Here is a 230,686-nt window from a genome sequence, read left to right as displayed (position 1 = left end):
CAGCGGGGAATATTTCAGCCAGTATCTGGAAGGCGACTGGCAGCCGAAAACCGAAAAAGTGCGCGAACTGTTTGCCCTCGCGGGGATTACCCTGCCGACGCGCGAGATGTGGCAGCAGCTGCGTGACGACGTGATCCGCTACGGCATTTATAACCAGAACCTGCAGGCCGTCCCGCCGACCGGATCGATTTCCTACATCAACCACGCCACGTCGAGCATTCACCCGATCGTGTCGAAAATTGAAATCCGCAAGGAAGGCAAAACCGGGCGCGTTTACTACCCTGCCCCGTTTATGACCAATGAGAACCTGGCGCTCTATCAGGATGCGTATGAGATCGGCCCGGAAAAAATCATCGATACCTACGCCGAGGCGACAAAGCATGTGGATCAGGGGCTGTCGCTGACGCTGTTCTTCCCGGACACCGCCACCACGCGGGATATCAACAGAGCGCAGATCTACGCCTGGAAGAAGGGCATCAAAACGCTCTACTACATTCGCCTGCGCCAGCTTGCGCTGGAAGGCACCGAAATCGAAGGCTGCGTGTCCTGCGCGCTGTAAGGAGAAAGGATGAAACTGTCACGCGTGAGTGCCGTTAACTGGAACAAAATCCAGGACGATAAAGACCTGGAGGTGTGGAACCGCCTGACCAGCAACTTCTGGCTGCCGGAAAAGGTTCCGCTCTCCAACGATATTCCGGCCTGGCAAACGCTCGGCCACGCCGAGCAGCAGCTGACGATCCGCGTCTTTACCGGCCTGACGCTGCTGGACACCATTCAAAATACCGTCGGTGCACCCGCTCTGATGAGCGACGCGCTAACGCCGCACGAAGAGGCGGTGATGTCGAACATCAGCTTTATGGAGGCGGTGCATGCCCGCTCCTACAGCTCGATTTTCTCGACCCTGTGCCAGACCAAAGACGTGGACGCGGCCTACGCCTGGAGCGAAGAGAGCGAGTCATTACAGAGAAAGGCGGAGCTGGTTCTGGAATATTACCGCGCCGACGAGCCGCTGAAGAAAAAGATCGCCAGCGTGTTCCTGGAATCTTTCCTCTTCTATTCCGGCTTCTGGCTGCCCATGTACTGGTCGAGCCGGGGCAAGCTCACCAACACCGCCGATTTGATTCGGCTCATCATTCGCGATGAAGCGGTACACGGGTATTACATTGGCTATAAGTATCAGAAAGGGCTGGAGAAAGTCAGCGAGGCGAAGCGCGAGGAGCTTAAAGGCTTTGCGCTCGATTTGCTGATGGATCTGTACGACAACGAGCTGAGCTATACCGAGGAACTCTACGCTGGTACCGGCTGGGAGGACGACGTGAAGGCCTTCCTCTGCTACAACGCCAACAAGGCGCTGATGAACCTGGGTTACGACGCGCTGTTCCCGCCGGAGATGGCGGAGGTGAACCCGGCGATTCTGGCCGCGCTGTCGCCCAATGCCGACGAAAACCACGATTTCTTCTCGGGATCCGGCTCATCGTACGTGATGGGCAAAGCGGTAGAAACCGAGGATGAAGACTGGGATTTTTAATGAACGCTAACGTTCGTTAATTTAATATAAACCCAACAATTCTCTCTCTAATATTTACAAAACAACTACACTGTAATTTCCACGTCATATTCGCCTGAATCATTCCGGTTCAGGCGAAATTTCCCGATGCAGCAGCAAAAAATTGAGAAAAATTCAAACCACCCTCAGCCCTTTATTCATGGGAAATTCAGCCGTTTCGCTTGTGTCAAAATTCTTCCCTCAGCTCGACTCAGGGTTGTCTCAGATTCTCAGTATGTTAGGGTTATGCCCGTTAACAATTTACCATGGTAATCATATCGGCATAAACAAATAACAGGACACTCTCTATTGCATGGCAATTAAATTAGAAGTGAAAAATCTTTATAAAGTATTTGGCGAGCACCCGCAGCGCGCATTCAAATATATTGAGAAAGGCCTTACGAAAGAGCAAATTCTGGAAAAAACCGGGCTATCGCTTGGCGTTAAAGACGCCAGTCTGGCCATTGAAGAAGGCGAGATTTTTGTCATCATGGGATTATCCGGTTCGGGTAAATCCACTATGGTTCGCCTTCTCAATCGCCTGATTGAACCCACCCGCGGGCAGGTGCTGATTGACGGCGTGGACATCGCCAGAATATCAGACGCAGAGCTTCGCGAGGTGCGCAGAAAGAAGATCGCAATGGTGTTCCAGTCATTCGCGCTAATGCCGCACATGACGGTGCTGGATAATACCGCTTTCGGCATGGAATTAGCCGGCACGCCGGCTCAGGAACGTCAGGAAAAAGCCCTTGATGCCCTGCGTCAGGTGGGGCTGGAAAATTATGCGCATGCGTATCCGGATGAACTTTCCGGCGGTATGCGCCAGCGCGTGGGATTAGCCCGTGCATTAGCCATTAATCCAGACATATTATTAATGGATGAAGCCTTCTCCGCCCTCGATCCGTTAATTCGCACCGAGATGCAGGATGAGCTGGTAAAATTACAGGCTAAACATCAGCGAACTATTGTCTTTATTTCCCACGATCTGGATGAAGCCATGCGTATTGGCGACCGTATTGCCATTATGCAAAACGGTGAAGTGGTGCAGGTCGGCACGCCGGATGAAATTCTCAATAATCCGGCCAACGATTATGTCCGCACCTTCTTCCGCGGCGTGGATATTAGCCAGGTCTTTAGCGCCAAAGATATTGCCCGTCGAACGCCAAACGGCATTATCCGTAAAACGCCAGGCTTCGGCCCGCGCTCGGCGCTGAAGCTGCTGCAGGACGAAGACCGTGAATACGGTTATCTGGTTGAACGCGGCAATAAATTTGTTGGCATTGTCTCCATCGACTCCCTGAAAACGGCTCTCACTGAGAACCAGGGTATTGATGCGGCGTTAATTGACGCTCCGCTTGCCGTGGACGCCGAAACGCCGCTCAGCGAGTTGCTCTCTCACGTGGGCCAGGCGCCGTGCGCCGTGCCGGTCGTGGGTGAGGAACAACAGTACGTCGGCATCATCTCAAAACGGATGCTGCTGCAGGCTTTAGATCGCGAGGGGGCAAACAATGACCGATCAATCTAACCCGTGGGGCACCACTGAAGCAGCGGACAGCGCTTCGCAATCCGCCGACGCGTGGGGTTCCACGCCAGCGCCGACCGATGGCGGCGGCGCGGCAGACTGGCTGAACAGCGCACCCGCGCCTGCGCCAGAACACTTCAACATCATGGATCCGTTCCACAAAACGCTGATCCCGCTGGACAGCTGGGTCACGGAAGGGATCGACTGGGTGGTCACGCACTTCCGTCCGGTCTTCCAGGGGATCCGCGTCCCGGTGGATTACATCCTGAACGGCTTCCAGCAGCTGATGCTGGGCATGCCGGCACCGGTGGCGATTATCCTGTTCTCCCTGATCGCCTGGCAGTTCGGTAGCGCGGGGATGGGGATCGCCACGCTGATCTCGCTGATTGCCATTGGCGCAATTGGCGCGTGGTCGCAGGCAATGATCACCCTGGCTCTGGTGCTGACCGCCCTGCTCTTCTGCGTTGTCATCGGCTTGCCGATGGGGATCTGGCTGGCGCGCAGCCCGCGAGCGGCGAAGATTATTCGCCCGCTGCTGGATGCGATGCAGACCACCCCGGCGTTCGTCTATCTGGTGCCTATCGTGATGCTGTTTGGCATCGGCAACGTGCCGGGCGTGGTGGTGACCATTATCTTCGCCCTGCCGCCGATTATTCGTCTGACCATTCTGGGGATTAACCAGGTGCCTGCGGACCTGATCGAAGCGTCACGCTCGTTCGGCGCCAGCCCGCGCCAGATGCTGTTTAAGGTTCAGCTTCCTCTGGCGATGCCGACCATCATGGCGGGCGTTAACCAGACGCTGATGCTGGCCCTGTCGATGGTGGTGATCGCCTCGATGATCGCCGTTGGCGGACTGGGCCAGATGGTGCTGCGCGGCATTGGCCGTCTCGACATGGGGCTGGCCACCGTCGGCGGCGTCGGCATTGTGATCCTCGCCATTATCCTTGACCGCCTGACCCAGGCCGTCGGTCGTGATTCACGCAGTCGCGGCAACCGTCGCTGGTATACCACCGGCCCTGTCGGGTTACTCACCCGCCCTTTCACGAAATCAAAATAAGGAACAACGATGCGACATAACGTACTTTTTGCCACAGCGTTTGCCACCCTTGTCTCCACCAGCGCGTTTGCGGCTGACCTGCCTGGCAAAGGCATTACCGTACAGCCGGTGCAGAGCACCATTTCGGAAGAGAGCTTCCAGACCCAGATCGTCAGCCGCGCGCTGGAGAAGCTGGGCTACACGGTTAACACGCCGAGCGAAGTGGACTACAACGTAGGCTACACGTCGATCGCCTCCGGTGACGCCACCTTTACCGCGGTGAACTGGCAGCCGCTGCACGACGACATGTATGCCGCCGCCGGTGGCGACAAGAAGTTCTATCGCGAAGGCACCTTCGTGACGGGCGCAGCGCAGGGGTATCTGATCGACAAAAAAACCGCCGATAAGTACCACATTACCAACATTGAACAGCTGAAAGATCCGAAGATCGCCAAACTGTTCGACACCAACGGTGACGGCAAGGCCGACATGATGGGCTGCTCGCCGGGCTGGGGCTGTGAAGCGGTGATTAACCACCAGAACAAAGCGTTCGATCTGGCGAAAACGGTCGACGTGAGCCACGGCAACTACTCCGCGATGATGGCCGACACCATTGCCCGCTTCAAAGAGGGTAAACCGGTGATCTACTACACCTGGACGCCGTACTGGGTGAGCGACGTGCTGAAGCCGGGCAAAGACGTGGTGTGGCTGCAGGTTCCGTTCTCCTCCCTGCCGGGCGAGCAGAAGGATATCGACACCAAACTGCCGAACGGCATGAACTACGGCTTCCCGGTGAACACCATGCATATCGTGGCCAACAAAGCCTGGGCGGAGAAAAACCCGGCGGCGGCGAAGCTGTTCTCGGTAATGAAGCTGCCGCTGGCGGACATCAATGCCCAGAACGCGATGATGCATGCGGGCAAATCGTCTGAAGCGGATGTGAAAGGCCACGTCGACGGCTGGATCAAAGCCCACCAGCAGCAGTTTGACGGCTGGGTGAAAGAGGCGCTTGAAGCGCAGAAGTAAAACATTTTCCCTCACCCCGGCCCTCTGTTAGCGTTCCCTCTCCCTGTGGGAGAGGGTTAGGGTGAGGGCACCAGACCGCACCATCCACCTAAACCGCACAATACATCACCCAACAATCCCCAACTTTCACAATCATTAGCTATTATGGTTTCCGGAAAAATAATCACTCAACTAACGATTCCTGAAACTAATGACAAAAACAACTCAAGGGCTTAGCCCCGCACTCATCCTTTTAATGTCCGTGGCAACGGGTCTGGCGGTCGCCAGCAACTATTACGCGCAGCCTCTTCTCGACACCATCGCCCGCGCGTTCAATCTCTCCGCCAGCTCCGCAGGCTTTATCGTTACCGCAGCACAGCTGGGCTATGCCGCCGGGCTGCTGTTTCTGGTGCCGCTCGGCGATATGTTTGAACGCCGAATGCTGATCGTTTCTATGACCCTGCTGGCCGCCGGTGGGATGCTGATCACCGCCAGCAGCCAGTCGCTGACGATGATGATCGTCGGAACCGCGCTTACGGGGCTGTTCTCCGTGGTGGCGCAAATCCTGGTCCCGCTCGCCGCGACCCTCGCCTCTCCGGAAAAACGCGGCAAGGTGGTGGGCACCATCATGAGCGGCCTGCTGCTGGGGATTTTGCTGGCGCGTACCGTTGCAGGGCTGCTGGCAAGCCTCGGCGGCTGGCGCACCGTATACTGGGTGGCGAGCGTGCTGATGGTCATCATGGCGCTGGCGCTGTGGCGCGGGCTGCCAAAGGTGAAGCAGGAAAATCACCTGAACTATCCTCAGCTGCTGGCCTCCGTTTTCAGCCTGTTTACGCAGGACAAGCTTCTGCGCACCCGCGCCCTGCTGGGCTGTTTCACCTTCGCTAACTTCAGCATTCTCTGGACGTCGATGGCGTTTCTGCTGGCCGCGCCGCCGTTCAACTATTCCGAAGGGGTGATTGGCCTGTTCGGCCTGGCCGGTGCCGCAGGCGCACTGGGCGCGCGTCCCGCAGGCGGGCTGGCCGACAAGGGCAAATCCCACCTTACCACCTCCGCAGGGCTGGTTTTACTTCTGCTCTCCTGGGCGGCGATCTGGTACGGACACATCTCGGTGCTGGCGCTGATTGTCGGTATCCTGGTGCTCGATCTCACCGTTCAGGGCGTTCACATCACCAATCAGACCGTCATCTATCGCGTGAAGCCAGAGGCGCGTAACCGCCTGACGGCCGGATACATGACCAGCTACTTCATCGGCGGCGCGGCGGGTTCACTCATTTCAGCGTCGGCGTGGCAGCATGCGGGCTGGTCGGGGGTATGCGCGATCGGGGCCATCGTCGCCACCCTCAACCTGCTAGTATGGTGGCGCGGTTATCACCGTCAGGATGCAATTAACTAACATTTACATTGAGTTGGCCTCTTAGGGTGTTAAGAGGCCCTTCACTCTGTTAATGTAAACGTAATCATTTATCCCAGAAATTTTAATGTGGGTGACATATTTTCAATCGGCATGAATAGTTCAGACCCCCGTCCTCACATCCTCTCTTCAGCGGGTTCACACCCTACGCTTTCTGTGCTCACCGGGTCACGGACTTACCCGGCGCTTTCTGATGGTGACATAAGTTTGGCGGATATAACCGCACAAATAATTCATTTACATTATTTGTCACTATCGTTACTATATCGGCTGTAATTAATGAGGTTATGCCCAAATGGATAGTTCGTTTACGCCCATTGAACAAATGCTTAAATTCCGCGCCAGTCGCCATGAGGACTTCCCGTACCAGGAAATCCTGCTGACTCGCCTGTGCATGCACATGCAGGGTAAGCTACTGGAAAACCGTAATAAAATGCTGAAAGCTCAAGGGATTAACGAGACGTTGTTTATGGCGTTGATTACGCTGGAGTCTCAGGAAAATCACAGCATTCAGCCTTCCGAACTGAGCTGCGCGCTGGGCTCCTCCCGTACCAATGCGACCCGTATTGCCGATGAACTCGAAAAGCGTGGCTGGATTGAGCGCCGTGAAAGCGACAACGATCGCCGCTGCCTGCATCTGCAACTGACCGATAAAGGTCACCAGTTCCTGCGCGAGGTGCTGCCACCTCAGCACAATTGCCTGCACAAACTCTGGTCTGCCCTCAGCACCGCCGAGCGCGACCAGCTTGAGCACATCACTCGCAAGCTGCTCACCCGTCTGGATCAGATGGATGAAGACGGCGCCGTTCTTGAGGCGCTGCGCTAACGCGACGACACGCTCACCATTCCAGATTCATAAGAAAACCGACAGGCCAGCACGTCACACTGCTGGCCTTTCTGACAACAGGTCGGCTCAGCCGATGTGAAAATAAGAAGATCGTGGAGAACTACAATGAGCGCAAATGCGGAGAGCACTACCCCGCAGCAGCCGGGCAACAAGAAAGGCAAACGTAAGAGCGCCCTTCTTCTGTTGACCTTGCTCTTTATCATTATTGCCGTGGCATATGGGATCTATTGGTTTTTAGTACTGCGTCATGCTGAAGAGACTGACGACGCGTACGTGGCAGGGAACCAGGTACAAATTATGGCGCAGGTGTCGGGCAGCGTGACGAAAGTCTGGGCTGACAATACCGACTTTGTGCAAAAAGGCGATGTGTTGGTGACCCTCGATCCAACCGACGCCCAGCAGGCGTTTGAAAAAGCACAGACCGCGCTGGCCTCCAGCGTCCGTCAGACCCGCCAGCTGATGATCAACAGCAAACAGCTGCAGGCCAACATCGACGTGCAGAAAACGGCACTGGCGCAGGCGCAGAGCGACCTGAACCGCCGCGTACCGCTCGGCACGGCTAACCTGATTGGCCGTGAAGAGCTGCAGCACGCGCGCGACGCCGTTGCCAGCGCTCAGGCACAGCTGGATGTGGCCATTCAACAGTACAACGCCAACCAGGCGATGGTGCTGGGCACCAGTCTGGAAAACCAGCCTGCCGTACAGCAGGCGGCGACCGAAGTGCGCAACGCGTGGCTTGCCCTGCAGCGTACCAAAATTGTCAGCCCGATGACCGGCTATGTCTCCCGTCGTTCCGTCCAGCCAGGGGCGCAGATTAGCCCAACCACGCCGCTGATGGCGGTCGTGCCGGCAGACAATCTGTGGGTAGACGCCAACTTTAAAGAGACGCAGCTTGCCCATATGCGTATCGGCCAGACCGCGACGGTTGTCAGCGACATCTACGGCGATGACGTGAAGTACACCGGTAAAGTGGTCGGCCTGGATATGGGGACCGGCAGCGCCTTCTCCCTGCTGCCTGCGCAAAACGCCACCGGTAACTGGATCAAAGTGGTTCAGCGTCTGCCCGTGCGTATTGAGCTGGATGCCAAACAGCTGGCGGATCACCCGCTGCGTATCGGCCTCTCTACGCTGGTGACGGTCGACACCGCCAACCGCGACGGTCAGATCCTGGCAAGCCAGGTTCGCAGCAGCCCGGCTTATGAAAGTAACGCCCGTGAAATTAGCCTCGATCCGGTCAACAAGCTGATCGATGACATCGTGAAGGCAAACGCCGGTTAATCCGAAGGTGAGCGTTATGCAACAGCAAAAGCCGCAAAAACCGCTGGAAGGCGCGCAGCTGGTCATTATGACCATCGCGCTGTCGCTGGCGACATTCATGCAGGTGCTGGACTCCACCATCGCAAACGTGGCGATCCCGACCATCGCCGGTAACCTTGGCTCGTCGCTGAGCCAGGGGACCTGGGTCATTACCTCGTTTGGGGTGGCAAACGCCATCTCCATTCCGATTACCGGCTGGCTGGCAAAGCGCGTCGGTGAAGTGAAGCTTTTCCTCTGGTCGACGGTATTGTTCGTTCTTGCCTCCTGGGCGTGCGGCATGTCCAGCAGCCTGACGATGCTGATCTTCTTCCGCGTCATTCAGGGGATTGTCGCCGGGCCGCTGATTCCGCTGTCGCAGAGCTTACTGCTGAACAACTACCCGCCCGCCAAACGTTCGATTGCGCTGGCGCTGTGGTCAATGACCGTGATTGTCGCGCCGATTTGCGGGCCTATCTTAGGCGGCTATATCAGCGACAACTATCACTGGGGCTGGATCTTCTTCATCAACGTACCGATTGGCGCCATCGTGGTAATGCTGACGCTCCAGTCGCTGCGCGGAAGAGAAACCCGGACGGAACAGCGGCGTATCGACGCCATTGGCCTGGCACTGCTGGTTGTCGGCATCGGTAGCCTGCAGGTCATGCTCGACCAGGGCAAAGAGCTGGACTGGTTCAACTCCCGGGAGATCATCATCCTGACGATTGTCGCGGTGGTGTCGCTGAGCTTCCTGATTGTCTGGGAGCTGACGGACGATAACCCGATAGTCGACCTGTCGCTGTTTAAGTCGCGAAACTTCACCATAGGCTGTCTGTGTATCAGCCTCGCCTACATGCTCTACTTCGGCGCGATTGTACTGCTGCCGCAGCTGCTGCAGGAGGTATACGGCTACACCGCAACCTGGGCAGGTTTAGCCTCGGCGCCAGTTGGGTTGATTCCGGTTCTGCTGTCGCCGATTATTGGCCGCTTCGCCCACAAGCTCGACATGCGCCGGCTGGTGACGTTCAGCTTTATCATGTATGCCGTGTGTTTCTACTGGCGCGCGTATACGTTCGAACCGGGAATGGACTTTGGCGCGTCCGCGTGGCCGCAGTTTATTCAGGGCTTTGCCGTGGCGTGCTTCTTTATGCCACTGACCACCATCACGCTTTCCGGTTTACCGCCTGAGCGCATGGCGGCGGCATCGAGCCTGTCGAACTTTACGCGAACGCTGGCGGGCTCGATTGGTACGTCGATCACCACCACCCTGTGGACGAACCGTGAATCAATGCACCATGCGCAGCTGACCGAAGCGGTGAATCCGTTCAACCCGAACTCCCGGGAGATGTACAACCAGCTTCAGGGAATGGGTATGACGGAACAGCAGGCGTCAGGGTGGATTGCCCAGCAGATCACCAACCAGGGTCTGATTATCTCAGCCAACGAGATTTTCTGGATATCGGCGGGGATCTTTATCGTCCTGCTGGGGCTGGTGTGGTTTGCTAAACCACCGTTTGGCGCCGGTAGCGGCGGCGGCGGTGCGCACTAGTCCTGTGACAGTTGCCCGGTGGCGCTGCGCTTACCGGGCCTACGAACGTAGGCCGGATAAGGCGTAGCCGCCATCCGGCAAAAAACCGCACCGTGTCCAGAACGCGATAGCCATTGTCAGTTTCGATAAAGCAGCGCGCCTGAAATCAATTCACGATAGTGAAAAGACAACAGGAGCGCATCATGCTGAACACACCCGCCGACAAGTACCAACCCTATCCGACCCTTTCCCTGCCCGACCGCCGCTGGCCGGAGCAACGCATCACCCGCGCGCCGCGCTGGCTCTCAACCGACCTGCGCGACGGCAACCAGGCTCTTGCCGAGCCGATGGACAGCACCCGCAAGCTGCAGTTCTGGGATCTGCTGCTGGGCTGCGGATTCAAAGAAATTGAGGTGGCTTTCCCATCCGCCTCGCAGACGGATTTCAACTTTGTTCGCCAGCTGATTGAAGAGAACCGCATCCCGGATGACGTCACGATTCAGGTATTAACCCAGGCGCGGGAAGATCTCATCCATCGTACTTTCGAATCCCTGCGCGGTGCGAAACAGGCCACCGTCCATCTGTATAACGCCACCGCCCCGCTGTTCCGCCGCCTGGTGTTCGGCATGGAGAAAGCGCAAATCGTCGAGCTGGCGACGCGATCCACGCGGCTTATTCGTCAGCTGTGTGAAGAGAACCCGGACACCCGCTGGCAGTATGAGTACTCCCCGGAAACCTTCTGCTTTACCGAACCGGAATTTGCGCTGGAGATTTGTGAAGCCGTGGCGGAGATCTGGCAGCCGTGCGACGAACGGCCGATGGTGATCAACTTACCGGCCACCGTCGAAGTGAGCACGCCGAACGTCTATGCCGACCAGATCGAGTATTTCTGCCGCCACTTCAGCCGCCGCCGGGATGTCTGCATCAGCGTACACCCGCATAACGACCGCGGTACCGGCGTCGCCAGCGCCGAGCTGGCCGTGATGGCGGGCGCAGACCGCGTGGAGGGCTGCCTGTTTGGCAACGGGGAGCGCACGGGAAACGTCTGCCTGGTGACGCTGGCGATGAATCTCTACAGCCAGGGCCTCAGCCCGAATCTGGACTTTAGCGATATGAACCGGGTGGTGGAAGTGGTGGAAGCCTGCAACCAGCTGCCGGTGCATCCGCGCCACCCGTGGGCGGGACGGCTGGCCTATACCGCCTTCTCCGGCTCGCACCAGGACGCGATCAAAAAAGGCTTTGATGCCCGCAGGCCTGGCGAGCGCTGGGAGATGCCGTATCTGCCCGTCGATCCGCAGGATATCGGCTGCACCTACGAAGCGGTGATCCGCGTAAACAGCCAGTCGGGGAAAAGCGGCAGCGCGTGGCTCATCGAACAGAATCATGGTCTGAAATTACCTCGCGCCCTGCAGCAGGATTTCAGCCAGCACGTGCAGCAGGAAACCGATCGCCACGGAAAAGAGATGACGCAGAATGCGCTGTGGCAGCTGTTCCGCACCCGCTACGGGCTGGTAGCCACGCCGCAGTTTGCGCTGCAATCCTACCGCAGCGACAGCCAGCAGGACGGCCAGCTGCGTTTGACGGCAAGCATCGCTACGCAGGGGGGAACGCGTCAGCTGGAAGGTCAGGGTAACGGTCTGCTCTCCGCCGCCGCTCAAGGCTTAAGCCGCTGGGTCAACGCCCCGTTCGTGATTAAGGATTATCACGAGCATACGTTAGGCGAACGCAGCGACAGCCGCTCGGTGGCCTACATCCGCTGCCTGTTCCAGGACGGGAGCAGCCGCTGGGGCGTGGGCATCGACAGCGACGTGGCGCGCGCGTCGCTTCAGGCACTCTTAAACGCCGTCAGTCGTTCTTAAAGTAATCGCTGGGGGAAACGCCCATCACCCGGCGAAACATCGCCGTAAAGGCGCTGTGGCTGCCGTAACCCAGATCCAGCGCCACGCGCAATACCGGCTGGCCCTGCGCCAGCCGCACTAAGGCTTCCAGCAGGCGCGCCCTTCTCAACCACTCGCCGAAGCTTAATCCCGTCTGCTGCTGAAAATGGCGGTTCAGAGTGCGTTCGCTCATGTTCATCATGCTCGCGGCCTGCGCGCTGCTCCAGCTTTCCCCCGCGTTTTGCCGGATTTGCAGACACAGGTGGCGTAACGCCTCAGTTTCTGGCTCCGGCAGGTGAAACGGCAGCACGGGCATGGTGCGGATTTCATCGAGAATGAGCTCATAGACGCGTTCATCCCGGCTGCCGGGCGAGTACGATTCAGGTAAATCAAGAGAGACGAGGATCAGCTCGCGCAGCAGCGGCGCGATCTGCACGATCTGGCAGGTGGCTGGGAGATCGGCCCGCGCCAGCGGATCGATAAACAGCGTTCGCGCCGCCACGTTGCCGGTGATGCGAAGCGAGTGGCGGGTCCCCGCCGGTAGCCAGACGCCGCGACCGGGAGGAACAACCCAACAGCCCGATGCCGTATCGACCCGTACCACGCCGCTCAGGGTGTGCAACAGCTGTGCGCAGTCGTGCTCATGCCACGGCTCGCTGTCGCCATGAACGTAATCATGGGCAAACGGAACGAGGGGACGATGGATAAAGGAGAAGGTTGCGGTTGTGGTCATGGGGTTGAACCACCCTCACCCTACCCTCTCCCTGAGGGAGAGGGAAAAGGTGCACTAGATGTGCAGTTCCTTCAGTTTTTCTTTTGGCAGGGCCAGCTCTTCGTTGCTGTTCACGCGAACATCACGCTCGATGATGTGACGCGCGATTTCCTGCGCTTCTTCCAGAGAGTGCATCTGGTAAGTACCGCACTGGTAAACGTTCAGCTCAGGGATCTGGTTCTGCTCTTTCACCTTCAGCACGTCTTCCATCGCCGCTTTCCACGCATCTGCGACGCGTTTCTCGTCAGGCACACCAATCAGACTCATGTAGAAACCGGTACGGCAGCCCATCGGAGAGATATCGATGATCTCAACGCCGTTGCCGTTCAGATGGTCACGCATGAAACCAGCGAACAGGTGCTCCAGGGTATGAATGCCTTTCTCTGGCATCACTTCTTTATTTGGCACGCAGAAACGCAGATCGAAGACGGTGATCGTGTCGCCGTGCGGGGTGTGCATGGTCTTCGCCACGCGTACTGCAGGTGCTTCCATACGGGTATGGTCGACAGTAAAGCTATCTAATAACGGCATACGTCACCTCCGATAGTGATTTTTTTTAAAATAAACTGAACTCTTCTACAGAATGCACGTCTGAGTATATGAAAGACGCGCATTTGTTATCATCATCCCTGAATTCAGAGATGTATATTTTGGCCACAGCGATGTGGCCTTTTTCTTTTCTGCTTAAGCCTGCTTCGCCAGAAACGCCTCAAACGACTCGGTATCCGCCGCTTCAACCTCTTTCTGACGCACCACGGACGCATCGCGTTCCGCGGCAAAATCCGCTTCGCTCAGCACTTCTAACGGCTCCTGCATCAGCATCTCACGGTACTCCGCTGAGAGTGAACGCCCCGTGCCGCCAATGCCCTGATCGATCATAGAACGCAGAATACGCGCTGAGAACGTCAGTTCCGGATTATCAAAACATTCCACCAGCTGGTCGCAGATCTGTTGATACGCGTCGCCGCCGTCAATGCTGTCCATTGTGCGGGCAACACGCTTCAGATCGCGGAACAGATCTTTGCCGACTTTGGTCAGCGGGAACTGTGCCGTTTCACAGCCGATACCCAGCGTCAGACCCGGTTTACGTCCTTCCAGAATCACGCGATTCCAGTTTGTACGGGTACAGAGCAGTTCGTCTGAACTCATTTCCGGCGCATCCGCCAGCACGCACCAGACCATAAACAGATCCAGGAAGCGAACCTGCTGCTCATCAACGCCAATCGGTGAGAACGGGTTGATATCCAGTGAGCGTACTTCAATGTATTCGATCCCGCCGCGCTGCAGCGCATCCGACGGGGTTTCACCGCTGCGCGTCACGCGTTTAGGACGAATAGGCGCATACAGCTCGTTTTCAATCTGCAGCACATTGCTGTTGATTTGCAGGCGCTTGCCGTCTTTTTCGAGGCCGATTTTCTCGTACTCTTCCGACGGGGTTTTGATCGCCCGCTTCAATCCTGCCACATATTCGTGCAATTCGTTAAACGTAATACCGAGATTGCTTTGCGATTTATTGGTATAACCGAGATCGCTCAGGCGCAGAGAGGTGGCGTACGGGAGATAGTACATTCCGCACTCGGTCTTCTCGAACGGCAGCGTGGTCGGTTTCCCCTGCAGGAACGAAGAACAGATCGCCGGGGAGGCACCAAACAGATACGGGATCACCCAGCCGAAACGGTAATAGTTGCGGATCAGGCGGAAGTAGCCTTCAGAGATCGCGTCTTTATCCGTTTCACCGCATTTCGCCTGCCAGAACGCCATTGGCAGCGAGAAGTTATAATGCACGCCCGAGATCGTCTGCATCAACGCGCCGTAGCGGTTTTTCAGCCCTTCTCGATAGAGCGTTTTCAGCCGACCAATATTTGACGTGCCGTACTGCGCCAGCTCAATCTCCTGGCCCTGCTCGATATAGCACGGCATGCTGAGGGGCCACATACGTTCGTCGCCCATGTTGCGCGCGGTATAGCGATGGATATCGCGCATGATCGTCAGCATATGATCAATATCACCCTCTACTGGCGTAATGAACTCCAGCAGTGCCTCAGCGAAATCGGTTGTGATCCATTTATGTGTCAGCGCCGAGCCTAACGCCTTCGGGTGACCCGTCGTCGCTAAGCTACCGTCCGCGTTAACGCGCAGCGTTTCACGCTCAAGACCACGCTGAATACCCTTCAATGCCTGAGGGTGGTTTTCCAGCCAGGCCAGCGCCTGAGATACGTCCGGGATCAAATTGACCTCCCGCCTGTCAAAGTAATGTTACTCAGCATAATTGTAATGGTTGACGATTGAAGGTCGCGTATTCATTCCACCAATTAGTGCCACCACGTCATACCCTGTAGTGTTGCCCATGCCACGAGAACATAGCGCAACGCCTTGCCAAGGCACAAAAAAAAGAGCACCGGTCCCCAGGAGATGCGCATCCATCCCGCCAGTAGACACAGTAAATCGCCTATTACAGGCATCCAGCTTAATAACAGCGTGGCAGCGCCATAGCGTTTTAGCCAGCCGACTGCCTTTTCCTGCCAGCGCGATTTTTCGCGTAGCGGAAAGAAACGCCCAAGAATAACGTTAGTCAGCCCTCCAAGGCTATTACCCATTGTTGCTATTAATACAAGCAGCCAGGGCTGACTCACGCCGGACAACAGCATCGCCACCAGCACCACTTCCGAATTTCCCGGTAACAGCGTGGCGCTTAAAAAACTGCTGGCGAATAATGAGGCAAGTGACAGCGCGTCACTCACAGTAAGCGCACATCCACCGCATCCATTCCGGCATCACGCGCGGCCTGAATGCCGAAATCGGCGTCTTCAAACACGACACATTTTGCCGCCGGTACGCCCATTAATTCTGCGCAAAGCAGGAAGGTGTCCGGTGCGGGCTTGTGATGTTCAACATGATCGGCGGCAACTACGGCAGAAAAATAGTGGCGCAGGCCAAGATGGTTGAGTAATGCCTCAGCAATCGCACTTTCGCTGCCTGTTCCGACCGACATCGGGCGACGCCCGTGCCACTCTTTTACCACATCAATCAGCGGCAGAGGACGTACGGTATCTAAAAGCATGGCTTTTACCGCATCGGTTTTTTCGCGCGCGAGCAGGTGCGGGTCGAGATCGGCCTCATTCAGTTCAATGACGGCCTGTGCAATACGCCAGGTGGGGGATCCGTTGAGGGCAATCATCGCCTGAAGATCGAAACGCATTCCGTAGCGGCCCAGGACGTCAGTCCAGGCTTGACGATGCGTGGGTTCGGTATCCAGGAGAGTGCCGTCCATATCGAAGATCAAACCGTCATACTGTGCGTACATCGTGCTCTCGCTAAACGATTAACAAAGCATTACTTTATCGTAAATGGTGATTTTTGTCGCTGATTGAGAGTGTGATTGCTGACGGAACGTCGAAGGAATAAACAAAGAAGGAGAAGATGGTGCATCCGGGAGGATTACTCGGCTTACGCCTCGCCCTGCGGGCCGTTGCTAAAGCAACGTTATCCTCCCTGTTGCTTGCGATTAACTCGCAGACCTTAAAACAACAGCATCGCTGTTATCCAGGAGAATATGGTGCATCCGGGAGGATTCGAACCTCCGACCGCTCGGTTCGTAGCCGAGTACTCTATCCAGCTGAGCTACGGATGCATCAGGGAACTACTTTCAGAAATAATAATGGTGCATCCGGGAGGATTCGAACCTCCGACCGCTCGGTTCGTAGCCGAGTACTCTATCCAGCTGAGCTACGGATGCATCAGGGTACTGCTTTCAGAAATAGTAAATGGTGCATCCGGGAGGATTCGAACCTCCGACCGCTCGGTTCGTAGCCGAGTACTCTATCCAGCTGAGCTACGGATGCATCGGGATTTACTACTGTACTGCTCGATATTCATATCACTTCTAAAGCAATATGAAGTAATAGATGGTGCATCCGGGAGGATTCGAACCTCCGACCGCTCGGTTCGTAGCCGAGTACTCTATCCAGCTGAGCTACGGATGCAAAATGGCGGTGAGGCGGGGATTCGAACCCCGGATGCAGCTTTTGACCGCATACTCCCTTAGCAGGGGAGCGCCTTCAGCCTCTCGGCCACCTCACCACACAACGCCTCTTTCGAGTGCTTCGAGTTACTCGTTAAGAGCTTCTCGTCGCTGCGTGGCGCATATATTACTTTCTGGGACTTATAAGTCAAACAATTTTCCAAAAGCTTTTATCGTTTGCACAAATCACACGCAATTCGCATGTAAAAGCCGCAAAGAGGGTGTTTTATAAGCGGATTTTGCAGGCATCTTCACAGAAAACCTCAGCAGAAATGGCGGAGTAAGGGCGAGTTAAGGGGAACGAAGTGGTTAAAAAGAGAGCGTTTGAAATTAAACGGTAACGTTGAGCAGGAAAAATGACAGGAGGGTTGCGTCTCGCCCGACAGCGAGACGCGACAATATCAGTAACTGGACTGCTGGGATTTTTCAGCCTGGATACGCTGGTAGATCTCTTCACGGTGGACAGATACTTCTTTAGGAGCGTTAACACCAATACGTACCTGGTTACCCTTTACCCCTAAAACTGTCACGGTGACCTCATCCCCAATCATGAGGGTCTCACCAACTCGACGAGTCAGAATCAGCATTCTTTGCTCCTTGAAAGATTAAAAGAGTCGGGTCTCTTGTATCCCGGCATTATCCATCATATAACGCCAAAAAGTAAGCGATGACAAACACGTAAAGTGTAAGCAGTCACGGCATCACATTCTGTTAAACGTAAGTTTAGCCGATATACACAAACTCAACCTGACTTTATCGTTATCGATAGCACAGTGAACAAGACGCCATAACGTTACCGCTATGGCGTCTGCTTGTGCTTTGTAGTTATTACAGTTTCGCGCTTACCCAGCTTTCAACGCTGGCCAAAGCTTGCGGAAGTGCCGCCGCATCCGTACCACCGGCTTGCGCCATGTCCGGACGACCGCCACCCTTGCCGCCCACCTGCTGAGCGACCATACCAATCAGTTCCCCTGCTTTTACGCGGTCAGTCACATCCTTAGAGACGCCCGCAATCAGAGAAACCTTACCTTCTGCCACTGTCGCCAGCACGATAACGGTAGAACCAAGCTGGTTCTTGAGATCGTCGACCATAGTACGCAGCATCTTAGGCTCAACGCCCGCCAGATCGCTGACCAGCAGTTTGACGCCCTTAATGTCTACAGCCTTGCTGGAGAGGTTTGCACTCTCCTGCGCCGCAGCCTGCTCTTTCAGCTGCTGCAGCTCTTTTTCCAGCTGACGCGTGCGATCCAGCGCAACGCGCACTTTCTCGCCCAGATTCTGGCTATCGCCTTTCAGCAGCTGCGCGATGTCGTGCAGCTGATCGCTCTGCGCATGCAGGCTGGCAATCGCACCTTCACCGGTCACCGCTTCAATACGACGCACACCTGCCGCCGTTCCTGACTCGGAAACAATGCGGAACAGGCCGATGTCACCGGTGCGCGATGCGTGCGTACCGCCGCACAGCTCGGTAGAGAAGTCGCCCATGCTCAGCACGCGAACGCGGTCGTCATATTTCTCACCAAACAGCGCCATCGCACCTTTTTTCTTCGCGTCCTCGAGCTCCATGATGTGGGTCTCGATTGGCAGGTTACGACGGATCTGCGCGTTCACCAGATCTTCCACCGCGCGGATTTCAGACGGTTTCATCGCTTCAAAATGCGAGAAGTCGAAACGCAGCACTTTGTCGTTAACCAGAGAACCTTTCTGTGCAACGTGGGTACCCAATACGTCGCGCAGGGCAGCGTGCATCAGGTGGGTTGCAGAGTGGTTCAGACGAATGCGCGCGCGGCGAGCTTCATCCACGTTAGCCTGTACGCCCTCGCCCACTTTCAGAGAACCGGAAACCAGTTTGCCCTGGTGACCAATCGCCTGACCGTATTTCTGGGTGTCGCTGACGCTAAAGCTGAAACCGTTGCCTTTCAGTTCGCCCTTATCGCCAACCTGACCGCCGGATTCCGCGTAGAACGGCGTTTTGTCCAGAATGACAACCGCATCCTGACCCGCGCTAATGCTGTCCACGGCTTTACCGTCAACAAACAGGGCGGTCACTTTACCGGTCAGTTCCAGCGCGTCATAGCCTTTGAATTCTGACGCGCTATCAACGCGGATCATCGCGTTGTAGTCTGCACCGAAACCGCTGGATTCACGCGCACGACGACGCTGCTCTTCCATCGCGGCTTCGAAGCCCGCTTCGTCAACTTTGATGTTGCGCTCGCGGCAAACGTCCGCCGTCAGGTCAACCGGGAAGCCGTAGGTGTCGTACAGGCGGAAAGCGGTTTCGCCATCCAGCGTGTCGCCCTTAAGTTTCGCCAGCTCTTCGTCCAGCAGCGCCAGACCGCGCTCCAGCGTACGCGCAAACTGCTCTTCTTCGGTTTTCAGAACCTGCTCTACCTGCGCCTGCTGGCGTTTCAGCTCATCACCGGCAGCACCCATCACGCCAATCAGTGGCCCAACGAGTTTATAGAAGAAGGTGTCCTTCGCGCCCAGCATGTTGCCGTGACGGATGGCACGACGAATGATACGACGCAGCACGTAGCCACGGTTTTCATTCGACGGGATAACGCCGTCGGCAATCAGGAACGCACAGGAACGAATGTGGTCCGCGATAACGCGCAGCGATTTGTTGTTCAGGTCGGTCGCGCCGGTAACGTTCGCAACGGCTTTGATCAGGGTGCTGAACAGATCAATTTCGTAGTTGGAGTTAACGTGCTGCAGAACCGCGGCAATACGCTCCAGGCCCATACCAGTATCAACGGAAGGCTTCGGCAGCGGCTCCATCGTACCGTCAGCCTGACGGTTGAACTGCATGAAGACAATGTTCCAGATCTCAATGTAGCGATCGCCGTCTTCTTCCGGGCTGCCTGGAGGGCCGCCCCAGATGTGGTCGCCGTGATCGTAGAAGATCTCGGTGCACGGGCCGCAAGGACCGGTATCACCCATCTGCCAGAAGTTGTCAGACGCGTATGGCGCGCCTTTGTTATCACCGATGCGAATAATACGCTCGCGCGGGATCCCGACTTCTTTTTCCCAGATTTCGTAGGCTTCGTCATCGGTTTCATAGACGGTAACCCACAGACGCTCTTTCGGCAGGTTGAACCAGTTTTCACCGGTCAGCAGTTCCCACGCATATTGAATGGCATCGTGTTTGAAGTAGTCGCCGAAGCTGAAGTTACCCAGCATTTCGAAGAACGTATGGTGACGCGCGGTGTAACCGACGTTTTCCAGGTCGTTGTGTTTACCGCCCGCACGCACGCAACGCTGTGAGGTTGTGGCGCGGGAATAATTACGCTTGTCGAGACCAAGGAACACATCCTTGAACTGGTTCATCCCGGCGTTGGTAAACAGCAGAGTCGGATCGTTGTTCGGTACCAGGGAGCTGCTGGCAACAACCTGGTGTCCCTTACTATGGAAAAAATCGAGAAACGCCTGACGGATCTCAGCGGTGCTCTTGCTCATAATTATCCTGAAATCAAGCTAACGAAATGTCGTAGCCAGCCTGTATCGGTAAACCGTTGGACAGACCAGCTACTGGAAAAAGTGGGAATAAGATAAGTTTTCTTTAGTGGGAAGTAAAATCCCGCATGCGTTCAATCGGCAAAATTACGCCAGATATCCTGAATATCTTCCATCAGAAAGCCGCGGTAGAGCAAAAAGCGCTGGATTTTGATTTTTTCTGAAAATTCACGCGGCAGCGGTTCGCCGTATTTACGTATCGCCTGTTCTCTGGCCAGCTCGCACCAGTCAATATCGCATTCGCGCATCGCTTTTTCGATGGATTCCCGGGCCACCCCTTTCTGGTTCAGCTCCTGCCGGATGCGTGCGGGCCCATATCCTTTGCGGCCGCGGCTGGCGAGAAAGCGTGAGGCAAAACGCTCGTCATCGAGATAATGATGCTCATAGCACCAGGCAATCACGCGGTCATAATCTTCCGCCGTGGCATCAATCTCTTCCGGCCCGTTTTTACTCATCACCGGAGCCGACAGTTTTCGCCGCAGCTCCTGTTCACTGTGGTCACGAACGGCCAGGATGCGCACCGCGCGGTCCAGTAAGCGTGCATACGCGGGTCGACGTGTTGTCGGTTCACTCATAAAAAAACCTGCTGATTCAGAAATGCAAAAAGGGCCGCATCAGCAGCCCTTCATTTTTAAACGAAAGAATTAAAAGTCTTCGTTAGTTTCTTCAGCATCCGCGGCATCCACCACGAAATCAGGTTTGGAGTCCTGGTTGTTCAGCAGAAGCTCACGCACCTTCTTCTCAATCTCTTTCGCTGCAGCCGGGTTCTCTTTCAGCCAGGAGATCGCGTTCGCTTTACCCTGACCAATCTTGTCACCGTTGTAGCTGTACCAGGCGCCCGCTTTTTCAATCAGCTTCTCTTTCACGCCCAGGTCAACCAGCTCGCCGAGGAAGTTGATCCCTTCGCCGTAGAGGATCTGGAATTCAGCCTGTTTGAACGGCGCGGCGATTTTGTTCTTCACAACCTTCACGCGGGTTTCGCTACCGACCACGTTCTCGCCCTCTTTAACCGCGCCGATACGGCGGATATCCAGACGGACAGAAGCGTAGAATTTCAGAGCGTTACCACCGGTAGTGGTTTCCGGGTTACCGAACATCACACCAATTTTCATACGGATCTGGTTGATGAAGATCAGCAGCGTGTTGGACTGCTTCAGGTTACCGGCCAGCTTACGCATCGCCTGGCTCATCATACGTGCCGCGAGGCCCATGTGAGAGTCACCGATTTCACCTTCGATTTCGGCTTTTGGCGTCAGTGCGGCAACGGAGTCGACCACGATAACGTCAACGGCACCAGAACGCGCCAGCGCGTCACAAATTTCCAGCGCCTGCTCACCGGTGTCCGGCTGAGAACACAGCAGGTTGTCGATATCCACGCCCAGCTTGCGAGCATAAACAGGGTCCAGCGCGTGCTCAGCATCGATAAACGCACAGGTTTTACCTTCGCGCTGTGCCGCGGCAATCACCTGCAGCGTCAGGGTAGTTTTACCGGAGGACTCTGGCCCATAGATTTCTACGATACGGCCCATAGGCAGACCGCCAGCGCCCAGCGCGATATCCAGAGAAAGCGAACCGGTGGAGATGGTTTCCACATCCATGGAACGGTCTTCACCCAGGCGCATGATGGAGCCTTTACCGAATTGCTTTTCGATCTGGCCCAGTGCTGCCGCCAACGCTTTCTGTTTGTTTTCGTCGATAGCCATTATTACTCCTGTCATGCCGGGAGAAGCGACTGTGCTTCACCGTGGATTTCTGTTCTGTTGGTGCAATTATACTGTATGGTCATACAGTATCAAGTGTTTTGTAGAAATTGTTGCCAGAGCGTTTTTAACGCATAAACGGTTGCCTGACGACGCACGCTTTCGCGATCGCCGCTGAAGCACTCCCGGCGGGTGATCCCTTCCCCTTTGGAGGTGGCGAACCCAAACCAGACGGTGCCGACAGGCTTCACGTCGCTGCCGCCGTCCGGGCCCGCAATGCCGCTAATGGAAATCGCGTAATCTGCGCGGGCCTCTTTGAGCGCGCCAATAGCCATCTCGATTACCACCGGTTCGCTGACCGCGCCATGCTGTTCAAGCGTGGATTCACGCACGCCAATCATCTGTGCTTTAGCTTCGTTACTGTAGGTCACAAAACCGCGTTCAAACCAGGCGGAACTGCCGGCAATATCGGTAATCGCTTTCGCCACCCAGCCGCCGGTGCAGGATTCCGCAGTGGTGATTGTCGCGCCACGCTGCTTCAACGCAAGGCCAACGATCTCGCTAAGCTGCATCAATTCATGGTCAGTCATTCTCGCTCCTGGCATCAGAAAAACGTGCTGCACAAGATAGCACTTTCTCGTCAGATGTGGGGATGCACTTCAGGTTTTACGAGGGGGCTTCAGAAAAAAGCCGGTACGGACGCACCGGCGGTGGAAAAGTTATTTCATGCTGTCAGCGAGGGTTTGCACATTGTGGCGAAACGCCTTAACGTAGGTGTCTGCCACCCCACCTTTTGCCGACAGCGCTTCGGGGTAAAGCTCACCCCCGGGCTGCGCGCCCGTCGCCGACGCAATCTGTTTCACCAGACGCGGATCGAGCTGATTCTCCATGAACCAGGTTTTCACGCCGTCGGCTTTGATCTGATTGATAATCTCGGCGACCTGCGCCGCGCTGGCTTCGCTCTCAGACGACAGCCCCTGCGGCGCCATAAACGTCACGCCGTAGGCGCGGCTGAAATAGCCGAACGCGTCATGGCTGGTCAGCACTTTACGCTTCGTCGGCGGGATCTGGCTAAAGCGCGTTATGGCCCAGTTATCCAGCTGGCTGAGCTGCGCGATATACGTTTTGCCAGAGGCTTCCAGCGCAGATTTGTCCTCAGGATCGGCTTTCACCAGCCCGTTCAGAATGTTTTGCGCATAGAGCGCCCCGTTCGCCGCGCTGTTCCACGCATGGGGATCGGTCACAGTCTTTCCATCTTCCTCAAGCGTGTGGGTTTTCACTCCTGTTGAGGCGACAACCAGTTGCCCTTTGAACCCGGAAGCTTTCACCAGACGATCAAGCCAGCCCTCCAGCCCCAGGCCGTTCACCACCACCACATCAGCCTTGCTCAGGGCCGCGCTGTCTTTCGGCGACGGTTCGAAGGTATGCGGATCGCCGTCCGGCCCGACCAGCGTCGTCACGTTCACATGGTCGCCGCCTACCTCCTGCGTGATATCCCCCAGTATCGAAAAGCTGGTGACCACATTCAGCGTTTTCGCCATCACGCCGTGCGACATCATCCCCAGCGCGAGCGCCACTACAAATCCTGTACGTTTCATCGTTTCCCCTTGCGTTAAAAAAGCGCGCGCAGGCTGCCAGCGAGCCTGCTTCGCGTGCCCAGTAAAATGGAAATAAAGAACAGCGCGCTGGCGGTGAGCACGATGGATGGCCCGGCCGGTAGGCTCATCGCCCAGGAGAGGCTCAACCCCAGCCATGCGCAGAAGATACCGCTGATACCCGCCATCAGGAGTAAGGCAGGTAACGTGCGCACCCAGCAGCGTGCCGCCACGGCCGGAAGCATCATCAGCCCGACGGCCATCAGCGTGCCGAGCACCTGAAAACCGGCCACCAGGTTAAGCACCAGCAGCGCCAGAAACAGTCCGTGCAGCAGGCCTGGCAGCCAGCGGGCGTTCACCTGCAGCCAGGCGATATCAAACGCTTCGGTGACCAGCCCGCGATAAAACAGCGCCAGCGTGATAAGGGTGAACATACAAACGCCCGTAACAAACAGCGCGGCGTCGTTGTCCACGGCGAGGATGGAGCCAAACAGCAGATGCAGCAGATCGACATTCGACCCGCGCAGCGACACCAGCGTGACCCCCAGCGCCAGCGAGCCAAGATAAAACCCGGCAAAGCTCGCATCTTCTTTCAGCGGCGTGCGTCGGCTGACCAGACCGGCCAGCAGCGCCACGGTAATTCCCGCGATAAAACCGCCAATACTCATCGCCAACAGCGACATACCGCTGAGCAAATACCCCACGGCGACACCCGGCAAAATGGCGTGAGAAAGGGCGTCGCCCATCAGGCTCATCCGACGCAGCTGAAGAAACACGCCGAGCGCGGTGGTGCTAACCGAGAGCGCCAGGCAAACCACCAGCGCGCGACGCATAAAGCCGTACTCAATGAACGGCTGAAAAAAGAGATGCCAGATCATGCCACCCTCACCCGCTCGGTTTTCCACTGGGGAACGTCAGCATCCAGCCGCAGGGTTTGCGGGAAATGGCGCGACACGCGCTCGCTGTCGTGCAGTACCGCGAGCAGCGTTTGCCCCTGCATATACATCTCCAGCATCAAATCCATCAGCACGTTGCAGGTGGCTTCATCGACCCCGGTAAAGGGTTCATCCAGCATCACCAGCGGCGCCTGCTGCACCAGGACGCGGGCAAAGAGCATGCGCTGAAACTGACCGCCGGAGAGTTCATCGATGGTGGATAACACCATGGACTCAAGCCCGACGCGCTCAAGCGCGCCGGCAATGCGCAGCCGCGTTTCGCGACCAAACCCGGAAAAAAGCGAAATGCCCGGCCAGCAGCCCATGCTTACTACGTCCTGTACGGTCAGCGGAAACTGCGCCTCCAGCGCGTGACGCTGTGCCAGCCAGCCGATTACCGGTCGCTTACCCTGCCAGCGGAAGCCGCCGCTGACGGGAGGAATAAACCCCGCCAGCGTTTTTAGCAGCGTGGATTTCCCGCAGCCGTTAGCGCCGATAATGGCGGTCATGCTTCCGCGTTCAATGGTGCCCGAGAGGGGCCGCGTAATCGGCTGGCGTTCATAACCCGCGACCAGTTCATTCATCACGATCATGGCAGTGCCACCGCCCAGCGCACGGCCAGCCCGATAAAGACAACAAGCACCAGCGCCAGCAAAAGCCGAACCAGAGCAGACACAGAAAAAAGGGACGTTGACATGTCGATACCGAATTAAATGTTATAACATAACAATAACTAAAGGCGGTTAAGATGTAAATGGCGGGTTTGAAAAGGGAGTGTGGCGAAATGTTTCTGCAGGAAATAGGTGCGCGCGGGTGCCCTCACCCCAGCCCTCTCCCACGGGGAGAGGGCGAATAAAATGACTTACTGACTAAACGGCGACGCCGCCGGCACGCGCGCCTGAGACACCGCCAGCCCCAGCTGCCACACCGCCATAGCATAGTGGGTGCTGTGGTTATAGCGGGTGATGGCGTAGAAGTTCGGCAAACCGTACCAGTACTGGTAGCCCGTCCCGACATCCAGACGCAGCAGACTCACCTGATCGACATTGCCCAGCGGCTGGGTTGGCGTTAAGCCTGCCGCCGTCAGCTGTGCGACGCTGTATTTGGTTTTGAAGCCGTTTTCCAGACCAAACGCCTCGCCGTTTGCCTGAACGGCAACCTGGCCGCCCGGCACCCAGCCGTGCGCTTTGAAGTAGTTCGCCACGCTGCCGATGGCATCCACCGGATCCCACAGGTTGATATGACCATCCCCGTTAAAGTCGACGGCATATTGCTTATAGGAGGACGGCATAAACTGGCCGTAGCCCATCGCGCCGGCAAACGACCCTTTCAGATCGAGCGGATCGTCCTGCTCGCTGCGCGCCATCAGCAGGAAGGTTTCCAGCTCGGAAGAGAAATACTCCGCGCGGCGCGGGTAGTTAAAGGAGAGCGTAGCCAGCGCATCCAGGATGCGGGTTTTACCCATCACGCGGCCCCAGCGGGTTTCCACGCCGATGATCCCGACGATGATTTCTGGCGGTACGCCGTACACCTGCCACGCGCGGTTGAGCGCATCTTCATACTGATTCCAGAACACCACGCCGTTTTGCACGTTGTCCGGGGTAATAAACTGTTTGCGGTAGCGCAGCCACGCGCCGTTCGGCCCGCTCGGCACCTGGGCCGTCGGCGCCTGCCGGTCCATCAGGCGCAGCACGTAGTCCAGACGCTTGGCCTGAGACAAAATTTCGTGCAGCTGCTGTCTGTCAAAGCCGTGCTTGCTCACCATTTTATCGATGAACTGCTCGGCCGCCGGGTTATTCGCGAAGTCGCCGCCCATCTGCATCATATTGTGCTGCGGCTCCAGCAGGAATCCTCCGGAAGGCGCGCCCGCCGTTTGCTGAACGGCTTCGGTCTTAGGTTTGCTACTACAGGCAGACAGCAGAATAAGCGCAGGCAACAGCGCTGCATAACGACGCTTGAACATGAGACATCCATTTAACGGGTTCGATAAGAACCCAGTATGGTAAAGCATCCGCAACACCTCAAGGAAGCGGTACGCACCTCCCCCACGCAAATCCGCCCTTTTTTCCACCGAAAATCATTCATCCCATCAATAAACTTTCAAAATAATACATTTTTCTTTCATTGTGAGATCTAACTAACACTTTAAAACCTTTCAAAGTGATTATTATTAGCCCAGTCAGACAAAAACAAAAAAGCCCCACAGGAGAGAAGAATGATAGAAACCATCACCCACGGCGCCGAGTGGTTCATCGGGCTGTTTCAGAAGGGCGGAGAAGTGTTCACCGGCATGGTGACCGGGATCCTGCCCCTGCTGATCAGCCTGCTGGTGATCATGAACGCGCTGATTAACTTTATCGGCCAGCAGCGCATTGAACGCTTCGCCCAGCGCTGTGCCGGGAATCCGCTGTCCCGCTATCTGGTACTGCCGTTCATCGGTACCTTCGTGTTCTGCAACCCGATGACCTTAAGCCTCGGTCGCTTCATGCCGGAAAAGTACAAGCCAAGCTACTACGCCGCCGCCTCCTACAGCTGCCATTCCATGAACGGCCTGTTCCCGCACATCAACCCCGGCGAGCTGTTCGTCTATCTCGGGATCGCCAGCGGCCTCACCACCCTTGGCCTGCCGCTCGGCCCGCTGGCGGTGAGCTATCTGCTGGTCGGCCTGGTCACCAACTTCTTCCGCGGCTGGGTGACCGACCTCACCACCGCCATTTTTGAGAAAAAAATGGGCATCCAGCTTGAACAGAAAGTCCATCTTTCAGGAGCCACAGCATGAACCGGATCCGCATTGAGAAAGGCACGGGCGGCTGGGGCGGCCCGCTGGAGTTCGACGCCACCGAAGGCAAAAAGATCGTCTACATCACCGCAGGCACGCGCCCGGCAATCGTAGACAGGCTGCGCGAGCTGACCGGCTGGGAAGCGGTCGACGGCTTCAAGGAAGGCGAGCCGCCGGAAGCGGAAATCGGCGTGGCGGTGATCGACTGCGGCGGCACGCTGCGCTGCGGTATCTATCCGAAGCGCCGCATTCCGACGGTGAATATTCACTCCACCGGAAAATCCGGCCCGCTGGCGCAGTACATTCTTGAGGACATTTACGTCTCAGGCGTGAAGGAGGACAACATCACGCTGGTGAATGGCACTGCCGCGCCGCAAAAAGCGGCCCCGCGCGAGTACGACACCAGCAAGAAAATCACCGAGCAGAGCGACGGCCTGCTGGCGAAAGTCGGGATGGGCATGGGTTCCGCCGTGGCGGTGCTGTTCCAGTCCGGGCGCGACACCATCGACACGGTGCTGAAAACCATCCTGCCGTTTATGGCGTTCGTCTCGGCGCTGATCGGCATCATCATGGCGTCCGGCCTGGGCGACTGGATTGCCCACGGCCTCGCCCCGCTCGCCAGCCATCCGCTCGGGCTGGTGACGCTGGCGCTGATCTGCTCCTTCCCGCTGCTGTCGCCGTTCCTCGGCCCGGGCGCGGTGATTGCCCAGGTCATCGGCGTGCTGATTGGCGTGCAGATTGGTCTGGGGAACATCCCTCCGCACCTCGCCCTGCCCGCCCTGTTTGCCATTAACGCCCAGGCGGCGTGCGACTTCATCCCCGTTGGGCTGTCGCTGGCGGAAGCGCGCCAGGACACCGTGCGCGTGGGCGTGCCGTCCGTGCTGGTCAGCCGCTTCCTGACGGGCGCGCCGACGGTGCTGATTGCCTGGTTTGTCTCCGGCTTTATTTATCAATAAGAGGTTCCTGCGATGACCGTCATTTACCAGACCACCATTACCCGCATCGGCCAGAGCGCGGCCGACGCGCTGAGCGACCAGATGCTGATTACCTTCCGCGAAGGCGCCCCGGCGGATATCGAAGAGTTTTGTTTTATCCACTGCCACGGCGAGCTGAAGGGCGAGCTGAAGGCAGGAAGCCAGCTGGAGCTGGGCGAGGCGCGCTATGCCGTCACCGCCGTGGGCGACGTGGCCGAGCAAAATCTGCGCGAGCTGGGGCACATCACCCTGCGTTTCGACGGCCAGCCGCAGGCCGAATATCCCGGCACGGTTCACGTAACGGGCCCGGTTCCACAGGCTGTCACCCCAGGCTGCACGTTAAAATTTGTTGCGTAATTAAGGAGAAACACATGAGTCAGGTTGCCGTTGTCATTGGTGGAGGACAAACCTTAGGCGAGTTCCTCTGCCGTGGGCTTGCCGCAGAGGGTTACCGCGTGGCGGTAGTGGACATTCAGAGTGAAAAAGCCGCCCGCGTGGCGGATACCATTAACACCGAGTTTGGTGAAGGGATGGCGTACGGGTTTGGTGCCGACGCCACCAGCGAGCAGAGCGTAATGGCGCTGGCCCGCGGCGTGGACGAGATTTTTGGGCGTACCGACCTGCTGGTCTACAGCGCGGGGATTGCGAAAGCGGCCTTTATCAGCGATTTCGAGCTGGGGGATTTTGACCGTTCGCTGCAGGTGAACCTGGTGGGCTATTTCCTCTGCGCCCGCGAGTTTTCCCGTCTGATGATCCGCGACGGCGTTCAGGGGCGCATCATTCAGATCAACTCCAAATCAGGGAAAGTGGGCAGCAAGCATAACTCCGGCTACAGCGCGGCGAAGTTTGGCGGCGTGGGGCTAACGCAGTCTCTGGCGCTGGATCTGGCCGAGTACGGCATTACCGTGCATTCGCTGATGCTGGGCAACCTGCTGAAATCACCGATGTTCCAGTCCCTGCTGCCGCAGTACGCCACCAAGCTCGGCATCAAGGCCGAGGAAGTGGAGCAGTACTACATCGATAAAGTGCCGCTGAAGCGCGGGTGCGATTATCAGGACGTGCTGAACATGCTGCTGTTTTACGCCAGCCCGAAAGCCTCGTACTGCACCGGGCAGTCGATTAACGTGACCGGCGGGCAGGTGATGTTCTGATCGAGCGGCCTGATGCCCTCACCCCAGCCCTCTCCCACCGGGAGAGGGAACAAAACAAGGAGCCGATATGGTCACCGCACTCATCACCGTCGCCGCCCTCGCCTGGATTTGCCAGATGGCGTTTGGCGGCTGGCAGATCCACCAGTTTAACCGGGCGTTTGATGCCCTGTGCCAGAAAGGCCGCGTGGGCGTCGGGCGGTCCGGCGGCCGATTTAAGCCGCGCGTAGTGGTGGCGATTGCGCTGGATGAAAACAACCGCGTCTGCGATTCGCTCGTCATGCGCGGTATAACCGTCTTCGCCCGCCCGGCGAAAATCCAGGCAATCGACGGCATTTCGCTGCAGGAATTACGGCCTGATGTGATCTTTCCCCATGATCCACTCTGTCAGAATGCACTATCATTAGCGCTTAATCTGAAACATGGATAATTTCGTTGTGAAAGCTATAGACTTGCGAAATTATCATTTCGCAACCTAAGGAACGAAGCGCCTATGAAACCTCGTCAGCGGCAGGCGGCCATTCTCGAGCATCTGCAAAAACAGGGAAAATGCTCGGTAGAGGATCTGGCCCACTACTTTGACACCACCGGCACGACAATACGCAAGGACCTGGTATTGCTTGAAAACTCTGGCGCCGTCATTCGAACCTACGGCGGCGTGGTGCTCAATAAGGACGAAGCCGACCCGCCTATCGATCACAAAACGCTGATCAATACCCACCAGAAAGCGCTGATTGCCGAAGCCGCCGTCAAATTTATCCACGATGGCGATTCCATCATTCTGGATGCAGGCAGCACCGTCCTGCAGATGATCCCGCTGCTCAGCCGCTTTAACAACATCACGGTGATGACCAACAGCCTGCACATCGTCAACGCCCTGTCGGAGTTCGACAGCGAGCAGACCATCCTGATGCCCGGCGGCACCTTCCGCAAAAAATCGGCGTCGTTTCACGGCCAGCTGGCGGAGAATGCCTTCGAATACTTCAGCTTTGATAAACTGTTTATGGGCACCGACGGCATCGACCTGAACGCGGGCGTTACGACCTTCAACGAGGTATTCAGCGTCAGTAAAGCGATGTGCAACGCCGCGCGGGAAGTGATTTTGATGGCAGACTCGTCGAAGTTTGGCCGCAAAAGCCCCAACATTGTCTGTAGCCTTGAAAGCGTTGATAAGCTGATTACCGACGCGGGTATCGACCCGGCGTTCAGGAAAGCGCTGGAAGAGAAAGGAATCGACGTGATCGTAACCGGAGAAAGAGATGAGTGATTTTCTGTTAGAAACGGGCCGCCAGACGCTGATGCTGGAACTGCAGGAAGCCAGCCGCCTGCCGGAACGTCTGGGCGAGGATTTTGTCCGCGCCGCCAACACCATTATCCACTGCGAAGGCAAAGTGATCGTGGCGGGCATCGGTAAATCCGGCCATATCGGCAAAAAGATTGCCGCGACGCTCGCCAGCACCGGCACCCCGGCGTTCTTCGTGCATCCGGCAGAGGCGCTGCACGGCGATCTGGGGATGATTGAAAGCCGCGACGTGATGCTGTTTATCTCCTACTCCGGTTCGGCCAAAGAGCTGGACCTGATTATTCCGCGCCTGCAGGAAAAATCGGTCGCCCTGCTGGCGATGACCGGGAAATCCCGCTCGCCGCTGGCGCTGGCCGCCAAAGCGACGCTGGATATTTCCGTTGAGCGCGAAGCCTGTCCGATGCACCTCGCCCCAACCTCCAGCACCGTTAACACCCTGATGATGGGCGACGCGCTGGCAATGGCGGTGATGCAGGCGCGCGGCTTTAACGAAGAAGATTTCGCCCGTTCGCATCCTGCGGGCGCGCTCGGCGCACGCCTGCTCAACAAGGTTCACCACCTGATGCGCACCAACGATGCCATTCCGCAGGTCAAACTCGATACCAGCGTCATGGACGCGATGCTGGAACTCAGCCGCACCGGTCTGGGGCTGGTTGCGGTATGCGATGACAACGGGAGCGTCAAGGGCGTGTTCACCGACGGCGACCTGCGCCGCTGGCTGGTGGGCGGCGGCAGGCTGGAAACCAACGTGTCGGACGCCATGACCAAAGGCGGGCTGACGCTCAACGCCGAGAGCCGCGCCATTGAGGCCAAAGAGGTACTGATGAAGCGCAAAATCACCGCCGCGCCGGTGGTGGATGATGCCGGCAGGCTGTGCGGCGCCATCAACCTGCAGGATTTCTATCAGGCCGGGATTATCTAACCCTTCAGTCCCAGACGCTTCGCCAGCCTGTGCAGGTTGGCGACGTCCATCTCCAGCGCCCGCGCGCACGCCGCCCAGCTGCGGTTATTCTGCTCCAGCGCGCGGGTAATCATCTGACGCTGAAACGCCTCCGTGGCTTCGCGCAGATTTTCATTCGTTATCTCGGGTACTACCTGGGCGATTGCCGGTGCGGTTTCATCCTGCAGCGCAAAATGCCGCGCGTGGATCACCACCTCGTCACCCGAACGCGTCGCCCGCGCCAGCACTACCGCGCGGTGGATCGCGTGCTCCAGCTCGCGCACGTTGCCCGGCCAGCCGTAGCTCAGCAGATGCGACCTCGCACCCGGGCTCAGCACCACGCGGGAAAGCCCCATCCTGAGGCGGCACTGCTCGCAGAAAAAGCCCGCCAGCAGCACCACGTCATCCCCGCGCTCGCGCAGCGGCGGCACGGTAAGCGGGAACACGCTCAGGCGATGAAACAGGTCGGCGCGAAACTGCCCTGCCAGCACCGCTTCACGCAGGTCGCGGTTAGTGGCCGCCAGCACGCGAACGTCCACTCTGTGACTGCGGTCATCCCCCACGCGCTGGATGTCGCCGTACTGCAGCACGCGCAGCAGCTTGGCCTGCAGCGACAGGGAGAGCTCGCCGATTTCATCCAGAAACAGCGTGCCGTTATCGGCCATTTCGAACTTACCGCTGCGGTTGCTGATGGCCCCGGTAAACGCCCCTTTAACGTGACCAAACAGCTCGCTTTCCGCCACGCTTTCCGGCAGCGCGGCGCAGTTGAGATACACCAGCGGGTTCACCGCGCGCGGCGACGCTTCGTGAATGGACTTCGCGACCAGCTCCTTACCGGTGCCGGTTTCCCCGAAGATCAGCACGTTTAAATCTGAGGCGGCGACAATCTCAATCTCTTTTTTGAGCTGCGCCATGCCCGGAGAAAGGCCGATCATCTCCGTGTGCGTCACCTGCTCAAACGCCGCCGGGCTGCCGGGAAGAATGTTCTGGCTCTCCAGCTGTTCAATCAGCAGGGCATTGTTTAGCGCCCCGGCGGCCAGGGCGGCAATCAGGCGCAGCTCTTCGTCGCTAAAGGTGTCGAACTGGTCCGGCGACAGGCCGTCGAGGGTCAGTGCGCCAATCAGGTTTTGTCCGGCAAACAGCGGCAGGCCGATACAGGCGTGCACCTTCAGGCTCTCCTGTCCGGGAATCAACCCGTCGTACGGGTCGGGCAAGTCGCTGTCCGCCGGGAAGCGCACCACGTCACCCGCGCGGGCGATGGTTTCCAGACGCGGATGGCCCTCAAGGGTAAAACGCCGTCCGAGCACGTCCTTCGCCAGCCCGTCGATAGCCAGCGGAATAAACTGCCGCCCCTCGTAGCGCAGCAGCGCGGACGCATCGCACTCAAGCACGTGGCGCAGCGTGGAGATCAGCCGCTGAAAGCGGTCCTGATGGCCGATACCGGTCTGCAGCTCAATGGCGATCTTCGCCAGCACGTCTACGGAAAAGCTCATAGTGACCTCGCTGTCATTTTGACAATGCATATTGTCATATTGACACTAATTTTGATAGTCATAATGACTACTCATTACGGATCATAAAAATATTAATTAAGTAAAATCAATAAATTAAAAACTGGCACGCAACTTGATATAGGCAAACCATCTTATTTGAAAATGCTGTATTACGTAGAGGTTGCTATGTCTATTCTGGTTAAAAATAACATTCATTGGGTGGGTCAACGTGACTGGGAAGTGCGCGATTTCCACGGGACGGAATACAAAACGCTGCGCGGCAGCAGCTACAACAGCTATCTCATCCGCGAAGGAAAAAACGTGCTGATCGATACCGTCGATCACAAGTTCAGCCGCGAGTTTGTGCAGAACCTGCGCAGTGAAATCGACCTGGACGCCATCGACTACATCGTCATCAACCACGCGGAAGAAGATCACGCCGGTGCGCTGACCGAGCTGATGTCTTACATTCCGAACACGCCTATCTACTGCACCACCAACGCCATCGACTCGATCAACGGCCATCACCACCATCCGGAGTGGAACTTCCACACCGTGAAAACCGGCGACGCGCTGGATATCGGCAACGGCAAGCAGCTGATCTTCGTGGAAACGCCGATGCTCCACTGGCCGGACAGCATGATGACCTACATGACCGGCGACGCGGTGCTGTTCAGCAACGACGCCTTCGGCCAGCACTACTGCGACGAGCGCCTGTTCAACGACGAAGTGGACCAGACCGAACTCTTCGAGCAGTGTCAGCGCTACTACGCCAACATCCTGACCCCGTTCAGCCGTCTGGTGACGCCAAAAATCACCGAGATCCTCGGCTTTAACCTGCCGGTGGACATGATTGCCACCTCCCACGGCGTAGTGTGGCGTGAGAACCCAACCCAGATTGTGGAGCTGTACCTGAAGTGGGCGGCGGACTATCAGGAAGACCGCATTACTATTTTCTACGACACCATGTCCAATAATACCCGCATGATGGCGGACGCCATTGCCCAGGGCATCAACGAAGTGGACCCCAACGTGGCGGTGAAAATCTTCAACGTGGCGCGCAGCGATAAGAATGAGGTTTTGACCAACGTGTTCCGCTCTAAGGGCGTGCTGGTGGGCACCTCCACCATGAACAACGTGATGATGCCGAAAATTGCCGGTCTGGTAGAAGAGATGACCGGCCTGCGTTTTCGCAACAAGCGCGCCAGCGCCTTTGGCTCCCACGGCTGGAGCGGCGGCGCGGTAGACCGTCTGTCTACTCGCCTGCAGGATGCCGGTTTTGAGATGTCCCTCAGCCTGAAAGCGAAATGGCGGCCGGATATCGACGCGCTCGAAATCTGCCGCCAGCACGGCCGCGACATTGCACGTCAGTGGGCGCTCGCTCCGCTGCCGGAAGCGGCAGCCAAACCCACCGAACAGCAGGAAGCCTGCGCCTGTGCCGCCGCGGCAGGCGCCGATCTCGGCCCGCGCATGCAGTGCAGCGTCTGCCAGTGGATTTACGATCCTGAACTGGGCGAACCGCTACAGGATGTTGCCCCGGGCACGCCGTGGCGCGACGTGCCGGACAACTTCCTCTGCCCGGAATGTTCCCTCGGTAAAGACGTTTTTGACGAACTGGGTACGGAGGCAAAATGAACAATGGTATCGTCATCATCGGCTCGGGCTTTGCCGCCCGCCAGCTGGTGAAAAACATCCGCAAGCAGGATGCCAGCGTGCCGCTGACGGTGATTGCCGCCGACAGCATGGACGAGTACAACAAGCCCGATCTAAGCCACGTCATTAGCCAGAATCAGCGCGCCGAAGACCTCACCCGCCAAACGGCGGGGGAGTTCGCGGAACAGTTTAACCTGCGTCTGTTCCCGTACACCTGGGTCACCGACATCGACGCTGCCGCCCACGTGGTGAAAGCAAAAGAGAAAACCTGGCAGTACGACAGACTGGTGCTGGCCACGGGTGCCTCTGCGTTTGTGCCGCCGGTTGAAGGCCGCGAGCTGACGATCACCCTCAACAGCCAGCAGGAGTATCAGGCCAGCGAAACGGCGCTTCGCGACGCACAGCGCGTGATGATTGTCGGCGGCGGGCTGATAGGCACCGAGCTGGCGATGGATTTCTGCCGGGCGGGTAAATCCGTGACTCTGGTCGACCACGCGGCAAGTATTCTGTCGTCGCTGATGCCAGCAGAAGTAAGCAGTCGCTTACAGCATCGCCTGACCGACATGGGGGTGCATCTGCTGTTGAAATCGCAGCTGCAAAGCCTGAGCAAAACCGAAGGCGGCATTCGTGCCACGCTCGACCGCAGCCGCTGCGTTGAGGTAGATGTGGTAATCGCGGCAACGGGCCTGCGCCCGGAAACCGCGCTGGCGCATCGCGCAGGCGCCGAAATACAGCGTGGCGTGAAGGTAAATAGCTACCTGCAAACCACGCAGCCCGATATTTACGCGTTAGGTGACTGCGCTGAAATTAACGGTCAGGTACTGCCATTTTTACAGCCAATTCAATTAAGCGCGATGTATCTGGCGAAAAACCTGCTCGGCGGCAGCGCGCCGCTGAAATTACCCGCCATGCTGATTAAAGTCAAAACGCCGGAATTACCGCTGCATCTTGCTGGTGAAACGCAGCGTCAGGAGCTGAACTGGCAAATTACCCTCGAACCGCAGGGAATGGTCGCGCGCGGCGCGGATAACGAGGGTCAGATTCGCGCTTTTGTGGTTAGTGAAGACCGGATGAAGGAGGCTTTCGCTCTGCTGAAACTGTTACCTGCTTAACACTCGCGTTGCCGGGCCGCGCTTCGTTTACCCGGCCAACAACGAGTCTACGCTGACTTAACCTTTGAATTTTATTATTCACCGCCCCGATATTCAGGGGCTTTTTCTTACGCATTCTATTCATCAAATAAATGCAAAGCAGATATATCATCGCCATCAATCCCTTATTTATTATTTTCGTAAATACTTTAATATGAAACAGCTTAAAAACATCATCCTGTTTTATTATTTGCAGCCGAATCAGTCTGAAAAAACATCATCAGCAGGAGGCAAATCATGGCGAATTTTTATAAATAACTCAATTATCTTTATCGTTATTTCACACAAGAGAAGAATGCGGAATATATTTATTCCGCAAAAGTCCTACATTTTCAGCAACTTTTTTATCGGTATGCCGCTATGCGCCAGCCATTGAGGAAGACGCGGAGGTTGCGCCGTGCAGTAGCCGGTTCAGGAACGTACCACCAGCGCGTCGTAGCCGCGCCAGCGGTAGTTGACCATGGAGATCAGCCAGCAGGCGACAAACAGCCCGACCACCACAAACCCGGCGTTGCCCAGGTTGTCGTTGACCGCGCCAATCAGATCCCACACGCCGCCGCTGAGGGCAAATTTGTCCATCAGCAGACCCAGCGCTTCCAGCCCGCCGATAAACAGCGCCACCACCACGGAGGTGCCGGTGATGGTCATGTTGTAGTAGAGCTTGCGCTGCGGCTTGTTGAACGCCCAGCCGTAGGCACCAACCATCAACAGGTTATCGAGGGTATCCACCAGCGCCATACCGCTGGCGAAGAGCGCCGGGAAGACCATGATTGACCACACCGACATCCCGCTTGACGCGCTGGCGGCAGAGATCCCCAGCACGCCAATCTCGGTGGCCGTGTCAAAGCCGAGGCCAAACAGGAAACCGACCAGGTACATCTGCCAGCTTTTATTCACCAGGCGGAAGGTTTTGCCAAACAGCCAGTTCATGACGCCGCTTTGGGCAGGGAGCGTGATGTCGCCCTGCACGGGCCTGCCCTGTTTCAGCGCCTGAAAACTGCGCCAGACGCCGCGCAGGATCACCATGTTCACCAGCGCCATCGCCAGCAGGAAGGTGGCGGAAACCGCGGTGCCGATCAGGCTGCCGGTTTCGTGGAACCATTCCATGTTTTTCTGAAACGCCGTCGCGGTCGCGGCGATAGCAATGGAGGCCAGCACCACGATGGTGGAGTGCCCCAGCGAGAACCACGCCCCCACGCCGGACGGACGTTTGCCCTGCTGCATCATCTTACGCGTCACGGTATCAATGGCCGCAATGTGGTCAGCGTCCACCGCGTGACGCAGCCCGTAGCACCACGCCAGCAGGCTGGCGGCCATCAGCGCCGTGCTGCCGCTAAAGGCGTGCCATGCCCATCCCCAGGCCAGCAGGTTTGCCATTACCAGAGCCAGCAGCAGAAGCGCGGCGCGAGGTTCATTGCGTAAGAGTCGTAACATTTTAAGTCCTTTGTGAACATGACCGGGCGGCGGCGATCGCCGCCTGCCCGAAGGAGATCGCTCCGTCACCTGCGGGCAGGCGCGAAGGAAAAAGAAGCGTAAAGTCAGAAAGATAATGACGCAGGCGCGCGCGCAGCAGACGGTTGTGCAGCACGCCGCCGCTGAGACAGATTGTCGACAGCGACAGGCGTCGGGCATGGAGCGCGGCGAGTTCCGCCAGCCCTTTTGCCAGCGCGTCGTGAAACGCCCACGCGCGCTCGCAGGGATCCGCCTGCCAGGCCAGCCACTGCTGCCAGAAAAGCGCGAGGTTATCGACAGACAACGTCACCGGATGGTCGACGCCCGCGCACTGCGAGGCCAGCGCTTCCAGCCGGCAGGCCGCTTCACCTTCCCAGGATTGGGTTTCAATACCCAGCGCGCAGGCGACCGCATCAAACAGGCGACCACAGGACGAGGCCTGCGGCGCGTTGATGCCGCGCCGGATCGCCGTTGCCAGCAGCGGCCAGTTTTGACGCTGAACCGCGCGCGTTTCCGGGTACTGCTGCCAGTCAGGGACAAACGCCAGGCAGTGGGCGAGCAGGTTGCGCCACGGCTGCCGCGCCGCCAGATCGCCCCCCGGCAGCGCAACGGCAGGCAGCCCGCCCAGACGCTCGCACGCGAGATAGCTCACCCGCAGGCACTCCCCGCCCCACAGCGCGCCGTTCTCGCCCATGCCGATCCCGTCCAGCGTCAGGGCGATAACGTCGCCGCCCTCACGCGGCCAGCCGTTCTCCGCCAGGCACGCCGCCGCGTGGGCGTGATGATGGAGCACGGTTTCGACCGGCAGCCCCTGCGCCTGCGCCCATTGTTGTGTGCGATAGCCCGGATGGGCATCGCACACCACGCGCTCAGGCTGGAAGGCGTAGATGTCCTGCATCGTCGAGAGCGCGCCGCGCCACTGTGCTTCGACGCCCTCGTTACCGAGATCGTCAAAATGCTGGCTCAGCACCGCCTGGCTGCCACGCACCAGGCAGAAGGTGTTTTTCATCTCCGCGCCGGTGCATAGCATGGCGGGGATATTCTCAAAACCCGCAGGCAACGCGACGGCATCCGGCACAAAACCGCGCGCGCGGCGAAGCATCGCGCCGTCCCGATCCATCACTGAATCATCCATTCGTTGCAGGATATCGCGGTTGTGCAGCAGGAAGCCGTCCGCGATGTCGCCGAGTTCATCCAGCGCCTGCTGGTTGGTCATGGCAGGCGGTCTGCCGCTGAGGTTGCCGGAAGTCATCACCAGCGGGCGCTGGCAGTCCATCATCAGCAGGTGTTGCAGCGGGTTAGCGGGAAGCATAATGCCAATACAATCGAGCCCCGGAGCAATCCCTTCGGGAAACCCGGGAAGCGAGGCTTTTGGGGTCAGCACAATCGGCGCTGCGGAGGAGCGTAACAGCGTCTGGATCGCCTCCGGCACGCCGTCCGCATTTGGGATCATCACCGCCAGCGGCTTCGCGGGACGCTGCTTGCGGGCCCGAAGCGTCGCGACCGCCTGCGGATTACGCGCGTCGCAGACGAGATGAAAACCGCCCAGCCCTTTGACCGCGACTATGCCGCCGCTTTTCAGCATCGCCACCGCCGCGCTCAGCGCACCCTCACGGGCAGCGGTGTTGTCGCCCGCGCGCCATTCCAGCGCTGGCCCGCAGTCCGGGCAGGCTACGGGCTGGGCGTGAAAGCGGCGGTCAGCAGGGTTACGGTACTCCGCTTCGCACGGCACGCAGAGGGGAAATGCGGCCATTGACGTGGCCGGACGGTCATAGGGCATCGCGCGGATAATGGTAAACCGCGGCCCGCAGTGCGTGCAGTTGATGAACGGATAGCGATAGCGGCGCTCGCCGGGGTCGCGCATTTCAGCCAGGCACGCCGGACAGGTCGCGGCATCGGGGACAATCTGCGTGTCCATCGTCCCGCCCGCGCTGTGGCGGATTGTAAAGTCCTCCGGCACCTGCGCCCACGTAAACGGCTGCGTTTCAACGTGGTCAATGCGTGCCAGCGGTGGGCAGTCCTGATGCAGCCTCGCGGTAAAGGCCCCCCCATTACCCGCGAGGCGCACCAGCACGCCCTCTCCATCATTGCAGACGTCACCGGTCAACTGAAGCGCCTGCGCCAGCTGCCAGACGAAGGGGCGAAACCCCACGCCCTGCACCTTACCGCGCACGCGCAGCTGGATACCGTTACTGCTCATGGCGGATCAGAACAGCAGCGATGACGACGTGTCGAATGCCGCGCGACGGCGCTTTTCGGCACTCATCTGCTCAAGCTTGTCGCGATCCACGCAGACCAGCGCGTGCGTCGGGCAGGCTTCCATGCAGGCCGGACCCGCGTCGCGGTGATAGCAAAGATCGCATTTGTTGGCTTCTGCTTTCTCCGCACGTACGCTCAGCCCCATGCCGCTGTTGCGTACTACCGGACGAACAACCACCTCCATCGCGCCGTACGGGCAGGCGACCACGCAGGTTTTGCAGCCAATGCAGCGCTCCTGCATTACGTGCACAAAGCCTTTCTCACGTTTAATCGCCCCGTTCGGGCAGACGTTCGCGCACGGTGCGTCTTCGCACTGGCGACAGATGGCGGCGGTAGAAATATTCACGCCTTTGATGACGTGGATACGCGGCAAAAAGGTGTCAGGGGTGAGCGAGGCGCAGTCCTGCTCCGCCTGATGGGAAACCACGCACGCCACTTCACAGGTACGGCAACCAATACACTTACTGGCATCGGCCATAATAAAACGGTTCATCTGCTTCTCCAGCATTACAGTTATGCGCGGAGATATTCATAAACCGTGCCAATAATTAACTTATTGATTTTATATGAATTTAAAAATTACGGCGGCGCTGTCATCGTCACTTATGACGATGACAGCTGTCGACATCAGCGGTGCGGGCCGTCAATAACGGAGTCGCGCAGGATAAGTTCGCCGGAGAAGGTTAGCTGATACTTAAACTCACCCCCGTCGAGCATGAAGATCAGGCGGCTGATGGTCTCTTTAATCATCTCCGTCACCGGAATACGCACGCTGGAAAGCGACGGCACGATGTAGGGCGCGATGGCCACGTCGTCAAAACCGATCACCGACACCGCGTCCGGCGCGGCCACGCCGCTGTCGTGCAGCTGCTTCATGGCGCCGATTGCCATATCGTCATTACTCGCCACCAGCGCCGTAAAGCGTTCGCCGCGTGCAAGCAGTTCGGAAACCGCCGCCGCGCCGCTGGCGGGGTTCCACTTCCCCTGCGCAATAAGGCCCTCGCGCAGCGGAATACCGTGCTGCGCCAGCGCGTCCTTGTAGCCGGAGAGACGCTCAACCCCGGTGGGAGAATCCAGCGAGCCGGTGATAAACGCGATCTCCCGGTGCCCTTTCGCAATCAGCTGCGACACCGCCTCCTGGCTGGAGGCTTTATGATCTGACCACACGCAGTGGCTGCTGTTTTTCCGCAGGCGGCGGTTGAGCACCATTATGGGCTGCTCGCACTTTTCAACGATCTCGTCCATCTCTTCCACGCTCAGGAAACGCGGATAGATGATCACCGCGTCGCAGCGCATATCGAGCAGGTACTGGATCGCCTCGCGCTCTTCATCCGCGCTGTGCTTGCCGTCCGCGAGGATCAGCTGCCGCCCCTTTTCTTCCGTCATGCGCGCGGCGTGAAACAGCAGTGCGCTAAAGTAGACGCCGTGATAGAGGGTGTTAGTCACCACCAGTCCCAGCGTCTGGGTACGTTTGGTTGCCAGGTTTCGCGCCAGCAAATTCGGGCGATAGCCGCTCTCTTCAATGGCCTGAAACACCCGGTCTTTGGTCTCCTGGCTGACGTAGCCATTTCCCGACAGCACCCGGGACACCGTGGCTTTCGAAACGCCTGCCCGCTTCGCCACTTCAAGCATCGTGGTCATATTATTATTCCGTCTGAATCTGATGGAGCGCAGTGTACTGCACTGCAAAAAAATTGTCGCAGCGGTGAAATCACGCTTTCGATACTCCATTGCGATCTGCATCACGAAACGAAAAAATGGTTAAAAAGCGATCTTGTTTCATTCACAGAAACTCATGATGATTATGTGGAACCGGTTTCCTACATGTCTCACAACAATAACAGGATCACATCCGATGGCCAAAAATTACGCTGCGCTGGCGAACGACGTTATCAGCGCGCTGGGCGGCAAAGAGAACATCGTCGCCGTCACCCACTGCATGACGCGTCTGCGTTTCGTACTGAAAGACGAAAGCCTGACCGACGCAGCGCGCCTGAAAAGCATCAGCGGCGTCCTCGGCATAGTGCGCAACGACAACCAGTGCCAGGTCATTATTGGCAATACGGTTTCACAGGCGTACCGCGAAGTGGTGAGCCTGCTGCCCACGGACCTGCAGCCCGCAGTACCGGAAGGTCCGCAGAAGATGACCTTACGCCGAATTGGCGCCGGGATCCTCGACGCGCTGATCGGCACAATGTCCCCGCTGATCCCGGCGATCATCGGTGGCTCGATGGTCAAGCTGCTGGCGATGATCCTCGAGATGACCGGCGTACTGCCAAAAGGCGCGCCGACGCTCACCATCTTGACCGTCATCGGCGACGGCGCGTTCTTCTTCCTGCCGCTGATGGTGGCGGCCTCGGCGGCGGTGAAATTCAAAACCAACATGTCGCTGGCCATCGCCATCGCGGGCGTGCTGGTGCACCCGAGCTTTATCGAGCTGATGGCGAAAGCCGCGCAGGGAGAGCACGTTGAGTTCGCCTTTATTCCGGTGACGGCGGTGAAATACACCTACACGGTGATCCCGGCGCTGGTGATGACCTGGTGCCTGTCATACATCGAACGCTGGGTGGATCGCATTACCCCGGCGGTGACGAAAAACTTCCTCAAGCCGATGCTGATCGTGCTGATTGCCGCCCCGCTCGCCATCGTGCTGATTGGCCCGCTGGGGATCTGGATCGGTAGCGCCATCTCCGCGCTGGTCTACACCATTCACGGCTACCTTGGCTGGCTCTCCGTCGCCATCATGGGCGCGCTCTGGCCGCTGCTGGTGATGACCGGGATGCATCGCGTGTTTACGCCGACCATCATTCAGACCATTGCCGAAACGGGCAAAGAAGGGATGGTGATGCCGTCGGAAATCGGTGCCAACCTGTCGCTCGGCGGCTCGTCGCTGGCGGTGGCGTGGAAAACCAAAAACCCGGAGCTGCGCCAGACGGCGCTGGCGGCGGCAGCCTCCGCCATTATGGCGGGGATCTCTGAACCGGCCCTGTACGGCGTGGCGGTGCGTCTGAAACGTCCGCTGATTGCGAGCCTGATCAGCGGCTTTATCTGCGGGGCGGTCGCCGGCATGGCCGGTCTTGCCAGCCATTCGATGGCGGCACCGGGGCTGTTCACCAGCGTGCAGTTCTTCGACCCGGCCAACCCGATGACCATCGTCTGGGTGTTCGGCGTGATGGGGCTGGCAGTGGTGCTGTCGTTTGTTCTGACCCTGCTTTTAGGGTTTGAGGATATCCCGGTCGAAGACGAGGCTGAAAAAGCACGCACCCTGCAGACCGCACCGGTACAGAACAACGCAGCAAAAGCATAAATTGAAAGCGAGGTAAGAATGTCTGTTTTTCCACAAGAATTTTTATGGGGCGGCGCGCTTGCCGCCAACCAGAGTGAAGGTGCTTACCGTGAAGGTGGCAAAGGACTGACGACTGTCGATATGATCCCCCACGGGGCGAATCGCCTGGCGGTGAAGATCGGTAAGGAAAAGCGTTTTTCGCTGCGTGACGACGAGTTCTACCCGAGCCACGAAGCGATTGATTTTTACCATCGCTATAAAGAAGACATCGCCCTGATGGCGGAGATGGGCTTTACGGTGTTCCGCACCTCCATTGCCTGGAGCCGCCTCTACCCGAACGGCGACGAGCCGCTGCCGAACAAAGAGGGTATTGCCTTCTACCGCGCGGTATTCGAAGAGTGCAAAAAGTACAACATTGAGCCGCTGGTCACCCTGTGCCACTTCGACGTGCCGATGCACCTGGTCACGGAGTATGGCTCGTGGCGCAACCGTAAGATGGTCGATTTCTTTGCCCGCTACGCCCGCACCTGCTTTGAAGAATTTTACGGGCTGGTGAAATACTGGCTGACCTTCAACGAAATCAACATCATGCTGCACAGCCCGTTCTCCGGCGCGGGGCTGGTGTTTGAAGAAGGTGAAAACGAAGACCAGGTGAAATACCAGGCCGCGCACCACGAACTGGTGGCAAGCGCGCTGGCGACCAAAATCGCCCACGAGGTGAACCCGGAAAACCAGGTGGGCTGCATGCTGGCGGGCGGCAATTTCTACCCCTACTCCTGCAAGCCGGAAGACGTGTGGATGGCGCTGGAGAAAGACCGCGAGAACCTGTTCTTTATCGACGTGCAGGCGCGCGGCCGCTATCCGGCCTACTCCGCCCGCGTGTTCCGCGAGAAAGGCGTGGTGATTGTGAAAGATCCCGGCGACGACGAACTGCTGAAAAACACCGTCGACTTTGTTTCGTTCAGCTATTACGCCTCGCGCTGCGCGTCGGCGGACATGAACGCGGGCAACACCAGCGCGGCGAACATCGTGAAGTCCCTGCGTAATCCGCATATTCAGGTGAGCGAATGGGGCTGGGGCATCGACCCGCTCGGCCTGCGCATCACCATGAACATGATGTACGACCGCTACCAGAAGCCGCTGTTCCTGGTGGAAAACGGCCTCGGGGCGAAGGACGTCATTGATGAAAACGGCGAGATCAACGACGACTACCGCATCAGCTACCTGCGCGAGCACATCCGCGCGATGGGCGACGCGATTGAGGACGGCGTGCCGCTGATGGGCTACACCACCTGGGGCTGTATCGACCTGGTGGCCGCCTCAACCGGCGAGATGAGCAAGCGCTACGGGTTTGTGTACGTTGACCGCGACGACGCAGGAAACGGCACGCTGGACCGCAAGCGCAAGAAATCGTTCTGGTGGTATAAGAAGGTGATCGCGAGTAACGGGGCGGATCTGGAGTAGCCTGCTGCCCTCACCCCGGCCCTCTCCCACAGGGAGAGGGAGAGGGGTTTGGTAGGCCCGGTAAGCTTAGCGCCACCGGGCACTGCTCAGAGCTGAGAAAAACCACCATCCCCAACCCACTCCGCAAGCCGTGAATAGACTACTTCCACCGCCTCTTTCACCGGCGGCGTCATCGGGTAATAGAACCCGACAATGTCCGGCTGGATCCCCAAAAACAGCACCTCGCCCACGTCGTCTTTAATCTGATCGACCAGGTAGTTCAGCGGCATATTGTGGGTGGTCATCATAAACATCTCGGCGATGTCGTCCGGGTCAATCAGTCGGATCTCACCGGGGTTGAGCCCCATATCGGTGGCATCGACGATTAACAGCCTGTCCGGGCGCAGCTCGCGTATGGCGACCACGTCGTTTTCCGGCGCGCTGCCGCCGTCAATCACCACCCAATTGCCCTGCGGATTCGCGGCGCACATATCCGCCAGCAGCGGGCCCGCGCCGTCGTCGCCCATCATGCTGTTGCCGACACACAGTAAAACGTCAGTCACGTAATCTCCTCACCATCAGGTAGATGGCGCTCTCCTGATGAATATCGTGCAGCATGCCGAGCAGCGTTTTGCTCCACGCCTGCTGCTCGGGGGTTTGCCTGCCGAGCACCGCGTCAAAGGCGTTAGCGAGCATCGCAATGTGGTTGGCGTCGATGACGATCTCGCCGTACTTCGGCACGCCCTCCATCTTGCGCCGCGCCGTACTGCCCTCCTCCAGCGTGGCGATCCACGCCAGGTACTCGGGCCACGGGCAGCTCAGCGCCGTCTCCAGGCAGTCAATCACCCCGAGGTGATGCCCAATCGCCAGGCTGTAATAGACCACCTGCTGCGCCGCATCCGGCGTGGCATCGTTCTCATCAATAAACTTACGGCTCAGCTGGCTGAACACCACCGTTTCACTCATCGGATACGCGCCTCATCCACGATACTGTTCAGGTTCGCCACGATCTCATTGAGACGCGGATCGTTTTCCGCCTCCAGCCAGCGCGCCACCTGATGGTCGCCCTGGCTCAGCAGGCGCAGATAATCATCGGCAATCTGACGCCCGTAGCGATAGCCCGCCAGCCTGCGCGCCGTGCGGTCGATCTTCACCCGCAGCGGCTGCACCATGTCCGGGTGAAGAATGGCCGCAGGCCGGTTGTCCAGCTCGCCCGGCTCGCGGGCGTGGATTTTCTGCTCCAGCAGGCCAAGCGCCATCGCGAAGCCGTACAGCGTCGCAGCGGGCGTTGGCGGGCAGCCCGGAATGTAGACGTCCACCGGCACGATTTTGTCGGTACCGCCCCAGACGCAGTAAAGGTCGTGGAAGATGCCGCCGCTGTTGCCGCAGGCGCCGTACGAGATACAGATTTTCGGGTCCGGCGCGGACTGCCAGGCGCGCAGCGCGGGCGAGCGCATAGCGCGGGTGACGGCTCCGGTAAACAGCAGAATGTCCGCATGACGCGGGGACGGCACCACTTTGATGCCGAAGCGCTCGGCGTCAAACAGCGGCGACAGGGTGGCGAAGATCTCAATCTCGCAGCCGTTGCAGCCGCCGCAGTCCACGCGGTAGACGTAGGCCGAGCGTTTGATTTTTTTCAGCAGCGACGCCTTCATGCTGGCGATGGACTCCTCCACCGTCATCGGCACCGGAATGCCGTTAGCGTCGCGCGGGCCGAGTAAATTTTCCATCAGCTGGCCTCTCTCATATGGCGGGTGATATCAATGCGGTCGGACGGCAGCAGGCACTTCTGACGCTTGCACTCCGGGCAGGTTTCAAAGCTTTCGCGGTGATGCTCCGCGCGGGCGTCGCCGTTGTGCTGCAGCAGCGCGATGCCGTAGTCGATCTCTTTCTGCACGGCGAACGGGCGCCTGCAGACGCGGCAGTTGCAGAGGTCAAAGCGCGACTGCTGCAGAAAATCCTCTTTCTTCCACACCGCCAGCTCGTACTCCTGCGACAGGCGAATGGCGACCGTCGGGCAGACCTCCTCGCAGCGGCCGCAGAAGATGCAGCGCCCGAGGTTAAACTGCCATGCCAGCTCGCCGGTTTTGAGATCCGTTTCCACCGTTAAGGCGTTCGACGGGCAGGCGTTGACGCAGGCCGCGCAGCCGATGCACTGCTGCGGGTTGTGCTCCGGCTTGCCGCGAAAGTTTTTATCCACCGGCATCGGCTCCAGCGGATAGCTGCTGGTCTGCGTGCCGGTTTTGATCGCTTTTTTGATAAAGGTAAACATGGCGAGTCCTTATTTCAGCGGCGAGTTTTTACGCTCGATGCTGTAGCGCTCAAGCTCTTTGTACGGCACCACCTGGCTTTTCTTCTTGCGCACGTCGACCACGGTCATGCGGTCGGTGCAGGAGTAGCACGGGTCGAGGCTGCCGATGATCAGCGGCGCATCGGAAACCGTGTTGCCGCGCAGCATATAACGCAGGGTTGGCCAGTTGGCGTAGGTGGCCGCACGGCAGCGCCAGCGGTAGAGCTTCTGGTTGTCGCCGGTCATGCTCCAGTGGATGTCGTCCCCGCGCGGCGCTTCGGCAAAGCCGAGGGCAAAGCGGTTCGGAATGTAGGTGAAGCCTTCCACCATCAGCGGGCCGCCCGGCAGGTTATCGAGGCCGTAGTCGATCATGTTCAGGGCGGTGAACACCTCGTTGATGCGCACCTTGAGGCGCGAGATGACGTCGCAGCCCTGCTCGCTGTGCACGGTCATCGGCAGCAGGCCGTAGCCGACGAACGGGTGATCGGCGCGCGTGTCGCGGGCGTGGCCGCTGGCGCGCACCATCGGGCCGACGTTGCTGAAGTCGCGGGCGATCTCCGGGTCAAGGCGGCCGATGCCGACGGTGCGCTGCTCGATGTTTGGCGTGCTGAGCAGCATGTCCACCAGCTCCTGCACGTCGCGGCGCATCTGCTGCGCCAGCTGGCGGGTCTGGATCATGTCGTCCTTCAGCAGGTCGCGGCGGATCCCGCCGATCAGGTTCAGGCCGTAGGTTTTACGCGCCCCGGTGAGGATCTCCGCCATCTTCATTGACGCCTCGCGCACGCGGAAGAACTGCATAAACCCGGAGTCAAAGCCGACGAAGTGGCAGGCCAGGCCGAGGTTCAGCAGGTGCGAGTGCAGGCGCTCCACCTCCAGCAGAATGGCGCGGATCATCTGCGCGCGCTCCGGCACCACGATCCCCATGCCGTTCTCCACCGAGGTGGTGTAGGCGGTGCTGTGGGCGAAGCCGCAGATGCCGCACACGCGGTCAGAGAGGAACGTCACCTCGTTGTAGCCCATGCGGGTTTCCGCCAGCTTTTCCATGCCGCGGTGGACGTAGAACAGGCGGTAGTCGGCGTCGATGATGTTCTCGCCGTCGACGAACAGGCGGAAGTGGCCCGGTTCGTCAGAGGTGACGTGCAGCGGGCCGATCGGCACCACGTTGTTCTTTTTGCTGCCCAGCTCGTTGATGAATTCGTATGTTTCGCTGTCGGTGGTCGGCGCCGGGCGCTGGCGGTAGTCCATGCTGTCCTTGCGCAGCGGATAGAGTTCGTCCGGCCAGTCGTCCGGCAGCACCAGGCGGCGCTCGTCCGGCAGGCCGACCGGCACCAGGCCGTACATGTCGCGCACTTCGCGCTCGCCCCAGACCGCGGCAGGCACGCGCGGCGTGACGGACGGGTATTCCGGCTTATTCGGGTCGACTTCGACGCGCACGGTGAGCCAGCACTTTTCGCCCTGCTCCATCGACATTACGTAGTACACCGCATAGTTGCCGCACAGCTGGCGCTCGTCGTTGCCGAACAGCACCGACAGCCAGCCGCCCTGCTGGTAATAGAGAAACTCCACCACTTCCGGCAGATAGTTCACCTTAATGGTGACGGTTATCTGGTCTTTGGTTTGCCAGGACTCTTCCAGCACCACGCCGGGGAAAGCCTGATGCAACGCGGCGAGATACTGCTGACCTTTCTTTTCTTCAGACATAAATACTCTCTTTAATCACGCCACCAGCAAGGAGACGAACGCTAAAAATGCAAAACCAAAACCGGCCCAGGTGATGCGCGACGTTTCCACAAAACGCAGGCGCGCCATGCTGTTTTCAAACAGGGCAATCACCAGCACGCCGACCAGCAGCTTGAGGGCGGCAACAACAACCGCCAGCACCAGACCGCCCGCGGAGAAGTGCGTCATCTGCCCCCACGGGAAGAAGACGCCGACAAACATCTGCAGCACCACCAGCTGTTTGAGGCTGATGCCCCACTTCAGGACCGCGAAGCCGTAGCCGCTGTATTCGGTAAGCGGCCCTTCCTGCAGCTCCTGCTCGGCTTCCGCCAGATCGAACGGCAGTTTGCCCATCTCAATAAACGTGGCGAACGCGCAGGCGCAGAGCGCCAGCACCAGCGGGATCGAGCGGGCCACCGGCCAGTGGTAAACGGTGTGGGTGATAAAGCTGATGTGGGTGGAGCCCGCCACCTGCGCGGCGACCCACAGCCCCAGCAGCAGGATCGGCTCGACCAGCACGCCGAGCATCGCCTCGCGGCTGGCGCCGATGCCGGTAAACGGGCTCCCGGTGTCCAGGCCCGCAATCGCAAAGAAAAAGCGGGCGATGGCAAAGAGGTAAATCAGCGTGATCAGATCGCCAAGCACGGGCAGCGGCGACGCCATCGTCACCACCGGCAGCGCGGTGGCGATGGTCAGCATGACGCCCACCATCACAAACGGCGTCAGGCGGAATACCCAGCCTGCGGCATCCGGCGCGACGCTCTGACGGGAGAGCAGTTTAAAGAGATCGCGGTACTCCTGGAGCACACCGGGCCCGCGACGGTTATGCATTCGAGCGCGCGCCACGCGCGTAATGCCCGACAGCAGCGGCGCAGCGGCGAACAGCACCAGCGCCTGGAGAATTGCCAGTAACAGACTCATGTCAGGCTCCTCGTGAAATCACAATGACCACCAGCACCGCCAGCTCGATGACTGCCAGACGGCGGAACAGCGCGGGCGCGGCGGCACTCTGCCAGCCGGGTACCCAGCCCACCGGGTTCAGCCAGTGGCGCAGCTTCAGCACGGCGGCGAAGTTCTCCTTCACCGGCATGGCGAAACCGTGGGCGGTGATGACCATCGACTGTTCGTGTTCGTAGCCGCAGGCCCACGCCGCACCGCGCGAGCGGGAGGCGAGCCGGTCGCGTTTGAAGAACAGCATCAGGACGAGCGGCAGCAGCGGTGCGCCAATCAGCAACAGCGCGATCATGGGCTGAGAGACGGTAGTATTCGCCACGGTCAGCGGCAGCGGAATGGCGTTGCCCAGCAGCGGCAGCAGCCACGGCGCGGCGACGCCGCCCGCGATGCAGCACAGCGCCAGCGCGACCACGCTCACGCCCATCAACAACGGTGCGCAGCAGGCGTTTTCCGCTTCGCGGGTGCGCGGCGCGCCGAGGAAGGTCACGCCGTAGACTTTCGCCATGCACATCACCGCCAGCGCCCCGGTAATCGCCAGCCCGACCGCCAGCAGCGGGCCGAGCAGGCGTGCGATAAATTCGTCGCTCTGACCTAGCGCGAAGAAGGACTGGTAGATCACCCACTCCCCGGCAAAGCCGTTCAGCGGCGGCAGCGCGGCCATTGCCATTAGCCCGACCAGCATGGCGAGTGAAATGACGGGCATCTTTTTGCCAATCCCGCCCAGCTTTTCGATATCCCGATGACCGGTGCGGAACCAGACGCTGCCCGCGCCGAGGAACAGGGTGCTTTTAAACAGGCTGTGGTTGACGAGGTGATACAGACCGCCGATAAAACCGGCGGCAATCAGCGCCGGATGATTGAGCGCCAGCCCGGTCACGCCCGCGCCAATGCCGAGCAGGATGATGCCGATGTTTTCCAGCGTGTGGTACGCCAGCAGGCGCTGGATGTTGTGCTCCATCAGCGCGTACAGGCCGCCGACGAACGCGGTGATCATGCCCGCAATCAGCAGCACGACGCCCCACCACAGCGGCGGCTGTCCGCCGGTCAGCGTAATCGCCAGAATCCCGAACAGCCCCACTTTCATCACCACCACAGAAAACAGCGCGGCGGCGGGCGCGGAGGCATTCGCATGCGCCTGCGGCACCCAGCCGTGCAGCGGGATGATGCCGGCGAGCAGGCCAAAGCCGATCGCGCCCAGCAGCCAGACGTCGTTCCCCAGCGGATGGCCGTTGAGCGCAGCGAAGTCCAGCGTGCCAAAGCGTTGCCACACCAGCCAGCAGGCCAGCGCCAGCAGCAGCGTTCCGAGGCGTCCCAGCGCAAACCACAGCTTGCCGGAGGCGCTGCAGCCCGTCAGGAAGACGCCGCACAGCGCCATGATTTCCGCCATCACCACCAGCGCGCCGAGGTTGCTGGCGATAACGGTGCAGACCGCCGTCGCCATCAGCAGGTTAACCAGCAGGCCGTTGGCTTTAGCGTGCGGATGGCGGTGCCAGTCGATATTGAACAGGCTGATAAACAGCCCGCACAGGCCAAACGTCACCAGCCAGATGGCGTTCAGCGGCGTGATCTCAACCGTGTGGCGAATCAGCGGCATCACGGTCTCAGCGGACTGGCCACCGAGCAGGACAACGCCGCCTGCTGCCAGCGTCATCAGGCTAGCGACCGCCCCGCAGAGCCCGGCGATCGCGCCGCTCAGGGTTTTATGGAATGAGAAGATCAGCGCCAGAACAGCGGCGCCAGCAAAACAGGCTACCGCACTGGTAATCATCATCGCCGCGTTCATTTCGCCCCCTCGTTAAGCGCCTGTAGCAGAGAAAGGTCGCCAAAATCACTGTTGATGGTCAGCTCGCGTTTACGCTTGCTGGTACGGGCAATGTCGCGAATGTTAACCAGAATCAACGCCTTAGTCGGGCAGGTGCGCACGCAGGCCGGGCCCTGTTCATCGAAGCTGCACAGGTCGCATTTCACCGCAACGGCACGGATGCCGGGCACCCAGTCCAGCAGCGTGCTTACGCGTGCCGGAGCCGGTGGCGCAGGCGGGGCTTTTGGCGAGTTGGCGTTCGCCGGAATGTGCAGCGGACGGCTGCCGGAAAATTCAATCGCGCCGAACGGGCAGGCAATGCCGCACAGCTTGCAGCTTACGCACAGGCTTTCGTTCAGCTGAACAGCGCCATCAATTCGGGTGATGGCATTCACAGGGCAGACGCCCGCGCAGGGGGCGTCTTCACAATGATGGCAGAGCTGCGGGGCAGACTCTTTTTCATTACGCATGACGTGCAGGCGCGGCATGGACTGCAGCCCATGCAGGCGATGCGTTTCCGAACACGCCGCCTCACAGGTTCGACAGCCAATACAGACCGTCGAGTCAGCAATTACAAAACGGTTCACCGGGTTATCCTCTGGTGATAGTCATTTTTGACGAAAAACTGTCTTGTCGACACTTCTCGACACGCAGGAGTCAGGCCACGTTTGCTGAGGCATTTCCGTCCATCAGCTGCTTCAGGTTGACCGGGAGATCGTGTTCAACGGCGGCGTACAGGCCGTTATAGACCGGCGCGATTTTTTCCAGATAGTGCTCCAGCACCTGCTGGCGATCGCGGTTGCTGACGTGCCCGTCCACCATGCCATCGGCCATCAGCTGCGCCTTCGCAATACACTGTTTTTCGCCGTCTTTTGTCTCGAGGTGGTACTCAATGGTGTGGCTGTTGAAGTTGTCCGCCAGGGTAACGTTGATGATGAAATGGCCGAACAGGACGAAGCGCATGTCGCCCTGCGCCGCGCAGCTCATCGCGTGATGAAGACGCGCTTTCGAGAGGGTTATGCCCTGAACCAGAGAGTTGCAGTAGAGGTGCCACTGGTCCTGCAGCTGCTGATGACGCTGCGCGATGTAATCCGCTTTTTCGCTGATTTCCCAAATAGTCATAGAAGGTATCCGTTTAGTGGAGATAGCGGCTGTTAAGCAGATTCCATGCCAGTTTTTATCTTCATGATTTTAAATGGGTTTAATTGCAAAACCGCTGTCATCGCCGCGGTGTCGACGTGTCATTTCGACAGCGTTGACATCGTCACGCCTTAACAAAAATCAAGCTGGCACCGTTATTGCATTCAATGGCGCAATTCATTGAGGAGGCGTCATGCACGAAATCACCCTCTGCCAGCGGGCCCTGGAGCTTATCGAACAGCAGGCAGTGCAAAACCACGCGAAGCGCGTCACCGGCGTCTGGCTCAAGGTCGGGGCATTTTCCTGCGTCGAGACCAGCGCCCTGAATTTCTGCTTTGAGCTGGTGTGTCGCGGCACGCTGGCGGAAGGCTGCGAACTCCATCTTGAAGAGCAGCAGGCGGAGTGCTGGTGCGAGCAGTGCCAGCAGTACGTCACCCTGCTGTCATCAAAGGTTCAGAGCTGTCCGCAGTGCCAGAGCACCGGTCTTCGCATCGTGGCGGACGACGGCATGCAGATCCAACGCCTCGAAATCGAGAAGGAGTAAAGTATGTGTAGCACCTGCGGTTGCGCCGAAGGCAACCTGTATATAGAAGGGGATGAACACCGTCCCCATTCCGCGTTTCGCTCCGCGCCCTTTTCGCCTGCCCCACGCCCTTCTGCGGCACTGACCGGTATCACCTTCGCTCCGCAGCGCTCCGCTGCGGGCGATCTGCACTACGGCCACGGCGAAGCGGGTACCCACGCGCCGGGCATCAGCCAGCGCCAGATGCTGGAGGTGGAAATCAACGTGCTGGACAAGAATAACCAGATCGCCGCCCGCAACCGCGCGCGCTTTGCCGCCCGCAAACAGCTGGTGCTGAACCTGGTCTCCAGCCCCGGCTCCGGCAAAACCACGCTGTTAACGGAAACGCTCAAACGCCTGAACGGGCGCGTCTCCTGCGCGGTGATCGAGGGCGACCAGCAAACCGTTAACGACGCGGCGCGCATTCGCGAAACCGGCACGCCGGCAATTCAGGTCAATACCGGCAAAGGCTGCCACCTGGATGCGCAGATGATTGCCGATGCGGCCCCGCGCCTGCCGCTGGTGGATAACGGCATTCTGTTTATTGAAAACGTCGGCAATCTGGTCTGCCCGGCGAGCTTCGATCTTGGCGAACGACACAAGGTGGCGGTGCTTTCGGTGACCGAAGGCGAAGACAAGCCGCTGAAGTACCCGCATATGTTTGCCGCCGCCTCCCTCATGCTGCTGAACAAAGTCGACCTGCTGCCGTACCTGAACTTCGACGTGGATAAGTGCCTGGCGTATGCTCGTGAAGTGAATCCGGAGATTGAAATCCTGCTGGTCTCCGCCACGCGCGGCGACGGCATGGACGCCTGGCTGAACTGGCTGGAGAGTGAACGATGTGCATAGGCGTACCGGGACAAATCCATTCCATTGACGGGAACCAGGCCAAAGTGGAGGTCTGCGGCATCCTGCGCGACGTGGACCTGACGCTGGTGGGCAGCAGTGATGAAACGGGCGCATCGCGTCTCGGGCAGTGGGTGCTGGTCCACGTGGGGTTTGCCATGAGCGTGATTAACGAAGCGGAAGCCCGCGACACGCTGGACGCTCTGCAAAACATGTTCGACGTGGAGCCTGACGTGGGCGCGCTGCTGTACGGCGAGGAGCGTTAGCCATGCGTTACGTTGATGAATACCGCGCCCCCGAGCAGGTGCTGCAGCTTATCGGGCACCTGAAAACGCGCGCGTCGCTGCTGGACTACACGAAAGAGAGACCGCTGCGGATCATGGAGGTGTGCGGCGGACACACGCACGCCATCTTCAAATTTGGCCTCGACCAGCTGCTGCCTGAGAACATCGAGTTTATCCACGGCCCCGGCTGCCCGGTGTGCGTGCTGCCGATGGGGCGCATCGACAGCTGCATTGAAATTGCCAGCCAGCCCGACGTCATTTTCTGCACCTTTGGCGACGCGATGCGCGTGCCCGGGAAAAACGGCTCGCTGCTGCAGGCAAAAGCGCGCGGAGCCGACATCCGGATCGTCTATTCGCCGATGGATGCCCTGACGCTGGCAGAGAATAACCCCACGCGCAAGGTGGTGTTTTTTGGCCTGGGATTTGAAACCACCATGCCCGCTACCGCCATCACGCTGCAGCAGGCGAAAGCGCGCGGCGTCGAGAATTTTTTCTTCTTCTGCCAGCACATTACGCTCATTCCCACGCTGCGCAGCCTGCTGGAAGAGCCGGAAAACGGGATAGACGCCTTTCTGGCACCGGGGCATGTCAGCATGGTGATTGGCACAGACGCCTACGGTTTTATCGCTGAACAGTACAATCGTCCGTTAGTGGTCGCTGGTTTCGAACCACTTGATCTACTGCAAGGTGTGATCATGCTGGTTGAGCAGAAAATAGAGGCCCTGAGTGCAGTGGAAAACCAGTACCGCCGCGTGGTGCCGGATGCGGGAAATGAACGGGCGCAGCAGGCGATAGCCGACGTGTTCAGCGTTGAGGGCGACAGCGAGTGGCGTGGTCTGGGGCTGATTGCCGAATCCGGCGTGCACCTGACGTCAGCCTATTGCGCGTTCGACGCCGAAGCGCATTTCCGCCCGCAGCCGCAGCAGGTTTGCGACGATCCCCGGGCCCGCTGCGGCGACGTGCTCACCGGTAAATGCAAACCGCATCAATGCCCGTTATTTGGCAATACCTGTAACCCGCAAACGGCGTTTGGCGCGCTGATGGTCTCCTCCGAAGGGGCGTGTGCCGCGTGGTATCAGTATCGCAACCAGGAGAGTGAAGCATGAATACGGTTGAAATGGCGCACGGCAGCGGCGGGCAGGCGATGCAGCAGCTGATTAACCGGCTGTTTATGGCGACTTTTAACAACCCCTGGCTCGCCGAACAGGAAGACCAGGCGCGGATTGACCTCGCCACCCTCACCGCCCAGGGCGACAGGCTGGCCTTCTCCACCGACAGCTACGTGATTGACCCGCTGTTCTTCCCCGGCGGCGATATCGGCAAGCTCGCCGTCTGCGGCACGGCCAACGACGTGGCGGTCAGCGGCGCTATTCCGCGCTACCTCTCCTGCGGGTTTATCCTCGAAGAGGGATTACCGATGGAGACGCTCACGACAGTGGTCAACAGCATGGCGCAGACCGCGCGCGAGGCGGGGATAGCAATCGTCACCGGCGATACCAAAGTGGTGCAGCGCGGCGCGGCCGACAAGCTGTTTATCAACACCGCCGGCATAGGGGCGATCCCCGCCGACATTCACTGGGGCGCGCAGCGGCTTAGCGTGGGCGACGTGTTGATCGTGACCGGAACGCTGGGCTGCCACGGGGCGACCATCCTTAACCTGCGCGAAGGTCTGGGGCTGGACGGGGAACTGCGCAGCGACTGCGCGGTGCTCACCCCGCTTATCCAGACGCTGCTCGGTGTTCCCGGCGTGAAAGCCCTGCGGGACGCCACGCGAGGCGGCGTGAACGCAGTGGTCCACGAATTTGCGGCAAGCTGCGGGTACGGAATTGAACTCACCGAGCGCAGCCTGCCCGTTAAGCCTGCCGTTCGCGGGCTTTGCGAGCTGCTGGGCCTTGACCCGCTCAACTTCGCCAACGAAGGCAAACTGGTGATTGGCGTTGAACGCGCGGCGGCGGAAGCCGTTCTTGAACAGCTGCGGGCTCATCCGTCAGGAAAAGAGGCGGCGATGATTGGTGAAGTGGTTGAGCGCAAAGGGGTGCGCCTGGCCGGGCTGTATGGCGTGAAGCGGACGCTGGATCTGCCGCACGCGGAGCCCTTACCCCGAATTTGCTAGAACCGCGCCATAAGCGGTCAGCACTGAATGTCTCTTTTTTGCCAGTTTCTATTGGAAAGCAATATGCCGTATACACCGATGAGCGATCTTGGACAGCAGGGCCTGTTTGACATCACGCGCACACTTTTACAGCAGCCCGACCTCGGCGCGCTGAGCGATGCCCTGACGCGGCTGGTCAGGCAATCGGCGCTGGCGGACAGCGCCGCGATTGTGCTCTGGCATAGCGGAACGCAGCGCGCGAGCTACTACTCGACGCGTGATAATGGCAAAACGTTTGAATACGAAGACGAAACGTATCTGGCGCATGGCCCGGTGCGCCGCATACTCTCCCGGCCTGAAGTGCTGCACTGCAACTTTGCGGAGTTCCGTCAGGCGTGGCCGAAGCTGGCGGAGAGCGACCTCTATCAGCCTTTCGGGCATTACTGCATGCTGCCGCTGGCGGCTGAGGGCCAGATTTTTGGCGGCTGCGAGTTTATCCGCACGACCGACCAGCCCTGGAGCGAGGCGGAATACGAGCGCCTGCATACCTTTACCCAGATTGTGGCCGTCGTCGCGGAGCAGATCCAAAGCCGCGTCACCAATAACGTCGATTACGACCTGCTGAGCCGCGAGCGCGACAACTTCCGCATTCTGGTCGCCATCACCAACGCCGTGCTCTCCCGCCTGGACATGGACGAGCTGGTCAGCGAAGTCTCGAAAGAGATCCACCACTATTTCAAAATCGACGCCATCAGCATTGCGCTCCGCGGGCATCGCAAGGGCAAGCTGAACATCTACTCCACGCACTATCTCGATGAAGCCAACCCGGCGCACGAGCAGAGCGAGGTAGACGAAGCGGGCACCCTTTCTGAGCGGGTTTTCAAAAGCAAAGAGATCCTCCTGCTCAACCTGAACGAGCAGGACCCGGTCGCGCCGTACGAGCGGATGCTGTTTAACACCTGGGGCAATAAAATTCAGACCCTGTGCCTGCTGCCGCTGATGTCCGGCAACACCATGCTGGGCGTGCTGAAGCTGGCGCAGTGCGAGGAAGGCGTGTTTACCACCGCCAACCTGAAGCTGCTGCGCCAGATTGCCGAGCGTATTTCCATCGCGCTCGATAACGCCCTCGCCTATCAGGAAATTCATCGTCTGAAAGAGCGGCTGGTGGATGAGAACCTGGCCCTGACCGAACAGCTCAACAACGTGGACAGCGAGTTTGGTGAAATCATCGGGCGCAGCGACGCTATGTACAGCGTGCTTAAGCAGGTTGAGATGGTGGCGCAAAGCGACAGCACGGTGCTGATTCTGGGCGAAACCGGCACGGGCAAAGAGCTGATTGCCCGCGCCATCCACAACCTGAGCAACCGCAACAGCCGACGGATGGTGAAGATGAACTGCGCCGCGATGCCTGCGGGACTGCTGGAAAGCGATCTGTTCGGCCACGAGCGCGGTGCATTCACCGGGGCCAGCAGCCAGCGGCTGGGCCGTTTTGAGCTGGCGGACAAAAGCTCGCTGTTCCTCGACGAAGTGGGCGATATGCCGCTGGAGCTACAGCCGAAACTGCTGCGCGTCCTGCAGGAGCAGGAGTTTGAGCGCCTTGGCAGCAACAAGCTTATCCAGACCGACGTGCGGCTGATTGCGGCCACCAACCGTGACCTGAAAAAAATGGTCGCCGACCGCGAGTTTCGCAGCGACCTTTACTATCGCCTGAACGTCTTCCCGATCTTCCTGCCGCCGCTGCGCGAACGCCCGGAGGATATCCCCCTGCTGGTCAAAGCCTTTACCGCGAAGATCGCGCGCCGGATGGGGCGAAACATCGACAGTATTCCTGCCGAGACGTTGCGCACCCTTTCATCGATGGAATGGCCCGGCAACGTGCGCGAGCTGGAAAACGTCATCGAACGCGCGGTGCTGCTGACGCGCGGTAACGTGCTGCAACTCTCCCTGCCTGAGGTTACGCTTCCTGACGTAACCGCGCCCGCCGCCGAGACAGCGAAAGAGGGAGAAGATGAATATCAGCTCATTATGCGCGTGCTGAAAGAGACCAACGGCGTGGTCGCCGGGCCAAAAGGTGCCGCCCAGCGCCTGGGGTTAAAACGCACGACCCTGCTGTCGCGCATTAAGCGTCTCGGGATTGATAAAGAGAGCCTCATTTAAGGCCCTATTCCGGCGGTGTTTTCTGACACCGCCTTTTGTTCCCCTGCGTAATTGTCCCTCATTGACACAAAATCGTTTCCTCTGTATAAAATTCCGCCTTAATAATGAGTTTCATTTGCATCAATAATAATTTTAATGAAGGGTAGCGTTTCATGAAAAAGGTCATCTGCGCGCTAGGCCTGGCGATTGCGTCGGTCGGTTCTGCTCTGGCAACCACCTATCCCCTGACGATTGAAAACTGTGGCTACAAAGAGACGTTCACCAAAGCACCGGAACGCGTCGTGGCCCTGGGCCAGAACACCGTCGAAATTTTGCTCCTGCTGGGCCTGGAAGATAAGGTGAAGGCCAGCGCCTTCTGGCCGACCAAAGTGCTGCCGCAGCTGGCGGAACAGAACGCAAAAATCAAAACCCTGACGGTCGAAATCCCGACCCTTGAATCCGTTCTTGCGCAAAATCCTGACTTTGTCCCCGCGCAGTCCCCGCTGCTGCTGGGGCCGGAAAGTAAGGTCGCAAAACGTGACGATTTGAAGACCCTGGGCGTGAACAGCTACGTGTCCCCGGGCATGTGCGCGACCAAAAAAGCCACCGGCGATATGTACGGCAGCCGCCAGAAGCTGTGGGATATGACGTATCTCTATAAAGAGATTGAGGATTTCGCCAAAATCTTTAACGTTGAAGACCGCGGTCAGGCCGTTATTGCCGATTTCAAAAAACGCGAGGCCGACCTGCGTAAGGAATTCGGCAAGAGTAAAAAAGACCTTTCGTTTGTCTTCTGGTTCTCCAGTTCATCCCCTTCTGCGGACGCCTACGTCGGCGGTAAAAATAGCCCCTCCGGGTTTATCGCCAGCCTGATGGGCGGTCATAACGCCATTACGTCCGAGACCGAATGGCCAACCGTGGGTTGGGAAAGCATTATTGCCGCCAATCCGGATGTCATTGTGGTGTCCAGCCTGGACCGCAACCGCTGGGCGCTGGATAACGCGGAAGAAAAAATCAAATTCCTGAAAAGCGATCCCGCAGTCAGCCAGCTGGACGCGGTGAAGAAAGGCCATATCGTGGTGATGGACGGCCAGGCCATGAACCCGACGATTCGCACGATTTACGGAGCTGAGCAGGTTGGCGAACAGCTCAGAAAGCTGGGGCTGAACTGATGACAACCGCCGTTCTTCAGGTCCGGCAGAGCCTGGTTCAGACGACCTCGGGTTTGCTCGCTCTGGTCCTGTTATTTCTGACGATCGCGCTGAGCGTCAGCGTCGGCGAGCTGTCCATTCCCCTGGATAACGTGTTTTACGCCATCAGCAATAAAATGGGGCTCACCGAGGTTCCGCTCACCCGCATCTATGAGAGCGTGATCTGGGACTTTCGCCTGAGCCGCGCGCTGGTGGCGGCCTGCTGCGGCGCGGGGCTGGCCATCTGCGGTGCCGTATTGCAGAGCCTGCTGAAGAACGCGCTGGCGGAACCTTACGTGCTCGGCGTGTCGGCGGGTGCGTCAACCGGTGCGGTGTCGGTCGTCGTATTAGGAATTGGTACCGGCGCGGTGTCGCTCTCTGCGGGCGCGTTTGCCGGGGCGTTTGCCGCCTTTGCGTTTGTCGCGTTTCTGACGAACGGCGCGCGCGGGGGGAATGAACGTACCATTCTGGCAGGGGTCGCCGCCTCTCAGCTGTTCAACGCCATTACTGCCTACACCATCAGCACCTCCGCCAGCGCCCAGCAGGCGCGCGACGTGATGTTCTGGCTGCTGGGCAGCTTCAGCGGCGTTCGCTGGCCGGAATTCCAGCTGGCGCTGGTGGTCGTGCTGGCGGGCCTTGCCGTCTGTCTTTACTATTCCCGGGCGCTGGATGCCTTCACGTTCGGTGATGATGCCGCCGCCTCTTTAGGCATTGCCGTCCCGTGGGTTCGCCTGACGCTCTTTACCACTACCGCGCTGATTACCGCGACGATTGTCAGCATGGCGGGCTCAATCGGCTTTGTCGGGCTGGTGGTGCCGCACGTGATGCGTTTCCTGTTCGGGCCGCTGCACCGCACGCTGCTGATTGCCAGCGCGCTGGCAGGGGCGATCCTGATGGTGCTGGCAGACATTGCCTCGCGCATGCTGATTGCGCCGCAAAGCCTGCCCGTCGGCGTAGTCACCGCGCTGGTTGGCGTCCCCTTCTTTGCAGTAATTATCTACCGTTCAAGGAATAAGTGATGAGTATCTGCGCTGAAAATATTACCTGGAAGGTAGGCAAAAAAGTCATCGTTAATGACGTCTCGCTGAAGGTTTCCCGGGGGGAAACGGTAGGACTGCTTGGCCCTAACGGCTGCGGTAAATCGTCTCTTTTACGGATCCTCGCGGGGCTTCGTCGCCCGGATGCTGGCTGCGTTACCGTGGACGGGCAGGACATCTCTCGCATCGCCAAAAAGCAGCTTGCCCGCCGGGTCGCCTTTGTGGAACAGCACGGGATGACGGACGCCAACATGCGCGTGCGCGACGTGGTGAAACTTGGGCGTATTCCGCACCACTCCGCTTTTTCCAACTGGAGCAACCACGATGACGAAACCGTCACCGCCGCCCTGCAGCGCGTGGATATGCTGGATAAAAGCGACCAGGGCTGGCTGAGCCTCTCCGGCGGCGAGCGCCAGCGCGTACATATTGCCCGCGCGCTGGCTCAGACCCCAACGGAAATCCTGCTGGACGAGCCGACCAACCACCTCGACATTCATCATCAGATGCAGCTGATGCAGTTGATCAGCGAATTACCGGTCACCAGCATTGTCGCTATCCACGATCTCAACCACGCCTCGATGTTCTGCGACTCGCTGATTGTGATGCAGAAAGGGCAAATTGTGGCGACGGGGACACCGCAGGATATCTTATCCGAGTCGTTGCTCTGGGATGTCTTCCGGGTCAAAACCAAAATCGAGACCTCGCCGTTCCATGGCAAAAAACACATCCACTTTATCGTTTAGGGGCGAGTGAACGACGATGCCCCTTCGCCCTGCCGCCACGCTCTGGCCGCCCGTCTTACTGGGTAGCCAGTTTGTTTTCAACATTGGCTTTTACGCCGTCGTTCCCTTCCTGGCGATATTCCTGCGCGACGACATGCTGCTCTCCGGCGGACTTATCGGGCTGATCCTGGGCCTTCGCACCTTCTCCCAGCAGGGAATGTTTATCGTTGGCGGTGCGCTCTCGGACCGGTTTGGCGCGAAAGTGATTATCCTCAGCGGCTGTATTGTTCGTGTTTCAGGCTATCTGCTGCTGGCCTTCGGGGAATCACTGTGGCCGATTATTTTGGGCGCGTGTCTGACGGGCGTTGGCGGCGCATTGTTCTCCCCCTCGATTGAGGCACTGCTGGCAAAAGCAGGCACGCACAGCGAGGCAAAAGGCAAACGAAGCCGGGCTGAGTGGTTTGCGCTCTTTGCCGTCTGCGGAGAACTCGGCGCGGTACTGGGCCCGGTTGCTGGCGCCCTGCTCACCGGCCTTGGCTTTCGTCAGGTGGCGCTGGCGGGGGCAGGCGTATTTGTCATTGCGCTAGTGGTGCTCTACTTTTGCCTGCCCGCTGCTGGCCACCGTTCACAGACGCTGAAAATACAGCCCTGGTGGACAACGTTCCGTCAGCCGCGCTTTGTCGCCTTTATCATTGCCTACAGTTCATGGCTGTTAAGTTATAACCAGCTTTATCTGGCGCTGCCGGTGGAGATCCAGCGTTCTGGCGGTAACGAGAAAGATCTCGGCCCTCTTTTTATGCTGGCCTCCGTTTTGATCATCACCTTACAGCTGCCGCTGGCGCGCTTCGCCCGTAGCGTGGGCGCGGTGAGAATTCTGACGGTGGGATTTTTGCTGCTGTCAGCCGCCTTTGCGAGCGTGGCGACGTTCGCCCCGATGACGCCGCCGGAAGGCTGGCTGCGCTTACTGCCTTCTGTCTGTTTTGTGACGCTGTTGACGCTGGGGCAAATGCTGCTGGTGCCATCTGCTAAAGATCTGATCCCCCTGTTTGCGGATGAATCCACGCTTGGCGCGCACTACGGCGCACTCGCCACCGCCGGAGGCATTGCGGTACTGGCAGGAAACCTGTTGTTTGGCAGCCTGTTGGATCGCGCGCTGGTGCCCTCAACGCAGGCGATGTATCCCTGGCTTCTGCTGGCCCTCTTCCCGCTATGCAGCGCGCTGGCCCTGAAGGTGATTTGCCGTCCGCTGAGACGCTGAACCGATCACTTTTTCGGACGGTATTTCTCCGGCAGTTCCGGTACGGGGCGACGGTCATCCATCAGATGGCGAACGGTCAGAATGGGATGACGCCATAACATACGCGGGCCTGCCCAGCGCATAACCTGCTTCATCTCTTCACGTCTGGCAGGCTGGTAGCAGTGTACTGGGCACTGCTTGCAGGCAGGCTTTTCCTCACCGAAAACGCATTTATCCAGGCGCTTATCGGCATAAGCGTTGAGCGCCTGATAGTGCCCTTCCTCCTGAGATGCCTGCGGACACTGCTTTTCATACAACGCGATCATTTTCGCGATGGTCTCTTTTTCTCGTGAGATGCGTTTACCGGACATAGCGGATTACCGAATAATAAAGTGCATTAATAATACACCTTTCAACGCTGAATTTCAGCGGTTGCATTTCGTTTCCTGAAGCCTGACTCCAGTTTTAGCCCTGCACCGGCCAACAATCACTGGTATTTTATACAGGCATCAGAAATGACCTTTGTCCGTGTTATCTGGAGACCCTATGCAAGAGCTCGCGATCGGCAAACCCTATCGCCATTTAAAAGTGGGATATTTTAGAAAGCGCCATGAAGACCGCAATACCAAGATACCGAAGCGCTACAGCGTGCATGCGGCGCTGAGCTTAAAAGGTGACTGGCTTGAAAAAGCGGGATTTACGACCCATTCTCGAGTCAGGGTGGGCGTCGAGCATGGAAAAATTGTCATCGAATTAATGTCGGAAGATGCCTCGTAAAGCCACGACATTTTTCTGCGCCGGACCTTTTTTTCATGCGACAATAGAAGGAACAAACGGCCATTGAGCCCATCAAAACGGTTTATTTTCAAAGAAATGGACATCATAACTCCATGAGCACAATCGACAATTTCGACGCACATACGCCGATGATGCAGCAGTATCTGAAGCTGAAAGCACAGCATCCGGAAATCCTGCTGTTTTACCGTATGGGCGATTTTTACGAGCTATTTTATGACGATGCTAAGCGTGCATCGCAGCTGCTCGACATCTCGCTGACCAAACGTGGCGCATCGGCAGGCGAACCCATTCCTATGGCAGGTATCCCGCACCACGCGGTAGAAAACTACCTGGCGAAGCTGGTGAATCAGGGCGAGTCCGTTGCAATCTGCGAACAGATCGGCGATCCGGCGACCTCAAAAGGCCCCGTGGAACGCAAAGTCGTGCGCATCGTCACGCCTGGCACCATCAGTGATGAAGCCCTGTTACAGGAGCGCCAGGATAACCTGCTGGCAGCGCTGTGGCAGGACGGTAAAGGGTTTGGCTACGCGACGCTGGATATTAGCTCCGGACGTTTTCGTCTGAGTGAACCGGCTGACCGTGAAACGATGGCTGCCGAACTGCAGCGCACCAACCCGGCAGAATTGCTCTATGCCGAAGATTTCGCCGAAATGGCGCTGATTGAAGGTCGTCGCGGGTTACGCCGTCGTCCGCTGTGGGAATTCGAAATTGATACCGCGCGCCAGCAGCTGAATCTGCAGTTTGGCACCCGCGATCTGATTGGCTTTGGCGTTGAAAATGCCCCGCGCGGGCTGTGTGCGGCCGGTTGTCTCCTGCAGTACGTGAAAGATACCCAGCGCACCGCCCTGCCGCATATCCGCTCTATCACCATGGAGCGCCAGCAGGACAGCATCATCATGGATGCCGCCACGCGCCGTAACCTGGAGATCACGCAGAACCTGGCGGGTGGCGTAGAAAATACGCTCGCGTCGGTCCTCGACAGTACGGTAACGCCAATGGGCAGCCGCATGCTGAAACGCTGGCTGCATATGCCGATCCGCAATACCGAGACGCTGGTTTGCCGTCAGCAGACGATTGCCGCGCTGCAGGATCGCTATACCGAGCTGCAGCCGGTTCTGCGCCAGGTGGGCGATCTGGAGCGTATCCTTGCTCGTCTGGCACTGCGAACAGCGCGACCACGCGACCTCGCGCGGATGCGTCATGCATTCCAGCAGCTGCCGGAACTGCGCGCGCAGCTGAGTGACGTTGACAGCGCGCCGGTACAGAAACTCCGCGAAACCATGGGCGAATTTACCGAGCTTCGCGAACTGCTGGAGCGCGCCATTATCGATGCGCCTCCGGTTCTGGTGCGTGATGGCGGCGTGATTGCCCCAGGCTACAACGAAGAGCTGGACGAATGGCGCGCGCTGGCCGACGGTGCGACGGACTACCTCGATAAGCTGGAAATCCGCGAGCGCGAGCGTCTTGGGCTCGACACCCTGAAAGTGGGATATAACGCGGTACACGGTTACTACATTCAGATCAGCCGCGGGCAGAGCCACCTGGCGCCGATTCACTACGTGCGCCGCCAGACGTTGAAAAACGCCGAACGCTACATCATTCCTGAACTGAAAGAGTACGAAGACAAAGTCCTCACCTCGAAAGGAAAGGCGCTGTCCCTGGAAAAACAGCTGTATGACGAGCTGTTTGACATGCTGATGCCGCACCTGGGCGACCTGCAGCAGAGCGCCAGCGCGCTGGCGGAGCTGGACGTGCTGGTCAATCTGGCAGAACGCGCTGAAACGCTGAACTATACCTGCCCGACCTTTACCGATAAGCCTGGCATTCGCATCACTGAAGGCCGTCACCCGGTGGTAGAGCAGGTGCTCAACGAACCGTTCATCGCCAACCCGCTGAGCCTGTCACCGCAGAGAAGAATGTTGATCATTACCGGTCCGAACATGGGCGGTAAGAGTACCTATATGCGTCAGACGGCGCTGATTGCGCTGCTCGCGTATATCGGCAGCTACGTTCCGGCGCAAAACGTGGAGATTGGCCCCATCGACCGCATCTTTACCCGCGTTGGGGCAGCGGACGATCTGGCGAGCGGACGCTCAACCTTCATGGTCGAGATGACCGAAACGGCAAACATTCTGCATAACGCGACGGAGCACAGCCTGGTGCTGATGGACGAAGTCGGACGCGGAACGTCAACCTATGATGGTCTGTCCCTGGCATGGGCCTGTGCGGAAAGCCTTGCGAATAAAATCAAGGCCATGACGCTTTTTGCCACCCATTATTTCGAACTGACGCAGCTGCCGGAGAAAATGGAAGGGGTTGCGAACGTTCATCTGGACGCGCTGGAGCACGGCGATACCATTGCCTTCATGCACACGGTGCAGGATGGCGCGGCGAGCAAGAGCTATGGCCTGGCCGTCGCGGCGCTGGCAGGCGTACCGAAAGAGGTGATCAAGCGCGCGCGTCAGAAACTGCGTGAACTGGAAAGCCTGTCACCGAATGCGGCGGCGACGCAGATTGATGGTACGCAGATGTCGCTGCTGATTCCTGCGGAAGAGACGTCGCCTGCGGTGGAAGCGCTGGAGAACCTCGACCCGGATTCACTGACGCCGCGTCAGGCGCTGGAGTGGATTTATCGGTTGAAGAGTCTGGTTTAGTTTTCTGCGGTCTTTTGCCCGGTGGCGCTGCGCTTACCGGGCCTACCGCGTTTGTAGGCCGGGTAAGGCGAAGCCGCCACCCGGCAAAACAAAGCGCACAATTTTATCGCCCGGTAAGCGTAGCGCCATCGGGCTTTTTTTATAGCAGCGGCGGGATCGTCGGCACCTGCGGTGCCTCATCAATATCCTTCTGCGTCATACGGAACGCTTCCGGATAGTGCTCGCGGCTGGTGCGGCGCAGCGGTTCGGTATCGCGCCAGGTATACAAACAATGCTGGCACTGATAAACGGTCCAGACCCCTTTTACCGGCGACGTCGCCATCACTTCAATATGCTCATCGGCACAACGTGGACAAATCATCTTTTCCTCCTTATTGACGTGCTGCCAGCATCGCGGTCAGTTTTTCAGCCCAGGCTTTGGTTTCAGGCAGATCCTGTACCGGCTGGCTGAAGTGGCCCCGGGTGTCCGGCGCGACAGGCGTGGTGGCATCGATAATCAGCTTGTCGGTAATGCCTGCCGGGCTGGAACCGGGATCGAGTTCAAGGACCGACATGTTCGGCAGCTGCACCAGATCCCCTGCCGGGTTCACTTTTGACGATAGCGCCCACATTACCTGCGGGAGGTTGAACGGATCGACATCCTCATCCACCATGATTACCATCTTCACGTAGCCCAGACCGTGCGGCGTGGTCATGGCGCGTAAACCGACCGCGCGGGCAAAACCGCCGTAGCGTTTTTTGGTGGAGATAATCGCCAGCAGACCGTGGGTGTACATCGCATTCACCGCCTGCACTTCCGGAAACTCCGCTTTAAGCTGCTGGTAGAGCGGCACGCAGGTAGCCGGTCCCATCAGATAGTCAATCTCGGTCCACGGCATGCCGAGGTAGAGCGACTCAAAAATCGGTTTGGTGCGGTAAGAAACTTTGTCGATACGGACAACCGTCATGTTACGGCCACCGGAATAGTGTCCGGTAAACTCGCCAAACGGCCCCTCGATTTCCCGCTTGCGGCCTTCAATCACCCCTTCCAGAATCACTTCAGAACCCCACGGCACATCGAAGCCGGTCAGCGGCGCGGTGGCAATCGGGTACGGGCTTTCACGCAGCGCGCCGGCCATTTCATACTCGGACTGATCGTATTTCAGCGGCGTGGCGCCCATCAGGGTGATGATCGGGTCGTTGCCCAGCGTAATCGCAATCGGCAGGTCTTCACCACGCTCTTCCGCTTTGTGCAGATGCAGGGCGATATCGTGCATCGGAACCGGCTGGAGGCCGAGCTTGCGCTTGCCCTTCACTTCCATACGGTAGATCCCGACGTTCTGCTTGCCGAAGTTGTCCGGGTCGAGCGGATCGCGCGAGACAACGCACGCTTTATCGAGATAAAAACCGCCGTCACCGTCGTTCAGGCGAAACAGCGGCAGGATATCGAACAGGTTAATGTCCTCCCCGTCGACCGTATTCTGCGCCCAGGCCGGGTTGGCGCGGCGCTCCGGTGTGACGGGGAATTTATCCCAGCGGCGGATAAACTCGTCGATCTGTTTTTTTACCGGAGTGTTTGCAGGCAGCCCCATCGAAATGGCGTGGTTCTGCCAGGAGCCGATGGTGTTCATCACCACGCGGGCATCGGTAAAGCCACGAATGTTGTCGAACCACAGCGCGGGCGCGCCGTCGCCAATGCGGCCGGTCGCGTTGGCTGCCGCCGCCAGATCGGGCTCGGCGTTTAACTCTTCCTCAATTTTCAGCAGTTGCCCTTGCTCATCGAGCGCCTGCAGGAAGCTTCTCAAATCATCAAATGCCATCTTTATTCTCCTGTGAAAAATGTTTCGCCTCCCGCAGCCCGTTCCAGCGGCGCGCCTTTTTATGCTCCAGACCGAACTGGTCGAGCACGCGGGTCACGATGTGCTGAGTAATGTCATCGGCGGTTTGCGGGTGGTTGTAATAGGCAGGCATGGGCGGCACCATCGCCACGCCCATGCGGGAAAGGGCAAGCATGTTCTCAAGATGAATGGTGCTGAGCGGCGTTTCACGGGGCACCAGCACCAGCTTGCGCCCCTCTTTCAGCACCACGTCCGCCGCACGTCCCACCAGCCCTTCGGCGTAGCCCGCGCGGATACCCGCCAGCGTTTTCATGCTGCAGGGAATGATGATCATGCCGTCGGTGCGAAACGAGCCGGAGGAGATAGTGGCGGCCTGGTCAGCCGGACTGTGGACAACGTCAGCCAGCGCAGCAACGTCCTGCGCGGTGTAGGGCGTTTCAAGCTCAATGGTGGTTTTTGCCCACTTCGACATGACCAGATGCGTCTCCACCTCCGGCATTTCCCGCAGCGCCTGCAGCAGCGCCACGCCCAGCGGCGCGCCCGTTGCCCCCGTCATTCCTACTATCAATCTCATTCATCACCTCAATTATTTGTTCGTACACGAACATTGTAAATAAACTACTCCAGGATCATTTTCCTGACAAGATCGTTCGCATACGATCACACGAATGGCTAAAAGATGCCGCGTTAAAATTGAGAGCAATAGCGGCTATCATAGGGGGAGATTTTTTCCGTCGGAGTGTTCATGGAACTAAGACAAGAGGCGTTCCACCTGTTACGTCAGCTTTTTCAACAGCATACCGCGCAGTGGCAACATGCCTTACCGGAACTGACCAAGCCACAGTATGCGGTGATGCGCTCTATTGCCGAGCATCCGGGTATTGAACAGGTGGCGTTGACCGAAGTGGCGGTCAGTACGAAAGCGACCCTGGCGGAGATGCTCAGCCGCATGGAGGCGCGCGGGCTGGTCAAACGCGAGCACGATCCGGCCGATAAGCGCCGCCGGTTTGTCTTCCTGACGCCAGAAGGTGAAGCCCTGCTTGCTGGCTGTAAACCGGTTGGCAACGAGGTGGATGAGGCATTTTTAGGACGTCTTAACAAGGCCGAGCGCGAGCAGTTCTCTGCGCTCATCAAAAAGATGATGCACGATTAATTCACGCTGGTGCGCATAAAATCGATAAAGGTTCGCACCTTCGCTGACACATGCCGGGCATCGGGATAAACCGCATAGATGCCCTGCTGCGCAAAGGTATATTCCGGTAAAACCGGGACCAGTTTTCCCGCATCAAGCGCATCGCGCGCCAGCCATTCCGGCAGTAACGCCACGCCTCCGCCTGCGATCGCAAAAGCCATAAGGGCCTGAGCGCTGTCGGCAAACAGGCGCGGCGCTTTTTTTATCTCCAGCGTTTCAGGCGTGCCGCTGGCATCCTTCACCTGCCAGCGCAGCGGCGAGGCCAGGCGCTCGTGAATAATCCAGTCGGCGTGGGCCAGCTGCGCAAGCGTTTCGATCGGATGGTTAACCAACCACCCGGGCGTCGCGACGGGGATAATGGAGAAGTGCGAAATCAGCGCGGCGTGGTTGCGCGAATCGGCAAGCGTTCCCAGCCGGATGGCCACGTCAAAGCGCTCCGAGATAAGGTCGGCGTGCAGGGACGACGAAACGTGCCGCACGCGAAGATCCGGGTGCTGCTGGCTAAACCTGGCCAGCAGCGGCACCACCACCTGTGAGCCATACTCGGGCGTAGTCGTGATCCGCAGTTCGCCAGTAAGCCCCGCATGATTCGCGCGGACATCATCCTGCAGCCGTTCCGCATCCTTCAGAAGCGCCACGCTGCGCTGATGAAATAGCGCGCCCGCCTCGGTTAACGTCAGACGGCGGGTGGAGCGCAGCAGCAGCGTAACGCCCAGCTCATCCTCTAGCTGACGAATATTGAAGCTGACCACGGCTTTTGTCAGCCCCATCGCCTCGGCTGCGGCAGTGAAACTGCCGGTGTCGGCCACCGCGACAAACATCTGCGCCCGCTGCAGGTTAATCATCATCACGCCCTATACTGTCAAAATATTTTTGACAGTATATCGCGCTTTGTCAGGTTTATCCGTGCTTCCGGGGTCGATACGATACGCCACCTCACCGGAGGATCCACCATGACGTATCGCAGCAAAGTCGCCGCTGTTTATCTGCTGGGCTTTTTTCTTGATTTGATCAATATGTTCATTGCCAGCGTCGCGTTCCCGGCAATGGCTCACGCCTTTAACACCACGCCTTCAGCCCTTGCCTGGGTCAGTAACGGGTACATTGCCGGCCTGACGCTGGTGATCCCGTTCAGCAGCGTGCTCGCACGCCGCATCGGGCCAAAGCGCGTCATCCTGCTCTCGCTTTTTCTGTTCAGCGCAGCCTCCGCAGCGGCGGGCCTGTCTGCAACGCTTGAAAGTCTGATCGCCTGGCGAGTACTCCAGGGCGTGGGAGGAGGCTTACTGATCCCCGTCGGACAGGCGCTGACCTGGCAACAGTTTAAGCCTCACGAGCGTGCCCGACTCTCCTCGGCGGTGATGCTGGTCGCGCTGCTTGCCCCGGCCTGCTCCCCTGCTATCGGAGGCCTGCTGGTGCAGACGCTAAGCTGGCGATGGATATTTTTCGCCACGCTACCGGTCGCTGTCGTGACCTTTATTTTGGCCTGCCTGTGGCTTAAACACGAGATGCCCGCGATGAAAGCGGCCAGACTGCTAAACCTGTCGTTGCTCGCGGACCCGCTTTTGCGTTTTTCCATGCTTGTCTATATCTGCGTACCCGGCATGTTTATTGGAGTGAACGTCACGGGCATGTTTTATCTTCAGCACGTGGCGAACATGAGCCCAGCCGCAACGGGGATGCTCATGCTGCCGTGGTCCATGGCATCGTTTATCGCCATCACGGCAACGGGACGCTATTTTAACCGTATCGGCCCCCGACCGCTGATCGTCATCGGCTGCCTGCTGCAGGCGACGGGTATTCTGCTTTTGATTAACGTCAGTTCGGCTACGCTGCTGCCTGCCGTTGCGTTTACCTTAATGGGCGCGGGGGGAAGCCTGTGCAGCAGTACGGCTCAGAGCAGCGCTTTTCTGACGACGCGCCGGGAAGAGATGCCGGATGCCAGCGCGCTGTGGAATCTTAATCGTCAGCTGAGCTTTTTTGCCGGTGCCCTGCTGCTGGCGCAGGCGCTGAACCTGGCGCAGGCCTGGCTGACACCGCTGGTCGCATGGCACGGGATGTTTATTTTTGCCGCAGGCATGACCCTGCTGCCTGTACCGTACGTTTTTCGTCTTAACAATACGCAGGTGCTCACCCAGCTGCGACAGGAGAATTCATGACGCCTTTCGAACACGACATTATCGACCTCCACATTGCGCTTGAAGACTGGTTAGGCAAAGGTGAAGGTGATTCCGACGCTCTGCTCGCCCGCTTCAGCCCAGATTTTCTGATGATCCCACCGGGAGGCGTTCAGATCGACTATATCGGTCTTGCCAGTTTTCTGGAAAACCAGCGCGGAAGCCGTTCAGGACTGAAGATCGTCATTGACGAATTATCCACGATCCAGCGCTGGGATCGTGGCGCGGTTCTCCACTACCGGGAGACGCAAACCCGGCCGGACCTGCCCGTCAACGTACGCTGGTCAACCGCGGTGCTCAGTCACGAGGGCGACAAAATAACGTGGCGTCTGCTGCACGAAACGGCGGCACAGTCGTAATACAAAAGAAAAAGGCCCGTCTCACGACGGGCCTTTTTTGACGAAAGGTTGCTTATTCGCGGAACAGCGCTTCGATGTTCAGACCTTGCCCCTGCAGGATTTCACGCAGGCGGCGCAGACCTTCAACCTGAATCTGACGAACACGTTCGCGAGTCAGGCCAATTTCACGGCCAACGTCTTCCAGTGTCGCAGCTTCATACCCCAGTAAACCGAAACGACGTGCCAGCACTTCACGCTGTTTGGCGTTCAGCTCGAACAGCCATTTGACGATGCTCTGTTTCATGTCATCGTCCTGCGTGGTGTCTTCCGGGCCGTTGTCTTTTTCATCGGCCAGAATGTCCAGCAGCGCTTTTTCGGAGTCGCCACCCAGCGGGGTGTCAACAGAGGTAATGCGCTCGTTGAGACGCAGCATACGGCTAACGTCATCAACCGGTTTATCGAGTTGCTCGGCAATCTCTTCTGCGCTTGGCTCGTGGTCCAGTTTATGGGACAACTCGCGCGCGGTGCGCAGATAAACGTTCAACTCTTTGACGATGTGAATCGGCAGGCGGATCGTACGGGTCTGGTTCATAATAGCCCGTTCGATGGTCTGACGAATCCACCAGGTCGCGTAGGTTGAGAAACGGAACCCGCGTTCCGGGTCAAACTTCTCAACTGCGCGGATGAGACCTAAGTTGCCCTCTTCAATCAGATCCAGCAGAGCCAGACCACGATTGCCGTAACGGCGGGCAATTTTCACGACCAGTCGCAGGTTACTTTCAATCATGCGACGACGCGAGGCCACATCACCACGCAAAGCACGACGTGCGAAATAGACTTCTTCTTCGGCCGTTAGCAGTGGGGAGTAACCAATCTCCCCAAGGTAAAGCTGAGTCGCGTCCAGTACACGCTGTGTGGCGCCCTGCGATAACAGCTCTTCTTCAGCCAAATCGTTATCACTGGGTTCCTCTTCTACTAAGGCTTTTTCGTCAAAAGCCTCTACTCCGTTCTCATCAAATTCCGCGTCTTCATTTAAATCATGAACTTTCAGCGTATTCTGACTCATAAGGTGGCTCCTACCCGTGATCCCTGAACGAGACACCCTGGCTGGCATGCCCCGTCAAATTATCGCTGCGGCAAATACTGCAGCGGGTTTACGGATTTCCCCTTGTAACGAATTTCAAAATGCAAGCGTGTAGAACTGGTTCCGGTGCTACCCATGGTAGCGATTTTTTGCCCCGCCTTAACTTCTTGTTGTTCCCGGACCAGCATTGTGTCGTTATGGGCGTAGGCACTCAGGTAATCATCGTTATGTTTGATGATAATAAGATTACCGTAACCGCGCAGAGCGTTACCGGCATACACAACGCGCCCGTCTGCGGTCGCGATGATAGCCTGTCCTTTACTCCCTGCGATATCGATCCCTTTATTTCCCCCCTCGGAGGAAGAGAAGTTCTCGATAACCTTGCCGTCAGTTGGCCAGCGCCATGCAGAGATTGGCGAACTGGAGGTCATACTGCTGGCAGTCGGTTCAGTAGAGCTAACCACAGGTGCCGTTACCGGTGCTGTGACAACAGTCGCAGTCCCTTTATTATTCGGCAACATTTTGTTAGCAGTCTGATCACCTGAATCCTCAGAATACGTAATTACAGGTTGTGAAGCAACCACCGTGGTGGATTTTTGTGCAGGCTTAACGCTGTTATTTTGAGCCGTCACATCGGCCGCTGAAACGGTGTTGCCAGGCGTAAGCGGCGTGCCCGTCGCGTTGCCCACCTGGAGCGTTTGCCCGACTTCCAGACCGTATGGGGCCTGGACGTTATTGCGCTGCGCGAGGTCACGGAAATCGTTCCCGGTGATCCACGCAATGTAGAACAGCGTATCGCCGCGTTTCACGGTATAGGTGCTGCCACCGGTATAGCTGCCTTTCGGAATGTTCCCATACTGACGGTTATAGACTATGCGGCCATTTTGGGTCTGAACAGGCTGTTCCACTGGCTGAATCTGTGTCGGCTGCGTCATTGGACGCTGAACCGGCTGGATTGGCGGATTTTGTTGCGCCGTAGAGGTGCCCATTTTAGGCGGAGGTGTGATCAACATTCCGCTGGACGTGTTACCCGAGCCGCTGTTTCCGCCGACAGAACTGACGGGTGCAGGCGCGTTGTTAGAACTTGTACAGCCTGCCAGCCAGAGCGAAACCAGTGATAATGCCGCAACACGGCTGATGGTGAATTTAGGGCTTCCCGCGCTCATTTATCCCCCAGGAATGTGTTAACTACCAGTGACTTAAAATTTACCGTGATGGCACGAATCTTTCGCGCCACACCATACGCTGAATTTGCCTTAATAACCCTGGATAATTCCGAGTCTCAGGCCAACTCCCCCTTTACCAGAGGCACAAAGCGCACGGCTTCCACGGTGTCGATAATAAACTCGCCGCCGCGTCGACGAACGCGCTTCAAAAGCTGCTGCTCGTCCCCGACGGGCAGAACAAGAATGCCCCCCTCATCCAGCTGCGACAACAGGGCCGCAGGAATTTCAGGCGGGGCCGCCGTCACGATGATCGCGTCAAACGGCGCGCGCGCCTTCCAACCCTGCCATCCATCACCGTGTCGTGTCGAAACATTATGTAAATCAAGTTGTTTCAGGCGACGACGCGCCTGCCACTGTAAACCTTTAATCCGCTCAACGGAGCATACATGATGAACCAGATGCGCCAGGATCGCGGTTTGATACCCCGACCCGGTGCCAATCTCCAGCACGCGGGAGTCGGGCGTCAGCTCCAGCAGCTCCGTCATGCGCGCCACCATGTAAGGCTGCGAAATCGTCTGACCCTGCCCGATGGGCAGCGCCACGTTTTCCCACGCTTTGTGTTCAAACGCCTCGTCTACAAATTTCTCACGCGGAACCTGAGCAAGCGCTTCAAGCACGTGCTCGTCGCGGATCCCCTGCGCGCGGAGTTGTTCCAGAAGAGTTTGTACACGTTTGTTTACCATTGCGCGTTCACTCCTGCGCGATCCAGCCAGCCCGACACCACATCATGCGCGCTATACGCGGTTAAATCTACGTGCAGCGGGGTAACCGAAACATAGCCTTCATCTACGGCGGCAAAGTCGGTATCCGGACCCGCATCGCACTTATCGCCGGGAGGGCCAATCCAGTAAAGCGTGTTGCCGCGAGGATCCTGCTGCGGGATCACCTGATCGGCAGGATGTCGGCTTCCGCAACGGGTGACGCGAATGCCTTTAATTTCGTCGAGGGGAAGATCCGGCACGTTGATGTTGAGGATGCGTCCGGTACGCAACGGCTCGCGGCCGAGCGCCCGCAGGATCGAACAGGTCACCGCGGCGGCGGTGTCGTAGTGCGTGTGGCCGTTTAACGAGACCGCCAGCGCCGGGAACCCCAGATGGCGCCCTTCCATTGCGGCCGCCACGGTGCCAGAGTAAATCACGTCATCGCCAAGGTTAGGACCGGCGTTAATGCCGGAAACAACAATATCCGGACGCGGCCGCATCAGCGCGTTCACGCCCAGAAAAACGCAGTCGGTTGGCGTCCCCATCTGCACGGCAATATCGCCATTTTCAAAGGTAAAGGTGCGAAGCGACGACTCCAGCGTCAGAGAGTTAGACGCTCCACTGCGGTTACGATCGGGCGCCACGACCTGCACGTCCGCAAATTCGCGGAGGTGTTTCGCCAGGGTCTGAATGCCTGGCGCGTGGATTCCGTCATCGTTACTCAGCAATATTCGCATAATCACCCGAGGTGTTGATAAGTTCCCTGACAACACTGGTGGCAAAGCTACCTGCCGGTAGCCAGAAGCGTAACTCGACGGTTACGTCATCCCACCAGTTCCAGCTTAACTGCTGCGGATAGAGCAGCATCGCGCGGCGTGCCGCTTCGACTTTTTCCCGCACCAGCAATGATTGCAATTCTGGCGCATCCGCTACGGCTGACTGCTCGGCGGCCAGCGCGTCGCCCTGTGTTCCCCAGTCGCCCGTACCGGGCAGCGCGGCGGTAATCATCAGCGCTTTTGCGTCCACGCGCGACTGCACATCGGCCATTTCTTCGGCCGTTGCCACAAACCAGCTTCCGCGTCCCGCTAATTGTAGCGCATCGCCAACAACAACTTGATTCGCGTCCGGTTTTTTCAGCCTTTCGCTCACAATCTGATTAAACAACGCGCTGCGGGCCGCCGACAACCAAAAACTGCGTTTATTCCTGTCACGCACCGGTGCATCGCTTTGTGCCCAGCGCAGCGCACCCTGCAGGTTGCTGCCGCCAATGCCAAAGCGCTGCGCGCCAAAGTAGTTCGGTACGCCCAGCTCTTGAATCGCGCTCAGACGCTTCTCAACGTCATCGCGATCGGTCACTTCACGCAGCACCAGCGTAAAGTCGTTCCCCTTCAGTGCCCCCAGACGCAGCTTGCGCTTGTGGCGGGCGAACTCCAGTACCTTACAGCCTTCAAGCTCAAATTTGCTTAAATCAGGCATCGTATTGCCGGGAACGCGCGCGCAGAGCCACTGTTCAGTGACGGCGTGTTTATCTTTCTGCCCGGCAAAGCTCACTTCGCGGGCATGAATTTTGAGGAATTTTGCCAGCGCATCGGCCACAAAGCGGGTATTGCAGCCATTTTTCAGAATACGCACCAGGATATGTTCGCCTTCGCCATCCGGCTCAAAGCCCAGATCCTCCACCACGAGGAAATCTTCCGCGCTGGCTTTCAGCACCCCGTTCCCCTGCGGTTTACCGTGCAGGTATGTCAGGTTGTCGAAGTCCGTCATTTGCTCGCCTTCAGCAGCAGCGCTACGGCTTCACAGGCAATCCCTTCGCCACGCCCGGTAAAGCCCAGCTTCTCGGTCGTCGTCGCTTTGACGTTCACGTCGTCCATATGGCAGCCCAGATCTTCTGCAATAAACACGCGCATCTGCGGAATGTGCGGCAGCATTTTCGGGGCCTGGGCAATAATCGTCACGTCGACGTTGCCGAGGGTGTAGCCTTTCGACTGAATGCGGCGCCACGCTTCGCGCAGCAGCTCGCGGCTGTCCGCCCCTTTAAATGCCGGGTCGGTGTCCGGGAACAGCTTGCCGATATCCCCCAGCGCGGCAGCGCCCAACAGCGCGTCGGTCAGCGCATGCAGTGCCACGTCGCCATCAGAATGCGCCAGCAGTCCTTTTTCATAAGGAATGCGCACGCCGCCAATGATAATTGGGCCTTCTCCGCCAAAGGCGTGTACATCAAAACCGTGTCCAATTCGCATTATGCCTTCTCCTGATGGGTCGAACGGGTAAGATAAAATTCCGCAAGCTGTAAATCTTCCGGACGCGTCACTTTGATATTATCAGCACGTCCTTCAACAAGCTCAGGGTGGAAACCGCAATATTCCAGCGCAGAGGCTTCGTCCGTGATGGTCGCACCTTCTTTAAGCGCACGCGTTAAGCAGTCGTGGAGTAATTCGCGGGGGAAAAATTGTGGCGTCAGCGCGTGCCATAAATCGACGCGATCGACGGTGTGGGCGATAGCCTGTTTGCCCGGCTCGGCGCGCTTCATGGTGTCGCGCACCGGCGCGGCCAGAATCCCGCCAACCTTGCTTGTTTCGCTCAGGGCCAGCAGGCGCGCAAGGTCGTCCTGATGCAGACACGGACGCGCCGCGTCATGCACCAGCACCCACGGCGCGTTTCCGGCGGCCTGAATGCCCGCCAGCACGGAATCGGCGCGCTCGGCGCCACCGTCAACGACGGTAATCTGTGGATGATTTGCCAGCGGCAGCTGCGCGAAGCGCGCATCGCCAGGGCTGATAGCGATAATCACACGCTTCACCCGCGGGTGCGCCAGCAGCGCCGCCACGGCGTGCTCGAGGATCGTTTTATCGCCAATAGAGAGGTACTGCTTGGGACATTCTGTATGCATGCGCCGGCCAAAACCTGCGGCCGGCACCACGGCGCATACGTCCGAAAAAGTTACTGCCATGTCGTAATCCTGGGCCTGATTATCGATTGTTTTGTGCTGAGCCCTGATTGCGTTTAGACGCATCCGGAACCAGACGATAAAAGGTTTCGCCCGGCTTAGTCATACTGAGTTCATTGCGTGCGCGTTCCTCAATCGCCTCTTGCCCGCCATTGAGGTCATCAATTTCAGCAAAGAGTTGATCGTTTCGCGCCTTAAGTTTGGCGTTTGTTGCCTGCTGAGCCGCGACGTCATCGCTCACCCGGCTATAGTCGTGCAGTCCGTTCTTACCGAACCACAGCGAATATTGCAGCCAGATTAGCAAAGCCAGCAACAGCAGCGTTAGTTTACCCATCCTGCCCCCTGAAAAACGGCATCATCATCCCAAGACTTCCCCAGAGCACTACGCCGGGGTAACAGAGATGCCGCAACATCGCGGGCAAATGTACCACATTTTTTCCGCAGAATCGTCCTGCACAATATCGTTACACAGTTGGTTACGGTTTGAATTATGGCTGAAGTTAGCCCATGAGCCACAAAAATAACAGACCAAACATCAGAACCACCGTCACAATCGTGACCACGGTGCTGTAGAGGAGCTTACCGTTGAGCAGAGAGTGCAGCGCAATGCCGACAACAACCGCCACGGGCATCAACGCCAGAAAGAAAGGCCAGGTGTAGAGAAAGAAGAACAGCGTGTTGCCGCCGTAGATGAGAAACGGGATGCCAAGCGCCAGCAGCCATGAGACGAAGCCAATGATGGCCCCAGGAAATGACCAGGTCGTTTCGTCGTCGGTCGCTAGCGGCTCCGACCCGGTGGTGGTGATGTAATGTTCACTGTTGCGCATAGCTAATCCTGTGACCGTGACTCATCGTTCGGGAAGACAGCTCCCGAACGATACCGCCTCAGGATCTGATAATATCGTCCCGTCTGAGCAGGTCTAATAATTGGCTTACTAAATTTGTTACCAATTGTTGACCTTCCAGGTGAATTTCAGGCGATTCAGGCGCTTCGTATACCGCGTCAATTCCGGTGAAGTTGCGCAGTTCTCCGGCACGCGCTTTCTTGTACAGCCCTTTCGGGTCGCGCGCTTCGCAAATCTCCAGCGGCGTATCGACAAACACCTCGATAAAGCGATCCTGGCCCACGCGTTCGCGCACCATCTGGCGCTCGGCGCGGTGCGGAGAAATAAACGCCGTCAGCACCACCAGCCCGGCGTCAGCCATCAGGCTGGCGACTTCGCCCACCCGGCGGATGTTTTCTTTGCGATCATCGTCGCTAAACCCTAAATCGCTGCACAGGCCGTGACGCACGTTGTCGCCATCCAGCAGGTACGTACTTACGCCCTGCTGATGCAACGCCTCTTCCAGCGCGCCCGCCACCGTTGATTTACCCGAGCCGGACAGCCCGGTAAACCACAGCACAACCCCACGGTGACCGTGGAGCTGTTCGCGCTGGGCGACGGTCACCGGATGAGGATGCCAGACGACGTTCTCATCATGGGCGGCCATTACTTGCCTCCCAGCAGATCGCGTGCGCCCCAGTGCGGGAAGTGTTTACGCACCAGCGCGTTCAGTTCCAGCTCGAAGGCGCTGAATTCAGACGTCGCGGCAGCCTGTTTAATCGGTTCGCGAACCATACCGGCCCCGACGGTAACGTTGGTCAGCCTGTCGATAAAGATAAGACCTCCCGTGACCGGGTTCTGCTGATACGGATCCAGCACCAGCGGTTCGTCGAAGGTCAGATCGACCAGACCAATGCCGTTCAGCGGCAGCTCGGTGACGTCACGCTGGGTGAGGTTGTTGATATCCACCTGGAACTGAATACCGTCCACGCGGGCGCGGGTTTTCTTGCCGGCAATTTTGATGTCATAGCTCTGGCCAGCGGTCAGCGGCTGTTCGGCCATCCAGACCACGTCCACGGAAGCCCCCTGCACTGCCGCCAGCGTTTCCTGCGCGTCGACCAGCAGGTCGCCGCGGCTGATATCAATTTCGTCTTTCAGCACCAGCGTTACGGCTTCACCGGCGCCCGCTTCCTGCAGGTCACCGTCGAAGGTGACGATGCGGGCGATGGTCGATTCCACGCCGGATGGCAGCACCTTGACGCGCTGACCTACCTTCACGGAACCTGACGCGAGGGTGCCTGAGAAGCCGCGGAAATCGAGGTTTGGACGGTTCACGTACTGCACCGGGAAGCGCATCGGCTGGGTATCGACCACGCGCTGAATTTCAACGGTTTCCAGCACCTCCAGAAGAGTCGGACCGCTGTACCACGGCATGTTCGCGCTCTGGGAGGCGACGTTATCCCCTTCCAGCGCCGAGAGCGGTACAAAGCGAATATCCAGGTTGCCCGGCAGCTGTTCGGCAAAGGTCAGGTAGCTCTGGCGGATCTCCTCGAACTTCTCTTCGCTGAAGTTCACCAGATCCATCTTGTTGACCGCCACCACCAGGTGTTTGATCCCCAGCAGCGTCGAGATAAAGCTGTGACGACGGGTCTGATCCAGCACGCCCTTTCGCGCGTCCATCAGCAGGATCGCCAGGTCGCAGGTGGACGCGCCGGTCGCCATGTTACGGGTGTACTGCTCGTGCCCCGGGGTGTCGGCGATAATAAATTTGCGCTTCTCGGTAGAGAAGTAGCGGTAGGCCACGTCGATGGTAATGCCCTGCTCGCGCTCCGCCTGCAGGCCGTCCACCAGCAGGGCCAGGTCGAGTTTTTCACCCTGGGTGCCGTGACGTTTACTGTCGTTATGCAGGGAAGAGAGCTGATCTTCATAAATCTGGCGCGTATCGTGCAGCAGGCGGCCAATCAGGGTACTTTTCCCGTCATCCACGCTGCCGCAGGTCAGAAAACGCAGCAGGCTTTTGTGTTGTTGCGCGTGCAGATACGCTTCCACGCCGCCTTCGTTGGCAATTTGTTGAGCAATAGTGGTGTTCATGGCGGCTCCTTAGAAATAACCCTGACGTTTCTTCAGCTCCATGGAGCCTGCCTGGTCGCGGTCAATCACGCGCCCCTGTCGCTCGCTGGTGGTGGACACCAGCATCTCTTCGATGATCTCCGGCAGCGTCTGCGCGCTGGATTCCACCGCGCCGGTCAGCGGCCAGCAGCCGAGGGTACGGAAGCGCACCATCTGTTGTTTGATCACTTCGCCCGGCTGCAGGTCGATGCGATCGTCGTCGATCATCATCAGCATGCCGTCGCGCTCCAGCACCGGGCGCTCGGCGGCCAGATACAGCGGAACGATTTCGATGTTTTCCAGATAGATGTACTGCCAGATGTCCAGCTCGGTCCAGTTGGAGAGCGGGAAGACGCGAATGCTTTCGCCTTTGTTGATCTGGCCGTTGTAGTTGTGCCACAGCTCAGGGCGCTGGTTTTTTGGGTCCCAGCGGTGGAAGCGGTCGCGGAAGGAGTAGATACGCTCTTTGGCGCGGGATTTCTCCTCGTCACGGCGCGCGCCGCCGAAGGCCGCGTCAAAACCGTATTTGTTCAGCGCCTGCTTCAGCCCTTCGGTTTTCATAATATCGGTGTGCTTGGCGCTGCCGTGCACGAACGGGTTGATGCCCATCGCCACCCCTTCCGGGTTTTTATGCACCAGCAGCTCGCAGCCGTAGGCCTTCGCGGTACGGTCGCGGAACTCGTACATTTCGCGGAATTTCCAGCCGGTATCCACGTGCAGCAGCGGGAACGGCAGCGTGCCCGGATAAAACGCTTTACGCGCCAGATGCAGCATGACGCTGGAATCTTTACCGATGGAGTACATCATCACCGGGTTAGAAAACTCGGCGGCCACTTCGCGGATGATATGGATACTCTCCGCTTCGAGCTGCCGCAGGTGTGTAAGACGTTTTTGGTCCATAACCGTTCCTTAAGCCAAATTTACGACAGAAGAACCAAAGCCTTCTGTATCGGTTGTGTGTTGGAACCAGGCGAGCGTGCTGTGCAGCTGCACCACTTCACCCACCACGATCAGGGCGGGCATCGGGGCGTCTTTCGCCAGGGTTGCAAGATGTTCCAGCGTGCCCGTCGCAACGTGCTGATCGACGCGCGTGCCGCGAGAAATGACGGCAACGGGCGTCGTCGCCTCGCGACCGTGCTGAATAAGCTGTTCGCTGATATCCGCCGCCTTCATCGTGCCCATGTAGATCGCCAGCGTCTGGCGGCTCTGGGCGAGATGCGACCAGTCGAACGGCGTGCTGTCGGCCTTGTAGTGGCCAGTCACAAAGGTCACGCTCTGGGCGTAATCGCGGTGGGTGAGCGGGATACCGGCGTAGGCCGTTACCGCAGAGGCCGCCGTAATGCCGGGCACCACCTGGAACGGTACGCCCGCTTCCGCTGCCGCCTGCAGCTCTTCGCCGCCGCGGCCGAAGATAAACGGATCGCCCCCTTTCAGGCGCACCACGGTTTTACCCGCTTTGGCGGCGTCAACGAGCATCTGGTTGGTGTCGTGCTGTGGCACCGAGTGCTCGCCAGCCCGTTTGCCGACGCAGATTTGCTCCGCGTCGCGACGGATCAGCTCGCGCACGCCGTCGGTGACCAGATGGTCGTAGAACACCACGTCAGCGTCCTGCAGTACCTGCAGGCCGCGAAGCGTCAGAAGCCCGGCATCGCCCGGCCCTGCCCCCACCAGAATGATCTCCCCGCCCGTGCTGCCGGGGTTATCCAGTTCGTCCTCGAGGATTTTCTGCGCCGCCGTCTCATTGCCGGCATGCATCAGGCTGGCAAAGCGGCCGCGAAACACGCGTTCCCAGAAGCGACGGCGTTCCGTCACGCTGGTCAGGCGCGTTTTCAGGTGGTTGCGCCAGAAGCTGGCTTTTTCCGCCATGCGCCCGAGGCTGGTCGGCAGCAGCGCTTCGATTTTTTCACGCAGCACGCGCGCCAGCACCGGTGCGGTACCGCCGGAGGAGATCGCCACCAGCAGCGGCGAACGGTCAACGATCGACGGGAAGATAAACGAGCATAGCGGCTGGTCGTCCACCACGTTCACCAGGCGGTAACGGGCCTGAGCTGCGTCGGAAATTCGCCGGTTCAGGTCGCGATCTTCGGTCGCAGCAATTACCAGCACGACGCTGTCGATTTGGGATTCGTCAAAATCCGCTTCTGCCACTACCCGCACCTGCGCCCCTGCGCGCTGCAAAAACGCGATTTTGCGATCGGCAATTTCACCCGTGCCAACAACCAGCACCGGCTTCTCTTTTATCGCAGCAAATAAGGGCAGATAGTCCACAAGCAACAACTCACTAACAACGAGGAATAAAGGGACTATAGGGGGCGGCTTAGACCGAATGAAATTACGAATTGGAATGAGTAGTTACTCAATGGAATAACGCCGTGAAAAAGCTAATACCAAAAAGTGCTTAACACGCGAAATATCGGGCATTTAAGAGCAATTCAAATTGTGTATGGGCGATCACAGTTTCATACTAGGCGGGTTAATATTTTGCTCTGTTTTTAAGGACTCACTATGTTTTCCGCAACGCGCCACCGTATTGCTGCCCTGGCGCTCGGCGTTTGCTTTATTCTTCCTGCCCAGGCAAAAAACCAACCTTATGGTGAAATCGCCACTATGCAGGCGCGGCATATTGCCACCGTCTTCCCTGGCCGCATGACCGGCTCGCCTGCGGAGATGCTCTCCGCGGACTATCTTCGCCAGCAGTTTGCCGGGATGGGCTACCAGAGCGACATCCGGTCGTTTCACAGCCGCTACGTTTATACCTCCAGAAATAAAACGAAAAACTGGCATAACGTGACCGGCAGTACGGTTATCGCGGCGCATGAAGGTAGCGCGGCTGAACAAATCATTATTATGGCGCACCTCGATACCTACGCCCCGATGAGCGATGCCGATACGGATAACAACCTCGGCGGGCTGACGCTGCAGGGCATGGACGACAACGCGGCAGGCCTGGGCGTGATGCTCGAACTGGCCGAGCGGATGAAAGATATACCAACCCAGTATGGCATTCGTTTCGTGGCCACCAGCGGTGAAGAAGAGGGCAAACTCGGGGCTGAGAATCTCCTTAAACGCATGAGCGCTGAGGAGAAGAAAAATACGCTGCTGGTGATCAACCTCGATAACCTGATCGTCGGCGATAAGCTTTATTTCAACAGCGGGCAGAGTACGCCGGGTACCGTGCGGAAACTGACGCGCGACCGGGCGCTGGCGATTGCCCGCAGCCATGGCGTTTATGCCACCAGCAACCCCGGCGGTAACCCGGATTATCCGCGAGGAACGGGCTGCTGCAACGATGGGGAAGTGTTCGATAAGGCGGGCATTCCGGTGCTGTACGTGGAAGCAACAAACTGGGCACTGGGCAAAAAAGATGGCTATCAGCAGCGGGCTAAATCGAAAGCCTTCCCGGACGGGACAAGCTGGCACAACGTGATGCTGGATAATCAGCAGCACATTGACAGCGCGCTGCCGCAGCGGATTGAGCACCGCAGTCGTGATGTGGTGAAGGTGATGCTGCCGCTGGTGAAGGAGCTGGCGAAAGCGGGGAAAGCCTGAGGTTTTTAAGCATAGCGCGGCCTGATACCCTCACCCCAACCCTCTCCCACCGGGAGAGGGAGGATAAAGGATCACCCTTCGTGTAGCCCGCACTCGCGCTTCAGCCCAAAGAATCGCGTCTCTTCTTCCGCCATTCCCGGTTCCCATTTGCGCGTGGTGTGGGTGTCGCCCACCGACAGATAGCCCTGGTCCCACAGCGGATGGTACTTCAGCCCGTGCTTTTGCAGGTACTGATACACCGTCCGGTTATCCCAGTCGATAATCGGCAGCACTTTAAACACCCCGCGCTGGACCGCCAGCACCGGCAAGGTTGCACGGCTGCCGGACTGTTCGCGGCGTAGCCCCGCAAACCACGTCTGCGCATTGAGCTCTTTCAGCGCCCGGTTCATCGGCTCAACTTTGTTGATCTCATTGTATTTCTCAATGCCCTCAACGCCCTGCTCCCACAGCTTACCGTAGCGCGCCTCCTGCCAGGCCGCGCTTTCCGTCGCGCGGTACACTTTGAGGTTCAGCTTGAGCTTGTCCGTCAGCTCGTCAATAAACTGGTAGGTTTCCGGGAACAGGTAGCCGGTATCGGTGAGGATCACCGGAATGTCCGGACGGATCTGATTCACCAGATGCAGGCTGACCGCCGCCTGAATACCAAAGCTCGACGACAGCACATAGTCTCCCGGCAGGTTTTCCAGCGCCCACGCCACGCGCCCTTCGGCGTCCAGCTTTTCAAGGTGGGCATTGGTTTCTGCCAGCGCCAGAATGCGTTCGACTTTTGGCAGGTCATTAAGGGCGTTTAGATCGAGTACGGACATAGTTACCTCTCGTGGTTACTCCCAGAAATCCCTTGCGGGATCGAGCACCGGGCGAATGATGCCCGCACGCACCGTAAAGTCGCCGAAGCCTTCACCCGCTTCGCGCTCTTTCGCCCAGCGCCCGACAAGCTCGTCGATGGAATCAAGAATTTCCGGTTCCGTAATATTTTCACGGTACATACGCGGAATGCGCGTCCCCATACGGTTACCGCCAAGGTGCACGTTGTAACGACCCGGCGCTTTACCTACCAGACCCAGCTCGGCCAGCATCGCGCGACCGCAGCCGTTCGGGCAGCCGGTAACGCGCATAACAATATGCTCGTCCGGAATACCGTGTTTTTCCAGAATCGCCTCCACTTTGTCAGTGAATGACGGCAGGAAACGTTCCGCTTCGGCCATCGCCAGCGGGCAGGTCGGGAACGACACGCAGGCCATCGAGTTTTCACGCTGCGGTTTGACCGCATCCATCAACCCGTGATCGCGCGCCAGCTTCTCGATCTTCGCCTTCTGGCTCTCCGGCACGCCGGCAATAATGAGATTCTGGTTAGCGGTAATGCGGAACTCGCCTTTATGGATCTTAGCAATTTCCAGCAGACCGGTTTTCAGCGGACGGCCAGGATAATCCAGAATACGGCCGTTTTCGATAAACAGCGTCAGGTGCCATTTATTATCGATACCTTTCACCCAGCCGATGCGATCGCCGCGACCGGTGAATTCGTAAGGGCGGATCGGCTCAAATTTGATGCCTGCGCGACGCTCCACTTCCTCTTTGAACGTCTCAACGCCCACGCGCTCCAGGGTGTATTTGGTTTTCGCGTTTTTACGGTCAGTGCGGTTGCCCCAGTCGCGCTGGGTGGTCACTACCGCTTCCGCCACGGCCAGCGTGTGCTCCAGCGGCAGGAAGCCGAACTCGCTCGCGGTGCGGGCGTAGGTTTTCTTGTTACCGTGCTCAATGGACAGGCCGCCGCCCACCAGCAGGTTAAAGCCAATCAGCTTGCCGTTTTCGGCAATCGCCACGAAGTTCATGTCGTTGGCGTGCAGGTCGATATCGTTCTGCGGCGGGATCACGACAGTAGTTTTAAACTTGCGCGGCAGATAGGTCTGGCCAAGGATCGGTTCCTCGTCCGTGGTCGCGACTTTTTCCTGATCGAGCCAAATCTCCGCATAGGCACGGGTGCGCGGCAGCAGGTGCTCAGAGATCTTCTTCGCCCACTCGTACGCTTCGGCGTGCAGCTCGGACTCATACGGGTTCGAGGTGCAAAGCACGTTACGGTTCATGTCGTTGGCGGTCGCCAGCGCGTCCAGCCCGACCGAGTGCAGCATCTGATGCACCGGCTTCACGTTCTTCTTCAGAATGCCGTGGAACTGGAAGGTCTGACGGTTGGTCAGGCGGATGCTGCCGTAAATCGTGTTTTCACCCGCGAACTTGTCGATCGCCTGCCACTGTTTGGTGGTGATCACCCCGCCCGGCAGACGGCAGCGCAGCAGCATCGCGTGACGCGGCTCCAGCTTCTGTTCGGCACGCTCGGCGCGGATGTCGCGATCGTCCTGCTGGTACATACCGTGGAAGCGGATCAGCAGGAAGTTGTCGCCTTTGAAGCCGCCGGTGAGACCGTCATTCAGATCTTCAGCAATGGTGCCGCGCAGATAGTTGCTTTCCAGCTTCATGCGCTCGGCGTCTGTCAGTTTACCTTCGACCACCAGTGGCCCTGGATGTTTTTCGCTCATTAGTAGACATCTCGCTGATAACGGCGCTCAACGCGCAGCTCACTTAAAAATTCATCCGCCGTTTCGGCATCCATACCGCCGAATTCGGCAATCACTTCCAGCAGTGCCTGCTCAACGTCTTTCGCCATGCGATTGGCGTCGCCGCAGACATAAATGTGGGCACCGTCATTGATCCAGCGCCACAGCTCTGCGCCCTGTTCGCGCAGTTTGTCTTGTACGTATACTTTTTCTTTCTGGTCGCGGGACCAGGCCAGATCGATGCGGGTCAGTACGCCTTCTTTAACATAGCGCTGCCATTCAACCTGGTAGAGGAAATCTTCAGTAAAGTGCGGGTTGCCGAAGAAGAGCCAGTTTTTACCCGGCGCTTCATCTGCCGCGCGCTGCTGCATAAAGGCGCGGAACGGCGCAATGCCGGTGCCTGGGCCAATCATGATGACCGGCGTTTCCGGGTTCGCAGGCAGGCGGAAGTTGTCGTTGTGCTCGATAAAGACGCGCACTTCGCCCTCTTCTTCCACGCGATCTGCCAGGAAGCTTGATGCCCCACCCGCACGGGCGCGGCCTTCAATGTCGTAGCGCACCACGCCGACGGTAACATGCACTTCACTCTCCACTTCGGCCTGCGAAGAGGCGATGGAGTACAGGCGCGGGGTCAGCGGACGCAGCAGGCCGATCAGCGCATCGGCATCCAGCTGAGCCGGAGAGAAACGCACCATATCGACAATTGGCGTCGTCGCGGCGTAATGCTGCAGCTTCGCTTTGTCGCCCACCAGCGGCAGCAGGGATTCGCTGCGCGTTAAGGTGGCATAATTTTCGACGATATTAGGGGTATTCACCGTCAGTTCGAAATGCCACTGCAGCGCCTCTGAAAGCGGCTGGGTTTTGCCGTCAACGGTGACGGGCTCGTCACCCTTCAGCCACAGCAGCTCAACCAGCTCTTTCACCAGCGCCGGATCGTTCTGATACCAGATACCCAGCGCATCGCCCGGCTGATAGCGCAGGCCAGAGTCGCCGAGATCGATTTCGATATGGCGCACGTCTTTTTCCGAATCGCGGCCGGTAATTTTCTGGTTCACCGACAGGCTCGCCGTCAGCGGCGCCTCTTTAGTGTACGGGCTGGTGTGAATGTCGTTGACGGCACCCGTCGCGGTGAAGGCGGCCTGCGCCGACGTCTCTTTCGGCACGCGCGCTTTCAACACCTCAACGATGCGGGCACGCCATTCGGCGGCGGCGGTCTGGTATTCGACATCCGCGTCAACGCGGTCCAGCAGGCGCTCCGCGCCCAGCTCCGCCAGCTTGCTGTCGAAGTCTTTACCGGACTGGCAGAAGAATTCATACGAGGTATCGCCAAGGCCAAATACGGCAAACGCCGTGCCATCCAGCTTCGGCGCTTTTTTCGAGAACAGGAACTTATGCAGGGCCACCGCTTCTTCAGCAGGTTCACCTTCACCCTGCGTAGAGGCGACCACCACCAGCAGTTTTTCTGACGCGATTTGCTTAAATTTATAATCGCCGGCGTTGACCAGGTTCACGTTCAGTTTGGCGGCCAGCAGGTCGTCACGCAGCGCTTCGGCCACGCGGCGCGCATTGCCCGTCTGCGAGGCGGAAATCAGGGTAATGGCCGGAATTTCAACGGCCGTTGCCGGTACACCCGCCACAGCGCCAGGCTGCTGATTGAGCATTCCCCAGAAATAACCGGAGACCCAGGCAAGCTGAGTGGGAGAAAAATCAGAGGTGGCAGCCTGAAGGCGCGCCAGTTGCTCCGGATTAAGGGGAAGCAAATTTGAAGGTGGGGCCTGTGTTGTCATGCGTCGTTATGTTCCAGTAGCCAAGCGGACTTTAAGCGAATAAATCCAAACTGAAGATAAGGTTAACGGCGAGGATAATAACAATTAAAGAAGGGATGGAAATAATAAATAACCAAATGGACTAACCTGTTTTAGTTGTCATACTTAACGATAAAACCGATTAATTAACTCTCTGAAAATTATCGATAAAAACAATAAAAAACGCCTGTTAACGAGACGCCTGGCTTCAGAGCCGTTTTAGTTAATGCTAAAAATTGTGCTTTCCGGTACTATGCGGCGGTTTTTTCCGCATTACTGAGAGCGATCATGTCCACCACACTGTTTAAAGATTTCACCTTCGAAGCCGCCCACCACCTTCCGCATGTCCCAGAAGGGCATAAATGCGGCCGTCTGCACGGGCATTCGTTCATGGTGCGTCTTGAGATCACCGGTGAAGTTGATCCGCATACCGGTTGGATCATGGATTTTGCCGAGCTGAAGGCGGCGTTTAAGCCGACCTACGATCGTCTGGATCATTACTATCTGAATGATATCCCGGGCCTTGAGAACCCGACCAGCGAAGTGCTGGCAAAATGGATTTGGGATCAGATTAAGCCGCTGGTGCCGCTGCTGAGCGCGGTGATGATCAAAGAGACCTGTACCGCTGGCTGTATCTATCGCGGGGAGTGATGCTTGCCGGGTGGCGCTGACGCTTACCCGGCCTACAAGAGCCTCGAACCGTAGGCCCGGTAAGCGCTAGCGCCACCGGGCTTTTTTATGCAATATTCAGGTACTTATGCGTCTGCATCGACAGGCGCCAGTTGCGCGCAATACAGGTTTCAATGCACAGGCGCGTCGCGTCGTCTTTCTGGCTGATCGGCTGTAGCGCAATGACGCGCTGCTTTTCATCCGTCAGCGTGGCCAGCAGTTCATCCAGCGCTTCGATATCACGCACGCGCCCTACCGGGTGCTTAATCTCATCCGCGCGTTCCAGCGCCTGAGACAGCACGTCATACCCGCCGCGCATATTCACTTTTGGCGATACCGTCACCCAGGTCGTGTGTGAACAGCGAACTTCATGGGTGCCGCTGGTTTCAATCTGGCAGCTGTAGCCGTTCTTTTCGAGCAGCTCGGTCAGCGGCGTCAGATCGTGGATGCAGGGTTCACCGCCGGTGATCACCACGTGGCGCGCCGTCCAGCCCTGACGACCAATAATGGCCAGCAGATCTTCTGAACTGCCCGCGCCCCACTTATCGCTCTCTTTGGTTTTCGCCAGTATGCTAAACAGCGACACTTCCCGATCTGCGAGCTTATCCCACGTATGTTTGGTATCACACCAGGCACAGCCAACCGGGCATCCCTGTAAACGAATGAAAATAGCGGGAACGCCGGTAAAGTAACCCTCGCCTTGCAGGGTCTGGAACATCTCGTTAATCGGGTACTGCATAGTCATCTCAGTAAAGGGGATAAACGATAAGTATCGCAGATCCCCGCCGGATGGTCATGCTCCATCGGTGCTTTGCGCGCCAATCGCCGCCATAAAACGCTCGGTAATTTGCTGTGGACGGGTGATCGCGCCGCCGACGACCACCGTATGCGCGCCCAGCGCCAGGCATCTGGCCGCGCGTTCCGGCGTATCCACGTTGCCTTCGGCAACCACGGGAACCGTCACGGCGGCCAGCACGGCCTTCAGGAACGCGCAGTCATTTTCCGGAAGCGAATGGCCCGCCGTTTCCGCCGTATAGCCGTAAAGCGTGGTGCCGACGCAGTTAAAGCCAAGCGCCTGCGCCGTCACGGCTTCGCCCACGGTGGAAATATCCGCCATCAGCAGTACCGAGGGGTAGCGCGAGCGGATGCGCGCGACCAGCGTTTCCAGGGATTCTCCACCGGGACGCTCGCGCGCCGTCGCATCAAGCGCAATGATTTCCGGAGAGGCGGCCATGAGCTCATCCACCTCTTTCATCGTGGCGGTGATAAACACCTCGCTTTCCGGGTAATCCCGTTTGATGATGCCGATAACAGGCAAAGAGACCTGCTGCTTAATGGCCTCGATATCCACCACGCTGTTGGCACGAATGGCAGCGGCTCCGCCCTGCGCCGCCGCCAGCGCCATCCGCGACATAATAAACGGGCTGTGCAGCGGTTCATTCTCCAGCGCCTGACAGGAGACGACCAGCTTTCCCTTCAGGTTATCCAGTACAGTTTTCATTACGATAAGATCTCTTCCACTTCGTTTTTGATAATCGTGACGTGCGGGCCATAAATGACCTGAACACCGTTACCGCGCACGATAACGCCGCGCGCGCCGGTGGCTTTCAGCGCCGCATCATTCACTTTGCTGCCGTCCTTCACCGTGACGCGAAGCCGCGTGGCGCAGCAGTCCACCTCTTCCAGATTCTCTTTTCCGCCTAATCCCGCGATCACTGCAACGGCGCGCTCGCTCTGCGAGAAGGTCACTTCACTGGCCATCGCCTCCTTTTCCCGACCCGGCGTGGCAAAATCGAAACGGTTAATCAGATAGCGGAAGGTGAAGTAGTAAAGGAAGAACCACGGCACGCCCACCAGCGGAACGAACATCCAGTTGGTTTTGGCCTCCCCCTGCAAAATGCCGAACAGCACGAAGTCGATAAAACCGCCGGAGAAGGTTTGCCCGATGGTGATATGCAGCATGTGCGCGAGCATGAACGCCAGCCCGTCAAACAGCGCATGAATGACGTAAAGCACCGGCGCAATAAACAGGAAGGAGAACTCGATAGGCTCGGTAATCCCGGTCAGGAACGAGGTTAACGCCGCAGAGAGCAGCAGCCCGGCAACGCGCTTTTTGTTCTCCGGTTTTGCCGTGTGGTACATCGCCAGACACGCGCCGAGCAGGCCAAACATCATCGTAATAAAGCGCCCGGACATGAAGCGCGACGTGCCCTCATAGAAATGCTGCGTGTTCGGGTCGGCCAGCTGGGCGAAGAAGATCCGCTGTGTGCCCTCGACGAGGTGACCGTTAACAATCTCACTGCCGCCGAGCGCGGTAGTCCAGAACGGCAGATAGAAGATGTGGTGCAAACCAAACGGGCCCAGCATGCGTAAAATGAAGCCGTACAGCAGGGTGCCCAGATAGCCGGTGGCATCCACCAGTCCGCCAAGACCAAAAATCAGTTTCTGGAAATGCGGCCAGATCACGGTCATGAGCGCGCCGACAAGTATCGCCGCCAGCGAGCTGATTATGGGAACAAAGCGCGAGCCGCCAAAGAACCCGAGGAACTGCGGAAGCGCAATTTTATTAAACCGATGATGGAGCGTGCAGGTCACCAGACCAATCACCACGCCGCCAAACACGCCGGTTTCCAGCGTCTGGATCCCCAGCGTTATGCCCTGCCCCACAGCGCCCGGGTTCTCGTGCGCCAGTTTGCCGGTGAGGATCAGCAGCGCGTTGATGGTGGCATTCATTACCAGAAACGCGAGCAGCGCCGCCAGCCCAGCCGTGCCCTTATCGCTTTTTGCCAACCCGACGGCAACCCCAACCGCAAACAGCACCGAGAGGTTTGCAAACACGATTGAACCGGCGCTGCTCATGATGGTGAAAATGGCCTGAAGCCAGCCCACGTCTAAAAACGGATAAGCCGCCAGCGTATTGGGATTCGATAACGCGCCGCCTATCCCCAGCAGCAGACCCGCCGCGGGCAGCACGGCGATGGGCAACATAAAGGATTTACCAAAGCGCTGCGCTTTTTCAAACCATCCCCCCGAAGAAGCGCCACTGAACATTTGCATCATTTTTTTCATCTCCCCATTAAGCGATGAAAATTTTTACCATACAAATTACATGCAGTGAAAATTATCATCAAAAACCAGGAAGCCGATCATACTTTTTTAAAATGACTGGCATCTTTCCCCTCCTTTCCGCCACACTAGTCGCAGCGAAACACATTAAGGACGTGGCATGTCGGACCATGAAAATCTGCTGCTGAAGCTCCGCCAGGAGGCTTCCGGGTACAGCCCAACGCAACAAAAACTCGGCGAGTTTGTCCTCAGCGATCCTGGCCGGGTGCTCTACCTGACGATCACTGAACTGGCGCGCGAGAGCCACACCAGCGAGGCAAGCGTCACGCGCCTTTGCCGGACGCTGGGCTGCAAGGGCTATAACGAATTTAAAATGGCGCTTGCGCTGGATATTCAGCAGGGCCAGCCCGCGCGTCAGGCGGGGGATGAGATTGATAACGTCGTGGATGAGTCGGTTCAGGCTTTGCAGGATACCGCCAGACTCCTCGACCGCACGCTGCTTGAAAAAGCGGCGCTGGCGCTGCATCAGGCGCAATCCGTGCAGATTTATGGCGTTGCGGCCAGCGCGATCCTCGGGGAGTATCTGCATTACAAGCTGCTGCGGCTGGGCAAACCCGCACAGCTGTTTAGCGATATGCACCGCGCGGCCATGAATGCGACAACGCTTTCGAAAGATACGCTGGTCGTGGCCATCTCCAGCTCGGGTTCAACGCGGGATTTACTCCACGTGGTGAAGCTTGCCCGCAAGCGCGGCGTTAAGGTTCTTGCGCTCAGCAATACGCCCCGCAGCCCGCTGGCCTCTCTAAGCGACATGCAGCTGGTTGCCGCCAAACCAGAAGGCCCTCTAAGTGCAGGCGCGCTCAATGCTAAGGTTGGAGTCATGCTGCTGGTCGAGCTGTTGACCACGTCCATGATTGCGCTGGATGGTCATTACGGCGACGTTAGTCAACAAACCGCCAGCGCCACGCTTCCCCTTTTGCTCTGAAAATAATTCGCAGGCTAAATAAATCGGCCTGCGACTTATGTTGTCTGATTTGAGTTAAGTGGTATTTAAAACATTTATTCGATAAATGTTTGGTGTAACAAATTATTATATTTATTACATTTTGAATTACGTTTACCATTCGGTTCTGACTCCATAAAAATGTTTAAATTCAACAAGTTAAAATTTAAATTTTAATAGAGTGAATTTTTACCCTTGCGATAATGTCCAATATCTCCACCGGATTTCCTTTCCTTAAAATAAGCTTAAGACGCCATTGATTTCGGCGTTTTATTATTTAAATGCCGTTTACTTTTGCACGCCTACAATCCGCCTCATCAATCATAATGAGACGGTATTAATGAAGATGTTATTGATTACAGGCGTGACCGGATTTCTGGGCGGTGCAGTTCTTGAAAAAATCCTGACCAGCGATCAACCCGCAAAACTCCTTTTGCTTGCGCGCGCCAGCGATCCGCAGAGCGGGCTGGAACGCGTGCTGGAGAACATGCGCAAGTTCAACGTTCCCGAGGACAAACTGGCCTCCCTGAAGGTGGATAATATCCTGATTGGCGACCTTAGCCAGCCTGAAGCCTTTCTCAACGATCCTCGTCTGGATCGGGTCACGCACGTGGTTAACTGTGCGGCCGTCGCCTCATTTGGTAATAACCCGCTGATCTGGAAGGTCAACGTTGAAGGTACGCTCGCGCTGGCGCGCCGTATGGAGCAGGTCGCAGGACTGCAGCGTTTCCTCCACGTCGGCACAGCAATGTCATGCACGCCGGAGCAGGATTCACTGGTCGCCGAAAGCGCTGAATTCAGAGAGAATGCAGAACACCTGGTGGAATACACGTTTTCGAAGTCAACCATCGAACAGCTGATGCGCCAGGAGTGTCCGAACCTGCCGCTGCTCATCGCCCGTCCGTCCATCGTCGTCGGCCATACCCGTCACGGCTGCACGCCGTCGAGCAGCATTTTCTGGGTCTTTAGCATGGGCCTGATGCTGCAGAAGTTTATGTGCTCAATGGAAGACAGGATCGACGTTGTTCCGGTGGATTATTGCGCCGACGCGATGTTAATGCTGCTCAACAGCAATGCTCGTCCGGGAGAAGTGGTACATATTTCTGCGGGAGAAGAGAACAGCGTTCGCTTTGCGGATATCGATCAGGCAATGGCGCAGGCGCTGGAGAAAGCCCCCGTCGGGGATAAATATGCGCAGGTCAGCTACGAAACGCTGGTCAGAATGCGCCGCGAGCTGAAACATATTTTTGGCCCGTGCAACGAACGTCTGATGCTGAAAGCCATGCGTTTATACGGTGCGTTTGCCACGCTTAACGTGCGCTTCAGCAACGATAAGCTGCTGAGCATGGGGATGCCGAAGCCACCCCGGTTTACGGATTACATCGCCCGCTGCGTGCAAACCACACAGGGGCTGACCATTCCGGAGCAAATGGCGGTCGATTTTAAATAGCCAAAAAAAATGCCAGTCATTCGACTGGCATTTTCATTTTAAGGCTTAAGCAATTATGCCTGGCCTTTGATCTCTTTCAGACCGTTGTATGGTGCTTTTTCGCCCAGCGCTTCTTCGATACGAATCAGCTGGTTGTATTTAGCAACACGGTCAGAACGGCTCATAGAACCGGTTTTGATCTGGCCTGCAGCGGTACCCACAGCCAGGTCGGCAATGGTAGCGTCTTCAGTTTCGCCAGAACGGTGAGAGATAACAGCGGTGTAGCCAGCGTCTTTCGCCATTTTGATCGCAGCCAGAGTTTCGGTCAGAGAACCGATCTGGTTGAATTTGATCAGGATGGAGTTAACGATGCCTTTCTCGATGCCTTCTTTCAGGATCTTGGTGTTGGTTACGAACAGGTCGTCACCAACCAGCTGGATTTTGTCGCCCAGTACTTTAGTCTGGTATGCGAAGCCAGCCCAGTCAGACTCGTCCAGACCGTCTTCGATAGACACGATTGGGTACTGTTTGGTCAGGTCTTCCAGGAAGTGAGTGAACTCTTCGGAGGTGAACGCTTTGTTGCCTTCGCCAGCCAGAACGTATTTACCGTCTTTGTAGAATTCAGATGCTGCACAGTCCATCGCCAGGGTGATGTCTTTGCCCAGCTCGTAGCCAGCAGCTTTTACTGCTTCTGCGATAACAGCCAGTGCTTCTGCGTTAGAACCCAGGTTTGGCGCATAGCCACCTTCGTCACCCACAGCAGTGTTCATACCTTTAGCTTTCAGAACTTTAGCCAGGTTGTGGAACACTTCAGAACCCATACGTACCGCTTCTTTCAGGGATTTCGCGCCAACTGGCTGAATCATGAATTCCTGAATATCAACGTTGTTGTCTGCGTGCTCACCACCGTTGATGATGTTCATCATTGGTACAGGCATGGAGTATTTGCCTGGGGTGCCGTTCAGTTCAGCGATGTGCTCGAACAGTGGCATACCTTTCGCAGCAGCAGCCGCTTTGGCGTTCGCCAGGGAAACTGCCAGGATTGCGTTCGCACCGAAGTTAGATTTGTTTTCAGTACCGTCCAGATCGATCATGATCTTGTCGATGCCAGCCTGGTCTTTGGCGTCTTTGCCAAGGATTGCCTGAGCAATAGGACCGTTTACAGCGCCAACCGCTTTCAGTACGCCTTTGCCCAGGAAGCGGGATTTGTCGCCATCGCGCAGTTCCAGCGCTTCGCGAGAACCAGTAGAAGCGCCTGATGGAGCAGCAGCCATACCAACGAAACCACCTTCCAGGTGAACTTCGGCTTCAACGGTCGGGTTACCACGGGAGTCGATGATTTCACGACCGATGACTTTAACGATTTTGGACATTAGATTTTCCTCAGTACAAGTTAAACTAAAACTCCAGACAAACAACGCGTACCAAAGGTACGCGTTGCCGTTCTAACTTTTTTTACTTCGCCTGACGCTTCTGGTAGTCGCTGGCGGCCTTCACGAAGCCTGCAAACAGCGGATGCCCGTCACGTGGCGTTGAAGTAAATTCCGGGTGGAACTGGCAGGCGACAAACCACGGATGGTTTGGCACTTCAATGATCTCGACTAACTGATCATCCCCGGAGCGGCCCGCAACACGCAGGCCCGCGGCTTCAATAGGTTTCAACAACATGTTGTTGACTTCATAGCGGTGACGATGGCGCTCGGTGATGACCGGCTCGCCATACAGCTTGCGAACCACGCTATCGTCAGACAGCTGGCAGGCCTGTGCGCCAAGACGCATGGTGCCACCCAGATCGCTCTTCTCGGTACGGACTTCGACGTTACCTTCTTCGTCACGCCATTCAGTGATAAGCGCCACAACAGGGTACTTACAGTCTGGCACAAATTCCGTAGAGTTCGCGTTTTCCATTCCCGCTACGTTGCGCGCAAATTCGATCAGCGCAACCTGCATACCCAGACAGATGCCGAGGTATGGAATATTGTTTTCACGCGCATAGCGCGCGGTGGCGATCTTGCCTTCAACACCACGGTAGCCGAAGCCGCCAGGGATGAGGATAGCATCCAGATCTTTCAGGATTTCAACGCCACGCGTTTCAACATCCTGCGAATCAATCAGCTTGATGTTCACGGAAACACGGTTCTTCAGACCACCGTGTTTCAGTGCTTCGATCACTGACTTATAGGCATCCGGCAGTTCAATGTACTTGCCGACCATACCGATAGTCACTTCGCCTGCCGGGTTGGCTTCTTCATAAATAACCTGTTCCCATTCAGACAGGTTAGCTTCCGGACAGTTCAAGCTGAATCGTTTACAAATATAATCGTCCAGGCCCTGAGATTTCAACAGGCCCGGGATTTTATAAATGGAATCGACATCTTTCATTGAAATAACGGCTTTTTCAGGCACGTTACAGAACAATGCAATTTTCGCACGTTCGTTCGCCGGAACCGCGCGATCGGAGCGGCAAACCAGGATATCTGGCTGAATACCAATGGAGAGCAGTTCTTTCACAGAGTGCTGAGTCGGCTTGGTTTTCACTTCACCAGCGGCGGCCATGTACGGCACCAGGGTCAGGTGCATGAATAGCGCGTGCTCACGGCCAATATCTACCGCCAGCTGACGAATCGCTTCCAGGAATGGCAGGGATTCGATATCACCCACGGTACCGCCGATTTCAACCAGCACCACGTCGTGGCCTTCGCCACCCGCAACAATGCGTTCTTTGATTGCGTTAGTGATGTGCGGGATAACCTGAACGGTTGCACCCAGGTAGTCACCACGGCGCTCTTTACGCAGAACGTCGGAGTAGATGCGGCCAGTCGTGAAGTTGTTACGACGGGTCATTTTGGTGCGGATGAAACGCTCGTAGTGGCCAAGATCCAGATCGGTTTCAGCGCCGTCTTCAGTAACGAACACTTCCCCGTGTTGGATTGGGCTCATGGTGCCCGGATCGACGTTGATGTACGGATCCAGTTTCATCATGGTCACATTGAGGCCACGGGCTTCAAGAATGGCTGCGAGGGAGGCTGCGGCAATGCCTTTACCCAGAGAGGATACGACCCCGCCGGTCACAAAAATATAGTTCGTTGTCATGCTGAACCTGAGAAGTTAGGGTGAAACGATGGAATAACCAGGACGGGAAAGTAGTATACCCGAACACGGCGAGCGCCACAAACTTTCATTCTCCGTCTCCATTCCAGGCCATGACAAACATAAGGAGTGAGAAAATAGCCCCTTTTGGGTAAATGTTTTTGACGCAAATCAAGCGCTTGTCATTTAAAAAATCACACAAATTGCGCTTGATCGCAAAATCTCGTTAGAGATCAGATTCCTGGCGCTTTACTTCCTGCCAGACTTCTTCCATTGCCTCGAGGTCAATTCCGCTCATTTCCAGGCCTCGCGAGGCGACAATCCGCTCAACTTCGCGAAAGCGTCGTTCGAATTTTAGGTTGGCTTTTTGCAGGGCGGTTTCCGCTTTTACACCCAGATGGCGAGAAAGGTTGACGGTCGCGAAAAGCAGGTCGCCCATCTCTTCCTCAAGCTTTGCTTCATCCACTACCGCCTGCTGCGCTTCGTGCATGACTTCGTCAATCTCTTCGTGCACTTTATCCAGCACCGGGCCGAGGGAGGTCCAGTCAAAACCGACGGCGGAACAGCGTTTCTGGATTTTATGCGCGCGCATCAGCGCGGGCAGGCTCAGCGGAATATCATCCAGCGCCGAGTGCTGGGATTTTTCCGCTCGCTCGGCGCTTTTGATCTGCTCCCAGCGGGCCAACACCTCCGCGCTGTTCCCTGCGGTGGCATCGCCAAAGATATGGGGATGACGGCGCTCAAGCTTGTCGCTGATGGCAGCGCAGATATCGTCAAAGTTAAAGCGCCCTTCTTCCTGCGCCATTTGCGCATAGAACACCACCTGGAACAGCAGATCGCCCAGCTCGCCGCGCAGGTCGTCAAAATCTTCGCGGGAAATGGCGTCCAGCACCTCGTAGGTCTCTTCGAGGGTATACGGGGCGATGGTGGCGAAAGTCTGCTCTTTGTCCCACGGGCAGCCGTTTTCCGGGTCGCGCAGGCGTTTCATGATGCCGAGCAGGCGGTCGATTTGAGTCATAGTATTTTCCATTAAAAAAACAAGCCGGGTGGCGGCAAAGCCTTACCCGGCCTTCAGAAGAGTGTGTTTAGCCGCCGTGCAGACGACGCGCGTCAATCACATCCGGCACCTGGTTCAGTTTGCCGAGCACGCGGCCCAGCACCTGCAGGTTGTAGATTTCGATAGTCATATCGATGGTGGCAAGCTGCTCGCGGGTATCGCTGCGGCTGGCGACGCCCAGCACGTTGACCTTCTCGTTGGCGAGAATGGTCGTGATGTCGCGCAGCAGGCCGCTGCGGTCGTTGGCAGTGACGCGCACCACCAGCGAGTAGCCGGCGGAATAGCTCTCACCCCAGACCGCTTCTACGATACGCTCCGGCGCATGCGACTGCAGCTCGGCAAGCTGGTCGCAGTCGGAACGGTGAATGGAAATCCCGCGCCCCTGGGTGATAAAGCCGACGATATCGTCGCCCGGAATAGGCTGGCAGCAGCGGGCAATATGGTGCATCAGATTGCCCACGCCCTCGACCACCACGCGGCCGTTGTCTTTGCTGCGCTGCTGCGGCGCGTAGGTTTTCTGCTGCAGCTGCTTCAGCGCCGCCGCGTCCTGCTCTGCGGCGCTTGGCTTATTGAACTGCGCCTGCAGGAAGTTCACCATCTGATTCAGACGGATATCGCCGCCGCCAATGGCCGCTAGCAGCTCGTCAAGCTCGTTGAAGTTGTAGCGCGGCAGCAGGAATTTCTCCGCCTCTTTCAGGCTTATCCCGATATGCTCCAGCTCGTCGTCGAGGATCTGGCGACCGGCAAGGATGTTCTTGTCACGATCCTGTTTACGGAACCAGGCGTGAATTTTCGAGCGCCCGCGGCTGGTGGTGACGTAGCCCAGGTTCGGGTTAAGCCAGTCACGGCTCGGGTTGGGCTGCTTCTGGGTAATGATTTCAATCTGGTCACCCATCTGCAGTTGATAGGTGAACGGTACGATTCGTCCACCGATTTTCGCCCCAATGCAGCGGTGCCCCACATCGCTGTGGATGTGGTAGGCAAAATCGAGCGGCGTAGAGCCCGCCGGCAGGTCGACAACGTCTCCTTTTGGGGTAAAGACGTAGACGCGATCGTCAAAGACCTGGCTGCGCACTTCGTCGAGCATCTCGCCGGAGTCGGCCATCTCTTCCTGCCACGCAATTAGCTTGCGCAGCCAGGCAATGCGGTCTTCGTGGCCAGAACGCGCTCCGCCGGACGTGCCTTCTTTGTATTTCCAGTGCGCGGCAACGCCCAGCTCGGCGTCTTCGTGCATCTGTTTGGTGCGGATCTGAATCTCGACCGTTTTGCCGCCTGGGCCAAGCACAACGGTATGGATAGACTGATAGCCGTTCGGTTTGGGGTTGGCGACATAGTCATCGAACTCATCGGGAAGATGACGGAAGTGAGTGTGTACTATCCCCAGCGCGGCGTAGCAGTCCTGCAGACGCTCCGCCACGATACGCACGGCGCGCACGTCAAACAGCTCGTCAAAGGCGAGGTGTTTCTTCTGCATTTTGCGCCAGATGCTGTAGATATGCTTGGGCCGACCGTAGACTTCGGCGCGCACGTTCTCTTCTTTCATCGCCTGGCGCAGGCCGCCGACAAATTCCTCGATATAGTGCTCGCGGTCGATACGGCGCTCGTGCAGGAGTTTGGCAATACGTTTATATTCCGCCGGGTGCAGATAGCGGAAGCAGTAATCTTCCAGCTCCCATTTCAGCTGACCAATCCCTAAGCGGTTCGCCAGCGGCGCATAGATGTTTGTACACTCTTTGGCGGCCAGCACGCGCTCGTCTTCCGGCGCATCCTTCACCTCACGCAGGTGGGCAATCCGCTCGGCAAGCTTGATGACCACGCAGCGGAAGTCATCCACCATGGCCAGCAGCATCCGGCGAACGTTGTCGACCTGTTCTGAGGAGACGGAATCGGTGTGCGCGGCTTTGAGCTGACGGATGGCCGCCATATCCCGCACGCCGTGGATCAGCTCGACGACGGATTTCCCGACGCTGTCGCGAAGCACGTCTTCGCTGACTACGTCCGCATCCGCGAGGGGGAAGAGAAGCGCGGCCTGCAGGGTTTCAATATCCATGTTCAGCATGGATAAGATTTCCACCATCTCCACGCCGCGCCATAGGAGAAGATCGGCATCCGGATGCCCCTGCGTGGTGCGCAGACAATAGGCCCAGGTTTCGGTTAAGCGTTCACACGACTGCTGGCTGGAAATTCCCAGACTTGCGATCCATTTTTGTGGGTCAAATTCCCCAGCTTTATTAAGATGTGCACTTCTTACCGCAACCATTGTCCTCTCCTTTAGGGACCTGGGCCTGTCGAAGTCGACAAGCCAAACAAATTAGATGTGCTCGAACAACACCATCGATTCCAGATGTCCAGTGTGCGGGAACATGTCCAGCATTGCCAGACGCTGAATCTGGTAACCCGCGCTGATTAATGCCTCGCTGTCCCGGGCAAGCGTTGCCGGGTTACAGGAAACATAGACCACACGCTTCGGCGCGAGTTTAATAATATGTGCCATCACACCCGGGGCACCGGCACGCGCCGGGTCGAGCAAAATTTTATCAAAGCCCTGCTTTGCCCACGGCTGTTGGGTGACATCTTCCTCAAGATTTTGATGAAAGAATGTCACATTTTGCAAGCCGTTCTGCTGCGCGTTCTCCTGCCCTTTAGCTACCAGCGCCTCAACGCCTTCCACGCCGACGACGCTGGCCGCTTCTCGCGCCAGCGGCAGCGTGAAGTTGCCCATTCCGCAGAACAGATCGAGCACCCGATCGCTTTTCTGAACATCCAGCCACGTCAGCGCTTTCTCAACCATCAGTTGGTTAACGCCATCATTCACCTGAATGAAATCCCGCGGGCTGAACGTTAAGCGTAGCCCGTTTGACGCATACCAGGGCGCCTCACCGGTAACCTGCTCAAGTATCTCGCTTTGTGGTGCAAGGAAAAGCGCCAGGTCGTGGGAATGCGAAAAGCGTTCCAGTTTTTCGCGATCTTTTTTCGACAGCGGCGCGGTATGGCGCAGCACCATCAGCGGTCCATTGTTGGCCATGACCAGTTCGACATGCCCGAGGTGGCGAACGCCGTCCAGCCCGGAAAGACAGGTGCGCACTTCCGGAAGCAATGCCTCAAGATGGGGCACCAAAATGGGGCACTGCTGCACATCGACAATGTCACTGGAGCCGGCCTTGCGAAACCCCATCTCCAGCCGCGCCGTTTTTGGCTGATAGCTGAGGCTCAGGCGCGCGCGTCGACGATAGCCCCAGGGCACATCGGAAAGAATTTCGTTAACGTCATGTTTAAGCTGACGCGCCAGCGCGCGGCTTTTGCTTTTTTGCTGTAATTCTGTGCTCGCATGCTGTTGCTGGCAGCCCCCGCAAACGCCAAAATGTGGGCAGCGGGGCTTCACGCGCTCCGGGCTATCGTTGAGGCGACGCTTAACCTGTCCGCGCGCGAACTGGCGTTTATCTTCCGTCAGCGTAATTTCTGCTCGTTCTGTTGGCAGTAAACCTGTTATAAACAGAGCCTTACCATTGTGACGTGCCACTCCCTGACCAAACGGATCGAGGTCCGTGGCTTCAACAGTAATGATTTGACGCGTCGTCACGCGTCGCTTTGCAGAGTAGAATTGCGCCATCGCCGAGATTTTTCTCACATAAACATAATTATCTTAATTGTCCCATAACGGAACGCCATGACCAACTACAGCCTGCGCGCGCGCATGATGATTTTGATCCTCGCCCCCACCGTTCTCATCGGTTTGCTGCTGAGTATCTTCTTTGTGGTGCACCGCTATAACGATTTGCAGCGGCAGCTGGAGGATGCAGGCGCCAGCATTATCGAACCGCTTGCCGTTTCCAGCGAGTACGGCATGAACCTGCAAAACCGCGAATCCATTGGTCAGTTAATCAGCGTGCTCCACCGCCGTCACTCGGACATCGTACGCGCCATTTCCGTTTACGACGAACATAACCGCCTGTTTGTCACCTCGAATTTTCATCTCGATCCGGCGGCCCTGAAGATCCCGGACGGTACGCCATTCCCGCGCCACCTCACCGTACTGCGGCGCGGCGATATCATGATCCTGCGCACGCCGATCGTATCGGAAAGCTATTCCCCCGATGAGTCTGCGCAATCAGACGCCAAATCCAGCAACAATATGCTGGGATACGTGGCGCTGGAGCTGGATCTCAAGTCGGTCCGGCTACAGCAGTACAAAGAAATTTTCATCTCTGGCGTGATGATGCTGTTCTGCATTGGCATTGCGCTGATCTTCGGCTGGCGCCTGATGCGCGACGTGACGGGTCCCATCCGCAACATGGTTAATACGGTTGACCGCATCCGCCGGGGACAGCTCGACAGCCGGGTGGAAGGGTTTATGCTGGGCGAGCTGGACATGCTGAAGAACGGCATCAACTCGATGGCCATGTCGCTGGCGGCGTATCACGAAGAGATGCAGCACAACGTTGACCAGGCCACGTCCGACCTGCGCGAAACGCTGGAGCAGATGGAGATCCAGAACGTTGAGCTGGATCTGGCGAAAAAGCGCGCCCAGGAAGCGGCACGTATCAAGTCGGAATTCCTTGCCAATATGTCGCACGAGCTGCGTACGCCGCTCAATGGCGTGATCGGCTTTACCCGCCTGACGCTGAAAAGCGAGCTCAATCCGACTCAGCGCGATCACCTGCACACCATTGAACGCTCGGCCAACAACCTGCTGGCGATCATCAACGACGTGCTCGATTTCTCCAAGCTGGAAGCGGGCAAGCTGATCCTGGAGAGTATTCCGTTCCCGCTGCGCAGTACGCTCGATGAGGTGGTGACGCTGCTCGCGCACTCGTCGCACGACAAAGGCCTTGAGCTGACGCTTAATATTAAAAACGACGTGCCGGATAACGTCATTGGCGATCCGCTGCGCCTGCAGCAGGTCATTACCAACCTTGTCGGGAATGCGATTAAATTCACCGAAAGCGGTAACATCGACATTCTGGTAGAAAAACGCTCCATCAGCAGCAATAAGGTGCAGATTGAAGTCCAGATCCGCGATACCGGCATCGGTATTCCTGAGCGGGATCAGTCGCGTCTGTTCCAGGCGTTCCGCCAGGCGGACGCCAGTATCTCCCGCCGTCATGGCGGTACCGGCCTGGGGCTGGTAATCACGCAGCGCCTGGTGAACGAGATGGGCGGCGATATCTCTTTCCACAGCCAGCCGAATCGCGGTTCAACCTTCTGGTTCCACATTAATCTGGACCTCAACCCGAACGTGCTAACCGATGGCCCGGTGACGGACTGCCTGAAAGGCAAGCGTCTGGCCTACGTCGAACCTAACGCGGCGGCAGCGCAATGCGCGCTCGATATTTTAAGCACCACGCCGCTGGAGGTGGTCTACAGCCCAACCTTCTCGGCCCTTTCCGTTGAGCACTACGACATTCTGCTGATGGGGATCCCGGTCACCTTCACCGGCGAACTGACCATGCAGCAGGAGCGGCTGGCGAAAGCCGCGTCAATGACCGACTATCTGCTGCTGGCGCTACCCTGCCACGCCCAGATTAATGCAGAGGAGTTGAAAAACGACGGAGCCGCCGCGTGTCTGCTGAAGCCGCTCACCTCTACCCGCCTCCTGCCCGCGCTTACGGAGTATTGTCGTCTTAGCCAGCATGCTCTCCCGCTGATTGACGACGAGCAAAAATTGCCGATGAGCGTGATGGCGGTGGATGATAATCCGGCCAACCTGAAGCTGATTGGCGCGTTGCTTGAAGACCAGGTTCAGCACGTTGAGCTCTGCACCAGCGGCGCGCAGGCGGTTGAACAGGCGAAGCAGATGCAGTTTGATTTAATACTGATGGATATTCAGATGCCGGGCATGGATGGCATTCGGGCCTGCGAGCTGATCCACCAGCTGCCGCATCAGCAGCAAACGCCGGTCATTGCGGTCACCGCGCACGCGATGGCCGGTCAGAAAGAGAAGCTGCTGAGCGCCGGAATGAATGATTATCTGGCGAAGCCCATCGATGAAGAGAAACTTCACAACCTGTTGTTACGCTATAAGCCGGGTCATATTGGCGGGACGTACACGGTTTCCAGCGAGCCGGTTGAAATCAGCGTTAACCAGAACGCCACCTTTGACTGGCAGCTTGCGCTGCGCCAGGCGGCAGGTAAACCCGACCTGGCCCGCGAAATGCTGCAAATGCTGGTCGCGTTTCTGCCGGAAATTCGTAATAAGGTGGAAGAGCAGCTGGTGGGTGAAGACCCGGAAGATCTGCTGGAAGCAATCCACAAGCTGCACGGCAGCTGCGGGTACAGCGGCGTGCCGCGGCTGAAAAACCTCTGCCAGCTGCTGGAGCAGCAGCTGCGTGCCGGCACGCCGGAATCGGAGCTTGAACCGGAGTTCCTGGAGCTGCTGGATGAAATGGATAACGTAACGCGGGAAGCGACGAAGTTGCTGGGGAGCTGAGGTAAAAGCCCGGTGGCGCTACGCTTACCGGGCCTACAATTGCGGGTGCGGCCTGATGCCCTCACCCCGTCCCTCTCCCACAGGGAGAGGGAGAACTACATTCCCTGCCCCACTTTCAGCACCGCCGCGATATTCCTTGCGGCCATCCTGACGTTCTCGCTGGCATTTTCCAGCGCATCCTCCAGCGAGCAGATGGTGTAGATCACGCTAAACACCGCATCAATGCCGTGATCGTGTACCACGCCAACGTCCGCCGTCAGGCTGCCTGCAATGCCGATGACGGGTTTGTTAAAGCGTTTCGCCACTTTCGCCACGCCCACCGGGACTTTGCCGTGGATCGTCTGGCTGTCGATGCGGCCTTCTCCCGTGATCACCAGATCCGCATCGGCCACCTGGTCGGCCAGGTGTAGCGCATCGGTCACGATCTCAATGCCCTGGCGCAGCTCCGCGCCGCAAAAGGCGTACAGCGCGGCCCCCATGCCCCCCGCCGCGCCGCCGCCAGCAAGGTTTAGCACGTCGATATCCAGATCCCGGGCAATGACTCTCGCATACTGCGCCAGCGCGTTGTCCAGGGTGACGATCATCTCGGGTGTGGCCCCCTTTTGCGGGCCAAATACGGCTGACGCGCCATCCTTACCGGTGAGCGGATTCGTCACATCACAGGCGACCTCTATCCGGCACTCCGCCAGACGTCTGTCCAGCCCGCTCAGGTCGATACGCGCGAGTTTTCCCAGTTCGCCCCCGCCCTGTCCAAGAGGCTGTTCGCTGGCGTCCAGCAGCTTTGCCCCCAACGCCTGCACCATCCCTGCTCCGCCGTCATTGGTAGCGCTGCCGCCGATGCCGATGATGATATGCTTAACGCCCGCATCCAGCGCGTGACGAATAAGTTCGCCCGTGCCCCAGGAGGTGGTTTTCAGGGGATTACGCTGCGAAGGGACGACCAGCTCCAGGCCGCTTGCCGCCGCCATTTCAATAAAGGCACTCTGCTCGTCACCGGATAAGCCATAGAACCCTTCCACGCGCTCACCCAGCGGGCCGGTCACCGGAACATGCACAATGCGTCCCTGCGTTGCCGCGATCATCGCCTCAACCGTCCCTTCGCCACCGTCCGCGACCGGCAGTTTGACGTAAACCGCCTCGGGGAAGATCTCGCGAAAACCACGTTCTATCGCTGTCGCAACCTCAAGCGCACTCAAACTTTCCTTATACGAGTCCGGTGCGATAACAATTTTCATAAGCCATCCTTACGCATAGTCGTTACGTTAAGCATACACCACGTAAAAGACCGCTCGTGGGAGCGGTCCCAATGCGTTTATCGTACCATGCACGGGCGTTTATTGTCGAATGTCCAGTCGGGGATCAGATACTGCATCGCCATCGCATCGTCGCGCGCGCCCAGACCGTGTTTCTGATACAGCTCATGAGCCTTCATGACCTGGTCCATATCCAGCTCAACCCCCAGCCCCGGCGTGGAAGGCACCTGCACCATGCCACCTTTGATCTCAAACGGCCGCTTAGTCAGACGCTGGTTGCCTTCCTGCCAGATCCAGTGCGTGTCGATAGCGGTAATCGTGCCCGGCGCGGCGGCGGCAACGTGCGTGAACATCGCCAGCGACACGTCGAAGTGGTTATTAGAGTGCGAGCCCCAGGTCAGGCCAAACTCGTGGCACATTTGCGCCACGCGCACCGACCCCTGCATCGTCCAGAAGTGCGGGTCAGCCAGCGGAATATCGACGGACTGCAATGACAGGGTGTGTCCCATCTGACGCCAGTCGGTGGCAATCATATTGGTAGCGGTCGGCAGCCCCGTGGCGCGACGGAATTCCGCCATGACTTCACGGCCCGAGAAGCCTTGCTCAGCCCCACACGGATCTTCCGCATATGCCAGCACGCCCTTCAGCTGCTTACCAATTTTGATCGCTTCATCAAGCGACCACGCGCCGTTCGGATCCAGCGTCACGCGCGCCTGCGGGAAACATTTTGCCAGCGCGGTGACGGCTTCCGCCTCTTCCTCACCGGCCAGCACGCCGCCCTTCAGTTTGAAATCATTAAAGCCATATTTTTCGTACGCGGCTTCCGCCAGGCGCACCACCGCATCCGGGGTCATCGCCTCGTCGTGGCGGAGTCGATACCAGTCGCATTGTTCATCCGCCTGGCTCTGATAAGGCAATGGCGTCAGCCTGCGGTCGCCGACAAAGAACAGATAGCCCAGCATTTCCACTTCGCTGCGCTGCTGCCCCTCGCCCAACAGCGACGCAACGTTAACGCCCAGATGCTGACCCAGCAGGTCCAGCATCGCGGATTCAATCCCGGTAACCACGTGAATGGTGGTGCGCAGATCGAAGGTCTGCAGGCCACGCCCTCCGGCATCGCGATCGGCAAAGGTGTTGCGCACGGTGTTGAGGACATTTTTATACTCACCCAGCGTTTTTCCCACCACCAGCGGAATGGCATCTTCCAGCGTCCGGCGGATCTTCTCCCCGCCCGGAATTTCGCCCACGCCCGTATGGCCGGAATTGTCTTTGATAATGACAATATTGCGGGTGAAGAATGGCGCATGCGCGCCGCTCAGGTTCATCAGCATGCTGTCATGGCCCGCAACCGGAATGATTTGCATGGAAGTGACGACAGGGGTCGTAAAAGTACTCATCGTGTAATCCTTTTATCAGTGACGTCCAAAAACAGGGCGCTTACGGTCAAATGTCCAGCCGGGGATCAGGTATTGCATCGGGCCCGCGTCGTTACGCGAGCCGCCCGGTAGCTTTTTATACGCCTCATGGGCTTTATGGATCTGATCCCAGTCAATCTCCACGCCCAGCCCCGGCGCATCCGGTACGGCAATCTTGCCATTGATGATTTCCAGCGGATTTTTCGTCAGGCGGGCTTCCCCTTCCTGCCAAATCCAGTGGGTGTCGATGGCGGTCGGGTTACCCGGCGCCGCCGCGCCAACGTGGGTAAACATCGCCAGCGAAATATCAAAGTGGTTGTTCGAGTGACAGCCCCAGGTCAGCCCCCAGTCATCGCACAGCTGCGCCACGCGAACCGCGCCTGAAAGCGTCCAGAAGTGAGGGTCCGCCAGCGGAATGTCGACGGCGTTCAGCATCACTGCATGACCCATTTCACGCCAGTTGGTGGCGATCATATTGGTCGCGACCGGCAGCCCGGTGGCGCGACGAAACTCGGCCATGACTTCACGGCCCGAGAAGCCCTGCTCCGCGCCACAGGGGTCTTCCGCATAGGTCAGGACATCCCCCAGCCCTTTGCACAGGCTAATCGCTTCGTCCAGCAGCCATGCGCCGTTGGGATCGACGGTGATCCGTGCATCTGCAAAGCGTTTTTTCAGCGCCCGGGCCGTTTCAATCTCCTGCTCGCCGGGCAGCACGCCGCCCTTCAGCTTGAAATCCTTAAAGCCGTAGCGATCCTGCGCGGCTTCCGCCAGCCGCACCACCGCGTCGCTGGAGAGCGCTTCCTGGTGGCGCAGGCGATACCAGTCGTGATCGCCCGTGGATCGGGCCAGATACGGGAGATCGGTCTTATTGCGATCGCCAACGTAGAACAGATAGCCCAGCACCGTTACCGCATCGCGCTGTTTGCCGGGCCCCAGCAGCTCGCAAACCGGAACATTGAGCGCCTTACCCAGCAAGTCGAGCAGGGCGGCCTCCAGCGCGGCGACCGCGTTGACGCGCAGTTCGAACGTCCAGGCACCTTTACCGAACGTATCAAAGTCTGCCGACTGATTGCCCTTATGCACCCGCTGAACCACCTTGTTCAGACGGGCGACCTCCTGGCCCACAACCTGCGGAATGGCATCAACCAGCGTCTGGTAAATCACCTCTCCGCCCGGGGCCTCGCCCACGCCGGTATTCCCTGCGCTGTCTTTCAGCACAACGATATTACGGGTAAACCAGGCGTTATGCGCACCGCCAATATTGAGCAGCATGCTGTCCTGTCCGGCCACCGGGATGACCTTCATCTCCGTAACGATTGGGCTCGATTGCGTTGTCATCATCCACGCTCCGCTACAGGTTTAAGTTCGACGCGTTTGATATCCCCTACCAGCACCAGGTAACTCAGCACCGCTACCAGCGCATGCACACCCACGTAGATTAGCGCACCGTTGAAAGAGCCGGTGGTGCCGACGATGTAGCCGATAGCGATAGGCGTAACAATCCCGGAGATGTTGCCGAACATGTTGAACAGGCCGCCGCTCAGGCCGCTGATCTCCTTCGGCGCCGTATCCGCCATCACCGCCCAGCCCAGCGCGCCAATGCCTTTGCCGAAGAAGGCCATCGCCATAAAGCCGATAATCATCCATTCGGCGTTGACGTAGTTACAGAACACCATGGTCATGGAGAGCAGCATGCCGAGCACAATCGGGGTTTTACGCGCGATGTTCAGCGAGCCGGTGCGGCGCATCAGCCAGTCGGAAATCACTCCGCCGAGCACGCCGCCGACGAAGCCGCAGATTGCCGGAACCGACGCGACAAATCCCGCTTTCAGAATCGACATGCCGCGTGCCTGCACCAGGTATACCGGGAACCAGGTGATGAAGAAGTAGGTTAAGGCGTTAATACAGTACTGGCCCAGATAGATACCGATCATCATGCGCGAGCCGACGAGCTGCTTGATCTGCGCCCTTTTCTGGCTGAACGGGACTTTTGCTTTTGCGGATTTCTGATCCATGTTGATCAGCGCGCCGCCTTCCGCGATGTACTCCAGCTCTTTTTTATTCACGCCTGGATGCTGGTTGGGTTCGTGGATCACTTTCAGCCAGACGAAGCTGATGACGATCCCAAGCCCGCCCATGAAGAAGAAGACGTGCGACCAGCCCACCTCATGCGTCAGCCAGCCCATGATTGGCGCGAAGATCACCGTCGCGAAGTACTGTGCGGAGTTGAAAATCGCCACCGCCGTTCCCCTCTCCTGCGCCGGGAACCAGGCAGCGACAATGCGGCTGTTCCCCGGGAAGGAAGGTGCTTCCGCTAAGCCTACCAGGAAGCGCAGCGTGAAGAGCGCCACGATAATGCCGAAGCCGCTGAAGATATCGACGAAACCCTGCAACAGGGTAAACATCGACCAGATAAAGATGGACCAGAAATAGACGCGTTTAGATCCAAAACGGTCCAGCAGCCAGCCGCCAGGAATTTGCCCGATGACGTAGGCCCATGAGAATGCGGAGAAAACGTAACCCATGCCCACCGGATCAAGGCCGATATCTTTTGCCATTTCCGAACCGGCAATCGACAGCGTGGCGCGGTCACCATAGTTAAAGGATGTGACGATAAACAGCATCACCACTATCCAGTAGCGGGCGTTGGTGCGCTTTTCAGCGCTGCTCGCTGCGTGGCTTAATGTACTCATTGTTGCACTCCTGAAACATAGCTTTCGCCTGGTTCATTCTGTACAGCACCGGTAGGGTAATCAGAATGAGACTTGTGTTTTGTCGTTTTGGTACGGCCTGAAGCCGTTTTATAGTGACCGGGAAAGTATATGAAGGAGTGACACGTTCTCTCACCGTGCAGAAACACAGTATTGAAGGGTGTATGAGAGGTTGTTTATGGCATAAGCCCAAGGGAGTGGAAGGTGGTTCACGGAATTGAGGATTTGCTGCGGCTTCGTTGCCGGGTGGCGGTTAAGCCTTACCCGGCCTGGATAACTATTTAAGGAGAGTTGCCCAGTGCTCGACCCATGGGTTTGATTCGCTTTCTGGCTCCGGATGCTCTCCAGCATCAATCAGCAGCATCTCGCCGACGCGCTGGGCGCTCTGTTCCTGCAGGAGCGCATCGAACTGCTTGCCGCCGCCGCAGAAGTTGGCGTAAGAACTGTCGCCCAGAGCAATGATGCCGTAGTGCACGTCCGGCTGATAGCCAAGCTGGTCTTTAATGCCCTGGAAAAGCGGCACAATGCTGTCCGGCAGATCGCCCTGCCCGGTGGTGGAGGTCACCACCAGAATGTATTTATCTTTATACTTTTCCCAGTCTGCCAGCTCCGGATCTTCATAGACCGTGGCTTTATGGCCCTGGCTGGCGAGTATTGCCTCAGCCTCTTCCGCTACCAGCAGCGAGTTGCCGTACATTGTGCCGACAAAAATGCCTACTTCAGCCATGATATTTTCCCATAATGAATGCGTTTATCGTTCATCCTGAACGTTGCCCGATACAAACTCAACCCTTTCATTTTCGGGGAGTTGTCCCAGCCAGCCAAACTGTGACAGCGCCTGCATCCAGACGTCGTCCAGCCCCGCACGAATAGTCAGCGGTTCGCCGGTAAACGGGTGCGTCAGGCTCAGCTCGCTGGCGTGCAGCATCAGACGATGGCAGCCAAAGTGTTCGGCCGCACTGCGGTTCTGGCGCAAATCACCGTGTTTGCTGTCGCCAATAATCGGGTGGCGCAGGTGCGCAAGATGGCGTCGCAGCTGGTGCTTACGCCCGGTTTTAGGCAGAAGCTCAACCAGGCTGTAGCGTGTGGTCGGAAATTTGCTGGTTGCAACCGGCATTTCGGTCGTCGCCATGCCGCGATAATCCGTTACTGCGGGCTGCGGACCTTTGTCATCGCGGGCAAATTTATCGGCGATTTTGTCCAGCTCCTCTACCAGCGGATAGTCCAGCGTGGCGGCTTCCGTCAGCCAGCCGCGCACGATCGCGTGGTAGCGCTTTTGCATCTGATGCTGTTCAAACTGCTGTGACAGCAGGCGTCCCGCCTCGCTGGAAAGCCCCATCAGCAGCACGCCGGAGGTCGGCCTGTCGAGACGATGGGCGGTAAAAACATGCTGGCCAATCTGGTCGCGAACGGTCTGCATCACCACCACTTTCTCATCGCGATCGAGCCAGCTGCGGTGTACCAGCCAGCCTGACGGTTTATTCACCGCCACCAGCCACTCGTCCTGATAGAGGATCTCAAGCGTCATGCATCTTCACCGGCAAACAGGGCATCCAGTTTTTCCAGTTCGACCAGCATCACGTCGCGCGCAGGGTGCGTCGCCTCGAGCGCCATTTCATAGTAGGGAGAGACAGCAAACGCCTGCGGAAGCGGGTGACCGCCCTCAAGCAGGGCGTGCATGCGGGGAATTAACACCCACTGCAGCCACTCAAACGGGGCCAGCGTATCCAGGCAGAAGGGCTGGGTGCTCGCGAACGCTTCTGGCTGCGGCGCGGTCTCCTGCCACAGCTGATGTTGGCGCAAAAGGGCTTCGATGGCGTGCAACTGAGCACGAACGCTATCGTGTTGCGTCATAGTAACCTCAACTGAAAAAGTGAACGGCGCGCAGCATAGCATTGCGGAAGGCAGAAATAAAAAAAGGGAGCACTGTAAAAACAGTGCTCCCGGTTCGTTTCGCAGCATTCCAGCTACAATTCGTGCTCCCTGCTCATCCGTGACAACTTTTCCTGAAGCCCGAAGGCCTGGTCATCCGTAAGCCAATGCATCCTGCACACATCTTCCTGACGTGTTTGTTTCATCCCGAAACGTCCTGGCCTTCCTGACCCACCGACCATCCTGACCGGCTCTCGTTCTCCTTCCTGGAGGTGTCCCTTACGCATCCTGCGTTATCCACTTCGCTTCATCATGAAGCCTTCCTGCAGCGCCATCCTGACGAGTCCTGTGTGAGAAACGCCGTCATCCTGATGTTCGTTTCTCGTGTCGGCGTCCTGTCGACGGAGATAGAATCCGCTATTCCGCTTCGTCTTACAACCCACCCTTTCTGGGTTGTAAGCCGTAATAAATCCCTAAAAACAATACGATGAACAGGTAATTCATTGAAAAACAGAGTGATATTAATCTGAATTAAATGAGGTAATACTGAATCTTCAGCGATCTCTCACAAACGTTGTAAGAGATCTCTCACACGCGCTATAGCATCATGGATTACAGAAGTGGCTCAAGTCGGGTAAGGAAATCCGCAAGAGAGGGGGCGAGAGTCTCGCGATTGCGGGTGCCGATAGTCTCTTTAACCACTTCACCTGACAGGTTACAGACGGAGATAACGTCCAGTTCACTATCCAGCGTGGCAATAAAGAGCGTCGGAGAAAGTTTAAGGCGTTTTTGCGTGACCAGATGACCAATCAGGTTTTCCTGAACACGCTGCAGATCGTCTTCGCTCCAGGTCTGCAACAGCGTCAGCGTAACATTAGCAAAGCGCGCGGGCATATCCCCTGCGAACTGCGTGGTATAAAACGCATGAACCGCTGGTTGTACCACAATGTCCATTGCCCGTTCAACCGCATTTACATTTTGCTCGCCGTCGAAAGGTTTTGGCTGCCAGATAACGTAATCGTCGACTGAAGAGATAATGCACGGCGAAGGTACACCATACAAATCAGCACTTTGCGGCCAAGTCTGGTCCTTTTCATGCCATGCGTCGCAATAGCGGGCCGTGAAGGTAGTGAGGGCATTTGCAGTTTCGATGTCCACCGATTTCTCTCTTCTTGTCAGACAGGATAAACTCAGGCCATAAGTGTACCTGTAAAGTGGCTATGAAACATGTCTTACGAAAATCATCAGGCGTTAACCGGCTTAACGCTGGGTAAATCGACCGATTACCGCGATACCTACGATGCAAGCCTGCTTCAGGGCGTGCCGCGCAGCCTGAACCGCGATCCTCTGGGCCTGCATGCAGACGCATTGCCGTTTGTCGGCGGTGACATCTGGACGCTGTACGAACTCTCCTGGCTTAACGCGCGCGGTCTGCCGCAGGTGGCGGTGGGCCACGTTGAGCTGGATTACGCCAGCGTTAATCTCGTCGAGTCCAAAAGCTTTAAGCTCTATCTCAACAGTTTTAACCAGACAAAATTCAACAGCTGGGACGACGTTCAGCACACCCTGGAACGTGATTTAAGCGCCTGCGCGCAGGGAAAGGTGAGCGTTTCACTGTATCGCCTGCACGAGCTGGAAGGGCAGCCAGTCGCCCACTTCAACGGGACCTGCATCGACGATCAGGATATCGAGGTGGAGAATTATGAATTCAGCGCCGATTACCTCGAAAACGCCGCGAGCGGAAAAGTGGTCGAAGAGACGCTGGTCAGCCACCTGCTGAAATCCAACTGCCTGATCACCCACCAGCCGGACTGGGGCTCGGTGCAGATCCAGTACCGCGGCCCGAAAATCGACCGGGAAAAATTGCTGCGCTACCTGGTGTCGTTCCGCCATCACAACGAATTCCACGAGCAGTGCGTGGAGCGTATTTTTAGCGATATTCAGCGTTTCTGCCAGCCAGAAAAACTGAGCGTTTACGCGCGCTACACCCGCCGTGGCGGTCTGGACATTAACCCGTGGCGCACCAACACCGATTTTGTGCCGGCAACGGGACGGCTGGTGCGTCAATAATATAAATATTTTCACAATATGCGCGGTATCTTCCGCGCTTTAGGTTGTGAAACGTCACGCGCCAGGGCTATTGTAATCAACAGGGAAAGACGATAATCGTCCCGTAAGGAGCTCACTTGATTACACATATTAGCCCGCTTGGCTCAATGGATATGTTGTCGCAGCTGGAAGTGGACATGCTTAAGCGCACGGCCAGCAGCGATCTTTATCAACTGTTTCGTAACTGTTCACTTGCCGTACTGAACTCCGGAAGCCTGACAGATAACAGTAAAGAACTACTGTCCCGCTTTGAAAGCTTTGATATCAACGTGCTGCGTCGCGAGCGTGGCGTGAAGCTTGAAGTCATCAACCCGCCGGAAGAGGCCTTTGTCGACGGGCGCATCATTCGTTCACTTCAGGCTAACCTGTTTGCCGTGCTGCGTGACATCCTGTTTGTTAACGGGCAGATCCACAACGCAGGCCGTTTCCAGCATCTCGACCTGGAAAGCTCAGTCCATATCACCAACCTGGTGTTCTCCATTTTGCGTAACGCCCGTGCCCTGCACGTTGGCGAAGCGCCGAACATGGTCGTCTGCTGGGGCGGCCACTCCATTAACGAAACCGAATACCTTTATGCCCGTCGGGTAGGAACGCAGCTCGGCCTGCGCGAGCTGAACATCTGTACCGGCTGCGGTCCGGGTGCGATGGAAGCACCAATGAAAGGTGCCGCAGTGGGACACGCGCAGCAGCGTTATAAAGAGGGGCGGTTTATCGGCATGACCGAGCCGTCAATCATAGCCGCTGAGCCGCCTAACCCGCTGGTTAACGAGCTGATTATCATGCCGGATATCGAGAAACGTCTTGAAGCGTTTGTCCGTATCGCCCACGGCATTATCATCTTCCCGGGCGGCGTGGGGACAGCGGAAGAGCTGCTCTATCTGCTGGGTATTCTGATGAACCCGGCCAACAAAGATCAGGTTCTGCCGCTGATCCTGACCGGGCCAAAAGAGAGCGCCGACTACTTCCGCGTGCTGGACGAGTTTATCGTGCACACGCTGGGTGAAGCCGCGCGTCGTCACTATCGCATCATCATTGACGATGCCGCGGAAGTGGCGCGCCAGATGAAAAAAGCGATGCCGTTGGTAAAAGAAAACCGTCGCGATACCGGCGATGCGTACAGCTTTAACTGGTCAATCCGCATCGCGCCGGACCTGCAGATCCCGTTCGAGCCAACGCATGAAAATATGGCGAACCTGAAACTCTACCCGGACCAGCCGGTGGAAGTCCTGGCGGCCGATCTGCGTCGTGCCTTCTCCGGGATTGTGGCGGGCAACGTCAAAGAGATGGGCATCCGCGCCATTGAACAGTACGGTCCGTACAAGATCCACGGCGACCCGGAGATGATGCGCCGCATGGACGACATGCTGCAGGGCTTTGTCGCTCAGCACCGCATGAAGCTGCCAGGATCCGCCTATATTCCTTGCTACGAAATCTGCACCTAACGCTCAGCAGCATCTGATCAAAGCCGGGTCGCCCTGTTGCGCGTCCCGGCTTTTTTATTACCGAGGTAATTCATACGCATCACTTATGTCTTTTACAAACTATGCGCAAACGCAAACGATTACCTTGTTTTTCCAACCGTAAATTATCAGCCTTAATCCAAATTACCTGCCAGAAAATACTAAAAACCCATTTCTTTACAGCTAAAGACACCTATATCACGGGTCAGTCTTTCAGCTCACATGTCGTTGGTGGTAGCCTTCGCGCCCGTAAATTCTCTTTGATGTTTTTTTAACAGATAAATGGTCTAAATATGCCCACATCATAAGTGGATTATTGCATTTGGGATCAGGATCACTGATAGATTCATAACTAGAATGTATCTTTCCGCCCGCCAATAGTTACGGGCGAAAATTATTAAAAAACCGTCACTGAACGAATTTCATATTACCGTCAGGCACTTTTTCATCGGATTTGACTAAAAAACCTGACAATTCGCTTCCTCCAGGAGATACAGATGGAAACCACTCAAACCAGCACCGTTGCTTCGATTGAATCCCGAAGTGGTTGGCGCAAAACGGATACCATGTGGATGCTTGGCCTTTACGGCACAGCAATCGGCGCTGGTGTACTGTTCCTTCCTATCAACGCAGGCGTCGGCGGTCTGATCCCGCTGATCATTATGGCTATCATTGCTTTCCCGATGACCTTCTTCGCACACCGCGGTCTGACCCGCTTCGTGCTGTCCGGTAAAAACCCGGGCGAAGACATCACTGAAGTTGTTGAAGAGCATTTCGGCGTTGGCGCAGGTAAACTGATTACCCTGCTCTACTTCTTCGCGATTTACCCTATTCTGCTGGTCTACAGCGTGGCAATCACCAACACCGTTGAAAGCTTCATGATGCACCAGCTGCACATGACGCCGCCTCCGCGTGCGATTCTGTCTCTGATCCTGATCGTGGGCATGATGACTATCGTTCGCTTCGGTGAGCAGATGATTGTGAAAGCAATGAGCGTACTGGTCTTCCCGTTCGTGATTGCTCTGATGGTGCTGGCTTGCTACCTGATCCCACAGTGGAACGGTGCAGCGCTGGAAACCCTGTCCCTGAGCAGCGCATCGGCAACCGGTAACGGCCTGCTGATGACCCTCTGGCTGGCGATTCCGGTAATGGTGTTCTCTTTCAACCACTCCCCAATCATCTCCTCTTTCGCCGTTGCGAAACGTGAAGAGTACGGTAATGGCGCAGAGAAGAAGTGCTCCAGTATCCTGGCGCGCGCTCACATCATGATGGTACTGACCGTGATGTTCTTCGTCTTCAGCTGCGTACTGAGCCTCTCCCCGGTGGATCTGGCGGCAGCGAAAGAGCAGAACATCTCTATTCTGTCTTACCTGGCGAACCACTTTAACGCACCGGTCATTGCGTGGATGGCACCAATCATCGCGATTATCGCCATCACCAAATCCTTCCTGGGCCACTACCTCGGCGCGCGTGAAGGCTTCAACGGTATGGTGATTAAATCTCTGCGCGGTAAAGGCAAGAGCATTGAAATCAACAAGCTGAACAAAATCACTGCGCTGTTCATGCTGCTCACCACCTGGGCGGTAGCAACGCTGAACCCAAGCATCCTGGGCATGATTGAAACCCTGGGCGGCCCGGTCATCGCGATGATTCTGTTCCTGATGCCGATGTACGCGATTCAGAAAGTCCCTGCTATGCGCAAGTACAGCGGTCATGTGAGCAACGTGTTTGTAGTTATCATGGGTCTTATCGCAATCTCTGCGATCTTCTACTCCCTGTACACCATGTTCTGATTATCACCCGCGCCGTCTTCGGACGGCGCACTCCTCCCTCTCTGACTGAAAGCAATGGACGCATCATGATTAGCGTATTCGATATCTTCAAAATCGGTATTGGTCCTTCCAGCTCTCACACCGTCGGACCAATGAAAGCCGGTAAGCAGTTCACGGATGACTTGATTGCACGCGGTATCTTGCATGACATTACCCGCGTGGTTGTCGATGTATACGGCTCGCTTTCCCTGACCGGGAAAGGCCACCATACCGATATCGCCATTATCATGGGCCTGGCGGGAAACCTGCCGGATACCGTTGATATTGATGCGATCCCTGGCTTCATCCAGGATGTGAACACCCACGGTCGCCTGCTGCTGGCGAACGGTGAGCATGAGGTTGAATTCCCGGTTGACCACTGCATGAATTTCCATGCGGACAACCTGTCGCTGCACGAAAACGGCATGCGCATTACCGCGCTGGCCGGCGACAAAGCGGTATACAGCCAGACGTATTACTCTATCGGCGGCGGTTTTATCGTCGACGAAAACCACTTTGGTCAAACCAATACCTCTTCTGTCGAAGTGCCGTATCCGTACAAAACGGCGGCGGATCTTCAGCGTCACTGTCAGGAGACGGGCCTTTCCCTCTCCGGCCTGATGATGAAAAACGAGCTGGCACTTCACAGTAAAGAAGAGCTCGAACAGCACTTCACTAACGTCTGGGAAGTGATGCGCGGCGGTATTGAGCGCGGGATCACCACCGAAGGCGTTCTGCCGGGCAAGCTTCGCGTGCCGCGTCGCGCTGCTGCGCTGCGCCGTATGCTGGTGAGCACCGACAAAACGACGACGGACCCGATGGCCGTTGTAGACTGGATCAACATGTTCGCCCTGGCGGTAAACGAAGAGAACGCCGCAGGGGGCCGAGTGGTCACCGCGCCGACTAACGGCGCCTGCGGTATCGTTCCGGCGGTGCTGGCGTACTACGACAAGTTTATCCGTGAAGTGAACGCGAACTCGCTGGCGCGCTACCTGCTGGTCGCCAGTGCGATTGGTTCGCTGTATAAGATGAACGCGTCTATCTCCGGTGCGGAAGTGGGCTGTCAGGGTGAAGTCGGCGTGGCGTGCTCCATGGCGGCGGCGGGTCTGGCCGAACTGCTGGGTGCAAGCCCGACACAGGTGTGCATTGCTGCGGAAATCGGCATGGAGCATAACCTGGGACTGACCTGTGACCCGGTTGCCGGACAGGTACAGGTACCGTGCATCGAACGTAACGCGATTGCCTCCGTGAAGGCGGTGAACGCGGCACGTATGGCGCTGCGCCGTACCAGCGAACCGCGCGTCTGTCTCGATAAGGTTATCGAAACCATGTACGAAACCGGTAAAGATATGAACGCCAAATACCGCGAAACCTCTCGCGGCGGCCTGGCGATGAAGATCGTAACCTGCGATTAAGCCCCTCAGGAAGCCTCGTTTTGCGAGGCTTCTTCCTGTTTTCCCCACCATTCATAGTTTCACGCTGCTGACAGTGTTACCCTTCACGCATGAGATAGAAGGGAGATTATCTGTGGCCGTTCATTTACTTATCGTCGATGCTCTTAACCTGATTCGCCGTATCCATGCGGTACAGGGGACGCCTTGTAAAGACACCTGCCTGCACGCGCTGGAACAGCTTATCCGCCACAGTGAGCCCACCCATGCGGTCGCGGTATTTGATGACGAAGCCCGCAACACGGGCTGGCGACACCAGCGACTGCCCGACTACAAAGCCGGACGCGCCCCAATGCCGGACGATCTTCACGCCGAGTTGCCCATGCTGCGCGCTGCATTTGAACAGCGGGGCGTTCCCTGCTGGGGCGCACAGGGAAACGAAGCCGACGATCTCGCGGCCACCCTGGCCGTAAAGGTGGCAAGTGCCGGACATCAGGCCACTATCGTTTCAACTGACAAAGGCTACTGCCAGCTGCTCTCTCCGACTATTCGCATTCGTGACTATTTTCAAAAACGCTGGCTGGACGCGCCGTTTATTGCCAGCGAGTTCGGCGTCTCGCCCGAGCAACTGCCGGATTACTGGGGGCTGGCAGGCATCAGCAGTTCTAAAGTTCCGGGTGTCGCCGGTATTGGGCCGAAGAGCGCCGCGCAGCTGCTGACCGATTTTCAAAGTCTGGAAGGGATTTACGCCCGTCTGGATGAGGTACCGGAAAAGTGGCGCAAGAAGCTGGAGGCGCATAAAGAGATGGCGTTTATCTGCCGGGAAATCGCAACGCTACAGACGGATTTACAGCTGGACGGGAATTTACAGCAGTTGCGGTTAGAACGTTAATATCCCCTCACCCTAACCCTCTCCCCATGGGGGAGAGGGAACTGCCCGGTACGGTCTTTTCCCCCCTCGCCCCTTTGGGGAGAGGGCCGGGGTGAGGGGCAATCAGCGCACTATCGCTCGTCGCGACGTCCACCGACCGCAGCCCACCAGCGACGAATATGCACCGTCACCTCTTCACGGTCGTGATACAGCTGACGTGCCTGGATCTCTACGTTAATACCGTTTTCGTCCATTTGTTCCTGAATGTACGCCAGGTTCTGCGATACTTCCTCATAGCGCTTTTTCATCGGCAGCTTGAGGTTGAAAATGGTCTCACGACACCAGCCGTTGACCAGCCAGGAAGCCATCAGCGCGGCGACTTTTGCCGGCTTCTCAACCATATCGCACACCATCCACGAGATGTTGTTACGGTTCGGGCGATAGCGGAAACCGTCCTCACGCAGCCAGGTGACCTGTCCGGTGTCCATCAGGCTTTGCGCCATTGGGCCGTTATCAACGGACGATACCCACATATTGCGTTTCACCAGCTGATAGGTCCAGCCGCCCGGACACGCGCCAAGGTCGACGGCGTACATGCCGTTTGCCAGACGCTCATCCCACTCATCTGCCGGGATAAAGACGTGGAACGCCTCTTCCAGCTTGAGCGTGGAACGGCTTGGCGCATCGGACGGGAAGCGCAAACGCGGAATACCCATAAAGAAGGGAGAGTTGTTGGTGGTGTACGAATAGCCTGTATAGCAGCAGCCCGGTGCGATAAAGAAGATATGCACCACCGGACGCTTCGGCGTTTCGTAGTTCGTCAGCACGCCCGCATCACGCAGCGCCGCACGCAGCGGCACGGTGAACTTACGGCAGAACTTCATCAGCTCTTTACTTTCGTTGGTATCCGCCACTTCAACGCGCAGATCGCCGCCCTTCTCCACCACGCCCTGCAGCATGCCAACAATAGGCGTGATGCGGTCTTCCGGCGGAAGATCCTTCAGCAGCTCACCCGCGACAAACATCTGGCGAGCGAAGATCAGCGAGCTGAACGGCAGCTCGCGCGCCAGCTTGTCTGCGTCTTCAGGCTGATAGCACTCGAATACCACATAGCCCGCGTTTTCTTTTACGCGGGCAAAGCCGAAGACTTCGCGCTTCGCCGCTTTATCGGTAATTTCCGCGGCGCACTCTTTCTCAAACCCCGGGCGACAATATAAAACAACCTTATTCATGAACAACGCCCTTGCGTTTCAGACGGATAGCTCCGATAAACATTAATACCCAACCCGCCAGGAAGCTGAAGCCGCCGACAGGTGTAACAAACGCCCACAGGCGCAGATGTGAGAGCGCAAGGCAGTACAGGCTACCGCTGAACAACACGGTACCCAGCGCCATAAACACGCTGCTCCAGTAAAACCAGATACTGATACGACGCTGCATCGCCACCGCCAGCCCAAAAATCGCCAGCGTGTGGAATGCCTGATATTCAAGGCCGGTCTGGATCCAGCCCATCTCTACTGCGCCCAAAGACTTGCTTAATACATGTGCGCCAAAGGCGCCCAGTGCAACAAAAATAAAGCCACTCACCGCGGCAAAAATCAGCATGAATCGGCTGGTCATGTTTAAGTCCTGAATTGATGCGTGCCCGGCACACAAACGTTATTGCTCATACCTGAAGCGGAATTTTTCTTGCTCGGTTGCCGCTTTCGCCAGTATCCACTGCCGGAAGGCGGCTATTTTACCCAGTTCTGCCTGACTGTCATGACAAACCAGATAAAACGCATTCTTGCTGACCAGTACATCATTAAAAGGGCAAACCAGGCGGCCTGCCTCAATTTCGGACTGCGCCATGACATTGTTCGCCAACGCCACGCCCTGCCCGTGAATGGCAGCCTGTAACACCATCGCACTGTGGCTAAAAATGGGTCCCTGCTGCACGTTAATATGTGTAAGACCTAATTGACGGGTATAAGTTTGCCAGTCGCGGCGAGAGGCATCATGCAAAAGCGTATGCTGAGCCAGGTCAGCGGGTGACTTCAGCGCCTTCTCACCTGTTAACAGCAGAGGAGAACAGACCGGCAGGAGATATTCTGCGTATAATTTTTCAACGCGCAAGCCCGGCCAGTTACCGCGACCATAAAAAATGGCAACATCCACGTCATCGGCCAGCTTGTCCTCCTGACGATCTACCGCCTGGATTCGAACGTCGATCCCCGGATAAGCTGAGTTAAAGCTTGAGAGTCTCGGCACCAGCCAATGAATGGCAAAACTGGGCAATAAACTGACGGTCAGAGCACCTTTTGCACTGCGAGCCTGCAGCTTACGCGTGGCTTCCGTAAGCTGGGAAAAAATCTCTTTAATATCCTGAAAATAGCTCTGCCCCTCTTCGGTCAACAGCAACGAACGGTTGCGTCGACGAAACAGCTTAAGGCCCAGAAAATCCTCCAGAGACTTGATTTGGTGACTTACTGCGGCCTGTGTCACAAAAAGCTCATCTGCTGCGCGGGTAAAGCTCAGGTGACGTGCTGCTGCATCAAAAACACGTAATGCATTAAGGGGTGGCAATCGCTTTGACATGGTTATCTGGCTTAGATGTTAACGGATTTTAACAAACAGGAAACAACGTTTAACCTATTAGTTTTTTTTATCTGAGCCATTATAATTTGTCCGTTGAGGAACTACCAGCAAATACCTATAGTGGCGGCACTTCCTGAGCCGGAACGAAGAGCTTTTTTCGGAATGCGTGTTCTGAAGGGCTTTTGGCTTACGGTTGTGATGTTGTGTTGTTGTGTTTGCAATTGGTCTGCGATTCAGACCACGGTAGCAACGCTACCAATTTTTCACTTCCTGTACATTTACCCTGTCTGTCCATAGTGATTAATGTAGCACCGCCAATTTGCGGTGCTTTTTTTTCGCCTGCGATCTGTTAATGCTCGATCTCTTTCATCTCTTTAACGTCCGTGCGGTTGATCTGCTGCTTGTTCCCGTTAGCATCTTTGTACGAAATCATCCCGGTATCATTATCGGTAGTCGGTTTCCCTTCCGAAACGATAGAACGACCATCGTTGGTGTGCATCACGTAGTTATTACCAGAACAGGCGCTCAGGGCAAAAGTAAACGCACAGGCAGAAATGATTGCAGCTGTCTTATTCATGATTATTCTCCTTTAGCAATTAATGCTATTCAAACCTCGATTTATAACAGGCTAAAACATCCGCCTAACACTATTTAGCATAACCTGCTTTTTTGAGGTCGTAAGGATAAGCAGACAATTCTGATAGATATCAACCTCCTTGCCCTGCCGCTGAAATTGCGCGACGATCGCTATATTGAAATGAGGAATCCCATGAACGCTTTCAGTCCTGCGCAGTTCCGCGCACAGTTTCCGGCCCTGGCCGATGCCGGTATTTACCTGGATAGCGCCGCCACCGCCCTTAAGCCACAGGCGGTGATTGAGGCCACGCAGCAGTTCTACAGCCTGAGCGCCGGGAACGTGCATCGCAGCCAGTTTGCCGAAGCGCAGCGATTAACCGCGCGCTACGAAGCCGCACGCGATCAGGTCGCGCGTCTGATCAATGCCGAAAGCGGGAAAAACATCGTCTGGACGCGCGGCACGACCGAGGCCATCAATATGGTGGCCCAGTGCTACGCGCGCCCGCTGCTTCAGCCGGGCGATGAGATCGTCGTCAGCGAGGCGGAACATCACGCCAACCTGGTGCCATGGCTGATGGCGGCCGAGCAAACGGGTGCACGCGTGGTGAAGCTTCCACTGGGTGCAGACCTTCTTCCCGACGTAGCCCGTCTCCACGAACTGATTACCCCCCGCAGCCGCATTCTGGCGCTCGGACAGATGTCGAACGTCACGGGAGGTTGCCCGGACCTGGCTCAGGCTATTCGCATTGCCCATGCCAGCGGGATGGTGGTGATGGTCGACGGCGCTCAGGGCGTGGTGCACTTCCCCGCTGATGTGCAGGCGCTTGATATCGACTTCTATGCCTTCTCAGGACATAAGCTCTACGGGCCAACCGGTATAGGGGCGCTGTACGGCAAGCCAGAACTGCTGGCAAAAATGACGCCGTGGCTGGGTGGCGGCAAAATGATCGCCGAAGTGTCGTTCGATGGCTTCAAAACTCAGGATGTTCCCTATCGCCTGGAGGCCGGTACGCCGAACGTGGCGGGAGTGATTGGCTTAAGCGCGGCGCTAGAGTGGCTGGCTGAAACCGACATTGTTCAGGCTGAAAGCTGGAGCCGGGGGCTGGCGACGCTGGCAGAGGAAGAGCTCAAAAAGCGCCCGGGCTTCCGCTCGTTCCGCGTTCAGGACTCAAGCCTGCTCGCCTTTGATTTTGCGGGCGTTCACCATAGCGACATGGTGACGCTGCTCGCCGGGTACGGCATTGCCCTGCGTGCCGGACAGCACTGCGCCCAGCCGCTGCTGGCGGCGCTCGGCGTTAACGGTACGCTGCGCGCCTCGTTTGCGCCGTACAATACCCAAAGCGATGTCGACGCGCTGGTTGCCGCCGTTGACCGAGCCCTTGAAATACTGGTGGATTAATGACTAGCGCTGCTTTAGCCGGACATCCGTTTGGCACGGTCATAACAGAAGAGACCTTAAAACAGACCTTCGCCCCGCTCCAGCAGTGGGAAGATAAATATCGACAGCTGATCCTGCTGGGTAAACAGCTCCCTGCCCTTTCAGACGATCTCAAAGCGCAGGCGAAAGAAATAGCTGGCTGTGAAAACCGCGTCTGGCTGGGCGTGAGCGTCTCCGGCGAGAAGCTGCACTTCTTCGGCGACAGCGAAGGCCGCATCGTCCGGGGCCTGCTGGCCGTATTGTTGACCGCTGTGGAAGGGAAAAGCGCGGCGGAATTGCTGGCACATTCGCCGCTGGCGTTATTTGATGAGCTGGGGCTGCGCGCGCAGCTCAGCGCTTCGCGCGGTCAGGGGTTGATCGCGCTCAGCGACGCGGTACTGGATGCCGCACGTCAGGCTCAGGCCTGACGTTCCGCCTTCGCCATCATTTTCTTGAGGGCGTGAGACACCGCCACAAAGCCGAAGGAGGCGGTCACCATGGTGGCCGCACCAAAACCTGAGGCGCAATCCATTCTCTTTGGCCCTTCCGCCGTACTCTTCATTGCGCAGACTGAACCATCCGCCTGCGGGTAGACCAGCGCTTCGGTCGAGAACACGCAGTCGACGCCCAGCTTGCCTTTGCTGTTCTTCACCACGTTAAAGTCGCTCTTCAGGCGTTCACGCAGCTTGGCAGCCAGCGGATCCTGGATCGTTTTCGCCAGATCGGCCACCTGGATCTGCGTCGGATCGATTTGCCCGCCCGCACCGCCCGTCGTGACCAGCGGCACCTTGTAGCGACGGCAGTATGCGATCAACGCCGCTTTTGGCCGCACGCTGTCGATGGCGTCAATCACATAGCTGTAGCCTTTGCTCATGTACTCCGCGACGTTATCTGCCGTCACAAAGTCGTCGATCACCGTCACGCGGCATTCCGGGTTGATGAGACGAATACGCTCCGCCATCACCTCGGATTTTGCCAGGCCGACGCTATCGCGCAGGGCGTGGATTTGACGGTTAGTGTTGGTGACGCAAACGTCATCCATGTCAATCAGGGTAATTGCGCCAATACCGGTTCTCGCCAGCGCTTCTGCCGCCCACGACCCCACACCACCAATACCCACGACGCAGACGTGCGCATCCGCAAACAGCTGCAGGGCTTTTTCACCATATAAACGTGCCGTTCCGCCAAAACGCTGGCGCCAGGCGTCGCTGATTACCACAGACATAAAACCTCAGATGTAAAAAGGGTGAGGTTTTCCTCACCCTGAACAGTAATCCGTATTGTGCTCAGAATACCACAATCAGCCGCTGAATACGTTTCCAGCACCCGGCGCCGCCTTCAGTACCCACACGCGTCCGTAGTGGTTATACCAGCCCGCGCGATGGCCTGCGTCAGGGCCAATACCCTGATAGATGTCGAAGTGCTGGCCTTTAATTGCCCCGCCGACGTCCAGCGCCACCATCAGACGCAGCTCATACTGACCGTTGAACTTGCCGTTATTGTCCAGCAGAGGGACCTCAGCAAGCAGCGTGGTGCCTGCAGGAATAATCGAACGATCCGATGCTACCGACGCGCGGCCAATCAGCGGAACCGCGCTGGCCCCTTTCACCGGCGCGAAGTTTTGCGGTTTGAAGAAGACGAACGACGGGTTCTGCTCCAGCAGCTCGCGCACCTCGGCTTCGCTGTGTTTCTCGCCCCACTCGCGGATCGCCTGCATCGACATATCTTCTTTCTTCACTTCGCCGCGGTCGATCAGCACCTTGCCGATACTGCGATAGGCGTGGCCGTTTTTACCGGAATAGCTGAAGAAGTTAAGCGGCGACCCGTCGCCAAAATCAATGTAGCCGCTGCCCTGAACGTCCATGATGAAGTTATCCATCAGGGAATTGCTGTAGGCCAGAACGTAGTTTTCGCTCAGCGCACCGGCGTAGATCTCAGCGCGAGACGGCAGACGACCGCGTTTTGGCGGCATACGGTAGATAGGATACTGGAACTCGCCCTGACGGGAGTGTCGTGCCTGGATAACCGGGGTGTAGTAGCCGGTAAACTGGACGTTGCCGTAATTATCGGCCCCTTCCATTTGCCAGGCGTCGATACCAAACTGGCGCATGTTGCGCGTATCGCCGCCTGCTTTCAGCCAATCCTGGACCGCGTTATACACGCTACTCTGGGTGCCATACAGACGCGGCGACGCGTTGCGGATCTGGTAGACCTGCTCGGAGAAATCACCGGCATTAATCGGTGCGCCGACGGCATCAGGCTGATTAACTAAAGAGAAAGGCTGGGATAACTTCCCGTCTTTATACTGTTGACCGCGATCGGTCGGTTTGGAAGAACAGGCCGCAAGAATCGCTACCATTGCGCCCGCCATCAGATACTTCGCCCAACGTCCTTTCATTATATCTCGTCTTTAAGTTGCCCATTTCCGCGTGATGAAGATAACAAACCGCCAGGGCTAATGAAATGCGATCGCATGCCCTTTGGCAAATTTTGCGCAAAAAATAGTCCAAACAGAGCCATGTCGTTCAATTTGCATACAAAATCATGATTTATGTGAAAAAGGGGTTGCATCACAAACCTATCCGAGTATAGTGCGCATCCACGGACGCGGGGTGGAGCAGCCTGGTAGCTCGTCGGGCTCATAACCCGAAGGTCGTCGGTTCAAATCCGGCCCCCGCAACCAATTAAAATTTGATGAAGTATCTTCTACGACTGTAGAAAGACGGACGCGGGGTGGAGCAGCCTGGTAGCTCGTCGGGCTCATAACCCGAAGGTCGTCGGTTCAAATCCGGCCCCCGCAACCAATCAAATTTGAAGAAGTAAGTTTCTACACGAGTAGAAAGACGGACGCGGGGTGGAGCAGCCTGGTAGCTCGTCGGGCTCATAACCCGAAGGTCGTCGGTTCAAATCCGGCCCCCGCAACCAATACTTCTGAAAACAATAAACACCCTCAAGGGTGTTTTTTTGTATCTGTCGTTTGTGAATTTGCCGGGCATTTACCCGGCTGAAAGATTTACCCGCGCCGCGCCAGCGTCGCCCCGTCAGAGAAATACGCCCGTATCCCCGCCAGAATCGACTCCGCCACTTCCTGCTGGAATTTTGCCGTCTTGAGCTTGCGCTCCTCTTCGACGTTACTGATAAACGCGGTTTCGACCAGAATCGACGGGATATCCGGTGCCTTGAGTACCGCAAACCCGGCCTGTTCAACGCTGTTTTTATGCAGCTTATTGATATTGGCCAGCTTGCCCAGCACCGCTTTACCAAACTTCAGGCTGTCGTTAATGGTCAGCGACTGCACCATATCGAACATAGTGTGGTCGACGTAGCGGTCGCCGCTTTTGCTCACGCCACCAATCAGGTCAGAGGCGTTCTGGCTGTCTGCCAGGAATCTTGCTGCGGTACTGGTCGCGCCTTTAGTTGAGAGCGCGAATACCGACGAGCCGCTTGGCTGGCGGCTGGTGAAGGCATCCGCATGGATCGATACGAACAAATCGGCGCGCTGCTTCTGCGCTTTAGCCACCCGGACCTTCAGCGGAATAAAGATATCTTCATTGCGCGTCATATAGGCGCGCATATTGCCTTCTTTATCAATCAACGCCTTCAGACGACGGGCAATTTGCAGCACCACGTCTTTTTCACGCGTGCGGTATTTCCCCACCGCACCGGAGTCTTCGCCGCCGTGTCCTGGATCGAGCATGATCACAATCGGACGATCGCGCCCTGCTTTTCCGGGCTGCGGACCGCTTTGCGCAGGCGGCACCTGACGCTGCAAGTCGCCCTTATTGTAGTCCTCCAGCAGAGCGAGAAGCGGATCCTGGATATCCGTTGCGTTGGACGGGTAGAGATCCATCACCAGACGCTCTTTAAACGTCGCGACGGGCGCCAGGGCGAACAGCTGCGGCTTAACGTTCTGTTTAAGCTCAAACACCATGCGCACGGTTTGTGGATCAAACTGCCCGACGCGCGCCGATTTAATAAACGGATCGTCGCCGCGGATCTGCGCCGCCATCCCTTTCAGCACGGAGTTGAGGTTAACGCCTTCGAGATCCACCACCACGCGTTCCGGGTTGCTGAGGGCAAATTGCTTATATTTCAGCACGCGATTGGATTCGACCGTCACGCGCGTATAGGTCGACGACGGCCAGACGCGCACCGCCACCACCTGACTGGTGGCGGCAAGACCGACCTGACTGACGCTAAGCAACCACATTGCCCCGGCCCCTTTTAACAAACGGCGGCGGCTTATTGCTGAATTGGATCCCGACATGCTTCTCCCGAGCAAGAACACTGACTGATATACAAAATGTCCAAATTGACCGAAAACTTTAACGAATGACGCATAAACTGTCATCTATAAAAGGGTAAACAATCATACGCTAACGCACGGATTACTTACCAATTTCTGTGGGTCGCGGAAAATTTGCACTTGCACACGCGGCCACAATCGAATAAAAATACAGAAATTACGAATAAACATTCATTAAGGGTTGTGCCATGGTGAAGGAACGTAGAACCGAACTGGTCCAGGGATTCCGCCATTCTGTTCCCTATATCAACGCCCATCGGGGAAAAACGTTTGTCATCATGCTTGGTGGCGAAGCCATTGAGCATGAAAATTTTTCCAGCATCGTCAATGACATTGGCCTGCTGCACAGCCTCGGGATCCGCCTGGTGGTGGTGTATGGCGCGCGTCCGCAGATCGACGCCAACCTGGCCGCTCACCACCACGAGCCGATTTACCACAAACACACCCGCGTCACCGATGCCAAAACCCTGGAGCTGGTGAAACAGGCGGCGGGTCTGCTGCAGCTGGATATTACCGCGCGTCTCTCCATGAGCCTGAACAACACGCCGCTGCAGGGGGCGCATATCAACGTCGTGAGCGGCAACTTTATCATTGCCCAGCCGCTCGGCGTGGACGATGGCGTGGATTACTGCCACAGCGGCCGCATTCGTCGTATTGATGAAGAAGCTATTCATCGCCAGCTGGACAGCGGAGCCATCGTGCTGATGGGCCCGGTCGCCGTTTCCGTGACCGGCGAAAGCTTTAACCTGACGTCCGAAGAGATCGCCACGCAGCTGGCGATCAAGCTGAAGGCGGAAAAAATGATTGGGTTCTGCTCCTCACAGGGCGTCGTGGACGCTGAAGGAACAATCGTACCGGAACTCTTCCCGAATGAAGCCCAGGCCCGCGTGGAAGCGCTGGAAGCCGAAGGCGATTACCACTCCGGCACCGTCCGCTTCCTGCGTGGCGCCGTGAAGGCCTGCCGCAGCGGCGTGCGCCGCAGCCACCTGATCAGCTATCAGGAAGACGGGGCCCTGCTCCAGGAGCTGTTCTCCCGCGACGGTATTGGTACACAGATTGTGATGGAGAGTGCGGAGCAGATCCGCCGCGCCACCATCAATGACATCGGCGGCATTCTGGAGCTGATCCGCCCGCTGGAACAGCAGGGTATTCTGGTGCGCCGCTCACGCGAACAGCTGGAGATGGAGATCGACAAATTCACCATTATTCAGCGCGATAACCTGACCATTGCCTGCGCCGCGCTCTATCCGTTCCCGGAAGAGAAGATCGGTGAAATGGCCTGCGTGGCGGTGCATCCTGATTACCGTAGCTCTTCACGCGGCGAAATGCTGCTTGAACGCGTGGCGGCACAGGCGCGCCAGATGGGACTGAGCAAGCTGTTCGTCCTGACGACGCGCAGCATTCACTGGTTCCAGGAGCGCGGATTCACGCCGGTGGATATCGATTCTCTGCCCGAAACGAAGAAAGAGATGTACAACTATCAGCGCCGTTCAAAAGTGCTGATGGCTGACCTGGGATGATACGACGCCCTCACCGTCCGGCGAGGGCTTTCATTCAGAGGGACTCAAATATCGCGCCCAGCCCGCTTCGGCGTTCCGTTCGGGTGGCGATCGCCTGCACCAGCACCCGTTCATCGGCATAAAGAGACAGGCGCTGACGCGCGCGCGTAATGGCGGTATAGATCAGCTCGCGGGTAATTACGGGTGAAAGCTGCGTGGGCAGGATCAGCGCCGCATGGTTAAACTCGGAGCCCTGGGATTTATGCACCGTCATCGCCCAGGCGGTTTCATGCTCGGGTAAACGGCTGGGCTGGAAGGACTTCACGCTCCCGTCCGGCATCTGGAACCAGACGCGCAGGCCCTGACCGCAGTCGAGCGCAATCCCGATATCCCCATTAAACAATCCCAGCGTGCTGTCGTTACGGGAGATCATCACCGGTCGCCCTTCATACCAGCGCGAGTGCGGGGTACGGTTAATTTTGCGTTTTTGCGCCAGCAGCTGTTCCAGCCTGTCGTTCAGACCCCGGACGCCAAAGGGGCCTTCCCTCAGCGCACAGAGCAACTGATACTCGCCAAACGCGGCAATGACCTGCTCCGGCGTACTTTGCTGTTGTACGCCCGTCAGAAAGTGCTGGTACCCCTGCAGGGCGTCGTCCAGCATTGCCTGATACTCTTCCCCACTTTGCAGCGATTTTTTCTCAATATCCGTAAAGGTACCGTCAAATACCGCAGTGGTTGTGCGCCGGTCGCCCCGGTTCACTGCCGCCGCAAGCTGGCCGATGCCGGAGTCGCTGCCGAAACGGTAGCTTTTTTGCAGCAGACACAGGCTGTCGCGCAGCGCCCCTGCAAGCGAATGGTTTTCAGAGGTGAGCGAACATCCGGTGAGACGGGCTAACTCCTGAGCGCGTTCCGCGGTATATCCCAGGCTGGCATAGGTGCAGATATCCCCCAGCACGGCCCCCGCCTCCACGGAGGCAAGCTGGTCGCGATCGCCGAGGAAAATAACGCGCGCGTGCGGCGGTAGCGCATCGATCAAACGCGACATCATCGTCAGGTCAATCATCGACGCCTCATCCACCACCAGCACATCCAGATGCAGGGGATTACCGGCATGGTAGCGCAAACGCTGGCTGCCCGGCTGTGCGCCTAGCAAACGGTGCAGCGTGCTGGCTTCATTGGGGAAAAGCGCAAGCTGATCCCCGGTTAGCGGCAGTTTTTGCAGCGCGCCGCCTAACGATTCAGTCAGACGTGCCGCCGCTTTACCGGTGGGGGCCGCCAGGCGAATACGGCACTTTTGCTCACTCGATAGCTGAATCAGCGCGGCAAGCAGTTTTGCCACAGTGGTCGTTTTCCCGGTGCCCGGGCCGCCAGAAATCACCGAGATCCGACGCGTTAAGGCCACGGCTGCCGCCACTTTCTGCCAGTCTGTCGCGTCGTCAGAGGTAAACAGCGTATCCAGCGTTTGCCGGAGCTGCGCTTCATCGCAGGGAAGCGGGGCGTTGGTCTCGCTGAAGAAGCGCGCTACCGTCAGTTCGTTACGCCACAGCCGGTTAAGATATAAACGCTCGCCGACAAGGATCATTGGCGTCCCGGTATCGGCTCCGCTCACGGCAGGCGAGCCGAGTAATATCTCCTGCCAGTCCACTGCATCCCCCAGCAGCGCGAAACACGCCTGTAAAGCCGGAGGCATTTTCTCATCCACCGCCAGACGCGACAGCGGCAGACATACGTGCCCTTCCCCCGCGTCTTTGCTCAGAATGGCGGCGGCAAGCATGACGGCAGGCTCCTCGCCAGCCACCATCATGGCGAACTGCACATCCAGGTGGCGCAGTAATCGTTGTTCAACCGCGTCCAGCAGTAGCGCCTGCATCGTCATGCCACCTCCTCCGTGCTTGCAGCAAACAGGTTATCCATTTTTTCAATCAGTTCCGCTGCCGGACGCGTGTTAAAGACGCCGGAACGCGGGTCGTTAGCATCCACTCCGCGCAGGAAAAGGTAAATGACGCCGCCAAAATCCGTTTCGTAGCGGTAATCTGCCATGCGATGGCGCAGGTAACGGTGCAGCGCAAGGGTGTAAAGCTGGTACTGCAGATCGTAGCGATGCATTTGCATTGCCGAGGCCATCGCGTCCTGGGTGTAGGCCTCGCTGCTTTCACCCAGCCAGTTCGATTTGTAGTCCAGCAGGTAGTAGCGCCCTTCGTGGCGGAAAACCAGGTCGATAAAGCCTTTGAGCATCCCCTGCACCTGGCGGAAGTTCAGCGGCGGGCACCCGGCGGATAGCGGATCGTACTCGCGGATCAGCGCATCAAGCGCCTCGGCCCTGAGCGGGCTGGCGATGGGAAGATAAAACTCCATCTCCACCTGCTTATCTTTGGCAGTCAACTGGTTCAGCGAGATCCCCTGTGTCGTGAGCGGCGCGTGCAGTACAGCGCGGATCCAGTCGGTGAGAACCGGCTGCCACTGTGCGTCGTAGCCGCCGCTCTGTAACATCTTCAGCACCCACTCTTCGGATACCGGCTGGGTAAAATCCAGCTCTTCAAACAGGCTGTGCAAAAACGTGCCCGGCGAGGCGCCGCGCGGAAACTGGTGCGGCGTGAGCACCGGCTCAGCGGGTACGCTACCGGCTCCTGCGGCATCCACGTCCAGTTTTGGCATCAGATCTTGCGCAATACTCTGCCCGTGCTGCTGTAAACCGGAGTAGCTGGTGACGCGCCAGTCGTCGGCAATGGTACGTACTACCTGGCGGGCATGGAGCGCTGACTCACGTAGCTCCGGCATCTGCCAGCGGCTGTTGTCGGGCTGCGACGGAATATGCAGGGCAACATGCTCTGTGCAAAGTGATTCGATGCACTGGCGCAGGCCTGCCGCGTCTTTGGGTTCACCGTGCTGAATAAGCCGCCCCAGCGCGCTCAGATGAAAATCGCTCTCCCCGGTCTTTTCGCCACGGCGACGGAACAGAGGCGCAACGCCCAGGCTGCAGTGCCAGACCGAACGGGTCAGCGCCACGTAAAGCAGGCGCAGGTCTTCCGCCAGACGCTCGGCTTCGGCCAGCTCAACGCTGGACTCCGCGTTGCTGAGATCGAGCACCGCCTCAAAAGACTCGCGATCGTGGTAAAAGGCCTGATCCTGCACGCGATAATTGGCGATAAACGGCAGCCAGACCAGTGGATATTCCAGGCCTTTCGACTTGTGAATGGTGACGATCTGCACCAGATGTTTATCACTCTCAAGGCGCATCTGCTGGCTGGACGAATTGCTGTTCGGATCGGCAATCTGCTGCGCCAGCCAGCGTACCAGAGCGTGTTCGCTCTCCAGCTGCGTACCGGCTTCCTGCAGCAGTTCGCTGATATGTAAAATATCGGTCAAACGGCGCTCGCCGCCTGCTGTCGCCAGCATATTCTCCGCAATGTGGCGCTGCGCCATGAGCTCGCGCACCATCGCCATCACGCCACGCTTCTGCCATTTTTCGCGGTAGCGAACAAACTCTTCTACCACGGCATCCCACGCGGCTTCGTCATTGTTGAGCGCATCAATATCCCGCGCGTTCAGCCCGAGCATCGCGCTCGCTAATGCGCTACGCAGCGTGCTTTCCCGCTCCGGAGCCAGCACGGCCTGCAGCAGCCATAGCATCTCCTGCGCTTCCAGCGTTTCAAAGACGCTGTCTCGGTTTGAGAGATAGACGGAGGGGATATTCAGTAACGTCAGGGCATCGCGGATGAGCGCGGCTTCCTGACGGCTGCGAACCAGCACCGTGATATCGGATGCCTTTACCGGCGCAGGTTTATCCCCCTTCCACAGCAGCGCTTTACCGTGCGCGCCCGCACTGAGCCAGTCGCGGATTTGCGCGGCACAGTGCTGGGCCATCGCATTTTGATAGTCGGCAACGCCATAGCCTTCCCCATCCAGCAGCCAGAAGTTCATGGCAGGCTGCGTCTCGCCGTTGAACTCGAAGCGCAACGAGGCATTTTTCTCGGCAAATTTTACCGGCTGAAACGGGATCTCCCGGAACATAAACGCCGTATCCATGCGGCTGAAGAGCGCGTTGACGCTTTCCACCATGCCGGGAGAGGAGCGCCAGTTGGTGTCGAGCGTATAGTGCGCGTCAACCTCGCTGCGGGCTTTCATGTAGGTGAAAATATCCGCACCGCGGAAGGCATAAATGGCCTGTTTCGGATCGCCGATTAACAACAGCGCGGTACCGGGCTGCTGGCGCCAGATACGACGGAAAATGCGGTATTGTTGAGGGTCGGTATCCTGAAATTCGTCAATCATCGCCACCGGAAAGCGGGTGCGAATCGCGGCGGCAAGCGCTTCGCCATTTTCACTGCACAGCGCCGCATCGAGTCGGCTCAGCATATCGTCAAACCCCAGTTCACCCCGGCGGCGTTTCTCACGCGCGACGGCGTCGCGAATTTCCGTCATGGCGCGGGTAATCATCAGATCGTTGAGCGTTAAAGGCTCAGCCAGCAGGGTTTCAATCGCCACAAACAGAGGATGCTCAGGCACAATGCCGTCGGCTTTGGTCCGCTCAACCAGGAAACGCCGGGAGAATTTCTCCAGCGCGTCCGGGAGCTGGTAGCCTCGCGTCTCTTCCTGCGCCCAGGCGCTGATCTTGTCGATCCATTTCCCCTGATTGCCACGGTTAAACTTGCGTCGGTCAATCCCGGAATTTTCGATGATTGCGTCAATCTCGCCAACGGACTCAATCCATTTTTGCTTGATGTCGGCAATTCTCGCGATGATTTTTTCATGCCGTGAGGCCAGGGTTTCATCCGCTGGCGGCGGGGATTTTATGACCGGCGCTTCACCCTGCAGATAACGATCGATAGCGCGCAGCAGCGCCTCCGGACCCTTCCACAGGGCATGTACCGCTTCGGCGATATCGCGCTGTAACGGGTAGCAGTGGCGACGCCAGAAATCCGCGCAGGCCTGATAGCGAAGCACGGATTCATCTTCAATGAGCTGCTGTTCAAACAGCATTCCGGATTCAAATGCATTCAGGCTCAGCATACGCTGGCAAAAACCGTGAATGGTGAAGACGGACGCTTCATCCATCTGCCGTTCAGCGAGGAGCAGCCACTGGGCTGCCTGTTGCTTATCGGCAATCTCTTCCAGAAGGCTCGCGTAGAGAGGGTTATCCGTGCTCTGACGCAGACAGGCGATGCGCAGCTCGTGGATATTGCTGCGAATACGGCCCCGCAGCTCAGCGGTGGCAGCCTCGGTGAAGGTAACCACCAGCAGCTCTTCCACGCTCAAAGGGCGTGGAAAAGCTGCGTTGCCGCCAAGCCCCAGCAGCAGACGCAGATAGAGGGCGGCAATGGTGAAGGTTTTTCCCGTTCCCGCTGAGGCTTCAATCAATCGTTCACCCTGCAGAGGTAAACGTAAGGGATCAAGGGACTCAGCGGTATCGGTCATTCTTTCTTACTCCAGGGCATAGATTGCTGCAGCGCGCTGACGCTCTTCCAGACTTTCCAGCCTTTCGGGTTCACGTACTCCGTTTTCCCGTTCTGGCTACCGGAAACCTGAGACAGGATGGTGATTCCCTGCGGCTTAATGACCGCCTGATGGAAGAAGTCGGCAACCTTCTGCGGCGTCAGCTGTTTTATCTCGGCCACTACTTTATCACGCGAATCAAATTTCAGATTACCGCGATCGAAATCTTTGCTCAGCTGCGAGGCTTCTTCACCCAGCGTCTGCGGCGGCTGCATCACCTGTGCGATGACGGCCTGCTGGATCTGAGCAAACTCTTCCGGCTTCATGGCGCGGAGTTTTGCTTCCACCTGCGGGAAGAAGGCCTGGTAACGCTTCCAGAGATACGCCGGCTGTTTATCGCTGCTTTGCAGCAGGAAACCCAGCCCCCACTGTCGACCTACGTTCATGGAGAAGGCAAACACCGCGTAGCCAAGCTGCTCCTCTGTGCGTAACTGGTTATAGAACCACGGCTGAATAATTTGCCCCAGCACGGCACTCTGCGCTGAGCTGGCGAATTCATCATAGCCCGTTGGCACAAATACCGCGGCCAGCGCGGAATCCGTGCTGTTACCCGACTTTTCAAAAATCACATTCTGTTTTTTCTCAACCAGCACGTCCTGGTTGCGGCACCACTCGTCGCCTTTCGAACCGAGCTGAGTGCGCACATTCTCCGCAAGGGTTTTGGCCTGATCCTCACTCATGTTGCCGACGATCAGGAACTCCGGACGCGTGTTGGTTTTCAGCGCGTCACGGTAAGCCAGCACGTCTTTTAAGGTGATCGAAGGCAACAGCGCGCGGCGGTCCTCTCGCTGGAAATAAGGAACTTGTGACAGCATTTGCGCCGGCATAAGCGCCAGATCGTAAGCTTTGCCCTTCTCCGCAGAATCCATCATCTGCGCATACCATGATTTGGCCTGCTCAAGCTGCTCTTCCGTCGGCGTGTAGCTGAAATACCCTTCCAGCAGCGCCTGGAACAGCTGAGGCAAACGCTGGGTATAGCCGTTTGCATTGAGCATCAAACCGTTGTTGGCGTTGGTGGAGAAGCTGATCCCGCCCACGGCCGCCTGGTTGCTGAGCTGATCGAGCGCAATCCCGGCGAGATAGTCATTGAGCGCGAACATCACCTGATTTTTAGCGCTGTTCATCGCTTTCGGGTTACGCAGCACCACGCTGACATCGGCCTTTGGCTCGCTTGCGAAGTAGCGGCTGGGGGTGTACACCACACGCAGGGTAGGCTCATCAACGATCAGCGCCGGGTGCGGGTAATCTTTAGTCGTTTTGATCAGCGAGAAGTCATCCGGAATATAGGGGTTCAGCTCCGGCAGCTTCAACGCAATCTCCCCGGCCTTCTTCTGCCAGTCGGCGAAGGTCTGCGCGCTGATTTTGTCCACCTGATAAGGAGCATCGACAAAATACGCCGTCTTGTTATGCGGTTCGTTCGGGCTGATGTACCAGATGCGGGCATTCTCCGGAGTCATCATCGCCAGTCGGGCTTTTACCGCATCGGCATCATAGCGGTCGGCAATATTGACCGCATCGAGGGTGTGTTCCACCGGCACGCGGATCATGGTATCCGCCAGCCACTCAACGTAATCCATATCGCGGGTAATGGACGGGTAACGGAAATCGAGATCCAGCACGTGGGCGAGCTCATCAAAGTAGCGCTTATCGACGCCTTTCTCACGCAGTAAAGAGAGGTAGCTGAAGATCGCCGCCACCACTTCGTCACGGTTTGCCAGGCCCTTGTCGGTCAAGGTGGCGGAGATCGCCAGCACGCCGCTATTGCCGTTCACAACCGGATCGGAATCGGCGCGAATACCCTCCACCAGCCCCTGTTTTTGCAGCCAGTCAGAAAGCGTGCCCGGGCTACGGTTACCTATCAGGTAGGTCACCAGCTCATCGGTTTTACTGCGAAACTGTGCGGTGTTGTTATCGATGCGGAATTCCACGCGCAGCACTTTGCGCGGCAGCGCCGGCACGTAGTGGATCACAATGCCCTTTTGCGCGTCCGTGACCACCGGTACATCTATCTGCGGCAGGTCGATATTTTTATTCGGCACCCGGCCAAACGTTTTAGCCGCCATGCCTGCCAGTTCTGGCAACGGTTTATTGCTGTAGATGACCGCTTTCATCAGGTTGGCAGAGTAGTATTTATCGCGAAACGCGTGCAGGGCATCAAGCACCGGGCTGTTCGGTTTGTCGCTTAACGTCTCCAGGTTACCGCCGGAGAAACGCGACCCCGGGTGCGCAGGGTTGATGGTTTCAGCGCTGACCTGGGCCATGCGCATACCGTCTCGCGTGCGGGCAAGGGTCAACTCAGCATTGACGGCATTACGTTCACGGTCGGCATATTTTTTATCCAGCAGGGGGGCGGCGATGGAATCAGCAAGGCGATCGACCGCGCCTTCCAGCGCATCATTTTCGACTTCGAGATAAAAGGCCGTGCGGTACGGTGCCGTACTGGCATTGTGGCTGCCGCCATGCATTTTCAAAAATTCGGACAGGCTATCTGGCTGCGGGTATTTTTTTGACCCCATCAGCGTCATATGTTCCAGATAGTGTGCAAGTCCAGGATGCGCGTCAGGATCTTCCAGCGATCCAACCGGCACCACTAATGCCGAGAGGGACTTCACCGCCTGCGGATCAGAAACCAGCAGCACAGTCATGCCGTTATCAAGACGAATAGCCTGATATTGACGGGTATCTTTTTCGCTTTTACGAATAGTTTCCTGAACGGGTTGCCAACCGGAGTCTGCCTGAGTGACAGGTACCCAGAGGGCGAAAAACAAAACAAACGCTTTAAACAAGGTGCTACCTCTTTATCACGGCTACATCATTAATACATTGCGTGCTGGACACGCCAACATCTCTTTATTGGGTACATCAGTCCGTGATAAGAAGTGCATCATAAATGAACACCCCATACTGCGCAATTTTTATACAGCACTCAGGACTGATTAAATTTAAACAACGGCAGCAGGTAGCGCTGCGCCTCTTCCGTGATGGCCTCAAAGTACTCTGGCTCAAGCGTTCGCCATAAACGCTGATACCAGACATCTTCACCTTCGCCCCGCACCATCATGTTACCTTCGTAGGCCTGCATAAATTTACTGCGCGCTTTCTGCAGTGACGCCTCATCCGTTAACATCGCATCATTCTGTGCGTCATAACAGGCTTTTATCCAGGCCCCGCCACTTTCCGGCAGTAGCAGGAGCGGTTTGTTCATTCCCTGACGGTAGCCCTCAATGTACAAAGACAGATACCGTAACGCCTGCTCAGACTCCATCGGCGGGAAGCGCCATTCGCCCTCTTTGCGCACGAAAATCCGACTTTCACCTTTATGACCATCCGCACTGTAGACAAGATGTTCCAGCCAGAGTTGCAAACCCTGTGAAACGCTAAGCATAGAGGGTCGCCAGCGCAGCAGCCCGTCCGGCTGAACCTGGGTTAACCAGCCCGTGAGCTGTACACCATTGCAGTTGAGATCGATTTCAATGCTTTTTCCTGGCTGTCGGCACTCTCTTACGCGCTCTGCCAGGGCGGTCATCTCCTGACACTGCGCCTCCCACACAATTTCTCCGAACGCCCCATAGGGCAGCTGTCCTGCAGCACGGTAGCGGCGGTAAAGTTTGTCCGCATCTTCCTCTTCAACCAGCGCATTCAACAGCTGCAGGTTTAACTGGTAGCGCTCCAGCCCTTCCAGCGTAAAGGGCTCTGCATCAGGAATTTCACTCTCTTCAGAACGGAAATTGACCTGCAATCGCTGCTGGAAGAAGGCGCGCACCGGATGCGCCCAAAACCGTTGAAGCTGTTCGAAGGTAAGGGTATCGACAGGGCGCGGGTCAAGCTCCTGTATGAAGTCGGTATGCGCACTCCCCTCCTTTTTCGCTGCCGGTAACCACTCCTGCGCATAGCTCTGGCGCTCGCTGGCCGTGTAGTTCACCGGGTCAAACGGCATGCGGCTGTGGAAACAGGTGATATGAGCTTTCACCCTCTGCTCGCTTTCATCGCAGTTGCGCTCTTCATCCCCCGGCAGATAGTGGCTCTGGCCGATATAGTCCACCAGCTCCTGCACCAGAACGGAGGGAAAACGCTCGCTGTTGTCCTGAATGGAACGGCCGATATAGCTGATATAGAGCTTACTCTGGGCGGAAATGAGCGCCTCAAGGAAGAGGTAGCGGTCATCATCGCGGCGGCTCCGGTCACCCCGTTTTGGATCTGCGCTCATCAAATCGAACCCCAGCGGCGCCAGCGCTCGCGGATAAACGCCGTCGTTCATGCCAAGCAGACAAACCACTTTAAACGGGATAGAACGCATTGGCATCAGGGTGCAGATATTGATGGGGCCAGCCAGGAAACGCTGGCTGATTCGCTCCTGATCGAGCCGCTGCGTCAGCTCATCCCTCAACAGCGACAGCGGGATGGCATCCTTATAGGGGGAGTTCACGCCTTCATCGATGATCGCCTGCCACTGCGTTTCAATCAGTGCCATTGCCGCTTCGGTGTCACTGTCTGGCAGGAAGAAATCATTAAGCAATGCCCTGCAAACCGGGAGCCACGCTTCAAGCGGACGCGGCTGCATCAGCTCGTGTCGCCAGCGGTTAAGCTGCATCAGGAGTGACGCTAAATGCCCCACCAGTTCAGCTATTAACCCGCTGGACTCATCGTAAGGCAGCACCTCATTCCACTCGCCCTGGCTGCTCTCCATGGCGTAGCCCAGCAGCATACGCGTCAGGCCAAAACGCCACGTATGCTGCCCGGTAGGAGGAAGTTCGAACTCCTGAACGTTATCGTCATCGATCCCCCACCGAACGCCAGATTCGTTCACCCACTGACGAAGGTAGCGCAGCCCCTCTTCAGTGATGCTGAAGCGTGCAGCCAGCACGGGAACATCCAGTAACGCCAGGACATCTTCGGAGATAAAGCGGCTGTCCGGCAGTGAAAGCAGAGTGATAAAGGCCTGCAGTGCCGGATGCGACTGGCGGGCACGACGGTCAGAGATAGCGTAAGGCAGATATCGCTCGCCCGTCGCACTACCAAAGACAGCCTGAATGAAGGGACTGTAGCTGTCGATATCCGCCACCATCACCACAATATCGCGTGGCGTCAGTTCGGGATCGTCCTGCAGCATCGCCAGCAGCTGGTCGTGAAGCACTTCGACCTCACGCTGAGGGCTATGGCAAACATGGATCGTGACGCTGCGATCGTCAGCATCCAGCTTGCGCTTGCTGTCGCTGCGTTCGAATTCGTTCGCCGTCACGCCCATCACGGCACGGTTTTCCAGATCGAGGATATCCAGCTGAATATGATGCAGCAGGCTATCCGGGGTAATGTCGACAAAGGCATCCACGTCGCCTTCGCCTGAAGAAGTGATGTCTGAAAGCATGTGAATGTAGTCACGCCCCAGCTTCCCCCAAGAGGCAAGCAGTGGATTGGGCAGGTTCTGGATACCGTCTTCATCAAAAAGCTGCCCGGCAGTCGAGCCGTCTTTAAACAGCGGGACGGAACGTTCTTCAAAAAGGCGCTTTCGTTGGCGAGTTACCAGCCGCGCAAGCCAACGTTCGTCGAGGATATCCCCCCAATACTGTCGGCAAGGGTTGGTGAACAAAATATGGATATCAATATGTTTACCCAGCGCGTTCAACGCCTTCAGATAAACAGGCGGTAATGCGGATATCCCGCAGATAAAAACGCGTGACGGCAGTCGGGCCGGGCGCTCCGGAGCATTCTCGAGTATGGAGATAAACCGATCGTACAGGTTGGCACGGTGCCACTTAGGCTGCCCAAGTTTCTCCGTATGCTCTACCAGTGCTTTCCACAGCGGTGCCTGCCATATTTGCGCCTCCGGTAGCCCTTCAACCAGCTCGCCTGCTTCCCAACGAATTAACCAGTCAGAACGGTAAACAAGGTATTGGTCGTAGAGATCGGCGGTGCGCGACGCCAGCTGGAACAGCTTGCGCTTATCGGTATCGTCATTGAGGTAGTGGCGCAGCATGGCGAATTCATCGTGCTGCAGCATTTCCGGCAGCAGCGCCATCAGCTTCCAGCTCATGCCTTGTTTGTTGAAGGCGCTCTGCTCCGGGATGTCCGGCAACACGCGCACAAACATCTCCCAGATAAAGCTCGCGGGGAGCGGGAAATCAATATTTGCGGCTATGCCAAATTTACGGGAAAGCGACATTTGCAGCCACTGTGCCATACCGGTGCTCTGCACCAGCACCATTTCAGGCTCAAAAGGATCGTCAAGCCGCTCGCGCTCAACGATAAATTCCATCAGCGCTTCCAGCACATCCAGACGATTTGAGTGGTAGACCCTTAACATAGACGCTCCCGACTACTGGCTAACCGGGCAATGCAGGCGCGTTATCTCACCGCGCCGCCCCAGAGGAGAAATAAGTGTGACCGTGATGCTGACACATCCTGCGTGCGTTGTCTGCCCCCGACTGGCCTGCCAGCCTGCCGGGAGAACATTTGTTGAGAGCTGAGACTGATTCCAGACATGGTGCCAGAGCTGGCGATACTGATTAAATAGGGTAAACCGCGCCGCCAGAGCCCGGTGATAACCCGACAGAGCCGTCACGACGATAACCAGCAGCATCATCGCCAGCAGTACCTCAACCATGCTAAACCCTTTTTCTCTGTTCACGGCAGCTGGCATAACGCGCTCTCCTTAAGGGGACAAAAATCACTCCAGCCGTGAGGCGAAAAGCGAACTTTCCCGTCGACAATTTCTCCTGCGCGCCAGAGCAGCAGGCCGCTGTCTCCGGCAATCAGCAGCACACGCGCCCCACTCAGCTGGCGCAAACACACTCGCCACGCCGGTGTCTTTTTGCACTGAACCTGTGTCTCTGACGACCAGCTCTGAACTCGTCCCCACTCAAGCGCGGACTGCACCGTCGCCTGCTGCTGAAGCGAACGGCTCTCACCGCCGACGAGCGCGCTAAAGGTTGTGAGCTGCTGATTGAGACCCGTGAGGATCAGGGTACCGAGCACCAGTAAAAGCAGAACCAACGCCAGCGAAGACATTCCGCGTTGACAATTCACAGGTTGTACCCCGTGACCGTATACAACGCCTGCCAGGGTTCCCCCTGCTCGCCTTTATTAATCGCCGCCAGTTCGATATTCACCTCTGGCGCAAAACCGGCATGCTCCACTTTTCTCACCACAAAATGCGCGATCGTAAGCATGTCCGGGTCCGTGAGCTTTTCCCATCCTTTTCCTTCACATGAGGTCGCTCCACGCTGGGTTTCAAGCGCACCAGACTCCAGTCGAAAACCGGTGCTGTCATTTTCTGATGCGCTGTTATCCCAGCTGCCGTTACTGTTGGCATCCCACCGCACAATGACGCAACTTCCTTGCCTGGCTGTCATCAGCGCCTGTCCCTGACAGTTTCCCGCGCAGTACCCCGCACGCTGAAGCTGTTTGCCCATGGCAAACAGGTGGTGCCAGACCTCTTCCTCCAGTTGTCTCTGGCCAGATTGCACTAAGACCGCCCGCTGCAAGCCGGGTAAAAAACGCGATGCGCTTATCAGCAAAAGGCTGCTAATCACTGTTGCAAGCAGAACTTCAGTCAGTGAGAAACCCCGCTGCTTCATCGACATGAACCTCCCGCAGAGACCTTACACATCCTGATTCGTCCTCCATTTGAGACAATAATCAACCATTCTCCTGCGCGGCTTTGAACGCGTATTCGCCCTGCCCATGCCGTATCCTTTAATCCATAGAACGCGAGCGACGGTGTTACCTCGCCGATCGCGACCTCAGGCCAGAGTGGTATCAGCACAAAGGGACTGCCCTTCTCACAGCCTTGCGCGGCAGAGCTCACCAGACAATCCATGCCTCCCACCCGCAGACGGGTAATTTGATGGTCGCGGTTGTAGCGGTTGGCATGATTGCGCAGAAACAGCAGGTAATCTCGCACCTGACTGGCGGTTTGCCACAGCCGCTGCTGCCGCTGCCAGCTGTCCCAGCCGTACAGCCCTGAGGCGCTGAGGATAACGACAAGCGAAATCGCGACCAGCGTTTCGATAAGCGTAAAACCGTTCTCTTTTTTCATACCGGGAGTGTGGCGAAGCACCGTGAACATGACGAGCGACGGTTCTTCGTTTTACGAGGCGTTATCCGGAGAATTGAGAGTGTTGCAGCGCGTTGCACGCTTTCTGGATAGCGCTTCGGGAAATGGGATAAAGGCGAAAAAAAACCGGCGCTAAATAGCACCGGTTGTGTCACGCTTTATCGCATCAGATAGCGACAGGCGCTTTGATGCCCGGATGCGGGTCATAGCCCTCAATCTCGAAATCATCAAAGCGGTAATCGAAGATTGATGCCGGTTTGCGCTTGATAATCAGCTTCGGCAGTGCACGCGGTTCGCGAGTCAGCTGGAGATGCGTCTGTTCCATATGGTTGATGTAAAGATGGGTATCCCCACCGGTCCAGACAAAATCACCCACTTCCAGGTCGCACTGCTGCGCCATCATGTGGACCAACAGCGCATAGCTGGCAATGTTAAACGGCAGGCCGAGGAACACGTCACAGGAGCGCTGGTAGAGCTGACAGGAAAGCTTTCCATCCGCCACATAGAACTGGAAGAACGCATGGCACGGTGCCAGCGCCATTTTATCCAGCTCGCCGACGTTCCAGGCGGAAACGATGATTCGGCGCGAGTCCGGATCGTTTTTCAGCTGGTTCATCACGGTGGTGATCTGGTCAATATGGCGACCATCAGGCGTTGGCCAGGCGCGCCACTGCTTGCCGTAAACCGGGCCCAGGTTGCCATTTTCATCTGCCCATTCGTCCCAGATTGAGACGTTATTTTCGTGCAGATACGCAACGTTGGTATCGCCTTGCAGGAACCAGAGCAGTTCATGAATGATCGAGCGCAGGTGGCAGCGCTTTGTCGTCACCAGTGGGAAGCCTTCTTGCAGATTGAAGCGCATCTGGTGGCCAAAAATGGAGAGCGTACCGGTGCCGGTGCGGTCGTTTTTCGGCGTGCCCTCGTCGAGCACTTTTTTCATCAATTCAAGATACTGTTTCATGGTTCCTCAGGAAATTTGTTGCTGTGGACGACGACGATACGCCCAAATCATCATAATGGCACCCGCGACAATCATCGGAATGGAGAGGATCTGCCCCATGCTGATGTACTGTACCCATTCGCCGGTAAACTGTGCGTCAGGCTGACGGAAGAACTCGACGATAATACGGAATGCGCCGTAGCCAATCAGGAACAGGCCGGAGACAGCGCCCATCGGACGCGGTTTGCGGATAAACAGGTTGAGGATGATAAACAGCACCACGCCTTCCAGCGCCAGCTCGTACAGCTGAGACATATGGCGCGGCAGAACGCCGTAGGTATCGAAAATGGACTGCCACTCCGGGTGTGATGGCAGCAGCGCGATATCTTCTGCGCGGGAGCCCGGGAAGAGCATCGTGTACGGCACGCTCGGGTCGACGCGGCCCCACAGCTCGCCGTTGATAAAGTTACCCAGACGGCCAGCGCCGAGACCAAACGGGATCAGCGGTGCGATAAAATCTGAAACCTGGAAGAAGTTGCGTTTGGTGCGTTTGGCAAAAATCACCATCACCAGGATCACCCCAATCAGGCCGCCGTGGAAGGACATGCCGCCGTCCCACACGCGGAACAGATAGAGAGGGTCATTCAGGAATACCGGGAAGTTATAGAACAGCACGTACCCAATACGGCCACCGAGGAACACGCCGAGGAAGCCCGCATAGAGCAGGTTTTCAACTTCGTTTTTCGTCCAGCCGCTGCCCGGACGACTGGCGCGACGGCCAGCGAGCCACATGGCAAAAATGAAGCCCACCAGGTACATCAGACCGTACCAGTGAAGCGAAACAGGTCCTACTGAGAAAATGACCGGATCAAATTCCGGAAAATGCAGATAACCACTGTTCATCTGTCACCACAAGATGTTGTTATTCCGCTGAAAGTGGACAGCGGTAGAAATGCGATTCTGCCGTAAGCAGAGGCTCCAAAGTTGCGAATCATAGCACAAGGCGGGCGCGGAGGATGCGCCAGAGATGTAAAAGATGTGTATAGGGTTTTATGCGCGCTGGAGCCCTCTCCCAAAGGGAGAGGCAGAAAGAAGATTAGCGGCCGCCGCGGATCAGGCCGCCCATACCGCGCCGTTCCATAAACGCCGCGACCTGATGACGAACCTCAGCGGCCAGCTGCGCGTCAAGGCTGCGTTCAGCCAGCTCGCGGGCATCATTGATGTCGATATGTCGCAGCAGGTACTTCACGCGAGCAACAGCGCGACCGTTCATCGACAGATGGCGGTATCCCAGACCAATCAGGATCGCAACGCACATTGAATCCCCGGCCATTTCACCGCACAGGCGTAAATCAATGCCGTACTGTTCCGCTTCACGGGCAATCATCGCTAACGCGCGAATGATCGCCGGATGCAGGCTGTCGTAGATACTGGCGACACGCGTATTGTTACGGTCGACGGCCAGAATATATTGCGTCAGGTCGTTTGTGCCGACAGAGATAAAATCAACACGGTTTGCCAGCTGCGGCAGCATAAAGACCATAGACGGCACTTCAAGCATCACCCCGATCCGCGGTTTCGGGATCGCATAGCCGATCATCTCTTCCACTTCACGGCCTGCACGTTCGATCAGTCGCCGGGACTCGTCGATCTCATCGATGCTGGTGACCATCGGGAGTAAGATGCTGAGATTGCCCGTCGCCGCGTTGGCGCGCAGCATTGCACGAACCTGGATCAGGAAGATCTCCGGCTGATCGAGCGTAATGCGGATCCCACGCCAGCCCAGGCACGGGTTTTCTTCGCTGATCGGCATATAGGGCAGCTGTTTATCCGCGCCGACATCGAGGGTTCTCAGGGTGACAGGTTTGTCGTTAAACATCTGCAGCATCCCCTGATACTGCGCCACCTGCTCCTCTTCGGAGGGGAAACCGCTCTGCAGCATGAACGGGATTTCAGTACGGTACAGGCCAATACCGTCGATGCGGCTGCCAAGCTTTTCTTCATGCTCAGGGCTTAAACCGGCGTTGAGCATGACTTTGATCCGCTCTCCGCTCTTAAGCTGTGCGGGCAGGTTAACGTCATCCTCCGCCAGCTTGCTTAATTCATTCTCTTCGCTGATAAGGCGCTGGTATTCCTGGAGCAGAACCGGCTCAGGATCGACCAACAGCTCACCGCGATAGCCGTCAACCACCAGCGTACGGCGGTGCAGTACCGACGGCTGGATATCCGCTCCCATAACGGTTGGGATACCCAGCGCGCGCACCATAATGGCGGCATGCGAGTTGGCGGCGCCATCGCGCACCACCACACCGGCCAGCCTGTCCTGAGGCAGTTCAGCCAGCGTCGTTGCCGAGAGCTCATCGGCGACCAGAACAAACCGTTTTGGCCAGGCATTCGGCCCCTGAATGGTGTCATCGAGATGGAACAGCAGACGCTGTCCCAGGGCGCGGAGATCGCCAGCCCGCTCCTTCAGGTAACCGTCAGTCAATGCCGCAAATTGGTCGGCAAATTTTTCGATGACCTTCTTAACCGCCCACTCTGCGACCGAGCCTTTATCCACCTCCGCAAACAGCTCACGACGCAGACGCGCGTCGGAGAGCAGGTGCGAATAGAGGTCGAAGATGGCCGCTGTCTCTTTCTGTGCGCCTGCGGCAAAGCGCTTGCTGTAACGCCGAAATTCATTCGCCGCCTCTTCCAGCGCGGCGGTAAGACGCTCGCGCTCAAGCGCTTCATCAAGCGTTGAGGCTTCGTAAACCTGCTCCATCAGCGGCAGCGTGGCGTCCATCCAGCCTTCCGCAATCGCTACGCCTGGCGATGCCGGAAGGGCACGAATGCGCGTATGGCGATATTGACCAAAGAGCGCGGCAAGCTGGGACTGGGAGAGGATCGCCGCCATCTGCGTGGCCAGCGTGACGAGGAAAGACTCTTCGCTTTCATCGTACTGACGTAGCTCGCGCTGCTGGACAACCAGCACGCCGAGCAGCTGGCGACGCTGGATAATCGGCACGCCAAGGAAAGCGCGGAAGCGCTCTTCTTTTACGGAAGGGATGTATTTAAAGCTAGGGTGTTTTTGCGCATCAGCAAGGTTGATGGGTTCAGCCAGCCGCCCAACCAGACCCACGATACCTTCATCAAATGCGAGCGTGACGGTGCGTCCACGTGGTTTTTTTAAACCACGGGTCGCCATCAGGTAATAGCAGCGCCGATCGTGGTCGGCCAGATACACCGAACAGACCTCGGTCTCCATCGCAAGACAGATGTCAGTGACCAGAATATTCAGCGCCTCGTTCAGACGCGGAGCACTGGCCACCTTCTCGACTATTTCTCGCAAGCGGGTGAGCATGATTTGCGTAGCTTAACCTCTTTTACGTCGCCAGGCAGGTGCGCTCTGCGGCTTAGGCGGGATCTCCTGAAGCTGCATTACCACACTTGCAAACTCTTTCATCACCCTACGGTAAACATCGCGTTTAAATGACACGACCTGACGAACAGGATACCAATAGCTCACCCAGCGCCAGCCATCGAACTCCGGCGTACTGCTGGTTTGCATATTGATGTCTGAATCGTTGCCCACCAACTGCAACAGAAACCACTTCTGTTTCTGGCCGATACAAACCGGCTTTGTGTCCCAACGCACCAAACGTTTCGGTAACTTGTAACGCAACCAGTTGCGGGTCGAAGCCAGGATGCGAACATCTTTTCGGCTTAAACCGACCTCTTCAAAAAGCTCCCGGTACATCGCTTGTTCTGGGGACTCTCCCGGATTGATCCCGCCTTGCGGGAACTGCCAGGAGTGCTGACCATATCGCCGGGCCCACATTACCTGGCCCTGACGATTACAAATTACTATTCCTACGTTCGGGCGGTAGCCATCGTCATCAATCACCGGACTACCCCAAACTAAACCTTATATATGAATGATTGTTTCACACTACAGGGAGGCGGTAAACCACTCTCTTACAGGGCTGCAACCTAATAACATTTGAATAACTCACAAATAAGTGCTGAGTTATAAACAGATGAGAGGCGGCGAAGGGAATTTTATTCACCTTTTCTGTGGATATAGTTGTGAAGAAGTGTCTGATTACCGATGAACAACCTCAAACCCTGCCTTACCAACGCTTTCGCGCCATTTAAATAATCCAATATTTTTCATAAAGTTAAATGTATTTTTATGCACAAAAAACAGAATAGCGTGACGATCATCACATCAGGGATCGTCGTGCTGATGAAAGATCGAACAGCGTCGGTTTTATCCACAGATTGTGCCAATAAGTTAGTCACAATTTGTTTGAAAATTCGATTTTCATCGCACGTCAAGGCTGTAAATTGAAACAGTAGTCAGGGTTATGCCCAGTTATCCCATTTTTCTGTGGATAACATGGTGTAAGATCCTGTTCATTGTCAGTGACCAGATTTGAACAACCGGTTTTCTGAGTCTGGTGAAACGATTTCAAACCAATAAAAAAACCTATAAATCATAGACATGGAATATTGGTACAGAAATAGTTAAACTCTATCCACAGGGGACAATTTCTTCGTTTATTTTTTAATCAAAAGGTTACCTTCATGCATCCGCTTACACCCTTGCTCTCACCGCCGTCCAGCGAGGGCCAGTTGCTACAGCAGGCACAGCGTCTGGCAGGCTTTTCGCTTGGCGAGCTGGCGGCAATGGCAGGGCTTCAGATCCCGAAGGATCTGAAACGGGATAAAGGCTGGATCGGCATGCTGCTTGAGCTGTGGCTGGGTGCCAGCGCAGGGAGCAAACCCGAGCAGGATTTTGCAGCGCTTGGCGTGGAGTTAAAAACCATCCCCATAGACAGCCAGGGTAAGCCCCTTGAGACCACCTTCGTCTGCGTTGCGCCATTAACCGGCAACACCGGCGTGACGTGGGAAACCAGCCACGTTCGCCACAAGCTGAAGCGCGTGTTGTGGGTACCGGTTGAAGGTGAGCGTCAGATCCCCCTGGCTGAGCGTCGCGTTGGCGCGCCGCTGCTCTGGAGCCCGAACGACGATGAGGAGCAACAGCTGCGTCTGGACTGGGAGGAACTGATGGACATGATTGTGCTTGGGCAGGTAGAGCGCATCACCGCCCGACACGGGGAAGTATTACAGCTGCGCCCGAAAGCGGCCAACAGCAAAGCGCTTACCGAGGCAATCGGCGCGAAGGGTGAGCCGATACTGACGTTGCCGCGCGGTTTTTATCTCAAAAAGAATTTCACCGGCGCGCTCCTTGCCCGTCATTTCCTGCTAAAAACATAGTTTTTTACTTTTTTTGCGAGCTCCCAAACATAATCGACTGCTTTTTAAGATTTTACCGCTTCCTCCTGTTGCAATATCGGGTTAAAACTAAACTATGATTTGATACGCGCCAGATGAGGACGATAACGATGAAAAAATGGGCAGTGTTAGTTTCAGCAGTCGGTTTAGCGTTTGCCGTATCGGGCTGTAGCAGCGATTACGTTATGGCGACAAAAGACGGTCGAATGATCCTGACCGACGGCAAACCCGAAGTCGACGATGATACCGGTCTGGTCAGCTACCGCGACCAGGAAGGCAATAAAATGCAGATCAATCGCGACGAAGTATCGCAAATTATCGAGCGATAAACAGAGAGAGGTCAGTCGCTTGCTGGCCTTTTTGATTTTTTTCTTCCCCTTTTGCTTCCCCTCTGCCATGTTTATATTCCTTTGTCGGGCACGCCCTGACGCGGTCTATAAGTCTACTGAGGAAGCCGGCTATGCATTATCACCGTATCCCCCACAGCGCTCTTGAAATAAGCCAACTGGGGTTGGGCACGATGACATTTGGTGAACAAAACAGCGAAGCCGATGCCCATGCACAACTCGATTACGCCGTCAGCCAGGGGATTAACCTGATTGATGTCGCGGAGATGTACCCTGTTCCTCCACGTCCGGAAACGCAGGGACTTACCGAAACCTACGTCGGTAACTGGCTGGCAAAACATGGCAACCGTGAAAAGCTGGTGATTGCCTCAAAAGTCAGTGGTCCCGCGCGCAACAACGATACCGGGATCCGCCCGAATCAGATCCTCGATCGTAAGAATATCCGCGCCGCACTGGACGCCAGCCTGAAGCGCCTGCAAACCGACTACCTCGACCTGTATCAGGTGCACTGGCCGCAGCGCCCAACCAACTGCTTTGGTAAGCTCGGCTACAGCTGGAATGAGAGTGCCCCCGCCGTAACGCTGCTGGAAACGCTGGAAGCGCTGACCGAGTGCCAGCGCGCGGGAAAAATCCGCTACATTGGCGTCTCTAACGAAACGGCCTTTGGCGTAATGCGCTATCTGCACCTGGCTGATAAACACGATCTGCCGCGTATCGTCACCATCCAGAACCCGTACAGCCTGCTTAACCGTAGCTATGAGGTTGGTCTGGCCGAAGTGACGCAATATGAAGAAGTGGAACTGCTCGCCTATTCCTGTCTTGGCTTTGGCACGCTGACGGGGAAATACCTGAACGGCGCGAAACCGGCCGGGGCGCGAAATACCCTCTTTAGCCGCTTTACCCGCTACAGCGGCGAGCAGACGCAGAAAGCCGTTGCCGCCTATGTGGATATCGCAAAGCGTCACGGTCTGGACCCTGCCCAGATGGCGCTGGCCTTCGTGCGTCGTCAGCCGTTTGTTGCCAGCACCCTGCTGGGCGCGACCACGATGGAACAGTTGAAAACCAATATTGAGAGTTTCCATCTGAACCTGAGTGAAGAGGTGTTAGCGGAGATTGAAGCGGTGCATCAGGTTTATACGTATCCTGCGCCGTAATAAAAGCAAAACGGCAACGCACGTTGCCGTTTTTAGGGTTTGCTCCCTCTCCCTGTGGGAGAGGGCCGGGGTGAGGGCATCAGGCCGCACTTATCAGCGCCGACGCTGCCAGACCCACAATCCCGCAATCGCCAGCGCAAACAGCCCGCCAAACCCGACGCCAATCCCCACCACCGGCACACCCACTTTTACCGCCAGCGAGTAGAGCCCCAGCATTAACAGCATTGCCAGGTTTTCACCCAGGTTTTGTACCGCGATGGCGTTCCCCGCCCCGACGGTCTGCTTGCCACGCTCCTGCAGCAACGCGTTCAGCGGTACCACGAAGAAACCGCCCAGAATACCAATCAGAATGAGGAGGACATACGCAGGCAATAATGCATGTTGCAGCGAGAAAATCAGCACCACGACGCCAATCAGGATCCCTGCGGGCATGCAGCGTGCTACCGTCTCGAGCGTCACCAGCTTCGCCGCCGCGCCTGCTCCCACCACAATGCCGATGGCCACCATCGCATTCAGATAGGTCGGCGTCGCGTTGTCGGTAATCCCCAGCGCCACCGGCACCCACAGCACCAGCAGGAAGCGCAGCGTGACGCCCGCGCCCCAGAACATACTGGTTCCCATCAGGGAGAAACGCGTTTCTCCGTTACGCCACAGCACGCGACAGGCGGTAAAGAAACTGCCGGTCATCGGTTTAAAGCGCCAGGATTGCCCCGGGCGAGCCACAGATAGCTTAGGAATAAACAGGTTCGCCACAACTGCCCCGCCATACACCACCGCGCAGATGCCCAGTGCAGCCAGGACATGCCAGTCGGCCAGGACGCCGCCCGCGACGGATCCGAGCAGGATTGCGGCGATGGTTGACGACTCCATCAGGCCGTTGGCTTTCACCAGCTTATCGCCCGTGGTCAGCTCCCCGAGAATGCCATACTTCGCCGGGGAGTAGGCGGCGGCGCCAATGCCCACCAGCGTGTAGCCAATAAACGGGTTGAAGCCAAAGCAAATGCTGGCGGCACCCAGCAGCTTGAGGCCGTTGGCAAACATCATCACCCGGCCTTTTGGGAAACTGTCTGCCACCTGCCCGACGAACGGAGCAAAGATAATGTAAGCGCCCACAAACACCATCTGTAGGATCGGCTGGCTCCAGTCGGGGTAAAACTCGGCCTTCAGCAGCGCCAGCGTGGCAAACAGCAGCGCGTTATCACCAAACGCAGAGAGAAACTGCGCGGCGATAACGGCCATCATGCCTTTCGATCTGAGCGATGTGTTAGTGTGTACTGACTCACGCATTTTGCTGTTCCGCCTCTTCAACCATGCCTTTGAGGGTCACGAAATCGGGTTTCCCGCTACCCAGCACCGGGAGCTGCTTCAGGAGGCGAATATCGCGCGGCACCGCCAGTTCAGGGATACCGTGTTCACGCGCATAGCTCAGTAACCTGTCGCGTTTAAGCTCAGCGTCGGTCGTAAACAGCACCAGCGCCTCGCCTTTGCTGGCATCACTCTTCACTACCGTCGCATGCATCTTATCCGCGGACACGGCCGTCGCCAGCTGCTCAACCATTTCCAGAGAGACCATTTCACCGGCGATTTTGGCGAAGCGCTTCGCGCGTCCCTGAATCTGTACAAAGCCTTGTTCATCAAAACGGACAATATCACCGGTGTCGTACCAGCCGGTTTCAATCTCGCCGTTGACTTTTTCAGCCGTCGGCACCTCCAGCACGCCTGGGTTTTCTACGCGCAGATAACCGTTCATCACGTTTGGCCCTTTCAGCTGCAGACGGCCACCGTCCTCAATGCCCGGCACGGCCAGCAGACGCGCATCCATCCCCGGCAGAATTCGGCCCACCGTACCCGGTTTTGCCGCCATCGGTACGTTAATCGAGACCACGGGAGCACACTCGGTAACGCCATAGCCTTCGAGAATGCGCAGGCCAAACTTGTCCTGCCAGATCTGACGCGTGCTCTCCTGCAGTTTTTCCGCACCGGCCACCACATACCGCACGCGATAGAAATCGTAGGGATTAGCAAAACGCGCGTAGTTGCCGAGGAACGTTGAGGTGCCGAAAAGCACAGTACAGTTACGGTCATACACCAGCTCCGGCACAATGCGGTAATGCAGCGGGCTTGGATAGAGGAATACTTCTGCGCCGGTCAGCAGCGGCGTAAACAGCCCCACCGTCAGGCCAAAGGAGTGGAACAGCGGCAGCGCCGACATAAAACGGTCATCCGCGGTAAAGTCGGCAATGCTTTTGATCTGCTCAACGTTCGCCAGAATGCTCTTGTGGCTGTGGACGACGCCTTTCGGGTTGCCCTCCGATCCCGACGTGAAGAGGATAATCGCGTCATCTTCCGGCTGCTGTTTGACCTGCGCCAGACGCGGCATCAGCAGGTGAGCAAAAATCCACAGCTTGTCGCCGGTGGTTACGTCCGCTTTCAGATCCTCCAGGAAGACCCAGCGCACCTGAGTGAGCTGCTCGGGAAGATGCCAGAGCTTGCCTTTGTCCAGGAACTGACGAGAGGTAAAGACGGTATTAATCTGGGCCGCGGTGATGGCGCTGGTCAGCCCTTTCACGCCCGCCGTGTAGTTCATCATTGCCGGGATGCGCCCCCGGGAAACCGCACCAAAAATCACCGCCGCGCTGATGCCCGCGTTAGGCAGCATCAGGCCAATTTTTTCGCCCTTTTTGCTGTACTTCTCAAGAATGCGGCCCACAAACAGGGTCTTAGTCAGCAGCTTGCGATAGGTATCCGGGGTAAAGTTGATGTCTTCGATGCAGTTTTTCTTCGCACCATAGCGGTGCTGCGCGGAAAGCAGGGATTCGTACAGCGTTTCGCGCGGGCGCACGGCCATGCGCGCTTCCATCATAATCTGATGCAGCATTTCCCCGGCGATTTTACGGCGATCGCGGGCACGCGGCGCGTCCGGCATTGGTAACGACGTGGGCGGCAGAATATGCAGCGTGATTTTTGGGAACAGACGCTGCTTCACCAGCCCTTTCAGGCGACTGAAATGCGTTAGCTCGGCACCTTCAATGCGCAGCGGCACCACGGTCGCTTTTGATTTCGCTGCAACAAACCCCGCGCCGTCGTAGATTTTCATCAGCGAACCGGTCACTGAAATACGCCCTTCCGGGAAAATAACCACCGGACGCCCCTGCTCAACCAGACGTACCAGATGCTTAATCATCATCGGCTTTGTCGGGTCAAGCGGTACAAAATCAATTAGCGGCGTGAGCCAGCGCATGTACCACTGCTGGCTGATAGAGGTATAGACCGCAAACACCGGGCGCACGGGTAAAAATAGCGCCAGCAGAATGCCGTCTATAAAGGAAACATGATTTGGCGTGATGAGAACGCGTTCGCCGCGAAGCGCCTGGGCATCGCCAGTGACGCGGATGCGAAAAAGAATACGGAACAGTGTACGGAAGAACCCAAATAGCATCTCAACTCCCTTTGCCAGCCAGTGTGGAGGGTTGATAGTAAATGGTGGCAGATTACACGAGAAGTGATACGGGAGCGACAGCAAAAGTGGAGGCGAAAAAAAACCTGCGCATCCGCGCAGGTTGGTGCAAGAGATGAGTACGAAACCGTACTAAGAATTCTCACCAATCAATACCTCTGGGATCTTGATTGTGGTCGTTCGACCTGCGCTTCGCCAGCAGGAAAACGCAAGGGAATGAGCCGAAGTGCAACCAGGTGTGAATATTTTCTATTGCTGTTACAGGTTGAACTTTCAGGCAAAAAAAAACCTGCGTAAAAACGCAGGCTGGTGTAAGCGTGTTAATCAACCGGAGTTGACTCCACCTATCAATACCTCTGGGATTTCGACTGTATCAACCTCTCTAATATCCTTGCCATCGGACAATCGCAACAGCCTGACGCAAAGTGTAACCAAAGGTTCAGATTGACATTCTTCAGACATGACTGCGCGTGTAACGATTACACTACCAGTGTTGTCCTGCGTCACGTTTGTGGAGAGCGGAAATCCGCTCCCCTTGAATGCGCGGCGCTTTTCCGCAACACTATTTGGTGTGTAAACGCTTACCCCCAATAAGAAGGTAATGAATGGCGACAATAAAGGATGTGGCTCGTCTGGCAGGTGTGTCGGTGGCAACCGTCTCTCGAGTGATTAACGACTCCCCAAAAGCCAGTGACGCATCGCGCCAGGCGGTACAAACCGCCATGGAATCCCTGAATTATCATCCCAATGCCAATGCCCGCGCGCTCGCCCAGCAGTCCACCGAAACCATTGGGCTGGTGGTGGGTGATGTTTCTGACCCCTTTTTCGGCGCCATGGTGAAAGCGGTTGAACAGGTCTCTTATCAGACGGGCAATTTTTTGCTGATCGGCAATGGCTATCATAATGAGCAAAAAGAACGCCAGGCCATCGAGCAGCTGATCCGCCACCGCTGCGCCGCGCTGGTGGTTCACGCCAAAATGATCCCGGATGCCGAGTTGATTCACCTGATGAAGCAGATGCCCGGAATGGTGATCATCAACCGCATTATTCCCGGGTTTGAAAAACGCTGTGTGGCCCTCGATGACCGCTACGGCGCCTGGCTTGCGACCCGTCATCTGATTCAACAGGGCCATACCCGGATTGGCTATCTCTGTTCCAATCATCCGATTTCTGATGCGGAAGACCGCCTGCAGGGCTACTACGATGCCCTGCGCGAAAATGGCCTGCCGTGTAATGATCGTCTGGTGGCCTACGGTGAACCGGATGAGAGCGGCGGTGAACAGGCCATGACCGAGCTGCTCGGTCGCGGCCGGAATTTCACGGCGGTTGCCAGCTATAACGACTCGATGGCCGCAGGGGCAATGGGGGTGCTGAATGACAACGGGATTGAGGTACCGGCAGAAATTTCGCTGATTGGCTTCGATGACGTGCTGGTCTCTCGCTACGTGCGCCCGCGTCTGACCACCGTGCGCTACCCGATTATCACCATGGCAACGCAGGCCGCCGAGCTCGCGCTAGCTCTGGCTGAACAGCGCCAGCCGCCGGATATTACGCATCTGTTTAGCCCGACGCTGGTTCGCCGTCACTCCGTTGCATCACCTGCGGAAGCGCAGAGCGAATAACGGTAGAGGTGGACCAGGGTGTTGGGGTATTCCAGCCCATCACCGATATACTGCCAGCCGTAACGTTCGTAGAAGTCGCGGCAGGCAGACCAGAGGTGCAATTCTTCATATCCCGCCTGTGCGGCCCAGGTAATAACGTGCTGCTGTAGCTTTCCTGCCAGCCCCTTGCCACGCGCCGCGTCGTCAACGTAGAGCGCCGCCAGCCACGGAAAGAGATCCTGACGGGTGATCAAATCGCAGCGCCAGAGCCCTACCGTACCAACAAGCTGCTCGTCTTCAACGGCGATAAAGGTCAGCGGTAATGCTCCCGGCGTCTGGCTGTGCTCAATAATGCTGTGGAAAAATTCCCGAGAAAGCCCTTCGCCAAAGGCCTGCCAGAGCCAGTCGGTCACCTGCTCCGCATACTTCGGTGCCTGGTAAAGCGGGAGGATGGCTATCTTTTTCACGTTTCACCTGCGTTTTCTCATGTATTTGCTGGCCTGTCGCCCCAGCTCGGTTCGGCGATTATTTTACCAGAGTCAGACTATTTAGTTTTACTTCAGGCATGCATGACGAATCGTGACCAAAAAGCGTGATCGTGGCAGAAGTTTTGCGCTTCCCGCATCGCCTATACGCCGTGAGGTCTGTGTTAAACTGCAAACCATTACGTGGAAGCAGGAATGTAGAATGGCAACAATGCTGGATGTCTCACTGCGTGCGGGCGTGTCGAAGGCTACCGTCTCGCGCGTGCTGAACGGCACGGGTCAGGTTAAAGAGAGTACGCGTCAGCAGGTCTTTGCTGCGATGGAAGAGCTGGGATATCGCCCGAACTTTCTCGCGCGTTCGCTGGCTAACCAGACCAGCAACAGCATTGGCCTGGTCGTCTCGACCTTCGACGGCTTTTACTTTGGTCGTCTTCTCCAGCAGGCGTCGCGGCAGACGGAAACTCACGGAAAACAGCTGATCGTCACCGACGGTCACGACGCGCCGGAACAGGAAGAACAGGCGGTGCAGATGCTGGCCGATCGCCAGTGCGATGCCATCGTGCTTTACACGCGCTACATGAGCGAAAAAGCGATCGTCAAACTGATGAACACCGTGAAAACGCCGCTGGTGGTCATTAACCGTGAAGTGAGCCAGGTGCCGGATCGCTGCGTGTTTTTCGAACAGCAGGATGCCGCGTTTAAGGCCGTGGATTACCTGATCGCCCAGGGCCATCGTGAGATCGCCTGTATCACCGTTCCGATCCACACCCCCACGGGTAAAGCGCGGCTGATGGGCTACCGTAAGGCGCTGGAAAAGCACGGCATTCGTCTGGACGAGCGTCGGATAAAGTACGGCGATGCAGGAATGACGCGGGGATACGAGCTGTGCAAGGAGTTGATTGCCGACGGTGTGCCCTTTAGCGCCCTGTTTGCCTGTAACGACGATATGGCCCTGGGGGCGTCCAAAGCGTTACACCAGGCGGGGCTTAAAATTCCGCAGGATATTTCACTGTTCGGCTTTGACGATGCCCCAAGCGCGAAATGGCTGGAGCCTGCGCTCTCATCGGTTTATCTGCCCATCGACAATATGATTGTCACGGCCATCGATCAGGCGATCCGGCTGGCAAAAAACCAGCCGGTCGATGCCATCCCGCCGTTTACCGGCACGCTGGTGTTACGCGATTCGGTTACAACGGGGCCGTACTTTCATCAGATGAGTTCTAAAGCCAGCAGTTCCTGAATGGTCTGACGACGACGGATCAGCCGTGCCTTGCCGTTATCAAACAGCACTTCCGGCAGCAGCGGGCGGCTGTTGTAGTTAGATGACATCGACGCCCCGTAGGCACCGGTATCATGCAGCACAAGATAATCACCCGGTTTGACCTCTGGCAGCGCGCGGGTCTCCACTTTGCCGCCTTCCTGCTGGGTAAACACGTCACCCGATTCGCACAGCGGTCCCGCAACGACCGTCTCAACCCGCGGCGCCTGCGTTAAATCGCGGCCGTCGGCAGCCAGGGCGGTAATGTGGTGATAGCTGCCGTACATGGACGGACGCATCAGGTCGTTAAAACCTGCGTCAATCAATACGAAGTGGCGAGACCCCATCTCTTTGACGCTGCGCACCTGCGAAACCAGCACGCCGGCTTCCGCCACCAGGAAACGACCCGGCTCAATTTCCAGCTTCACCGCGTGACCCAGATGCGCGGCGATTTGGTCACGCGCGGCGCTCCACAGACCGTAATAGTGATCGGTATCGATCGCCTCTTCGCCTTCGCGATAGGGAATGGAGAGACCGCCACCGGCAGAGATCGCCTCCAGATCCTGACCGAAATCGATAACCTGGCGCACCATCGCGCCGCACACCTGCTCCAGGTGGCCGTAATCGACGCCAGAGCCAATGTGCATATGAATACCCACCAGCTTCAGGCCGTAGCGCTGTAATACCTCCAGCGCGGCAGGCATATCGGCATACCAGATCCCGTGCTTGCTGTTTTCGCCGCCGGTATTGGTTTTTTGACTATGCCCATGACCAAAGCCCGGATTCACGCGCAGCCAGACGCGATGGCCGGGAGAAACCTGACCCAGCTGCTCCAGCATATCTACAGAACCGGCATTCACCGGGATCTGCAGTTCGTGGACGCGCGCAAGCGTCGCATCGTCGATCACGTCTGCGGTAAAGACGATCGCGTCGCCGTCGGCTTTCGGATCGAATCCGGCCACCAGCGCGCGCTCGATTTCGCCAAGCGAGACGGAGTCCACCTTCACGCCCTGCTCACGCATCAGGCGCAGAATATGAATATTGGAGCACGCCTTCTGGGCAAAGCGCACCACGTCAAACTGATGCAGGGCGGCGATCTTCTCGCGAACGATCTGCGCGTCGTAGACCCACACCGGGCAGCCAAACTCGGCGGGCAGGCGCAGCAGGTTGTCGGCGTTCAAATCGGTATCAGTCTGGTTCAGCGGGCGTGGCATGGTCTTCTCCGGGTAAATGCGTTTTGAAGATTACGCCACAGCGCGAAGAGAATAAAAAATATCGTTTTATCGCGAGTCTATGCAAAAATGATATGGACAGTAATCTGCTTTCAGGTGCCCTATGCCCGCCGTCAATTTACGCCACATCGAGATTTTTCACGCCGTGATGACCACCGGCAACCTCACCGAAGCCGCACAGATGCTGCATACCTCGCAGCCGACGGTGAGCCGCGAGCTGGCCCGCTTCGAGAAAGTGCTGGGGCTGAAGCTGTTCGAACGCACCCGGGGCAGGCTTCACCCTACTGTGCAGGGGTTACGCCTGTTCGAGGAAGTTCAGCGCTCCTGGTACGGACTGGACAGAATAGTGAGTGCTGCGGAAAGCCTGCGCGAGTTTCGCCAGGGGGAGCTGTCGATCGTCTGCCTGCCCGTCTTTTCGCAATCGTTTTTGCCGATGCTGCTGCAGCCCTTTCTGGCCCGATACCCGGAGGTCAGCCTCACCATCGTGCCTCAGGAATCCCCCCTGCTTGAAGAGTGGCTTTCGGCTCAGCGCCATGATTTAGGCCTGACCGAAACCCTCTCCACGCCAGCGGGAACGGCGCGCACGGAGTTGATCTCGTTAGATGAAGTGTGCGTTCTGCCCGCAGGGCATCGGCTTGCCGGTAAGGCGGTGCTCACACCGGAGGATTTCCACGGGGAAAACTACATTAGCCTGTCGCAGACCGACAGCTACAGACAGCTGCTGGATACGCTATTTGCCGAGCATCAGGTCAAACGGCGAATGGTAGTGGAAACGCACAGCGCGGCTTCGATTTGCGCGATGGTACGTGCAGGCGTCGGCGTCGCGGTGGTGAATCCGCTCACGGCGCTGGACTATGCCGGAAGCGGGATCGTCATCCGCCGCTTTAGCGTCTCCGTCCCATTCACCGTGAGCCTGATCCGCCCGCTGCACCGTCCGGCTTCCGCGCTGGTGGACGCTTTCACCGAACACTTAAAGGAGCACGCGCGTCAGGTGGCGCTTCGCTTACCTGACCTGCAAAACCCGTTATGACAGCATAAACGCCACGGCATCCTCGGCATGGATGGCGGTGGTATCGAATACCGGGACGGGGCTTCGCTCGGCTGGCACCAGCAGGCCGATCTCGGTGCAGCCGAAGATCACCCCTTCAGCCCCCTGCTGCGCGAGTTTATCGATGACGCTGACGTAATACGCGCGGGAAGATTCGGTGAAAGTACCGAGGCAGAGCTCGTCAAAGATAATCTGATTGATGCGCGCCCGATCTGCTTCATCAGGGATCAGGCTTTCCATCCCAAATTCACTGTGCAAACGTCCACGATAAAAATCCTGTTCCATGGTGTAGCGTGTACCCAAAAGCGCTACGCGGCGCATTCCGGATGCCGCAACCGCACGCCCGGTTGCGTCCGCGATATGCAGAAACGGCAGCGCGCAGCGGTCCTCAATATGCGACGCCACTTTGTGCATGGTATTGGTACAAAGCACGATTCCCTCGGCGCCGGCGCGCTCCAGCCCCAGCGCCGCCTGGGCCAGGATCTCCCCGGCTTTATCCCACTCACCGCTCGACTGGCAGGCTTCGATTTCATGGAAATCAACGCTGTGCAACAGCAGGCTGGCGGAGTGCAGACCGCCCAGACGCTGTTTTACCCCTTCATTAATCAGGCGGTAATAAGGGATTGTCGATTCCCAGCTCATTCCACCTAACAGGCCGATCGTTTTCATCATCCCTCCTTATCTGTGTTTCTTTTTTAACACAACCGATGCACATAAAAAAAGGCGCTGTATTCAGCGCCTTTTTAAACTGCAGAGCTTATTCCGCTACCGGCTCCGGCGGTGAAGTACGGGCGAGCATCGCCTCGCGCAGTAAAACGCTACCGCAGGCAAACAGGCCCCCCAGGAGCGCCGCCAGAACGACAATCAGAGCCTTGCCCGGGCCATCCTTTTTCACCGGCATGGAGGGAGAAAGCTGGTACCTGAATGGCTCAAGTTTAACATCGGCAAAGGAGAGCTTTTTCAGCTGTGCGAGGTAGTATTCCCGGTTCTGGAACTCTGCATTCAGCTCGGTCACGTCCTTCAGATTTTTTTCGATCTGCAGCTTTTGCGCGATACCGTCAGCGCCGAGCGCAACGGAGTAATCCGGGTCATCTTTTACGGCCTGCCCGTTGCTGTAAACCGGTTTCTTAATGCCTGCGGCATTTGCCACTTCCAGCGAATAATTCAGTCGCTGCAGGTTGGTATTGTGAATATTAGTCAGACGGACACGATCCAGTTCCAGCTGCTGCTCAACAACGTTCTTTTTCAGGGCGATCTGGTTGCGGATATTCTGCACCGTCTCTTTTTCAACAATAGCCGCGATATAGTCGATGTATCCATTCAGGACGGCTTGCGCATCGTCAGCTGTCGGCGCAGTGAAGCTCAATGTCCAGGAGACAAAAGGCGCTTTATCCGCGTCTTTTCCCTGAGCGTCATTCACCGCTTTCATTCTGTCTGAAATGTTAACTATCGCCCGATGCAGCTCAAGCGGATCCACCTCGGCATCTTTAAGTTGTGACATCACGTAAGGAGAGGATTTCAGGTACTCTTCGAGCAATGACTGCGACTGAAACTTTTTAATAAACATGTCAAAGACTTCCGGACGGGAAATTTTCGCGTCCACGTCAAGTACCTGCAACGCTACCATCATCTGGCGCAGCGGGTTCCACTGCGACGATTCTGCCTGAGTAATCACTGCTTTACTGGTCCACTTCTGCGGCAGTAAAAATGAAATGGCCAGCCCCGCCAGTGCAAAAGCAAGGGTAATGGTGACAATGCGTTTTTTGGCCGCCAAAAGGACCGCTAATAAACCGAAAAGATCAATTTCTTTAGCGTGTATTGCCGGGGAGGTATAACGGGGAAAATCAAGATCGGTGCTTTTTTTGATATCCATCTCAGACATAGACATTCTTCTTTTTAGGATGCGTTTCATGTTGCGCAAATAACAGCGGTGTTCCGATGATACATTATCCTAAGAATTATCCTAAGTTCAAATCCCTCTATTCATCCTACCCTGCCAGAGTTGGTAGTGAATTTCATTACGTTATTATTGTAATTACTAACCATTTTACCAACTCTGACTTGTATTGAACGCTTAAACAGGCATTACGATCGCACGCCGATATTCCGCAGTTTTTCTCCAGCCATCAGCTTGCGCTCGATATGTTCCAGCGTCACGCCTTTGGTTTCCGGGATCAGCCAGAACGTGACGCCAATAAACGCTACGTTCAGCACCGTATAGAGCCAGAACGTTCCCGCTGCGCCAATCGCGTCCAGCAGCGTCAGGAACGTCGCACCGATGATCATGTTCGACACCCAGTTGGTGGTCGTGGAACAGGTGATGCCAAAGTCACGGCATTTCAGCGGCTGAATTTCGGAGCACAGGATCCACACCACGGGCGCGGCGCTCATCGCGTAACCTGCGATACACATCATGGTCATACCGACAGAAAGCCAGGAAAGCCCGCTTGAGGCCGTGCCGTTATCAAACTGCATCAGGCAGTAGCCGAGGATCAGCGTGCCGATCGCCATTACGCTAAAACCGATTTTCAGCGCCGGTTTACGCCCGGCTTTGTCCACGGTGAATACCGCAATAAAGGTGGCGAACATGAAGGTCAGCCCGACCACCAGGGTTGCGATCATCTGCTGTTCCGTAGTGGTGAATCCGGCCATTTTGAAAATGCGCGGCGCGTAGTACATGATGATATTCATGCCGGTGAACTGCTGCATCGCCTGCAGCAACATGCCGAGGAAGACGGCGCGGCGCACGTTGCGGTTGATCTTAAACAGCGCCCAGCCGCCCTGCTTTAACTTCAGGCTTTCGCGGATTTCGTTCAGCTCTTCGCGCGCTTTTTCCGAGGTATCGCGCAGCATGCGCAGGACCTCTTCCGCCTCCACGTGACGCCCTTTTTGCGCCAGCCAGCGCGGACTGTTTGGCAGGAAAATCACCAGGACGATCAGCACCAGCGCCGGTAAGGCCAGCACGCCCAGCATCGCGCGCCAGTTGCCGCTGTAGCTGAAGTAGGTGTCGGACAGGAACGCCAGCACAATACCCAGCGTGACCATCAGCTGATACATGCTGATCATCTTGCCGCGCACGTTTTCGCTCGCCATTTCGGAGAGATAAAGCGGCGCGGTGTAGGACGCAATCCCCACCGCCACGCCCAGCAGCACGCGGGAGAGCAGGAGGATTTCAACGTTAGCGGCAAACGCCGAGCCAATGGAGCCGGCAACGAACAGAATTGCCCCGACCATCAGGCTATATTTGCGCCCCAGACGGAACGACAGCCAGCCGTTGAACAGCGCGCCAATGGCCGCGCCGAGCATCATGCTGCTCACCACCCACTCCTGCAGACGGTTGCTGAGGGTAAAGTGATCGGTAATAAACGGCAGCGCGCCGGCAATGACGCCGATATCCAGTCCAAACAACAGGCCCGCCACGGCGGCGGCAATGGAGACAAACTGGTTCATGCGGCGAGTATCGCGCAGCGCAGCGGGCATTAGGGTAGAGTCATTTATAGATGTCATATTTTTCCTGCCTCAACAGCAAAATTCGTTAACTGAAATTACGAGAAAGCGAGGAAAAGTGTCAGGCAGGAAATCGCGAAGTTATGGATTATTCCGCTACGGCATACGGTTATGTGATGGACATTACAATTTCAACTCGTGGCGAATAATCACGTATTTTTACTAATCAGTTAATATTTAAGCAATAAAAGTGTGATTGCCGTCATTTGTGATTTTTTAGTATGGATTTTTCATCTTTAGCGATATGGACTAAGCCAATTATTGCGCAAAAAAAACCTCCGCCCACGGGCAGAGGTTCTTAATACGGGTGGAATTAACGCGCCAGCCAGCCGCCGTCTACAGCCACGGTGTAGCCGTTGATGTAATCCGATGCGGAGGAGGCCAGAAAGACAACCGGCCCCATCAGATCGCCCGGCAGACCCCAGCGTCCCGCAGGGATACGTTCCAGGATCGCCGCGCTGCGCTCTTCGTCTGCGCGCAGCTGCTGCGTGTTGTTCGTCGCCATATAGCCCGGCGCAATCGCATTCACGTTGATATTATGTTTCGCCCATTCGTTTGCCAGCAGGCGGGTCACGCCCATTACGGCGCTTTTGGACGCGGTGTAAGACGGCACGCGGATACCGCCCTGGAACGAGAGCATAGAGGCAATATTGATGATCTTGCCGCCTTTCCCCTGCGCAATAAAATGCTTCGCCGCCGCCTGGGACATGAAAAATACGCTCTTAATGTTCAAATCCATCACGTCGTCCCAGTCGCGCTCGCTGAAGCTGATAGCGTCTTCGCGGCGGATCAGCCCGGCGTTGTTCACCAGAATGTCGATATGACCGAATTCAGCCACCGCGCGGTCCAGCAGTTCAGGAATGGCATCGATTTTACGCAGGTCAGCGGTCAGGCTCAGGAAACGGCGACCCAGGGCCGTCACGCGTTCGATGGTTTCAGTCGGTTCAACGATATTAATTCCGACGATATCGCAGCCCGCTTCCGCCAGGCCTAACGCCATCCCCTGACCCAGCCCGGTGTCGCACCCGGAAACCACAGCCACTTTCCCCTGCAGAGAGAATGCATCCAGAATCATGTTTATTCCTTACTCTTTCAGAGCCTGTCACTCACAGGCAGGTTTATGCTTCACCGTCCGCGACTAGCGCAGATCGCTGACAGCAACGTGGTCCATATCATCAAAGACCTGGTTTTCACCCACCATTCCCCAGATAAAGGTGTAGGCTTTCGTCCCTACGCCGGAGTGAATGGACCAGCTCGGTGAAATCACCGCCTGCTCGTTGTGCATCACGATATGGCGCGTTTCCTGCGGTTGCCCCATCATGTGGAACACGCAGGCGTCCTCATCCATATTGAAGTAGAAGTAGACTTCCATGCGGCGCTCGTGGGTATGGCACGGCATGGTGTTCCACAGGTTGCCTGGCGCGAGCTCGGTCAATCCCATACTGAGCTGGCAGGTCTCCAGCACGTCCGGCACGAAGTATTTATTGATAGTGCGGCGGTTGCTGGTGAGGCTGTCGCCCAGCGTCACGGGTGCGACGTCTGCCGGGGTCACTTTTTTGGTTGGGTAGGTGGAGTGAGCCGGCGCGCAGTTGTAGTAAAACTTCGCAGACCTGCTGCCGTCGATGCTGGCAAAGACCACGTCTTTCACCCCTTTACCCACGTACAGCGCCTCGCGGTGGCCAATCTCATAGCACTGTCCGTCTACGGTGATGGTGCCCGGCCCGCCGATGTTAATCACCCCCAGCTCGCGACGCTCGAGGAAGTAGCTCACGCCCAGCTGTTTACCGACCTCACCGCCCACGGAGACGCTTTTCGTGACGGGCTTAATCCCGCCCACAATAATGCGGTCGATATGGCTGTAAACCATGGTGTACCTGTCGGCCTCGAATACCTGCTCGACTAAAAATGCATTGCGCAGCCCCTGAGTATCCAGCGTTTTGGCGTGCGCACTGTGGATGCTTTCTCTGACGTCCACGGTAACCTCCAGATGTGGTCATGCCCGAAGGCGGAAATAAACGAAACAGCGTTCCGTTTTTCATAATGAGCACATACTATCGGCATAAAGTGGGCTTTTCAATTATATTTAAAACAACGTTTCATTTTTATTTTTGTTTATAGCGGAAATGATGTTCGGATCACAATTCAACCGCCGGGAGAAAAAGGACGCGAAAAAAACCTCCCGGAGGAGGTCATTTTGTTTGAGAAGAGGTTAGCGTTCGATGGCCAGCGCCACCCCTTGCCCGCCGCCTATACAAAGTGTGGCAATCCCTTTGCGGGCATTGCGCTTTTTCATTTCGTGGACCAGCGAAACCAGGATGCGGCAGCCGGACGCACCGATAGGATGCCCCAGCGCGATCGCGCCGCCGTTAACGTTGACCCGCAGGGGATCCCACTCCAGCATTTTTCCGACGGAGATCGCCTGCGCGGCATAGGCTTCGTTCACTTCGATCAGATCCACATCCGAAAGCTGCCACCCTGCGCGTTCCAGACAGCGGCGGGTCGCGTAGACCGGTGCGATCCCCATTAAGGCTGGATCAACCCCCACGCTGGCGAATGCCTTAATGCGGGCCAGCACGGGGAGATCGAGCTCAAGGGCTTTGCTTTCGCTCATCATCATGACGGCGGCAGCGCCGTCGTTAATGGAAGAGGCATTTCCCGCCGTTACCGAGCCCTGCATTTCAAACGCAGGATTCAGCCTCGCCAGGCCTTCAGCGCTGGCGTCGGTGCGCGGCTGTTCATCGGTATCCACGAGGATACGCTCGCCGCTCTGACGCTGCGTGCTGACCGGGACAATCTCGTCGCGAAAACGACCGGAATCAATCGCAGCACGCGCTTTTTGCTGCGAGCTTAGCGCGTAGGCATCCTGCACCTCACGGCTGATGCCGTACTCGCGCGCCAGGTTTTCCGCCGTCACGCCCATATGATAGTCATTGAACGCATCCCACAGCCCGTCATGCACCAGGCTGTCGAGCAGCTGGCTGTTGCCCAGCTGTGCGCCGGTTCGGCTGTCGGTCAACACGTGCGGCGCGCGGCTCATATTCTCCTGCCCGCCCGCGATGATCACGTCCGCTTCACCACACTGAATGGCTTGCGTCGCGAGATGCAGCGCTTTTAATCCTGAACCACAGACGTCGTTGATGGTGATGGCGGAAACGGTATTGGGCAGCCCGCCCTTCAGCGCCGCCTGACGCGCAGGGTTTTGCCCGGCACCGGCCGTGAGGACCTGTCCAAGGATCACTTCATCAACTTCATGTGCTGCGATCCCGCTGCGTTCCACCAGCGCTTTTACCACCACGCTGCCCAGGTCAACCGCCGAGTGACGCGCGAGCGCTCCCTGAAAACAGCCGATAGCTGTACGCAACGCACCCACTATTACGACATCTTTCATCACGACCTCTGTGTTAAATGACATGACGATAGTAGAGGATTGTTACTGGCAATTATCTTAATTGTTTAAAAATAGTGAGTTTAATCACAAGGATCAGCGCGCATCCTGCAGATACTGCCGCAGCCAGCTTCCGGCAACGCCGGGAGGGGATCGTTTATTCCACAGCAGATCGATGCCGATCGCCCGCGGCCAGCCGGGAACACTGAGCTGTACCAGGGATTTCGCGGCGGCAAATTCATCCACCAGCGCACACGGCAGCACGCACCAGCCAAATCCCTGTACCGCCATACTCAAGAGTAACAGGTAATTCGGGGCTGACCAGACGGGCCCGCGCGCGATCTCAGCCTCGCGCTCAAGATAGGTGCTGAGCCGCAGCTCCCGCCAGCCGTGCAGCTCGTCATGCTGAACGTCATGTTGTCCGGCCAGCGGATGCGCGATCGCGACGTAGATCGCCATGCGGGTCTGCATCGGCAGGCGTATAGCGCCAATATCCGTAGGGTAACTGTCGCGCGCTTCCGTCAGGCCAACCTGCGCGCGCTCCTTTTGCAGCAGATCGATCACGTCCTCTTCCTCGCCAATCAGACATTCGAATTCCGTATGGGGAAAACGCGCGTCAAACTGTTTCATCATCTCTTCCAGCACGTCCGGGTTGAGGGTATCGGAAAGGACAAACGTCAGACGCGCCTCCGTTTGCGCCGTTAGCGACACCGCCAGCTCGTCCAGCCGCGTGCTGGCGGCCAGGATTGCCTGCACGTAGCCCAGCACCTGTTCTCCCTGGACCGTTAACACCGGCTGACGCGCCGAGCGGTCAAACAGCTCGAAGCCCAGATCGGCCTCAAGATTGGCAATGGACGTGCTGATCGTCGACTGGCTTTTACGCAGCCGGCGTGCGGCAGCAGAAAACGAGCCCGCCGCAACGGTCTCGACAAACGCCTTAAGGGCTTCGGGTGAATAGCGCATGACCTATCTACTTTAGCGATGGATACTATCTTTAATATATCAGCTTTAGCGATGAAAATAGGCTGCATCAACGCCCATACCGGCGAATTAATGAGGTCTATGACTATGCAACATCAGGATGCACTCCAACGTAAACTGCCGGAGCGGATCTTTCATGCTGTCTGTTTTGAAGGGATTGCGACGGCGATCCTCGCCCCTACGGCAGCGTGGCTCATGCAGCGTTCCGTGGTGGAGATGGGTGGGTTGACCATTATTCTGGCCACCACCGCCATGCTGTGGAACATTATTTATAACTTCGGCTTCGACCGTTTCTGGCCGGTTCAGCGCGTCAAACGTACGGCAAAAGTGCGCGCGCTGCATGCGCTGGGGTTCGAATGCGGGTTTATCGTGATTGGCGTGTCGATTGTCGCCGCGGTGCTGGGCATCACCCTGCTTCAGGCATTCACGCTGGAAATAGGTTTCTTCCTGTTCTTCCTGCCGTACACCATGTTCTATAACTGGGCATACGATTGCCTGCGCGAGAAATTTCTTAAGCGTCGCCAGCAACGGCGCGCCCTGGCAGGCTAAACCGCCCCTGGCCGGACGCCCGTTCCGGCCAAACTCCGTCGAAGCAACTGCGCTCTTCAGGCATAACTATGGTAAATTGCACGCCATTCCGATGGTTTGATAGTTGATACGTTGCTCTAATGTCGAAAATTTGGTCAAAAGATGAGACTCTCTGGAGTTTCGCTCTCTATGGCACGGCCGTGGGCGCAGGAACGCTGTTCTTGCCCATTCAGCTGGGCTCCGCAGGCGCTATCGTCCTGTTTATTACCGCCCTCGTGGCCTATCCCTTAACCTACTGGCCGCACAGAGCGCTGGCGCAATTTATCCTGTCGTCAAAAACAAAAGGCAATGAAGGGATCACCGGCGCCGTCTCGCACTACTACGGCAGGAAGATTGGCAATCTGATCACCACGCTCTATTTCATCGCCTTCTTTGTGGTGGTGCAGATTTATGCGGTGGCCATCACCAACTCGCTCACGGAGCAGCTGGCGAAACACCTGACGGTGGATACCGCCGTTCGCGTGCTGGTCAGCCTGGGGGTGGTGCTGGTTCTGAATCTGATCTTCCTGATGGGACGCCATATCACGATAAAAGTGATGGGCTTCCTGGTGTTTCCGCTGATTGCCTATTTTCTGTTTGTCTCGCTCTATCTGACCGGAAGCTGGCAACCCTCGCTGCTGACCAGCCAGATGGCTGTCGATCGCCATACCCTGCATCAGGTGTGGATTTCGATTCCGGTGATGGTATTTGCTTTCAGCCATACCCCGATTATCTCAACGTTTGCCGTTGATCGCCGCGAGAAGTTTGCCGACGGCGCTATGGATAAATGCAAGAAAATCATGAAGGTGGCGTACCTGATCATCTGCTTGAGCGTGCTGTTCTTTGTCTTCAGCTGCCTGCTCTCAATTCCGCCGTCGTACATTGTTGCCGCCAAAGAGCAAGGGGTAACGATCCTGTCCGCGTTGTCGATGATGCCTTCTTCTCCGGCGTGGCTGGGCATTTCCGGGATTATCGTGGCGATTATTGCGATGTCGAAATCGTTCCTCGGCACCTATTTTGGGGTGATTGAAGGGGCGACGGAGATCGTGAAGTCGTCGCTCAATCAGGTGGGCGTGAAAAAGAGCCGCGCCTTTAACCGCGCGATTTCCATTATGGGGGTGTCGTTAATCACCTTTGCCGTCTGCTGCATTAACCCGAACGCCATTTCGATGATTTACGCCATCAGCGGCCCGCTTATCGCCATGATCCTGTTCATCATGCCGACGCTGTCGACGTATCTGATCCCCTCACTAAAACAGTACCGCTCCATTGGCAACCTGCTGACGCTGATCGTCGGCGTGCTGTGCGTGTCGGTGATGTTTGTCGGCTAAACGCCCTGCATGCCCGGCGTTCTGCCGGGCATGCCTCTCAGTCTCGCCCAGCTGATTCCAGCGGAAAAGGCCTGTCCTGCACCACCGTTTTCATGACAAGCGTAGATCGAAGGTGCTGCACGCCGGGCATGGCGGAGAGCTTCTCGTCGTAGAGTTTCTGGAAAGCGGACAGGTCGCGGGTCACGACGTGCATCAGATAATCGGGATCGCCAAACAGGCGCTGTGCCAGCACGATCTGCGGAATGTCCTCCACCGCCGCTTCAAACGCGCTAACCGCCTTGCGGTCACCCTCCTTCAGCGTCGCAAACACTATCGCCAGGAAGTTGAACCCCATTTTGGCGGGGTCGAGGCTGGCACGGTATCCCGTTATCGCCCCGCTTTGCTCCAGCGCCCGCACGCGACGATGGCACGGCGAGAGGCTCAGATTCACTCTTTCCGCCAGCTCGGTCAGGGATAAGCGGCCATCAGACTGTAGCTCAGCAAGAATTTTTCGATCGATGCTATCCATGTGGAAGATTTTCTCAATTTCACGGTGTTATGAGCATAACATTGAAAGCCTATTTCGCAGGGTTAGCGATATTCTTTTTCTCAACCTTTGACGCACTGCGGGAGTCTTCAGAACGATGGAAATGAGTATTGTGGCTGGCTTTTGGGTGGTTTCTTTTCTGCTTATCATGACGCCGGGCGCCGACTGGGCCTACGCCATTAGCGCCGGTATTAACGGGCGACGCGTGGTGCCGGCAGTGATGGGGTTAATGTCCGGGCATCTGTTAGCCACGCTGATTGTGGTGGCTGGCGTGGGCGTAGTGATTGCTCAACATCCGATGGCGTTAACCGGGCTGACCGTCGCGGGAGCCGCGTATCTCTTGTGGCTTGGCATCGGACTGTTGCGTCACCCTGCCGCACCGGAAAAGGCCACCCACCATGCGGGAAACTGGAGGCAGTGGGCGGTGAAAGGGCTCTGCATTAGCGGCCTTAACCCGAAAGTTTTTTTACTTTTCCTGGCGCTACTTCCGCAGTTCACCGACCCGACCGGAAGCTGGTCGATAGCGGTGCAAATGTCCGCGCTTGGCGTGATGCACCTTATCACCTGTACGCTGGTCTATCTGCTGGTGGGGTATGGTTCGAAAGCGGTACTGGCGACCCGGCCACAGGCGGCGCGTCTGATAAGCATGGCATCGGGAGGGATAATGGTGCTGATCGCGTTGATATTGCTATTTGAGCAGGCGAGATGAAAAAACACCGGCCATCGCCGGTGTTATTTACGCCCGAATATCGTCATATTCCCGCGTTTTATCAAACTCATGTTTCGCGAACGGGCACAGCGGGATAATTTTACGGTTCTCACCGCGCATCTTCTCCACCACTTTCGCCACCAGCTGTTTACCGACGCCCTGCCCTTTCAGGCTCTCATCCACGTCGGTGTGCTCGATAATGCTCAGGTGCTCGCCGGTCGGTACGAAGACAATCTCCGCGACCTGATTGCCGTTCGCATCATTCACGTAAAACTTGTTATGGCCTTCCAGAATATCCATGGTTCCTCGCTTATTTTTGGCGATACTTCAGCGCACCGCTCGGGCAGGTATCAATCACGCGTACAACCGTTTCAACGTCCACTTCATCGGGAATGATCCACGGCTTACGTTTCAGATTAAACAGCTTTGCGCTCCCACGCACGCAGTTACCCGAGTGTTTGCAGATCCCGGTATTGAAGTAAACGTCAATTTTCTCGCCGGTATAGGCCCGGTAACCCGCATCCAGTAGTTCTTTATCCATGACATTGCCTCTGTAATTATTATCGTGCTGAATGAAGCATAGCCTTACGGGATCCTGATGGCTATAACGCCGAAAACGAAAAGCCAGGTCACAACTCTTTTCTCGCCAGATTGCGTCCGCTATTGGCACATGTCAGGCTCGGCAAATGTCACTTTTGCATAACTTCCGCAGGTTGAATGAAACGCAGACTCTCTTTTCAGGTAAAGCTGTTTTTAGCGCTGGTGTGCTTCTCCTGCCTGCTATTAGTTCTGCTGGGAACAATCCTGTTTCATTTTATTGACCGACAGCTCCATCACGATCTCGGCCAGCGCGCCCGGGTTCAGGCCAGCCAGATCGCGCTGATGCCGGGTCTGGCGGCAATGGTTGCGGCCAGAGATATCCCCGGCATCGCCCGTTTAATTCAGCCGCTGCGCGCCGAAAGCGATGCCAGCTACATTGTGATTGGCGATACCGAGGAACAGCACCTTTATCATTCGGAATCCCCGGAGCGTATTAATTTACCGATGATCGGCGGGGATAATGCGGAGGTGTTAAAGGGTAAAACCATTATTTCCGTGCGTCAGGGCGGGATTGGCGTGTCGCTACGCAGCAAAGCCCCCATCTTCAACGCGCAGCATCAGGTGATTGGCATTGTCTCGGTCGGCTATCTGACCTCGTATATTGCCAATATTAACGCCCGCATTCTCTGGCAGTCCGGGCTGTACGGCGCTGCGCTTCTGCTGCTGCTGTTTATTTTCTCCTGGCTGTTTACCCGCAACCTCAAAAAACAGATGTTCCGACTGGAGCCAAAAGATATCGCTCAGCTGGTTTTACAGCAGCGCGCGCTATTGGAAGCCATGTACGAAGGGGTATTTGCCGTCAACGGTGAGAAGCAGCTGATTTTAATTAACCGCGCGGCACGAGAAATGCTGGATATTCGACAAAGTGAGAAAGAACTCATCGGTAAACCGCTGGAAGACATTCTGCAGACGGCACCGGGCTTTTTATCCCAGCGCTACGCCTCGGTGAGCAGCGGGAGCCACGACCAGATTGCGGTGCTGAATCAGCGGGAGGTGATCGTCAACCGCGTAGCGATTGAGGTCGAACCGGGCGTTGAAAGCGGCTGGGTGTACAGCTTTCGTGACAAAAATGACATCAACACGCTCAGCAGCCAGCTTAGTCAGATCAAACGCTATGCGGATAACCTGCGCATTATGCGCCACGAACAGCTGAACTGGACCGCCACGCTGGTCGGGTTACTGCAGATGAAACACTATGACGAGGCGATCCGTTACATTCAGGTGCAGTCAGAAGGCGCGCAGCGCGTGCTGGACTTTGTCTCTGCCCATTTTGTCTCCCCGGCGCTGTGCGGGCTGCTGCTCGGAAAATACGTCAGCGCGCGCGAAAAAGGCATCGAGCTGCTGTTTGATCCCGCCTGCCAGCTCACCCGCATGCCTGCCGCGCTGAGTGAAACGGAGCTGATGTCCATTATTGGTAACCTGCTGGACAACGCCGTGGAGGCGACCCTCAACGCCCCGGTTCACGCGCCGGTAGAACTCTACATTTCTGACCGTAACCAGGAGCTGCTGATCGAGGTGGCCGACCGGGGCTGCGGGGTGGACGATGCGTTGAAGCCGCACATTTTCCGCCAGGGGTTCAGCAGCAAGCCGGACAGCGAAAACGACATTGTGGGTACCGAGCACGGTATTGGCCTGTTTCTGGTGGCAGGATATATCGACAAGGCCGGCGGCAGTATTGAGATTGCCGACAACACGCCGCAGGGTACGATTTTTTCTGTGTTTATTCCTATTCTACTCCCCGATCAACAGGGCTAAAGCATGAGCACCACCCGACCACTTGACGTTGTGATAGTTGAAGATGAGCCGCACCTGGCGGAGCTGCATCGCGAATATATTGAGCAGAATTTCCATTTGCGCGTGGTGGGCATCGCCGCGTCGATTGAGCAGGCATGCAGCCTGATTCGTCAGCATCAGCCGCGGCTTATCCTGCTGGACAACTATCTCCCGGACGGTAAAGGCGTTGAGCTCATCGATAATCCGCTGCTGAAAAGCTATGAGTGCTCGGTGATTTTCATCACCGCCGCCAGCGATATGCAGACCTGCAGCCACGCCATGCGCAGCGGCGCGTTTGACTACCTGATTAAGCCCGTCTTTTTCCAGCGCCTGCACGCCTCGCTGGAGCGGTTTATGCGTTTCATCCACACCGTGCAGCAGGTGAAGGTGGTCGACCAGCATGCGCTGGATCGCCTGTTTAACCTGCCCGCCGCGGAAGCCTCCATTACGCCGTCGACGAAGGGCATTGAACCCCAAACGCTGGAACGGATTAAACGCCTGTTCGCCGAGCATCCCGACGATGCGATGTCGGTTGAAGAGGTGGTGGAAAACGTGGGGATCAGCAAAACCACGGGGCGTCGCTACCTTGAATACTGCGTGGAGAGCGGGTTAATCAGCGTCGAAATGCTGTATGGCAATATTGGTCATCCGCGAAGGTTATACCGCAAAGCGCCCGATAAACCGTAATCCAGAACCGTTCACAGGCTAACGTTCGCGGATTTTATGGTGTTAATTGCTGAAACGACGGCGACAATCACACTTCGGAATCATTGCCCGCTACACCCTCTTGTGGGTGTAGCCCGATACGCTATGTTGACAATTAGTTCCTCAAATGTAACTAAAAGGTTAACTATAATGTCGAACACGTTCCGAATTTCTCTGCTTACCGCTACTGTACTGTTCTCTGCTTCTGCACTGTCTGCCCTGCCGCAGGGGTATCCTGCTGAGTATCAAAAAGTTGTTGATGCCGCAACGAAAGAGGGCAAGGTTGTCATTTACTCCACCACCGACATCAAGGCCGCCGGGCCGCTGATCCAGGGCTTCGAAAAAACCTACCCGGGCATTAAAGTCGAATACAACGACATGAACAGCACCGAGCTGTACAACCGCTTCATCAGCGAGCAGGCCTCCGGTGGCGTGAGCGGCGACGTGGTCTGGAGCTCCTCTATGGACACCGGGCTGAAGCTCGCCACCGACTACGCCATGGAGTATAAATCGCCGGAGCAAAGCCAGCTGCCGAAATGGGCGGTCTGGAAAGATAAGGCTTACGGCACCACCTATGAGCCGGTGGTCTTTATCTACAACAAGCGCCTGATCCCGGCCGGCGACGTGCCGGATTCTCACGCCGCGCTGGCGAAGCTGATTGCCAGCCAGACGGACAAATTCAAGGGCAAAGTCACCACCTACGACATCGAAAAATCGGGTCTGGGCTTTATGCTCTCGGTTCAGGATCACAACGCCGATCCTAATTACTTTAAGACCCTGGCCGACGTCGCCAAAGGTGGCTTATCGGTGCAGTCGTCTACCGGCACCATGATGGAGCGCGTCTCCTCCGGTGAAAACCTGATCGGCTTCAACATCCTCGGTTCCTACGCGGAAGCGCGTGCGAAGAACGATCCGTCGCTCGGCATTTCCTATCCAAAAGATTACACCCTGGTGCTGTCGCGCGTGTCGTTCATCAGCCAGCAATCGCAAAACAGCAACGCCGCGAAGCTGTGGCTGGACTATGTGCTGTCTGAACAAGGGCAAAACATTCTGGCCAATCAGGCGGATATTCCCTCCATTCGTAACGATATCGAAGGGAAAAACGATATCGACGGCCTGACCAAGATCCTCGGCAACGCGCTGAAGCCAATTCCGGTTGATGAAACGCTGCTGGAATACCTGCAGCCGAAAAAACGCCTGGAGTACATCAAAGAGTGGCGTACCGCCGCCGGTAAATAAGCGTCTGAGCGCGGCGCAGGACGCCGCGCTCCCTTATCGACTGAGTTCGTTTTTCTGGGCTGCAACACCAGGGATACCCCATGAATACATTACGCAGAAAGTGGCAAAGCCTGCCGCGAGGCATCGTCGTGCTGATAACCGCCCTGGTTATCTACACCCCGCTGTCGTTTATCGTGATACAGAGCTTCCTGTCCGCGCCGTTCTTTTCGCCGTCAAAAGAGTGGAGCTTTGAATCATTTGAATTTATTTTCACCGACCCTGATTTTTATAAGGCCCTGAAAAGCGGCTTTATTCTTGCTTTCGGGCTGGTCTTTATCTCCATTCCGCTGGGCGGCGTGCTGGCGTTTCTGATGGTGCGTACCGACCTGCCCGGCCGCCGGTTGATTGAGCCACTGATCCTGGTCCCGATTTTCGTTTCGCCGATGGTGCTGGGCTTCGGCTACGTGGTGGCCGCCGGTCCGGTGGGCTTTCTCTCCCAGTGGGCTCAGGCGCTGATTGGCTTTGTGCCGTGGAATATCTACGACATGTCGAGCATTGTGGTCATTGCCGGCCTGACGCACGTCCCGCACGCCTATCTGTATATCTCGTCTGCGCTGCGCAGCGTGGGCTCCGATGTGGAAGAAGCCGCGCGCACCGCGGGCGCGTCGCCCTGGCAGGTCATGACCTCCGTCAGCCTGCCGATGGTGCGCCCGTCCATTCTGTACGCCACCGTGCTGCTGTTCTTCCTCGGGCTGGAAGTTTTCGGCCTGATGCTGGTACTCGGCGACCCGGAAGGCAACATGGTGCTGGCGACCTATCTCTATAAGCTGACGAACAAGATGGGCACCCCATCCTATAACCTGATGGCGGCAGTTGCCGTGGTGCTTATCTGCATCACCATCCCGCTGGTGATGCTCCAGCGTCGCCTGATGCGCACCGCCAACCGCTTCGTCACCATGAAGGGCAAGGCCTCGCAGGCCCGCGCGCTGCCGCTGGGTAAATGGCGCTGGGTGGCTGGCGGAGTGATTGCCTTTTGGCTCACCGTCACCATCGGCGTTCCGCTGCTCGGCGTGGTATTGCGCGCGTTTATCTCCAACTGGGGCGTGGGCGTTTCGCTGTGGGACGAGCTTTCACTGAACACCTTCCGCACCATCTGGGCGCAGCCCAACCTGCTGCGCGCCATCGTCAACTCCATGGCGATTGGCGTGATTGGCGGCGCTCTTGCCGTGGTGTGCTACCTGTTTGTCGGCATTGCCATGCACCGCAAGCCGGATAACACCACGCGTTTCCTGGACTACAGCGTGCTGGTGCCGCGCGCCGTGCCTGGCCTGCTGGCGGGTCTGGCGTTCCTGTGGGTATTCCTGTTCCTGCCGATGTGGCTGGATAACTCCCTGAAATCCGGCTGGCTTTCCGGGTTCGCCTGGACCGACTGGATGCGCGAAAACGTCATCGTCTGGCTGCGTTCGCTGCGCAGCACCATTTTCAGCGTCTGGCTGGCCTATACCGTGGTGTGGATGGCTTACGGGCTAAGGCTTATCTCTTCCACGCTGCTGCAGGTGGGGCCGGAGCTTGAAGAAGCGGCGCGCAGCACCGGGGCGACGCGCGGGCAGATCACCCGCCACGTCACTATTCCGCTCTCCCGCTACGGTCTTATCGGTTCGTGGCTGCTGATGTTCCTGATCTTTGAGCGCGAATATTCAACGGGTGTGTACCTGCTTTCACCCGGCACGGAGACCATCGGCTCGATGCTGGTTTCCCTCTGGGCCGCGGGTGCCATCGATATCGTGGCGGCGCTCTCTTTCATTAACATCCTGCTGGTCGTGGTAGGTCTGGGCATTGCCCTTCGTTTCGGAGTGAAAATACATGATTGAATTAGCGGTTGACGATCTGCACTTAACCTACGGCGACAATCCTGTTTTAAAAGGTGTCTCCATGAACCTGAAGCGCGGCGAAGTGGTCTCCCTGTTAGGCCCCTCCGGCAGCGGCAAAACCACCCTGCTGCGCGCCGTTGCGGGTCTGGAAAAACCGACGCAGGGGTCCATTGTCATTGGCAATAATAAAGTTTACGACGGCACGCCGCGCAGCGAGGTCCCGGCGGAAGAGCGTAACCTGGGGCTGGTATTCCAGTCCTATGCCCTGTGGCCGCACAAGACCGTGTTTGAGAACGTGGCCTATCCGCTCAAGCTGCGTAAAGTCCCGGCCAAAGAGATCCAGCAGCGCGTGCAGGACGTGCTGGACCAGCTGGGTCTGGGCCATCTTGGCAAACGTCACCCGCACCAGCTCTCCGGTGGACAGCAGCAGCGCGTGGCGATTGGTCGTGCACTGGTGTACAACCCGCCGGTGATTTTGCTGGACGAACCGCTCTCTAACCTCGACGCCAAGCTGCGCGAAGAGGCCCGCGTGTTCCTGCGCGAGCTGATTATCAAGCTCGGGCTATCGGCGCTGATGGTGACGCACGACCAGAACGAAGCGATGTCGATTTCCGACCGCATCCTGCTGCTTAACAACGGCAAAATTGAGCAACAGGGCACGCCGCAGGAGATGTACGGCTCGCCGAAAACGCTGTTTACCGCCGAGTTTATGGGCAGCAACAACCGTCTGCACGGCAAGGTCACCGAAGTGCGCGACGGCAAAGCGCGCATAGAGGGGAAAGGCTGGGTGCTGTGGGGTCAGGCCGGTGAAGGGGTGCAGAGCGGTGAAGAAGCGACGGCGGTGATCCGCGTCGAGCGCGTGGCGGTGGTTGAGGGACCAGGGGAAAATCAGCTTGAGCTGCCGCTGCTCACCAGCATGTATCTCGGCGACCGCTGGGAGTACCTGTTCCGCACGGTGGGGGATGATTTTGTAATTCGCGCGTATGGGCATGAGGTTCGGGATCCGCAGCACTGCAATCTTTCACTGCCTGAGAAGCATGTTTGGGTTTTCCAGAAAGGGTGAAGGTGAGTGTGAGAGGAAAGGCTGCAGGATGCGGCCTTCTTTGCTGGCGCATAATTAGTGCACGCAATCTATTTTATTATAAGTATAGCGGTTAAGGAGTTGGCATCATAACTCTACTTAGGGGTTGACTCTGTAAGTAATCAGTTGCCGTTTCGCGCAGAGATTGCTCTATGGTTTATATGTCATTGAGTGGCATATACTACTGTTTAAGTGTTGGCATTACTTACCTATTGAGATAGCCTTTTACAGGCTTTATAATTACATGATATACTCTAGATTATTAATCTTAAGGTTCGAAAGATGAACTTGCTCTTCAAGACTAAGCCTCTCATTTCAATTAATCATACCAGAAAAATAAAATCCTCATTAATGGATTTTACATTTATCATTCTTTTTTTTATAATAGCTTCCGTAGGGATTAAAAATCCAGCACCATTACCAAACCATTCATATTTAATAATACACTATTTATGGCTTGCAAGCCCTTTACCTTTATCCTATATTTCACTTCGGTTAATAAAAACACCATCATTAATTTCAGCCTATACAGTCTTAATAGCGTTTAAATTATTAGAATATATAAGCGACATGAAATTATCACTCACAGGTGAGGTGTTATCCTGGAATGATTTATTTTCCCGTTCTAATATATCTATTGCAAATCACTATCTTACACTGTGGCCAGCATTTTGTCTTTTCCTTGCAATATCATTTTGTGGGATTTTATTTTTTATCAGCAGAGCATTTTACACAACAAAGAAAAATAAAGCATTACTTGCCATTAGCTTTATAATGATATTACCTTTCTCATTTTATACTCATTTCAGTTCTCTTTTTGGAGAGGACAGTCTTCTCTCCCGTAAAATGATATTATTAGCTAAAGAAATGAACGTAATTTATAAGTCATGGAATTGGCCTGAAAACCTCCAGGACAATGGAATGGCAATGCATATTGTAATGACAAGCTCACGAAAATCTGCACCTTTGGCTAACAAAAATAATAAAGAGATGTACGATCTTGAAAAACGAACGGGGAGTACGGAATTACCGAAACATAAAACCATCATTTATGTACTATGTGAGTCATGCTGGTATGACAATGCAAATTTCAAAGAACTTATCACCCCAATATTAAATGAAGGCTTTGTTACTTTTCGAGCGACGTCTCCAGTTTATGGCGGAGGTACTGCAAATGTTGAATTTGAAATGCTAACAGGACTACCAAGTAATTCAAGGGTCTTATCGGGTATAATTTATCAAGAATATTCCTCACAATTCAAATCGCATTCTGACACCATTGCAAGCGCTTTAAAAGCAAAAGGTTTTATTACTTATGCAGCACATAATTATTTAAAAGAATTTTGGCATAGAGATATTGTTTATCAAAAGTTTGGTTTTGAAAAATTTGATGGGCTTTATGAAATGTCTAATATAAGCCTACCTGATCAAATTGTCGCGACCAAAAAAAAATGGCAATGGCAACCAGATGATTACCTTCTTTATAAGTCAGCAATCGATCAGTTAAAAAAAACCGACAAAAAAGATATTTTCATGAATTTAATAACTATGTCTACACATGGCCCATATCCTCATGAGAATGACTCGGGAGAGTATGTTTATACATACGAATTAAAACAAGCAATTGATCGCTTCGTTGATTTCTACAAAGAAGTACGAGAGATAGATCCTGATGCTGTTGTTGTGATTTATGGCGATCACAAACCAGCCTTAAATAAATTCTTTATGAATAAGAGTGTTCTCTCAACGAATCTTTTCAGCAAAACAGGCGATCACGACAACGACTTTGTATTTAAATGGGATATAAACCCGACCGATTACGGAGATGTCCCTGTATTTGTAGCTGCAGGCAATAATGCTAATTTAAAACAACTAGTTCAGGAAGCGAATAATCAACCTTACTTTTGCGTATCATCTCTTATAGATAAATATTTAATTAACTCAGCACTACCTAGCTTTAGGTATAATATTAAAAATGAATGCTCTAACACAAATAATTCATATGAAAAAAAAATCAATACTATGCCATCGTGGGTATACTCGTTGGCATTATTTGAAGGTAATGAATTATGACATGTGAAATTAAAATATAAAAACCATCTATTTAAAAAAGGAATTATCAGAATGTCGTAACTGATAATTCCTAAAGACTAAAATATGACAGACAGCAAATTGCAAGATTCGTCTGGCTCTGTGCACCAGAGTTTAGAGGATTGAGAAGTGACGCGGATACTTTCTAATGCTTCTGGTGGAATGGATTCCAGATTGCATTGACTGCTAATGGTTATCGATGGAATACTGCATGACCAAATCACCGCAGTCATGAACAAAAAACAAGCAGCAACACCACGGACTGAGGAAAACAAGACAAAAGTGCATCTCCCTGATGACTGAACCTAAGACAGTAATAGTTGACACTGTTGCGCTGAAAAATAGGCGATAGCAGGGCCAGTAGTTTCATGCTATTGGCTGAATCAGTTGTCTGTATTGCCATAAGAGGGATACAGCAAGTAACTCCGTAAAGAGCTTTACCTCATTATTATTTTTAATTCAGTAAGTTAGAATATTTTAAGATGTGTTCTGGAGCGGGCGAAGGGAATCGAACCCTCGTATAGAGCTTGGGAAGCTCTCGTTCTACCATTGAACTACGCCCGCTTTGAGGTGCGTAAGGCATTATAGACCTTACACACCTTCATACAAGCCTCTTCACAACTAACCGGCGATAAAATAATCACTTAGCACTTCGGTTTGCTGCCGGGCGCAGGCAGATAACGCTGCGGGTCGATGGCCGTCGCCTTATAGCGAATCTGGAAATGCAGCTTCACCGCGTCCGTGCCGGTGCTGCCCATGGTGGCAATCTTCTGCCCGGCTTTGACGTTCTGCCCGTTGTTGACCAGCATCGTGTCGTTATGCGCATAGGCCGTGATGTAGTCTTCGCCATGCTTAATCATGATCAGGTTACCGTAGCCGCGCAGCTGGTTACCCACGTAAACCACCTTACCTGCCCCGGAGGCATAAACCGGCGTACCGCGCGCAGCCGCGATATCAATACCCTTGTTGCCACCTTCAGAAAGTGAGTAAGGGGCGACCACTTTACCGCTAGCAGGCCAAATCCAGCAGCGCTGTCCAACCGGCGGCCATGACGATTGCGGTACCTGATAGGACGGCGTCACTTTGGCAGTTTTGCCCTTCGAAGAGGATTTTTTGCCCGAGGACGATCCGCCGCTAACCTTCAGCTGCTGCCCCACCTCGATGGTGTAGGGCGGAGAAAGGTTATTCAGCCGCGCCAGATCCTTCACGCTGGTTCCCGTTGCGCGCGAAATCCGGTACAGCGTATCCCCGCGCTTAACGGTATAGACCGAACCGGAATAGCTGCCCATATCCGAAGATTTGCTCCCTGAACAGCCCGCCAGTAATAGCGTCAGCGTCAGGCAAAAAATGGCGGTGATGGGGTTTCTCGTCAGGCTTCCTGCAAACAAAACAGATCCTCGGTCAGCGTGAATGGCGCACTATGATAACAGCCAAAACGAATATGGGTCATGCCCTTTTCCGCTCTACGCGCCAAACCGTTCGTATAAGAATGCAGTATAATGATCCGGCTGATGGTGCTGAACCACTCGGCATTTTGGCACTGGAGCATAAATGAGTATTCAAGAACACGTTATTTTGGTAAACGACCAGGGAATGGTGATTGGCACTCAGGAAAAATATGCCGCGCACACCTTACATACCCCGCTGCATCTGGCTTTCTCCTCCTGGCTTTTTAACGCAAACGGCGAATGTCTGATCACCCGGCGCGCCTTAACCAAAAAAGCCTGGCCCGGCGTCTGGACCAACTCCGTCTGCGGCCACCCGCAGTCCGGCGAAGAGACGATACAGGCGATAATCCGCCGCTGCCGCTTTGAAGTAGGCGCTGAGCTGTCCGATATCACCGCCGTCGCCCCTGAATTTCGCTATCGGGAAACCGACCCGTCCGGGATCGTGGAAAACGAAATTTGCCCGGTATTCGCTGCCCGCATCACCAATGATGTGACGATAAACGAAGATGAAGTGATGGACTATCAGTGGGTTGAGCTGGACGCGTTATTCCGCGCGCTGGACGCGACGCCCTGGGCCTTTAGCCCGTGGATGGTCATGGAAGCGACGATCGCCCGCGAAAAACTCAAAGCCTTCGCGGCGCAATAAAAAAGCCCCTTTCGGGGCTTTTTTTACATCTTAACGCCTTATTTCACCGGGCGCATCGCCGGGAACAGGATCACGTCGCGGATGGTGTGGCTGTTGGTGAACAGCATGACCATACGGTCGATACCAATCCCCAGGCCCGCCGTTGGCGGCAGACCGTGCTCCAGCGCGGTCACGTAGTCCTCGTCGAAGAACATCGCTTCGTCGTCGCCTGCCGCTTTCGCGTCAACCTGATCCTGGAAGCGCTGAGCCTGGTCTTCCGCATCGTTCAGCTCGCTAAAGCCGTTGCCGATTTCACGGCCGCCGATGAAGAATTCGAAGCGATCGGTGATTTCCGGGTTCTCGTCATTACGACGCGCCAGCGGAGAGACTTCAGCCGGGTATTCGGTGATGAAGGTCGGTTGAATCAGGTGCGCTTCGGCCACTTCTTCGAAGATCTCGGTCACGATACGGCCCAGACCCCAGCTCTTCTCAACCTTGATACCGATGCTTTCGGCGATCGCTTTCGCAGAATCGAAGTTATCCAGATCCGCCATGTTGGTTTCAGGACGGTATTTCTTGATCGCTTCGCGCATGGTCAGTTTTTCGAACGGCTTGCCGAAGTCGAAGACTTCTTCACCATAAGGAACCTGCGTGGTGCCCAGAATGTCCTGCGCCAGGGTGCGGAACAGGGATTCGGTCAGCTCGATCAGATCTTTGTAATCCGCGTACGCCATATAGAGTTCCATCATGGTGAACTCTGGGTTATGACGAACGGAGATACCTTCGTTACGGAAGTTACGGTTGATTTCGAACACACGGTCGAAGCCGCCGACCACGAGACGCTTCAGGTACAGTTCCGGCGCGATACGCAGGTACATGTCCAGGTCCAGGGCGTTGTGATGGGTGATGAACGGACGCGCAGACGCGCCGCCAGGGATCACCTGCATCATTGGGGTTTCCACTTCCATAAAGTCGCGGTTGACCATGAACTGGCGGATACCGGCCATGATCTGGGAGCGAATTTTGAAGGTCTTACGGGAGTCATCGTTAGAGATGAGATCCAGGTAGCGCTGACGATAGCGCGCTTCCTGATCCTGCAGGCCGTGGAACTTGTCCGGCAGCGGGCGCAGGGCTTTGGTCAGCAGACGCAGCTCGGTGCAGTGGATAGACAGTTCACCGGTTTTGGTTTTGAACAGTTTACCTTTCGCGCCCAGGATATCGCCCAGGTCCCACTTCTTGAACTGCTCGTTGTAGATGCCTTCCGGCAGGTCGTCACGGGAAACGTACAGCTGAATACGACCACCTACGTCCTGCAAGGTCACGAAGGAGGCTTTACCCATGATACGACGGGTCATCATGCGGCCAGCAACGGCCACTTCAACGTTCAGCGCTTCCAGCTCTTCGTTCTCTTTAGCGTCGAAGTCAGCGTGCAGTTGGTCTGAGGTATGGTCACGACGAAAATCGTTCGGGAACGGCACGCCCTGCTCGCGCAGCGCTGCCAGCTTCTCGCGGCGGGTTTTCAGTTCGTTGTTAAGATCGACTACCGCGTCAGCGCCCTGTGCTTGTTGTTCAGACATGTTGGTTCCTCATAACCCTGCTTTCAAACTTGCTTCGATAAATTGGTCCAGGCTGCCGTCCAGCACCGCCTGCGTGTTGCGGGTTTCAACCCCGGTACGCAGGTCTTTGATGCGGGAGTCATCAAGGACGTAAGAACGGATCTGGCTGCCCCAACCGATGTCGGACTTGTTGTCTTCCATCGCCTGTTTCTCAGCATTTTTCTTCTGCATCTCCAGCTCATAAAGCTTCGCTTTCATCTGCTTCATGGCCTGGTCTTTGTTCTTATGCTGGGAACGGTCGTTCTGGCACTGTGTTACAAGCCCGGTTGGAATGTGGGTAATACGCACCGCCGATTCCGTACGGTTAACGTGCTGACCACCCGCGCCGGATGCGCGATAAACGTCGATACGCAGGTCCGCCGGGTTAATTTCGATATCAATATCTTCATCAACTTCCGGATAAACAAACGCGGAGCTGAAGGAGGTATGACGACGGCCACCGGAGTCGAACGGGCTCTTACGCACCAGGCGGTGAACGCCGGTTTCGGTACGCAGCCAGCCGTAGGCGTAATCGCCAATGATCTTGATGGTGACGGATTTCAGACCCGCAACTTCACCTTCAGACTCTTCGATAATTTCGGTTTTGAAGCCGCGCGCTTCTGCCCAACGCAGGTACATACGCGTCAGCATACTGGCCCAGTCCTGCGCTTCGGTGCCGCCAGAACCAGCCTGAATATCGAGATAGCAGTCAGCGCTGTCGTATTCGCCGGAGAACATACGGCGGAATTCCAGCTGCGCCAGCTTCTCTTCCAGCACGTCGAGTTCTGCTACGGCTTCGTTAAAGGTTTCTTCGTCGTCGGCTTCGACGGCCAGCTCCAGCAAACCGGAAACATCTTCCAGCCCCTGGGCCATTTGATCCAGCGTATCTACGATAGCTTCGAGAGAGGAACGCTCTTTACCCAGAGCCTGTGCGCGTTCAGGTTCGTTCCAGACGTCCGGCTGTTCCAGCTCGGCGTTTACTTCTTCAAGACGCTCTTTCTTGGCATCGTAGTCAAAGATACCCCCTAAGAACGTCAGAGCGCTCCGTGAGGTCCTGAATACGGTTTTTTACCGGATTAATTTCAAACATGGTCTGTTTTCTTTTATGGACTTGTCAAAATGCGGTGATAAGAGCGGGATTGTACCGAATCCACGCCCTTTTTTATAGAGATTACTGCCGCTAAATTGGCCAGATATTGTCGATGATGATCTGAAGGGTGCGGTTACCGCGAAACTCGTTGATGTCCAGTTTGTACGCCAGCTCAACCTCGCGCACGCCGTTGTCCGGCCATACCGCCGTGTCAACGTTGAAGGCGATGCCGTCCAGAAGCGGTCCACCGCCCACGGGCTCGACCATCACTTTCAGATGACGTTCGCCGACGATACGCTGCTGCAGCAGGCGGAAACGCCCGTCGAACAGCGGTTCCGGGAACATCTGCCCCCACGGACCGGCATCGCGCAGCATTTGCGCCACGTCCATCGTCATCTCAAGCGGTGAAAGCTCGCCATCGGATACCACTTCCCCCTGCAGCAGGGCCGGGTCGATCCAGTCGGTGACCAGTTCACCAAACAGACGCTGAAACTCGTCGAACTTCGCCTCTTCCAGAGACAGGCCTGCCGCCATCGCATGGCCGCCGAACTTGATCATCAGACCCGGATACAGCGTATCGAGACGCTCCAGCGCATCGCGCATGTGCAGACCCTGAATCGAACGGCCAGAGCCTTTCAGCGTGCCGTCGCCCGCGGGGGCGAACGCGATCACCGGACGGTGGAAACGCTCTTTAATGCGCGACGCCAGAATACCGACCACGCCCTGATGCCACTCGGGATGGTACATCGCCAGGCCGCCCGGCAGCGTATCGCCGCTGCGCTCAAGCTTTTCGCACAGGGTCAGCGCTTCGGCCTGCATCCCCTGCTCAATCTCTTTGCGTGTCTGGTTCAGCGCGTCCAGCTCGTTGGCCAGCACGCGCGCTTCACCGATGTTGTCGCACAGCAGCAGCGCCACGCCGACGGACATATCGTCCAGCCTTCCGGCTGCGTTAAGACGCGGCCCGAGAGCAAAGCCCAGGTCGCTTGCCGCCAGCTTGATCGGATCGCGGTTGGCAATCTCCAGAAGCGCCTTGATCCCCGGACGGCACTTGCCCGCGCGAATGCGGCTTAGGCCCTGCCAGGTCAAAATACGGTTATTAGTATCGAGCGGTACCACGTCCGCGACGGTGCCCAGCGCCACCAGATCGAGATATTCTGCCAGGTTAGGTACGGCAATACCGCGAGAGTCGAACCAGCCCTTATCGCGCAGCAGGGTCCGTAACGCCAGCATCAGATAAAACGCTACGCCCACGCCTGCGAGGGATTTCGATGGGAAACCGCAGTCGCGCAGGTTGGGGTTAATAATCGCTTCCGCATCCGGCAGCGTTTCGCCCGGCAGGTGGTGATCGGTGACCAGCACCGGGATCCCCAAAGCGTGAGCATGATCGACGCCCGCATGGGAAGAGATCCCGTTATCGACGGTCATGATCATCTGTGCACCACGGGCGTGGGCCTGATCGACCACTTCCGGACTGAGACCATAGCCGTCTTCAAAACGGTTCGGCACCAGATACGTGACGTTATCGCAGCCCAGCGCGCGCAGGCTGAGCACGCTCAGCGCGGTGCTGGTTGCGCCGTCGGCGTCGAAATCGCCCACCACCACAATCCGCGTTCCCTCACGAAGCGCGTTGTAGAGCATTTCAGTGGCTTTTTCGATACCGCTCAGCTGTTGCCAGGGCAGCATCCCTTTCACGCTGCGTTCAAGATCCTCAGCGCGACGCACGCCGCGGCTGGCGTAGAGGCGCTTAAGCAACGCCGGGAGATCGTCTGGCAAATCAACCGGTTCAACCGCCTCGCGGCGGCGCAATTTTATCGGGGCTTTCACGCGGATTATTTACCACCAAACTGTTTCTGGTGCGCGTCGAGGAACTCTTTCATCTCTTTCGGTCCCTGATAGCCCGGAACGACATAGCCGTTGCTCAGGACAATCGCTGGCGTACCGCTCACGCCAAACTGCACGCCCAGCGCATAGTGGTTAGCGATATCAATGTCGCAGGAGGCCGGCTTAACGCCTTTGCCATTCATCGCGTCGTCAAACGCTTTGTTGCGGTCTTTCGCACACCAGATAGCCTTCATGTCCTGCTCTGGCTGGCTCTGCACGCCCGCGCGCGGGAAGGCCAGGTAACGCACGGTGATGCCCAGCGCGTTGTAGTCTTTCATCTCTTCATGCAGCTTGTGGCAGTAGCCGCAGGTGATGTCGGTGAAGACGGTAATGACGTGTTTTTCCTGCGCCGCTTTATAGACGATCATCTCTTTTTCGAGCGAGTTCAGGTTTTTCATCAGCAGCTGGTTGGTTACGTTTACCGGCTGCGCGCCGCTCACGTCGTACATTGGCCCCTGAATAATGTGTTTGCCGTCTTCAGTGACGTACAGCACGCCGCTGTTGGTCAGCACCGTTTTCATGCCGGCAACCGGTGCAGGCTGAATATCGCTACCGGTGACGCCAAGCTTAGCCAGCGACTGTTTGATGGCGGCGTCGTCCGCATGGGCGAAACCGGTAAATGAGGCTGCCAGCAGGGTGAACAGCGCGAAAGACTTTTTCATATGTGATCCTGTTACAATTCGTCGGCACTCACGCACGAGGGTGGTGCTGTTGGTGTAGCTGCCGCAGGCGTTCCGTCGCGACATGGGTGTAAATTTGCGTCGTGGAAAGATCGCTGTGCCCCAGCAGCATCTGCACCACGCGTAAATCAGCGCCGTGGTTTAACAGATGCGTCGCGAAGGCGTGACGCAATACGTGCGGCGAAAGCTTTTCACTGTCGATACCCGCCAGTGTGGCGTAATGCTTGATGCGATGCCAGAACGTTTGCCGCGTCATCTGCTGAGCGCGCTGGCTCGGAAACAGGACGTCAATAGACGTACCATTGAGCAGCCACGGACGACCGTGCTCCAGGTACGTTTCCAGCCAGTAAACCGCCTCTTCCCCCAGCGGAACCAGCCTTTCCTTGTTTCCTTTACCAATGACGCGCACCACGCCCTGACGCAGGCTGATGTCGCTCATCGTCAGGCCAACCAGTTCCGAAACGCGCAAGCCGGTAGCATACAATAGCTCAAGCATGGCTTTATCGCGTAACTCCAGCGGCAGGTCAACAGCCGGTGACTGTAATAATCTCTCAACTTGTGCTTCGCTGAGATCTTTCGGCAGCCGCTGCGGGAGCTTAGGGGATGCCAGCAGCGCGCTGGGATCGTCTTCGCGAATCTTCTCACGGTAGAGGTGCTGGAACAGCCGGCGCATGGCGCTAAGCAAACGTGCGGAGCTGGTGGCTTTGTAGCCCCCCGCGATACGTTCCCCCAGCAGCGCCTGCAAGTCGTCACGCTGTGCGCTCGCAAGGGATAACCCCCGGTGCGCAAGCCACTCCACCAGCATGGTGAGATCGCGACGGTAGGCGCTGAGGGTATTCTCGGCCAGATTTTTCTCCAGCCACAGCGCGTCGAGAAACTGTTCGATCAGTGCGAGATCCTTTTCCACATCAGCCCCTTTGATTCTGCAGTCAGGCCATTATGCCTGATTGTGACCGGTTTCTGGTACACTACGCGCATAGTCAAAGCAAGAATTGAGATAGTTACGCGATGAATATTGGTCTGTTCTATGGTTCCAGCACCTGCTACACCGAAATGGCGGCAGAGAAAATTCGCGACATCATTGGCCCGGAACTGGTGACGTTGCATAACCTGAAAGATGATGCGGTCGCGCTGATGGAGCAGTATGACGTGCTGATCCTCGGTATCCCGACATGGGATTTCGGCGAGATACAGGAAGACTGGGAAGCTATCTGGGATCAACTCGATTCAGTCAATCTCGACGGCAAAATCATTGCCATGTACGGCATGGGGGATCAGCTCGGTTACGGGGAATGGTTCCTGGACGCGCTCGGCATGCTGCATGACAAGCTGGCGCCGAAAGGGGTGTCGTTTATCGGCTACTGGCCAACCGAAGGTTACGAGTTCACCAGTAAAAAACCGATTATTGCCGACGGCGAGCTGTTTGTTGGACTCGCGCTGGATGAGACCAATCAGTACGATCTCAGCGATGAGCGCCTGCAAAGCTGGTGCGAGCAGATCCTGGGCGAAATGGCTGAAAAGTTTAGCTAACGCGCGTTACCCCTGCGTCGTCTGTTGCAATAGCATCCGGCGCAGGTCTCGCCACTCGGCAGCATCCATACTGTCTGCCGCCAGCCACAGATGCTGGCAACGCCCGCCGTCCACCTTGCGTAACCGTAACATCATGCCGCAGTTGAGCATCCAGGGCATACCGAGAATATCCCACTCTTTACCCTGCCAGCGCAGGCGGGAATCCATCAGTAATTTAATCTCTCCCTGACGGGCATTAATGCGACGCTGGCTGCGTACGCTGTCAAAAACGACAAACGACAGTAACAGCAGCCACAGAGGCGTATAGCTCAGCGGCCACGGCATCAGTAACACAAAGGCCGCAACCAGGCCGTGGAGCAATAAAGACATCCACTGCGAGCGCCACGAGACGCGAAGATCAGATTGCCACAGGACCACGTTCCCGATTCCGTGTTTGAATTAATTGCACCATCCGTTGCAACTCGGTGTCGGCGGGTTTGCCGTGGTTCATCAGCCAGTTGAACAAATCCGGATCGTCAGACTCAAGCAGGCGAACAAACAGACGCTTATCGTCATCGCTTAAGCTGTCATACTCATATTCGAAGAAAGGCATGATGGAAATATCAAGTTCACGCATGCCGCGACGGCACGCCCAGTGAATACGGGCCTTGTTGTTAATATCCATGTTCAGTTTCCTGCATTACGTTTGGCACAGTCGGTACCCCGTTCAGTGTTCTTTATTTCTCTACGGGGACACCAGCTAGTGTAACGTGTTTTTGACCGTTTCATTACTGGAATATTGCGATCGCCGAGCAGGCTTCCAGAATAATCCCTACAAAGACAGCGGATTACATTATTTTGCGTAGCGCTACGCATAACCGGTTTAGGGCACAAATGGTCTGTTGAAAGCGCTTGCATTGCCTGCAGGCTCTTTTACCATTAGGCATTATCAAAGCGTTAAGCAATTCAGGATATCGTTATGGCATTTACACCATTTTCTCCTCGCCAGCCCGCCGCCTCTGCGCGTCTGCCGCTGACGCTTATTTCTCTTGATGACTGGGCGCTGGCAACGCTCACCGGTGCCGACGCCGAAAAATATTTGCAGGGCCAGGTGACCGCCGACGTCAGCCAGATGACCGAACACCAGCACCTGCTGGCCGCGCATTGCGACCCAAAAGGCAAAATGTGGAGCAACCTGCGCCTCTTCCGCCGTCAGGACGGCTTTGCTTTTATTGAGCGCCGAAGCCTGCAAGAGGCCCAGCTCAAAGAGCTGAAGAAGTACGCGGTCTTCTCCAAAGTCACTATCGCCCCGGACGACGAACATGTCCTGCTGGGTGTGGCCGGTTTCCAGGCCCGTGCGGCGCTGAAAAATCTCTTCAGCGAACTGCCGGATGCAGAAAAGCAGGTGGTCAGCGAAGACGCGACCTCCATCCTGTGGTTTGAACACCCGGCGGAGCGTTTCCTGTTAGTTACGGATATGGCAACGGCCGAACGCGTGACCGAAGCGCTGCGCGGCGAAGCGCAGCTCAACAACAGTCAGCAGTGGCTGGCGCTGAACATCGAAGCGGGTCTGCCGGTGATTGACGCAGCAAACAGCGCGCAGTTTATTCCTCAGGCAACGAACCTGCAGGCGCTGGGGGGTATCAGCTTTAAAAAGGGCTGTTACACCGGCCAGGAGATGGTGGCGCGTGCAAAATTCCGCGGCGCAAACAAACGAGCGCTGTGGACGCTGGCGGGCCATGCCAGCCGTGTACCTGAAGCGGGTGAAGACTTAGAGCTGAAGATGGGTGATAACTGGCGCCGCACCGGCACCGTGTTAGCCGCCGTACAGCTGGATGATGGACGCCTTTTGGTACAGGCCGTCATGAACAACGACATGGAAGCCGACAGCGTGTTCCGCGTGCGTGACGATGCGAACACACTGAGCATCGAGCCGTTGCCATATTCGTTAGAAGAGTAATCGTATCAAGGTGTCCTCCCTCTCCCTGTGGGAGAGGGCCGGGGTGAGGGCAACCGCCCGCACGGTGGAAAAAAACTACACCTGCCCCACGTACAAATAGATCGCCAAAAAGTGGCATACGCTGCCGCCCAGCACAAAGCCGTGCCAGATGGCATGGTTGTACGGGATGCGTTTGCAGACGTAGAAAATTACACCGAGCGAGTACACCACGCCGCCTAAGGCCAGAAGCGTTACGCCTCCTACCGACAGTTTGACCGCCAGTTGATACACCACAATCAGCGACAGCCAGCCCATTGTCAGATAGGTGACCAGTGACAGCACCTTAAACCGGTGCGCGATGGTCAGCTTAAACAGGATCCCCAGCAGTGCCAGGCTCCAGATAACAATCATCAGGCCACGCGACAGCGGTGAGTTAAGCCCCACCAGCAAAAACGGTGTGTAAGTGCCTGCAATCAGAAGATAGATAGCACAGTGGTCAAATTTCTTGAGCCACATCTTGGCGCGCTGATGCGGGATCGCGTGATACAGCGTCGAGGCCAGGAACAGCAGGATCATACTCCCGCCATACAGGCTGTAGCTGGTAATGGCCATCGCGCTGGCATTGGCGTCCACCGCCTGCACCAGCAATAACACTAAACCGACAATCCCAAACACCAGGCCAATGCCGTGGCTGATGCTGTTGGCTACTTCCTCAGCCAGCGAATATCCCTGTGCGATTAATGGTCTACTCACCATACAAAACTCCGGGAAAACAAAAGATGATTATTCATCGCATAACTATGCTAACTGAGAATGATTCCAGTGAACACCTGTTAGCTAAAATAAAGTTAAACATAACGTTTCTAAATTACAATCAGACAGTTACACTTTAATTTCAGCGAACGTGCGTTTCTATTTTAATTATAAACATTTAAAATCAATCACATAAAACTGGTTCTGCCTGGGGTAGATCTCTGCGATCACGCTTTTCAATGCATCCAGGGTCATGTTCTCCTGTTCAGCATGTTTTTGCGTCAATGTGGCGAACGTAACGGTTGACGTTCCCGTTACTTCGATGGTGCAAAAATAACCATCATCCTCATAACGCCCCACCCGCAGGATATCGCCGGTTTTGAAATGGGATTCACTTTTATCCCGGATAGTGATGGTTTTACGCCCGGCCAGAATGTCGTCCTGAAAGCGCTGAAAAAAAGTGATGTCGTTTGGCTGCATGTTATTATTCCCTGAAGAAAAGTCTGATGAGTGAGTGTAGTCATTGTGAGCATGTTCTCCCATTCCGCCATTGCCAGTCTCAATAACCTGGAGATGATGGTCTACAACTATGTCATAAAAAATCGTGACAAAGTGATGTACATGACCATCCGCGAGTTGGCGGATGCGGCAGACGTCTCAACCACCACTATCCTGCGCTTTTGCCGCAAGCTTAACTGCGAAGGATATTCTGAATTTCGAGTGCGCTTTAAGCTTTATCTTGAACAGAACGAGCCCCAGCAGGCGAATTTCGGTGCCAGCGAAATTATCAGCTTTTTTAAAAGCGTAAATAATGAAGAGTTCGACGCGCTATTAGATAATGCGGTAGATATTATTCTATCGTCCGAGCGAATTATATTTGTCGGTGCCGGGACATCGGGTTCGCTGGCAAAATATGGCGCACGTTTCTTTTCTAATATCGGGAAATTCAGTAACCATATTGATGATCCTTATTTCCCGGTCACCAATGATATGGCGAAAAATGCGCTGGCGATTGTGCTTTCCGTCTCGGGCGAGACCGAGGAGATCCTGCGCTTCGCCAGCCAGTTCAGCCTGCATCACTGCAAGGTGCTCTCCATTACCAGCCACGAGCACTCGCGTCTGGCAAAGCTGGCGGACTTTAATCTCTCCTGGCACGTTCCTCAGACGCGTATTGCAGGCGTCTACGACATCACCACGCAAATTCCCGTCATTTATATTCTGGAATCTCTCGGACGTAAACTGGCGAAGAAACTCACAGAATAAAACACCCTGTTTTTTTGATGTAACAAATCACATTTACTGTGAATTGTTATATCGTGACATTCAATTTCGCTTTGCTAGACTCGATGCCAATAAGCCATTTATTGAGAAGAGCAGCGATGAAAAAATTAACCTTACCAAAAGATTTTTTATGGGGCGGCGCGGTTGCCGCTCACCAGGTTGAAGGCGGCTGGAACAAAGGCGGCAAAGGGCCAAGCATTTGTGACGTATTGACCGGCGGCGCGCACGGCGTCCCGCGCGAAATCACGCAGGAAGTAGTACCGGGTAAATACTACCCAAACCACGAGGCCATCGACTTCCACGGCCACTATAAAGAAGACATCAAGCTGTTTGCCGAGATGGGTTTCAAGTGCTTCCGCACCTCTATCGCCTGGACGCGCATCTTCCCGAGAGGTGACGAAACGCAGCCAAACGAGGAGGGTCTGAAGTTTTACGACGACATGTTCGATGAGCTGCTGAAGCACAACATCGAACCGGTGATCACCCTCTCCCACTTCGAAATGCCGCTGCACCTGGTGCAGGAGTACGGTAGCTGGACCAACCGTAAAGTGGTCGATTTCTTCGTGCGCTTCGCGGAAGTGGTTTTTGAGCGCTACAAAAACAAGGTCAAATACTGGATGACCTTCAACGAAATCAATAACCAGCGTAACTGGCGCGCGCCGCTGTTCGGTTACTGCTGCTCGGGCGTAGTCTATACCGAACATGACAATCCGGAAGAGACCATGTACCAGGTCCTGCACCACCAGTTTGTGGCCAGCGCCCTGGCGGTGAAAGCCGCGCGCCGCATCAACCCGGAGATGAAGGTCGGCTGCATGCTGGCGATGGTGGCGCTCTATCCGTTCTCCTGCAAACCGGAAGACGTGATGTTCGCCCAGGAATCCATGCGCGAGCGCTATGTCTTTACCGACGTCCAGCTGCGTGGTTACTACCCGTCCTACGTGCTGAACGAGTGGGAGCGCCGCGGCTTCTCCATCAAAATGGAGGCAGGCGATGAGCAGATCCTGCGTGAAGGTACCTGCGACTACTTAGGTTTCAGCTACTACATGACCAACGCGGTGAAAGCGGAAGGCGGTACCGGCGATGCGATTTCCGGCTTCGAAGGCAGCGTGCCGAACCCGCACGTGAAGGCGTCCGACTGGGGCTGGCAGATTGATCCGGTGGGCCTGCGCTATGCCCTGTGCGAACTGTACGAACGCTATCAAAAACCGCTGTTTATCGTGGAAAACGGGTTTGGCGCCTACGATAAGGTGGAAGAGGACGGCAGCATCAACGACGACTATCGCATCGACTACCTGCGTGCCCACGTGGAAGAGATGATCAAAGCCGTGACGCACGACGGCGTGGATCTGATGGGCTACACGCCGTGGGGCTGCATCGACTGCGTGTCGTTCACCACCGGCCAGTACAGCAAGCGCTACGGCTTTATCTACGTGAACAAGCACGACGACGGCACGGGCGACATGTCGCGTTCCCGCAAGAAGAGCTTTAACTGGTATAAGGAAGTGATTGCCAGCAACGGCGAGAAACTTTAACGCCGGGCGGCGCTACGCTTGCACCGGCCTACGATTGATCCCCTCTCCCTTTGGGAGAGGGTTAGTGTGAGGAGCTTATTTCCCGCCAGCCAACTCAATAAAACTGCCCGTTACGTACGACGCCTTCTCGCTCAGCAGCCAGACAATCGCCTGCGCCACCTCTTCCGGCTGGCCGCCGCGCTGCATCGGCAGCAACGATTTCACGCGATCCACCCTCCCCGGCTCTCCGCCGGACGCATGAATATCGGTATAAATCAGACCCGGACGTACGCAGTTGACGCGAATGCCCTGCGCCGCCACCTCCAGCGATAGCCCGGTGGTCAGCGAATCCACCGCCCCCTTCGACGCGGCATAATCCACATATTCACCCGGCGCGCCCAGGCGCGACGCGGCGGAAGAGACGTTCACTATCGCCCCACCCTTGCCGCCATGCCTGAAGGACATGCGTTTTACCGCTTCCCGGCAGCAGAGAAAGTAGCCCGTGACGTTGGTCGCCAGAACGCGGTTAATGCGCTCAGCGGAGAGGTTCTCGATAGTGGATTGCTCAAACAGAATGCCCGCATTATTGACCAGCGCACGAAGCGGCTCGCCTTCACGATCGAGGCTGTCAAACATCGCCAGCACCTGGGCTTCATCACTGATATCCGCGCGGACGGCAAACGCTTTACCTCCCGCATCCACAATCTGCTTGATGACGTCCGTCGCGGCTTTAATGTTGTGGTGATAGTTCACCGCCACGGTGTAGCCTTCGCGCGCCAGCTGCAGCGCGGTGGCTTTCCCAATGCCCCGGCTGGCGCCGGTGACCAGTGCAATTGCCATTCGCTTCTCCCAATAAAAAAGCCGGGTGGCGGCTTCGCCTTACCCGGCCTTTATGACTACACCAATAATATTACTGGTATTCGCTCATCGGCACGCAGGAGCAGAACAGGTTACGGTCGCCGTACACGTCATCAAGACGCTTCACGGTCGGCCAGTATTTGTTTGCCACGCCTGCCGGGAAGACCGCCAGCTCGCGGGAATAGCCGTGGTTCCACTCTGCCACCATTTCGTGCTGGGTGTGCGGGGCGTTGACCAGCGGATTATCTTCCAGCGTCCACTCGCCGTCCTGCACGCGATCGATCTCCATGCGGATGGCCAGCATCGCGTCGATAAAGCGGTCCAGCTCGGCTTTGCTTTCAGATTCCGTTGGCTCCACCATCAGCGTACCCGCAACCGGGAACGACATGGTTGGCGCGTGGAAGCCGTAGTCGATCAGACGCTTGGCGATATCCAGCTCGCTAATGCCGGTCTGCTCTTTTAGCGGACGAATATCGAGGATGCACTCGTGCGCCACGCGACCATCGCGGCCGGTATAGAGCACCGGGAAGGCAGACTTCAGGCGAGTCGCAATATAGTTGGCATTCAGGATCGCCACCTGGCTCGCCTGCTTCAGCCCTTCCGCGCCCATCATGCGGATGTACATCCAGCTGATTGGCAGGATAGAAGCGCTGCCGAACGGTGCCGCAGAGACCGCGCCCTGACGGGTCAGCATGCCTTCAATCTGCACCACGCTGTGGCCTGGAACAAACGGTGCCAGGTGCGCTTTCACGCCGATAGGCCCCATGCCCGGGCCGCCACCGCCGTGAGGGATGCAGAAGGTTTTGTGCAGGTTTAGGTGCGACACGTCCGCGCCGATAAAGCCCGGAGAGGTAATGCCCACCTGGGCGTTCATGTTCGCGCCGTCGAGGTAAACCTGACCGCCGAACTGGTGCACCACTTCGCACACTTCACGGATAGTCTCTTCGTACACGCCGTGGGTAGACGGGTAGGTCACCATGATGCAGGAGAGCTTGTCGCCCGCCTGCTCGGCTTTCGCACGCAGGTCGGCCAGATCGATGTTGCCGTTTTTATCGCAAGCAACGACCACCACTTCCATACCCGCCATCTGGGCAGAGGCCGGGTTGGTACCGTGGGCAGAGCTTGGGATCAGGCAGATATCGCGGTGACCTTCGTTGCGGCTTTCGTGATAGTGACGGATCGCCAGCAGGCCCGCGTATTCGCCCTGCGCGCCGGAGTTCGGCTGCATGCAGAGCGCGTCATAACCGGTCAATTTCACCAGCCAGTCGGAAAGCTGGTTGATCATCATGTGATAACCTTCCGCCTGCTCTGGCGGGCAGAACGGGTGCAGCTCGGAGAATTCAGGCCAGGTGATCGGGATCATCTCTGCCGCGGCGTTCAGCTTCATGGTGCACGAGCCCAGCGGGATCATCGCCTGGTTCAGCGCCAGATCCTTGCGCTCCAGAGAGTGCATATAGCGCATCATCTCGGTTTCGCTGTGATAGCGATTAAAGACCGGATGCGTCAGGATCGCATCGTTACGCAGCATGCTTTCCTGAATGGAGCGGCTGTCGAGCGCGACCTCTTTGTCGAGCGCGTCAACGTCCAGACCGTGCGCGTCACCCAGCAACACGCTGAACAGGTGCAGGATATCGTCGCGGGTGGTGCTTTCATCCAGCGTAATGCCGACGGCGTTGTGGATGTCGCTGCGCAGGTTGATCTCTGCCGCATTCGCGCGCGCCAGCACGGCCGCTTTGTCCGCCACTTCCACACACAGGGTGTCGAAGTAGTGAGCGTGGCGCAGCTTAAGGCCTTTCTGCTGCAGACCGCAGGCCAGAATATCGGCCAGGCGGTGAATGCGGCTGGCAATACGCTTCAGGCCTGCCGGGCCGTGGAATACGGCGTACAGGCTGGCGATGTTTGCCAGCAGCACCTGAGAGGTACAGATATTGGAGTTCGCTTTCTCGCGGCGGATGTGCTGCTCGCGGGTCTGCATCGCCATGCGCAGCGCGGTGTTACCGGCAGCGTCTTTTGAGACGCCGATAATACGGCCTGGCATAGAGCGTTTGAATTCATCTTTCGCACCGAAGAACGCCGCGTGCGGGCCGCCGTAGCCCATCGGCACGCCGAAGCGTTGCGCAGAACCGAATACGATATCCGCGCCCTGTTTGCCCGGTGCCGTCAGCAGCACCAGCGCCATAAAATCGGCGGCAACGCTGACAACCACTTTGCGGGATTTCAGCTCGGCAATCAGCGTGCCGTAGTCGTGAACTTCACCGGTGGTGCCTACCTGCTGAAGCAGTACGCCGAAGACGTCCTGGTGATCCAACACTTTGTCAGCGTCGTCGACGATCACGTCAAAGCCGAAGGTTTCCGCACGGGTGCGCACCACGTCCAGCGTCTGGGGATGCACGTCCGCCGCCACGAAGAAGCGGTTGGCATTTTTCAGCTTGCTCACGCGTTTGGCCATCGCCATTGCTTCGGCGGCAGCGGTCGCTTCATCCAGCAGCGAGGCGGAAGCGATATCCATACCGGTCAGATCCAGCGTCACCTGCTGGAAGTTCAGCAGCGCTTCCAGACGGCCCTGGGAGACTTCTGGCTGATACGGAGTGTATGCGGTGTACCAGCCCGGGTTTTCCAGCATGTTGCGCAGGATAACCGGCGGCAACTGCACGTTGGTGTAGCCCATGCCAATGTAAGACTTATAGCGCTTGTTCAGGCCTGCGATAGCCTTCAGCTCCGCCAGCGCGGCGAATTCCGTAGTGGCTTCCCCCACCTGAGGCGGCGTGGCAAGCTGGATGTCTTTTGGCACAATCTGGCCGATCAGTGCGTTTAATGAATCCGCGCCAACTGTCTTCAGCATCTCCTGCTGTTGCTGAGCATCCGGCCCAATGTGACGTTCAATGAAGGCGCCACGGTTTTCAAGCTGGCTTAAAGTCTGTGTCATGAGCGATGGTTCCTGAAACGTGCAGTGAATTTAAGTTCCCTCTCCCTCTGGGAGAGGGTTAGGGTGAGGGGAAGACTGGCACCCTCACCCCTGCCCTCTCCCAGAGGGAGAGGGGGATAAACAATTACTCGTCTTCTAACAGTGCTTCGTACGCGGTCGCATCCAGCAGCGCGGCAACCTGAGATTCGTCGCTGGCTTTGATCTTGAAGATCCAGCCGCCTTCATAAGGCTCGCTGTTCACCAGCTCTGGCGAATCGCTCAGCGCGTCGTTGACGGCAACGATTTCGCCGCTCACAGGAGCATAGATGTCAGATGCCGCTTTTACGGACTCCGCCACGGCGCAGTCGTCGCCCGCGCTAACGGTGGTGCCCACGTCAGGCAGGTCAACAAACACCATGTCGCCCAGCAGCTCTTGCGCGTGCTCGGTGATCCCTACGGTGTAAGTGCCGTCCGCCTCTTTGCGCAGCCACTCGTGTTCTTTGCTGTATTTCAGTTCTGCTGGCACATTGCTCATTGAAGTTCTCCTGATAAAAATGATTAGGCGACCGGCTTACCGGCGCGAACAAAAATCGGTTTGGTCACGTTGACCGGCATTTCGCGGTTGCGGATTTGCACCACCGCCGTTTCGCCAATGCCCGCCGGCACGCGTGCCAGTGCAATACTGTAGCCCAGCGTCGGGGAGAAGGTACCGCTGGTGATCACGCCTTCGCGAGGATTGCCGTCAGCATCGGTAAAGCGCACCGGCAGTTCACCGCGCAGCACGCCCTTCTCGGTCATCACAAGCCCCACCAGCTGTTCAGTGCCCTTCTCGCGCTGCATCTCCAGCGCTTCACGGCCAATAAAGTCACGATCGGCCGGTTCCCATGCGATGGTCCAGCCCATGTTGGCGGCCAGCGGAGAGACGCCTTCATCCATCTCCTGACCGTAGAGGTTCATCCCCGCTTCCAGACGCAGCGTATCGCGCGCGCCCAGACCCGCAGGCTTCACGCCCGCTTCCACCAGCGCACGCCAGAAATCAGCGGCCTTCTCGTTCGGCATTGCAATTTCGTAGCCCGCTTCACCGGTGTAACCGGTGGTGGCGATAAACAGATCGCCCGCCTGCACGCCGAAGAACGGCTTCATGCCTTCGGTTGCTTTACGCTGCTCGTCGTTAAACAGAGACGCGGCTTTCGCCTGCGCGTTCGGCCCCTGCACGGCAATCAGCGACAAATCGTCACGGACGGTGATGTCGATGGCATAAGGTTCGGCGTGTTGGGTGATCCAGGAGAGGTCTTTTTCGCGGGTGGCGGAGTTGACAACGAGGCGGAAGAAATCCTCAGTGAAGTAATAGACGATAAGGTCATCAATCACGCCGCCCGAGGCATTCAGCATGCCGGTATAGAGCGCCTTACCCGGCGTCTTCAGTTTGGCGACGTCATTTGCCAGCAGATAACGCAAAAACTCCCGGGTGCGGCTACCGCGCAGATCGACAATCGTCATGTGGGACACGTCGAACATACCGGCATCGGTGCGCACCGCGTGGTGCTCATCAATCTGCGAGCCGTAGTGCAGCGGCATCATCCAGCCGTGGAAGTCCACCATGCGGGCGCCGCATAACACGTGTTGTTCGTACAAAGGAGTCTGTTGAGCCATCTTGTCCTCGTTGAAAAATTCACCGTGAAACCCGGTATCGGCCCCGTTACCTGGCGCCGACGCAAACGTTCTCTTTTACCCGAACTTACCACCGAAACCGGCGGTTAACCATAAGGTAAAACGGGTCATCACATTAGCTTATGACCAAAAAACGCTAAAAAGCCTACAGAGTTATTCACTGGAAAAATGCGATTAACCCCGCACAAAATTAACAATGATCTAACAGGATTTAGCACATGGTGATATTTCGTGCGGAAAAACGGGCCGAATTTCCGTAACATAAAATCTCGTAGATTAGATTTTCTAATGCGAAAAATGACGTGAAATTAGAATATTTCAAACGAGGGAATTTCCCCGGCGCAGAGGCCGGGAAAATAAAGTGTGACGGGGGTCTAAATTAACGTAGCCAGTCCGGCAGGTCGTTAAGACCCATCGCCTGACGGAGGAGTTGAGGTTTAACACCCGGAAGGGTGTCAGCAAGCTTGAGGCCAATGTCGCGCAGCAGTTTTTTCGCCGGATTCGCGCCGGCAAATAGCTCGCGGAAGCCCTGCATGCCCGCCAGCATCATCGCCGCACTGTGCTTGCGGCTGCGCTCGTAGCGACGCAGGTAGAGATGCTGGCCGATATCTTTGCCTTCGCGATGCAGGCGACGCAGCTCCTCAACCAGCTCCGCCGCGTCCATAAAGCCAAGGTTAACGCCCTGCCCGGCCAGCGGATGAATGGTATGCGCCGCATCACCGACCAGCGCCAGACGGTGCGCGGCAAACTGACGCGCGTAGCGGCCGGTTAACGGGAAGACCTGACGCTCGCTTTCAAGCGTACACAGGCCAAGGCGGTTATCAAACGCCATGCACAGCGCCTGGTTAAAGGCGTCCGGCGTCGCCTCCTGCATCAGCTGGGCTTTTTCCGGCACCAGGGACCAGACAATCGAGCACAGGTGCGGATCGCTCAGCGGCAGGAACGCCAGAATGCCGTCGTTGTGGAAAATCTGCCGCGCCACGCCGCCGTGCGGCTCCTCTGTTCGGATCGTTGCCACCATCGCATGATGGCGGTAATCCCAGAAGGTCAGCGGGATATCGGCTTTATTCCGCAGCCAGGAGTTGGCACCGTCAGCACCGACCACCAGACGCGCGGTCAGCATGTCGCCGCTTTGCAGGGTGATAAACGCCTCGTTTTCACCCCATGCCACCTGCTGGATCTGCGCAGGCGCAATCAGGGTCACATCGCTGCACTGCTGCGCTTTCTGCCACAGCGCGTGGTGGATCACCGCGTTTTCGATGATATGACCCAGATGGCTATAGCCCATGCTTTCATCATCAAAAGCAATATGACCAAAGCTGTCTTTATCCCACACCTCCATGCCGTGATAGCAGCTGGCGCGCTGCGCCACAATATCTGCCCAGACGCCAAGGTGCGTCAGCAATTTCTCGCTGGCGGCATTGATCGCCGAGACGCGGAGTTCCGGCGGGGCATCTGGCGCAACGGGCTGAGGCTGCTTTTGCTCCAGCACCGCCACGCGCAGGCCGCTGCCCTGTAAACCACAGGCAAGCGCCAGCCCGACCATACCGCCGCCAACGATGGCAACATCAACATTTTGCACGGTGATAACTCCTTAACGCGCGACCCAACCAAGAGTCCGCTGCGCCAGCACGTCACGTGCCGGAATGAATAATTCCATCGCCATCAGCCCGAGGTTGCGGCCTGCAACCAGCGGCGCCCAGCGATTGGCAAAGAGATGGACTAAGCCGTCGGTAACGCCGATTGTCGCCTCTTTATCGGCCTGACGTCGCTTCTGGTAATGGCTTAGCACCGAATAAGCGCCGCAATCTTTTTGCTCACCCCATGCCAGCGCCAGCGATTCCGCCAGGCTCATGACATCACGCAGCCCAAGGTTAAATCCTTGTCCGGCAATCGGATGTAATGTCTGCGCGGCGTTGCCGACCAGCGCCACGCGGTGAGAAACAGACTGCGATGCGGTGGTTAACGACAGCGGATAGACCGCACGTTTCCCCGCATGGGTAATACGCCCCAGCCGCCAGCCAAAGGCTTTCTGCAGCTCGGTACAAAAACGTTCGTCGGACCAGGCTTTAACCTCTTCAGCCTTATCCTGCGGATGACACCAGACAAGCGAACAGCGCCCGTCCGACATCGGCAGCATCGCCAGCGGGCCATGCTGCGTAAAGCGTTCAAACGCCCTGCCGTGGTGTTCAGCTGCGGTCGCGACATTCGCAATGACCGCAACCTGCCCGTAAGGCTGCTGACGCCACTCGACGCCGCACTGCGTGCCGAGCGATGAGCGCGAGCCGTCCGCGGCGACCAGAAGCTGGCCTTCAAGCACGGTGCCGTTTTCTAGCGTCACGCTGACCGACGCCTCACTGCGGCTCACGCTGGCCACGCGCGCCGGACAATGCAGCGTGACGCCCGGCGCATCCTGTAACAGACGGAACAGACGCAGGCCAACGTCGTGGAGTTCAACAACCTGACCCAGCGCGTCGATACGGTAATCATGGGCATCCAGCGTCACAAAGCCAGCATGGCCGCGATCGCTTACGTGAACGGTTTTAATTGCCGTCGCGCAATCGGCGATGGCCTGCCAGATGCCAATGCGGGACAGCTGCTGACAGGTACCCTGCGCCAGGGCAATGGCGCGGGAATCAAAACCGGGATGATTTTTGGCATGCGGCGCGACGGCTTCCACCAGGTGCACCGCAAGCTGCCCCTTCGTCAAATGCGAAATGGCCAGCGCCAGCGTGGCCCCGGTCATGCCGCCGCCAACGATAATCACGCTCATGCGCGTGCCGCTGCCATCAGCGCCTCAATATCATCGGCGTTCTTCACGACGGTTGCGGTCAGGTTTTCATTGCCGTTTTCGGTGATCACGATGTCGTCTTCGATGCGAATGCCGATCCCGCGGTATTGTTCCGGCACGTCAGCATCCGGCGCGATGTACAGACCCGGCTCCACGGTTAATACCATGCCCGGCTCCAGCACGCGCGAACGGTCCGTGCCGTACGCGCCAACGTCATGTACATCCAGCCCCAGCCAGTGGCTCAGGCCGTGCATGAAATACGGTCGATGCGCATTCTCAGCAATCAGGGTGTCGACGTCGCCCTTCAGAATGCCGAGCTTCACCAGACCGGTAATCATGATGCGCACCACTTCACCGGTCACTTCCTGCATGGACGTTCCGGGACGATAAAGCCTGAGCGCCGTCTCAAGCGAGTCGAGAACGATGTCGTAAATCGCGCGCTGTGCCGGTGAGAATTTACCGTTCACCGGGAAAGTACGGGTGATGTCCCCCGCGTAGCCCTGGTATTCGCAACCGGCGTCAATCAGCACCAGATCGCCGTCGCGCAGCGCGCTTTCGTTTTCGGTGTAGTGCAGAATGCAGCCGTTTTCTCCGCCGCCAACAATGGTGTTGTAGGAGGGATAACGCGCGCCGTGGCGGTTAAATTCGTGATGAATTTCGCCTTCCAGCTGGTATTCGAACATCCCGGGACGGCACTTTTCCATGGCGCGGGTGTGCGCCAGGGCGCTGATTTCGCCCGCACGACGCATCAAATTCAGCTCTTCTTCAGACTTGAACAGGCGCATCTCATGCACCACCGGACGCCAGTCCGTCAGCGTGGCGGGCGCGGACAGATTCTGGCGCGAGCCTTTGCGCAGCTTATCCAGCGCGGTGAAAACAATCTCATCGGCGTACGCATATTCGCCCTGCGCGTGATAGAGCACGTCGAGGCCGTTAAGCAGTTGATAGAGCTGCTGGTTGATTTCGCTAAACGCCAGCGCGCGGTCAACGCCCAGCTTTTCCGGTGCGGCCTCCTGGCCTAAGCGGCGGCCAAACCAGATTTCAGCCGTCAGATCGCGCACGCGGTTGAAAATTACGCTGTGATTGTGGGTGTCATTGCTCTTAATCAGCACCAGCACCGCTTCCGGCTCGTTAAAACCGGTGAAGTACCAGAAATCGCTGCTCTGGCGATAGGGATATTCGCTGTCGGCGCTGCGCGTGACTTCGGGCGCAGCAAAAATCAGCGCGGCGCTGCCCGGCTGCATTGTTGCCAGCAGCGTCTGACGGCGGCGCGAATACTCTTGACTCGAGATAACCATGACACCCTCCTGTGCGTTATTTTTCTTAATGTAAGGTTGGCTTGCGGACTTCCGGCGCGGTCGGCTGTGAGCGCGTGAAGTTGTCGTGGCACAGCAGTGCCGCCACGCGCACGTACTCGATAATCTCTTCAAGAGACATTTCCAGCTCTTCCTGGTCTTCGTCTTCATCGTAGCCGAGCTGGGCAATGTTGCGCAGGTCGTCGATCGCTTCACCCGCTTCGCCGGTCACTTTATCCAGTTTAGGCTGCGTCACGCCCAGCCCCAGCAAATAGTGGTTTACCCAGCCGGCCAGCGCATCGGCGCGATCGAACACGCTAACGTCGTCGCCTTCAGGCAGATAAAGCTGAAAAAGGAAGCCATCGTCTTCCAGCGAATCGCTGGTTGCGGCGTGCATTTTACGCAGCGCTTCCGCCAGCTCGTGACCAAACGCCAACCCTTCATTCGTGAGGTCGTGGATCAGCGGCTGCCATGAGCTGTCGCTGTTTCCGCCGCACAGCATGCCACTGATCAGACCGTGCATTTCGGCAGGGGTTAAACCGATTCCCTGCTGGTTCAGTAACTGGTTTAAATCCTTGTAACCAGGCATTTCGTTCTGTATAGACATGAGCATTCGTCATCAAAGGGGGGAAGTTTCATGATATGCTACCACTTTGGACCCTGGTGATACCAGAAAAGGGCTTGTATCTTCACATCAGGGTAGCTATAGTGTCGCCCCTTCGCAGCCCCCGGGGCAGTAAGCGAAGGCAGCGCAGTCAATCAGCAGGAAGGTGGCATGTCTGCACAACCCGTCGATCTCCAGATTTTTGGCCGTTCACTGCGAGTGAATTGTCCGCCTGAACAAAGGGATGCTTTGAATCAGGCAGCGGACGATTTGAATCAGCGGTTGCAAGATCTAAAAGAACGCACTAGAGTCACAAATACTGAGCAGCTGGTTTTCATCGCCGCGTTGAACATCAGCTATGAACTGACTCAGGAAAAAGCGAAGACCCGCGACTACGCGGCAAGCATGGAGCAGCGCATTAAAATGCTCCAGCAGACCATAGAACAGGCATTGCTTGATCAAGGTCGCAATCCCGAAAGACCGGGACCAAAGTTTGAATAACACTTCTCAGTTGACTATGGTAGAGTAACTGTGAAGACAAAATTTCTCTGAGATGTTCGCAAGCGGGCCAGTCCCCTGAGCCGATATTTCATACCACAAGAATGTGGCGCTCCATGGTTGGTGAGCATGCTCGGTCCGTCCGAGAAGCCTTAAAACTATGACGACACATTCACCTTGAACCAAGGGTTCAAGGGTTACAGCCTGCGGCGGCATCTCGGAGATTCCCTCTCTTTTCTTCTACCGACTACCATGACCCAATTCCCTGAAGTTTCTGCTTCACGCCAGGACATCCGTCAGTTAATTCGTCAGCGCCGCCGTGCGTTAACCGCCGATGAGCAAGCGCATTTTGCCCAGCAGGCCGCCGCCCGTATGATGGCGTATCCCCCTGTCGTGATGGCGCACACCGTTGCGCTGTTTCTGTCGTTTGATGGAGAGCTGGATACCCAGCCGCTGATAGCGCAGCTCTGGCGCGCCGGGAAGAAGGTCTATCTGCCGGTGCTGCATCCGTTTAGCGAGGGGAATCTGCTGTTTCTGCACTACCACCCGCACAGCGAGCTGGTGGTTAATCGCCTGAAAATCACCGAGCCGAAACTCGACGTGCGCGACGTGCTGCCGCTGTCACAGCTGGATGTGCTGATTACACCGCTGGTGGCGTTTGATGAACAGGGCCAGCGTTTAGGGATGGGCGGCGGTTTTTATGACCGGACGCTGCAAAACTGGCAGCAGTACGGGTTGCAGCCGGTGGGCTATGCGCATGATTGTCAGGGCGTGGAGGCGTTGCCGGTGGAGAAATGGGATGTGCCGTTGCCGGCGGTGGTGACGCCGTCGAAGTTGTGGGAATGGTGAATTAAACGTGCGGCCTGATGCCCTCACCCCAACCCTCTCCCACAGGGAGAGGGAGACAATATAAAAAAACGGTAACAACAGTTACCGTTTTGCATTTACCTCGCCACTATCAGTACAGCAGACGTGCGCGAATTGTCCCCTGGATCGCCTTCATGCTCTGCAACGCTTTTTCGGCAACATCGTCATCCGCTTCGATATCAATAACCACGTAGCCCATCTGCGAGTTCGTTTGCAGATACTGCGCGGCAATGTTGACGCCCTGCTCGGCAAAGATCTGGTTAATCGCGGTCAGCACGCCTGGACGGTTTTCGTGGATGTGCAGCAGACGACGACCACCGTGCAGCGGCAGAGACACTTCCGGGAAGTTCACGGCAGAAAGCGTAGAGCCGTTGTCGGAGTATTTGCTCAGCTTACCCGCTACTTCCAGACCGATATTCTCCTGCGCTTCCTGGGTAGAGCCGCCGATGTGTGGCGTCAGGATCACGTTGTCGAATTCGCACAGCGGAGAGGTAAACGGATCGCTGTTGGTGGCTGGCTCCGTCGGGAAGACGTCGATGGCCGCGCCCGCCAGATGCTTACGCTTCAGCGCATCCGCCAGTGCCGGGATATCGACAACCGTGCCGCGCGCGGCGTTGATCAGCAGTGAGCCCGGCTTCATCAGCGCCAGCTCTTCCGCGCCCATCATGTTTTTGGTGGAGGCATTTTCCGGCACGTGCAGGCTCACCACGTCGCTCATGTTCAGCAGGTCAGAAAGGTGTTGAACCTGGGTCGCATTGCCCAGCGGCAGCTTGCTTTCGATATCGTAGAAAAACACGTGCATGCCCAGGGATTCCGCCAGAATACCGAGCTGCGTACCGATGTGGCCGTAACCGATAATCCCCAGCTTTTTACCACGCGCTTCATATGAGCCGGACGCCAGCTTGTTCCACACGCCGCGGTGCGCCTTGGCGTTCGCTTCTGGAATGCCGCGCAGCAGCAGCAGCAGTTCGCCGATCACCAGCTCCGCCACGGAACGGGTGTTGGAGAACGGGGCGTTGAAGACGGGAATACCGCGTTTGGCGGCTGCATTCAGGTCAACCTGGTTGGTACCGATGCAGAAGCAGCCGATAGCCACCAGCTTTTCCGCCGCGGCAATAACCTCTTCAGTCAGATGAGTACGGGATCGCAGGCCAATGAAGTGGGCATCACGGATGGACGCTTTCAGCTCTTCGGTATCGAGCGCGCCTTTGTGAAATTCGATGTTGGTGTAACCTGCCGCACGAAGGCTATCGATTGCTTTTTGATGCACGCCCTCGACCAGCAGGAATTTAATCTTGTCTTTCTCCAGTGATACCTTTGCCATTTACCCGACCCTGTTTTTGTCTGAACTGATGTTGTGCTGGATATGAATCCGCTGTAGCCAACATATCAAAAAAAACTATTGCAGCAATATGAACGTTTGCGTCGGCACTCTGAAGAAAAGTCATCCAGGGCAAAATGTCAGAGGAAAATGCTATGGAAATTTACAAACGCGGCAGGATCGGCAAAAGAGGTTGAAAAACGTGACACAAGTCACCGAATTTAGCTTTTCAAAAATTTTTTAGCGGGGGGAGGACTCCCCCCGTCAGATCATTTTACGATGGTTTTCACGCCGTCAGCGGTGCCGATCAGCGCCACATCCGCGCCACGGTTGGCGAATAGCCCTACGGTCACTACGCCTGGGATAGCGTTGATGGCATTTTCCAGCGCAATCGCGTCGAGAATTTCCAGACCGTGAACGTCTAGGATCACGTTACCGTTATCGGTGACTACGCCCTGACGATATTCCGGACGACCGCCCAGCTTCACCAGCTGACGGGCAACCGCGCTACGGGCCATTGGGATCACTTCGACCGGCAGCGGGAAATTACCCAGAATGTCGACCTGCTTGGAGGCGTCCGCGATGCAGATAAACTTGTCCGCAACGGAGGCGATGATCTTCTCGCGCGTCAGCGCCGCGCCGCCGCCTTTGATCATCTGCATGTGCCCGTTGATTTCATCCGCACCATCAACGTAAATCCCCAGACGATCCACTTCGTTGAGATCGAAAACGGTAATGCCGAGGCTTTTCAGCTTTTCCGTGGAAGCATCAGAGCTGGAAACCGCGCCCTCGATTTGCCCCTTCATCGTGCCCAGCGCATCGATAAAGTGTGCCGCGGTTGATCCCGTACCGACACCGACAATGGTACCCGGCTGCACGTACTGGAGAGCGGCCCATCCTACTGCTTTTTTCAGTTCATCCTGCGTCATGATCGTTTTGCCTGTGGTGTGAAAACTCAGGGCGCATTATAGAACACGTCGAATGGAATTCGTCTGCCACGAAGGGAAAATTGTGTCATAGTGCAGAATAAGCAAAATTAAGGAGCCAGCCAGAGCAATGAAACGTCCGGACTACAGAACACTACAGGCACTTGATGCAGTTATTCGTGAACGAGGTTTTGAGCGCGCGGCGCAAAAGCTTTGCATCACCCAGTCCGCCGTATCACAGCGTATCAAACAGCTTGAAAACATGTTCGGCCAGCCGCTGCTGGTGCGCACCGTGCCGCCACGTCCAACCGAGCAGGGGCAAAAGCTCCTCGCCCTGCTGCGCCAGGTTGAACTGCTGGAAGACGAGTGGCTGGGTGACGAACAAACGGGCTCTACGCCGCTGCTGCTCTCTCTGGCGGTCAACGCCGACAGTCTCGCAACCTGGCTGCTGCCGGCCCTTGCGCCGGTATTAGCGGACTCCCCTATCCGCCTGAATTTACAGGTTGAGGATGAAACCCGTACCCAGGAACGCCTGCGTCGCGGTGAAGTGGTTGGGGCGGTCAGTATCCAGCCCCAGGCGCTGCCAAGCTGCCTTGTCGATCAGCTGGGCGCGCTGGACTACCTGTTTGTGGGTTCAAAAGTCTTTGCCGAACGCTACTTCCCGAACGGCGTCACCCGCGCCGCGCTGCTGAAAGCCCCTGCCGTGGCGTTCGACCATCTGGACGATATGCACCAGGCGTTCCTGCAGCAAAACTTCGATCTGCCGCCGGGCAGCGTGCCGTGCCATATCGTTAACTCTTCTGAAGCCTTTGTGCAGCTTGCGCGTCAGGGCACCACCTGCTGCATGATCCCGCATCTGCAGATTGAGAAAGAGTTGAAAAGCGGTGAGCTGATTGACCTGACGCCGGGGCTGTATCAGCGCCGGATGCTCTACTGGCACCGTTTTGCGCCGGAAAGCCGCATGATGCGCAACGTCACCGACGCGCTGCTGGCGTACGGGCACAAGGTATTGAGACAGGATTAATCGATTGAATTCCCTCTCCCTGCGGGAGAGGGTTAGGGTGAGGGCAAATTACTGCGCCTTAGCCGCCTCAGTTTGTTGAGTTTGAGTTGGCTCCAGCTGGAAGACCACATCCACCTGATCGTCGAACTGAATGGTTGGCTGCTCATAGGTTTCCTGAGCGGACACCGGGGCTGCATCAGCCTTCATCATACGTACCATCGGGCTTGGCTGGTAGTTAGAGACGTGGTAACGCACGCTGTAAACCGGGCCGAGCTTGCTCTTAAAGCCAGAAGCCAGCTGTTCCGCCTGGTGAATGGCATCATCAATCGCCGCTTTACGCGCTTCGTCTTTGTATTTTTCCGGTTGCGCAACGCCCAGCGACACGGAACGAATTTCGTTCAGACCCGCCTTCAGCGCGCCATCCAGCAGCGAGTTAAGCTTATCCAGCTGACGCACGGTCACTTCGACGGTACGCACGGCACGGTAGCCTTTCAGGATGCTTTTTCCATTCTGGTAGTCGTAATCAGGTTGAGTACGCAGGTTCGCGGAGTTGATATCCTTTTTACCTACACCGTTCTGCTCGAGGAAAGAGAGGTATTGCGCAACACGATCGTCAGCCTGCTTCTTGGCAGTTGCCGCATCTTTCGCAGCGACATTGACTTCAATTGCCAGCGTTGCAACATCGGGTACCGCGTCCACGCTTGCGGTGCCTGAAGTGACGATGTGCGGGCCATCCGGCAGTTCACTTGCCTGCACCGACACCGCACCAAAACTTACTAATGCCGCCAGGGCCATCACCTTAAACTTCACTGTTATTCCTCCATGTTGCGAAGAGTGCCCATTAACAGGGCGCATGCCAGCAAGCTTAGCGGGTCTTGTTCAGTTGTCCATAAGACAAGGATTAGTTGAACAATTCCTGAACGTGGTGAATCCCCTCTTTTGCCAGCTGAAAGGCAATAAACCACATCACCAGCCCCACCAGCGTATTTATGATGCGCTGGGCTTTGGCCGTACGCAGACGAGGTGCCAGCCATGCAGCCAGAATGGCGAGGCCGAAGAACCAGAGGAAAGAGGCGCTAACCGTGCCAAGCGCAAACCAGCGCTTCGGCTCAACGTCCAGCTGCCCGCCCAGGCTGCCCAGCACCACGAAGGTGTCCAGATAAACATGCGGATTAAGCCAGGTGACCGCCAGCATGGTGACGATAATCTTCCAGCGGCCCTGCTTCATGACTTCCGCGCTCGCCAGTTCGAGGTTGGTGCTCATCGCGGTTTTCAGGGCACCAAAACCGTACCAGAGCAGAAACGCCACGCCGCCCCAGGTGACCAGCGCCAGCAGCCAGGGAGACTGCATCAGCAATGCGCTGCCGCCAAAAATCCCGGCACAGATCAGCAGTAAATCGCTAACCGCGCACAGCAGGGCAATCATCAGATGATACTGGCGGCGGATGCCCTGGTTCATCACGAACGCATTTTGTGGGCCAAGGGGGAGGATCATGGCCGCACCTAAGACAAGCCCTTGAAAGTAATAAGATAACATGACGAAATTCTCACAGTGTTGTTCTGGAAGGAGACTATACTGCGCGAATCACATTAGAGGAAATGGATAATATTAATTGGGGATTAGCAGTGCTTATAAAAATAAAGCCCGGTGTCGCTAGCGCTTACCGGGCCTGTGAGTGAAGTTATTCTGCTTCTTTAACTTTTTTGACGTTTACGTCCATATGCGGGTACGGGAAGCTGATGCCGTTGGCATCGAAGTCGCGCTTAATGCGCTCCAGCACGTCCCAGTATACGTTTTGCAAATCGCTGCTTTTGCTCCAGATACGAACCACGAAGTTAATGGAGGAAGCGCCCAGTTCGTTCAGGCGAACCGTCTGCTCTTTGTCTTTCAGAATGCGATCGTCTGAAGCAATGATGTTGCTAATCAGCGACTTCACCTGATCGATGTCAGAGTCGTACGCCACGCTGATAATCAGTTCGTTACGACGCACCGGTTCACGGGAGAAGTTAATGATGTTGCCCGCGATGATTTTCCCGTTCGGCACAACCACGATGCGGCCATCGACGGTACGCATGGTCGTTGAGAAAATCTGCACCTGCAGCACGGTCCCGGCAATGCCGCCAAGGTCAACGTATTCGCCGGAGCGGAACGGACGGAAGGTGACCAGCAGAACGCCTGCCGCCAGGTTTGACAGCGAGCCCTGCAGCGCCAGACCAATGGCCAGACCGGCGGCACCGAGAACGGCAATGACGGAGGCGGTCTGCACGCCCACACGGCCCAGCGCCGCAATCAGCGTAAAGGCGATAATGCCGTAGCGCACCAGTGCGGAGAGGAAGTCAGCCACCGTGGCGTCAATGTGACGGGCCAGCATTACGCGGTTAACCGCGTTCGATACGATACGCGCCACGATCATCCCGACGATGATGATGGCAAACGCCGCGACGATGTTCACGGCATAGCTCAGCAGCAGCGCCTGGTTGCGCACCAGCCAGTTACCGGCGTTATTGATGCTGTCTACAACATCGAGTTGTTCCATTTATTCTTCCTTTTGTTAAACCAAAACACAAAATCCATCCCCCATGGAGACAGGCAGGTCCGTAAAGGGTAAACAAAAAGCGCAAGTATTGCCAAACAGATCACAAAAACCGGCCTGGCAGGGTATTGAAAAAGCATAAAAAAAGGCCCGCATTTGCGGGCCTTCTGATGCTGTTAGCAGCTCAAATTACAGAACGTCTACCGCGTTCAGCTCTTTGAATGCCTGCTCCAGACGAGTAATCATAGAAGTCTGGGCAGCGCGCAGCCATACGCGTGGATCGTAGTATTTCTTGTTCGGCTGGTCTTCGCCTTTCGGGTTGCCCAGCTGACCCTGCAGGTAAGCTTCGTTGGTTTTGTAGTACTGCAGGATACCGTCCCATGTTGCCCACTGGGTGTCGGTATCGATGTTCATTTTCACTACGCCGTAGCTTACGGAGTCTTTGATTTCCTGAGCAGAAGAACCGGAACCGCCGTGGAAGACGAAGTTCAGGCTGTTGTGCGGCAGGTTGTGTTTCTTAGAAACGTATTCCTGAGAATCACGCAGGATAGTCGGGGTCAGAACCACGTTACCTGGTTTGTAAACGCCGTGTACGTTACCGAAGGACGCTGCAATGGTGAAGCGTGGGCTGATTTTGCTCAGCTCGGTGTAAGCGTAATCAACGTCTTCTGGCTGGGTGTACAGTGCAGAAGCGTCCATGTGGCTATTGTCCACGCCGTCTTCTTCACCACCGGTGCAACCCAGTTCGATTTCCAGGGTCATGCCCATTTTGGCCATGCGCGCCAGGTATTTGGAGCAGATTTCGATGTTTTCGTGCAGTGACTCTTCAGACAGGTCGATCATGTGAGAAGAGAACAGTGGCTTACCGGTAGCCGCGAAGTGTTTTTCACCCGCGTCCAGCAGACCGTCGATCCACGGCAGCAGTTTCTTCGCGCAGTGGTCAGTATGCAGGATAACTGGAACACCGTAGTGTTCAGCCATCTGGTGTACGTGGTGCGCACCAGAGATAGCGCCCAGGATTGCAGCACCCTGAGGAATGTCAGTTTTAACGCCTTTACCTGCGATGAACGCAGCGCCGCCGTTAGAGAACTGAACGATAACTGGCGCTTTAACTTTAGCAGCAGTTTCCAGTACGGCGTTGATGGAGTCGGTACCCACGCAGTTAACTGCTGGCAGAGCGAAGTTGTTTTCTTTAGCTACCTGGAACACTTTCTGTACGTCATCACCAGTGATAACGCCAGGTTTTACGAAATCAAAAATTTTAGACATGTTGCTTAGTCCTGTATCTTCGGCCGTTAGAAAAGGTGCGAGCTCTTAAAAGCGCGCTGAAAATTGGGCAGGTTTCCCTGCCCTTGAATGGCTTACTTCTTAGCGCGCTCTTCGAGCATTGCTACTGCTGGCAGTACTTTGCCTTCCACGAATTCGAGGAATGCGCCGCCACCAGTGGAGATGTAGGAGATCTTGTCAGCGATACCGAACAGGTCGATTGCTGCCAGGGTGTCACCACCGCCTGCGATAGAGAACGCTTCGCTGTCTGCGATAGCGTTAGCAACGATTTCAGTACCTTTGCGGAAGTTCGGGAATTCGAACACGCCAACAGGACCGTTCCACAGGATAGTTTTTGCGTTTTTGAGGATTTCAGCCAGTTTCTGTGCAGAAACGTCGCCCAGGTCCAGAATCTGCTCTTCATCTTTGATGTCGTTAACAGATTTCAGGGTCGCGGTTGCGGTTTCGGAGAACTCGGTCGCAACGCGGACGTCAGTTGGAACCGGGATATCGCAGGTGCTCAGCAGGCGTTTGGCTTCGTCAACCAGGTCTGCTTCGTAAAGGGATTTACCTACGTTGTGGCCCTGAGCGGCAACGAAGGTGTTCGCGATACCACCGCCAACGATCAGCTGGTCAGCGATTTTAGACAGGGAATCCAGAACGGTCAGTTTGGTAGAAACTTTAGAACCACCAACGATAGCCACCATTGGACGAGCAGGTTCTTTCAATGCTTTACCCAGCGCTTCCAGTTCGTCAGCCAGCAGAGGACCGGCACACGCTACGTCTGCGAATTTACCGATACCGTGGGTTGACGCCTGCGCACGGTGAGCCGTACCGAATGCATCCATCACGAATACGTCGCACAGTGCAGCGTATTTTTTGGACAGGGTTTCGTCGTCTTTCTTTTCGCCTTTGTTGAAGCGAACGTTTTCCAGAACAACCAGTTCACCGGCTGCAACTTCAACGCCGTCCAGGTAATCTTTCACCAGGCGAACCGGGTTGGACAGCTTGTCTTTCAGGTAATTAACCACTGGCAGCAGAGAGAACTCTTCGTTGTACTCGCCTTCAGTTGGACGACCCAGGTGGGAGGTGACCATCACTTTCGCGCCCTGCTTCAGAGCCAGTTCGATGGTTGGCAGAGATGCACGGATACGCGCGTCGCTGGTCACTTTGCCATCTTTAACCGGTACGTTCAGATCGGCACGGATGAAAACGCGTTTACCAGCCAGATCCAGATCGGTCATCTTAATTACAGACATGGTGAATCCTCTCGTTGATTCTTAAAGTTTTGCAGACGCACAATGCGTCTTACCTGAAACCTTGAGCGGCCATTGCTAACGTGGTGTCGAGCATTCGGTTAGCAAAGCCCCATTCGTTATCACACCAGACCAGCGTCTTGATAAGGTGTGCGCCACTAACTCTCGTTTGCGTGCCATCGACGATGGCGCTGTGCGGGTCGTGGTTAAAATCTACTGAGACCAACGGTAATTCCGTATAGTCAACTATACCATGAAATGCCCCCTGTGCCGCTTTTTGCAGCAACAGGTTGACTTCACAGGCTTTTACCGGTTTTTTCACCGTCACGCTAAGATCGATTGCGGTGACGTTAATCGTCGGGACACGCACGGCAATCGCTTCAAATCGGTCATTAAACTGCGGAAAAATTCGGGTGATCCCTGCCGCCAGTTTCGTGTCCACCGGAATGATTGACTGGCTCGCCGCGCGAGTGCGTCGTAAATCCGGATGGTAGGCGTCGATAACCTGCTGATCGTGCATGGCGGAGTGAATCGTGGTCACGGTGCCAGATTCAATGCCATACGCATCGTCTAACAGTTTGATGACCGGAATAATGCAGTTGGTGGTACAGGAGGCGTTGGAAACAATGCGGTGTTCGGCCTGAAGCTCATGCTGGTTGACACCAAACACGACGGTCGCGTCGAGGTCGTTACTGCCGGGATGAGAAAACAGGACTTTTTTCGCGCCGGCAGCCAGATGTGCTTCGCCATGTTCGCGGTTGCCGTAGACACCGGTACAGTCAAGCACTACATCCACACCCAGCTCACGCCACGGTAGCCCGGCGATGCTGCTCTCATGCAGTACGCGGATGGCATCGTCGCCGACAAACAGCCGATCTCTTTCCTGGCGAACATCCCAGGCAAAGCGTCCATGGCTGGTGTCATATTTCAACAAATGCGCCATGCCCGTAGCATCCGCCAGTTCATTGATTGCCACCACGGTTATTTCCGCCCGACGTCCTGATTCATATAAAGCACGAACCACATTACGTCCGATGCGACCGAAGCCATTAATCGCTACGCGTACGGTCATAGATCTCCTGCAAAGCAATCCCTGAGTTTGAGGTGGCTGAAAGAGTAATCCAGCTACGCCCGAAGGGGAATCCTTGCTGTCACAAACTGCGATTGATTGGTCAATTGTCGAACATTTAATCGACTGAAACGCTTCAGCAAGAATAAGCGAATCGGGAAATAAAAGGAATGTCTGTCCAGATGAATAAGCGAGCTATATGACTTGCGTCACATTTTAGGTGGAATAATGGCGGCAAGGTAAAAGCAAAACGGTAACCGAGAGGTTACCGTTTTTTAGTGTATGCACCCTCTCCCCGTGGGAGAGGGTTGGGGTGAGGGCATCAGCCCGCACCGTACAAACGATTACAGCAGTTCTTTCGCTTTCGCGACAACGTTCTCAACGGTGAAGCCGAACTCTTCGAACAGTTGTTCTGCAGGAGCCGATTCACCGAAGGTGGTCATACCGACGATAGCGCCGTTCAGGCCCACGTATTTGAACCAGTAGTCAGCGATACCCGCTTCCACTGCCACACGCGCGGAAACCGCTTTAGGCAGAACGGATTCGCGGTAAGCGGCATCCTGCTTGTCGAACGCGTCGGTAGACGGCATGGAGACCACGCGAGCCTTCACGCCTTCGGCAGTCAGTTTTTCCCACGCTGCAACCGCCAGTTCAACTTCAGAACCGGTGGCGATGAAGATCAGCTCTGGCTGGCCCGCGCAATCTTTCAGCACGTAACCACCGCGAGCGATGTTCGCCAGCTGCTCAGGCGTACGCTCCTGCTGTGCCAGGTTCTGACGGGAGAGGATCAGCGCGGTTGGACCGTCCTGACGCTCAACGCCGTATTTCCACGCCACCGCGGATTCCACCTGGTCACATGGACGCCATGTGCTCATGTTCGGGGTCACGCGCAGGGAAGCCACCTGCTCTACCGGCTGGTGAGTTGGACCATCTTCGCCCAGACCGATGGAGTCGTGGGTGTAGACCATCACCTGACGCTGTTTCATCAGCGCGGCCATACGCACGGCGTTACGTGCATATTCGACAAACATCAGGAAGGTAGAGGTGTACGGCAGGAAACCGCCGTGCAGGGAGATACCGTTGGCAATCGCGGTCATACCGAATTCACGTACACCGTAATGGATGTAGTTACCGGCAGTATCTTCGTTGATTGGCTTAGAACCAGACCACAGGGTCAGGTTAGATGGTGCCAGGTCAGCGGAGCCGCCCAGGAATTCTGGAAGCCATGGGCCGAACGCTTCAATCGCATTCTGAGATGCTTTACGGCTCGCGATTTTAGACGGGTTCGCCTGCAGCTTAGCGATGAATTCGTTCGCTTTCGCGTCGAAGTCAGACGGCATTTCACCTTTCATACGACGGGTGAATTCAGCCGCTTCCTGTGGGAACGCTTTCGCATAGGCAGCGAATTTCTCGTTCCAGGCAGATTCTTTCGCCTGGCCTACTTCTTTTGCATCCCACTGAGCGTAGATCTCAGATGGGATTTCGAATGCAGGGTGTTTCCAGCCCAGCGCTTCGCGGGTCAGTGCGATTTCCGCATCACCCAGCGGCGCGCCGTGGGAGTCGTGAGTACCCGCTTTGTTCGGGGAGCCGAAGCCGATGATGGTTTTGCACATCAGCAGGGACGGTTTGTCCGTCACCGCGCGCGCTTCTTCCACGGCACGTTTAATCGAGTCAGCATCGTGACCATCAACGCCACGCACTACGTGCCAGCCGTAGGCTTCGAAACGTGCTGCGGTGTCGTCGGTGAACCAGCCTTCAACGTGACCGTCGATGGAGATACCGTTGTCGTCATAGAACGCAACCAGTTTGCCCAGCTTCAGGGTACCTGCCAGGGAGCACACTTCGTGAGAAATGCCTTCCATCATGCAGCCGTCGCCCATGAACGCGTAGGTGAAGTGGTCTACGATGTCGTGACCAGGACGGTTGAACTGCGCCGCCAGCGTCTTCTCAGCAATCGCCATACCCACAGCGTTAGCAATACCCTGACCCAGCGGGCCGGTGGTGGTTTCTACGCCAGCGGTGTAACCCACTTCCGGGTGACCTGGAGTTTTAGAGTGCAGCTGACGGAAGTTTTTCAGCTCTTCAATTGGCAGATCGTAGCCGGTGAGGTGCAGCAGGCTATAGATCAGCATTGAGCCGTGGCCGTTGGACAGCACGAAGCGGTCGCGGTCAGCCCATGACGGGTTCTGCGGGTTGTGGTTCAGGAAATCACGCCACAGGACTTCGGCGATATCAGCCATACCCATAGGAGCCCCTGGGTGGCCGGATTTGGCTTTCTGTACTGCGTCCATGCTCAGCGCACGAATAGCATTAGCAAGCTCTTTACGTGAGGACATTTTAACTCCAGATCGGACTGTTAAAGGCCATGCCCTTGACGACAGCGCGTTTTGGGCTACGCCGGAAAAAAGTGCCAACAATGTAACCCAAGCCGCAAGTCATGTACATGGAGCATTCTTTTGCTTGTTAAGAAATCTCTGGATCATGCTCGCATGTTGCGCAATCTGCTCGCCCGGCCCTGCAGATATTCCTTATACTTAGCCCGACACCGGCTTCGCTGACGGTGCCCTTTTCGGATTTTATTCAGTTTAACGAGTACGGAAGCAACCTCATGAAAATGCGTGCAATAGTGCTGGCCCTGGGTACAACGCTCCTGCTGAGCGGCTGTCAGAATATGGATTCTAACGGTCTGATGACGTCAGGCGCAGAGGCCTTTCAGGCCTATTCGCTGAGCGATGCGCAGGTGAAAGCGCTGAGCGACCAGGCCTGTAAAGATATGGACGGAAAAGCCACGCTTGCGCCGGCTAACAGTACCTACACGCAGCGTCTGAATAAGATTGCTTCCGCGCTGGGCGACAACATCAACGGCCAGCCGGTGAACTACAAGGTGTACATGGCGAAAGACGTGAACGCCTTCGCGATGGCGAACGGCTGTATCCGCGTCTATAGCGGGCTGATGGACATGATGACCGACAACGAAGTGGAAGCGGTGATCGGCCACGAAATGGGCCACGTTGCCCTGGGACACGTGAAGAAAGGGATGCAGGTTGCGTTAGGCACCAATGCCATCCGCGCAGCGGCGGCCTCAGCGGGCGGTATCGTTGGCAGCCTGTCGCAGTCACAGCTTGGCGACGTGGGAGAAAAACTGGTTAACTCTCAGTTCTCACAGCGTCAGGAGTCCGAGGCGGATGACTACTCCTACGATCTGTTGCGCAAACGCGGCATTAATCCATCAGGTTTAGCCACCAGCTTTGAAAAACTGGCCAAGCTGGAAGCGGGACGCCAAAGCTCCATGTTTGACGATCATCCGGCTTCGGAAGAACGTGCACAGCATATTCGCGACCGTATGGCCGCAGACGGAATTAAATAATTTTAGAAGGAGGCAGTTTTGCCTCCTTTTTATTTCGCATGAATTGTTAACTTAACAGCACGTATCGATAACACCTCTGAAAGCCCTGCCAAATCTGCCCTATCGCATTGAAATGTCTGGTCACATAATTATTGCAAAGGTCACTTTTTCCGGTAATTATCACCCCCGCAGTTATTCAAATTAATATATCCAGACAGAGACGTTCCCTCCGTGAAAAAAGAATTATCATTAATTGCTTTAAGTTTATTTGCCGCATTACCTGCCGCTGCAAGCCAGCAATCCGACAGTCAGGGTTTTATTGACGACAGCCATCTGGATCTGTTTTTACGCAATGCGTATATCAGCCGCGACTACCATCAGGGCCAGCAGGACAAAGCCGAATGGGGTCAGGGGATCATCGCCACGTTCGCATCCGGCTATACCGAAGGGCTGGTGGGCTTTGGTGTGGACGGTATTGCTCAATACGGCGTGCGCCTGGACGGCGGCCGTGGCAAAAGCGGCGCAGGCGGCATCGACTTCTTTAAACAGGAAGATGATGGCCGGGCAAAATCCGATCTGGCAAAATTTGGCGCCACCGCCAAAATGCGTATATCAAACACCGTGCTGAGCTACGGAAATCAGCGTCCAGAGCTGCCTATCATTAATGCCGACAGCTCCCGCCTGCTGTTTGAAAGCTACACCGGCACCATGCTGACCTCGAAAGAGATCGACGGTCTGGAAGTCAACGCTGGTTACTTCACCGACGAGCAGCGTAAAAGCGATGACCGCCACGACAGCGGGCTGAAGAGCCTCTCCTTCGGCGGTGCGAGCTATCAGTTTAACGACCAGTTCAGCGGCGCGCTGTACGCCTCTCATAATGAAGAGGTAATGAACAAGCAGTACCTGGGCATGAACTTCAAACAGCCGTTTAGCACCGGGCAGCAGCTGGTGCTCGACTTCAACGGCTATAACTCCCGTCTGGACCAGAGTTACGCGGACAGCCTCGACACGGGCCGCAGCAACACCATCTGGAGCCTGGCGGCGAGCTACATCTGGGACATTCACACGTTCAAAGTGGCGTACCAGCAGAGCAGCGGCAGCACCGGCTACAACTACGGCGGCTATCGCGACAAGGGCGGCGTGGGTGACGGCGGTAACACCATCTGGCTGGCGAACTCCTACTGGTCTGATTTTAACGGCGAAGATGAACGTTCCTGGCAGGCATCCTACGGTCTGGACTTTGCCGGCCTTGGCTTACCGGGCCTGAGCTGGACCACCGCCTACGTGCGCGGCGATAACATCAAAACCTCTGAAAGCAGCAACGGTAAAGAGCACGAGTGGTTTAACCAGATCCAGTACCAGGTGCAGGATGGTCCGGCGAAGGATCTGAAGCTGAAGCTGCGTTACTCCGTACTGCGCGTCTCCGGCAACGCCAGCGAGTACAACGTAGGCGGGGATGAGATCCGCGCTTACGTGGAATACCCGTTTAACGTGTTCTAAAGGCAATAAAAAACCTCTCAATAGAGAGGTTTTTTTTCACGCAAGGCGAGGCTTATTCGCCTTTTTTGGCTGCCTGAATGTAGAGCATTTCCAGCGCCAGAGTCGCTGCGGCCAGCGCGGTGATCTCGGACTGGTCGTACGCAGGCGCCACTTCCACCACGTCCATCCCGACAATGTTCAGATCCTTCAGGCCGCGTACCAGCTTAATGGCACGATCTGAGGTCAAACCGCCGATGACCGGCGTACCGGTGCCCGGTGCAAATGCCGGATCCAGGCAGTCGATGTCGAAGGTCAGATACACAGGCATATCACCCACGATCTGCTTCACCTGAGCGATGATGTCGTCGACGCCGCGATCGTTAACCTGGCCCGCGTCCAGCACGGTGAAGCCGTTGTCTTTGTCGAACTCGGTGCGGATGCCGATCTGCACGGAGTGGTTCGGGTCGATCAGACCTTCGTTCGGCGCGGTGAAGAACATAGTGCCATGGTCAAACTCGCAGCCGTTCGCGTAGGTGTCGGTATGCGCATCGAAGTGCACCAGCGCCATTTTACCGAAGTGCTTCGCATGAGCGCGCAGCAGCGGCAGGGTCACGAAGTGGTCACCGCCGAAGGAGAGCATGCGCTTACCGGCAGCCAGCAGCTTCTCGGCGTGCGCCTGCAGCTTCTCGCTCATCTCACGCGCGTCGCCGAAGGCGTACACCAGGTCACCGCAGTCCACCACGTTCAGGCGCTCGCGCATGTCGAAGTTCCACGGGAAGCGGTTATGCTCCCAGGCCAGGTTCGTGGAAACCTGACGGATTGCTGCCGGGCCGTGACGACCACCCGCGCGACCGGACGTTGCCATGTCGAACGGCACACCGGTGATCACCCAGTCAGCGTCGCTGTCGTACGGCTGGAAGTTCATCGGAAGGCGTAAAAAACCAAACGCGTTAGATACCAGAGAGTTATCGTACTGATGACCTAAAGTGCTCATGTCCTGACCTCTTTTAAAGTCGATACATTAAAAACAGATGAAAAAAAATCCCCTCCGCGTCGTTAAACCCGACGAGGAAGGGATTGATTCGTAAATCGCTTATTGGGACGAATTATCGCCGGTAATGCATACGGGTTCAAGTGAGTATAGCATTCTGCCGGATGACGGCTTCGCCTTACCTGGCCTACGTTCGTAGGCCAGGTAAGCGCAGCGCCACCGGGCATCAGCGGCTACTCGTCTTCCAGGTACGTGTACCCGTACAGACCCGCTTCAAACTCTTCCAGGAACTGCTGCTGGAGCGCATCGTCCAGCCCGGTGTTTTTCACCTGGTCGCGGAACTGGGTGAGCAGTTTTTTCGGATCCAGCTGAACGTATTCCAGCATGTCCGCCACGGTGTCCCCTTCATCGGACAGCTCGATTTCCACGTTGCCGTCAGGGAACACGAACACGTCCACCGCTTCGGTATCACCGAACAGGTTGTGCATGTTGCCGAGGATCTCCTGATACGCGCCGACCATAAAGAAGCCCAGCATCGGCGGGTTCTCCGGGTCGTATTCCGGCATTGGCATCGTCGTTGCGATACCGTCGCCGTCGACGTAGTGGTCGATGGCACCGTCGGAGTCACAGGTGATGTCCAGCAGCACCGCACGGCGTTCCGGCGCGTGGTTCAGCCCTTCCAGCGGCAGAACCGGGAACAGCTGGTCGATACCCCAGGCATCCGGCATCGACTGGAACAGCGAGAAGTTGACGTAAATCTTATCCGCCATACGCTCCTGCAGCTCGTCGATAATCGGACGGTGCGCGCGGTTGCTCGGGTCGAGCTGTTTCTGCACTTCATGGCACATGTTCAGGTAGAGCTGCTCCGCCCACGCGCGCTCCTGCAGGCTGAAGGTGCCTGAAGAATAACCCACGTGAATGTCATGCAGATCCATCTGGCTGTCGTGCAGCCATTCGCGCAGGGAACGACGCGTGCCCGGCTCGTGCATCTCCTGCCAGGTTTCCCACATGCTTTGCAGGGAACGCGGGGCATCGTCTGCCGGAGGCGTTGCCTCGGAGATTTCGCTACGCTCAACGCCGATGATGTTAGAGACCAGCACCGTATGGTGCGCGGTCACCGCGCGACCGGATTCGGTGATCACCGTCGGGTGCGGCAGGCCGTTCTCTTCACAGGCATCGCCGATCGCCCAGATGATATTGTTCGCGTATTCGTTCAGGCCGTAGTTCACCGAGCAGTCAGACTGCGAGCGGGTCCCTTCGTAGTCCACGCCGAGGCCACCGCCCACGTCGAAGCACTGAATATTCACGCCAAGCTTGTGCAGCTCCACGTAGAACCGCGCGGATTCACGAACGCCGGTGGCGATGTCGCGAATATTCGCCATCTGCGAGCCGAGGTGGAAGTGCAGCAGTTGAATGCTGTCCAGACGACCGCGCTCGCGCAGGATTTCCACCAGCTGCAGCACCTGGTTTGCCGCCAGGCCAAACTTGGATTTTTCACCGCCGGAGGACTGCCATTTACCGGAACCTTGTGACGCCAGACGCGCACGCACGCCAAGGCGCGGCACCACGTTCAGACGCTCGGCCTCTTCCAGCACGATGGCGATTTCGGTCATCTTTTCGATAACCAGATAGACCTTGTGGCCCATCTTCTCGCCAATCAGCGCCAGACGAATGTATTCACGGTCTTTATAGCCGTTACAGACGATCACTGAACGGGTCATGCCCGCATGCGCCAGAACCGCCATCAGCTCCGCTTTGGAACCTGCTTCCAGGCCCAGCGGCTCGCCGGAGTGGATCAGGGATTCAATCACGCGGCGGTGCTGGTTCACCTTGATCGGGTAAACCAGGAAGTAGTCGCCTTTATAGCCGTAGGATTCACGCGCGCGCTTGAACGCGGCGTTAATAGAACGCAGGCGATGTTGCAGGATCTGCGGGAAGCAGAACAGTGCAGGCAAACGCTGGCCCTGAGCCTCACGGGCTTTCACCAGTTTCGCGAGATCCACGCGCGCTTCAGGGACGTCCGGATCCGGGCAGACGCTGATGTGGCCCAGTTCGTTAACGTCGTAGTAGTTATTGCCCCACCAGGCAATATTGTAAGTGCGCAGCATCTTGCTGGCTTCCTCGGAGCTCATCGCAACCTCCTGCATAGAACGTAGTACACCCTGTTCGCCCGCTGACGAAGGCGAAAAAGAAGACATGTCGTCAGACATAGCGAACCTCAACTCTTTGTATTAAGTGTAAAACAGTTGACTACTATCGCAGCGTTATACGGCGATAACAACCCATAAACGGCTCCGTTTCCCAGCAGAGTATGCTGAAAACCAGACCGTGCGACCGGTTTCTTATTCATATCATTGTAAAACACGTATCCGAACTCTGTATGACAAGGTTCGGCGAAACCACGAGAAAACTCTTGTATTAACAAGAGCGCCCTTGTTCAGTTTTCACAAAGCGTGACCGGCCCTGGAATCCTGAGAAGCGCCGAGATGGGTATAACATCGGCAGGTTTGCAGACTAGAAATGCGGGTTGCGGGAATCAAATACGCGCCAGAACGGCTGCGCTGAATGTGCGGAAAACGATGGTTCATTATCTCGTATCACCTCCACGGCCGCCTCTGCTGAAACGGACCACAAGCCAAAGCTAAAAGTTCACTGCTTAACCCGGCTGGAAGTGGCGACACGATGAGTTCATCGAGCGCTTATTTTATATGAGCCGCGCGCCGCGTTTTATACCGAGAACAGGGGTAAAATGCAAAAGATAAATGTGCGTGTTGCCGGGGCCGTCAGGAATTATTGCCAGCAGCAATTTCAACCGAGTGAGAGGTTAGTCAAAAAAAACTGGAAATCGGGCGAAGAAGTGACCTAAAATAGCCATCCAGATGTTAATCCATCTATACTGATTAACACTCATACTGCCAGTGTCAAAAACCTGCAGGCCTTGGTAGAATTATCTCCTTTGGCTATTCCACACAGCAGCTTGAGCTAACCAAATTCCTCTTAGGTGAAATAAAACATGGCAAAACACCTGTTTACGTCCGAGTCCGTATCAGAAGGACATCCTGATAAAATTGCTGACCAAATCTCCGATGCGGTGCTGGATGCGATCCTGGCGCAGGATCCTAAAGCGCGCGTAGCGTGCGAAACCTATGTCAAAACCGGCATGGTTCTGGTTGGCGGTGAGATCACCACCAGCGCATGGGTTGATATCGAAGAGATCACCCGTAACACGGTGCGTGAGATCGGCTATGTGCATTCTGATATGGGCTTTGATGCCAACTCCTGCGCGGTTCTGAGCGCGATTGGCAAACAGTCTCCAGACATCAACCAGGGCGTTGACCGTGCCGATCCGCTGGAACAGGGCGCGGGCGACCAGGGCCTGATGTTCGGCTATGCAACCAACGAAACCGACGTTCTGATGCCAGCACCGGTCACCTACGCACACCGTCTGGTGCAGCGTCAGGCTGAAGTTCGTAAAAATGGCACCCTGCCATGGCTGCGCCCGGATGCGAAAAGCCAGGTCACCTTCCAGTATGACGACGGCAAAATCGTTGGGATTGACGCGGTAGTGCTTTCTACCCAGCATTCCGAAGATATCGATCAGAAATCCCTGCAGGAAGCAGTGATGGAAGAGATCATCAAGCCGGTTCTGCCGACCGAATGGCTGAGCTCTGCGACCAAATTCTTCATCAACCCAACCGGACGCTTCGTTATCGGCGGCCCAATGGGTGACTGCGGTCTGACCGGTCGTAAAATCATCGTTGATACCTACGGCGGCATGGCGCGCCACGGTGGCGGTGCGTTCTCCGGTAAAGATCCGTCTAAAGTTGACCGTTCTGCGGCGTACGCGGCGCGTTATGTGGCGAAAAACATCGTTGCAGCCGGCCTGGCTGACCGCTGTGAGATCCAGGTTTCCTACGCGATCGGCGTGGCTGAGCCAACCTCCATCATGGTTGAAACCTTTGGTACCGAGAAAGTGCCTTCAGAACAGCTGACTCTGCTGGTGCGCGAGTTCTTCGACCTGCGTCCATACGGCCTGATTCAGATGCTGGATCTGCTGCACCCAATCTACAAAGAAACCGCGGCATACGGTCACTTTGGTCGTGAACATTTCCCATGGGAAAAAACCGACAAAGCCGCCCTGCTGCGTGAAGCTGCCGGTCTGAAGTAATCGACTGACATCTGCGTGATAAAAGGCCAGCCTTCGGGCTGGCCTTTTTTTGTTGGTGGCGCCGCAAAGGTGCACATATGGTACCGATTACACCGCACCGGATGCGTCTCGCTTTCAGAATATTCTCTTTGCATGATCGCCTTTCTTCTGCTGTTACATCGCCTTTCAGTTAAGTCTGAAATGTGTTCTTTCGCGATGCATATCACCTCGTTTACCTCTATATTTTCAAAGCTTTAATTATTTTTACGGTTCCGCGTTAGTGTAACCGATTACACCTATGTGATTAATCTCACATATTTTTACGGGTCACTCACCTACCCTTTACATCAATAAAACTGATAACCCAACTGGAGGGCATAATGCCTGACAATAAAAAACAGGGGCGTACGTCCAACAAGGCGATGACATTCTTCGTCTGTTTCCTCGCCGCCCTGGCAGGATTACTTTTTGGCCTGGATATCGGCGTCATTGCCGGTGCATTACCTTTCATCACTGACGAGTTCAAGATCAGCGCTCACACCCAAGAATGGGTGGTCAGCTCCATGATGTTCGGCGCCGCAGTGGGTGCCGTCGGCAGCGGCTGGCTCTCCTTCAAGCTCGGGCGTAAAAAGAGCCTGATGATCGGCGCGATCCTGTTCGTTGCCGGTTCACTCTTCTCTGCCGCTGCGCCTAACGTTGAGGTCCTGCTGGTTTCCCGCGTGCTGCTCGGTCTGGCCGTTGGCGTGGCGTCCTATACCGCCCCGCTTTACCTGTCTGAAATCGCGCCGGAGAAAATCCGCGGCAGTATGATTTCGATGTATCAGCTCATGATCACCATCGGTATTTTGGGCGCGTATCTTTCCGATACCGCGTTTAGCTACAGCGGCGCATGGCGCTGGATGCTCGGCGTGATCATCATTCCGGCCATTCTGCTGCTGATTGGCGTCTTCTTCCTGCCGGACAGCCCGCGCTGGTTTGCCGCGAAACGTCGATTCCACGATGCCGAACGCGTACTGATGCGCCTGCGCGATACCAGCGCAGAGGCCAAAAACGAGCTGGAAGAGATCCGCGAAAGCCTGAAGGTCAAACAGTCCGGCTGGGCGCTGTTTAAAGAGAACAGCAACTTCCGCCGCGCGGTGTTCCTCGGCGTACTGCTTCAGGTGATGCAGCAGTTCACCGGGATGAACGTCATCATGTATTACGCGCCAAAAATCTTTGAGCTGGCGGGCTATACCAACACCACCGAGCAGATGTGGGGGACCGTCATCGTGGGTCTGACCAACGTGCTGGCGACCTTTATCGCCATCGGTCTGGTGGACCGCTGGGGACGTAAGCCAACCCTAACGCTGGGCTTCCTGGTGATGGCGATCGGCATGGGTGTCCTCGGTACCATGATGCATGTGGGCATTCACTCACCAACCGCCCAGTACTTTGCGGTCGGCATGCTGCTGATGTTTATCGTCGGGTTTGCGATGAGCGCCGGCCCGCTGATTTGGGTGCTGTGCTCTGAGATCCAGCCGCTGAAAGGGCGTGATTTTGGTATCACCTGCTCTACCGCAACCAACTGGATTGCCAACATGATCGTCGGCGCAACGTTCCTGACCATGCTCAATACCCTGGGCAACGCGAACACCTTCTGGGTCTACGCCGGTCTGAACATCTTCTTTATTGTGCTGACAATCTGGCTGGTTCCAGAAACCAAACACGTTTCTCTGGAACATATTGAACGTAACCTGATGAAAGGTCGTCCGCTGCGCGAAATCGGCGCCCACGACTGATCCTCATGCGGGAGGCGCCTCTTGCGCCTCCCCGCTTCGCGCTTTATGCTCTGCCCCTATGAAAGCACCCCGTCTCCCCATCGCCCTTCAGCAAGCCGTTATGCGCTGCCTGCGGGAAAAACTCGCCCAGGCGAACCTGAAGCTCGGTCGCAATTACCCTGAACCTAAGATCGTTTATCAGCAGCGCGGCACCGCGGCGGGTACTGCCTGGCTCGAGTCCTATGAGATCCGCCTTAACCCGGTGCTGATGATGGAAAACCAGCAGGCGTTTATCGAGGAAGTGGTACCGCACGAGCTGGCGCATTTGCTGGTGTGGAAACACTTCGGACGCGTCGCGCCCCACGGAAAAGAGTGGAAGTGGATGATGGAAGCGGTGCTCGGCGTTCCGGCACGCCGTACCCATCAGTTCGAGCTGGAATCGGTGCGCCGCAATACCTTCCCCTACCGCTGCCAGTGTCAGCAGCACCAGCTTACCGTCCGCCGCCATAATCGCGTGGTGCGCGGCGAGGCGACCTACCGCTGCGTCAAATGCGGCGAGCCGCTGGTTGCGGAATAATCATCTGAACTTTCAGGAACTTTCCTGATCTGACTGATTGCATACGGGAACAACATTCGTTACGTTGCGGGCTCGTTTTGACACGGAGTTTAAGATGTCCCGTAATTTTTCTCTCGCGGTCGCCTTTCTGACGACGGCGCTCTCAGGCCATGCTCTGGCCGACGGTATCAACAGTTTTTCCCAGGCTAAGGCAGCAGGCGTGAAGGTAAACGCCGATGTGCCTGGCGATTTCTACTGCGGCTGTAAAATTAACTGGCAGGGTAAAAAAGGGATCGTTGACCTTGAGTCCTGCGGCTATAAGGTGCGTAAAAACGAAAACCGCGCCAGCCGTATCGAATGGGAGCATGTCGTTCCGGCCTGGCAGTTTGGCCACCAGCGCCAGTGCTGGCAGGACGGCGGACGTAAAAACTGTTCCAAAGATCCGGTTTACCGCCAGATGGAAAGCGATATGCATAACCTGCAGCCTGCGGTAGGCGAAGTGAACGGCGATCGCGGCAACTTTATGTACAGCCAGTGGAACGGTGGCGAAGGCCAGTACGGCCAGTGCGGTATGAAGGTTGATTTTAAAGAGAAAGTCGCCGAGCCCCCTGCCCGCGCGCGCGGCAGTATCGCCCGTACCTACTTCTATATGCGTGACCGTTATGACCTCAACCTTTCACGCCAGCAGACGCAGCTGTTCAACGCCTGGGACAAGCAGTACCCGGTGACGGAGTGGGAATGCCAGCGCGACGAACGTATCGCCAGAGTCCAGGGGAATCACAACCCTTACGTCCAGCGGGCTTGCCAGGCGCAAAAGAGCTAACCTACACTACGGCCATTCGCTTATATCGCATGACACATGGAATTTCTGACTATGCGCATTCCCCGCATTTACCATCCTGAACTGATTACCGCAGGCCGTGAAATCGCCCTGTCTGATGATGCCGCCAACCACGTTGGCCGCGTGCTGCGCATGGGCGCAGGTCAGGCAATACAGCTGTTCGACGGCTCGAACCAGGTTTTCGACGCGGAAATCACGCGGTCTGATAAAAAAAGCGTACACGTTAACGTCCTGCGTGGCGAAGTGGATGATCGGGAATCACCGCTGCACATCCATCTGGGCCAGGTGATGTCGCGCGGTGAGAAAATGGAGTTCACCATTCAGAAATCCATTGAACTGGGTGTAAGCCTCATTACGCCACTTTTTTCTGAGCGCTGTGGCGTTAAACTGGATGCGGAACGTCTGAACAAAAAGATCCAGCAGTGGCAGAAAATTGCCATTGCGGCTTGCGAACAGAGCGGCCGCAATCGTATTCCGGAGATCCGCCCGGCGATGGATCTGGAGGACTGGTGTGCAGAAGAGGACAGTGGGCTGAAGCTCAATCTTCATCCGCGCGCCAGCGCCAGCATCAATACGCTGCCCCTGCCCGTCGAGCGCGTACGCCTGCTGATTGGCCCCGAAGGCGGCCTGTCGGCGGACGAAATTGCGATGACGGCACGTTACCAGTTTACTGATATTCTGTTGGGACCTCGCGTTCTGCGCACTGAGACAACGGCACTCACGGCCATTACCGCGCTACAGGTACGGTTTGGCGATCTGGGTTGAAGCATTAACGGAGAAGAACATGATCAAGCTCGGCATCGTGATGGACCCCATCGCAAACATTAACATCAAGAAAGATTCCAGCTTCGCCATGCTGCTGGAAGCGCAGCGTCGCGGCTATGAACTCCACTATATGGAGATGAACGATCTTTACCTGATCAACGGTGAAGCGCGCGCGCGCACCCGCATCGTTAACGTCGAGCAGAACTACGACAAATGGTACGAATTCGGCACCGAGCAGGACATTGCCCTGGCCGACCTCAACGTTATCCTGATGCGTAAAGATCCGCCGTTCGACACCGAATACATCTACAGCACCTACATCCTTGAGCGTGCAGAAGAGAAAGGCACGCTGATCGTCAACAAGCCGCAGAGCCTGCGCGACTGCAACGAGAAGCTCTACACCGCCTGGTTCTCTGACCTGACGCCGGAAACCCTGGTGACCCGCAGCAAAGCGCAGCTGAAGGAATTCTGGCAGAAGCACGGCGATATCATCATGAAGCCGCTGGACGGCATGGGCGGCGCGTCGATTTTCCGCGTGAAAGAGAGCGATCCGAACATTGGCGTGATTGCCGAAACGCTGACCGAACTCGGCACGCGTTACTGCATGGCGCAGAACTATATTCCGGCGATCAAAGACGGCGACAAACGCGTTCTGGTG

208 protein-coding genes, 9 tRNA genes, 1 other RNA gene and 1 pseudogene (2 of these 219 running past the window's edge) are annotated in these 230,686 nt (G+C 56.7%); 84 read left to right on the top strand and 135 right to left on the bottom strand.

The features are described 5' to 3' along the window. The 10 genes from nrdE to leuA all read left to right on the top strand — a co-directional run. A protein-coding gene (gene nrdE / locus DFO52_RS14225) for a class 1b ribonucleoside-diphosphate reductase subunit alpha (protein WP_133550614.1) crosses the window boundary here: on the top strand, window positions 1-559 show its end. Its footprint begins 1,586 nt before the window's first position; only the last 559 of its 2,145 coding nucleotides appear in the window; its start codon lies off the left edge, out of view; the stop codon is at window positions 557-559. Between the two features lie 9 nt (window positions 560-568). Further along, window positions 569-1,528, top strand: a complete 960-nt coding sequence (gene nrdF / locus DFO52_RS14220) for a class 1b ribonucleoside-diphosphate reductase subunit beta (protein ID WP_023333169.1) — start codon at window positions 569-571, stop codon at window positions 1,526-1,528. A 331-nt stretch (window positions 1,529-1,859) separates the two neighbouring features. Next, complete coding sequence (gene proV, locus DFO52_RS14215) at window positions 1,860-3,071, top strand: glycine betaine/L-proline ABC transporter ATP-binding protein ProV (protein WP_032660399.1); 1,212 nt, start codon at window positions 1,860-1,862, stop codon at window positions 3,069-3,071. After that, entirely contained in the window at window positions 3,055-4,125 is a 1,071-nt protein-coding gene (gene proW, locus DFO52_RS14210; protein ID WP_133550613.1) for a glycine betaine/L-proline ABC transporter permease ProW, read from the top strand. Before proV ends, proW begins: the two co-directional genes overlap by 17 nt. Window positions 4,126-4,134: 9 nt before the next feature. Continuing rightward, on the top strand, window positions 4,135-5,130 hold the full coding sequence (gene proX / locus DFO52_RS14205; RefSeq protein ID WP_133550612.1) for a glycine betaine/L-proline ABC transporter substrate-binding protein ProX: 996 nt from the start codon (window positions 4,135-4,137) through the stop codon (window positions 5,128-5,130). 190 nt (window positions 5,131-5,320) lie between these two features. Continuing rightward, window positions 5,321-6,505 (top strand): MFS transporter, encoded by a 1,185-nt coding sequence (locus DFO52_RS14200; RefSeq protein WP_029742048.1) that lies wholly within the window; start codon window positions 5,321-5,323, stop codon window positions 6,503-6,505. 313 nt (window positions 6,506-6,818) lie between these two features. Continuing rightward, complete coding sequence (gene mprA / locus DFO52_RS14195; RefSeq protein WP_023308933.1) at window positions 6,819-7,349, top strand: transcriptional repressor MprA; 531 nt, start codon at window positions 6,819-6,821, stop codon at window positions 7,347-7,349. A gap of 126 nt (window positions 7,350-7,475) precedes the next feature. Next, complete coding sequence (emrA, locus tag DFO52_RS14190) at window positions 7,476-8,648, top strand: multidrug efflux MFS transporter periplasmic adaptor subunit EmrA (RefSeq protein WP_029742047.1); 1,173 nt, start codon at window positions 7,476-7,478, stop codon at window positions 8,646-8,648. A 16-nt stretch (window positions 8,649-8,664) separates the two neighbouring features. Then, window positions 8,665-10,212, top strand: a complete 1,548-nt coding sequence (emrB, locus tag DFO52_RS14185) for a multidrug efflux MFS transporter permease subunit EmrB (RefSeq protein WP_045357562.1) — start codon at window positions 8,665-8,667, stop codon at window positions 10,210-10,212. Window positions 10,213-10,394: 182 nt separating this feature from the next. Then, window positions 10,395-12,050, top strand: coding sequence for a 2-isopropylmalate synthase (gene leuA / locus DFO52_RS14180; RefSeq protein ID WP_133550611.1), 1,656 nt, complete (start codon window positions 10,395-10,397; stop codon window positions 12,048-12,050). Here the strand turns inward: leuA and DFO52_RS14175 are convergent. The 19 genes from DFO52_RS14175 to mltB form a co-directional block, all read right to left on the bottom strand. Then, window positions 12,037-12,801, bottom strand: coding sequence for a helix-turn-helix transcriptional regulator (locus tag DFO52_RS14175; protein ID WP_059347766.1), 765 nt, complete (start codon window positions 12,799-12,801; stop codon window positions 12,037-12,039). The two genes, leuA and DFO52_RS14175, sit on opposite strands and share 14 nt — an antisense overlap. A 54-nt stretch (window positions 12,802-12,855) precedes the next feature. Then, window positions 12,856-13,371 (bottom strand): S-ribosylhomocysteine lyase, encoded by a 516-nt coding sequence (gene luxS / locus DFO52_RS14170; RefSeq protein WP_133550610.1) that lies wholly within the window; start codon window positions 13,369-13,371, stop codon window positions 12,856-12,858. A gap of 153 nt (window positions 13,372-13,524) precedes the next feature. Beyond that, window positions 13,525-15,069 carry a glutamate--cysteine ligase gene (gene gshA / locus DFO52_RS14165; protein WP_133550609.1) on the bottom strand — a complete coding sequence of 515 codons (1,545 nt, stop codon included), beginning with the start codon at window positions 15,067-15,069 and terminating at the stop codon, window positions 13,525-13,527. Window positions 15,070-15,152: 83 nt separating this feature from the next. Further along, entirely contained in the window at window positions 15,153-15,581 is a 429-nt protein-coding gene (locus DFO52_RS14160; protein ID WP_008499541.1) for a YqaA family protein, read from the bottom strand. Next, a complete protein-coding gene (yqaB, locus tag DFO52_RS14155; RefSeq protein ID WP_133550608.1) occupies window positions 15,578-16,144 on the bottom strand; it encodes a fructose-1-phosphate/6-phosphogluconate phosphatase in 567 nt (188 codons plus the stop codon). The genes DFO52_RS14160 and yqaB overlap by 4 nt, the downstream gene beginning before the upstream one ends. Window positions 16,145-16,394: 250 nt before the next feature. Next, a tRNA-Arg gene (locus DFO52_RS14150) sits at window positions 16,395-16,471 on the bottom strand. Between the two features lie 28 nt (window positions 16,472-16,499). Continuing rightward, a tRNA-Arg gene (locus DFO52_RS14145) sits at window positions 16,500-16,576 on the bottom strand. A 29-nt stretch (window positions 16,577-16,605) separates the two neighbouring features. Further along, window positions 16,606-16,682: transfer RNA gene (locus tag DFO52_RS14140), tRNA-Arg, on the bottom strand. 64 nt (window positions 16,683-16,746) lie between these two features. Then, a tRNA-Arg gene (locus DFO52_RS14135) sits at window positions 16,747-16,823 on the bottom strand. A gap of 4 nt (window positions 16,824-16,827) precedes the next feature. Then, window positions 16,828-16,920: transfer RNA gene (locus tag DFO52_RS14130), tRNA-Ser, on the bottom strand. Window positions 16,921-17,262: 342 nt separating this feature from the next. Next, window positions 17,263-17,448, bottom strand: a complete 186-nt coding sequence (csrA, locus tag DFO52_RS14125) for a carbon storage regulator CsrA (protein WP_000906486.1) — start codon at window positions 17,446-17,448, stop codon at window positions 17,263-17,265. A 241-nt stretch (window positions 17,449-17,689) separates the two neighbouring features. Beyond that, a complete protein-coding gene (alaS, locus tag DFO52_RS14120) occupies window positions 17,690-20,317 on the bottom strand; it encodes an alanine--tRNA ligase (protein ID WP_045888112.1) in 2,628 nt (875 codons plus the stop codon). A 131-nt stretch (window positions 20,318-20,448) separates the two neighbouring features. Further along, window positions 20,449-20,949, bottom strand: coding sequence for a recombination regulator RecX (gene recX / locus DFO52_RS14115; RefSeq protein WP_133550607.1), 501 nt, complete (start codon window positions 20,947-20,949; stop codon window positions 20,449-20,451). A 69-nt stretch (window positions 20,950-21,018) separates the two neighbouring features. After that, the gene (gene recA, locus DFO52_RS14110) at window positions 21,019-22,077 is read right to left on the bottom strand and encodes a recombinase RecA (RefSeq protein ID WP_023308943.1); all 1,059 of its coding nucleotides are present in this window, start codon (window positions 22,075-22,077) and stop codon (window positions 21,019-21,021) included. 89 nt (window positions 22,078-22,166) lie between these two features. After that, entirely contained in the window at window positions 22,167-22,664 is a 498-nt protein-coding gene (pncC, locus tag DFO52_RS14105; RefSeq protein WP_023308944.1) for a nicotinamide-nucleotide amidase, read from the bottom strand. A gap of 129 nt (window positions 22,665-22,793) precedes the next feature. Further along, a complete protein-coding gene (locus tag DFO52_RS14100; protein WP_133550606.1) occupies window positions 22,794-23,672 on the bottom strand; it encodes a metal ABC transporter substrate-binding protein in 879 nt (292 codons plus the stop codon). A 14-nt stretch (window positions 23,673-23,686) separates the two neighbouring features. After that, complete coding sequence (locus DFO52_RS14095; protein WP_133550605.1) at window positions 23,687-24,547, bottom strand: metal ABC transporter permease; 861 nt, start codon at window positions 24,545-24,547, stop codon at window positions 23,687-23,689. After that, entirely contained in the window at window positions 24,544-25,197 is a 654-nt protein-coding gene (locus tag DFO52_RS14090; RefSeq protein WP_133550604.1) for an ATP-binding cassette domain-containing protein, read from the bottom strand. The genes DFO52_RS14095 and DFO52_RS14090 overlap by 4 nt, the downstream gene beginning before the upstream one ends. A gap of 269 nt (window positions 25,198-25,466) precedes the next feature. Then, window positions 25,467-26,567, bottom strand: coding sequence for a lytic murein transglycosylase B (gene mltB / locus DFO52_RS14085; protein ID WP_183128636.1), 1,101 nt, complete (start codon window positions 26,565-26,567; stop codon window positions 25,467-25,469). Between the two features lie 252 nt (window positions 26,568-26,819). Between mltB and srlA the strand changes: the two genes are divergently transcribed. From srlA to gutQ, 7 genes are all read left to right on the top strand, one after another. Continuing rightward, window positions 26,820-27,383 (top strand): PTS glucitol/sorbitol transporter subunit IIC, encoded by a 564-nt coding sequence (gene srlA, locus DFO52_RS14080; protein ID WP_023333189.1) that lies wholly within the window; start codon window positions 26,820-26,822, stop codon window positions 27,381-27,383. After that, complete coding sequence (locus tag DFO52_RS14075) at window positions 27,380-28,339, top strand: PTS glucitol/sorbitol transporter subunit IIB (protein WP_023308950.1); 960 nt, start codon at window positions 27,380-27,382, stop codon at window positions 28,337-28,339. The genes srlA and DFO52_RS14075 overlap by 4 nt, the downstream gene beginning before the upstream one ends. Before the next feature lie 12 nt (window positions 28,340-28,351). Beyond that, window positions 28,352-28,714 (top strand): PTS glucitol/sorbitol transporter subunit IIA, encoded by a 363-nt coding sequence (gene srlB / locus DFO52_RS14070; RefSeq protein ID WP_047646227.1) that lies wholly within the window; start codon window positions 28,352-28,354, stop codon window positions 28,712-28,714. A 14-nt stretch (window positions 28,715-28,728) separates the two neighbouring features. Further along, window positions 28,729-29,508: a sorbitol-6-phosphate dehydrogenase gene (srlD, locus tag DFO52_RS14065; protein ID WP_033146371.1), complete on the top strand. Its 780-nt coding sequence runs from the start codon at window positions 28,729-28,731 to the stop codon at window positions 29,506-29,508. A 67-nt stretch (window positions 29,509-29,575) separates the two neighbouring features. After that, window positions 29,576-29,935, top strand: a complete 360-nt coding sequence (gutM, locus tag DFO52_RS14060) for a transcriptional regulator GutM (protein ID WP_047646228.1) — start codon at window positions 29,576-29,578, stop codon at window positions 29,933-29,935. 63 nt (window positions 29,936-29,998) lie between these two features. Continuing rightward, window positions 29,999-30,772, top strand: a complete 774-nt coding sequence (locus DFO52_RS14055; protein ID WP_133550603.1) for a DNA-binding transcriptional repressor — start codon at window positions 29,999-30,001, stop codon at window positions 30,770-30,772. After that, a complete protein-coding gene (gene gutQ, locus DFO52_RS14050; RefSeq protein ID WP_133550602.1) occupies window positions 30,765-31,730 on the top strand; it encodes an arabinose-5-phosphate isomerase GutQ in 966 nt (321 codons plus the stop codon). Before DFO52_RS14055 ends, gutQ begins: the two co-directional genes overlap by 8 nt. Here the strand turns inward: gutQ and norR are convergent. Beyond that, window positions 31,727-33,241 (bottom strand): nitric oxide reductase transcriptional regulator NorR, encoded by a 1,515-nt coding sequence (norR, locus tag DFO52_RS14045; RefSeq protein ID WP_133550601.1) that lies wholly within the window; start codon window positions 33,239-33,241, stop codon window positions 31,727-31,729. The genes gutQ and norR overlap by 4 nt on opposite strands. Window positions 33,242-33,427: 186 nt before the next feature. On the opposite strand from norR, the gene norV reads away from it, so the two are divergent. Together norV and norW are read left to right on the top strand one after the other, a co-directional pair. After that, window positions 33,428-34,876 (top strand): anaerobic nitric oxide reductase flavorubredoxin, encoded by a 1,449-nt coding sequence (norV, locus tag DFO52_RS14040; RefSeq protein ID WP_133550600.1) that lies wholly within the window; start codon window positions 33,428-33,430, stop codon window positions 34,874-34,876. Further along, complete coding sequence (norW, locus tag DFO52_RS14035; RefSeq protein ID WP_133550599.1) at window positions 34,873-36,006, top strand: NADH:flavorubredoxin reductase NorW; 1,134 nt, start codon at window positions 34,873-34,875, stop codon at window positions 36,004-36,006. The genes norV and norW overlap by 4 nt, the downstream gene beginning before the upstream one ends. A gap of 450 nt (window positions 36,007-36,456) precedes the next feature. Here the strand turns inward: norW and DFO52_RS14030 are convergent, their stop codons facing one another. From DFO52_RS14030 to DFO52_RS14015, 4 genes are all read right to left on the bottom strand, one after another. Next, window positions 36,457-37,479 (bottom strand): HoxN/HupN/NixA family nickel/cobalt transporter, encoded by a 1,023-nt coding sequence (locus DFO52_RS14030; protein WP_133550598.1) that lies wholly within the window; start codon window positions 37,477-37,479, stop codon window positions 36,457-36,459. A 1-nt stretch (window position 37,480) separates the two neighbouring features. Beyond that, complete coding sequence (hypF, locus tag DFO52_RS14025) at window positions 37,481-39,697, bottom strand: carbamoyltransferase HypF (protein WP_133550597.1); 2,217 nt, start codon at window positions 39,695-39,697, stop codon at window positions 37,481-37,483. 6 nt (window positions 39,698-39,703) lie between these two features. Continuing rightward, complete coding sequence (gene hydN, locus DFO52_RS14020) at window positions 39,704-40,249, bottom strand: electron transport protein HydN (RefSeq protein WP_023308960.1); 546 nt, start codon at window positions 40,247-40,249, stop codon at window positions 39,704-39,706. Between the two features lie 134 nt (window positions 40,250-40,383). Beyond that, the gene (locus tag DFO52_RS14015; RefSeq protein WP_133550596.1) at window positions 40,384-41,397 is read right to left on the bottom strand and encodes a LacI family DNA-binding transcriptional regulator; all 1,014 of its coding nucleotides are present in this window, start codon (window positions 41,395-41,397) and stop codon (window positions 40,384-40,386) included. 214 nt (window positions 41,398-41,611) lie between these two features. On the opposite strand from DFO52_RS14015, the gene ascF reads away from it, so the two are divergent. Beyond that, a complete protein-coding gene (ascF, locus tag DFO52_RS14010) occupies window positions 41,612-43,063 on the top strand; it encodes a PTS cellobiose/arbutin/salicin transporter subunit IIBC (RefSeq protein WP_133550595.1) in 1,452 nt (483 codons plus the stop codon). Between the two features lie 18 nt (window positions 43,064-43,081). Further along, window positions 43,082-44,506 carry a 6-phospho-beta-glucosidase gene (locus tag DFO52_RS14005; protein WP_133550594.1) on the top strand — a complete coding sequence of 475 codons (1,425 nt, stop codon included), beginning with the start codon at window positions 43,082-43,084 and terminating at the stop codon, window positions 44,504-44,506. Between the two features lie 86 nt (window positions 44,507-44,592). Here DFO52_RS14005 and hycI read toward each other — a convergent pair whose 3' ends face one another. The 9 genes from hycI to hycA form a co-directional block, all read right to left on the bottom strand. Next, entirely contained in the window at window positions 44,593-45,048 is a 456-nt protein-coding gene (hycI, locus tag DFO52_RS14000; RefSeq protein WP_047646238.1) for a hydrogenase maturation peptidase HycI, read from the bottom strand. Next, window positions 45,041-45,451 carry a formate hydrogenlyase maturation HycH family protein gene (locus DFO52_RS13995; protein ID WP_133550593.1) on the bottom strand — a complete coding sequence of 137 codons (411 nt, stop codon included), beginning with the start codon at window positions 45,449-45,451 and terminating at the stop codon, window positions 45,041-45,043. Before DFO52_RS13995 ends, hycI begins: the two co-directional genes overlap by 8 nt. Next, the gene (locus DFO52_RS13990; RefSeq protein WP_033146382.1) at window positions 45,448-46,215 is read right to left on the bottom strand and encodes an NADH-quinone oxidoreductase subunit B family protein; all 768 of its coding nucleotides are present in this window, start codon (window positions 46,213-46,215) and stop codon (window positions 45,448-45,450) included. The genes DFO52_RS13995 and DFO52_RS13990 overlap by 4 nt, the downstream gene beginning before the upstream one ends. Then, window positions 46,215-46,757: a formate hydrogenlyase complex iron-sulfur subunit gene (locus DFO52_RS13985; protein ID WP_133550592.1), complete on the bottom strand. Its 543-nt coding sequence runs from the start codon at window positions 46,755-46,757 to the stop codon at window positions 46,215-46,217. The genes DFO52_RS13990 and DFO52_RS13985 overlap by 1 nt, the downstream gene beginning before the upstream one ends. Before the next feature lie 9 nt (window positions 46,758-46,766). Then, window positions 46,767-48,476, bottom strand: coding sequence for a formate hydrogenlyase subunit HycE (hycE, locus tag DFO52_RS13980; protein WP_032660327.1), 1,710 nt, complete (start codon window positions 48,474-48,476; stop codon window positions 46,767-46,769). 15 nt (window positions 48,477-48,491) lie between these two features. After that, on the bottom strand, window positions 48,492-49,415 hold the full coding sequence (locus DFO52_RS13975; protein WP_133550591.1) for a respiratory chain complex I subunit 1 family protein: 924 nt from the start codon (window positions 49,413-49,415) through the stop codon (window positions 48,492-48,494). Between the two features lies 1 nt (window position 49,416). Then, window positions 49,417-51,231, bottom strand: a complete 1,815-nt coding sequence (gene hycC / locus DFO52_RS13970; RefSeq protein WP_133550590.1) for a formate hydrogenlyase subunit 3 — start codon at window positions 51,229-51,231, stop codon at window positions 49,417-49,419. Next, window positions 51,228-51,836, bottom strand: coding sequence for a 4Fe-4S dicluster domain-containing protein (locus tag DFO52_RS13965; protein ID WP_029739531.1), 609 nt, complete (start codon window positions 51,834-51,836; stop codon window positions 51,228-51,230). Before DFO52_RS13965 ends, hycC begins: the two co-directional genes overlap by 4 nt. A gap of 70 nt (window positions 51,837-51,906) precedes the next feature. After that, window positions 51,907-52,371, bottom strand: coding sequence for a formate hydrogenlyase regulator HycA (gene hycA / locus DFO52_RS13960; protein WP_023333209.1), 465 nt, complete (start codon window positions 52,369-52,371; stop codon window positions 51,907-51,909). 211 nt (window positions 52,372-52,582) lie between these two features. Here hycA and hypA point away from each other — a divergent pair, with 211 nt between their 5' ends. The 10 genes from hypA to DFO52_RS13910 all read left to right on the top strand — a co-directional run bounded on the left by hypA (window position 52,583) and on the right by DFO52_RS13910 (window position 62,516). Next, window positions 52,583-52,933, top strand: coding sequence for a hydrogenase maturation nickel metallochaperone HypA (gene hypA, locus DFO52_RS13955; protein ID WP_133550589.1), 351 nt, complete (start codon window positions 52,583-52,585; stop codon window positions 52,931-52,933). 3 nt (window positions 52,934-52,936) lie between these two features. After that, entirely contained in the window at window positions 52,937-53,800 is an 864-nt protein-coding gene (hypB, locus tag DFO52_RS13950; RefSeq protein ID WP_133550588.1) for a hydrogenase nickel incorporation protein HypB, read from the top strand. Continuing rightward, a complete protein-coding gene (locus tag DFO52_RS13945) occupies window positions 53,791-54,063 on the top strand; it encodes a HypC/HybG/HupF family hydrogenase formation chaperone (protein WP_023308975.1) in 273 nt (90 codons plus the stop codon). The genes hypB and DFO52_RS13945 overlap by 10 nt, the downstream gene beginning before the upstream one ends. Before the next feature lie 2 nt (window positions 54,064-54,065). Continuing rightward, entirely contained in the window at window positions 54,066-55,187 is a 1,122-nt protein-coding gene (hypD, locus tag DFO52_RS13940) for a hydrogenase formation protein HypD (RefSeq protein WP_133550587.1), read from the top strand. Then, complete coding sequence (gene hypE / locus DFO52_RS13935; protein WP_133550586.1) at window positions 55,184-56,194, top strand: hydrogenase expression/formation protein HypE; 1,011 nt, start codon at window positions 55,184-55,186, stop codon at window positions 56,192-56,194. The genes hypD and hypE overlap by 4 nt, the downstream gene beginning before the upstream one ends. A 63-nt stretch (window positions 56,195-56,257) precedes the next feature. Further along, entirely contained in the window at window positions 56,258-58,330 is a 2,073-nt protein-coding gene (gene flhA / locus DFO52_RS13930; protein ID WP_133550585.1) for a formate hydrogenlyase transcriptional activator FlhA, read from the top strand. A gap of 152 nt (window positions 58,331-58,482) precedes the next feature. Further along, window positions 58,483-59,481, top strand: coding sequence for an ABC transporter substrate-binding protein (locus tag DFO52_RS13925; RefSeq protein WP_133550584.1), 999 nt, complete (start codon window positions 58,483-58,485; stop codon window positions 59,479-59,481). Then, window positions 59,481-60,518, top strand: a complete 1,038-nt coding sequence (locus tag DFO52_RS13920; protein ID WP_133550583.1) for an iron ABC transporter permease — start codon at window positions 59,481-59,483, stop codon at window positions 60,516-60,518. Before DFO52_RS13925 ends, DFO52_RS13920 begins: the two co-directional genes overlap by 1 nt. Further along, a complete protein-coding gene (locus DFO52_RS13915; protein ID WP_133550582.1) occupies window positions 60,518-61,279 on the top strand; it encodes an ABC transporter ATP-binding protein in 762 nt (253 codons plus the stop codon). Before DFO52_RS13920 ends, DFO52_RS13915 begins: the two co-directional genes overlap by 1 nt. 16 nt (window positions 61,280-61,295) lie before the next feature. Further along, the gene (locus DFO52_RS13910; RefSeq protein ID WP_133550581.1) at window positions 61,296-62,516 is read left to right on the top strand and encodes an MFS transporter; all 1,221 of its coding nucleotides are present in this window, start codon (window positions 61,296-61,298) and stop codon (window positions 62,514-62,516) included. 5 nt (window positions 62,517-62,521) lie between these two features. Here the strand turns inward: DFO52_RS13910 and DFO52_RS13905 are convergent, their stop codons facing one another. Next, the gene (locus DFO52_RS13905) at window positions 62,522-62,866 is read right to left on the bottom strand and encodes a nitrous oxide-stimulated promoter family protein (protein ID WP_029739543.1); all 345 of its coding nucleotides are present in this window, start codon (window positions 62,864-62,866) and stop codon (window positions 62,522-62,524) included. A 175-nt stretch (window positions 62,867-63,041) separates the two neighbouring features. Between DFO52_RS13905 and DFO52_RS13900 the strand changes: the two genes are divergently transcribed. Both DFO52_RS13900 and mutS read left to right on the top strand, forming a co-directional pair. Beyond that, window positions 63,042-63,272: a SymE family type I addiction module toxin gene (locus DFO52_RS13900; RefSeq protein WP_023308980.1), complete on the top strand. Its 231-nt coding sequence runs from the start codon at window positions 63,042-63,044 to the stop codon at window positions 63,270-63,272. Window positions 63,273-63,385: 113 nt separating this feature from the next. Continuing rightward, window positions 63,386-65,947 (top strand): DNA mismatch repair protein MutS, encoded by a 2,562-nt coding sequence (mutS, locus tag DFO52_RS13895; RefSeq protein WP_133550580.1) that lies wholly within the window; start codon window positions 63,386-63,388, stop codon window positions 65,945-65,947. Window positions 65,948-66,086: 139 nt separating this feature from the next. Here mutS and DFO52_RS13885 read toward each other — a convergent pair whose 3' ends face one another. From DFO52_RS13885 to DFO52_RS13875, 3 genes are read right to left on the bottom strand one after another with little or no spacing between them, the layout of a single operon-like run. Beyond that, the gene (locus DFO52_RS13885; RefSeq protein WP_003862116.1) at window positions 66,087-66,308 is read right to left on the bottom strand and encodes a non-oxidative hydroxyarylic acid decarboxylases subunit D; all 222 of its coding nucleotides are present in this window, start codon (window positions 66,306-66,308) and stop codon (window positions 66,087-66,089) included. 10 nt (window positions 66,309-66,318) lie between these two features. Beyond that, entirely contained in the window at window positions 66,319-67,746 is a 1,428-nt protein-coding gene (locus DFO52_RS13880) for a non-oxidative hydroxyarylic acid decarboxylases subunit C (RefSeq protein WP_133550579.1), read from the bottom strand. Continuing rightward, window positions 67,736-68,338: a non-oxidative hydroxyarylic acid decarboxylases subunit B gene (locus DFO52_RS13875; RefSeq protein ID WP_133550578.1), complete on the bottom strand. Its 603-nt coding sequence runs from the start codon at window positions 68,336-68,338 to the stop codon at window positions 67,736-67,738. Before DFO52_RS13875 ends, DFO52_RS13880 begins: the two co-directional genes overlap by 11 nt. 171 nt (window positions 68,339-68,509) lie before the next feature. Between DFO52_RS13875 and DFO52_RS13870 the strand changes: the two genes are divergently transcribed. Beyond that, on the top strand, window positions 68,510-68,917 hold the full coding sequence (locus DFO52_RS13870) for a MarR family transcriptional regulator (protein WP_023308984.1): 408 nt from the start codon (window positions 68,510-68,512) through the stop codon (window positions 68,915-68,917). On the opposite strand, the gene DFO52_RS13865 is transcribed toward DFO52_RS13870, so the two are convergent. Next, window positions 68,914-69,801, bottom strand: coding sequence for a LysR family transcriptional regulator (locus DFO52_RS13865; RefSeq protein ID WP_133550644.1), 888 nt, complete (start codon window positions 69,799-69,801; stop codon window positions 68,914-68,916). The two genes, DFO52_RS13870 and DFO52_RS13865, sit on opposite strands and share 4 nt — an antisense overlap. Before the next feature lie 108 nt (window positions 69,802-69,909). Between DFO52_RS13865 and DFO52_RS13860 the strand changes: the two genes are divergently transcribed. Both DFO52_RS13860 and DFO52_RS13855 read left to right on the top strand, forming a co-directional pair. Continuing rightward, window positions 69,910-71,112, top strand: coding sequence for an MFS transporter (locus tag DFO52_RS13860; protein WP_133550577.1), 1,203 nt, complete (start codon window positions 69,910-69,912; stop codon window positions 71,110-71,112). Then, on the top strand, window positions 71,109-71,489 hold the full coding sequence (locus DFO52_RS13855) for a DUF4440 domain-containing protein (protein ID WP_133550576.1): 381 nt from the start codon (window positions 71,109-71,111) through the stop codon (window positions 71,487-71,489). Before DFO52_RS13860 ends, DFO52_RS13855 begins: the two co-directional genes overlap by 4 nt. A gap of 52 nt (window positions 71,490-71,541) precedes the next feature. On the opposite strand, the gene rpoS is transcribed toward DFO52_RS13855, so the two are convergent. From rpoS to cysG, 13 genes are all read right to left on the bottom strand, one after another. Further along, window positions 71,542-72,534: an RNA polymerase sigma factor RpoS gene (gene rpoS / locus DFO52_RS13850; RefSeq protein ID WP_008499600.1), complete on the bottom strand. Its 993-nt coding sequence runs from the start codon at window positions 72,532-72,534 to the stop codon at window positions 71,542-71,544. A gap of 59 nt (window positions 72,535-72,593) precedes the next feature. Next, a complete protein-coding gene (gene nlpD, locus DFO52_RS13845; RefSeq protein WP_029741538.1) occupies window positions 72,594-73,718 on the bottom strand; it encodes a murein hydrolase activator NlpD in 1,125 nt (374 codons plus the stop codon). 116 nt (window positions 73,719-73,834) lie between these two features. Next, the gene (locus tag DFO52_RS13840; protein ID WP_023333224.1) at window positions 73,835-74,461 is read right to left on the bottom strand and encodes a protein-L-isoaspartate(D-aspartate) O-methyltransferase; all 627 of its coding nucleotides are present in this window, start codon (window positions 74,459-74,461) and stop codon (window positions 73,835-73,837) included. Further along, window positions 74,455-75,216 (bottom strand): 5'/3'-nucleotidase SurE, encoded by a 762-nt coding sequence (surE, locus tag DFO52_RS13835; protein ID WP_023308990.1) that lies wholly within the window; start codon window positions 75,214-75,216, stop codon window positions 74,455-74,457. The genes DFO52_RS13840 and surE overlap by 7 nt, the downstream gene beginning before the upstream one ends. Further along, the gene (truD, locus tag DFO52_RS13830) at window positions 75,197-76,246 is read right to left on the bottom strand and encodes a tRNA pseudouridine(13) synthase TruD (RefSeq protein WP_133550575.1); all 1,050 of its coding nucleotides are present in this window, start codon (window positions 76,244-76,246) and stop codon (window positions 75,197-75,199) included. The genes surE and truD overlap by 20 nt, the downstream gene beginning before the upstream one ends. Then, complete coding sequence (gene ispF, locus DFO52_RS13825) at window positions 76,243-76,722, bottom strand: 2-C-methyl-D-erythritol 2,4-cyclodiphosphate synthase (protein ID WP_133550574.1); 480 nt, start codon at window positions 76,720-76,722, stop codon at window positions 76,243-76,245. The genes truD and ispF overlap by 4 nt, the downstream gene beginning before the upstream one ends. Continuing rightward, window positions 76,722-77,432: a 2-C-methyl-D-erythritol 4-phosphate cytidylyltransferase gene (gene ispD / locus DFO52_RS13820; protein WP_133550573.1), complete on the bottom strand. Its 711-nt coding sequence runs from the start codon at window positions 77,430-77,432 to the stop codon at window positions 76,722-76,724. The genes ispF and ispD overlap by 1 nt, the downstream gene beginning before the upstream one ends. Window positions 77,433-77,451: 19 nt before the next feature. Further along, on the bottom strand, window positions 77,452-77,763 hold the full coding sequence (ftsB, locus tag DFO52_RS13815) for a cell division protein FtsB (protein ID WP_008499609.1): 312 nt from the start codon (window positions 77,761-77,763) through the stop codon (window positions 77,452-77,454). Window positions 77,764-77,929: 166 nt separating this feature from the next. Next, entirely contained in the window at window positions 77,930-78,256 is a 327-nt protein-coding gene (locus tag DFO52_RS13805) for a DUF3561 family protein (protein WP_008499610.1), read from the bottom strand. 58 nt (window positions 78,257-78,314) lie between these two features. Next, complete coding sequence (cysC, locus tag DFO52_RS13800; protein ID WP_010434543.1) at window positions 78,315-78,920, bottom strand: adenylyl-sulfate kinase; 606 nt, start codon at window positions 78,918-78,920, stop codon at window positions 78,315-78,317. Continuing rightward, window positions 78,920-80,344: a sulfate adenylyltransferase subunit CysN gene (gene cysN / locus DFO52_RS13795; protein WP_023308996.1), complete on the bottom strand. Its 1,425-nt coding sequence runs from the start codon at window positions 80,342-80,344 to the stop codon at window positions 78,920-78,922. Before cysN ends, cysC begins: the two co-directional genes overlap by 1 nt. Window positions 80,345-80,353: 9 nt before the next feature. Then, window positions 80,354-81,262: a sulfate adenylyltransferase subunit CysD gene (cysD, locus tag DFO52_RS13790; protein WP_010434549.1), complete on the bottom strand. Its 909-nt coding sequence runs from the start codon at window positions 81,260-81,262 to the stop codon at window positions 80,354-80,356. Between the two features lie 9 nt (window positions 81,263-81,271). Next, window positions 81,272-82,621, bottom strand: coding sequence for a siroheme synthase CysG (gene cysG, locus DFO52_RS13785; protein WP_166642365.1), 1,350 nt, complete (start codon window positions 82,619-82,621; stop codon window positions 81,272-81,274). Between the two features lie 246 nt (window positions 82,622-82,867). Here cysG and DFO52_RS13780 point away from each other — a divergent pair, with 246 nt between their 5' ends. Further along, window positions 82,868-83,911 (top strand): aminopeptidase, encoded by a 1,044-nt coding sequence (locus DFO52_RS13780; RefSeq protein ID WP_047646260.1) that lies wholly within the window; start codon window positions 82,868-82,870, stop codon window positions 83,909-83,911. A gap of 71 nt (window positions 83,912-83,982) precedes the next feature. On the opposite strand, the gene cysH is transcribed toward DFO52_RS13780, so the two are convergent. The 3 genes from cysH to cysJ are packed head-to-tail and all read right to left on the bottom strand — an operon-like array spanning window position 83,983 to window position 88,250. Then, window positions 83,983-84,717, bottom strand: coding sequence for a phosphoadenosine phosphosulfate reductase (cysH, locus tag DFO52_RS13775; RefSeq protein ID WP_023308999.1), 735 nt, complete (start codon window positions 84,715-84,717; stop codon window positions 83,983-83,985). 15 nt (window positions 84,718-84,732) lie between these two features. Then, complete coding sequence (gene cysI / locus DFO52_RS13770) at window positions 84,733-86,445, bottom strand: assimilatory sulfite reductase (NADPH) hemoprotein subunit (protein ID WP_029741545.1); 1,713 nt, start codon at window positions 86,443-86,445, stop codon at window positions 84,733-84,735. Further along, window positions 86,445-88,250, bottom strand: coding sequence for an NADPH-dependent assimilatory sulfite reductase flavoprotein subunit (gene cysJ, locus DFO52_RS13765; RefSeq protein ID WP_133550572.1), 1,806 nt, complete (start codon window positions 88,248-88,250; stop codon window positions 86,445-86,447). Before cysJ ends, cysI begins: the two co-directional genes overlap by 1 nt. A gap of 306 nt (window positions 88,251-88,556) precedes the next feature. Between cysJ and queD the strand changes: the two genes are divergently transcribed. Beyond that, the gene (gene queD, locus DFO52_RS13760; RefSeq protein ID WP_133550571.1) at window positions 88,557-88,919 is read left to right on the top strand and encodes a 6-carboxytetrahydropterin synthase QueD; all 363 of its coding nucleotides are present in this window, start codon (window positions 88,557-88,559) and stop codon (window positions 88,917-88,919) included. Window positions 88,920-89,004: 85 nt separating this feature from the next. Here the strand turns inward: queD and queE are convergent, their stop codons facing one another. From queE to DFO52_RS13745, 3 genes are read right to left on the bottom strand one after another with little or no spacing between them, the layout of a single operon-like run. Continuing rightward, entirely contained in the window at window positions 89,005-89,676 is a 672-nt protein-coding gene (gene queE / locus DFO52_RS13755) for a 7-carboxy-7-deazaguanine synthase QueE (RefSeq protein ID WP_023333236.1), read from the bottom strand. 54 nt (window positions 89,677-89,730) lie between these two features. After that, complete coding sequence (locus tag DFO52_RS13750) at window positions 89,731-90,438, bottom strand: N-acetylmannosamine-6-phosphate 2-epimerase (RefSeq protein ID WP_133550570.1); 708 nt, start codon at window positions 90,436-90,438, stop codon at window positions 89,731-89,733. Continuing rightward, window positions 90,438-91,997 carry a PTS transporter subunit EIIC gene (locus tag DFO52_RS13745; RefSeq protein WP_133550569.1) on the bottom strand — a complete coding sequence of 520 codons (1,560 nt, stop codon included), beginning with the start codon at window positions 91,995-91,997 and terminating at the stop codon, window positions 90,438-90,440. Before DFO52_RS13745 ends, DFO52_RS13750 begins: the two co-directional genes overlap by 1 nt. A gap of 166 nt (window positions 91,998-92,163) precedes the next feature. Between DFO52_RS13745 and DFO52_RS13740 the strand changes: the two genes are divergently transcribed. Both DFO52_RS13740 and DFO52_RS13735 read left to right on the top strand, forming a co-directional pair. Continuing rightward, window positions 92,164-92,988 (top strand): MurR/RpiR family transcriptional regulator, encoded by an 825-nt coding sequence (locus DFO52_RS13740; RefSeq protein ID WP_045404171.1) that lies wholly within the window; start codon window positions 92,164-92,166, stop codon window positions 92,986-92,988. 358 nt (window positions 92,989-93,346) lie between these two features. Continuing rightward, a complete protein-coding gene (locus DFO52_RS13735) occupies window positions 93,347-94,456 on the top strand; it encodes an SDR family oxidoreductase (RefSeq protein WP_121932258.1) in 1,110 nt (369 codons plus the stop codon). A gap of 53 nt (window positions 94,457-94,509) precedes the next feature. Here DFO52_RS13735 and eno read toward each other — a convergent pair whose 3' ends face one another. The 5 genes from eno to rlmD all read right to left on the bottom strand — a co-directional run bounded on the left by eno (window position 94,510) and on the right by rlmD (window position 102,192). Next, complete coding sequence (gene eno / locus DFO52_RS13730; protein WP_023309012.1) at window positions 94,510-95,808, bottom strand: phosphopyruvate hydratase; 1,299 nt, start codon at window positions 95,806-95,808, stop codon at window positions 94,510-94,512. 82 nt (window positions 95,809-95,890) lie between these two features. Beyond that, entirely contained in the window at window positions 95,891-97,528 is a 1,638-nt protein-coding gene (pyrG, locus tag DFO52_RS13725; protein WP_023309013.1) for a CTP synthase (glutamine hydrolyzing), read from the bottom strand. Window positions 97,529-97,751: 223 nt separating this feature from the next. Next, window positions 97,752-98,543: a nucleoside triphosphate pyrophosphohydrolase gene (gene mazG, locus DFO52_RS13720; protein WP_023333241.1), complete on the bottom strand. Its 792-nt coding sequence runs from the start codon at window positions 98,541-98,543 to the stop codon at window positions 97,752-97,754. A gap of 67 nt (window positions 98,544-98,610) precedes the next feature. Further along, window positions 98,611-100,842, bottom strand: a complete 2,232-nt coding sequence (relA, locus tag DFO52_RS13715) for a GTP diphosphokinase (protein ID WP_029741552.1) — start codon at window positions 100,840-100,842, stop codon at window positions 98,611-98,613. 51 nt (window positions 100,843-100,893) lie between these two features. Continuing rightward, window positions 100,894-102,192, bottom strand: coding sequence for a 23S rRNA (uracil(1939)-C(5))-methyltransferase RlmD (gene rlmD / locus DFO52_RS13710; RefSeq protein ID WP_133550568.1), 1,299 nt, complete (start codon window positions 102,190-102,192; stop codon window positions 100,894-100,896). 57 nt (window positions 102,193-102,249) lie between these two features. On the opposite strand from rlmD, the gene barA reads away from it, so the two are divergent. Then, window positions 102,250-105,009 (top strand): two-component sensor histidine kinase BarA, encoded by a 2,760-nt coding sequence (barA, locus tag DFO52_RS13705; RefSeq protein WP_121932256.1) that lies wholly within the window; start codon window positions 102,250-102,252, stop codon window positions 105,007-105,009. A gap of 95 nt (window positions 105,010-105,104) precedes the next feature. On the opposite strand, the gene DFO52_RS13700 is transcribed toward barA, so the two are convergent. The 8 genes from DFO52_RS13700 to syd form a co-directional block, all read right to left on the bottom strand. Then, window positions 105,105-106,244, bottom strand: a complete 1,140-nt coding sequence (locus DFO52_RS13700) for a glycerate kinase (protein ID WP_029741555.1) — start codon at window positions 106,242-106,244, stop codon at window positions 105,105-105,107. Between the two features lie 77 nt (window positions 106,245-106,321). Then, the gene (gene gudD, locus DFO52_RS13695) at window positions 106,322-107,659 is read right to left on the bottom strand and encodes a glucarate dehydratase (protein WP_133550567.1); all 1,338 of its coding nucleotides are present in this window, start codon (window positions 107,657-107,659) and stop codon (window positions 106,322-106,324) included. Window positions 107,660-107,674: 15 nt separating this feature from the next. Next, window positions 107,675-109,015, bottom strand: a complete 1,341-nt coding sequence (locus DFO52_RS13690; protein WP_133550643.1) for an enolase C-terminal domain-like protein — start codon at window positions 109,013-109,015, stop codon at window positions 107,675-107,677. Continuing rightward, on the bottom strand, window positions 109,015-110,370 hold the full coding sequence (gene gudP, locus DFO52_RS13685) for a galactarate/glucarate/glycerate transporter GudP (RefSeq protein WP_133550566.1): 1,356 nt from the start codon (window positions 110,368-110,370) through the stop codon (window positions 109,015-109,017). The genes DFO52_RS13690 and gudP overlap by 1 nt, the downstream gene beginning before the upstream one ends. Before the next feature lie 295 nt (window positions 110,371-110,665). Further along, on the bottom strand, window positions 110,666-111,115 hold the full coding sequence (locus tag DFO52_RS13675) for a flavodoxin (RefSeq protein WP_029741558.1): 450 nt from the start codon (window positions 111,113-111,115) through the stop codon (window positions 110,666-110,668). Between the two features lie 24 nt (window positions 111,116-111,139). After that, window positions 111,140-111,916, bottom strand: coding sequence for a tRNA pseudouridine(65) synthase TruC (gene truC / locus DFO52_RS13670; RefSeq protein ID WP_023309023.1), 777 nt, complete (start codon window positions 111,914-111,916; stop codon window positions 111,140-111,142). Further along, complete coding sequence (locus DFO52_RS13665; protein WP_023309024.1) at window positions 111,913-112,242, bottom strand: YqcC family protein; 330 nt, start codon at window positions 112,240-112,242, stop codon at window positions 111,913-111,915. Before DFO52_RS13665 ends, truC begins: the two co-directional genes overlap by 4 nt. 630 nt (window positions 112,243-112,872) lie before the next feature. Beyond that, on the bottom strand, window positions 112,873-113,418 hold the full coding sequence (gene syd, locus DFO52_RS13660) for a SecY-interacting protein (protein WP_133550565.1): 546 nt from the start codon (window positions 113,416-113,418) through the stop codon (window positions 112,873-112,875). A 69-nt stretch (window positions 113,419-113,487) separates the two neighbouring features. Here syd and queF point away from each other — a divergent pair, with 69 nt between their 5' ends. The 5 genes from queF (at window position 113,488) to xni (ending at window position 119,923) form a co-directional block, all read left to right on the top strand. Further along, entirely contained in the window at window positions 113,488-114,330 is an 843-nt protein-coding gene (queF, locus tag DFO52_RS13655; RefSeq protein ID WP_021241894.1) for an NADPH-dependent 7-cyano-7-deazaguanine reductase QueF, read from the top strand. A 116-nt stretch (window positions 114,331-114,446) separates the two neighbouring features. Then, the gene (gene ppnN, locus DFO52_RS13650) at window positions 114,447-115,811 is read left to right on the top strand and encodes a nucleotide 5'-monophosphate nucleosidase PpnN (RefSeq protein ID WP_023309027.1); all 1,365 of its coding nucleotides are present in this window, start codon (window positions 114,447-114,449) and stop codon (window positions 115,809-115,811) included. A 515-nt stretch (window positions 115,812-116,326) separates the two neighbouring features. After that, window positions 116,327-117,622, top strand: a complete 1,296-nt coding sequence (locus DFO52_RS13645) for an HAAAP family serine/threonine permease (RefSeq protein ID WP_029741560.1) — start codon at window positions 116,327-116,329, stop codon at window positions 117,620-117,622. 65 nt (window positions 117,623-117,687) lie between these two features. Next, window positions 117,688-119,055 carry an L-serine ammonia-lyase gene (locus DFO52_RS13640; RefSeq protein WP_133550564.1) on the top strand — a complete coding sequence of 456 codons (1,368 nt, stop codon included), beginning with the start codon at window positions 117,688-117,690 and terminating at the stop codon, window positions 119,053-119,055. Between the two features lie 112 nt (window positions 119,056-119,167). Continuing rightward, a complete protein-coding gene (xni, locus tag DFO52_RS13635) occupies window positions 119,168-119,923 on the top strand; it encodes a flap endonuclease Xni (RefSeq protein ID WP_021241892.1) in 756 nt (251 codons plus the stop codon). Window positions 119,924-120,033: 110 nt separating this feature from the next. On the opposite strand, the gene rlmM is transcribed toward xni, so the two are convergent. The 4 genes from rlmM to DFO52_RS13615 all read right to left on the bottom strand — a co-directional run bounded on the left by rlmM (window position 120,034) and on the right by DFO52_RS13615 (window position 123,056). Then, window positions 120,034-121,134: a 23S rRNA (cytidine(2498)-2'-O)-methyltransferase RlmM gene (gene rlmM / locus DFO52_RS13630; RefSeq protein ID WP_121424556.1), complete on the bottom strand. Its 1,101-nt coding sequence runs from the start codon at window positions 121,132-121,134 to the stop codon at window positions 120,034-120,036. Next, on the bottom strand, window positions 121,127-121,522 hold the full coding sequence (locus DFO52_RS13625; RefSeq protein WP_023309031.1) for a DUF423 domain-containing protein: 396 nt from the start codon (window positions 121,520-121,522) through the stop codon (window positions 121,127-121,129). Before DFO52_RS13625 ends, rlmM begins: the two co-directional genes overlap by 8 nt. Before the next feature lie 39 nt (window positions 121,523-121,561). After that, a complete protein-coding gene (gene gcvA, locus DFO52_RS13620; protein ID WP_023309032.1) occupies window positions 121,562-122,479 on the bottom strand; it encodes a glycine cleavage system transcriptional regulator GcvA in 918 nt (305 codons plus the stop codon). A 349-nt stretch (window positions 122,480-122,828) separates the two neighbouring features. Next, a complete protein-coding gene (locus tag DFO52_RS13615) occupies window positions 122,829-123,056 on the bottom strand; it encodes a YgdI/YgdR family lipoprotein (protein WP_008499648.1) in 228 nt (75 codons plus the stop codon). 192 nt (window positions 123,057-123,248) lie between these two features. On the opposite strand from DFO52_RS13615, the gene csdA reads away from it, so the two are divergent. Together csdA and csdE are read left to right on the top strand one after the other, a co-directional pair. Then, complete coding sequence (csdA, locus tag DFO52_RS13610; RefSeq protein WP_133550563.1) at window positions 123,249-124,454, top strand: cysteine desulfurase CsdA; 1,206 nt, start codon at window positions 123,249-123,251, stop codon at window positions 124,452-124,454. After that, a complete protein-coding gene (csdE, locus tag DFO52_RS13605) occupies window positions 124,454-124,900 on the top strand; it encodes a cysteine desulfurase sulfur acceptor subunit CsdE (RefSeq protein WP_023333259.1) in 447 nt (148 codons plus the stop codon). Before csdA ends, csdE begins: the two co-directional genes overlap by 1 nt. Here the strand turns inward: csdE and tcdA are convergent. After that, window positions 124,891-125,697, bottom strand: a complete 807-nt coding sequence (gene tcdA / locus DFO52_RS13600; protein WP_008499651.1) for a tRNA cyclic N6-threonylcarbamoyladenosine(37) synthase TcdA — start codon at window positions 125,695-125,697, stop codon at window positions 124,891-124,893. The genes csdE and tcdA overlap by 10 nt on opposite strands. A gap of 75 nt (window positions 125,698-125,772) precedes the next feature. Then, window positions 125,773-126,870, bottom strand: a complete 1,098-nt coding sequence (mltA, locus tag DFO52_RS13595; RefSeq protein WP_023309035.1) for a murein transglycosylase A — start codon at window positions 126,868-126,870, stop codon at window positions 125,773-125,775. 208 nt (window positions 126,871-127,078) lie between these two features. Between mltA and DFO52_RS13590 the strand changes: the two genes are divergently transcribed. The 3 genes from DFO52_RS13590 (at window position 127,079) to DFO52_RS13580 (ending at window position 127,397) form a co-directional block, all read left to right on the top strand. Then, window positions 127,079-127,155, top strand: a tRNA-Met gene (locus tag DFO52_RS13590). A gap of 44 nt (window positions 127,156-127,199) precedes the next feature. Beyond that, window positions 127,200-127,276 (top strand) — tRNA-Met (locus DFO52_RS13585). 44 nt (window positions 127,277-127,320) lie between these two features. Next, window positions 127,321-127,397 (top strand) — tRNA-Met (locus DFO52_RS13580). An 88-nt stretch (window positions 127,398-127,485) separates the two neighbouring features. Here the strand turns inward: DFO52_RS13580 and amiC are convergent. Beyond that, a complete protein-coding gene (gene amiC / locus DFO52_RS13575; protein ID WP_133550562.1) occupies window positions 127,486-128,739 on the bottom strand; it encodes an N-acetylmuramoyl-L-alanine amidase AmiC in 1,254 nt (417 codons plus the stop codon). A gap of 227 nt (window positions 128,740-128,966) precedes the next feature. On the opposite strand from amiC, the gene argA reads away from it, so the two are divergent. After that, complete coding sequence (gene argA / locus DFO52_RS13570) at window positions 128,967-130,298, top strand: amino-acid N-acetyltransferase (protein WP_023309037.1); 1,332 nt, start codon at window positions 128,967-128,969, stop codon at window positions 130,296-130,298. A gap of 34 nt (window positions 130,299-130,332) precedes the next feature. On the opposite strand, the gene recD is transcribed toward argA, so the two are convergent. From recD to rppH, 12 genes are all read right to left on the bottom strand, one after another. Beyond that, entirely contained in the window at window positions 130,333-132,153 is a 1,821-nt protein-coding gene (gene recD, locus DFO52_RS13565; RefSeq protein ID WP_133550561.1) for an exodeoxyribonuclease V subunit alpha, read from the bottom strand. After that, complete coding sequence (gene recB, locus DFO52_RS13560; RefSeq protein WP_133550560.1) at window positions 132,150-135,692, bottom strand: exodeoxyribonuclease V subunit beta; 3,543 nt, start codon at window positions 135,690-135,692, stop codon at window positions 132,150-132,152. The genes recD and recB overlap by 4 nt, the downstream gene beginning before the upstream one ends. Next, the gene (gene ptrA / locus DFO52_RS13555) at window positions 135,689-138,556 is read right to left on the bottom strand and encodes a pitrilysin (protein WP_133550559.1); all 2,868 of its coding nucleotides are present in this window, start codon (window positions 138,554-138,556) and stop codon (window positions 135,689-135,691) included. Before ptrA ends, recB begins: the two co-directional genes overlap by 4 nt. Before the next feature lie 140 nt (window positions 138,557-138,696). Next, window positions 138,697-142,071, bottom strand: coding sequence for an exodeoxyribonuclease V subunit gamma (gene recC, locus DFO52_RS13550; protein ID WP_133550558.1), 3,375 nt, complete (start codon window positions 142,069-142,071; stop codon window positions 138,697-138,699). A 12-nt stretch (window positions 142,072-142,083) separates the two neighbouring features. Beyond that, window positions 142,084-142,407, bottom strand: coding sequence for a prepilin-type N-terminal cleavage/methylation domain-containing protein (locus tag DFO52_RS13545; protein ID WP_133550557.1), 324 nt, complete (start codon window positions 142,405-142,407; stop codon window positions 142,084-142,086). Further along, on the bottom strand, window positions 142,392-142,793 hold the full coding sequence (locus DFO52_RS13540; protein WP_133550556.1) for a DUF2509 family protein: 402 nt from the start codon (window positions 142,791-142,793) through the stop codon (window positions 142,392-142,394). The genes DFO52_RS13545 and DFO52_RS13540 overlap by 16 nt, the downstream gene beginning before the upstream one ends. Then, window positions 142,790-143,350 (bottom strand): prepilin peptidase-dependent protein, encoded by a 561-nt coding sequence (locus tag DFO52_RS13535; protein ID WP_133550555.1) that lies wholly within the window; start codon window positions 143,348-143,350, stop codon window positions 142,790-142,792. The genes DFO52_RS13540 and DFO52_RS13535 overlap by 4 nt, the downstream gene beginning before the upstream one ends. Further along, the gene (locus DFO52_RS13530; protein WP_029740488.1) at window positions 143,341-143,805 is read right to left on the bottom strand and encodes a prepilin peptidase-dependent protein; all 465 of its coding nucleotides are present in this window, start codon (window positions 143,803-143,805) and stop codon (window positions 143,341-143,343) included. Before DFO52_RS13530 ends, DFO52_RS13535 begins: the two co-directional genes overlap by 10 nt. A 184-nt stretch (window positions 143,806-143,989) precedes the next feature. Further along, window positions 143,990-144,784 (bottom strand): thymidylate synthase, encoded by a 795-nt coding sequence (gene thyA, locus DFO52_RS13525; RefSeq protein ID WP_133550554.1) that lies wholly within the window; start codon window positions 144,782-144,784, stop codon window positions 143,990-143,992. A gap of 6 nt (window positions 144,785-144,790) precedes the next feature. After that, window positions 144,791-145,666, bottom strand: coding sequence for a prolipoprotein diacylglyceryl transferase (lgt, locus tag DFO52_RS13520; protein WP_023309046.1), 876 nt, complete (start codon window positions 145,664-145,666; stop codon window positions 144,791-144,793). Window positions 145,667-145,859: 193 nt separating this feature from the next. Next, window positions 145,860-148,106, bottom strand: coding sequence for a phosphoenolpyruvate--protein phosphotransferase (gene ptsP / locus DFO52_RS13515; RefSeq protein WP_023309047.1), 2,247 nt, complete (start codon window positions 148,104-148,106; stop codon window positions 145,860-145,862). A gap of 12 nt (window positions 148,107-148,118) precedes the next feature. Continuing rightward, window positions 148,119-148,649 (bottom strand): RNA pyrophosphohydrolase, encoded by a 531-nt coding sequence (gene rppH, locus DFO52_RS13510; protein WP_013098553.1) that lies wholly within the window; start codon window positions 148,647-148,649, stop codon window positions 148,119-148,121. A gap of 683 nt (window positions 148,650-149,332) precedes the next feature. Between rppH and mutH the strand changes: the two genes are divergently transcribed. From mutH to DFO52_RS13495, 3 genes are all read left to right on the top strand, one after another. Continuing rightward, window positions 149,333-150,025 carry a DNA mismatch repair endonuclease MutH gene (gene mutH, locus DFO52_RS13505; protein ID WP_038417291.1) on the top strand — a complete coding sequence of 231 codons (693 nt, stop codon included), beginning with the start codon at window positions 149,333-149,335 and terminating at the stop codon, window positions 150,023-150,025. Window positions 150,026-150,153: 128 nt separating this feature from the next. Continuing rightward, a complete protein-coding gene (locus DFO52_RS13500) occupies window positions 150,154-150,372 on the top strand; it encodes a YgdI/YgdR family lipoprotein (protein WP_008499668.1) in 219 nt (72 codons plus the stop codon). Between the two features lie 131 nt (window positions 150,373-150,503). Beyond that, a complete protein-coding gene (locus DFO52_RS13495; protein WP_038417288.1) occupies window positions 150,504-151,544 on the top strand; it encodes an NADP(H)-dependent aldo-keto reductase in 1,041 nt (346 codons plus the stop codon). A gap of 93 nt (window positions 151,545-151,637) precedes the next feature. On the opposite strand, the gene lplT is transcribed toward DFO52_RS13495, so the two are convergent. Both lplT and aas read right to left on the bottom strand, forming a co-directional pair. Continuing rightward, window positions 151,638-152,831 (bottom strand): lysophospholipid transporter LplT, encoded by a 1,194-nt coding sequence (gene lplT, locus DFO52_RS13490; protein WP_133550553.1) that lies wholly within the window; start codon window positions 152,829-152,831, stop codon window positions 151,638-151,640. Continuing rightward, window positions 152,824-154,983, bottom strand: coding sequence for a bifunctional acyl-ACP--phospholipid O-acyltransferase/long-chain-fatty-acid--ACP ligase (aas, locus tag DFO52_RS13485; RefSeq protein WP_133550552.1), 2,160 nt, complete (start codon window positions 154,981-154,983; stop codon window positions 152,824-152,826). Before aas ends, lplT begins: the two co-directional genes overlap by 8 nt. 623 nt (window positions 154,984-155,606) lie before the next feature. Between aas and galR the strand changes: the two genes are divergently transcribed. Further along, window positions 155,607-156,623 (top strand): HTH-type transcriptional regulator GalR, encoded by a 1,017-nt coding sequence (gene galR, locus DFO52_RS13475; RefSeq protein ID WP_023309052.1) that lies wholly within the window; start codon window positions 155,607-155,609, stop codon window positions 156,621-156,623. Here the strand turns inward: galR and DFO52_RS13470 are convergent. Beyond that, complete coding sequence (locus DFO52_RS13470) at window positions 156,584-157,060, bottom strand: GNAT family N-acetyltransferase (RefSeq protein ID WP_121932334.1); 477 nt, start codon at window positions 157,058-157,060, stop codon at window positions 156,584-156,586. The genes galR and DFO52_RS13470 overlap by 40 nt on opposite strands. A 229-nt stretch (window positions 157,061-157,289) precedes the next feature. Between DFO52_RS13470 and DFO52_RS13465 the strand changes: the two genes are divergently transcribed. Continuing rightward, a complete protein-coding gene (locus DFO52_RS13465; RefSeq protein WP_029741168.1) occupies window positions 157,290-158,327 on the top strand; it encodes a LacI family DNA-binding transcriptional regulator in 1,038 nt (345 codons plus the stop codon). On the opposite strand, the gene lysA is transcribed toward DFO52_RS13465, so the two are convergent. Next, window positions 158,297-159,559, bottom strand: a complete 1,263-nt coding sequence (gene lysA / locus DFO52_RS13460; protein ID WP_047646286.1) for a diaminopimelate decarboxylase — start codon at window positions 159,557-159,559, stop codon at window positions 158,297-158,299. The genes DFO52_RS13465 and lysA overlap by 31 nt on opposite strands. Window positions 159,560-159,680: 121 nt before the next feature. Between lysA and DFO52_RS13455 the strand changes: the two genes are divergently transcribed. Next, window positions 159,681-160,607, top strand: a complete 927-nt coding sequence (locus tag DFO52_RS13455) for a LysR family transcriptional regulator (RefSeq protein ID WP_047646287.1) — start codon at window positions 159,681-159,683, stop codon at window positions 160,605-160,607. Here the strand turns inward: DFO52_RS13455 and DFO52_RS13450 are convergent. From DFO52_RS13450 to DFO52_RS13420, 7 genes are all read right to left on the bottom strand, one after another. Next, window positions 160,602-161,294, bottom strand: coding sequence for an aspartate/glutamate racemase (locus DFO52_RS13450; protein WP_133550642.1), 693 nt, complete (start codon window positions 161,292-161,294; stop codon window positions 160,602-160,604). The two genes, DFO52_RS13455 and DFO52_RS13450, sit on opposite strands and share 6 nt — an antisense overlap. Before the next feature lie 88 nt (window positions 161,295-161,382). Next, on the bottom strand, window positions 161,383-162,507 hold the full coding sequence (gene wzz(fepE) / locus DFO52_RS13445) for an LPS O-antigen length regulator Wzz(fepE) (RefSeq protein WP_133550551.1): 1,125 nt from the start codon (window positions 162,505-162,507) through the stop codon (window positions 161,383-161,385). A gap of 203 nt (window positions 162,508-162,710) precedes the next feature. Next, a complete protein-coding gene (locus DFO52_RS13440; protein WP_029741163.1) occupies window positions 162,711-164,132 on the bottom strand; it encodes a sugar porter family MFS transporter in 1,422 nt (473 codons plus the stop codon). 313 nt (window positions 164,133-164,445) lie between these two features. Next, window positions 164,446-165,207: a 2-dehydro-3-deoxy-D-gluconate 5-dehydrogenase KduD gene (kduD, locus tag DFO52_RS13435; RefSeq protein ID WP_133550550.1), complete on the bottom strand. Its 762-nt coding sequence runs from the start codon at window positions 165,205-165,207 to the stop codon at window positions 164,446-164,448. Between the two features lie 63 nt (window positions 165,208-165,270). Then, window positions 165,271-166,107 carry a 5-dehydro-4-deoxy-D-glucuronate isomerase gene (gene kduI, locus DFO52_RS13430; RefSeq protein WP_133550549.1) on the bottom strand — a complete coding sequence of 279 codons (837 nt, stop codon included), beginning with the start codon at window positions 166,105-166,107 and terminating at the stop codon, window positions 165,271-165,273. 234 nt (window positions 166,108-166,341) lie between these two features. Continuing rightward, a complete protein-coding gene (locus tag DFO52_RS13425; RefSeq protein WP_038417283.1) occupies window positions 166,342-167,520 on the bottom strand; it encodes an acetyl-CoA C-acetyltransferase in 1,179 nt (392 codons plus the stop codon). A gap of 93 nt (window positions 167,521-167,613) precedes the next feature. Continuing rightward, complete coding sequence (locus tag DFO52_RS13420) at window positions 167,614-168,480, bottom strand: LysR family transcriptional regulator (protein WP_133550548.1); 867 nt, start codon at window positions 168,478-168,480, stop codon at window positions 167,614-167,616. 105 nt (window positions 168,481-168,585) lie between these two features. Here DFO52_RS13420 and DFO52_RS13415 point away from each other — a divergent pair, with 105 nt between their 5' ends. Together DFO52_RS13415 and DFO52_RS13410 are read left to right on the top strand one after the other, a co-directional pair. Continuing rightward, window positions 168,586-169,047 (top strand): multidrug/biocide efflux PACE transporter, encoded by a 462-nt coding sequence (locus DFO52_RS13415; RefSeq protein ID WP_133550641.1) that lies wholly within the window; start codon window positions 168,586-168,588, stop codon window positions 169,045-169,047. A 119-nt stretch (window positions 169,048-169,166) separates the two neighbouring features. Further along, window positions 169,167-170,396, top strand: a complete 1,230-nt coding sequence (locus DFO52_RS13410) for an amino acid permease (protein ID WP_033146458.1) — start codon at window positions 169,167-169,169, stop codon at window positions 170,394-170,396. A 37-nt stretch (window positions 170,397-170,433) separates the two neighbouring features. On the opposite strand, the gene DFO52_RS13405 is transcribed toward DFO52_RS13410, so the two are convergent. Continuing rightward, window positions 170,434-170,904, bottom strand: a complete 471-nt coding sequence (locus DFO52_RS13405; RefSeq protein ID WP_047646293.1) for an Lrp/AsnC family transcriptional regulator — start codon at window positions 170,902-170,904, stop codon at window positions 170,434-170,436. Between the two features lie 115 nt (window positions 170,905-171,019). On the opposite strand from DFO52_RS13405, the gene DFO52_RS13400 reads away from it, so the two are divergent. After that, window positions 171,020-171,631, top strand: coding sequence for a LysE family translocator (locus DFO52_RS13400; RefSeq protein WP_133550547.1), 612 nt, complete (start codon window positions 171,020-171,022; stop codon window positions 171,629-171,631). Window positions 171,632-171,658: 27 nt separating this feature from the next. Here DFO52_RS13400 and DFO52_RS13395 read toward each other — a convergent pair whose 3' ends face one another. After that, window positions 171,659-171,931 carry a GNAT family N-acetyltransferase gene (locus DFO52_RS13395; protein WP_008499687.1) on the bottom strand — a complete coding sequence of 91 codons (273 nt, stop codon included), beginning with the start codon at window positions 171,929-171,931 and terminating at the stop codon, window positions 171,659-171,661. Window positions 171,932-171,941: 10 nt separating this feature from the next. Further along, a complete protein-coding gene (yjdI, locus tag DFO52_RS13390) occupies window positions 171,942-172,172 on the bottom strand; it encodes a 4Fe-4S mono-cluster protein YjdI (protein WP_008499689.1) in 231 nt (76 codons plus the stop codon). A 176-nt stretch (window positions 172,173-172,348) separates the two neighbouring features. On the opposite strand from yjdI, the gene DFO52_RS13385 reads away from it, so the two are divergent. The 6 genes from DFO52_RS13385 (at window position 172,349) to DFO52_RS13360 (ending at window position 180,952) form a co-directional block, all read left to right on the top strand. Further along, complete coding sequence (locus tag DFO52_RS13385) at window positions 172,349-173,986, top strand: sensor histidine kinase (RefSeq protein ID WP_133550546.1); 1,638 nt, start codon at window positions 172,349-172,351, stop codon at window positions 173,984-173,986. A gap of 3 nt (window positions 173,987-173,989) precedes the next feature. Beyond that, window positions 173,990-174,691 carry a response regulator gene (locus DFO52_RS13380; protein WP_133550545.1) on the top strand — a complete coding sequence of 234 codons (702 nt, stop codon included), beginning with the start codon at window positions 173,990-173,992 and terminating at the stop codon, window positions 174,689-174,691. Window positions 174,692-174,859: 168 nt separating this feature from the next. After that, window positions 174,860-175,948, top strand: coding sequence for an ABC transporter substrate-binding protein (locus tag DFO52_RS13375; RefSeq protein WP_023309072.1), 1,089 nt, complete (start codon window positions 174,860-174,862; stop codon window positions 175,946-175,948). 80 nt (window positions 175,949-176,028) lie between these two features. Further along, window positions 176,029-177,798, top strand: coding sequence for an iron ABC transporter permease (locus tag DFO52_RS13370; RefSeq protein ID WP_023309073.1), 1,770 nt, complete (start codon window positions 176,029-176,031; stop codon window positions 177,796-177,798). Next, on the top strand, window positions 177,791-178,861 hold the full coding sequence (locus tag DFO52_RS13365) for an ABC transporter ATP-binding protein (RefSeq protein WP_133550544.1): 1,071 nt from the start codon (window positions 177,791-177,793) through the stop codon (window positions 178,859-178,861). The genes DFO52_RS13370 and DFO52_RS13365 overlap by 8 nt, the downstream gene beginning before the upstream one ends. Before the next feature lie 300 nt (window positions 178,862-179,161). Continuing rightward, the gene (locus DFO52_RS13360; protein ID WP_133550543.1) at window positions 179,162-180,952 is read left to right on the top strand and encodes an LTA synthase family protein; all 1,791 of its coding nucleotides are present in this window, start codon (window positions 179,162-179,164) and stop codon (window positions 180,950-180,952) included. 508 nt (window positions 180,953-181,460) lie between these two features. Here DFO52_RS13360 and DFO52_RS13355 read toward each other — a convergent pair. Continuing rightward, window positions 181,461-181,534, bottom strand: a tRNA-Gly gene (locus tag DFO52_RS13355). Between the two features lie 80 nt (window positions 181,535-181,614). Then, window positions 181,615-182,358 carry an amidase activator ActS gene (actS, locus tag DFO52_RS13350; RefSeq protein ID WP_039262983.1) on the bottom strand — a complete coding sequence of 248 codons (744 nt, stop codon included), beginning with the start codon at window positions 182,356-182,358 and terminating at the stop codon, window positions 181,615-181,617. Between the two features lie 163 nt (window positions 182,359-182,521). Here actS and idi point away from each other — a divergent pair, with 163 nt between their 5' ends. Next, window positions 182,522-183,064, top strand: a complete 543-nt coding sequence (gene idi, locus DFO52_RS13345) for an isopentenyl-diphosphate Delta-isomerase (protein WP_133550542.1) — start codon at window positions 182,522-182,524, stop codon at window positions 183,062-183,064. Window positions 183,065-183,102: 38 nt separating this feature from the next. Here the strand turns inward: idi and lysS are convergent, their stop codons facing one another. The 5 genes from lysS to xerD all read right to left on the bottom strand — a co-directional run bounded on the left by lysS (window position 183,103) and on the right by xerD (window position 189,196). Next, window positions 183,103-184,620, bottom strand: coding sequence for a lysine--tRNA ligase (gene lysS / locus DFO52_RS13340; RefSeq protein WP_029740338.1), 1,518 nt, complete (start codon window positions 184,618-184,620; stop codon window positions 183,103-183,105). A gap of 9 nt (window positions 184,621-184,629) precedes the next feature. Continuing rightward, window positions 184,630-185,728 (bottom strand): peptide chain release factor 2 gene (gene prfB, locus DFO52_RS13335; protein ID WP_096151315.1). Its coding sequence is split into 2 segments (ribosomal slippage): window positions 184,630-185,652 and window positions 185,654-185,728, totalling 1,098 coding nucleotides; the frame shifts between segments, so codons are not numbered across the junction. A 90-nt stretch (window positions 185,729-185,818) separates the two neighbouring features. After that, a complete protein-coding gene (gene recJ, locus DFO52_RS13330) occupies window positions 185,819-187,552 on the bottom strand; it encodes a single-stranded-DNA-specific exonuclease RecJ (protein ID WP_133550541.1) in 1,734 nt (577 codons plus the stop codon). A gap of 5 nt (window positions 187,553-187,557) precedes the next feature. Further along, window positions 187,558-188,271, bottom strand: coding sequence for a bifunctional protein-disulfide isomerase/oxidoreductase DsbC (gene dsbC / locus DFO52_RS13325; RefSeq protein WP_133550540.1), 714 nt, complete (start codon window positions 188,269-188,271; stop codon window positions 187,558-187,560). Between the two features lie 28 nt (window positions 188,272-188,299). Next, on the bottom strand, window positions 188,300-189,196 hold the full coding sequence (xerD, locus tag DFO52_RS13320) for a site-specific tyrosine recombinase XerD (RefSeq protein ID WP_023309098.1): 897 nt from the start codon (window positions 189,194-189,196) through the stop codon (window positions 188,300-188,302). Between the two features lie 101 nt (window positions 189,197-189,297). On the opposite strand from xerD, the gene fldB reads away from it, so the two are divergent. Further along, a complete protein-coding gene (fldB, locus tag DFO52_RS13315) occupies window positions 189,298-189,819 on the top strand; it encodes a flavodoxin FldB (protein WP_023309099.1) in 522 nt (173 codons plus the stop codon). Between the two features lie 6 nt (window positions 189,820-189,825). On the opposite strand, the gene DFO52_RS13310 is transcribed toward fldB, so the two are convergent. After that, complete coding sequence (locus DFO52_RS13310; protein ID WP_021242050.1) at window positions 189,826-190,236, bottom strand: protein YgfX; 411 nt, start codon at window positions 190,234-190,236, stop codon at window positions 189,826-189,828. Further along, the gene (gene sdhE, locus DFO52_RS13305) at window positions 190,217-190,483 is read right to left on the bottom strand and encodes an FAD assembly factor SdhE (RefSeq protein ID WP_010435322.1); all 267 of its coding nucleotides are present in this window, start codon (window positions 190,481-190,483) and stop codon (window positions 190,217-190,219) included. The genes DFO52_RS13310 and sdhE overlap by 20 nt, the downstream gene beginning before the upstream one ends. Window positions 190,484-190,777: 294 nt before the next feature. Here sdhE and ygfZ point away from each other — a divergent pair, with 294 nt between their 5' ends. Further along, a complete protein-coding gene (gene ygfZ, locus DFO52_RS13300; protein ID WP_054830214.1) occupies window positions 190,778-191,758 on the top strand; it encodes a tRNA-modifying protein YgfZ in 981 nt (326 codons plus the stop codon). 75 nt (window positions 191,759-191,833) lie between these two features. Here the strand turns inward: ygfZ and DFO52_RS13295 are convergent, their stop codons facing one another. Both DFO52_RS13295 and yqfB read right to left on the bottom strand, forming a co-directional pair. After that, window positions 191,834-192,493, bottom strand: coding sequence for a hemolysin III family protein (locus DFO52_RS13295; RefSeq protein WP_023309101.1), 660 nt, complete (start codon window positions 192,491-192,493; stop codon window positions 191,834-191,836). 165 nt (window positions 192,494-192,658) lie between these two features. Next, window positions 192,659-192,970: a N(4)-acetylcytidine aminohydrolase gene (yqfB, locus tag DFO52_RS13290; RefSeq protein WP_032660103.1), complete on the bottom strand. Its 312-nt coding sequence runs from the start codon at window positions 192,968-192,970 to the stop codon at window positions 192,659-192,661. Between the two features lie 51 nt (window positions 192,971-193,021). On the opposite strand from yqfB, the gene DFO52_RS13285 reads away from it, so the two are divergent. Together DFO52_RS13285 and bglA are read left to right on the top strand one after the other, a co-directional pair. Next, complete coding sequence (locus tag DFO52_RS13285; protein WP_029739204.1) at window positions 193,022-193,753, top strand: MurR/RpiR family transcriptional regulator; 732 nt, start codon at window positions 193,022-193,024, stop codon at window positions 193,751-193,753. Window positions 193,754-193,869: 116 nt separating this feature from the next. Further along, window positions 193,870-195,303, top strand: coding sequence for a 6-phospho-beta-glucosidase BglA (gene bglA, locus DFO52_RS13280; protein ID WP_133550539.1), 1,434 nt, complete (start codon window positions 193,870-193,872; stop codon window positions 195,301-195,303). A 75-nt stretch (window positions 195,304-195,378) separates the two neighbouring features. Here the strand turns inward: bglA and DFO52_RS13275 are convergent, their stop codons facing one another. The 8 genes from DFO52_RS13275 to DFO52_RS13240 form a co-directional block, all read right to left on the bottom strand. Continuing rightward, the gene (locus DFO52_RS13275; protein ID WP_029739206.1) at window positions 195,379-196,122 is read right to left on the bottom strand and encodes an SDR family oxidoreductase; all 744 of its coding nucleotides are present in this window, start codon (window positions 196,120-196,122) and stop codon (window positions 195,379-195,381) included. Window positions 196,123-196,192: 70 nt separating this feature from the next. Continuing rightward, the gene (gcvP, locus tag DFO52_RS13270; RefSeq protein WP_047646305.1) at window positions 196,193-199,066 is read right to left on the bottom strand and encodes an aminomethyl-transferring glycine dehydrogenase; all 2,874 of its coding nucleotides are present in this window, start codon (window positions 199,064-199,066) and stop codon (window positions 196,193-196,195) included. A gap of 124 nt (window positions 199,067-199,190) precedes the next feature. Beyond that, window positions 199,191-199,580 (bottom strand): glycine cleavage system protein GcvH, encoded by a 390-nt coding sequence (gcvH, locus tag DFO52_RS13265; RefSeq protein ID WP_008499718.1) that lies wholly within the window; start codon window positions 199,578-199,580, stop codon window positions 199,191-199,193. A gap of 23 nt (window positions 199,581-199,603) precedes the next feature. After that, the gene (gcvT, locus tag DFO52_RS13260; RefSeq protein ID WP_029739208.1) at window positions 199,604-200,698 is read right to left on the bottom strand and encodes a glycine cleavage system aminomethyltransferase GcvT; all 1,095 of its coding nucleotides are present in this window, start codon (window positions 200,696-200,698) and stop codon (window positions 199,604-199,606) included. 397 nt (window positions 200,699-201,095) lie between these two features. Continuing rightward, window positions 201,096-202,298 (bottom strand): FAD-dependent 2-octaprenylphenol hydroxylase, encoded by a 1,203-nt coding sequence (ubiI, locus tag DFO52_RS13255; RefSeq protein ID WP_133550538.1) that lies wholly within the window; start codon window positions 202,296-202,298, stop codon window positions 201,096-201,098. Between the two features lie 12 nt (window positions 202,299-202,310). Continuing rightward, complete coding sequence (gene ubiH / locus DFO52_RS13250) at window positions 202,311-203,489, bottom strand: 2-octaprenyl-6-methoxyphenyl hydroxylase (RefSeq protein WP_133550537.1); 1,179 nt, start codon at window positions 203,487-203,489, stop codon at window positions 202,311-202,313. Beyond that, complete coding sequence (gene pepP, locus DFO52_RS13245; protein ID WP_133550640.1) at window positions 203,486-204,799, bottom strand: Xaa-Pro aminopeptidase; 1,314 nt, start codon at window positions 204,797-204,799, stop codon at window positions 203,486-203,488. Before pepP ends, ubiH begins: the two co-directional genes overlap by 4 nt. A 31-nt stretch (window positions 204,800-204,830) precedes the next feature. Continuing rightward, window positions 204,831-205,409, bottom strand: coding sequence for a YecA family protein (locus DFO52_RS13240; protein WP_023333316.1), 579 nt, complete (start codon window positions 205,407-205,409; stop codon window positions 204,831-204,833). Between the two features lie 168 nt (window positions 205,410-205,577). Between DFO52_RS13240 and zapA the strand changes: the two genes are divergently transcribed. From zapA to DFO52_RS13225, 3 genes are all read left to right on the top strand, one after another. After that, window positions 205,578-205,907: a cell division protein ZapA gene (gene zapA / locus DFO52_RS13235; protein WP_006811891.1), complete on the top strand. Its 330-nt coding sequence runs from the start codon at window positions 205,578-205,580 to the stop codon at window positions 205,905-205,907. A 41-nt stretch (window positions 205,908-205,948) separates the two neighbouring features. After that, a non-coding RNA gene (ssrS, locus tag DFO52_RS13230) (6S RNA) lies at window positions 205,949-206,132 on the top strand. A 24-nt stretch (window positions 206,133-206,156) separates the two neighbouring features. Further along, on the top strand, window positions 206,157-206,753 hold the full coding sequence (locus DFO52_RS13225; protein WP_133550536.1) for a 5-formyltetrahydrofolate cyclo-ligase: 597 nt from the start codon (window positions 206,157-206,159) through the stop codon (window positions 206,751-206,753). Between the two features lie 109 nt (window positions 206,754-206,862). Here the strand turns inward: DFO52_RS13225 and serA are convergent, their stop codons facing one another. Both serA and rpiA read right to left on the bottom strand, forming a co-directional pair. Continuing rightward, window positions 206,863-208,095, bottom strand: coding sequence for a phosphoglycerate dehydrogenase (serA, locus tag DFO52_RS13220; protein ID WP_023309113.1), 1,233 nt, complete (start codon window positions 208,093-208,095; stop codon window positions 206,863-206,865). Window positions 208,096-208,361: 266 nt separating this feature from the next. Next, on the bottom strand, window positions 208,362-209,021 hold the full coding sequence (rpiA, locus tag DFO52_RS13215; RefSeq protein WP_014885151.1) for a ribose-5-phosphate isomerase RpiA: 660 nt from the start codon (window positions 209,019-209,021) through the stop codon (window positions 208,362-208,364). A 127-nt stretch (window positions 209,022-209,148) separates the two neighbouring features. On the opposite strand from rpiA, the gene argP reads away from it, so the two are divergent. Beyond that, window positions 209,149-210,042, top strand: coding sequence for a DNA-binding transcriptional regulator ArgP (argP, locus tag DFO52_RS13210; RefSeq protein ID WP_133550535.1), 894 nt, complete (start codon window positions 209,149-209,151; stop codon window positions 210,040-210,042). A 48-nt stretch (window positions 210,043-210,090) separates the two neighbouring features. Here the strand turns inward: argP and DFO52_RS13205 are convergent, their stop codons facing one another. The 7 genes from DFO52_RS13205 to tkt form a co-directional block, all read right to left on the bottom strand. Continuing rightward, a complete protein-coding gene (locus tag DFO52_RS13205; protein ID WP_029739214.1) occupies window positions 210,091-210,831 on the bottom strand; it encodes an oxidative stress defense protein in 741 nt (246 codons plus the stop codon). A gap of 91 nt (window positions 210,832-210,922) precedes the next feature. After that, on the bottom strand, window positions 210,923-211,558 hold the full coding sequence (gene argO, locus DFO52_RS13200; RefSeq protein ID WP_133550534.1) for an arginine exporter ArgO: 636 nt from the start codon (window positions 211,556-211,558) through the stop codon (window positions 210,923-210,925). 145 nt (window positions 211,559-211,703) lie between these two features. Further along, a complete protein-coding gene (locus tag DFO52_RS13195) occupies window positions 211,704-212,558 on the bottom strand; it encodes a small-conductance mechanosensitive channel MscS (RefSeq protein WP_133550533.1) in 855 nt (284 codons plus the stop codon). 186 nt (window positions 212,559-212,744) lie between these two features. Beyond that, window positions 212,745-213,824 carry a class II fructose-bisphosphate aldolase gene (gene fbaA, locus DFO52_RS13190; protein WP_029739216.1) on the bottom strand — a complete coding sequence of 360 codons (1,080 nt, stop codon included), beginning with the start codon at window positions 213,822-213,824 and terminating at the stop codon, window positions 212,745-212,747. A 92-nt stretch (window positions 213,825-213,916) separates the two neighbouring features. Then, window positions 213,917-215,080 (bottom strand): phosphoglycerate kinase, encoded by a 1,164-nt coding sequence (pgk, locus tag DFO52_RS13185; protein ID WP_023333323.1) that lies wholly within the window; start codon window positions 215,078-215,080, stop codon window positions 213,917-213,919. A gap of 49 nt (window positions 215,081-215,129) precedes the next feature. Further along, window positions 215,130-216,149 carry an erythrose-4-phosphate dehydrogenase gene (gene epd, locus DFO52_RS13180; protein ID WP_029739217.1) on the bottom strand — a complete coding sequence of 340 codons (1,020 nt, stop codon included), beginning with the start codon at window positions 216,147-216,149 and terminating at the stop codon, window positions 215,130-215,132. A gap of 341 nt (window positions 216,150-216,490) precedes the next feature. Then, entirely contained in the window at window positions 216,491-218,482 is a 1,992-nt protein-coding gene (gene tkt, locus DFO52_RS13175; RefSeq protein ID WP_133550532.1) for a transketolase, read from the bottom strand. A gap of 272 nt (window positions 218,483-218,754) precedes the next feature. Between tkt and DFO52_RS13170 the strand changes: the two genes are divergently transcribed. Together DFO52_RS13170 and DFO52_RS13165 are read left to right on the top strand one after the other, a co-directional pair. Then, window positions 218,755-219,513 (top strand): M48 family metallopeptidase, encoded by a 759-nt coding sequence (locus DFO52_RS13170; protein WP_021242066.1) that lies wholly within the window; start codon window positions 218,755-218,757, stop codon window positions 219,511-219,513. A gap of 210 nt (window positions 219,514-219,723) precedes the next feature. Further along, complete coding sequence (locus DFO52_RS13165; protein ID WP_133550531.1) at window positions 219,724-220,992, top strand: OprD family outer membrane porin; 1,269 nt, start codon at window positions 219,724-219,726, stop codon at window positions 220,990-220,992. A gap of 52 nt (window positions 220,993-221,044) precedes the next feature. Here DFO52_RS13165 and speB read toward each other — a convergent pair whose 3' ends face one another. The 4 genes and pseudogenes from speB to DFO52_RS23425 form a co-directional block, all read right to left on the bottom strand. Further along, window positions 221,045-221,965, bottom strand: a complete 921-nt coding sequence (gene speB / locus DFO52_RS13160) for an agmatinase (protein ID WP_014071686.1) — start codon at window positions 221,963-221,965, stop codon at window positions 221,045-221,047. A gap of 230 nt (window positions 221,966-222,195) precedes the next feature. Further along, window positions 222,196-224,172, bottom strand: a complete 1,977-nt coding sequence (gene speA, locus DFO52_RS13155; protein ID WP_023309121.1) for a biosynthetic arginine decarboxylase — start codon at window positions 224,170-224,172, stop codon at window positions 222,196-222,198. Window positions 224,173-224,180: 8 nt separating this feature from the next. Then, a complete protein-coding gene (gene yqgB / locus DFO52_RS13150; protein WP_127312443.1) occupies window positions 224,181-224,312 on the bottom strand; it encodes an acid stress response protein YqgB in 132 nt (43 codons plus the stop codon). Between the two features lie 94 nt (window positions 224,313-224,406). Then, window positions 224,407-224,496, bottom strand: a pseudogene (locus DFO52_RS23425) (hypothetical protein); the annotation flags it as partial. Window positions 224,497-224,975: 479 nt separating this feature from the next. On the opposite strand from DFO52_RS23425, the gene metK reads away from it, so the two are divergent. The 6 genes from metK to gshB all read left to right on the top strand — a co-directional run. Continuing rightward, a complete protein-coding gene (gene metK / locus DFO52_RS13140) occupies window positions 224,976-226,130 on the top strand; it encodes a methionine adenosyltransferase (RefSeq protein ID WP_010435443.1) in 1,155 nt (384 codons plus the stop codon). A 359-nt stretch (window positions 226,131-226,489) separates the two neighbouring features. Then, window positions 226,490-227,887, top strand: a complete 1,398-nt coding sequence (gene galP / locus DFO52_RS13135) for a galactose/proton symporter (protein ID WP_133550530.1) — start codon at window positions 226,490-226,492, stop codon at window positions 227,885-227,887. A 58-nt stretch (window positions 227,888-227,945) separates the two neighbouring features. After that, the gene (locus DFO52_RS13130; RefSeq protein WP_063144920.1) at window positions 227,946-228,443 is read left to right on the top strand and encodes a SprT family zinc-dependent metalloprotease; all 498 of its coding nucleotides are present in this window, start codon (window positions 227,946-227,948) and stop codon (window positions 228,441-228,443) included. A 94-nt stretch (window positions 228,444-228,537) separates the two neighbouring features. Beyond that, window positions 228,538-229,245, top strand: coding sequence for a deoxyribonuclease I (endA, locus tag DFO52_RS13125; protein WP_133550529.1), 708 nt, complete (start codon window positions 228,538-228,540; stop codon window positions 229,243-229,245). Between the two features lie 51 nt (window positions 229,246-229,296). Then, window positions 229,297-230,028 carry a 16S rRNA (uracil(1498)-N(3))-methyltransferase gene (gene rsmE, locus DFO52_RS13120; protein ID WP_010435451.1) on the top strand — a complete coding sequence of 244 codons (732 nt, stop codon included), beginning with the start codon at window positions 229,297-229,299 and terminating at the stop codon, window positions 230,026-230,028. A gap of 19 nt (window positions 230,029-230,047) precedes the next feature. Next, window positions 230,048-230,686: the 5' portion of a glutathione synthase gene (gene gshB / locus DFO52_RS13115; protein WP_029739222.1), read on the top strand. It continues 309 nt past the right edge of the window; only the first 639 of its 948 coding nucleotides appear in the window; the start codon lies at window positions 230,048-230,050; its stop codon lies beyond the right edge, outside the window.

The organism is Enterobacter sp. AG326 (assembly GCF_004362415.1).
GTDB classification, from domain to species: domain Bacteria; phylum Pseudomonadota; class Gammaproteobacteria; order Enterobacterales; family Enterobacteriaceae; genus Enterobacter; species Enterobacter asburiae.
Note: the sequence above shows the minus strand (reverse complement) of the source record. Positions and strands in the feature narration are given on the sequence as shown.

Excerpts from the sequence above, each read along its gene's own strand:
- nrdF (WP_023333169.1), top strand. The coding sequence starts at position 569 with ATGAAACTGTCACGCGTGAGTGCCGTTAACTGGAACAAAATCCAGGAC.
- proV (WP_032660399.1), top strand. The coding sequence starts at position 1,860 with ATGGCAATTAAATTAGAAGTGAAAAATCTTTATAAAGTATTTGGCGAG.
- proW (WP_133550613.1), top strand. The coding sequence starts at position 3,055 with ATGACCGATCAATCTAACCCGTGGGGCACCACTGAAGCAGCGGACAGC.
- proX (WP_133550612.1), top strand. The coding sequence starts at position 4,135 with ATGCGACATAACGTACTTTTTGCCACAGCGTTTGCCACCCTTGTCTCC.
- DFO52_RS14200 (WP_029742048.1), top strand. The coding sequence starts at position 5,321 with ATGACAAAAACAACTCAAGGGCTTAGCCCCGCACTCATCCTTTTAATG.
- mprA (WP_023308933.1), top strand. The coding sequence starts at position 6,819 with ATGGATAGTTCGTTTACGCCCATTGAACAAATGCTTAAATTCCGCGCC.
- emrA (WP_029742047.1), top strand. The coding sequence starts at position 7,476 with ATGAGCGCAAATGCGGAGAGCACTACCCCGCAGCAGCCGGGCAACAAG.
- emrB (WP_045357562.1), top strand. The coding sequence starts at position 8,665 with ATGCAACAGCAAAAGCCGCAAAAACCGCTGGAAGGCGCGCAGCTGGTC.
- leuA (WP_133550611.1), top strand. The coding sequence starts at position 10,395 with ATGCTGAACACACCCGCCGACAAGTACCAACCCTATCCGACCCTTTCC.
- DFO52_RS14175 (WP_059347766.1), bottom strand. The coding sequence starts at position 12,801 with ATGACCACAACCGCAACCTTCTCCTTTATCCATCGTCCCCTCGTTCCG.
- luxS (WP_133550610.1), bottom strand. The coding sequence starts at position 13,371 with ATGCCGTTATTAGATAGCTTTACTGTCGACCATACCCGTATGGAAGCA.
- yqaB (WP_133550608.1), bottom strand. The coding sequence starts at position 16,144 with ATGTACGCACAGTATGACGGTTTGATCTTCGATATGGACGGCACTCTC.
- csrA (WP_000906486.1), bottom strand. The coding sequence starts at position 17,448 with ATGCTGATTCTGACTCGTCGAGTTGGTGAGACCCTCATGATTGGGGAT.
- alaS (WP_045888112.1), bottom strand. The coding sequence starts at position 20,317 with ATGAGCAAGAGCACCGCTGAGATCCGTCAGGCGTTTCTCGATTTTTTC.
- recX (WP_133550607.1), bottom strand. The coding sequence starts at position 20,949 with ATGAGTGAACCGACAACACGTCGACCCGCGTATGCACGCTTACTGGAC.
- recA (WP_023308943.1), bottom strand. The coding sequence starts at position 22,077 with ATGGCTATCGACGAAAACAAACAGAAAGCGTTGGCGGCAGCACTGGGC.
- pncC (WP_023308944.1), bottom strand. The coding sequence starts at position 22,664 with ATGACTGACCATGAATTGATGCAGCTTAGCGAGATCGTTGGCCTTGCG.
- DFO52_RS14100 (WP_133550606.1), bottom strand. The coding sequence starts at position 23,672 with ATGAAACGTACAGGATTTGTAGTGGCGCTCGCGCTGGGGATGATGTCG.
- DFO52_RS14095 (WP_133550605.1), bottom strand. The coding sequence starts at position 24,547 with ATGATCTGGCATCTCTTTTTTCAGCCGTTCATTGAGTACGGCTTTATG.
- DFO52_RS14090 (WP_133550604.1), bottom strand. The coding sequence starts at position 25,197 with ATGATCGTGATGAATGAACTGGTCGCGGGTTATGAACGCCAGCCGATT.
- mltB (WP_183128636.1), bottom strand. The coding sequence starts at position 26,567 with ATGTTCAAGCGTCGTTATGCAGCGCTGTTGCCTGCGCTTATTCTGCTG.
- srlA (WP_023333189.1), top strand. The coding sequence starts at position 26,820 with ATGATAGAAACCATCACCCACGGCGCCGAGTGGTTCATCGGGCTGTTT.
- DFO52_RS14075 (WP_023308950.1), top strand. The coding sequence starts at position 27,380 with ATGAACCGGATCCGCATTGAGAAAGGCACGGGCGGCTGGGGCGGCCCG.
- srlB (WP_047646227.1), top strand. The coding sequence starts at position 28,352 with ATGACCGTCATTTACCAGACCACCATTACCCGCATCGGCCAGAGCGCG.
- srlD (WP_033146371.1), top strand. The coding sequence starts at position 28,729 with ATGAGTCAGGTTGCCGTTGTCATTGGTGGAGGACAAACCTTAGGCGAG.
- gutM (WP_047646228.1), top strand. The coding sequence starts at position 29,576 with ATGGTCACCGCACTCATCACCGTCGCCGCCCTCGCCTGGATTTGCCAG.
- DFO52_RS14055 (WP_133550603.1), top strand. The coding sequence starts at position 29,999 with ATGAAACCTCGTCAGCGGCAGGCGGCCATTCTCGAGCATCTGCAAAAA.
- gutQ (WP_133550602.1), top strand. The coding sequence starts at position 30,765 with ATGAGTGATTTTCTGTTAGAAACGGGCCGCCAGACGCTGATGCTGGAA.
- norR (WP_133550601.1), bottom strand. The coding sequence starts at position 33,241 with ATGAGCTTTTCCGTAGACGTGCTGGCGAAGATCGCCATTGAGCTGCAG.
- norV (WP_133550600.1), top strand. The coding sequence starts at position 33,428 with ATGTCTATTCTGGTTAAAAATAACATTCATTGGGTGGGTCAACGTGAC.
- norW (WP_133550599.1), top strand. The coding sequence starts at position 34,873 with ATGAACAATGGTATCGTCATCATCGGCTCGGGCTTTGCCGCCCGCCAG.
- DFO52_RS14030 (WP_133550598.1), bottom strand. The coding sequence starts at position 37,479 with ATGTTACGACTCTTACGCAATGAACCTCGCGCCGCGCTTCTGCTGCTG.
- hypF (WP_133550597.1), bottom strand. The coding sequence starts at position 39,697 with ATGAGCAGTAACGGTATCCAGCTGCGCGTGCGCGGTAAGGTGCAGGGC.
- hydN (WP_023308960.1), bottom strand. The coding sequence starts at position 40,249 with ATGAACCGTTTTATTATGGCCGATGCCAGTAAGTGTATTGGTTGCCGT.
- DFO52_RS14015 (WP_133550596.1), bottom strand. The coding sequence starts at position 41,397 with ATGACCACGATGCTTGAAGTGGCGAAGCGGGCAGGCGTTTCGAAAGCC.
- ascF (WP_133550595.1), top strand. The coding sequence starts at position 41,612 with ATGGCCAAAAATTACGCTGCGCTGGCGAACGACGTTATCAGCGCGCTG.
- DFO52_RS14005 (WP_133550594.1), top strand. The coding sequence starts at position 43,082 with ATGTCTGTTTTTCCACAAGAATTTTTATGGGGCGGCGCGCTTGCCGCC.
- DFO52_RS13995 (WP_133550593.1), bottom strand. The coding sequence starts at position 45,451 with ATGAGTGAAACGGTGGTGTTCAGCCAGCTGAGCCGTAAGTTTATTGAT.
- DFO52_RS13990 (WP_033146382.1), bottom strand. The coding sequence starts at position 46,215 with ATGGAAAATTTACTCGGCCCGCGCGACGCTAACGGCATTCCGGTGCCG.
- DFO52_RS13985 (WP_133550592.1), bottom strand. The coding sequence starts at position 46,757 with ATGTTTACCTTTATCAAAAAAGCGATCAAAACCGGCACGCAGACCAGC.
- hycE (WP_032660327.1), bottom strand. The coding sequence starts at position 48,476 with ATGTCTGAAGAAAAGAAAGGTCAGCAGTATCTCGCCGCGTTGCATCAG.
- DFO52_RS13975 (WP_133550591.1), bottom strand. The coding sequence starts at position 49,415 with ATGAGTCTGTTACTGGCAATTCTCCAGGCGCTGGTGCTGTTCGCCGCT.
- hycC (WP_133550590.1), bottom strand. The coding sequence starts at position 51,231 with ATGAACGCGGCGATGATGATTACCAGTGCGGTAGCCTGTTTTGCTGGC.
- hycA (WP_023333209.1), bottom strand. The coding sequence starts at position 52,371 with ATGACTATTTGGGAAATCAGCGAAAAAGCGGATTACATCGCGCAGCGT.
- hypA (WP_133550589.1), top strand. The coding sequence starts at position 52,583 with ATGCACGAAATCACCCTCTGCCAGCGGGCCCTGGAGCTTATCGAACAG.
- hypB (WP_133550588.1), top strand. The coding sequence starts at position 52,937 with ATGTGTAGCACCTGCGGTTGCGCCGAAGGCAACCTGTATATAGAAGGG.
- DFO52_RS13945 (WP_023308975.1), top strand. The coding sequence starts at position 53,791 with ATGTGCATAGGCGTACCGGGACAAATCCATTCCATTGACGGGAACCAG.
- hypD (WP_133550587.1), top strand. The coding sequence starts at position 54,066 with ATGCGTTACGTTGATGAATACCGCGCCCCCGAGCAGGTGCTGCAGCTT.
- hypE (WP_133550586.1), top strand. The coding sequence starts at position 55,184 with ATGAATACGGTTGAAATGGCGCACGGCAGCGGCGGGCAGGCGATGCAG.
- flhA (WP_133550585.1), top strand. The coding sequence starts at position 56,258 with ATGCCGTATACACCGATGAGCGATCTTGGACAGCAGGGCCTGTTTGAC.
- DFO52_RS13925 (WP_133550584.1), top strand. The coding sequence starts at position 58,483 with ATGAAAAAGGTCATCTGCGCGCTAGGCCTGGCGATTGCGTCGGTCGGT.
- DFO52_RS13920 (WP_133550583.1), top strand. The coding sequence starts at position 59,481 with ATGACAACCGCCGTTCTTCAGGTCCGGCAGAGCCTGGTTCAGACGACC.
- DFO52_RS13915 (WP_133550582.1), top strand. The coding sequence starts at position 60,518 with ATGAGTATCTGCGCTGAAAATATTACCTGGAAGGTAGGCAAAAAAGTC.
- DFO52_RS13910 (WP_133550581.1), top strand. The coding sequence starts at position 61,296 with ATGCCCCTTCGCCCTGCCGCCACGCTCTGGCCGCCCGTCTTACTGGGT.
- DFO52_RS13905 (WP_029739543.1), bottom strand. The coding sequence starts at position 62,866 with ATGTCCGGTAAACGCATCTCACGAGAAAAAGAGACCATCGCGAAAATG.
- DFO52_RS13900 (WP_023308980.1), top strand. The coding sequence starts at position 63,042 with ATGCAAGAGCTCGCGATCGGCAAACCCTATCGCCATTTAAAAGTGGGA.
- mutS (WP_133550580.1), top strand. The coding sequence starts at position 63,386 with ATGAGCACAATCGACAATTTCGACGCACATACGCCGATGATGCAGCAG.
- DFO52_RS13885 (WP_003862116.1), bottom strand. The coding sequence starts at position 66,308 with ATGATTTGTCCACGTTGTGCCGATGAGCATATTGAAGTGATGGCGACG.
- DFO52_RS13880 (WP_133550579.1), bottom strand. The coding sequence starts at position 67,746 with ATGGCATTTGATGATTTGAGAAGCTTCCTGCAGGCGCTCGATGAGCAA.
- DFO52_RS13875 (WP_133550578.1), bottom strand. The coding sequence starts at position 68,338 with ATGAGATTGATAGTAGGAATGACGGGGGCAACGGGCGCGCCGCTGGGC.
- DFO52_RS13870 (WP_023308984.1), top strand. The coding sequence starts at position 68,510 with ATGGAACTAAGACAAGAGGCGTTCCACCTGTTACGTCAGCTTTTTCAA.
- DFO52_RS13865 (WP_133550644.1), bottom strand. The coding sequence starts at position 69,801 with ATGATTAACCTGCAGCGGGCGCAGATGTTTGTCGCGGTGGCCGACACC.
- DFO52_RS13860 (WP_133550577.1), top strand. The coding sequence starts at position 69,910 with ATGACGTATCGCAGCAAAGTCGCCGCTGTTTATCTGCTGGGCTTTTTT.
- DFO52_RS13855 (WP_133550576.1), top strand. The coding sequence starts at position 71,109 with ATGACGCCTTTCGAACACGACATTATCGACCTCCACATTGCGCTTGAA.
- rpoS (WP_008499600.1), bottom strand. The coding sequence starts at position 72,534 with ATGAGTCAGAATACGCTGAAAGTTCATGATTTAAATGAAGACGCGGAA.
- nlpD (WP_029741538.1), bottom strand. The coding sequence starts at position 73,718 with ATGAGCGCGGGAAGCCCTAAATTCACCATCAGCCGTGTTGCGGCATTA.
- DFO52_RS13840 (WP_023333224.1), bottom strand. The coding sequence starts at position 74,461 with ATGGTAAACAAACGTGTACAAACTCTTCTGGAACAACTCCGCGCGCAG.
- surE (WP_023308990.1), bottom strand. The coding sequence starts at position 75,216 with ATGCGAATATTGCTGAGTAACGATGACGGAATCCACGCGCCAGGCATT.
- truD (WP_133550575.1), bottom strand. The coding sequence starts at position 76,246 with ATGACGGACTTCGACAACCTGACATACCTGCACGGTAAACCGCAGGGG.
- ispF (WP_133550574.1), bottom strand. The coding sequence starts at position 76,722 with ATGCGAATTGGACACGGTTTTGATGTACACGCCTTTGGCGGAGAAGGC.
- ispD (WP_133550573.1), bottom strand. The coding sequence starts at position 77,432 with ATGGCAGTAACTTTTTCGGACGTATGCGCCGTGGTGCCGGCCGCAGGT.
- ftsB (WP_008499609.1), bottom strand. The coding sequence starts at position 77,763 with ATGGGTAAACTAACGCTGCTGTTGCTGGCTTTGCTAATCTGGCTGCAA.
- DFO52_RS13805 (WP_008499610.1), bottom strand. The coding sequence starts at position 78,256 with ATGCGCAACAGTGAACATTACATCACCACCACCGGGTCGGAGCCGCTA.
- cysC (WP_010434543.1), bottom strand. The coding sequence starts at position 78,920 with ATGGCCGCCCATGATGAGAACGTCGTCTGGCATCCTCATCCGGTGACC.
- cysN (WP_023308996.1), bottom strand. The coding sequence starts at position 80,344 with ATGAACACCACTATTGCTCAACAAATTGCCAACGAAGGCGGCGTGGAA.
- cysD (WP_010434549.1), bottom strand. The coding sequence starts at position 81,262 with ATGGACCAAAAACGTCTTACACACCTGCGGCAGCTCGAAGCGGAGAGT.
- DFO52_RS13780 (WP_047646260.1), top strand. The coding sequence starts at position 82,868 with ATGTTTTCCGCAACGCGCCACCGTATTGCTGCCCTGGCGCTCGGCGTT.
- cysH (WP_023308999.1), bottom strand. The coding sequence starts at position 84,717 with ATGTCCGTACTCGATCTAAACGCCCTTAATGACCTGCCAAAAGTCGAA.
- cysI (WP_029741545.1), bottom strand. The coding sequence starts at position 86,445 with ATGAGCGAAAAACATCCAGGGCCACTGGTGGTCGAAGGTAAACTGACA.
- cysJ (WP_133550572.1), bottom strand. The coding sequence starts at position 88,250 with ATGACAACACAGGCCCCACCTTCAAATTTGCTTCCCCTTAATCCGGAG.
- queD (WP_133550571.1), top strand. The coding sequence starts at position 88,557 with ATGTCCACCACACTGTTTAAAGATTTCACCTTCGAAGCCGCCCACCAC.
- queE (WP_023333236.1), bottom strand. The coding sequence starts at position 89,676 with ATGCAGTACCCGATTAACGAGATGTTCCAGACCCTGCAAGGCGAGGGT.
- DFO52_RS13750 (WP_133550570.1), bottom strand. The coding sequence starts at position 90,438 with ATGAAAACTGTACTGGATAACCTGAAGGGAAAGCTGGTCGTCTCCTGT.
- DFO52_RS13745 (WP_133550569.1), bottom strand. The coding sequence starts at position 91,997 with ATGATGCAAATGTTCAGTGGCGCTTCTTCGGGGGGATGGTTTGAAAAA.
- DFO52_RS13740 (WP_045404171.1), top strand. The coding sequence starts at position 92,164 with ATGTCGGACCATGAAAATCTGCTGCTGAAGCTCCGCCAGGAGGCTTCC.
- DFO52_RS13735 (WP_121932258.1), top strand. The coding sequence starts at position 93,347 with ATGAAGATGTTATTGATTACAGGCGTGACCGGATTTCTGGGCGGTGCA.
- eno (WP_023309012.1), bottom strand. The coding sequence starts at position 95,808 with ATGTCCAAAATCGTTAAAGTCATCGGTCGTGAAATCATCGACTCCCGT.
- pyrG (WP_023309013.1), bottom strand. The coding sequence starts at position 97,528 with ATGACAACGAACTATATTTTTGTGACCGGCGGGGTCGTATCCTCTCTG.
- mazG (WP_023333241.1), bottom strand. The coding sequence starts at position 98,543 with ATGACTCAAATCGACCGCCTGCTCGGCATCATGAAACGCCTGCGCGAC.
- relA (WP_029741552.1), bottom strand. The coding sequence starts at position 100,842 with ATGGTTGCGGTAAGAAGTGCACATCTTAATAAAGCTGGGGAATTTGAC.
- rlmD (WP_133550568.1), bottom strand. The coding sequence starts at position 102,192 with ATGGCGCAATTCTACTCTGCAAAGCGACGCGTGACGACGCGTCAAATC.
- barA (WP_121932256.1), top strand. The coding sequence starts at position 102,250 with ATGACCAACTACAGCCTGCGCGCGCGCATGATGATTTTGATCCTCGCC.
- DFO52_RS13700 (WP_029741555.1), bottom strand. The coding sequence starts at position 106,244 with ATGAAAATTGTTATCGCACCGGACTCGTATAAGGAAAGTTTGAGTGCG.
- gudD (WP_133550567.1), bottom strand. The coding sequence starts at position 107,659 with ATGAGTACTTTTACGACCCCTGTCGTCACTTCCATGCAAATCATTCCG.
- DFO52_RS13690 (WP_133550643.1), bottom strand. The coding sequence starts at position 109,015 with ATGACAACGCAATCGAGCCCAATCGTTACGGAGATGAAGGTCATCCCG.
- gudP (WP_133550566.1), bottom strand. The coding sequence starts at position 110,370 with ATGAGTACATTAAGCCACGCAGCGAGCAGCGCTGAAAAGCGCACCAAC.
- DFO52_RS13675 (WP_029741558.1), bottom strand. The coding sequence starts at position 111,115 with ATGGCTGAAGTAGGCATTTTTGTCGGCACAATGTACGGCAACTCGCTG.
- truC (WP_023309023.1), bottom strand. The coding sequence starts at position 111,916 with ATGACGCTTGAGATCCTCTATCAGGACGAGTGGCTGGTGGCGGTGAAT.
- DFO52_RS13665 (WP_023309024.1), bottom strand. The coding sequence starts at position 112,242 with ATGACGCAACACGATAGCGTTCGTGCTCAGTTGCACGCCATCGAAGCC.
- queF (WP_021241894.1), top strand. The coding sequence starts at position 113,488 with ATGTCTTACGAAAATCATCAGGCGTTAACCGGCTTAACGCTGGGTAAA.
- DFO52_RS13645 (WP_029741560.1), top strand. The coding sequence starts at position 116,327 with ATGGAAACCACTCAAACCAGCACCGTTGCTTCGATTGAATCCCGAAGT.
- DFO52_RS13640 (WP_133550564.1), top strand. The coding sequence starts at position 117,688 with ATGATTAGCGTATTCGATATCTTCAAAATCGGTATTGGTCCTTCCAGC.
- rlmM (WP_121424556.1), bottom strand. The coding sequence starts at position 121,134 with ATGAATAAGGTTGTTTTATATTGTCGCCCGGGGTTTGAGAAAGAGTGC.
- DFO52_RS13625 (WP_023309031.1), bottom strand. The coding sequence starts at position 121,522 with ATGACCAGCCGATTCATGCTGATTTTTGCCGCGGTGAGTGGCTTTATT.
- gcvA (WP_023309032.1), bottom strand. The coding sequence starts at position 122,479 with ATGTCAAAGCGATTGCCACCCCTTAATGCATTACGTGTTTTTGATGCA.
- DFO52_RS13615 (WP_008499648.1), bottom strand. The coding sequence starts at position 123,056 with ATGAATAAGACAGCTGCAATCATTTCTGCCTGTGCGTTTACTTTTGCC.
- csdA (WP_133550563.1), top strand. The coding sequence starts at position 123,249 with ATGAACGCTTTCAGTCCTGCGCAGTTCCGCGCACAGTTTCCGGCCCTG.
- csdE (WP_023333259.1), top strand. The coding sequence starts at position 124,454 with ATGACTAGCGCTGCTTTAGCCGGACATCCGTTTGGCACGGTCATAACA.
- tcdA (WP_008499651.1), bottom strand. The coding sequence starts at position 125,697 with ATGTCTGTGGTAATCAGCGACGCCTGGCGCCAGCGTTTTGGCGGAACG.
- mltA (WP_023309035.1), bottom strand. The coding sequence starts at position 126,870 with ATGAAAGGACGTTGGGCGAAGTATCTGATGGCGGGCGCAATGGTAGCG.
- amiC (WP_133550562.1), bottom strand. The coding sequence starts at position 128,739 with ATGTCGGGATCCAATTCAGCAATAAGCCGCCGCCGTTTGTTAAAAGGG.
- argA (WP_023309037.1), top strand. The coding sequence starts at position 128,967 with ATGGTGAAGGAACGTAGAACCGAACTGGTCCAGGGATTCCGCCATTCT.
- recD (WP_133550561.1), bottom strand. The coding sequence starts at position 132,153 with ATGACGATGCAGGCGCTACTGCTGGACGCGGTTGAACAACGATTACTG.
- recB (WP_133550560.1), bottom strand. The coding sequence starts at position 135,692 with ATGACCGATACCGCTGAGTCCCTTGATCCCTTACGTTTACCTCTGCAG.
- recC (WP_133550558.1), bottom strand. The coding sequence starts at position 142,071 with ATGTTAAGGGTCTACCACTCAAATCGTCTGGATGTGCTGGAAGCGCTG.
- DFO52_RS13545 (WP_133550557.1), bottom strand. The coding sequence starts at position 142,407 with ATGCCAGCTGCCGTGAACAGAGAAAAAGGGTTTAGCATGGTTGAGGTA.
- DFO52_RS13535 (WP_133550555.1), bottom strand. The coding sequence starts at position 143,350 with ATGTCGATGAAGCAGCGGGGTTTCTCACTGACTGAAGTTCTGCTTGCA.
- DFO52_RS13530 (WP_029740488.1), bottom strand. The coding sequence starts at position 143,805 with ATGAAAAAAGAGAACGGTTTTACGCTTATCGAAACGCTGGTCGCGATT.
- thyA (WP_133550554.1), bottom strand. The coding sequence starts at position 144,784 with ATGAAACAGTATCTTGAATTGATGAAAAAAGTGCTCGACGAGGGCACG.
- lgt (WP_023309046.1), bottom strand. The coding sequence starts at position 145,666 with ATGAACAGTGGTTATCTGCATTTTCCGGAATTTGATCCGGTCATTTTC.
- ptsP (WP_023309047.1), bottom strand. The coding sequence starts at position 148,106 with ATGCTCACCCGCTTGCGAGAAATAGTCGAGAAGGTGGCCAGTGCTCCG.
- mutH (WP_038417291.1), top strand. The coding sequence starts at position 149,333 with ATGCATCCGCTTACACCCTTGCTCTCACCGCCGTCCAGCGAGGGCCAG.
- DFO52_RS13500 (WP_008499668.1), top strand. The coding sequence starts at position 150,154 with ATGAAAAAATGGGCAGTGTTAGTTTCAGCAGTCGGTTTAGCGTTTGCC.
- DFO52_RS13495 (WP_038417288.1), top strand. The coding sequence starts at position 150,504 with ATGCATTATCACCGTATCCCCCACAGCGCTCTTGAAATAAGCCAACTG.
- lplT (WP_133550553.1), bottom strand. The coding sequence starts at position 152,831 with ATGCGTGAGTCAGTACACACTAACACATCGCTCAGATCGAAAGGCATG.
- aas (WP_133550552.1), bottom strand. The coding sequence starts at position 154,983 with ATGCTATTTGGGTTCTTCCGTACACTGTTCCGTATTCTTTTTCGCATC.
- galR (WP_023309052.1), top strand. The coding sequence starts at position 155,607 with ATGGCGACAATAAAGGATGTGGCTCGTCTGGCAGGTGTGTCGGTGGCA.
- DFO52_RS13465 (WP_029741168.1), top strand. The coding sequence starts at position 157,290 with ATGGCAACAATGCTGGATGTCTCACTGCGTGCGGGCGTGTCGAAGGCT.
- lysA (WP_047646286.1), bottom strand. The coding sequence starts at position 159,559 with ATGCCACGCCCGCTGAACCAGACTGATACCGATTTGAACGCCGACAAC.
- DFO52_RS13455 (WP_047646287.1), top strand. The coding sequence starts at position 159,681 with ATGCCCGCCGTCAATTTACGCCACATCGAGATTTTTCACGCCGTGATG.
- DFO52_RS13450 (WP_133550642.1), bottom strand. The coding sequence starts at position 161,294 with ATGAAAACGATCGGCCTGTTAGGTGGAATGAGCTGGGAATCGACAATC.
- DFO52_RS13440 (WP_029741163.1), bottom strand. The coding sequence starts at position 164,132 with ATGACATCTATAAATGACTCTACCCTAATGCCCGCTGCGCTGCGCGAT.
- kduD (WP_133550550.1), bottom strand. The coding sequence starts at position 165,207 with ATGATTCTGGATGCATTCTCTCTGCAGGGGAAAGTGGCTGTGGTTTCC.
- DFO52_RS13425 (WP_038417283.1), bottom strand. The coding sequence starts at position 167,520 with ATGAAAGATGTCGTAATAGTGGGTGCGTTGCGTACAGCTATCGGCTGT.
- DFO52_RS13420 (WP_133550548.1), bottom strand. The coding sequence starts at position 168,480 with ATGCGCTATTCACCCGAAGCCCTTAAGGCGTTTGTCGAGACCGTTGCG.
- DFO52_RS13415 (WP_133550641.1), top strand. The coding sequence starts at position 168,586 with ATGCAACATCAGGATGCACTCCAACGTAAACTGCCGGAGCGGATCTTT.
- DFO52_RS13410 (WP_033146458.1), top strand. The coding sequence starts at position 169,167 with ATGTCGAAAATTTGGTCAAAAGATGAGACTCTCTGGAGTTTCGCTCTC.
- DFO52_RS13405 (WP_047646293.1), bottom strand. The coding sequence starts at position 170,904 with ATGGATAGCATCGATCGAAAAATTCTTGCTGAGCTACAGTCTGATGGC.
- DFO52_RS13400 (WP_133550547.1), top strand. The coding sequence starts at position 171,020 with ATGGAAATGAGTATTGTGGCTGGCTTTTGGGTGGTTTCTTTTCTGCTT.
- DFO52_RS13395 (WP_008499687.1), bottom strand. The coding sequence starts at position 171,931 with ATGGATATTCTGGAAGGCCATAACAAGTTTTACGTGAATGATGCGAAC.
- yjdI (WP_008499689.1), bottom strand. The coding sequence starts at position 172,172 with ATGGATAAAGAACTACTGGATGCGGGTTACCGGGCCTATACCGGCGAG.
- DFO52_RS13385 (WP_133550546.1), top strand. The coding sequence starts at position 172,349 with ATGAAACGCAGACTCTCTTTTCAGGTAAAGCTGTTTTTAGCGCTGGTG.
- DFO52_RS13380 (WP_133550545.1), top strand. The coding sequence starts at position 173,990 with ATGAGCACCACCCGACCACTTGACGTTGTGATAGTTGAAGATGAGCCG.
- DFO52_RS13375 (WP_023309072.1), top strand. The coding sequence starts at position 174,860 with ATGTCGAACACGTTCCGAATTTCTCTGCTTACCGCTACTGTACTGTTC.
- DFO52_RS13370 (WP_023309073.1), top strand. The coding sequence starts at position 176,029 with ATGAATACATTACGCAGAAAGTGGCAAAGCCTGCCGCGAGGCATCGTC.
- DFO52_RS13365 (WP_133550544.1), top strand. The coding sequence starts at position 177,791 with ATGATTGAATTAGCGGTTGACGATCTGCACTTAACCTACGGCGACAAT.
- DFO52_RS13360 (WP_133550543.1), top strand. The coding sequence starts at position 179,162 with ATGAACTTGCTCTTCAAGACTAAGCCTCTCATTTCAATTAATCATACC.
- idi (WP_133550542.1), top strand. The coding sequence starts at position 182,522 with ATGAGTATTCAAGAACACGTTATTTTGGTAAACGACCAGGGAATGGTG.
- lysS (WP_029740338.1), bottom strand. The coding sequence starts at position 184,620 with ATGTCTGAACAACAAGCACAGGGCGCTGACGCGGTAGTCGATCTTAAC.
- dsbC (WP_133550540.1), bottom strand. The coding sequence starts at position 188,271 with ATGAAAAAGTCTTTCGCGCTGTTCACCCTGCTGGCAGCCTCATTTACC.
- fldB (WP_023309099.1), top strand. The coding sequence starts at position 189,298 with ATGAATATTGGTCTGTTCTATGGTTCCAGCACCTGCTACACCGAAATG.
- sdhE (WP_010435322.1), bottom strand. The coding sequence starts at position 190,483 with ATGGATATTAACAACAAGGCCCGTATTCACTGGGCGTGCCGTCGCGGC.
- ygfZ (WP_054830214.1), top strand. The coding sequence starts at position 190,778 with ATGGCATTTACACCATTTTCTCCTCGCCAGCCCGCCGCCTCTGCGCGT.
- DFO52_RS13295 (WP_023309101.1), bottom strand. The coding sequence starts at position 192,493 with ATGGTGAGTAGACCATTAATCGCACAGGGATATTCGCTGGCTGAGGAA.
- yqfB (WP_032660103.1), bottom strand. The coding sequence starts at position 192,970 with ATGCAGCCAAACGACATCACTTTTTTTCAGCGCTTTCAGGACGACATT.
- DFO52_RS13285 (WP_029739204.1), top strand. The coding sequence starts at position 193,022 with ATGTTCTCCCATTCCGCCATTGCCAGTCTCAATAACCTGGAGATGATG.
- bglA (WP_133550539.1), top strand. The coding sequence starts at position 193,870 with ATGAAAAAATTAACCTTACCAAAAGATTTTTTATGGGGCGGCGCGGTT.
- DFO52_RS13275 (WP_029739206.1), bottom strand. The coding sequence starts at position 196,122 with ATGGCAATTGCACTGGTCACCGGCGCCAGCCGGGGCATTGGGAAAGCC.
- gcvP (WP_047646305.1), bottom strand. The coding sequence starts at position 199,066 with ATGACACAGACTTTAAGCCAGCTTGAAAACCGTGGCGCCTTCATTGAA.
- gcvH (WP_008499718.1), bottom strand. The coding sequence starts at position 199,580 with ATGAGCAATGTGCCAGCAGAACTGAAATACAGCAAAGAACACGAGTGG.
- gcvT (WP_029739208.1), bottom strand. The coding sequence starts at position 200,698 with ATGGCTCAACAGACTCCTTTGTACGAACAACACGTGTTATGCGGCGCC.
- ubiH (WP_133550537.1), bottom strand. The coding sequence starts at position 203,489 with ATGAGCGTGATTATCGTTGGCGGCGGCATGACCGGGGCCACGCTGGCG.
- DFO52_RS13240 (WP_023333316.1), bottom strand. The coding sequence starts at position 205,409 with ATGTCTATACAGAACGAAATGCCTGGTTACAAGGATTTAAACCAGTTA.
- zapA (WP_006811891.1), top strand. The coding sequence starts at position 205,578 with ATGTCTGCACAACCCGTCGATCTCCAGATTTTTGGCCGTTCACTGCGA.
- DFO52_RS13225 (WP_133550536.1), top strand. The coding sequence starts at position 206,157 with ATGACCCAATTCCCTGAAGTTTCTGCTTCACGCCAGGACATCCGTCAG.
- serA (WP_023309113.1), bottom strand. The coding sequence starts at position 208,095 with ATGGCAAAGGTATCACTGGAGAAAGACAAGATTAAATTCCTGCTGGTC.
- rpiA (WP_014885151.1), bottom strand. The coding sequence starts at position 209,021 with ATGACGCAGGATGAACTGAAAAAAGCAGTAGGATGGGCCGCTCTCCAG.
- argP (WP_133550535.1), top strand. The coding sequence starts at position 209,149 with ATGAAACGTCCGGACTACAGAACACTACAGGCACTTGATGCAGTTATT.
- argO (WP_133550534.1), bottom strand. The coding sequence starts at position 211,558 with ATGTTATCTTATTACTTTCAAGGGCTTGTCTTAGGTGCGGCCATGATC.
- DFO52_RS13195 (WP_133550533.1), bottom strand. The coding sequence starts at position 212,558 with ATGGAACAACTCGATGTTGTAGACAGCATCAATAACGCCGGTAACTGG.
- fbaA (WP_029739216.1), bottom strand. The coding sequence starts at position 213,824 with ATGTCTAAAATTTTTGATTTCGTAAAACCTGGCGTTATCACTGGTGAT.
- pgk (WP_023333323.1), bottom strand. The coding sequence starts at position 215,080 with ATGTCTGTAATTAAGATGACCGATCTGGATCTGGCTGGTAAACGCGTT.
- epd (WP_029739217.1), bottom strand. The coding sequence starts at position 216,149 with ATGACCGTACGCGTAGCGATTAATGGCTTCGGTCGCATCGGACGTAAT.
- tkt (WP_133550532.1), bottom strand. The coding sequence starts at position 218,482 with ATGTCCTCACGTAAAGAGCTTGCTAATGCTATTCGTGCGCTGAGCATG.
- DFO52_RS13170 (WP_021242066.1), top strand. The coding sequence starts at position 218,755 with ATGAAAATGCGTGCAATAGTGCTGGCCCTGGGTACAACGCTCCTGCTG.
- speB (WP_014071686.1), bottom strand. The coding sequence starts at position 221,965 with ATGAGCACTTTAGGTCATCAGTACGATAACTCTCTGGTATCTAACGCG.
- speA (WP_023309121.1), bottom strand. The coding sequence starts at position 224,172 with ATGTCTGACGACATGTCTTCTTTTTCGCCTTCGTCAGCGGGCGAACAG.
- yqgB (WP_127312443.1), bottom strand. The coding sequence starts at position 224,312 with ATGAATAAGAAACCGGTCGCACGGTCTGGTTTTCAGCATACTCTGCTG.
- metK (WP_010435443.1), top strand. The coding sequence starts at position 224,976 with ATGGCAAAACACCTGTTTACGTCCGAGTCCGTATCAGAAGGACATCCT.
- galP (WP_133550530.1), top strand. The coding sequence starts at position 226,490 with ATGCCTGACAATAAAAAACAGGGGCGTACGTCCAACAAGGCGATGACA.
- DFO52_RS13130 (WP_063144920.1), top strand. The coding sequence starts at position 227,946 with ATGAAAGCACCCCGTCTCCCCATCGCCCTTCAGCAAGCCGTTATGCGC.
- endA (WP_133550529.1), top strand. The coding sequence starts at position 228,538 with ATGTCCCGTAATTTTTCTCTCGCGGTCGCCTTTCTGACGACGGCGCTC.
- rsmE (WP_010435451.1), top strand. The coding sequence starts at position 229,297 with ATGCGCATTCCCCGCATTTACCATCCTGAACTGATTACCGCAGGCCGT.